Origin of the sequence: Klebsiella sp. WP8-S18-ESBL-06, from assembly GCF_014169755.1 — a bacterium.
GTDB lineage: Bacteria > Pseudomonadota > Gammaproteobacteria > Enterobacterales > Enterobacteriaceae > Kluyvera > Kluyvera ascorbata_B.
In genome coordinates this window covers 3,097,376-3,328,061 of the sequence record NZ_AP022256.1, presented here as the reverse complement: position 1 = coordinate 3,328,061, position 230,686 = coordinate 3,097,376, and the positions used below count along the sequence as shown (strand labels likewise).

At 56.0% G+C, this 230,686-nt stretch carries 198 protein-coding genes, 1 tRNA gene and 9 pseudogenes (2 of these 208 cut by a window edge); 102 read left to right on the top strand and 106 right to left on the bottom strand.

Annotation, left to right across the window (positions count from 1 at the left end; translation table 11 throughout):
* The 3 genes in view from H7R76_RS15915 to poxB are tightly spaced (at most 38 nt apart) and all read right to left on the bottom strand, a layout consistent with a single transcriptional unit that may run on beyond the window.
* Positions 1-1,257: the 5' portion of an SDR family oxidoreductase gene (locus H7R76_RS15915; RefSeq protein ID WP_182965780.1), read on the bottom strand. The gene continues 186 nt to the left of window position 1, outside the view; the window shows 1,257 of its 1,443 coding nt (coding positions 1-1,257); it begins with the start codon at positions 1,255-1,257; its stop codon lies beyond the left edge, outside the window.
* 9 nt (positions 1,258-1,266) lie between these two features.
* Entirely contained in the window at positions 1,267-2,268 is a 1,002-nt protein-coding gene (gene ltaE / locus H7R76_RS15910) for a low-specificity L-threonine aldolase (RefSeq protein WP_182965778.1), read from the bottom strand.
* A 38-nt stretch (positions 2,269-2,306) separates the two neighbouring features.
* On the bottom strand, positions 2,307-4,025 hold the full coding sequence (gene poxB, locus H7R76_RS15905; protein WP_106924479.1) for a ubiquinone-dependent pyruvate dehydrogenase: 1,719 nt from the start codon (positions 4,023-4,025) through the stop codon (positions 2,307-2,309).
* Positions 4,026-4,177: 152 nt separating this feature from the next.
* On the opposite strand from poxB, the gene H7R76_RS15900 reads away from it, so the two are divergent.
* The 11 genes from H7R76_RS15900 (at position 4,178) to H7R76_RS15850 (ending at position 16,452) form a co-directional block, all read left to right on the top strand.
* A complete protein-coding gene (locus H7R76_RS15900; protein WP_182965776.1) occupies positions 4,178-4,612 on the top strand; it encodes a DoxX family protein in 435 nt (144 codons plus the stop codon).
* Between the two features lie 269 nt (positions 4,613-4,881).
* On the top strand, positions 4,882-5,883 hold the full coding sequence (locus tag H7R76_RS15895) for a CobW family GTP-binding protein (RefSeq protein ID WP_106924477.1): 1,002 nt from the start codon (positions 4,882-4,884) through the stop codon (positions 5,881-5,883).
* 53 nt (positions 5,884-5,936) lie between these two features.
* Entirely contained in the window at positions 5,937-6,677 is a 741-nt protein-coding gene (locus tag H7R76_RS15890) for a GntR family transcriptional regulator (RefSeq protein ID WP_182965774.1), read from the top strand.
* Positions 6,678-6,817: 140 nt separating this feature from the next.
* The gene (locus tag H7R76_RS15885) at positions 6,818-7,882 is read left to right on the top strand and encodes a phosphotriesterase family protein (protein WP_182965772.1); all 1,065 of its coding nucleotides are present in this window, start codon (positions 6,818-6,820) and stop codon (positions 7,880-7,882) included.
* Complete coding sequence (locus H7R76_RS15880; protein ID WP_182965770.1) at positions 7,879-8,880, top strand: phosphotriesterase family protein; 1,002 nt, start codon at positions 7,879-7,881, stop codon at positions 8,878-8,880. Before H7R76_RS15885 ends, H7R76_RS15880 begins: the two co-directional genes overlap by 4 nt.
* 5 nt (positions 8,881-8,885) lie before the next feature.
* Positions 8,886-10,004 (top strand): FAD-dependent oxidoreductase, encoded by a 1,119-nt coding sequence (locus tag H7R76_RS15875; RefSeq protein ID WP_182965768.1) that lies wholly within the window; start codon positions 8,886-8,888, stop codon positions 10,002-10,004.
* A gap of 1 nt (position 10,005) precedes the next feature.
* Entirely contained in the window at positions 10,006-10,944 is a 939-nt protein-coding gene (locus tag H7R76_RS15870) for an alpha/beta hydrolase (RefSeq protein ID WP_106924472.1), read from the top strand.
* The gene (locus tag H7R76_RS15865; protein WP_182929205.1) at positions 10,941-11,879 is read left to right on the top strand and encodes an MBL fold metallo-hydrolase; all 939 of its coding nucleotides are present in this window, start codon (positions 10,941-10,943) and stop codon (positions 11,877-11,879) included. Before H7R76_RS15870 ends, H7R76_RS15865 begins: the two co-directional genes overlap by 4 nt.
* Positions 11,876-13,612: a CocE/NonD family hydrolase gene (locus H7R76_RS15860; protein ID WP_182965766.1), complete on the top strand. Its 1,737-nt coding sequence runs from the start codon at positions 11,876-11,878 to the stop codon at positions 13,610-13,612. Before H7R76_RS15865 ends, H7R76_RS15860 begins: the two co-directional genes overlap by 4 nt.
* 410 nt (positions 13,613-14,022) lie before the next feature.
* On the top strand, positions 14,023-15,192 hold the full coding sequence (locus H7R76_RS15855) for an MFS transporter (RefSeq protein WP_197975071.1): 1,170 nt from the start codon (positions 14,023-14,025) through the stop codon (positions 15,190-15,192).
* A 156-nt stretch (positions 15,193-15,348) separates the two neighbouring features.
* Positions 15,349-16,452, top strand: coding sequence for a hypothetical protein (locus H7R76_RS15850; RefSeq protein ID WP_106924469.1), 1,104 nt, complete (start codon positions 15,349-15,351; stop codon positions 16,450-16,452).
* Positions 16,453-16,517: 65 nt separating this feature from the next.
* On the opposite strand, the gene hcr is transcribed toward H7R76_RS15850, so the two are convergent.
* The 4 genes from hcr to aqpZ form a co-directional block, all read right to left on the bottom strand.
* A complete protein-coding gene (gene hcr / locus H7R76_RS15845) occupies positions 16,518-17,486 on the bottom strand; it encodes an NADH oxidoreductase (protein ID WP_182965764.1) in 969 nt (322 codons plus the stop codon).
* Positions 17,487-17,496: 10 nt separating this feature from the next.
* Positions 17,497-19,149, bottom strand: a complete 1,653-nt coding sequence (gene hcp, locus H7R76_RS15840) for a hydroxylamine reductase (protein ID WP_106924467.1) — start codon at positions 19,147-19,149, stop codon at positions 17,497-17,499.
* A 145-nt stretch (positions 19,150-19,294) separates the two neighbouring features.
* A complete protein-coding gene (locus H7R76_RS15835; RefSeq protein WP_182965762.1) occupies positions 19,295-20,194 on the bottom strand; it encodes a LysO family transporter in 900 nt (299 codons plus the stop codon).
* Positions 20,195-20,384: 190 nt separating this feature from the next.
* Complete coding sequence (aqpZ, locus tag H7R76_RS15830; protein ID WP_182929200.1) at positions 20,385-21,077, bottom strand: aquaporin Z; 693 nt, start codon at positions 21,075-21,077, stop codon at positions 20,385-20,387.
* A gap of 374 nt (positions 21,078-21,451) precedes the next feature.
* On the opposite strand from aqpZ, the gene H7R76_RS15825 reads away from it, so the two are divergent.
* Positions 21,452-23,110, top strand: a complete 1,659-nt coding sequence (locus H7R76_RS15825) for an ATP-dependent endonuclease (RefSeq protein WP_106924464.1) — start codon at positions 21,452-21,454, stop codon at positions 23,108-23,110.
* Here H7R76_RS15825 and H7R76_RS15820 read toward each other — a convergent pair.
* Positions 23,107-24,063, bottom strand: a complete 957-nt coding sequence (locus H7R76_RS15820; RefSeq protein WP_182929199.1) for a VirK/YbjX family protein — start codon at positions 24,061-24,063, stop codon at positions 23,107-23,109. The genes H7R76_RS15825 and H7R76_RS15820 overlap by 4 nt on opposite strands.
* A 173-nt stretch (positions 24,064-24,236) precedes the next feature.
* Entirely contained in the window at positions 24,237-25,190 is a 954-nt protein-coding gene (locus H7R76_RS15815) for a VirK/YbjX family protein (protein WP_106924462.1), read from the bottom strand.
* 162 nt (positions 25,191-25,352) lie between these two features.
* On the opposite strand from H7R76_RS15815, the gene macA reads away from it, so the two are divergent.
* Positions 25,353-26,468 carry a macrolide transporter subunit MacA gene (gene macA / locus H7R76_RS15810; protein WP_106924461.1) on the top strand — a complete coding sequence of 372 codons (1,116 nt, stop codon included), beginning with the start codon at positions 25,353-25,355 and terminating at the stop codon, positions 26,466-26,468.
* Positions 26,465-28,405 (top strand): macrolide ABC transporter ATP-binding protein/permease MacB, encoded by a 1,941-nt coding sequence (gene macB / locus H7R76_RS15805; RefSeq protein WP_182965760.1) that lies wholly within the window; start codon positions 26,465-26,467, stop codon positions 28,403-28,405. Before macA ends, macB begins: the two co-directional genes overlap by 4 nt.
* A gap of 77 nt (positions 28,406-28,482) precedes the next feature.
* Here macB and cspD read toward each other — a convergent pair whose 3' ends face one another.
* Complete coding sequence (gene cspD, locus H7R76_RS15800) at positions 28,483-28,704, bottom strand: cold shock-like protein CspD (protein WP_064548719.1); 222 nt, start codon at positions 28,702-28,704, stop codon at positions 28,483-28,485.
* A gap of 394 nt (positions 28,705-29,098) precedes the next feature.
* Between cspD and clpS the strand changes: the two genes are divergently transcribed.
* The 4 genes and pseudogenes from clpS to H7R76_RS15780 all read left to right on the top strand — a co-directional run.
* Positions 29,099-29,419: an ATP-dependent Clp protease adapter ClpS gene (gene clpS, locus H7R76_RS15795; protein WP_035896358.1), complete on the top strand. Its 321-nt coding sequence runs from the start codon at positions 29,099-29,101 to the stop codon at positions 29,417-29,419.
* Positions 29,420-29,448: 29 nt separating this feature from the next.
* Complete coding sequence (gene clpA / locus H7R76_RS15790) at positions 29,449-31,725, top strand: ATP-dependent Clp protease ATP-binding subunit ClpA (protein ID WP_182965758.1); 2,277 nt, start codon at positions 29,449-29,451, stop codon at positions 31,723-31,725.
* A gap of 183 nt (positions 31,726-31,908) precedes the next feature.
* Positions 31,909-32,133 (top strand): DUF2554 family protein, encoded by a 225-nt coding sequence (locus H7R76_RS15785; protein WP_182968011.1) that lies wholly within the window; start codon positions 31,909-31,911, stop codon positions 32,131-32,133.
* Positions 32,134-32,166: 33 nt separating this feature from the next.
* Positions 32,167-32,945: pseudogene (locus H7R76_RS15780) on the top strand (IS3-like element ISSen4 family transposase); the annotation flags it as partial.
* Between the two features lie 33 nt (positions 32,946-32,978).
* Here H7R76_RS15780 and tnpC read toward each other — a convergent pair.
* From tnpC to tnpA, 3 genes are read right to left on the bottom strand one after another with little or no spacing between them, the layout of a single operon-like run.
* Positions 32,979-34,568, bottom strand: coding sequence for an IS66 family transposase (gene tnpC / locus H7R76_RS15775; protein WP_064146682.1), 1,590 nt, complete (start codon positions 34,566-34,568; stop codon positions 32,979-32,981).
* 29 nt (positions 34,569-34,597) lie between these two features.
* Positions 34,598-34,948 (bottom strand): IS66 family insertion sequence element accessory protein TnpB, encoded by a 351-nt coding sequence (gene tnpB / locus H7R76_RS15770; protein WP_032414478.1) that lies wholly within the window; start codon positions 34,946-34,948, stop codon positions 34,598-34,600.
* Positions 34,945-35,352, bottom strand: coding sequence for an IS66-like element accessory protein TnpA (gene tnpA / locus H7R76_RS15765; protein WP_015632445.1), 408 nt, complete (start codon positions 35,350-35,352; stop codon positions 34,945-34,947). Before tnpA ends, tnpB begins: the two co-directional genes overlap by 4 nt.
* A gap of 85 nt (positions 35,353-35,437) precedes the next feature.
* Here tnpA and H7R76_RS15760 point away from each other — a divergent pair.
* A pseudogene (locus H7R76_RS15760) lies at positions 35,438-35,788 on the top strand (integrase core domain-containing protein); the annotation flags it as partial.
* 187 nt (positions 35,789-35,975) lie between these two features.
* On the opposite strand, the gene infA reads toward H7R76_RS15760, so the two are convergent.
* The 5 genes from infA to trxB form a co-directional block, all read right to left on the bottom strand.
* A complete protein-coding gene (gene infA / locus H7R76_RS15750) occupies positions 35,976-36,194 on the bottom strand; it encodes a translation initiation factor IF-1 (RefSeq protein WP_001040187.1) in 219 nt (72 codons plus the stop codon).
* A 284-nt stretch (positions 36,195-36,478) separates the two neighbouring features.
* Entirely contained in the window at positions 36,479-37,183 is a 705-nt protein-coding gene (gene aat / locus H7R76_RS15745) for a leucyl/phenylalanyl-tRNA--protein transferase (RefSeq protein ID WP_182929195.1), read from the bottom strand.
* 41 nt (positions 37,184-37,224) lie between these two features.
* Complete coding sequence (gene cydC, locus H7R76_RS15740) at positions 37,225-38,949, bottom strand: heme ABC transporter ATP-binding protein/permease CydC (RefSeq protein WP_182965756.1); 1,725 nt, start codon at positions 38,947-38,949, stop codon at positions 37,225-37,227.
* Complete coding sequence (gene cydD, locus H7R76_RS15735; protein WP_182965754.1) at positions 38,950-40,716, bottom strand: heme ABC transporter permease/ATP-binding protein CydD; 1,767 nt, start codon at positions 40,714-40,716, stop codon at positions 38,950-38,952.
* A gap of 123 nt (positions 40,717-40,839) precedes the next feature.
* The gene (gene trxB, locus H7R76_RS15730; RefSeq protein ID WP_182965752.1) at positions 40,840-41,805 is read right to left on the bottom strand and encodes a thioredoxin-disulfide reductase; all 966 of its coding nucleotides are present in this window, start codon (positions 41,803-41,805) and stop codon (positions 40,840-40,842) included.
* Positions 41,806-42,356: 551 nt separating this feature from the next.
* Between trxB and lrp the strand changes: the two genes are divergently transcribed.
* From lrp to H7R76_RS15685, 9 genes are all read left to right on the top strand, one after another.
* Complete coding sequence (gene lrp / locus H7R76_RS15725) at positions 42,357-42,851, top strand: leucine-responsive transcriptional regulator Lrp (RefSeq protein WP_000228469.1); 495 nt, start codon at positions 42,357-42,359, stop codon at positions 42,849-42,851.
* 120 nt (positions 42,852-42,971) lie between these two features.
* On the top strand, positions 42,972-47,117 hold the full coding sequence (gene ftsK, locus H7R76_RS15720; protein ID WP_182965750.1) for a DNA translocase FtsK: 4,146 nt from the start codon (positions 42,972-42,974) through the stop codon (positions 47,115-47,117).
* Between the two features lie 123 nt (positions 47,118-47,240).
* On the top strand, positions 47,241-47,852 hold the full coding sequence (gene lolA, locus H7R76_RS15715) for an outer membrane lipoprotein periplasmic chaperone LolA (protein WP_182965748.1): 612 nt from the start codon (positions 47,241-47,243) through the stop codon (positions 47,850-47,852).
* Between the two features lie 9 nt (positions 47,853-47,861).
* Entirely contained in the window at positions 47,862-49,205 is a 1,344-nt protein-coding gene (rarA, locus tag H7R76_RS15710; RefSeq protein WP_182965746.1) for a replication-associated recombination protein RarA, read from the top strand.
* 92 nt (positions 49,206-49,297) lie between these two features.
* Positions 49,298-50,590: a serine--tRNA ligase gene (gene serS, locus H7R76_RS15705; RefSeq protein ID WP_106924449.1), complete on the top strand. Its 1,293-nt coding sequence runs from the start codon at positions 49,298-49,300 to the stop codon at positions 50,588-50,590.
* Between the two features lie 197 nt (positions 50,591-50,787).
* Positions 50,788-53,271, top strand: a complete 2,484-nt coding sequence (gene dmsA / locus H7R76_RS15700; RefSeq protein WP_182965744.1) for a dimethylsulfoxide reductase subunit A — start codon at positions 50,788-50,790, stop codon at positions 53,269-53,271.
* Complete coding sequence (locus H7R76_RS15695) at positions 53,243-53,860, top strand: DMSO/selenate family reductase complex B subunit (protein WP_182929191.1); 618 nt, start codon at positions 53,243-53,245, stop codon at positions 53,858-53,860. Before dmsA ends, H7R76_RS15695 begins: the two co-directional genes overlap by 29 nt.
* A 1-nt stretch (position 53,861) precedes the next feature.
* A complete protein-coding gene (locus tag H7R76_RS15690) occupies positions 53,862-54,725 on the top strand; it encodes a dimethyl sulfoxide reductase anchor subunit family protein (protein WP_182965742.1) in 864 nt (287 codons plus the stop codon).
* 259 nt (positions 54,726-54,984) lie between these two features.
* Positions 54,985-56,136 (top strand): MFS transporter, encoded by a 1,152-nt coding sequence (locus tag H7R76_RS15685; RefSeq protein ID WP_106928849.1) that lies wholly within the window; start codon positions 54,985-54,987, stop codon positions 56,134-56,136.
* Between the two features lie 134 nt (positions 56,137-56,270).
* Here the strand turns inward: H7R76_RS15685 and pflA are convergent, their stop codons facing one another.
* The 4 genes from pflA to ycaO form a co-directional block, all read right to left on the bottom strand.
* Positions 56,271-57,011 carry a pyruvate formate lyase 1-activating protein gene (gene pflA / locus H7R76_RS15680; protein ID WP_106928848.1) on the bottom strand — a complete coding sequence of 247 codons (741 nt, stop codon included), beginning with the start codon at positions 57,009-57,011 and terminating at the stop codon, positions 56,271-56,273.
* A 206-nt stretch (positions 57,012-57,217) separates the two neighbouring features.
* Positions 57,218-59,500 carry a formate C-acetyltransferase gene (gene pflB, locus H7R76_RS15675; RefSeq protein ID WP_182965740.1) on the bottom strand — a complete coding sequence of 761 codons (2,283 nt, stop codon included), beginning with the start codon at positions 59,498-59,500 and terminating at the stop codon, positions 57,218-57,220.
* A 55-nt stretch (positions 59,501-59,555) separates the two neighbouring features.
* Positions 59,556-60,413: a formate transporter FocA gene (gene focA, locus H7R76_RS15670; RefSeq protein WP_106928845.1), complete on the bottom strand. Its 858-nt coding sequence runs from the start codon at positions 60,411-60,413 to the stop codon at positions 59,556-59,558.
* A gap of 406 nt (positions 60,414-60,819) precedes the next feature.
* Positions 60,820-62,580 carry a 30S ribosomal protein S12 methylthiotransferase accessory factor YcaO gene (gene ycaO / locus H7R76_RS15665; protein ID WP_106928843.1) on the bottom strand — a complete coding sequence of 587 codons (1,761 nt, stop codon included), beginning with the start codon at positions 62,578-62,580 and terminating at the stop codon, positions 60,820-60,822.
* Positions 62,581-62,708: 128 nt separating this feature from the next.
* Here ycaO and H7R76_RS15660 point away from each other — a divergent pair, with 128 nt between their 5' ends.
* From H7R76_RS15660 to H7R76_RS15595, 14 genes are all read left to right on the top strand, one after another.
* Positions 62,709-63,401 (top strand): DUF421 domain-containing protein, encoded by a 693-nt coding sequence (locus tag H7R76_RS15660; RefSeq protein ID WP_182929189.1) that lies wholly within the window; start codon positions 62,709-62,711, stop codon positions 63,399-63,401.
* A gap of 200 nt (positions 63,402-63,601) precedes the next feature.
* Positions 63,602-64,690 carry a 3-phosphoserine/phosphohydroxythreonine transaminase gene (gene serC / locus H7R76_RS15655; RefSeq protein WP_106928840.1) on the top strand — a complete coding sequence of 363 codons (1,089 nt, stop codon included), beginning with the start codon at positions 63,602-63,604 and terminating at the stop codon, positions 64,688-64,690.
* Between the two features lie 71 nt (positions 64,691-64,761).
* Entirely contained in the window at positions 64,762-66,045 is a 1,284-nt protein-coding gene (gene aroA / locus H7R76_RS15650) for a 3-phosphoshikimate 1-carboxyvinyltransferase (RefSeq protein WP_182965738.1), read from the top strand.
* A gap of 136 nt (positions 66,046-66,181) precedes the next feature.
* The gene (gene loiP, locus H7R76_RS15645) at positions 66,182-66,949 is read left to right on the top strand and encodes a metalloprotease LoiP (protein ID WP_182965736.1); all 768 of its coding nucleotides are present in this window, start codon (positions 66,182-66,184) and stop codon (positions 66,947-66,949) included.
* Positions 66,950-67,118: 169 nt separating this feature from the next.
* Positions 67,119-67,802, top strand: coding sequence for a (d)CMP kinase (gene cmk, locus H7R76_RS15640; protein ID WP_106928836.1), 684 nt, complete (start codon positions 67,119-67,121; stop codon positions 67,800-67,802).
* Positions 67,803-67,915: 113 nt separating this feature from the next.
* The gene (gene rpsA / locus H7R76_RS15635; RefSeq protein ID WP_106928835.1) at positions 67,916-69,589 is read left to right on the top strand and encodes a 30S ribosomal protein S1; all 1,674 of its coding nucleotides are present in this window, start codon (positions 67,916-67,918) and stop codon (positions 69,587-69,589) included.
* A 152-nt stretch (positions 69,590-69,741) separates the two neighbouring features.
* Positions 69,742-70,026, top strand: coding sequence for an integration host factor subunit beta (gene ihfB / locus H7R76_RS15630; RefSeq protein ID WP_015965094.1), 285 nt, complete (start codon positions 69,742-69,744; stop codon positions 70,024-70,026).
* Positions 70,027-70,241: 215 nt separating this feature from the next.
* Complete coding sequence (locus H7R76_RS15625; RefSeq protein ID WP_182965734.1) at positions 70,242-72,503, top strand: ComEC family protein; 2,262 nt, start codon at positions 70,242-70,244, stop codon at positions 72,501-72,503.
* Positions 72,504-72,539: 36 nt separating this feature from the next.
* A complete protein-coding gene (gene msbA, locus H7R76_RS15620) occupies positions 72,540-74,288 on the top strand; it encodes a lipid A ABC transporter ATP-binding protein/permease MsbA (protein ID WP_182965732.1) in 1,749 nt (582 codons plus the stop codon).
* Positions 74,285-75,265, top strand: a complete 981-nt coding sequence (gene lpxK / locus H7R76_RS15615) for a tetraacyldisaccharide 4'-kinase (RefSeq protein ID WP_182965730.1) — start codon at positions 74,285-74,287, stop codon at positions 75,263-75,265. The genes msbA and lpxK overlap by 4 nt, the downstream gene beginning before the upstream one ends.
* Before the next feature lie 28 nt (positions 75,266-75,293).
* Positions 75,294-76,526, top strand: a complete 1,233-nt coding sequence (locus H7R76_RS15610) for a winged helix-turn-helix domain-containing protein (RefSeq protein WP_106928828.1) — start codon at positions 75,294-75,296, stop codon at positions 76,524-76,526.
* Positions 76,527-76,577: 51 nt separating this feature from the next.
* A complete protein-coding gene (ycaR, locus tag H7R76_RS15605; RefSeq protein ID WP_106928826.1) occupies positions 76,578-76,760 on the top strand; it encodes a protein YcaR in 183 nt (60 codons plus the stop codon).
* Complete coding sequence (kdsB, locus tag H7R76_RS15600; RefSeq protein ID WP_106928825.1) at positions 76,757-77,503, top strand: 3-deoxy-manno-octulosonate cytidylyltransferase; 747 nt, start codon at positions 76,757-76,759, stop codon at positions 77,501-77,503. Before ycaR ends, kdsB begins: the two co-directional genes overlap by 4 nt.
* 140 nt (positions 77,504-77,643) lie before the next feature.
* On the top strand, positions 77,644-78,537 hold the full coding sequence (locus H7R76_RS15595; protein WP_106928823.1) for a YcbJ family phosphotransferase: 894 nt from the start codon (positions 77,644-77,646) through the stop codon (positions 78,535-78,537).
* On the opposite strand, the gene elyC is transcribed toward H7R76_RS15595, so the two are convergent.
* Positions 78,514-79,293, bottom strand: coding sequence for an envelope biogenesis factor ElyC (gene elyC / locus H7R76_RS15590; RefSeq protein ID WP_182929180.1), 780 nt, complete (start codon positions 79,291-79,293; stop codon positions 78,514-78,516). The two genes, H7R76_RS15595 and elyC, sit on opposite strands and share 24 nt — an antisense overlap.
* Positions 79,294-79,417: 124 nt before the next feature.
* Here elyC and cmoM point away from each other — a divergent pair, with 124 nt between their 5' ends.
* From cmoM to H7R76_RS15545, 9 genes and pseudogenes are all read left to right on the top strand, one after another.
* On the top strand, positions 79,418-80,212 hold the full coding sequence (cmoM, locus tag H7R76_RS15585; RefSeq protein ID WP_182965728.1) for a tRNA uridine 5-oxyacetic acid(34) methyltransferase CmoM: 795 nt from the start codon (positions 79,418-79,420) through the stop codon (positions 80,210-80,212).
* Complete coding sequence (gene mukF, locus H7R76_RS15580) at positions 80,205-81,527, top strand: chromosome partition protein MukF (protein ID WP_106928818.1); 1,323 nt, start codon at positions 80,205-80,207, stop codon at positions 81,525-81,527. Before cmoM ends, mukF begins: the two co-directional genes overlap by 8 nt.
* Positions 81,508-82,212: a chromosome partition protein MukE gene (gene mukE, locus H7R76_RS15575; RefSeq protein WP_106928817.1), complete on the top strand. Its 705-nt coding sequence runs from the start codon at positions 81,508-81,510 to the stop codon at positions 82,210-82,212. Before mukF ends, mukE begins: the two co-directional genes overlap by 20 nt.
* Positions 82,212-86,669 carry a chromosome partition protein MukB gene (mukB, locus tag H7R76_RS15570; RefSeq protein ID WP_182929179.1) on the top strand — a complete coding sequence of 1,486 codons (4,458 nt, stop codon included), beginning with the start codon at positions 82,212-82,214 and terminating at the stop codon, positions 86,667-86,669. The genes mukE and mukB overlap by 1 nt, the downstream gene beginning before the upstream one ends.
* A gap of 273 nt (positions 86,670-86,942) precedes the next feature.
* Positions 86,943-88,433 (top strand): annotated as a pseudogene (gene ldtD, locus H7R76_RS15565) (L,D-transpeptidase); the annotation flags it as partial.
* 52 nt (positions 88,434-88,485) lie between these two features.
* Positions 88,486-89,466 carry an IS5-like element ISKpn26 family transposase gene (locus H7R76_RS15560; protein ID WP_068815383.1) on the top strand — a complete coding sequence of 327 codons (981 nt, stop codon included), beginning with the start codon at positions 88,486-88,488 and terminating at the stop codon, positions 89,464-89,466.
* A 79-nt stretch (positions 89,467-89,545) separates the two neighbouring features.
* Positions 89,546-89,926, top strand: a pseudogene (locus H7R76_RS15555) (L,D-transpeptidase); the annotation flags it as partial.
* Between the two features lie 183 nt (positions 89,927-90,109).
* The gene (gene mepK / locus H7R76_RS15550; RefSeq protein WP_106928812.1) at positions 90,110-90,661 is read left to right on the top strand and encodes a peptidoglycan L,D-endopeptidase MepK; all 552 of its coding nucleotides are present in this window, start codon (positions 90,110-90,112) and stop codon (positions 90,659-90,661) included.
* 64 nt (positions 90,662-90,725) lie between these two features.
* Positions 90,726-91,373, top strand: a complete 648-nt coding sequence (locus H7R76_RS15545) for an MBL fold metallo-hydrolase (protein WP_182965726.1) — start codon at positions 90,726-90,728, stop codon at positions 91,371-91,373.
* A gap of 101 nt (positions 91,374-91,474) precedes the next feature.
* Here the strand turns inward: H7R76_RS15545 and H7R76_RS15540 are convergent, their stop codons facing one another.
* From H7R76_RS15540 to pncB, 4 genes are all read right to left on the bottom strand, one after another.
* Positions 91,475-92,665, bottom strand: a complete 1,191-nt coding sequence (locus tag H7R76_RS15540) for an amino acid aminotransferase (RefSeq protein ID WP_106928808.1) — start codon at positions 92,663-92,665, stop codon at positions 91,475-91,477.
* 184 nt (positions 92,666-92,849) lie between these two features.
* Complete coding sequence (locus tag H7R76_RS15535) at positions 92,850-94,049, bottom strand: porin (protein ID WP_181358022.1); 1,200 nt, start codon at positions 94,047-94,049, stop codon at positions 92,850-92,852.
* Between the two features lie 611 nt (positions 94,050-94,660).
* Entirely contained in the window at positions 94,661-96,061 is a 1,401-nt protein-coding gene (gene asnS / locus H7R76_RS15530; protein WP_106928804.1) for an asparagine--tRNA ligase, read from the bottom strand.
* Positions 96,062-96,227: 166 nt separating this feature from the next.
* The gene (gene pncB, locus H7R76_RS15525; protein WP_182965725.1) at positions 96,228-97,430 is read right to left on the bottom strand and encodes a nicotinate phosphoribosyltransferase; all 1,203 of its coding nucleotides are present in this window, start codon (positions 97,428-97,430) and stop codon (positions 96,228-96,230) included.
* A 263-nt stretch (positions 97,431-97,693) separates the two neighbouring features.
* On the opposite strand from pncB, the gene pepN reads away from it, so the two are divergent.
* Positions 97,694-100,306 carry an aminopeptidase N gene (gene pepN, locus H7R76_RS15520; RefSeq protein WP_106928800.1) on the top strand — a complete coding sequence of 871 codons (2,613 nt, stop codon included), beginning with the start codon at positions 97,694-97,696 and terminating at the stop codon, positions 100,304-100,306.
* Positions 100,307-100,395: 89 nt separating this feature from the next.
* Here the strand turns inward: pepN and ssuE are convergent, their stop codons facing one another.
* Positions 100,396-100,971 carry an NADPH-dependent FMN reductase gene (gene ssuE, locus H7R76_RS15515; RefSeq protein WP_106928798.1) on the bottom strand — a complete coding sequence of 192 codons (576 nt, stop codon included), beginning with the start codon at positions 100,969-100,971 and terminating at the stop codon, positions 100,396-100,398.
* Between the two features lie 249 nt (positions 100,972-101,220).
* On the opposite strand from ssuE, the gene pyrD reads away from it, so the two are divergent.
* Together pyrD and zapC are read left to right on the top strand one after the other, a co-directional pair.
* A complete protein-coding gene (pyrD, locus tag H7R76_RS15510) occupies positions 101,221-102,231 on the top strand; it encodes a quinone-dependent dihydroorotate dehydrogenase (protein ID WP_106928796.1) in 1,011 nt (336 codons plus the stop codon).
* A 165-nt stretch (positions 102,232-102,396) separates the two neighbouring features.
* On the top strand, positions 102,397-102,939 hold the full coding sequence (gene zapC / locus H7R76_RS15505; RefSeq protein ID WP_106928794.1) for a cell division protein ZapC: 543 nt from the start codon (positions 102,397-102,399) through the stop codon (positions 102,937-102,939).
* Here the strand turns inward: zapC and H7R76_RS15500 are convergent.
* Positions 102,936-104,045 (bottom strand): YcbX family protein, encoded by a 1,110-nt coding sequence (locus tag H7R76_RS15500; RefSeq protein ID WP_182965723.1) that lies wholly within the window; start codon positions 104,043-104,045, stop codon positions 102,936-102,938. The genes zapC and H7R76_RS15500 overlap by 4 nt on opposite strands.
* A 98-nt stretch (positions 104,046-104,143) precedes the next feature.
* On the opposite strand from H7R76_RS15500, the gene rlmKL reads away from it, so the two are divergent.
* The 6 genes and pseudogenes from rlmKL to rmf all read left to right on the top strand — a co-directional run bounded on the left by rlmKL (position 104,144) and on the right by rmf (position 112,069).
* Complete coding sequence (rlmKL, locus tag H7R76_RS15495) at positions 104,144-106,249, top strand: bifunctional 23S rRNA (guanine(2069)-N(7))-methyltransferase RlmK/23S rRNA (guanine(2445)-N(2))-methyltransferase RlmL (protein WP_106928790.1); 2,106 nt, start codon at positions 104,144-104,146, stop codon at positions 106,247-106,249.
* 12 nt (positions 106,250-106,261) lie between these two features.
* Positions 106,262-108,169, top strand: a complete 1,908-nt coding sequence (locus H7R76_RS15490; RefSeq protein WP_106928788.1) for an ABC transporter ATP-binding protein — start codon at positions 106,262-106,264, stop codon at positions 108,167-108,169.
* 13 nt (positions 108,170-108,182) lie between these two features.
* Positions 108,183-109,441, top strand: a pseudogene (pqiA, locus tag H7R76_RS15485) (membrane integrity-associated transporter subunit PqiA).
* A gap of 4 nt (positions 109,442-109,445) precedes the next feature.
* Positions 109,446-111,083 (top strand): intermembrane transport protein PqiB, encoded by a 1,638-nt coding sequence (gene pqiB, locus H7R76_RS15480; protein ID WP_106928785.1) that lies wholly within the window; start codon positions 109,446-109,448, stop codon positions 111,081-111,083.
* A complete protein-coding gene (pqiC, locus tag H7R76_RS15475) occupies positions 111,083-111,640 on the top strand; it encodes a membrane integrity-associated transporter subunit PqiC (protein WP_106928783.1) in 558 nt (185 codons plus the stop codon). The genes pqiB and pqiC overlap by 1 nt, the downstream gene beginning before the upstream one ends.
* Positions 111,641-111,901: 261 nt before the next feature.
* The gene (rmf, locus tag H7R76_RS15470; RefSeq protein ID WP_035892402.1) at positions 111,902-112,069 is read left to right on the top strand and encodes a ribosome modulation factor; all 168 of its coding nucleotides are present in this window, start codon (positions 111,902-111,904) and stop codon (positions 112,067-112,069) included.
* 96 nt (positions 112,070-112,165) lie between these two features.
* On the opposite strand, the gene fabA is transcribed toward rmf, so the two are convergent.
* On the bottom strand, positions 112,166-112,684 hold the full coding sequence (fabA, locus tag H7R76_RS15465; protein WP_182965721.1) for a 3-hydroxyacyl-[acyl-carrier-protein] dehydratase FabA: 519 nt from the start codon (positions 112,682-112,684) through the stop codon (positions 112,166-112,168).
* A gap of 69 nt (positions 112,685-112,753) precedes the next feature.
* Positions 112,754-114,514, bottom strand: a complete 1,761-nt coding sequence (locus H7R76_RS15460) for an AAA family ATPase (protein ID WP_106928781.1) — start codon at positions 114,512-114,514, stop codon at positions 112,754-112,756.
* Between the two features lie 184 nt (positions 114,515-114,698).
* On the opposite strand from H7R76_RS15460, the gene matP reads away from it, so the two are divergent.
* Positions 114,699-115,154: a macrodomain Ter protein MatP gene (gene matP / locus H7R76_RS15455; protein ID WP_182965719.1), complete on the top strand. Its 456-nt coding sequence runs from the start codon at positions 114,699-114,701 to the stop codon at positions 115,152-115,154.
* 85 nt (positions 115,155-115,239) lie between these two features.
* On the opposite strand, the gene ompA is transcribed toward matP, so the two are convergent.
* The 3 genes from ompA to H7R76_RS15440 form a co-directional block, all read right to left on the bottom strand.
* Entirely contained in the window at positions 115,240-116,295 is a 1,056-nt protein-coding gene (gene ompA / locus H7R76_RS15450; protein WP_106928861.1) for a porin OmpA, read from the bottom strand.
* A gap of 355 nt (positions 116,296-116,650) precedes the next feature.
* Positions 116,651-117,160, bottom strand: a complete 510-nt coding sequence (gene sulA, locus H7R76_RS15445; protein WP_106928778.1) for an SOS-induced cell division inhibitor SulA — start codon at positions 117,158-117,160, stop codon at positions 116,651-116,653.
* 63 nt (positions 117,161-117,223) lie between these two features.
* A complete protein-coding gene (locus tag H7R76_RS15440) occupies positions 117,224-118,444 on the bottom strand; it encodes an ISL3-like element ISKox3 family transposase (protein WP_000343760.1) in 1,221 nt (406 codons plus the stop codon).
* A 258-nt stretch (positions 118,445-118,702) separates the two neighbouring features.
* Between H7R76_RS15440 and H7R76_RS15435 the strand changes: the two genes are divergently transcribed.
* Entirely contained in the window at positions 118,703-119,308 is a 606-nt protein-coding gene (locus tag H7R76_RS15435) for a TfoX/Sxy family DNA transformation protein (protein WP_106928776.1), read from the top strand.
* Here H7R76_RS15435 and yccS read toward each other — a convergent pair whose 3' ends face one another.
* Together yccS and H7R76_RS15425 are read right to left on the bottom strand one after the other, a co-directional pair.
* Positions 119,309-121,435: a YccS family putative transporter gene (yccS, locus tag H7R76_RS15430; RefSeq protein WP_182965717.1), complete on the bottom strand. Its 2,127-nt coding sequence runs from the start codon at positions 121,433-121,435 to the stop codon at positions 119,309-119,311.
* An 18-nt stretch (positions 121,436-121,453) separates the two neighbouring features.
* Entirely contained in the window at positions 121,454-121,900 is a 447-nt protein-coding gene (locus tag H7R76_RS15425; RefSeq protein WP_106928772.1) for a YccF domain-containing protein, read from the bottom strand.
* A 122-nt stretch (positions 121,901-122,022) separates the two neighbouring features.
* Here H7R76_RS15425 and helD point away from each other — a divergent pair, with 122 nt between their 5' ends.
* Positions 122,023-124,077, top strand: coding sequence for a DNA helicase IV (gene helD / locus H7R76_RS15420; protein ID WP_182965715.1), 2,055 nt, complete (start codon positions 122,023-122,025; stop codon positions 124,075-124,077).
* Positions 124,078-124,114: 37 nt separating this feature from the next.
* On the opposite strand, the gene mgsA is transcribed toward helD, so the two are convergent.
* Complete coding sequence (gene mgsA / locus H7R76_RS15415; protein ID WP_106928769.1) at positions 124,115-124,573, bottom strand: methylglyoxal synthase; 459 nt, start codon at positions 124,571-124,573, stop codon at positions 124,115-124,117.
* 133 nt (positions 124,574-124,706) lie between these two features.
* Between mgsA and H7R76_RS15410 the strand changes: the two genes are divergently transcribed.
* Positions 124,707-125,120 carry a CoA-binding protein gene (locus H7R76_RS15410; RefSeq protein ID WP_106928767.1) on the top strand — a complete coding sequence of 138 codons (414 nt, stop codon included), beginning with the start codon at positions 124,707-124,709 and terminating at the stop codon, positions 125,118-125,120.
* Positions 125,121-125,198: 78 nt separating this feature from the next.
* Here the strand turns inward: H7R76_RS15410 and hspQ are convergent, their stop codons facing one another.
* Together hspQ and rlmI are read right to left on the bottom strand one after the other, a co-directional pair.
* A complete protein-coding gene (gene hspQ, locus H7R76_RS15405) occupies positions 125,199-125,516 on the bottom strand; it encodes a heat shock protein HspQ (RefSeq protein ID WP_106928765.1) in 318 nt (105 codons plus the stop codon).
* Positions 125,517-125,578: 62 nt separating this feature from the next.
* Positions 125,579-126,769 carry a 23S rRNA (cytosine(1962)-C(5))-methyltransferase RlmI gene (gene rlmI / locus H7R76_RS15400; protein ID WP_106928763.1) on the bottom strand — a complete coding sequence of 397 codons (1,191 nt, stop codon included), beginning with the start codon at positions 126,767-126,769 and terminating at the stop codon, positions 125,579-125,581.
* 127 nt (positions 126,770-126,896) lie between these two features.
* Here rlmI and yccX point away from each other — a divergent pair, with 127 nt between their 5' ends.
* Complete coding sequence (gene yccX, locus H7R76_RS15395; RefSeq protein ID WP_106928760.1) at positions 126,897-127,178, top strand: acylphosphatase; 282 nt, start codon at positions 126,897-126,899, stop codon at positions 127,176-127,178.
* On the opposite strand, the gene tusE is transcribed toward yccX, so the two are convergent.
* Together tusE and yccA are read right to left on the bottom strand one after the other, a co-directional pair.
* A complete protein-coding gene (gene tusE / locus H7R76_RS15390) occupies positions 127,175-127,504 on the bottom strand; it encodes a sulfurtransferase TusE (protein ID WP_106928758.1) in 330 nt (109 codons plus the stop codon). The genes yccX and tusE overlap by 4 nt on opposite strands.
* 89 nt (positions 127,505-127,593) lie before the next feature.
* The gene (yccA, locus tag H7R76_RS15385) at positions 127,594-128,253 is read right to left on the bottom strand and encodes an FtsH protease modulator YccA (protein ID WP_106928755.1); all 660 of its coding nucleotides are present in this window, start codon (positions 128,251-128,253) and stop codon (positions 127,594-127,596) included.
* Between the two features lie 224 nt (positions 128,254-128,477).
* On the opposite strand from yccA, the gene H7R76_RS15380 reads away from it, so the two are divergent.
* The 3 genes and pseudogenes from H7R76_RS15380 to H7R76_RS15370 form a co-directional block, all read left to right on the top strand.
* Complete coding sequence (locus tag H7R76_RS15380) at positions 128,478-130,097, top strand: ABC transporter substrate-binding protein (protein ID WP_182929166.1); 1,620 nt, start codon at positions 128,478-128,480, stop codon at positions 130,095-130,097.
* 144 nt (positions 130,098-130,241) lie between these two features.
* Positions 130,242-130,329: transfer RNA gene (locus tag H7R76_RS15375), tRNA-Ser, on the top strand.
* 303 nt (positions 130,330-130,632) lie between these two features.
* A pseudogene (locus H7R76_RS15370) lies at positions 130,633-131,409 on the top strand (IS5-like element ISKpn26 family transposase); the annotation flags it as partial.
* 141 nt (positions 131,410-131,550) lie between these two features.
* Here the strand turns inward: H7R76_RS15370 and H7R76_RS15365 are convergent.
* The 3 genes from H7R76_RS15365 to hdeA all read right to left on the bottom strand — a co-directional run bounded on the left by H7R76_RS15365 (position 131,551) and on the right by hdeA (position 134,003).
* Positions 131,551-132,531, bottom strand: coding sequence for an IS5-like element ISKpn26 family transposase (locus H7R76_RS15365; RefSeq protein ID WP_182930037.1), 981 nt, complete (start codon positions 132,529-132,531; stop codon positions 131,551-131,553).
* A 40-nt stretch (positions 132,532-132,571) separates the two neighbouring features.
* Complete coding sequence (locus H7R76_RS15360; protein ID WP_182965713.1) at positions 132,572-133,357, bottom strand: AraC family transcriptional regulator; 786 nt, start codon at positions 133,355-133,357, stop codon at positions 132,572-132,574.
* Between the two features lie 331 nt (positions 133,358-133,688).
* Positions 133,689-134,003, bottom strand: coding sequence for an acid-activated periplasmic chaperone HdeA (gene hdeA / locus H7R76_RS15355; protein WP_106928745.1), 315 nt, complete (start codon positions 134,001-134,003; stop codon positions 133,689-133,691).
* 241 nt (positions 134,004-134,244) lie between these two features.
* Between hdeA and H7R76_RS15350 the strand changes: the two genes are divergently transcribed.
* Complete coding sequence (locus H7R76_RS15350) at positions 134,245-134,811, top strand: HdeD family acid-resistance protein (RefSeq protein ID WP_106928743.1); 567 nt, start codon at positions 134,245-134,247, stop codon at positions 134,809-134,811.
* A 58-nt stretch (positions 134,812-134,869) separates the two neighbouring features.
* On the opposite strand, the gene H7R76_RS15345 is transcribed toward H7R76_RS15350, so the two are convergent.
* The 3 genes from H7R76_RS15345 to H7R76_RS15335 form a co-directional block, all read right to left on the bottom strand.
* A complete protein-coding gene (locus H7R76_RS15345) occupies positions 134,870-135,400 on the bottom strand; it encodes a helix-turn-helix transcriptional regulator (RefSeq protein ID WP_182965711.1) in 531 nt (176 codons plus the stop codon).
* Between the two features lie 116 nt (positions 135,401-135,516).
* Positions 135,517-137,784 carry an arginine decarboxylase gene (gene adiA / locus H7R76_RS15340; RefSeq protein WP_182965709.1) on the bottom strand — a complete coding sequence of 756 codons (2,268 nt, stop codon included), beginning with the start codon at positions 137,782-137,784 and terminating at the stop codon, positions 135,517-135,519.
* A 465-nt stretch (positions 137,785-138,249) separates the two neighbouring features.
* On the bottom strand, positions 138,250-140,649 hold the full coding sequence (locus H7R76_RS15335; RefSeq protein ID WP_182965707.1) for an autotransporter outer membrane beta-barrel domain-containing protein: 2,400 nt from the start codon (positions 140,647-140,649) through the stop codon (positions 138,250-138,252).
* A 792-nt stretch (positions 140,650-141,441) separates the two neighbouring features.
* On the opposite strand from H7R76_RS15335, the pseudogene cfa reads away from it, so the two are divergent.
* Together cfa and H7R76_RS15325 are read left to right on the top strand one after the other, a co-directional pair.
* Positions 141,442-142,580 (top strand): annotated as a pseudogene (gene cfa / locus H7R76_RS15330) (cyclopropane fatty acyl phospholipid synthase).
* 76 nt (positions 142,581-142,656) lie between these two features.
* On the top strand, positions 142,657-143,553 hold the full coding sequence (locus H7R76_RS15325; protein WP_227673910.1) for a LysR substrate-binding domain-containing protein: 897 nt from the start codon (positions 142,657-142,659) through the stop codon (positions 143,551-143,553).
* Between the two features lie 541 nt (positions 143,554-144,094).
* Here H7R76_RS15325 and H7R76_RS15320 read toward each other — a convergent pair.
* Positions 144,095-144,781: a DUF1275 family protein gene (locus H7R76_RS15320; RefSeq protein WP_227673981.1), complete on the bottom strand. Its 687-nt coding sequence runs from the start codon at positions 144,779-144,781 to the stop codon at positions 144,095-144,097.
* Between the two features lie 234 nt (positions 144,782-145,015).
* Between H7R76_RS15320 and H7R76_RS15315 the strand changes: the two genes are divergently transcribed.
* Positions 145,016-145,213: a hypothetical protein gene (locus H7R76_RS15315; RefSeq protein ID WP_182929160.1), complete on the top strand. Its 198-nt coding sequence runs from the start codon at positions 145,016-145,018 to the stop codon at positions 145,211-145,213.
* 88 nt (positions 145,214-145,301) lie between these two features.
* On the opposite strand, the gene H7R76_RS15310 is transcribed toward H7R76_RS15315, so the two are convergent.
* The 6 genes from H7R76_RS15310 to H7R76_RS15285 all read right to left on the bottom strand — a co-directional run bounded on the left by H7R76_RS15310 (position 145,302) and on the right by H7R76_RS15285 (position 151,875).
* Positions 145,302-145,999 (bottom strand): IS1 family transposase gene (locus H7R76_RS15310; RefSeq protein WP_089569879.1). Its coding sequence is split into 2 segments (ribosomal slippage): positions 145,302-145,741 and positions 145,741-145,999, totalling 699 coding nucleotides; the frame shifts between segments, so codons are not numbered across the junction.
* 525 nt (positions 146,000-146,524) lie between these two features.
* A complete protein-coding gene (locus tag H7R76_RS15305; RefSeq protein ID WP_182929159.1) occupies positions 146,525-148,174 on the bottom strand; it encodes a glycerone kinase in 1,650 nt (549 codons plus the stop codon).
* A 67-nt stretch (positions 148,175-148,241) separates the two neighbouring features.
* On the bottom strand, positions 148,242-149,654 hold the full coding sequence (dhaM, locus tag H7R76_RS15300) for a dihydroxyacetone kinase phosphoryl donor subunit DhaM (protein ID WP_182965701.1): 1,413 nt from the start codon (positions 149,652-149,654) through the stop codon (positions 148,242-148,244).
* 16 nt (positions 149,655-149,670) lie between these two features.
* Positions 149,671-150,303 carry a dihydroxyacetone kinase subunit DhaL gene (dhaL, locus tag H7R76_RS15295; protein ID WP_106928724.1) on the bottom strand — a complete coding sequence of 211 codons (633 nt, stop codon included), beginning with the start codon at positions 150,301-150,303 and terminating at the stop codon, positions 149,671-149,673.
* Positions 150,304-150,314: 11 nt separating this feature from the next.
* Positions 150,315-151,385, bottom strand: coding sequence for a dihydroxyacetone kinase subunit DhaK (gene dhaK, locus H7R76_RS15290; RefSeq protein ID WP_182965699.1), 1,071 nt, complete (start codon positions 151,383-151,385; stop codon positions 150,315-150,317).
* Between the two features lie 163 nt (positions 151,386-151,548).
* On the bottom strand, positions 151,549-151,875 hold the full coding sequence (locus tag H7R76_RS15285) for a hypothetical protein (RefSeq protein WP_146145727.1): 327 nt from the start codon (positions 151,873-151,875) through the stop codon (positions 151,549-151,551).
* Positions 151,876-151,958: 83 nt separating this feature from the next.
* Here H7R76_RS15285 and H7R76_RS15280 point away from each other — a divergent pair, with 83 nt between their 5' ends.
* On the top strand, positions 151,959-153,059 hold the full coding sequence (locus tag H7R76_RS15280; RefSeq protein WP_106928720.1) for a glycerol dehydrogenase: 1,101 nt from the start codon (positions 151,959-151,961) through the stop codon (positions 153,057-153,059).
* A gap of 129 nt (positions 153,060-153,188) precedes the next feature.
* Positions 153,189-155,114 (top strand): dihydroxyacetone kinase operon transcriptional regulator DhaR, encoded by a 1,926-nt coding sequence (dhaR, locus tag H7R76_RS15275; RefSeq protein WP_106928717.1) that lies wholly within the window; start codon positions 153,189-153,191, stop codon positions 155,112-155,114.
* On the opposite strand, the gene H7R76_RS15270 is transcribed toward dhaR, so the two are convergent.
* Genes H7R76_RS15270 through H7R76_RS15255 form a run of 4 tightly spaced genes read right to left on the bottom strand, consistent with a single transcriptional unit; the run spans position 155,092 to position 157,685 of the window.
* The gene (locus H7R76_RS15270) at positions 155,092-155,628 is read right to left on the bottom strand and encodes a cob(I)yrinic acid a,c-diamide adenosyltransferase (RefSeq protein WP_106928715.1); all 537 of its coding nucleotides are present in this window, start codon (positions 155,626-155,628) and stop codon (positions 155,092-155,094) included. The genes dhaR and H7R76_RS15270 overlap by 23 nt on opposite strands.
* Positions 155,629-155,630: 2 nt before the next feature.
* Entirely contained in the window at positions 155,631-155,996 is a 366-nt protein-coding gene (locus tag H7R76_RS15265; RefSeq protein WP_182965697.1) for a glycerol dehydratase reactivase beta/small subunit family protein, read from the bottom strand.
* Positions 155,997-156,056: 60 nt separating this feature from the next.
* Positions 156,057-157,220 (bottom strand): 1,3-propanediol dehydrogenase, encoded by a 1,164-nt coding sequence (dhaT, locus tag H7R76_RS15260; protein WP_182929154.1) that lies wholly within the window; start codon positions 157,218-157,220, stop codon positions 156,057-156,059.
* 36 nt (positions 157,221-157,256) lie between these two features.
* A complete protein-coding gene (locus tag H7R76_RS15255; RefSeq protein WP_182965695.1) occupies positions 157,257-157,685 on the bottom strand; it encodes a GlcG/HbpS family heme-binding protein in 429 nt (142 codons plus the stop codon).
* A 393-nt stretch (positions 157,686-158,078) separates the two neighbouring features.
* On the opposite strand from H7R76_RS15255, the gene H7R76_RS15250 reads away from it, so the two are divergent.
* From H7R76_RS15250 to dsbG, 10 genes are all read left to right on the top strand, one after another.
* Positions 158,079-159,746, top strand: a complete 1,668-nt coding sequence (locus H7R76_RS15250; RefSeq protein WP_106928707.1) for a propanediol/glycerol family dehydratase large subunit — start codon at positions 158,079-158,081, stop codon at positions 159,744-159,746.
* A 13-nt stretch (positions 159,747-159,759) separates the two neighbouring features.
* Positions 159,760-160,350 (top strand): propanediol/glycerol family dehydratase medium subunit, encoded by a 591-nt coding sequence (locus tag H7R76_RS15245; protein ID WP_106928706.1) that lies wholly within the window; start codon positions 159,760-159,762, stop codon positions 160,348-160,350.
* Positions 160,347-160,778 (top strand): diol dehydratase small subunit, encoded by a 432-nt coding sequence (locus H7R76_RS15240; RefSeq protein ID WP_182965693.1) that lies wholly within the window; start codon positions 160,347-160,349, stop codon positions 160,776-160,778. The genes H7R76_RS15245 and H7R76_RS15240 overlap by 4 nt, the downstream gene beginning before the upstream one ends.
* Before the next feature lie 11 nt (positions 160,779-160,789).
* Complete coding sequence (locus H7R76_RS15235; protein ID WP_106928701.1) at positions 160,790-162,622, top strand: diol dehydratase reactivase subunit alpha; 1,833 nt, start codon at positions 160,790-160,792, stop codon at positions 162,620-162,622.
* Positions 162,623-162,732: 110 nt separating this feature from the next.
* Positions 162,733-163,860: an alkene reductase gene (locus H7R76_RS15230; RefSeq protein WP_182968007.1), complete on the top strand. Its 1,128-nt coding sequence runs from the start codon at positions 162,733-162,735 to the stop codon at positions 163,858-163,860.
* A gap of 39 nt (positions 163,861-163,899) precedes the next feature.
* The gene (locus tag H7R76_RS15225; protein WP_413816323.1) at positions 163,900-164,262 is read left to right on the top strand and encodes an ArsR/SmtB family transcription factor; all 363 of its coding nucleotides are present in this window, start codon (positions 163,900-163,902) and stop codon (positions 164,260-164,262) included.
* A 187-nt stretch (positions 164,263-164,449) separates the two neighbouring features.
* Positions 164,450-165,133 carry a hypothetical protein gene (locus H7R76_RS15220; protein WP_106928697.1) on the top strand — a complete coding sequence of 228 codons (684 nt, stop codon included), beginning with the start codon at positions 164,450-164,452 and terminating at the stop codon, positions 165,131-165,133.
* Between the two features lie 170 nt (positions 165,134-165,303).
* Complete coding sequence (locus H7R76_RS15215; protein ID WP_182965691.1) at positions 165,304-165,900, top strand: transporter; 597 nt, start codon at positions 165,304-165,306, stop codon at positions 165,898-165,900.
* 376 nt (positions 165,901-166,276) lie between these two features.
* Positions 166,277-167,719 (top strand): L-asparagine permease, encoded by a 1,443-nt coding sequence (gene ansP / locus H7R76_RS15210; RefSeq protein WP_106928695.1) that lies wholly within the window; start codon positions 166,277-166,279, stop codon positions 167,717-167,719.
* A 96-nt stretch (positions 167,720-167,815) separates the two neighbouring features.
* The gene (gene dsbG / locus H7R76_RS15205; RefSeq protein WP_182928297.1) at positions 167,816-168,574 is read left to right on the top strand and encodes a thiol:disulfide interchange protein DsbG; all 759 of its coding nucleotides are present in this window, start codon (positions 167,816-167,818) and stop codon (positions 168,572-168,574) included.
* Between the two features lie 61 nt (positions 168,575-168,635).
* Here the strand turns inward: dsbG and H7R76_RS25155 are convergent, their stop codons facing one another.
* The 20 genes and pseudogenes from H7R76_RS25155 to H7R76_RS15105 form a co-directional block, all read right to left on the bottom strand.
* Positions 168,636-168,872, bottom strand: a complete 237-nt coding sequence (locus H7R76_RS25155) for a hypothetical protein (protein WP_106928692.1) — start codon at positions 168,870-168,872, stop codon at positions 168,636-168,638.
* 232 nt (positions 168,873-169,104) lie between these two features.
* Positions 169,105-169,686, bottom strand: coding sequence for a 4'-phosphopantetheinyl transferase AcpT (acpT, locus tag H7R76_RS15195; RefSeq protein WP_182929151.1), 582 nt, complete (start codon positions 169,684-169,686; stop codon positions 169,105-169,107).
* A gap of 1 nt (position 169,687) precedes the next feature.
* Positions 169,688-170,917, bottom strand: a complete 1,230-nt coding sequence (locus tag H7R76_RS15190) for a beta-ketoacyl-ACP synthase (protein WP_182965689.1) — start codon at positions 170,915-170,917, stop codon at positions 169,688-169,690.
* The gene (locus H7R76_RS15185; protein WP_182965687.1) at positions 170,914-171,645 is read right to left on the bottom strand and encodes a 3-ketoacyl-ACP reductase FabG2; all 732 of its coding nucleotides are present in this window, start codon (positions 171,643-171,645) and stop codon (positions 170,914-170,916) included. The genes H7R76_RS15190 and H7R76_RS15185 overlap by 4 nt, the downstream gene beginning before the upstream one ends.
* On the bottom strand, positions 171,642-172,118 hold the full coding sequence (locus H7R76_RS15180) for a hotdog family protein (protein ID WP_106928685.1): 477 nt from the start codon (positions 172,116-172,118) through the stop codon (positions 171,642-171,644). Before H7R76_RS15180 ends, H7R76_RS15185 begins: the two co-directional genes overlap by 4 nt.
* Entirely contained in the window at positions 172,115-173,284 is a 1,170-nt protein-coding gene (locus H7R76_RS15175; protein ID WP_106928683.1) for a beta-ketoacyl-[acyl-carrier-protein] synthase family protein, read from the bottom strand. Before H7R76_RS15175 ends, H7R76_RS15180 begins: the two co-directional genes overlap by 4 nt.
* Before the next feature lies 1 nt (position 173,285).
* The gene (locus tag H7R76_RS15170) at positions 173,286-173,954 is read right to left on the bottom strand and encodes a DUF3261 domain-containing protein (RefSeq protein ID WP_420258958.1); all 669 of its coding nucleotides are present in this window, start codon (positions 173,952-173,954) and stop codon (positions 173,286-173,288) included.
* 2 nt (positions 173,955-173,956) lie between these two features.
* Complete coding sequence (locus H7R76_RS15165) at positions 173,957-176,275, bottom strand: MMPL family transporter (protein ID WP_106928681.1); 2,319 nt, start codon at positions 176,273-176,275, stop codon at positions 173,957-173,959.
* Positions 176,244-176,849, bottom strand: a complete 606-nt coding sequence (locus H7R76_RS15160) for a LolA family protein (RefSeq protein ID WP_182965685.1) — start codon at positions 176,847-176,849, stop codon at positions 176,244-176,246. Before H7R76_RS15160 ends, H7R76_RS15165 begins: the two co-directional genes overlap by 32 nt.
* Positions 176,846-177,268 (bottom strand): acyl-CoA thioesterase, encoded by a 423-nt coding sequence (locus H7R76_RS15155; protein WP_106928677.1) that lies wholly within the window; start codon positions 177,266-177,268, stop codon positions 176,846-176,848. The genes H7R76_RS15160 and H7R76_RS15155 overlap by 4 nt, the downstream gene beginning before the upstream one ends.
* Before the next feature lie 3 nt (positions 177,269-177,271).
* Positions 177,272-178,963, bottom strand: a complete 1,692-nt coding sequence (locus tag H7R76_RS15150; RefSeq protein WP_106928675.1) for a glycosyltransferase family 2 protein — start codon at positions 178,961-178,963, stop codon at positions 177,272-177,274.
* Positions 178,954-179,307 carry an ApeI family dehydratase gene (locus H7R76_RS15145; protein ID WP_106928673.1) on the bottom strand — a complete coding sequence of 118 codons (354 nt, stop codon included), beginning with the start codon at positions 179,305-179,307 and terminating at the stop codon, positions 178,954-178,956. The genes H7R76_RS15150 and H7R76_RS15145 overlap by 10 nt, the downstream gene beginning before the upstream one ends.
* Positions 179,294-180,655 carry an AMP-binding protein gene (locus H7R76_RS15140; protein WP_182965683.1) on the bottom strand — a complete coding sequence of 454 codons (1,362 nt, stop codon included), beginning with the start codon at positions 180,653-180,655 and terminating at the stop codon, positions 179,294-179,296. Before H7R76_RS15140 ends, H7R76_RS15145 begins: the two co-directional genes overlap by 14 nt.
* Positions 180,652-181,233: a COG4648 family protein gene (locus H7R76_RS15135; protein ID WP_182965681.1), complete on the bottom strand. Its 582-nt coding sequence runs from the start codon at positions 181,231-181,233 to the stop codon at positions 180,652-180,654. The genes H7R76_RS15140 and H7R76_RS15135 overlap by 4 nt, the downstream gene beginning before the upstream one ends.
* A gap of 6 nt (positions 181,234-181,239) precedes the next feature.
* On the bottom strand, positions 181,240-181,491 hold the full coding sequence (locus H7R76_RS15130; protein ID WP_106928667.1) for an acyl carrier protein: 252 nt from the start codon (positions 181,489-181,491) through the stop codon (positions 181,240-181,242).
* Positions 181,492-181,503: 12 nt separating this feature from the next.
* Positions 181,504-181,761, bottom strand: coding sequence for a phosphopantetheine-binding protein (locus tag H7R76_RS15125; RefSeq protein WP_106928853.1), 258 nt, complete (start codon positions 181,759-181,761; stop codon positions 181,504-181,506).
* A complete protein-coding gene (locus H7R76_RS15120; RefSeq protein WP_182965679.1) occupies positions 181,742-182,557 on the bottom strand; it encodes a lysophospholipid acyltransferase family protein in 816 nt (271 codons plus the stop codon). Before H7R76_RS15120 ends, H7R76_RS15125 begins: the two co-directional genes overlap by 20 nt.
* Positions 182,554-183,276: pseudogene (locus H7R76_RS15115) on the bottom strand (beta-ketoacyl synthase chain length factor). Before H7R76_RS15115 ends, H7R76_RS15120 begins: the two are co-directional and overlap by 4 nt.
* Before the next feature lie 66 nt (positions 183,277-183,342).
* A complete protein-coding gene (locus H7R76_RS15110; protein ID WP_182965677.1) occupies positions 183,343-184,407 on the bottom strand; it encodes a class I SAM-dependent methyltransferase in 1,065 nt (354 codons plus the stop codon).
* 68 nt (positions 184,408-184,475) lie between these two features.
* Entirely contained in the window at positions 184,476-184,865 is a 390-nt protein-coding gene (locus H7R76_RS15105; protein WP_182929142.1) for a hypothetical protein, read from the bottom strand.
* A gap of 618 nt (positions 184,866-185,483) precedes the next feature.
* On the opposite strand from H7R76_RS15105, the pseudogene benC reads away from it, so the two are divergent.
* Positions 185,484-186,491, top strand: a pseudogene (benC, locus tag H7R76_RS24930) (benzoate 1,2-dioxygenase electron transfer component BenC); the annotation flags it as partial.
* A 3-nt stretch (positions 186,492-186,494) separates the two neighbouring features.
* A complete protein-coding gene (locus H7R76_RS24925; RefSeq protein ID WP_227673980.1) occupies positions 186,495-188,264 on the top strand; it encodes a cytochrome P450 in 1,770 nt (589 codons plus the stop codon).
* Here H7R76_RS24925 and H7R76_RS15095 read toward each other — a convergent pair.
* Both H7R76_RS15095 and H7R76_RS15090 read right to left on the bottom strand, forming a co-directional pair.
* A complete protein-coding gene (locus tag H7R76_RS15095) occupies positions 188,261-189,178 on the bottom strand; it encodes a helix-turn-helix domain-containing protein (RefSeq protein WP_106926128.1) in 918 nt (305 codons plus the stop codon). The two genes, H7R76_RS24925 and H7R76_RS15095, sit on opposite strands and share 4 nt — an antisense overlap.
* Before the next feature lie 121 nt (positions 189,179-189,299).
* Complete coding sequence (locus H7R76_RS15090; protein ID WP_181357982.1) at positions 189,300-189,476, bottom strand: hypothetical protein; 177 nt, start codon at positions 189,474-189,476, stop codon at positions 189,300-189,302.
* A 14-nt stretch (positions 189,477-189,490) separates the two neighbouring features.
* On the opposite strand from H7R76_RS15090, the gene H7R76_RS15085 reads away from it, so the two are divergent.
* From H7R76_RS15085 to H7R76_RS15070, 4 genes are all read left to right on the top strand, one after another.
* The gene (locus H7R76_RS15085; protein ID WP_182965673.1) at positions 189,491-191,227 is read left to right on the top strand and encodes an FAD-dependent oxidoreductase; all 1,737 of its coding nucleotides are present in this window, start codon (positions 189,491-189,493) and stop codon (positions 191,225-191,227) included.
* Positions 191,228-191,241: 14 nt separating this feature from the next.
* Positions 191,242-192,360, top strand: coding sequence for an NADH:flavin oxidoreductase/NADH oxidase (locus H7R76_RS15080; RefSeq protein ID WP_182929138.1), 1,119 nt, complete (start codon positions 191,242-191,244; stop codon positions 192,358-192,360).
* Positions 192,357-192,683, top strand: coding sequence for an NIPSNAP family protein (locus tag H7R76_RS15075; RefSeq protein ID WP_182929137.1), 327 nt, complete (start codon positions 192,357-192,359; stop codon positions 192,681-192,683). The genes H7R76_RS15080 and H7R76_RS15075 overlap by 4 nt, the downstream gene beginning before the upstream one ends.
* 81 nt (positions 192,684-192,764) lie before the next feature.
* Positions 192,765-193,685: a helix-turn-helix domain-containing protein gene (locus H7R76_RS15070; protein ID WP_106926136.1), complete on the top strand. Its 921-nt coding sequence runs from the start codon at positions 192,765-192,767 to the stop codon at positions 193,683-193,685.
* Here H7R76_RS15070 and H7R76_RS15065 read toward each other — a convergent pair.
* Positions 193,682-194,497, bottom strand: coding sequence for an SDR family NAD(P)-dependent oxidoreductase (locus H7R76_RS15065; RefSeq protein WP_106926138.1), 816 nt, complete (start codon positions 194,495-194,497; stop codon positions 193,682-193,684). The two genes, H7R76_RS15070 and H7R76_RS15065, sit on opposite strands and share 4 nt — an antisense overlap.
* A gap of 151 nt (positions 194,498-194,648) precedes the next feature.
* Here H7R76_RS15065 and H7R76_RS15060 point away from each other — a divergent pair, with 151 nt between their 5' ends.
* Positions 194,649-195,254 carry a class I SAM-dependent DNA methyltransferase gene (locus H7R76_RS15060; protein ID WP_182965671.1) on the top strand — a complete coding sequence of 202 codons (606 nt, stop codon included), beginning with the start codon at positions 194,649-194,651 and terminating at the stop codon, positions 195,252-195,254.
* A 349-nt stretch (positions 195,255-195,603) separates the two neighbouring features.
* Positions 195,604-195,852: a hypothetical protein gene (locus H7R76_RS15055; RefSeq protein WP_227673907.1), complete on the top strand. Its 249-nt coding sequence runs from the start codon at positions 195,604-195,606 to the stop codon at positions 195,850-195,852.
* Here the strand turns inward: H7R76_RS15055 and pdeB are convergent.
* The 3 genes from pdeB to H7R76_RS15040 form a co-directional block, all read right to left on the bottom strand.
* Positions 195,843-197,411 (bottom strand): cyclic di-3',5'-guanosine monophosphate phosphodiesterase PdeB, encoded by a 1,569-nt coding sequence (pdeB, locus tag H7R76_RS15050; protein ID WP_182930653.1) that lies wholly within the window; start codon positions 197,409-197,411, stop codon positions 195,843-195,845. The two genes, H7R76_RS15055 and pdeB, sit on opposite strands and share 10 nt — an antisense overlap.
* Positions 197,412-197,592: 181 nt before the next feature.
* On the bottom strand, positions 197,593-198,369 hold the full coding sequence (locus H7R76_RS15045) for an SDR family NAD(P)-dependent oxidoreductase (protein WP_182965669.1): 777 nt from the start codon (positions 198,367-198,369) through the stop codon (positions 197,593-197,595).
* Positions 198,347-200,131, bottom strand: a complete 1,785-nt coding sequence (locus H7R76_RS15040) for a sodium:solute symporter family transporter (RefSeq protein WP_182929133.1) — start codon at positions 200,129-200,131, stop codon at positions 198,347-198,349. Before H7R76_RS15040 ends, H7R76_RS15045 begins: the two co-directional genes overlap by 23 nt.
* A gap of 316 nt (positions 200,132-200,447) precedes the next feature.
* Between H7R76_RS15040 and H7R76_RS15035 the strand changes: the two genes are divergently transcribed.
* Positions 200,448-201,143 carry a FadR/GntR family transcriptional regulator gene (locus H7R76_RS15035; RefSeq protein WP_106926148.1) on the top strand — a complete coding sequence of 232 codons (696 nt, stop codon included), beginning with the start codon at positions 200,448-200,450 and terminating at the stop codon, positions 201,141-201,143.
* Here H7R76_RS15035 and H7R76_RS15030 read toward each other — a convergent pair whose 3' ends face one another.
* The 15 genes from H7R76_RS15030 to H7R76_RS14960 form a co-directional block, all read right to left on the bottom strand.
* A complete protein-coding gene (locus H7R76_RS15030) occupies positions 201,144-203,237 on the bottom strand; it encodes a heparinase II/III domain-containing protein (protein ID WP_182965667.1) in 2,094 nt (697 codons plus the stop codon).
* Between the two features lie 245 nt (positions 203,238-203,482).
* Positions 203,483-205,006: a sensor domain-containing diguanylate cyclase gene (locus H7R76_RS15025; RefSeq protein ID WP_182929131.1), complete on the bottom strand. Its 1,524-nt coding sequence runs from the start codon at positions 205,004-205,006 to the stop codon at positions 203,483-203,485.
* A 690-nt stretch (positions 205,007-205,696) separates the two neighbouring features.
* Entirely contained in the window at positions 205,697-206,026 is a 330-nt protein-coding gene (locus tag H7R76_RS15020) for a DMT family transporter (RefSeq protein ID WP_106926154.1), read from the bottom strand.
* Between the two features lie 17 nt (positions 206,027-206,043).
* Positions 206,044-206,454, bottom strand: a complete 411-nt coding sequence (locus H7R76_RS15015) for a DMT family transporter (protein ID WP_182965665.1) — start codon at positions 206,452-206,454, stop codon at positions 206,044-206,046.
* Positions 206,455-206,473: 19 nt separating this feature from the next.
* Positions 206,474-207,154: a hypothetical protein gene (locus tag H7R76_RS15010; protein ID WP_182965663.1), complete on the bottom strand. Its 681-nt coding sequence runs from the start codon at positions 207,152-207,154 to the stop codon at positions 206,474-206,476.
* 11 nt (positions 207,155-207,165) lie between these two features.
* On the bottom strand, positions 207,166-207,786 hold the full coding sequence (locus H7R76_RS15005) for a phosphate propanoyltransferase (protein ID WP_106926160.1): 621 nt from the start codon (positions 207,784-207,786) through the stop codon (positions 207,166-207,168).
* On the bottom strand, positions 207,783-208,196 hold the full coding sequence (locus H7R76_RS15000) for a BMC domain-containing protein (RefSeq protein ID WP_182965660.1): 414 nt from the start codon (positions 208,194-208,196) through the stop codon (positions 207,783-207,785). Before H7R76_RS15000 ends, H7R76_RS15005 begins: the two co-directional genes overlap by 4 nt.
* An 11-nt stretch (positions 208,197-208,207) precedes the next feature.
* Positions 208,208-209,155, bottom strand: a complete 948-nt coding sequence (cutD, locus tag H7R76_RS14995; RefSeq protein WP_182968003.1) for a choline TMA-lyase-activating enzyme — start codon at positions 209,153-209,155, stop codon at positions 208,208-208,210.
* A 54-nt stretch (positions 209,156-209,209) separates the two neighbouring features.
* The gene (cutC, locus tag H7R76_RS14990; RefSeq protein WP_182929127.1) at positions 209,210-212,596 is read right to left on the bottom strand and encodes a choline trimethylamine-lyase; all 3,387 of its coding nucleotides are present in this window, start codon (positions 212,594-212,596) and stop codon (positions 209,210-209,212) included.
* Between the two features lie 77 nt (positions 212,597-212,673).
* Positions 212,674-213,834, bottom strand: a complete 1,161-nt coding sequence (locus tag H7R76_RS14985; RefSeq protein ID WP_106926166.1) for a 1-propanol dehydrogenase PduQ — start codon at positions 213,832-213,834, stop codon at positions 212,674-212,676.
* Positions 213,835-213,849: 15 nt separating this feature from the next.
* Positions 213,850-214,107, bottom strand: a complete 258-nt coding sequence (locus H7R76_RS14980) for a EutN/CcmL family microcompartment protein (RefSeq protein ID WP_182929126.1) — start codon at positions 214,105-214,107, stop codon at positions 213,850-213,852.
* Between the two features lie 26 nt (positions 214,108-214,133).
* Positions 214,134-215,720, bottom strand: a complete 1,587-nt coding sequence (locus H7R76_RS14975; RefSeq protein WP_106926170.1) for an acetaldehyde dehydrogenase (acetylating) — start codon at positions 215,718-215,720, stop codon at positions 214,134-214,136.
* A gap of 53 nt (positions 215,721-215,773) precedes the next feature.
* A complete protein-coding gene (locus H7R76_RS14970) occupies positions 215,774-216,052 on the bottom strand; it encodes a BMC domain-containing protein (RefSeq protein WP_015585230.1) in 279 nt (92 codons plus the stop codon).
* 14 nt (positions 216,053-216,066) lie between these two features.
* Positions 216,067-216,351 carry a BMC domain-containing protein gene (locus H7R76_RS14965; RefSeq protein ID WP_065356252.1) on the bottom strand — a complete coding sequence of 95 codons (285 nt, stop codon included), beginning with the start codon at positions 216,349-216,351 and terminating at the stop codon, positions 216,067-216,069.
* A gap of 16 nt (positions 216,352-216,367) precedes the next feature.
* On the bottom strand, positions 216,368-216,646 hold the full coding sequence (locus tag H7R76_RS14960; RefSeq protein ID WP_001540796.1) for a BMC domain-containing protein: 279 nt from the start codon (positions 216,644-216,646) through the stop codon (positions 216,368-216,370).
* A 402-nt stretch (positions 216,647-217,048) separates the two neighbouring features.
* Between H7R76_RS14960 and H7R76_RS14955 the strand changes: the two genes are divergently transcribed.
* A complete protein-coding gene (locus H7R76_RS14955) occupies positions 217,049-217,348 on the top strand; it encodes a hypothetical protein (protein WP_182965658.1) in 300 nt (99 codons plus the stop codon).
* On the opposite strand, the gene H7R76_RS14950 is transcribed toward H7R76_RS14955, so the two are convergent.
* From H7R76_RS14950 to H7R76_RS14940, 3 genes are read right to left on the bottom strand one after another with little or no spacing between them, the layout of a single operon-like run.
* Entirely contained in the window at positions 217,345-217,863 is a 519-nt protein-coding gene (locus H7R76_RS14950; protein ID WP_106926174.1) for a FidL-like protein, read from the bottom strand. The genes H7R76_RS14955 and H7R76_RS14950 overlap by 4 nt on opposite strands.
* Positions 217,860-218,678 (bottom strand): winged helix-turn-helix domain-containing protein, encoded by an 819-nt coding sequence (locus H7R76_RS14945; protein WP_106926176.1) that lies wholly within the window; start codon positions 218,676-218,678, stop codon positions 217,860-217,862. Before H7R76_RS14945 ends, H7R76_RS14950 begins: the two co-directional genes overlap by 4 nt.
* 21 nt (positions 218,679-218,699) lie before the next feature.
* Entirely contained in the window at positions 218,700-219,278 is a 579-nt protein-coding gene (locus H7R76_RS14940) for a TetR/AcrR family transcriptional regulator (RefSeq protein ID WP_106926178.1), read from the bottom strand.
* A 506-nt stretch (positions 219,279-219,784) separates the two neighbouring features.
* On the opposite strand from H7R76_RS14940, the gene H7R76_RS14935 reads away from it, so the two are divergent.
* Genes H7R76_RS14935 through H7R76_RS14920 form a run of 4 tightly spaced genes read left to right on the top strand, consistent with a single transcriptional unit; the run spans position 219,785 to position 222,848 of the window.
* Positions 219,785-220,573 carry an ABC transporter substrate-binding protein gene (locus tag H7R76_RS14935; protein ID WP_374956739.1) on the top strand — a complete coding sequence of 263 codons (789 nt, stop codon included), beginning with the start codon at positions 219,785-219,787 and terminating at the stop codon, positions 220,571-220,573.
* A gap of 1 nt (position 220,574) precedes the next feature.
* Complete coding sequence (locus tag H7R76_RS14930; RefSeq protein WP_182965656.1) at positions 220,575-221,393, top strand: amino acid ABC transporter ATP-binding protein; 819 nt, start codon at positions 220,575-220,577, stop codon at positions 221,391-221,393.
* Positions 221,393-222,175, top strand: a complete 783-nt coding sequence (locus H7R76_RS14925; RefSeq protein ID WP_182965654.1) for an amino acid ABC transporter permease — start codon at positions 221,393-221,395, stop codon at positions 222,173-222,175. The genes H7R76_RS14930 and H7R76_RS14925 overlap by 1 nt, the downstream gene beginning before the upstream one ends.
* Entirely contained in the window at positions 222,165-222,848 is a 684-nt protein-coding gene (locus H7R76_RS14920; RefSeq protein WP_182965652.1) for an amino acid ABC transporter permease, read from the top strand. The genes H7R76_RS14925 and H7R76_RS14920 overlap by 11 nt, the downstream gene beginning before the upstream one ends.
* 115 nt (positions 222,849-222,963) lie before the next feature.
* Here the strand turns inward: H7R76_RS14920 and H7R76_RS14915 are convergent, their stop codons facing one another.
* Positions 222,964-223,191 carry a YccJ family protein gene (locus tag H7R76_RS14915; protein ID WP_106926188.1) on the bottom strand — a complete coding sequence of 76 codons (228 nt, stop codon included), beginning with the start codon at positions 223,189-223,191 and terminating at the stop codon, positions 222,964-222,966.
* 16 nt (positions 223,192-223,207) lie between these two features.
* The gene (gene wrbA / locus H7R76_RS14910; protein ID WP_106926190.1) at positions 223,208-223,813 is read right to left on the bottom strand and encodes an NAD(P)H:quinone oxidoreductase; all 606 of its coding nucleotides are present in this window, start codon (positions 223,811-223,813) and stop codon (positions 223,208-223,210) included.
* Positions 223,814-224,101: 288 nt separating this feature from the next.
* Here wrbA and H7R76_RS14905 point away from each other — a divergent pair, with 288 nt between their 5' ends.
* The 3 genes from H7R76_RS14905 (at position 224,102) to rutR (ending at position 225,574) form a co-directional block, all read left to right on the top strand.
* A complete protein-coding gene (locus tag H7R76_RS14905; RefSeq protein ID WP_106926192.1) occupies positions 224,102-224,410 on the top strand; it encodes a hypothetical protein in 309 nt (102 codons plus the stop codon).
* A 230-nt stretch (positions 224,411-224,640) separates the two neighbouring features.
* Positions 224,641-224,817, top strand: a complete 177-nt coding sequence (locus H7R76_RS14900; RefSeq protein ID WP_106926194.1) for a con-10 family general stress protein — start codon at positions 224,641-224,643, stop codon at positions 224,815-224,817.
* A gap of 118 nt (positions 224,818-224,935) precedes the next feature.
* Complete coding sequence (gene rutR, locus H7R76_RS14895) at positions 224,936-225,574, top strand: HTH-type transcriptional regulator RutR (protein WP_106926196.1); 639 nt, start codon at positions 224,936-224,938, stop codon at positions 225,572-225,574.
* On the opposite strand, the gene H7R76_RS14890 is transcribed toward rutR, so the two are convergent.
* On the bottom strand, positions 225,571-225,966 hold the full coding sequence (locus H7R76_RS14890) for a lysozyme inhibitor LprI family protein (RefSeq protein ID WP_182965650.1): 396 nt from the start codon (positions 225,964-225,966) through the stop codon (positions 225,571-225,573). The genes rutR and H7R76_RS14890 overlap by 4 nt on opposite strands.
* Positions 225,967-226,153: 187 nt before the next feature.
* On the opposite strand from H7R76_RS14890, the gene H7R76_RS14885 reads away from it, so the two are divergent.
* Positions 226,154-227,494, top strand: coding sequence for an MATE family efflux transporter (locus tag H7R76_RS14885; protein ID WP_182968001.1), 1,341 nt, complete (start codon positions 226,154-226,156; stop codon positions 227,492-227,494).
* 211 nt (positions 227,495-227,705) lie between these two features.
* Here the strand turns inward: H7R76_RS14885 and putA are convergent, their stop codons facing one another.
* A protein-coding gene (gene putA / locus H7R76_RS14880) for a trifunctional transcriptional regulator/proline dehydrogenase/L-glutamate gamma-semialdehyde dehydrogenase (protein ID WP_182965648.1) crosses the window boundary here: on the bottom strand, positions 227,706-230,686 show its 3' portion. The gene runs 982 nt beyond the window's last position; 2,981 of the gene's 3,963 nt are visible here — the last part of the coding sequence; its start codon lies beyond the right edge, outside the window; it ends in the stop codon at positions 227,706-227,708.

Sequence of the window (230,686 nt, the reverse complement as noted above, 5' to 3'; positions counted from 1 at the left end):
CAGGCGACCAAGGCCGGGCGCCTTCATGCCGAAGAGGAGCGTCAGCGCTTTTTCGGGTTCAACAATGATCACTTTCCAGCTGTCGACCGCATCGCCGGGCTGAAGCAGCGGGCGCTCCGGGCGCCCTTTCGCCAGTCGGTGTCCCACCAGCAGATCCATTGCCGCGCGCGTTTTCCAAAGTATATTGCCAAAGAAATAGCCTTCTTTACCGCCCAGACGGTTAACCACCGCCCATAGTGCGGTCAGGCTGGCGGACGTGCTGACGGTAAAGCCGGCCTGTTTGGCAAAAAATCCGTATTCCGGACGCCAGCGAGCGAAAGCCTGCGCGTCGTAGCCCCAGTCGCTGGAGTTGACCAGGCTTTTCTCTTCTTCAAGCGTACGGCGTACCGCCTCATCGAACGGGATCAGCGTTTGTGGGATCAGCGCGCGCAGGGTGCGATCGTCAGCCAGCAGATCGTGCTTCAGCCCCTGGATCAGGGCCTTGGCGATCGTGGGCGGAACGGAGGTGATCACGTTAAGGAACCACACCGAGATCCAGCGAGTGGGGAAGGGAATCGGAATCAGTGGGCGATGACGGCCGCTGACCGCCATAAAATGTTCAAACTGCTGCTGGTAGGTCAGCTCTTCCGGCCCGGCGGCTTCAAACACGCGATGCTCGGGAGACGGATGGTTGAGCAGTTCGACCAGATAGAACAGCAGATTTTCCAGCGCAATCGGCGTGGTGCGCGAGCGCACCCAGCGCGGCGGCGTCAGTATCGGCAGGTTGTAGACCATGTCACGCATCACTTCAAACGCCGCGGAGCCCGCGCCGACGATGATCCCGGCACGCACTTCGCTTACCGGCACGCCCGCATCGCGCAGAATATCGGCGGTTAACTGACGGGCGCGCAGGTGCGGCGATTGTTCGTGCGCCGGCGCTTGTAAAGAGCTCAGGAAAATCAGCTGGTTAACTGGACTTACCCGCAGCGCAGCGCGCACGTTTTCCGCTACCCGGCGTTCGTGCTCGAGAAAATCCTGGCTCTCGCCCATGCCGTGAACCAGGTAGTAGACGGTCTCGACGCCGCTCAGCAGCGCCGAGAGGTCGGCGGTTTTTTCGAGATCAACCGAATGGCAGGTGACGCCGGGCAGATTGCGCTTTTGTAGCCGTTCAACGCGACGTGCCACCGCCCGCACGGCATAGCCGTGCTGGCTTAATTCAGACACCAGATGCTGACCAATGTAGCCGCTGGCGCCAAAAACCAGAACAGACTGCGACACGTTGTCTCCTTAGCGGGCTAAAAAGGCTTTCCAGTGACCCACGACTTCCGTCAGCTGCTGGCGGTTGACGTCGAGATGCGTCACCAGGCGTACGATCGGCGACGCGTTTATCAGCACGCCGCGCGCCTGCATAAATTCGCCCAGCGCCGCGGCGTTTTCTTCACCCACCCGGACGAACAGCATATTGGTGTCGTGGCGCATGACATCGGCACCGGCCTCGCGCAGTTCGGCGGCAAGCCAGGCGGCGTTATCGTGATCGTCCTGCAGGCGAGCGACGTTGTTTTGCAATGCGTACAGCCCTGCGGCGGCTAAAATCCCGGCCTGGCGCATGCCGCCGCCGGTCATTTTACGCCAGCGGTTGGCGCGTTTGATGTAGTCGTGATCCCCGACCAGCAGCGAGCCGACCGGCGTGCCCAATCCTTTGGACAAACAGATGGTGAACGAGTCACAGTATTGGGCGATGTCCTTCAGCTCACAGCCGTAGCTGACCAGCGCGTTGAAAATACGCGCGCCGTCGACGTGCAGCGCCAACCCGCGCGCACGGGTGAAGTCCCAGGCCTCTTTGAGATAGGCGCGCGGCAGTACTTTGCCGTTGTGGGTGTTTTCAATACTCAACAGCCGGGTGCGGGCGAAGTGAATATCGTCGGCTTTGATTTTGGCCGCGACTTTATCCAGCGGCAGCGTGCCATCACCGGCGGCGTCAATCGGCTGCGGCTGAATACTGCCCAGCACCGCCGCGCCGCCCGCTTCGTACAGATAGTTATGCGCCCCCTGGCCGACGATGTACTCCTCGCCGCGTTCACAGTGGCTCAGCAGCGCCACCAGGTTGGCCTGGGTGCCGGTAGGCAGGAACAGCGCCGCCTCTTTGCCGGCCAGCTCGGCGACGTACTGCTGAAGGGCATTCACGGTGGGATCATCACCATACACATCATCGCCGACCGGCGCGGCCATCATGGTATCCAGCATGGCGCGCGTCGGGCGGGTTACGGTATCACTGCGTAAATCAATCACGGCATTTCCTTTTTAAACTCGGAAGAATGCCCTCTGTTTTACCTGAGCCAGTTGGTTTTCGCCAGTTCGATCACTTCATCACCGCGTCCGCTGATGATGGCGCGCAGCATATACAGGCTAAAGCCTTTTGCTTGCTCCAGTTTGACCTGCGGCGGAATGGCCAGCTCCTCTTTCGCGACAACGACGTCGACCAGCACTGGGCCATCGATGCTGAAGGCGCGCTGCAAAGCCTCGTCGACGTCAGCGGCTTTCTCCACGCGAATGCCGGGAATACCGCAGGCCTCAGCAATGCGCGCAAAGTTCGTGTCGTGCAGCTCGGTACCGTCGGTCAGATAACCGCCAGCCTTCATCTCCATCGCCACAAAGCCCAATACGCTGTTGTTAAAGACCACGATTTTAATCGGCAGCTTCATCTGCACCACTGAAAGGAAATCGCCCATCAGCATGCTAAAGCCGCCGTCGCCGCACATCGCCACCACCTGGCGCCCCGGTTCTGTCGCCTGCGCGCCCAGCGCCTGCGGCATGGCGTTGGCCATGGAGCCATGGTTGAAGGAGCCGAGCAGGCGGCGCTTGCCGTTCATCTGCAAATAGCGGGCGGCCCATACCGTTGGCGTGCCAACGTCGCAGGTGAAAATGGCGTCTTCGGCGGCAAAATGGCTAATCTGCTGCGCCAGATACTGCGGGTGAATCACTTTGTCGCTGGGCTTCGCCAGATCGTCGAGTCCCTTGCGCGCGCTGTGATAGTGCTCCAGCGCTTTGTCGAGGAAGCGGCGATCGTTTTTCTCTTCCAGCAGCGGCAGCAGCGCGGCTAAGGTGGCTTTGACATCGCCAACCAGCGCCATATCCACTTTGCTGTGCGCGCCGATGCTGGCAGGGTTGATATCTATCTGAATGATGGTGCTTTCTGTGGGATAGAACGGGCGGTACGGGAACTGCGTGCCGAGCAGTATGAGCGTATCGGCGTTCATCATGGCATGGAAGCCGGAGGAGAAGCCGATCAGCCCGGTCATGCCGACGTCGTAAGGGTTATCGTATTCAACGTGTTCTTTACCGCGCAGCGCGTGAACAATCGGGGATTTAAGCTTTTCGGCAAACGCCGTCAGCTCGTCGTGCGCCCCGGCGCAGCCGCTGCCGCACAGCAGCGTAATATTGCGCGACGATTTCAGCTTCTCGGCCAGCTTTTCCAGCTCGCTGTGTGGCGGCGTAACAATAGGATGCGGGGCCGGGTACCACTGACTGCTGGCATTTTCCGGCGCGGCCTTCAGCGCTACGTCGCCCGGCAGAACCACCACCGATACGCCGCGATTAAGCACCGCCTTGCGCATCGCAATCGCCAGCACCTGCGGAATTTGCTCCGGCGTGGAGACCAGCTCGCAGTAGTGGCTGCATTCACGGAATAGCTCCTGCGGGTGCGTCTCCTGAAAATAGCCGCTGCCAATTTCACTCGACGGAATATGTGCGGCGATGGCGAGCACGGGAACGTGGTTACGGTGACAGTCAAACAGCCCGTTAATCAGGTGCAGGTTACCCGGCCCGCACGATCCTGCGCAGACCGCCAGTTCGCCGGTCAGCTGTGCTTCGGCCCCGGCGGCAAAGGCGGCCACCTCTTCATGGCGCGTGGGCATCCAGGCAATCGTGCCCATCCGGTTCAGGCTGTCGCTCAGGCCGTTGAGCGAATCGCCCGTTACGCCCCAGATACGTTTGACGCCTGCCTGTTCGAGCGTTTTGGCGATGTAGTTGGCTACGGTTTGTTTCATGGTTTTCCATCTCCTGAAGTGTGATAGCGGTTACAAGTTTAGATGAATCTCATCGTTTCGCCGGAAAAATACCCTTATTTTCAGCGGGTATATTTTGTAAATGAGAAGCAGTAACGTGGTGTTCTACAGGGATAAAACAGGGAAAAACGAAAATGATCACAACATTGTTAAATGCGGTAAATCGCACGCTGGCGTGCGATGATTTCGGCAAGCTGCTGCTGCGTCTGGTGGTTGGCGGGCTGATGCTGTTCCACGGGCTACACAAATTGTTTGACGGCGTGGATGGTATTAGCGCGATGCTGGTGGCAAAAGGGCTGCCGGGCTTTATTGCCTACGGCGTACTGATGGGGGAAGTGGTCGCACCCATCCTGTTGATCCTCGGCGTGCTGACGCGCCCGGCGGCGCTGGTGCTGGCGTTTACGATGGTTGTTGCCTGGCTGATGGTTGGCCTGGATAAAACGGCCGCGCTGGATAAAACCGGGGCGTGGGCAATTGAAAGCCTGGTCTATTTCTTTGTCGCCGGGCTGGCCATTGCGTTTCTGGGGGCGGGGAAATACGCGCTGGGCGCAAAGTCGTCCTGGCAGTAGCCCCCTCTGGTCACACCGTTTCAGAGCTGAAGACGCGTTTCTTCGGCTCTTTTTTTTGCGCTATATAGCGCTTGTTCAGACGGTGAGTGAATAACATTCTCAGCGTAAAAAGTGATATATTTCACATATAATTAACATTCATTTTACTTTTGAGTAAACCCCGCCGCGCGTTATGTTAGCCTGTTTCAAGCCAGCCTATGCTCGATGTGTGCGCCAGGGCAGGGGCCGGTGTTTCGCCCTATGTACTGACAATTCACAGGAGAATATGAATGACGCTGATATCCGTCACAATCCTCACCGGTTTTTTGGGTGCGGGTAAGACGACGCTGTTAAAACGCGTTCTGCATGAAGCGCATGGGCATAAATATGCGGTGATTGAAAACGAGTTTGGCGAAGAAAATATTGATAATGACATTCTGGTGTCCGACGGCGAAGAAACAATCGTCCAGATGAGCAACGGCTGTATTTGCTGCTCAATACGCGATGATTTGCGCACTACGCTCACCATGCTGGCGGCTAAAAGGCATGATGGAACGCTGGATTTTGACCGCGTATTTATTGAAACCACGGGGCTGGCCGACCCGGGGCCGGTGGTGCAGACATTCTTTATGGATGAAGAGATTGTCGCCAATTACCACCTGGATGCGGTGATTACGCTGGTAGATGCGAAGCACGCGGAACAGCAGCTTGATGAACGCCCGGAAGCCCGGCGACAGGTGGGGTTTGCCGATCGGATTTTTATCAGCAAAGCGGATTTGGTCAGCGAGGCATCGCGGCAGCGTTTGATCGCCCGGCTGCGAAAAATGAACCCACGGGCGGGGGTCGAAACCGCGCATTTTGGTGACGTACCTCTGGACAACGTGCTGAATGTACAAGGGTTTAACCTCAATGCGGTACTGGATATTTACCCGGAGGAAGACAACCACGGGCACTGTCATCACGAGCACGGTCACTGTGAGCATGACCACCATCATGATGATGTGAGCAGTTTTGTTTACCGCGCGGAGAAGCCCTTCGATCCCGCACGGTTAGAGCGTTTCCTCGGCGCGGTGGTGCAGGTACATGGGCCGCAAATGCTGCGCTATAAAGGGGTGCTCAATATGCAAGGCACCGATCGCAAGGTCATTTTTCAGGGCGTGCATCAGGTAATGGGCAGCGACCTGGGGCCGACGTGGGCGGTGGATGAGCGGCGTGAAAGCCGGATGGTGTTTATTGGCGTCTCTCTTCCGCGAGATATTCTGGAGGCGGCGCTAGATCAGTCACTGGCTTAAGGCTATGATCGGCGAGAATTTAATATCGTTACGGTTAGCAAAGGAAACGCTTAATGAAGTTTGCTCTCGATCGGACCTCATCCGTCCCGTTGTACAGCCAGATCAAACAGGCCTTGATTGAGGAACTGCAGGATACCGAAAAAGTCGCGGATATCGTGCTAACGGAAGACAGTTTGATCAAACGGTTCCATGTCAGCCGGGCGCCGATACGGCAGGCATTGAAAGAGCTTGAGGATGAAGGTTATGTCGTCAGGCACAGAGCGAAGGGGACGTTTCCCGTACGGGGCGTCAATGTCAGTCTCTCTCCGGCCCTGGAGCTGGGAGGCATCAGCCGCTATTTAACCGAGCAAGGGCTGAAGCCGACGTCTCGCGTTGTGACGCTGGCGCGCGTGGCGGCACCGCAAGAGGTGAATGACATTCTGGAACTGGATTCGTCGACGAAACTGCTGTTTGTTCAGCGGGTTATTTTCGTCAAGGGGACGCCTTTAGTCTGGAGCTCGACGTATCTGCATACGCCGTCCGACTATCTGCCGAATATCAACGAGCTTGAAGAAGCCGGAACGATGTTTGCGCTCGTGGATAAGCAGCTTGGGCTGACGTTCACCCGTGGGGTGCAGAATATCTGGGCGACGGCGGCCAGTCAGGAAGAAGCAAAGGCGCTGGATGTTGCACCCGGCTCGCCGGTGATGGTGGCGGTAACCACGTTGTATTCCCGCGAAGGCAAACCGGCAGGGTGGCGTCGCGCGGTGCATCGCGCCGATGATTTTAAGTACACGTTTGGGTTAAACCGATAGCTAATTTTTTTAAATGCTATTGTTATAATAATCTAACATTAGACTAATCTATTGTTAGGTTACCTGAGGAAAGGTACCGCTTATCAGTGGGCTGTCGGCAAGCGAACCCTTCCACGTTGAATGGAGGTTAAGAGGTAAAAATGTGCATTAAACACAGCAAGGGGATACCCGAGCCGACGCTACCGTTCACATCGCTATTTTTAGAACGCGCAAAGGGCAAGGGTTACAGCAATGCGACTGTCAACACGGTGCTTGGGCCGGTGGCGGCTGACCAGCTTGGCGTGACGTTAGTCAGCGAATCGCTGATGTATGTGTTGCCCGGCGCACAGTACGCTTTCGATATCGACATCGACAGAGCGCTATGTTTTGAGGCGATTGCCGAGAAACTCCGGGCCTTCCGGGCAGCCGGTGGCGGTACGATTGTCGATATCACCGGGATGTTTGAAGGCCGGGATCTGCGCTTGTACGAGGCGCTTTCCCGAGAGACCGGCGTGCATATCATCGCCTCAACCGGGATGGGCCCGGAAGCCATGCTGGGCGGCTACTTCCTGACGCCGCAGACCAATCCTCCCACCCCGTGGTCGGCGCAGAAGTTTGCCGAGCTGTTTGGTCAGGAAGTGAATGAAGGGATGGTCGTGCCGCGCATTGAGCGCCGCGCCGCCGCCGGCATCATTGCCACGGCGACCACGCGCGATGGCATGACCCCGACCGATGAAAGCCTGGTACGCGGCGCGGCGCGAGCAGGGGCCGCTTATGGCGTACCGGTGCGGATCCGCTGCGGGGCAGATGCACCGGCAGAACTGCAGCTCGCGCTGGGGGAATCGCTGGCGCCGCAGCGCATCGTCATGGCGGATATCGACAGGCGCGATGCGGTTGAAAACGGCTGGCCGTTTGCCATGGTGCAGGCGGGGGCGATGATTGCCATCGATCATATCGGTTCTGATGACGCCGATTACATTGATGACGCGGCGCGTGTGTCTTTGATCCGAGAGCTGATTGCCGCAGGTTATGTCGAGCGCATTTTACTTTCTTCCAGTGCGACCGGCGTCGCGTTCGGCGCGCCGGGCAACGATCGCGGCTATGTCGATGTGCTGACGCGGTTTGTCCCGATGCTGCTGGAGGCTGGTGTCTCAGCCGAGCATCTCAATCAGATTTTAATCACCAACGTCGCGGCGCTGCTCAGCGTCATGGGGGAAGATAAATGACACGCGTAAACACGGTACTGGGGACGATCTCGGCCGCAGAACTTGGATTTGTCGCCATCCATGAGCACATTGGCTATGGCATGCCGGGCTGCGAACTGGATAGCCGCTGGTGGAAAACCCCCGAAGCGCGCTATGAAGAAACGGTGCCCAAGCTGCGACTGTTCCGCGAAAACGCACGGCCTTGGGGTGCGGCGACCTTTGTGGAGGCGACGGGCATCTGTAACGGCCGTGATATTGATTATTACAAATCGCTTTCTGATAAAACGGGCGTGCACATTGTGGCCAGCACCGGTTTTGTCGGCGGTGATACCGCGTTGCCTTTTTTTGAACAGGCCAGCGTGGAATACCTGACCGATCAGTTCGTTCACGAAATCACCGTGGGTATCGGCAAGACCGGCGCGAAGGCCGGCATTATCAAAGTTGGGGTCAGCCGCGGCTTTAAGATGAAAGCGTTGGATAAACGCATTTATCGTGCGGCTGCCCGCGCCTCTCGCATCAGCGGCGCGCCGATTTTCACCCACCTTTCGGTGGATTCTCAGCCGGCGCTGGATATTTTTGCCGAAGAAGGGCTGCCGTGCCATCGCGTGCTGTTTGGCCATGCGGATGATGGCGTCAGCCAGGGAAAAATCAACGAACAGGCGCTGCTTGCCTCCGGTGCGCGCATCGGCTTCGACACCTTTGGCTACGATCTTGAGCTGCCTGACCCACCGTTCTGGGGCCGCCATCGTCAGGAGCGTTTGCAGCATTTCTTACGCTTCCTGCGCGAAGGACGTGTGCATCAGGTACTTGCCTCGGCGGATGCCAACTGTTCGCCGTTAGGGTGGCCAGGCGTGAAGGGGCATACCGTCAATTACCTCTTCGAACAGCTGATTCCTGATCTGCAGGCCGAAGGTATCGGTGCGGAAACGATCGATAAGCTGTTTATTCGCAACACGGCTGAGTTTCTTACCCTACAGCCGTTCAGCGATGCGACACCACAGCCACACCCGGGAGTGTAAACCTCATGACGCCACAAATAATAAAAAATCTGAACGTTGCCGTGATTGGCGCAGGCTATGCGGGCGCGACGGCGGCCCACGCGTTGAAGCTGCTGGGGGCCAACGTGACGGTCTATGAACAGGCGCAAGAGTCGCGAGAAGTGGGCGCGGGTATTGGCCTGCGGCCCTCCACGATGGCGCAATTTCAAAAGCTCGGCATTGTTGAGGTGATTAAGGCCGTCACCTCCGCAAGCGACTATTTCGAAATTTTAACCAAGGACGGGCAGCGTATTGCGATGGAAGAGTGGCCGGAAAAGCGCACGTACGGCGCCTCAACGCATTTCGTGCATCGCGGTGACTTTATTCAGGCGCTGTTAAGCGTACTGCCGCCGGAGATGGTGAAGTTCGATCACCGCCTGACGCGTATTGTGGATAACGGCACGGGGGCTCGCGTGGAATTCGCCAACGGCGTCGCCATCGACGCTGATCTGGTGATCGCCGCCGACGGTATTCGTTCGCAGGTCCGCCAGCAGCTGTTCAGCGATAAACCGCCGGTATTCGCCGGTGAACATGCCTATCGCGTGGTGATCCCGGCGCGCGATACCTTCGGAATGGTGGACGACGGCAACCTGCGCATGTACGTGGGAATGGGCACCAAGATTTATCTGCTGCCGCTGCTGCACCGCCATGAAGTGTCGTTTGATGTGACCTGCCTGTCAGCGGATGCGTCGCCGGTGCCGGTTCTGAATAAAGCGGAGCTGCTCAGAGTCGTACAGGGGTTCGATCCGCGGCTTATTCACATCACCGAAGGGCTGGATATGGCGCAGGTGAACCTGCGCGCGGTGTATGACATCGACCCGGTGGATACCTGGAACAGCCGCTGCGTGGTGCTGATTGGCGATGCGGCGCACGCCATGTGCCATCACCAGGGGCAGGGGGCAAACTCGGCGGTGCTGGATGCCGGAATTCTGGCCGATTGCATTGCGCAGGAACCGTCCCTCGTCCAGGCGCTGGCGAACTTTACCGCGAAACGTAAACCGATGACCGATGAATTACAGCGCTTATCCCGCCAGGGGTGGAGCGAAGATGAAATTCAGAGCGTATTTCCAAATCAGCACGAAGGCGAGATTGCCACCTGGGGATAATATGACACTGCACACGACAATTGCCGATTTTCTCAGCACCCTCCCGCCGCCACCGCCGGGGCCGTTAAACCCACAGGCGATGCGCGCGGGGGAAGAGCAGCAGGCGGCGCGGCAGGAGAACCGTCTGCCCATGGCGTCGGTTGAGGACCGCACGCTGCCAACACAGGCCGGTGAAGTTAACGTACGTCTCTATACGCCAGACCACCAGGCGACGCACGGCGCAGTGGTTTATTTTCACGGCGGTGCCTTTTTCCTCGGTAGCCTGAATACCCACGATCACGTCGCCCGTGAGCTCGCCCGCGCCACGCAGTGCGTCGTCGTGGCCGTGGACTACCGGCTGGCGCCTGAACATGCTTTCCCTGCCGGTCTGCAAGACTGCTATGCGGTCGTAAAATGGCTGGCGCAATACGGCGCGCAGGCGGGAACGGGAATGGGCTGGGACGGTCAGACACTGGCCGTGGCGGGCGACAGTTCGGGCGGCAACTACGCCGCTGCGGTCGCCGCCATGGCGCTTGATGACGGACTGCAGTGTATTACGCATCAGGTGCTTTACTACCCGTCCGTCGATCTGGATTTCGATAGCACGCGTTATGCATCACGGATAACCAACGCGGTTGGCTATGGTCTGGAAACCGCCATGCTCAAACCGTTTAATGCGTTTTACCTCGATAGCGGGGCCGATCCGCAAAACCCGCTGGTCTCGCCAATCAAACGGCAGAATCTGGCCGGGCTGCCTGCGGCCCTGATTGTTACCGCGCAGTACGATCCTTTGCGCGATGAGGGGGAACGGTATGGGCAAAAGCTGGCGCAAGCGGGTGTGGCGGTGAAGGTGCATCGCTATGAAGGGGCTGGACACGGCTTTATTCAGCACTTTTCCTGGCTGCCTGAATTTCAGGGCGTTTACGCTGAAACGGCGGCGTTCCTGCGGGGGACGCGATGAGCAAGGCTGTGGACATTCATCCGCTGTACTCCGAGTGGGGGCGCTTTGGCCTGTACAGCTTTTTTATTGATAGCAGCGAACCGGTGATTATCGATACCGGGATCGCCAGTTCGCCTTCGGTCGGGATTGCACCGGGCCTCAGCGCACTCGGGCGGCGGGTGGAAGATATTCGCTGGATCCTGCTGACGCATGGCCATATTGATCACATTGGCGGCGCCTGTGCGCTGTGGGAAATGACCGGCCGAAAAGCGAAGGTCGTGATTCATGAAGCCGATGTGCCGTTCCTGCGCTCGCGGCGGACCCACGTCGAGGAATATCTGCAGGGACGAGGGCGCTATATCAACGATCCGCAGGGTGAGGCCAGGCTCTCGGCGGCCTGTCTGGCCGCCATTTCCGGTGAAATGGAGCCCGACGTGATCGTTCGCGATGGCGACGAGCTGTCGCTGGGGGCGGATTTGCGCATCAGAGTGCACTCCGTGCCCGGCCATTCGGCGGGCTCGGTGGCTTATGAAGTCATCGGGCAGGGGGATGTTTTTGTCGGTGATGCGGTGCAGATCCACGGGGCGGCTAACGGTTTTCCGGGCTATGTGGATCCGGACGCCTATCGCGTCAGCCTGCGGCATCTGCGCGATACCGTCCAGCCGGAACGTCTGTTCCTCGGGCATCCCTATCGCAGCCAGGGGGAAGCGCCGCTTGGCGTGGTGCTCAATCGACAGCAGGCGGCGGATAAAATCCAGGAAAGTCTCGATATTGAAGCCCGGGTGCGTCATGCCGTCGTCGAAGTCGGGGCGGACGCCGGGGATATTGCCCAGGCCCTATGTTCGCCGTACTGCTGCATCGCCGAAGCGCTGTTATATGAAGGCGACCCGCGGCTTGAACCTTCTCCTTTTTTCACTACGATGCACGGCTATTTTAACCAAGGATATCGCTCATGATTGTTTTGAAAGACTTACGTGTCCCTATGCGTGATGGCGTTCACCTGGCCGCAGACGCTTATTATGCGGAAGGTGATGAACCGCGTCCGGCGTTAATCGCGCTGAGCCCGTATGGCAAAGAGCTGCAGGCCCTGGCGTTGACTATTCCTCCGCAAAAACGTCCCTCCCCGCTGTGGGACGGCTGTATTGAAGCGGGTGATATTACGCGGGTCGTGAAGGAGGGGTATGTCCATGTGATTGGTGATGTGCGCGGCTCCGGGGCGTCTGAAGGTGAACACATCGGTAATTACAACGCGGGCGGCGTACCGCTGGGTCAGGATGCCTACGATTTTATCGAATGGGTTGCCGCGCAGCCGTGGTGTAATGGTTGCGTCGGGATGATCGGTATTTCCTACTTTGGTTCCATGCAGGTGTTTGCCGCCTCTGAGCGGCCGCCAAGTCTGAAAGCCATTTTCGTCAGCGGCGGTCACTTTGATTTTTATGAAACCACCTACCATGGCGGCATTATGTGGCTGATGCCGCGCGCGGCTCGCGAAGGGCGCGGAGGCGATTCCGGCTGGGCCTTTACGCACCGTCATAAGTCGCGGATGCTGGAAACCTATACCCCGGAAGAAATCAAGGCGCGCGTTGCCGCACGGCTTGCGGACCCTGACGTCGCCGCCTGGCCCAATATGGTGCACATTCTTCATTACCCTATTCACCATGAATCCTGGTTCGATATCATCACCAATGAGGTCGACGGCGAATGGTATGAAGAACAGAATCCGATTAACCTGGCAAAAAACATAGATATTCCCGTTTATCTGCAAATCAATCAGGGGCGTGGCTGGACCGTTGACGGTACGATTGCGCTGTTTGACCAGTTACAGTGCCCCAAAAAGCTGGAGATCGGGCCCTACCCGCCGATGCAAACGCGGCCGTGGGTGGATGAGCATGACACCATGTTCCGCTGGTATGACTATTGGCTGAAAGGGATCGATAACGGCATTATGGATGAGCCCGCCGTCAAGGTGCACGTTGAGGGAACCCGCCGCTGGAGTACCGGCGAGCAGTGGCCGGTGAAAGCGGTCGGCTATCAACCGCTTTATCTGCGTACGCGCGGCAAGCTGAGCCCTGAGCCAGAGGCTTACGGCGCCGATATTTCTTACCCGGAAGGTTTTTTCCAGGCGCCGCTCACCATTACCGACAAAGTCGAGAAATTGACGTGGTCCACCGATCCTTTTGACGCGGTGACGTCGGTACATGGCGTGGGGGCTGCGCATCTGTTTGTCGAGATCGACCAGCCTGATACCAACTTAATTCTGCGACTGTGGGATGAAGCGCCATCCGGCAAGCGTCAGCTGGTTTCAACCGGTTTTCTCAAGGCGTCGCACCGCGAGCTGGACGCCCGGACGACGGAAGGCAACCCACATCATCCGCATACCCGCAGCGTGCCCGTGGAACCGGGAACCATCAACGAATATGTGGTGCGCATTTATCCTTTTGCCAATGATTTTTGTATCGGGCACAAGCTGGTGGTCGAGCTGATGTGCAATGAGCCGATGGTGGATGAGCATAATTCTCTGCTGCCGCCTGACGCCTATCATCTGCCGGTAGGGCAGCCGGTCACGCATATCATTTATCGGGATGCCGCACACCCGTCGCGTTTAGTCTTGCCGTTTGTTGCCCAGCCGAAGGCGAATCACAGACCGCACGATAGCGTCGTTAACGAATATCACTTACTGAGAAAATAATAAAAAAACGATCCGACTTTTATTAACAATAAATAGAGCCCGTCAGGCGTTAATGATTAACGTCAGGTGAATCGTTGTCTTCAAAAAAGGAGTGTGAATGAAAGCCGTCCTCTGAGAGAGATGTAAATTTCATTGTAGTCATATATAAAACGTTATAGCTCAGGGTTAACTGCCGCCAGCGAAGGCTTTTGATGTCTGAGTTATAATGGCTTTCTTTACAAGGAAAGTTAATTTCCTTGGTTTTGCTGTGCGCTATTTTTACGCGCTGCAGGAATATTTATGACGGTGGCCTGAGATATCCATTTATTATCGTTAAATACAACGGTAATAAATGTCGGTATTCATTATGGCTGCCTGATGTATGAGAAAAGAGGTTTATTCTAACGGTCTTAAATAAAGAGGGTTATATCGTGACATCCAGAATTCATGTCAATAAACGCGGCATTGCCGCCATTATGCTCGCGCACTGCGCCGGGATGGTCGATCTGGTCGCGCTGCCGGTTTGGGTGGGGACGCTGGTCGGGCTGTATGGTTTCGACCCGCAGGCTTCCGGTGGGCTGCCGACGTTATTTCTGCTCGGCGCGTCTTTAGCGAGCATTACGATTGCCCCGCGGCTCAATCAGTTAAACGGCCGGCGGGTGGTGGTGGCCGGTTTTGGCTGCGGTGCGCTGCTGCTGATGGCCAGCGCGCTGACGCGGGATTATAGCCTGCTGGTGGCCCTGCATTTTGTCTGTGGCCTGGCGGTAGGGGCCGCGCTGAGCGTGACGCACGGCACGGTTGGGCACTGCGCTAACCCGCACCGGCTATTCGGGCTGGCAGGGCTGGCTATCGGTATTCTGGGGATCGTGTTTCTTGGCGTGGCGCCGGGGATGATTGCCCGGTTCGGCGGGCCAACTTTGTTTCTGATGTTAAGCGGCCTGATGGCGCTGGCCGCGGTGGCATCGCTGCTCTTTTTCCCTATCGCCTTCGCCGTCAGCGAGACAAAAAACGCCGCCACCACCGCGCCGCTTGGCCGGGAAGTGTGGTTCTGCATCGTCGGGATAGCGCTACTCTGTACCGCACAGGCTATGACGTTATCTTTCTACGAAAGGTTGGGCATTGCCAGAGGTTTCGGCGTTGAGCTGGTTACCCTGGCTTTGGTGGGGTACGGCATCGTTGCCATTTTCCCCTCGCCGATTGCCGCGCTGCTCGAAAAACGGCTCAGCGCCACGGTGGTTATCTGCATTGGTCCGCTATTTCAGGCATTTTTCGCGATGATGGCGACCCACAGCGATAACTATCTGCTGTATGCGCTGAGCGGAGGGGGAATGGCGTTTACGATTCTGTTTACCCATACCTTCGCGTTTGGTCTGCTCGCGCGCCTGGATTTATCCGGCCGCGCCGTGGCGGGAACGCCGGCAATGATGATGGCCGGCGCCGCAGTAGGCCCCTTCCTTGGCGGAACCTTAGTGAAACTCTTTAACTTTGAGGCCATTGGTATTGCCGCATGTTTTATTGCCGCAGTACAGGTCATTTTATTTAATGCGACACGGCTACGCGTGCGCAGCAAAACAATAGCGCTGCCGGAACCCGTCGAATAAACGCTATTTTATTTTTCGATTTATTTTATTCAGGCGTAAACGATAAACACAGACGGTACTTTTTTCTGATATTTCAAAAACCCTACTAATAATATTAATAGATGGCGACGACGTATTGATAAGACGACGTACGGCATCATAAACGGAAATAAACAGATGAAAACGAAAACAAACACGCTGCTGGCAGTTATTGTTCTGATGATAATAAATAGTAAAGGCGCCTATGCTGAGGGGGCGGGTATGCCGCCACTGAGTCAGGGTGAGGCGATTATCTATAATCTGGCGCAGGCCGGGTTAATGTACGAATTTAACAGCTATGAAGATTATGGCACCGTACAGGCGCGAATTGGCCAGGCGCGGGCGGAAATAGAGGACTCGCGGGCAACGGGGCGAACCTCCGGTTATAAAGATTCCGCCAATGTCGGCGTGTTACCGGTCGATCTGTTTTATTCTCTCCCGGGAGACAGCAGCCATGGATTCCTGAAGCTGGGCGGGTTTGCCAACGTTAACTATCGCGATAAGAACCAGACTCAGGTGTATTCGCGCGCAGGTCGTATTGAGCTTGAGTATCTGAACGCGCCCTCTCAGGACACGTTGCTTGGGATTGGGGTCTTTACGGAGAAGCAGATCATCAACTTTATTCACAACGATGGTCAGACCCGCGACCTCGGGTACGGCGTACGCGGCGATATCGTGCAGAAGTTTAACGCCTGGTGGGGGCTTGCTGCCCGTGCAGAGTACTTTTGGGCCGACGGTGAGACGCATATCCCTCTGGGTGGTGGTATGAAATATGGCTACGATCAGGACTGGAACCGGGTTTACGCCCAGCTTAGCCTCGTGGGGACGTTTACCCGGCAGTCGTTAGGCTTTCTGCCACAAGGGTGGGCATTCCATCCGACGTTAAAAGTGGCCTATCAGGATAACCATTACAATGATGTTGAAGATACGTTCGGCAACACGGTGAACGGTACGGAAGGGCCAAATGACGCTTACGCCATGATAACGGCCAACGCGCGATTTGAGGATACCGACCTTCGCCCGGGAAACATTGCACCCATGCTGGAACTGGGCGTTAACCAGGAGGTTAAAAACGATCTCAATACGGTGGTAAAAGACCCGACCAGTCTGCATACGTCAATCGGGGCATCGGTTAACTTCGGCCATGGCGCCATGATGAACGTGGCCTATTCACGCAATGACGGTCTGAAGGGGGAACGGCGCGATCAGGCGTTAACCCTGCATTTCGGACTGCTGTACTGACGCCAACGGGCATAAAAAAAGCCGCCCGGTATGCGCGGGCGGCTTGTGGGGAAGGGGGCGTAGAATTACGCCAGCACCAGATCGCCCTGCGGATGACAGGAGCAGGCCAGTACATACCCTTCGGCGATTTCCGCGTCGGTCAGCGTCATGGTGCTGCTGACCGTGTAATTACCGGAAACCACTTTGGTTTTACAGCAGCCGCAAACACCCGCACGGCAGGCGGCGACAACCGGGACTTTATTGCTTTCCAGCGCGTCCAGCAGCGTGGTGCCCACCGGCGCATAGAACTGTTGCGCTGGCTGCAGTTTGGTGAACTTCAGGCCGCTGGTGGCGGCTTCGGCCACCGGGGTGAAGAACTGTTCTTTAAAGAAGCGCGTCACGCCCAGCGCTTTCACTTCTTTTTCGACCAGATCCATATACGGCGCCGGGCCGCAGGTCATCACGGTACGCGAAGTCAGATCCGGCACGCTTTGCAGCAGTGCGGTAGTGAGTCGGCCAGAAACAAAGCCGTGGGTGGCGTTGTTTTCAGCGACTAACGTCACCGGATATTCACGCCATTCGTCAGCAAAAATGACATCCTGCGGCGAACGCACGTTAAAGATCACCTGCACATCGGCCTGCGGGCGGTATTTTGCCAACCAGCGACGCATTGACATGATGGGCGTCACGCCGCAGCCGGCGGCCAGCATCAGGAACTTGTCTTCTGCTTTATCTTCACAGGTGAATTCACCCATGGCATCGGACAGCCAGATATAGTCGCCGCGCTTCACGTCGCGGGTCAGCCACTGTGAACCTGCACCTTCATCAATCCGACGGACGGTCAGCGTAATGTATTCGCTAACGCCCGGCGTTGAAGAAATCGTGTAGGCACGCAGCGTGTCCGCTGAATTACGTACGCTGACCAGTGCATACTGCCCGGCGCGGTACGGATAATAGTCGTGGCACAGCAACGAAATTGTCCATACATCCGGCGTTTCCTGATGGATGTGGTGAACCTGCATCCGCCACGGGCACTGATGAGTTGGCATTGTCATTCTTTACTCCTTACGCGCTCAGCAGCTGCTTCATATCTTCTTCAACGGTGGTCACGGAACGCAGACCGAATTTCTCGTTGAGCACAGCCAGCAGGTCCGGCGTGAAGAAGCCAGGCGCAGTCGGGCCAGTGACGATGTTTTTCACGCCCAGCGACAGCAGGGTCAGCAGAATCACAATCGCTTTCTGTTCGAACCAGGAGAGCACCAGAGACAGCGGCAGGTCGTTCACGCCACAGCCCAGTTTTTCCGCCAGGGTGACCGCCAGGATGATGGCAGAGTAAGCATCGTTACACTGACCGGCATCCACCAGACGCGGCAGACCTTCGATATCGCCGAATTCCAGTTTGTTGAAACGGTATTTACCGCAGGCCAGGGTCAGGATCAGGCAGTCGTCCGGTACGCTGGTGGCGAAATCGGTGAAGTAGTTACGTTCACCGCGCGCGCCGTCGCAGCCGCCGACCAGGAAGATGTGACGCAGTTTTTCGCGGCTGACCAGGTCAATCAGGGTATCCGCAGCGCCCAGCAGGGTCTGGCGACCGAAACCAACGGTGATCAGATGCGGAATTTCGCTGTACGGGAAGCCCGCCATTTGCTGAGCCTGAGCGATGACCGGACCGAAGTTGTCGCCTTCAAGGTGGCTCACACCTGGCCAACCGACGATGCTACGGGTCCAGATACGGTCGTCGTAGGCACCCACGGTCGGGTCGATGATGCAGTTAGAGGTCATCACGATTGGGCCCGGGAAGCGGGCGAATTCAACCTGCTGATTCTGCCAGCCGCTGCCGTAGTTACCGACCAGGTGTTTGAATTTACGCAGCTCCGGATAGCCGTGCGCTGGCAGCATTTCACCGTGGGTATAGACGTTCACGCCAGTCCCTTCGGTTTGCTCCAGCAGGTTGTACAGATCTTTCAGGTCGTGACCGGAGATCAGAATACATTTACCTTCGGTTGCTTTAACGTTGACCTGAGTCGGGGTCGGGTGACCGTATTTGGTGGTTTCACCGGCGTCCAGGATGCTCATCACTTTGAAGTTCATCTGGCCGATTTCCATTGAGCACTCCAGCAGAGCGTTCATATCGGCAGGCCAGGTACCCAGCCACGCCATGATTTTGTGGTACTGCGCATAGATATCGTTGTCGTACTGACCGAGAACGTGGGCGTGCTCCATGTAAGCTGCCGCACCTTTCAGGCCGTACAGGCACAGCAGACGCAGGCCGAGGATGTTCTCGCCGATGGTCGCTTTGTCTTTATTCGGGGTAAATTCCGCAGCCTGCTTTTGCAGAGCGCCCAGGTCGTCGCTGGCGAGCTGCAGCTCTGCCATCGGGTTATCAACGGTGGCGTTAGCATCAACGGCCAGGCACTGCGCTTTCAGCGCTTCACGCATGGCGATGGCTTGACGGGCATAGCCAACAATACGCGGGGAATCGAAGTTAACGTTAGTCAGGGTAGAGAAGAACGCGCGCGGGGCGAAGTTATCGACGTCATGGCTGATAATGCCGTATTCGCGAGCTTTCACCGCCCATGCGGACAGACCTTGCAGGGAGGCAATCAGCAGATCCTGCAGATCGGATGTTTCAGCGGTCTTACCGCACATACCCTGTGCATAAGAGCAGCCGTTCCCTGCCGGAGTACGGATGGTTTGTTCACATTGCACACAAAACATGGTCACACCTTTTAAAGTTATATTTAATATACATGTTTAAGGGTAAGCCTGGTGCTAAGCCTTGAAAAGGGCTTTTTCGTGCAACTTAAAGGGAGGTTGATTTAGCGCAATTTTGGCGGCAGCCGTCGCTACCGCCAAGGAGGTATCAGGCGGTGAAGAAGGCCATCATCAGCGGCACCAGCAGGCTCAGAATAAAGCCGTGGACGATCGCTGGCGGCACCATTTCGACGCCGCCGGAGCGCTGCAGAACGGGCAGCGTAAAGTCCATCGACGTTGCACCGCACAGGCCGAGGGCGGTAGAGCGGCTGCGGCGAACCAGACCGGGAATCAGCATAATCGCCAGCAGCTCGCGTGCCAGGTCGTTAAAGAAGGTCGCACTGCCGATAACCGGCCCGTAGGCGTCGGTCAGCAGAATGCCGGACAGCGAATACCAGCCGAAGCCGGAAACCATGGCCAGGCCGGTCTTAAGCGGTAGCCCAAGCAGAAACGCGTTAATCACCCCGGCGACCATCGAACTGGCGACGACGACCAGCGCAATCACCATACCGCGGCGGTTGAGAATAATTTGTCGGAGCGTCATGCCGCTATTTCGTAGCTGGATGCCGACAAGGAACAGCAGGAAGATAAGCGTATATTCGCTGGCGTCGGTGGCGTGCTGCAAAAAGGATAATCCGCTCAGCCCAAGGACGAACCCGGCAATAACCACAAAGCACAGCTTTAATGATTCCAGCGCCATCGCGAGACGCGAGGGTAATTTTTCCTGATGGTGTGGGTGACCCCAGGGCAACACTTTTTCCAGCCACATTAGCGCCGCGATATTGCAGCATAAAATAACCACAATGCTAATAGAGGAATAGTGGAAGATGGCTAAGAGATTGGTCGCCAGATTATCCAGAAAGGCCAGGCTGATCCCCATAAAAAACAGAATCAGATAAACAATCCAGCTCAGCAGACGGTTGATTAGCTGCAGCGCGCTGCGGTGGGTGAGGGGAATAAGGTAGCCAATAATGAGTGGCACCAGAATGATTAGCAATCCCGATAACATGGCGTGCTCAGTTCCTTGCAGTGTTGAAATAGCGCACAGACACTACCGAAAACCCCATTCTGAGTAAAGCCACGAAAAAAGAAAGACCCGACAGAGTCGGGTCTTTGGAGGCCGGGTAAGGCTATGCCGTTATCCGGCAATGTGCCTGATACTGCCTGATGGCGCTATGCCTATCAGACCGGCAGGCGGCTTATTTCTTTTCCAGCAGGGTGCGATAAATCACACCACCCAGGATACCGCCGATGATTGGCATGACCCAGAACAGCCACAGCTGGTCAAGCGCCCAGCCGCCCTGGAAGATAGCTACCGCGGTGCTACGCGCCGGGTTAACGGAGGTGTTGGTGACCGGGATGCTGATCAGGTGAATCAGGGTCAGTGCCAGGCCGATGGCGATCGGCGCAAAGCCTGCCGGCGCGTTTTTATCGGTTGCGCCGTGAATAACCAGCAGGAAGCCGCAGGTCAGAACAATTTCAATCACGATAGCGGACAGCATAGAGTAGCCGCCAGGGGAGTGTTCGCCGTAGCCGTTGGAAGCAAAACCGCTGGCTGCCGCATCGAAGCCCGCTTTACCGCTGGCAATTAAGTACAGTACGGCTGCCGCAATAATCCCGCCGACAACCTGTGCGACAATATAGCCAATCACCTCTTTCGCCGGGAAACGGCCGCCGGCCCACAGGCCCAGCGTGACCGCCGGGTTAAAATGGCCGCCTGAAATATGGCCCACGGCAAACGCCATGGTCAGAACGGTTAAACCGAACGCCAGCGCAACGCCCACAAAGCCAATCCCTAATTCTGGAAACGCTGCCGCCAGAACGGCGCTACCGCAGCCACCAAATACCAGCCAGAAGGTGCCGAAGCACTCTGCAGCCAATTTTCTAAACATAACCACCTCGAATTAAAAAATATTATCGTCATAAAGGGTGACGACTGAATATATCCCTACCAAAATGGGTGGCAGGCATAGTCCTCATTATTTTAAAAACGAACGTCATCCCTTCACCAGTTAAATAAGTACCTGAACTTTGATACAAAACAATGTGGTGTTATTCCTTAAGCAATTCATTCTTTGATTTTGAGTGTAGTGCATTATTTTCAGAATAATCGGGGAAGGTGATAGGGAGCGCACTTTATTACTTTCAGTGGTTAATAAAACATCAGTCCGTCAGAAAGTGGGGGCCGCGCCGGGTGTCAAGCGCCGCGCATGCCGCTATACTGCCGATAACGAAAGGATGACCGCTATCGTGTTACGGAGGAGTTATGCTTCTTGAGCGCACCGAGATTGCAGGGTTTCGCGGCATTAACCGTTTGTCGTTAATGCTGGAGGAGAATAACGTCTTAATCGGCGAAAACGCGTGGGGTAAATCGAGTTTACTCGACGCGCTGACGCTGCTGCTTTCGCCGCACGATGCGCTGTACCACTTTGTGCATAATGATTTCTGGTTCCCGCCCGGCGACGTCCAGGGCCGTGAACACCATCTGCATATTATTCTCACCTTCCGCGAAAATGAACCTGGCCGCTACCGGGGGCGACGCTATCGCGGGTTATCCGACTGCTGGTCGCTGTGCGATGACGGCTATCGGCGCATTTTTTACCGCCTGGAAGGCGAGCTGGCCGCCGACGGCAGCGTGCTGACGCTACGCAGCTTTATTGATAGCGACGGCCAGGCGCTGGACATTGCGGATATTGACGCCCAGGCCCGCGAGCTTATCCGGCTGATGCCGGTACTGCGCCTGCGCGATGCGCGCTTTATGCGACGCATTCGCAGCGGCACCGTGCCGGATGTTCCCGACGTGGAAATCACCGCTCGTCAGCTCGATTTCCTTTCCCGTGAGCTGGTCACCAGCCCGCAGAATCTCAGCGATGGCCAAATCCGTCAGGGGCTGGCGGCCATGGGGCAACTGCTGGAACACTACTTTTCTGAGCAAGGCTCTGGCCCGGCGATTCAGCGTTTGATGCGCCGCCGCTCGCACGATGAGCAGCGCAGCTGGCGTTATCTGGATCTGATCAATCGGATGATCGACAAACCCGGCGCGCGCAACCACCGGGTGATCCTTTTGGGCATGTTTGCCACGTTGCTGCAGGCCAAGGGAGCGGTCAAGCTCGATAGAGATGCGCGTCCGCTGCTGCTGGTGGAAGACCCGGAAACGCGGCTGCATCCGATTATGCTGTCGGTGGCCTGGAGCCTGCTGAACCTGCTGCCTTTACAGCGGGTGGCGACCACCAATTCCGGCGAGCTGCTGTCGCTGACGCCGATGCAAAACGTCTGCCGGTTGGTGCGCGAGTCGTCCCGCGTGTCTGCATGGCGTCTGGGGCCCGAGGGAATGAATGCTGAAGACAGCCGGCGAATTTCGTTTCATATCCGCTTTAACCGCGCCTCATCGCTCTTTGCACGCTGCTGGCTGCTGGTCGAAGGGGAAACGGAGACCTGGGTTATCAACGAACTGGCGCGCCAGTGTGGTCATCACTTTGATGCGGAGGGGGTGAAGGTCATTGAGTTTGCCCAGTCCGGGCTGAAGCCGTTGGTGAAATTTGCTCGCCGCATGGGCATTGAATGGCACGTGCTGGTCGACGGCGATGAGGCGGGGAAAAAGTATGCTGCAACGGTGCGCGGTCTGCTGAACAACGATCGCGAGGCGGAACATCATCATCTGACTACGCTGCCCGCGCCGGATATGGAACACTTTATGTATCGGCAGGGATTCGCCACCGTCTACCATCGCGTGGCGCAGCTGCCTGACAATGTGCCGATGAATATGCGTCGGGTCATCACCAAGGCGATTCACCGTTCATCAAAGCCGGATCTCGCCATTGAGGTGGCGATGGAAGCCGGGCGGCGCGGCGTGGAGGCGGTGCCGCCGTTGCTGAAGAAAATGTTTTCCCGCGTGGTCTGGCTGGCGCGCGGGAAAGCGGATTAAGGCTGAACGGTCTGTGCAACCTGCTGCTGGAGCGCGTCCAGCAGCTCGTAGCGGCGTCGATACTCGGCGCGTTTCTTACTGGCTATCTCTTCCATGGTTTTACGCGGCAGCGCCAGCGGTAAAACGTAATCCCCTTCGCCATCGGCCGCCGCGCCCAGCGACTCCCAGAAGCTGTTGTAATCCGCATGCAGTTTACCGCGTTTCTTACGGCGGTAGCGCAGGCTGCGATAGATATGCGTTTCGTTACTGACCGCACGTACGTGCTCGACCGACAGCAGCGTGCCCAGCGTTAACATGGCATCCACCACCAGCCGTTTCGGGAACAGGCCGTGACAGGCTTTGGTCGCACTCTGGATAAGCTGATGCGGAACATCGGCCTTCGCACCCTGCAGGCCGCCGACGAAGAACGTATTCACGCCGTTGTACTGGCACAGGGTAAACGTCAGCTCCGCCAGTATGGTCTGGTTCTGGTCGTGGAAGGTCAGCGTAGCTTCGCCTTCTTTGTCGAGCATTGCGTCGGCGCACAGGCGAATGCTGTACTGCTGTTCATCTTTGCCGGTGAGCGTTGCCAGCAGCGCACCGTGCGTTGACAGATAGTCGCTGGCGACGTTTTCCGGCAGCGTATCCAGCATCTGCCGATAGTGCCAGCAAAGGGCATTGATGGTTTGCTGATGGCTCATGTGCGTGCACAGCCAGGGGCGGTGCAGACGGCACGGGAGGCCGGGCTGTACGCGAAGGATCTCCATCAGATGCGGCTGTTTTGCCAGGCTCCCCAGCAGTTTGCCGGTCATGCGCGGCGTGCTCAGCGATCGCAGCAGGAATTTACGTCGGTACGCCGGGTTTTTCCACGCGCGGCCCGGCGTTAATGCGCCGGTCGACAGCAGCCGAAAAAGCTGCCAGCTGGATTCTGGTTGCGGAAGAGTGGAGTGTGGAATTGCGGCAATGCTCGACATAAGAAAAATCTCATTTGGAGGTTTTGCCCATTTAATCAGCGGGATCTTCAATGAAATTTCAACAAATGCAAAGATTGTGAAGTTTATGCTTTGTTTATGAATTGTTTAGGTTTGGTCGTGTTCATTTTTGTTCATTTCCCGCGCGCCATGTTATCAGCGCGCGGGAAGGGACATTAAGGCTGGCTAAAAAGCCCCGACATCTGGCTCTGAATGGCATCCAGAAGCTCATAGCGACGGCGGTACTCTGCGCGTTTTTTACTTGCGATTTCAGCAATATCTTTACGCGCGATGGCAACAGGAATATGGAAGTACCCTTCTTTATCGCATTCGCCGCCCACGGCCTCCCAGAAGGTGTCATAATCTGAAAGGATCTTTTTGTTCTTATCCTGGTAACGTTCGCCGCGGAAAATGTGCACCTCGTTACTGACGGCCAGAATTTGCTCCACGTGCAGGCGCTCGGCAAAGCGGCAAACGGCTTCCATGACCAGGCGTTTCGGGAACAAGCCGTGGCAGGACTTGGTGGCATTCTGAATCGCTTCGTGCGGCAGATTGCGCTTACCGCCCTGCAGGCCGCCAATAAACAGCGTGCGCTGGTTGTGGTAATTCAGCAGGGTGAAGGTCATTTCGGCCAACACGTCGCCGTCAGCGTTGCGGATAAGAATGGTGCTATCACCCTCTTTATCCAGATTAATCTGCATAGTCAGCTCAAGGGTAAAGATGTCACCATTTTTACCTTCAATTTGCGCCAGCGGCAGGGCCTGTGTATTCAGGTAGGTGGCAAACTCTTCTGAGGACATGGCCTCGGACAGCAGGGTATAGTGATAGCGCAGCGCATCCAGCACCTGATGGCGGCTAAAGTTAACCGCCAGATACGGGCGATGCAGGCGCACCGGTAGACGCGGCTGGCGCGTAAGCAGGGTGCTCAGATGAGACCAATGGGACAGCTCATTCATCCATTCACGACTCAGGCGCGGCATCAGTAAAGAACGCAGCATAAACTTCCGCCGGAAGCTGCGCTGGTGCCAGAATTCACCTGGGCGCCATTGGCCGCTGAACAGGCTGAAAAAGAGGCCGAGGGCGGTAGGTTGGCGGGACGTCTCGAATGAATTATCGCTGAGCTGTGACATGGTTAACTATCCAGAATTACATATGAATGATGATTTTAACATCACTCAATTGAATCAATTAGCAATACGCCAGTTTTAGCCAGGACTTTTCATCAGCCGTTTAACCATTGTTGAAGTTGGTCTGCACATTTTGTCGAAATATTTCTGGAATTCAGGATTTTTATGAACATCAAGGGAAAATTCAAAAAGCGGTATGGGATAGCGATCGTCGTTGCGGCAGTGGCGCTGATTGCCGTCTGGAAAATGCTGAACGCGCCGTTGCCCAATTACCAAACGCTGATTGTGCGTAAAGGCGCGCTGGAGCAGAGCGTGCTCGCCACCGGTAAGCTTGATGCGCTGCGCAAAGTTGACGTTGGCGCGCAGGTGAGCGGGCAGTTAAAAACGCTGTCAGTCAATATCGGCGATAAAGTGGTGAAAGATCAGCTTCTGGGGGTTATCGATCCTGAACAGGCGGAAAACCAGATTCGAGAAGTCGACGCTACGCTGATGGAACTGCGCGCGCAGCGCAGGCAGGCGGAAGCCGAGTGGAAGCTGGCGAGCGTGACCTACGCTCGCCAGCAGCAACTGGCAAAAACGCAGGCCGTTTCGCGCCAGGATCTGGATACAGCCGCAACCAATATGGCCGTTAAACAGGCGCAAATTGGCACCATTGATGCCCAGATTAAACGTAACCAGGCCTCGCTTGATACGGCGAAAACTAACCTCGACTACACCCGCATCGTGGCACCGATGCGCGGTGAAGTGACGCAAATTACCACCTTACAGGGGCAAACGGTGATTGCCGCGCAGCAGGCACCGAACATTCTGACGCTGGCGGATCTCAGCACCATGCTGGTGAAAGCGCAGGTTTCCGAGGCTGATGTGATCCACCTTAAGCCGGGGCAGAAGGCCTGGTTTACGGTGCTTGGCGATCCGCTGACGCGCTATGAAGGGACGTTGAAAGACATCCTGCCAACGCCGGAAAAAGTGAACGATGCCATCTTCTACTATGCGCGTTTTGAAGTGCCGAACCCGAACGGCGTACTGCGCCTGGAAATGACCGCGCAGGTGCATATTCAACTGGGCGGCGTGAACGACGTGCTGACCATTCCGCTGTCGGCGCTGGGCGATAACGTGGGCGACAATCGCTACAACGTCCGCCTGCTGCGCAACGGTGAAGTCAAAACCCGTGAAGTGGTGATCGGCGCGCGTAATGATACCGATGTGGAAATTGCCAAAGGGCTGGAAGCAGGCGATGAAGTGATTATCGGTGAGGGTAAAGCCGGGGCGGCAAAATGACCGCACTGCTTGAACTGACCGATATTCGGCGCAGCTATCCCTCCGGTGACGGCAGCGTGGAAGTGCTGAAAGGCATTTCGCTACAGATTAACGCCGGGGAAATGGTGGCGATCGTCGGGGCCTCCGGCTCGGGCAAATCAACGCTGATGAACATTCTGGGCTGCCTGGATAAACCCACCGGCGGCACCTACCGCGTGGCGGGGACCGACGTGGCGACGCTTGACGGCGACGCGCTGGCGGCGCTGCGGCGTGAGCACTTTGGTTTTATCTTCCAGCGCTACCATCTGCTGTCGCACCTGACGGCGGTGCAGAACGTGGAGGTTCCGGCGGTGTATGCCGGGCAGGATCGTAAGGCGCGGCTTGAGCGGGCAAAGCAGTTGTTGCAGCGTCTGGGGCTGGCGGATCGTGTGGACTACGCGCCGTCGCAGCTTTCCGGCGGCCAGCAGCAGCGGGTGAGTATTGCCCGTGCGTTGATGAACGGCGGTCAGGTGATCCTGGCCGATGAACCCACCGGCGCGCTGGACAGCCGTTCGGGTGAAGAGGTCATGGCGATTCTGCATCAGCTTAAAGAGCAGGGGCACACCATTATTATCGTGACCCACGATCCGCAGGTCGCCGCGCAGGCGGAACGGGTGATTGAGATTCGCGACGGTGAAATAATTCACAATCCACCGGCGCGGCCGACGTCGGTTACGGCACCTGCGCCACCGCGGCAGGACGCTTCCGGCTGGCGGCAGTTCAACAACAGCTTTCGCGAAGCGCTGTCGATGGCCTGGCTGGCGATGGTCGCCAACAAAATGCGGACGCTGCTGACCATGCTGGGGATCATTATCGGCATTGCATCGGTGGTCTCGATTGTGGTGGTGGGCGACGCGGCGAAACAGATGGTGCTGGCAGATATTCGCTCCATCGGGACCAATACGATTGACGTCTATCCAGGCAAAGATTTCGGCGATGATGACCCGCAGTATCAGCAGTCGCTCAAATATGACGACCTGCTGGCGATTGAAAAGCAGTCCTGGGTCAGTTCGGTAACGCCGTCGGTATCAAAAAACCTGCGCATTCGCGCGGGCAATATCGACGTAGCCGCCAGCGTGCAGGGCATCGGGCAGCACTACTTTAACGTTTACGGCATGACCTTCAGCGAAGGGAATACCTTTAATGATGTGCAGGCGGCCGAGCGCTCGCAGGTGGTGGTGCTGGACAGCAATACGCGCCGCCAGCTGTTCCCTGACAAAGCCCGCGTGGTCGGAGAAGTGATTCTGGTGGGTAACACGCCCGCGACGGTGATTGGCGTGGCGGATGAGAAGCAGTCGATGTTTGGCAGCAGCAAAATTTTGCGCGTCTGGATGCCCTATTCAACGATGGCCGGGCGGGTGATGGGCCAGGCGTGGCTCAATTCGATTACCGTCAGAGTCAAAGAGGGCTACGACAGCGGAATAGCTGAAGAACAGCTGACCCGACTCCTGACGCTGCGCCACGGAAAAAAAGATTTCTTCGTCTGGAACATGGACAGCGTCTTGAAAACGGCGGAACGCACCACACATACATTACAGCTGTTCTTAACGCTGGTCGCGGTGATCTCGTTGGTGGTCGGCGGTATCGGCGTGATGAATATTATGCTGGTGTCGGTGACGGAACGGACGCGTGAAATTGGTATTCGGATGGCGGTAGGTGCGCGGGCGAGTAACGTGCTGCAGCAGTTTTTAATCGAAGCCGTTCTGGTTTGTCTGGTCGGCGGTGCGCTGGGGGTGACCCTCTCACTGATGATTGCGCTGCTGCTTCAGCTGGTGCTGCCGGGCTGGGAGATAGGCTTCTCGCCGCTGGCGCTGCTGACGGCATTTATCTGCTCTACCTTAACCGGCGTACTCTTTGGCTGGCTGCCGGCACGTAACGCCGCGCGGCTCGATCCGGTGGATGCGCTGGCGCGGGAATAAGGGCGAAAATAAATGAAAAAATGCCAGTCAGAAGGACTGGCATTTTGACAGCGGGATGTACACAATGGGGCAGTAAACTAGGCGGCTGTTTCTGCTTCCACGGGGATAATCACGCTGGCATGATTACCTTTCGGCCCCTCGTGGACATCAAACTGGACGGCTTGCCCGGCTTTTAACGTTCTGTACCCATCCATCTGGATGGTGGAGTAATGGGCGAAGATGTCCTCGCCACCGCCTTCCGGGCAAATGAAACCGAACCCTTTGGCATTGTTGAACCACTTAACAGTACCCATTTCCATACTTCGACATCCTTCGTAACACTATTATACGTTTATAAGTAGATGGAATGAACCGGTGGTGGAGTCAGGAGTTGTTCAAAACCTCACCAACTCTCGCCAGTACAATTTAGATATTTCGTACAGTGCGTCAAGCGTTTGAGGAGGAGTGAAGGGGGAAAATGCGCCAAAATTTGAAGCAGTTAACGCTATTGACGGGAATGTGACAGAGTTCGCGAATGACAGCTATAGGTGATAGTTATCTATGATCTACAGTAAATTGAGAAGCTGTATACACATGAACGATGGGTAACGTGATAAACGAGGGATGTGTCATTAATTCCGGTGATAAAACGGGCCCTGAAGTGTACGCAGCCTCGTCAGCAGCAAGTGATGATACCGACGATGATGACTGACAATGAGTAAGACCAGAGACTGGCTGGACTTCGACCAGCTTTCGGCAGACAAACTTCAGGATGGGCTTAAACCCCCGTCAATGTATAAAGTGATATTGGTCAATGATGATTACACTCCGATGGAGTTTGTTATTGACGTGTTACAAAAATTCTTTTCTTATGATGTTGAACGCGCAACACAGCTGATGCTAACGGTTCACTATCAGGGTAAAGCCATTTGTGGTGTTTTCACGGCAGAAGTCGCCGAAACCAAAGTGGCCATGGTGAACCAGTACGCGAGGGAGAACGAGCATCCGCTGCTGTGTACGCTGGAACAAGCCTGATACAGGCATGAAAATTGGGGGAGGTGCCTATGCTCAATCAAGAACTGGAACTCAGTTTAAATATGGCTTTCGCCAGAGCGCGCGAGCACCGTCACGAGTTTATGACCGTCGAGCATCTGTTGCTGGCTCTGCTGAGCAACCCATCGGCCCGCGAAGCGCTGGAAGCGTGTTCGGTCGACCTGGTGGCGCTGCGTCAAGAACTCGAAGCCTTCATTGAACAAACCACGCCGGTGCTGCCGGTCAGTGAGGAAGAGCGCGAAACGCAACCTACGCTCAGCTTCCAGCGTGTTCTGCAGCGCGCGGTTTTCCACGTCCAGTCTTCCGGGCGCAGCGAAGTGACCGGCGCCAACGTACTTGTGGCGATTTTCAGCGAGCAGGAATCGCAGGCCGCCTATCTGCTGCGTAAGCATGAAGTCAGCCGCCTCGACGTGGTGAACTTCATTTCTCACGGTACGCGCAAAGACGAGCCGAGCCAGTCTTCCGACGCCGGAAATCAGCAGCCTAACGAAGAGCAAGCAGGCGGGGAGGAACGTATGGAAAACTTCACCACCAACCTTAATCAGCTTGCTCGCGTCGGGGGGATTGACCCGCTGATTGGTCGCGACAAAGAGCTGGAGCGCACCATTCAGGTACTGTGCCGCCGTCGTAAAAACAACCCGCTGCTGGTGGGGGAATCTGGCGTCGGTAAAACGGCCATTGCTGAAGGGCTGGCCTGGCGTATCGTGCGCGGTGACGTGCCGGAAATTATGGCCGACTGCACAATTTATGCGCTGGATATTGGCTCGCTGCTGGCGGGGACTAAGTATCGCGGTGATTTCGAAAAACGCTTTAAAGCGCTGCTCAAGCAGCTCGAGCAGGATACCAACAGTATTCTGTTCATTGACGAGATCCACACCATTATCGGTGCGGGTGCGGCGTCCGGCGGCCAGGTCGATGCCGCCAACTTGATCAAACCGCTGCTGTCGAGCGGTAAGATTCGCGTGATGGGCTCAACCACCTATCAGGAATTCAGCAATATCTTTGAGAAGGACAGGGCGCTGGCGCGTCGTTTCCAGAAAATTGATATTACCGAGCCGTCGGTGGAAGAGACCGTGCAGATCCTCAACGGTCTGAAGCCGAAGTACGAAGCGCACCACGACGTTCGCTACACCGCGAAAGCGGTACGGGCAGCGGTGGAGCTGGCGGTAAAATACATCAACGATCGTCATCTGCCGGATAAGGCCATTGACGTCATTGATGAGGCTGGCGCGCGCGCCCGTCTGATGCCGGTGAGCAAGCGTAAGAAAACGATCAACGTGGCGGATATCGAATCCGTGGTGGCACGCATTGCGCGTATCCCGGAGAAAAGCGTCTCCCAGAGCGATCGCGATACGCTGAAAACGCTTGGCAACCGTCTGAAAATGCTGGTATTCGGCCAGGATAAAGCCATCGACGCGCTGACCGAAGCTATTAAGATGAGCCGCGCGGGTCTTGGCCACGAGCATCGCCCGGTGGGCTCCTTCCTGTTTGCGGGCCCGACCGGGGTGGGTAAAACGGAAGTGACTGTCCAACTGGCGAAAGCGATGGGCATTGAGCTGCTGCGTTTCGATATGTCCGAATATATGGAACGCCATACGGTGAGTCGCCTGATTGGCGCGCCTCCGGGATACGTAGGCTTCGATCAGGGCGGTCTGCTGACCGATGCGGTCATCAAGCATCCGCACGCGGTGCTGCTGCTGGACGAAATCGAGAAAGCGCATCCGGACGTCTTTAACCTGCTGCTGCAGGTGATGGACAACGGCACGCTGACCGATAACAACGGGCGTAAGGCTGATTTCCGCAACGTCGTGCTGGTGATGACCACCAACGCCGGCGTGCGTGAAACCGAGCGTAAATCGATCGGACTTATCCAACAGGACAACAGCACCGACGCGATGGAAGAGATCAAAAAGATCTTTGCGCCGGAGTTCCGTAACCGTCTGGACAACATTATCTGGTTCGATCACTTGTCTACCGATGTGATCCATCAGGTGGTGGATAAGTTCATCGTCGAGCTGCAGGTACAGCTGGATCAGAAAGGCGTGTCGCTGGAAGTGAGCCAGGAGGCCCGCAACTGGCTGGCCGATAAAGGCTACGACCGCGCGATGGGTGCGCGCCCGATGGCGCGTGTGATTCAGGATAACCTGAAGAAACCGCTGGCTAACGAGCTGCTGTTCGGTTCGCTGGTGGACGGCGGGCAGGTCACCGTGGCGCTCGATAAAGAGAAAAACGAGCTGACCTACGGTTTCCACAGCGCGCAGAAACATAAGCCGGAAGCGGCGCACTGACGATCTAATTAGTCATGAAATAAAAACCGAGCGCTTAGCCGCTCGGTTTTTTTATGCGGTTTCTCTCGGCATTATCTCTGTATTTATCACTGACAATCCGTTTGCGCTAATTTTAACTGCCGAATAATAACCCGACGTAGCGACTGGCATGATGGCGGAAGAATATAACCAAACGGTGACATGATGTTGACGAAAGCGTTGTCGGTGATTTTACTCACCTGTGCGTTATTTTCAGGACAACTGATGGCGGGTCATAAAGGTCATCAGTATCTGTGGGTAAAAAATGCCGATCACCAGCTACGCCATGAAGCTGATAGCGATGAACTACGTGCAGTGGCGGAAGAGTCGGCGGAAGGCTTGCGTGAACACCTGACCTGCTCCCCGTTGATTAGTACACCCCGATGTTAGTAATGTCTTCATAAGCCACATGAGGACATCCCCATGAAGAAGCGTTTTTCCGACGAACAGATCATCAGTATTCTCCGCGAAGCCGAAGCTGGGGTACCCGCCCGTGAACTCTGCCGCAAGCATGCCATTTCCGATGCCACGTTTTACATCTGGCGTAAGAAGTATGGCGGTATGGAGGTGCCTGAAGTTAAGCGCCTGAAGTCGCTTGAGGAAGAGAACGCCAGACTCAAGAAGCTGCTTGCCGAAGCCATGCTGGATAAAGAGGCGCTTCAGGTGGCTCTTGGGCGAAAGTACTGACGACAGACCAGAAGCGGGAAGCCGTGATGTTGATGTGTGATGCGACCGGTCTGTCGCAACGTCGTGCCTGCAGGCTTACAGGTTTATCCCTGTCGACCTGCCGCTATGAGGCTCACCGTCCGGCTGCTGATGCGCATTTATCAGGGCGCATCACTGAGCTGGCACTGGAGCGCAGGCGTTTTGGCTACCGTCGTATTTGGCAGTTGCTGCGCCGTGAAGGGCTTCATGTTAATCATAAGCGCGTGTACCGGCTTTATCACCTCAGTGGCCTGGGCGTAAAACGCAGAAGACGTCGTAAAGGGCTGGCAACAGAACGTCTGCCGCTGCTCCGTCCGGCGGCGCCCAATCTGACCTGGTCGATGGATTTCGTCATGGACGCACTTTCCACCGGTCGCAGGATCAAGTGTCTTACCTGCGTCGATGATTTCACAAAGGAATGCCTGACGGTCACTGTTGCCTTTGGGATTTCAGGCGTTCAGGTCACGCGTATTCTGGACAGCATTGCACTGTTTCGAGTAAGCGTTAACCGGACGCCGTATTGACACTGGTCAGGCAGGTATAGCCACGTTCCACGGCAGAAGTTCACCAACCCTGTTGGAAGGCCACTCAGGCAGAACGCTCAGGATGTGGCGCAGATACGCTTCTGGATCGATACCGTTCAGACGGCACGTTCCGATCAGTCCGTACAGCAGTGCACCACGTTCGCCACCATGATCGCTCCCGAAGAAGATGTAGTTTTTCTTTCCCAGGCAGACGGCGCGAAGCGCCCGCTCCGCGGCGTTATTGTCGGGTTCCGCCAGACCGTCACGGCAGTAGTAACACAGGGCATCCCACTGGTTCAGGGCATACGTGAACGCCTCTCCCAGCCGGGATTTTTTCGACAGTGTCGCACTTTTCTCCACCATCCACTCATGCAGTGACGCCAGCAGCGGCGCACTCCGCGACTGTCTGGCCGCCAGACGCTCTGTCTCCGGCATGCCGCGTATTTCCGCTTCGATGGCGTACAGTTCGCCGATGCGTTTCAGCGCTTCCTCCGCCGTGGCGCTCTGGCTGCTGATGTACACGTCGTGGATTTTTCGGCGGGCATGCGCCCAGCATGCCGCCTCTGTCAGCACGCCGCCTTCTCGCGATGTACTGAACAGCCGGTCATACCCCGCGAAGGCATCTGCCTGCAGGACGCCACGGAAGGAGCGAAGGTGCAGCTCCGGGTGTTTTCCCTGCCGGTCCGGTGAGTACGCGAACCACGCTGCCGGAGGATCTGACGAACCGGCATTCCGGTCATCCCGGACATACGTCCAGATACGCCCGGTTTTCGTCTTTTTCCTGCCCGGCGCCAGCACCGGCACTGGAGTATCATCTGTATGCAGTTTGCGGCAGTTCATCACGTAGTGATAAAGGGCTTCGTCCAGCGGCGCCATTAAACGGCAGCACGTATCCACCCAGTTGGAGAGCAGTGCGCGGCTCAGCTCCACCCCCTGGCGGGCAAGGATTTCCGTCTGGCGGTACAGCGGCAGATGTTCACAGTATTTGGCTGTTAACACACGGGCCAGCAGACCCGGTCCGGCGATACCCCGCTCGACAGGACGTGACGGCGCGGGAGCTTCCACGATACCGTCACATTTTGTGCAGGCTTTTTTTACCCGCACTGTGCGGATCACTTTCAGGGCGCTGGCAACCAGCTCCAGCTGCTCCGCGCTGACTTCGCTGAGGTACGCCATTTCACCGCCACATGCCGGGCAGCAGGTTTCTTCCGGCTCCAGCCGGAGTATCTCACGGGGAAGATGTTCCGGAAGCGGACGACGGTGCCGGGACTGACGGAGCTGGCGGGGAACCTGCGGGTCGTCTTCCCGCCCACTGTAACGATCGCTCGCCTGTTCGCGCTGTTTCAGCAGCGCTTCGGCCTGTGCCACCTCGCGGCGCAGTTTTTCAGAACGGGTGCCGAACATCATACGGCGCAGTTTTTCTATCTGAGACCTCAGGTGTTCTATCTCCCGTTCGTCTTCCTCGATCTTTTCTTCAGCGCGGGTCAGCGCAGAGCGCAGGAAGGCCTCAGTCTCGGCAACGAGACTGAGCTGGCTGTCTTTCCGGCGAAGTTCTTCTTCCAGCGCGGTGATACGGGCGAGATAGTCCTGACTCATGACCCATTTATAATGCGGCCATGCTTTTTTTACAACATTGTCAGTGAGTTAAGACGGGGTGTTTTGGGCTGACGCCAGTCCAGCTTATCGAGGAGCATGGCCAGTTGCGAGCGACTAATGGCCACCTTGCCGTCGCGCACGGCGGGCCAGATGAACTGCCCTTCCTCAAGGCGTTTGGTGAAGAGGCACAGTCCATCCGCATCTGCCCAGAGAATTTTGACGGTATCACCCCGGCGGCCACGGAAGATGAACAGGTGGCCGGAGAAGGGGTTCTCATCCAGTACGTGCTGTATCTGCTCGCCCAGACCGTTGAAGGATTTACGCATGTCGGTGGCGCCGGCGACCAGCCAGATACGGGTGCCAGACGGGAGGGAGATCATCGTCCCCTCCCGGTCAGTTCGCGAAGCAGTGTTTTCAGGATAGCGGGAGATAAGTTCCCTGTCAGGCGCAGACTGGCGCTCCCGACAGCCACTTCGCAGGTCATCACCTCACCGTAAGCGGAACCGGATGGTTCATAGTGTGGTTCTGCATGATGTGACAGGGACATGTCAGATACCACAACAGGGATGACAGCATCAGGTTTACTGACTGAACGTTGTATTTCATCGGGCAAAAGGTGGCTGTAGCGCTGGCGCCATGTAAACAACAGATTGTCATTAATCCCGTGTTCTCTGGCCAGTTGGGCCACGCAGGCTCCAGGCTGATAAGATTTTTCGACAAGTTCCAGTTTAAAGTCCATGGAGTAAGACGCACGAACCCTGCGGGGACGAAGAGAATCTGACATTGATAGAGTCCATTAACGTTTATAAGAGGACTCTATCATCGTCAATCACCGGAAATTTCAACAGACGGTACTGAGATGACGCTTACTGTTTCGAGGCTATCCGGCGACGATAAGAACTGACCAGGGGCCGGAGTTCACTTGCCGTGCACTGGATCAATGGGCCTTTGAGCATGGTGTTGAGTTGCGCTTAATCCAGCCGGGCAAGCCAACGCAGAACGGATTTATTGAGAGCTTTAACGGACGATTTCGCGATGAATGTTTGAATGAGCACTGGTTCAGCGATATCGTTCATGCCAGGAAAATTATTAATGACTGGCGGCAGGATTATAACGAATGCCGCCCGCACTCCACGCTGAATTATCAGACACCGTCTGAATTTGCAGCGGGCTGGAGAAAGGGTCATTCTGAGAATGAAGATTCCGACGTTACTAACTGAGTGTTGTATCTAATCGTGGGGGCAGGTCACACCATCACTGGCAAAAATCGCGCAAACCCGAAGCGGCGTTACGCTAGTCACGCTATACCGTTTTAATACATAAAAAAATGCCCCGCATAAGCAGGGCATCAGTTTTCGGCAAATAGCGCTCGGCGAATAGGGCGCCAACGCTCATTATCTGCGGCGATTAGCGACTACGGAAGACAATGCGGCCTTTGCTCAGGTCGTACGGGGTCAGCTCGACAGTCACTTTGTCGCCCGTCAGGATGCGGATATAGTTTTTGCGCATTTTACCGGAGATATGTGCAGTAACCACGTGCCCGTTTTCCAGTTCTACGCGGAACATGGTATTAGGTAACGTTTCAAGAACGGTACCCTGCATTTCAATATTGTCTTCTTTGGCCATCTAATCCTCTGGGGTATCACTACCGTAATTTGAACCGGCAAGATAATGCCGAAGTTCATCATGTAAGTAAAGAATTGTGCGTATTAATCGGCGAAAGTCGTTTTTGCGCATTACCCTTTCACCACACCAAAACAGCATGTGATGGGCGCGAACCAGGCCGGAAACAGCAGGATAAACGTGGGCGTTATCTGACTCGAATGATTCCCAAACGGCGGCGGGGCAAAAGGCAGAAGCGACTCTCGTCGGCAATTATATCATCCTGATGGAAATTGTGCTGAAAACATTTACGTCTGGGGCGAAAAGAGACGCCTTGGTACCCAGAATTTATCATCCAGCCGCTGCGTGCGCAGAACATTCAGCTGTTCAAGGTAGTCGCGGCGAGGTATCTCAATTGCGCCGAGAGAAGCCGTATGGCCGTTTAACACCTGGCAGTCAATGAGTTTGCCGCCTGCACGGCTGAACGCCTCACAGAAGACGTACAGGGCCGTTTTAGAGGCATTTTCCGCACGGCTGAACATTGACTCGCCGCAGAACAGCTCGCCCATCGCCACGCCGTACATACCGCCGACCAGCGTTTCGCCCTGCCAGACTTCAATGGAATGCGCATGGCCAAGCTCATGCAGGCGCTGATAGGCCAGGCTGATACCGGTGGTGATCCAGGTGCCTTCATGGCGATCCTGGGCGCAGCCTTCGATCACATCACTGAATGCGTAGTTGAGGGTAACATGATAGGGCGACTGGCGATGAAAACGCTTCATACTGCGGCTGAGGTGAAACTGCTCGGGCCACAAAACGGCACGGGGATCCGGCGACCACCAGAGGATCGGGTCGCCGGGTGAAAACCACGGGAAGATCCCGCGTTGATAGGCCATCAACAGGCGCGCCGGGCCGAGATCGCCGCCTAACGCCAGCAGTCCGTTTGGTTCACGTAATGCGCCCTCAGGTGAGGGAAAAGCAATCGAATGACGAGAAAGCTGCACAAGGCGCATATCGCGATAACCCCACGAGACAAAGTTTACTCAATCATAGTCTACAGACGCTGTTTAAACTGGTAGTAACGACCTTGTTTTGCCAGCAGTTTTGTATGATTACCTTGCTCAATAATTTGCCCGTTGTCCATGACAATTATCTGATTAAATCGCGCCAGACCACGCAGGCGATGGGTGACCATCAGTAGCGTTTTGTTCTGCATCACGTCCGCCAACAGTTCGAGAATCTGATTCTCCGTCGTGGCGTCCAGCCCTTCAGTGGGTTCATCCAGCAGCATCAGCGGCGCATCGTGCAGCAGCGCGCGGGCAATGCCCAGACGGCGTAGCTCGCCGCCGGAAAGCTGACGGCCACCTTCGCCCAGCCAGCTGTTGAGCCCGGCGTCTTCCAGCAGCTTTTCCAGACCGGTGCGGCGCAGCACGTTTGCCAGCTTTTCATCGCTGGCATCGGGTCTGGCCAACAGCAGGTTGTCGCGCAGCGTTGCGCTGAACAGATGTACGCGCTGCGGCACCAGGCTAATGGTCTGGCGCAGCGTGTGTTCGTCCAACTGGTTGAGAGGCGTATCGTTCAACTGAATACGGCCGCGCTGCGGATCCCAGGCTCGGGTCAGTAGCTGCAGCAGGGTCGATTTACCGCAGCCGGTCCGGCCAAGGATTGCAATATGTTCACCGGCCGCGACGTGCAACGTCAGATTATCCAGCGCCGGCTGCGACTGCTCCGGATAGGTAAAGGTAATCTGTTCAAGGGTGAGCGCCACCTGTTGATGAGGCGCGGCGGCGGCCTGCTGTGGGAAGGTGACTTCCGGCTGCTGTTCGATAATCTGGCTGACGCGCAGCGCCGAGGCGATAACCTGCCCCAGATGCTGGAAGGCGCCGGTCACCGGGGCGAGCGCTTCGAAGGCCGCCAGCGCACAGAAGACGAAGAGCGCGATCAGCGCGCCCGGCTGGGCATTATCGCCAACGCCGCCTGCTGCCAGCCACAGCATCGAGACGACCGCCACGGCACCGATCAGCAGCATCAACGCCTGAGAAAGCGCGGTCAGTTCTGACTGGCGACGCTGGGCATCGTGCCAGTTCAGCTCGGTTTGTTCCATTTGCTTACGGTAGCGGTCGCTGGCGTTGAAAATGGTCAGCTCGGCCTGGCCCTGGAGCCAGCCGGTTAACTGCTGACGGTACTGACCGCGCAGCGCCGTGAGCTGCTCGCCGGTTGGTTTACCGGCGCGATAAAACAGCGGCGGCAGAATCAGCAGCGTGGCAAGCATAATCCCGCCGAGCGTTAGCGCCAGGCTGACGTCCAGCAGGCTCAGACCGGCGGTGACCACCAGAATGACCACCAGCGCGCCCACCAGCGGCGAAATGACCCGCAGGTACAAATGGTCCAGAGTATCGACGTCTGCCACCATACGGTTGAGCAGCTCGCCCTGACGAAAGCGCGCCAGCCCCGCAGGAGAAAGCGGAAGCAGCTTGCTAAAGGTGAATACCCGCAGATGCGCTAACACCCGGAAGGTTGCATCGTGGCTGACCAGACGCTCAAAATAGCGCCCGGCGGTACGGATGATAGCCGCGCCGCGCACACCGGCAGCAGGCAGCATGTAGTTAAAACTGTAGGCGCCGGCAAAGCCGACCACCGCCGAGGCAGAAAGGAACCAGCCTGACAGCGTCAGCAGGCCAATGCTCGCGAGTAAGGTAACGATCGCCAGAACCACGCCGAGGCTTAAGAGCCATTTATGGCGTTTATAGAGCGCCAGATAAGGCAACAGTGCGCGCATTTAGATCTCCTCCTGACGATGGGCCAGCAGGCTGGCAAACACGCCCTGCATGTCCAGCAGCTGCTGATACGTCCCTTGTTCGATAATCTGGCCGTTTTCCATGACCCAGATGGCATCCCATTCAGCAAGGCCTTCCAACTGGTGAGTGACCATCAGCGTGGTTTGCTGAGTAGAGGCGTCGGTCAGCGCCTGCATCACGCGCCTTTCGCTGTGCGCGTCCAGGCTGGCGGCCGGTTCATCCAACAGCAGCAGGCGGCAAGGCGCGAGTAACGCACGGGCGACGGCAACGCGCTGCGCCTGGCCGACAGACAGACGCGCCGCCTGTTCGCCAACGGCGGTGTCGATACCCTCGGGCAACTGCGGCAGAAACTCGTTAACCCACGCTTTTTCCAGCGCCTGATGCAGCTGCTGTTCACTCGCGTCGGGGTTGCCCAGCAGCACGTTCTCGCGCAGCGTGGCGGCCGGAAGCTGCGGGTTTTGGCCCACCCAGCTCATCAGCTGACGCCAGCCTTCCGGCTGAAGATGGCGCAGTTCGACGCCGTTAACCTTGAGCGAGCCGCGGTAGGGCAGGAATCCGGCCAGGACGTTAAGCAACGAGCTTTTCCCTGAACCACTTTGCCCGACCAGCACCGCACGTTGCCCGGCATGGAGCGTGAAATTGAGCGGGCCGACGAGCATTTTGCCTTCCGGCGAGGTGATAAACAGATCCTGCGCGCTTAACGAAACCGGCTCGCTGGTATCCAGTATCTGGTCTCCCTGCTCCGGGTGCGCCAGCGGTGCTTCAAGGAAGGTCTTCAGGCTATCGGCGGCACCCACCGCCTGCGCTTTAGCATGGTAAAATGTGCCTAAATCGCGCAGCGGTTGAAAGAATTCTGGTGCCAGAATCAGCGCCAGGAAGCCGGAGGAAAGCGTTACCGCGGCACCGTAGCTGCCGAAGTTCAGCTCGCCCAGGTAGGAGAAACCGAAGTACACCGCCACCAGCGCAATCGATAGCGACGTAAAGAACTCCAGCACGCCAGAGGAGAGAAACGCCAGGCGCAGGACTTCCATGGTGCGCTGGCGGAAATCCTGCGAGGTTTCGCGAATGCTGTCGGTCTCGGCTTCGCCGCGGCCGAAAATACGTAAGGTGTCCATCCCCCGCAGGCGGTCCAGGAAGTGGCCACTCAGGCGCGCCAGGGCAAGGAAGTTGCGGCGGTTAGCATCGGCGGCGCCCATCCCTACCAGCGCCATAAACAGCGGGATTAACGGGGCCGTGACCAGCAGAATGAGTGCGGCAGCCCAGTTCGAAGGGAAAATCGCCACGACGATCAGCAGCGGCACGCAGACGGCCAGCGCCATTTGCGGCAGATAGCGGGCGTAGTAGTCATGCATGTCGTCAATCTGCTCAAGGATAAGCGTCGCCCAGCTGCCGGCAGGTTTGCCCTGAATCCACGCCGGGCCAGCCTGCTGTAATCGGTCCAGCACCTGACGACGGATCTCAAAGCGAATTTGCTGCCCGGCATGGAAGCCCACGCGCTCGCGCAGCCACACGACCCAGGCTCGCAGCACAAACACCAGCACAAGCTGAATAAACGGCATCAGCAGCGCCTCGCGCGGAATACTCTCCATGATCATGTGATGGAGTATGCGGGCCAGCAGCCAGGCCTGCGCAATAATCAGTACCCCACTGGCGAAACCGAGCAGGCGGGAGAGCATCAACCAGCGGCGCGACAGGACGCTTTGCTGTTTGAGCCAGCGGGTGAGTTCGTGTTGGCGACTTTTATTCATTGGGCGCTTAGCAGGTGGCTTATGGATAATGGTTTCTGTTATAGGCGCGGCAATGTTACATCGCAGAAAAAATAAAGGCGACTTATCGTCGCCTTTTTTACTTTTGTTACTGACTTGTAAAGATTATTTGCAGGCGTCAGCCAGACCGTCGAGGTAGCGTTCTGCGTCCAGCGCTGCCATACAGCCGGTGCCCGCAGAGGTAATTGCCTGACGGTAAATGTGGTCCATGACGTCGCCCGCGGCGAACACGCCAGGTACGCTGGTCTGGGTGGCGTTGCCGTGGATCCCGGACTGCACTTTGATGTAGCCGTTCTCCAGTTCTAACTGACCTTCGAAAATCGCGGTATTCGGGCTATGGCCGATAGCGACAAACAGGCCCGCGACGTCCAGCGACTCAATGTCATCGCTTTCCGTGTGACGCAAACGCAGGCCGCTCACGCCCATTTGATCGCCGGTGACTTCTTCCAGCGTGCGGTGGGTGTGCAGCACGATATTACCGCTTTCCACTTTATCCATCAGACGCTTGATCAGGATTTTTTCCGCACGGAAAGCATCACGACGGTGAATCAGGTGTACTTCCGACGCAATGTTGGACAGATACAGCGCTTCTTCAACGGCGGTATTGCCGCCGCCGATGACCGCCACTTTCTGATTGCGGTAGAAGAAACCATCGCAGGTGGCACAGGCGGAAACGCCGCGCCCTTTGAACGCTTCTTCTGACGGCAGGCCCAGATAGCGGGCAGAAGCGCCGGTCGCGACGATCAGCGCGTCGCAGGTGTACTCGCCGCTGTCGCCGATCAGGCGGAACGGACGGTTTTGCAGATCGACGCTGTGGATATGATCGAAAATAATTTCGGTATCAAATTTGGTCGCATGCTCATGCATACGTTCCATCAGCAGCGGACCCGTCAGATCGTTTGGATCGCCGGGCCAGTTTTCCACTTCTGTGGTGGTGGTCAGCTGACCGCCTTTTTCCAGCCCGGTAATCAGAACCGGTTGCAGGTTTGCGCGTGCAGCATAGACCGCAGCGGTGTATCCCGCAGGTCCAGAACCAAGGATAAGCAGTTTACTGTGTTTGGCCGTGCCCATGAGATCCCCATAATTGTTTGGCAGACATGGTTTGGGATTGTAGGGAATTTGTAGACGTAAAAAAAGAGCACAGCGGTTTTGTTAACGATATGTGCAATAGAGTGAACCGATTGATTGCTTATTTTAACATCAAAAAATATAACTCTTTCTACTGTCCGCTGCCTAATTATAAGACGATTACATGTGAATCAGGCCCCGGTGATAATGAATATCTGGCATGTTGTACTAAAAAAAGATGTTTTGCTTTGACAATCCCCTGTGCTTTTGCGACAACATTCAAGGAAGAAGAAAAGCAGTGTTTCGCGTGCGGTGAATTTTCATGCACACAAATGCCATTTTTACCCGGATCACTGAAATCTACGTATGGTGTGGACAGACACCATACGTGATGTCGGAGAGTTGCCGCGAGGCGCCGGGGCTTCTCATACGCAAACCCTGGGATATACGTCGTTGCAGCAACAATGGCGTATTGAAATCGGGAGAAGGCTCTGAACAGTGAAGTGCACAGAGTCAAGACAGGAGTAGGGAAGGAATACAGAGAGACAATAATAATGGTAGATAGTAAAAAACGCCCTGGCAAAGATCTCGACCGCATCGACCGCAACATTCTCAATGAGCTGCAAAAAGATGGGCGTATTTCGAACGTCGAGCTTTCCAAAAGAGTAGGACTTTCTCCGACCCCGTGCCTTGAGCGCGTACGTCGTCTGGAACGACAAGGGTTTATTCAGGGCTATACCGCGCTGTTGAACCCGCATTATCTGGATGCATCGCTGCTGGTTTTTGTTGAGATTACTCTGAATCGCGGTGCGCCGGACGTGTTTGAACAATTTAACGCCGCCGTGCAAAAACTTGAAGAAATTCAAGAGTGTCACCTGGTATCCGGTGATTTCGACTACCTGTTGAAAACCCGTGTACCGGATATGTCGGCTTACCGTAAGCTTCTTGGCGAGACCCTGCTGCGCCTGCCGGGCGTCAACGACACCCGTACCTACGTCGTGATGGAAGAGGTCAAGCAGAGTAATCGTCTGGTAATTAAGACCCGCTAAAACGGAACAGGTGCAAAATCAGCGTAGTTTGATTACACTCCTGTTAATCCATACAGCAACAGTGTCGGCGCAATCTGACACTGTTGTCCGTTTTAGCATTTGGCACCTGGAGAGCCTTTCTTGAGCCAGGAATATACAGAAGACAAAGAAGTCAAACTCACTAAACTCAGCAGCGGACGCCGGCTCCTTGAGGCGTTACTTCTCCTATGCGCCATTTTTGCCGTTTGGTTAATGGCAGCACTACTGAGCTTCAATCCTTCCGATCCCAGCTGGTCGCAAACGGCCTGGCATGAACCTATCCATAATCTGTGCGGCGCATCCGGCGCATGGCTTGCCGATACGCTGTTCTTTATCTTCGGCGTGATGGCCTACACCATCCCGGTGATTATCGTGGGCGGCTGTTGGTTTGCCTGGCGACACCGTGCCAGCGAAGATTACATCGACTATTTCGCCGTCTCCCTGCGCCTGATTGGCGTGCTGGCGATTATCCTGACCTCCTGCGGCCTGGCCGCTATCAACGCCGATGATATCTGGTACTTTGCTTCCGGAGGCGTGATTGGCAGCCTGCTCAGCACGGCGCTACAGCCGATGCTGCACAGCAGCGGCGGCACCATTGCGCTGTTGTGTATCTGGGCTGCGGGTCTGACGCTGTTTACCGGCTGGTCATGGGTGAGCATTGCCGAGAAAATGGGCAGCTGGATACTGAATATCCTCACCTTTGCCAGTAACCGTACGCGTCGCGATGATACCTGGGTTGATGAAGATGAATACGACGACGAAGACGAGTACGAGGATGAAGGTGAGCCTGCGCGCAAAGCCGTGCATGAATCCCGCCGCGCTCGTATCCTGCGCGGTGCGCTGGCCCGCCGTAAACGCATAGCCGAAAAATTCTCTAATCCGATGGGGCGCAAGACCGACGAAGCGCTCTTTTCCGGCCGCAGAATGGATGAGCCGGAAGCGGCGTCGCACTATGTCGCCGCAGTGGATCCTGATGACGTTCTTTTCTCCGGCGCCAGCGCAGCACGCGCGACGGAGTACGATGAATACGACCCGCTGCTGAACGGACATTCAGTGGCCGATCCGCTGTCTGCCGCAGCCGCTGCGGCATCGACACCAGCATGGGCCGCTGACCCGATGCAGACTGCAGCGCCTGCTGCCGAGCAACCTGGCGTTGAGTGGCAGTCTGTTCCCCATCCCGTTGCCGCGGAGCCGGTGATTGCGCCCGCGCCAGAGGGTTGGCCGCCAGCGCAGCAGCCTGTTTATGCCGACCCGCTGTTGGCACAACCGCAGCAGCCTGTTTATGCCGACCCGCTGTTGGCACAACCGCAGCAGCCTGTTTATGCCGACCCGCAGTACGCGCAGCCGCAGCAGCCTGTTTATGCAGAATCGCAGTACGCGCAGCCGCAGCAGCATGATTATGTGGACCCGCTTTTCGCGCAGCCGCAGCAGCCCGCTTATGCAGAACCGCAGTACGCGCAGCCGCAGCAGCCTGCTTATGCAGAACCGCAGTATGCGCAGCCGCAGCAGTCTGCTTATGCCGATCCGCAGTACGCGCAGCCGCAGCAGCCTGCTTATGCAGAACCGCAGTACGCGCAGCCGCAGCAGCCTGTTTATGCAGAGCCACAGTACGCGCAGCCGCCTCAGCCCGCTTATGCCGAGCCACAGTACGCGCAGCCGCCGCAGCCGGTTTACGAGGAGCCGCAGTATATCGCTCAGCCTGAGCCGACACCTGTCGCTGAGCCAGAGCCGGTTGTGGAAGAAGAGGTTAAACCCGCACATCGCCCACCGCTTTACTACTTCGAAGAAGTGGAAGAAAAACGTGCGCGCGAGCGTGAGCAACTGGCGGCATGGTATCAGCCTATCCCTGAGCCTTTAGCGCCGGTAGAAGCGCGCGCGGCGTCAATGCCTGCTGCCTCAACGCCAGTGTCGATCCCTGAGCCAACAGCGCCGGTTGCCCCGGTGGCGGCGAGCGTTCGCCATGCGGCCGTTGCTGCGGGTGCCGCTGCGACAGCCGCGGCCTCAGCGCCGCTGTTTAGCCCGGCAGAAGGCCCGCGCCCGCAGGTGAAAGAGGGCATTGGCCCGAAACTGCCGCGTCCGAATCGCGTTCGCGTGCCGACTCGCCGTGAACTGGCATCCTACGGAATTAAGCTGCCTTCGCAGCGGATGGCCGAAGAGCGCGCCGCGCGTGAAGCCGAGCGCTATCAGCATGACGATCATACCCCGCTCAGCGATGAAGAAGCCGATGCGCTCGAGCAGGATGCGCTGGCACGCCAGTTTGCTGCCTCCCAGCAACAACGCTACGGCGAAGCGCACGTCGAAGAGGATGTCGTCGCGGAAGAGGATGCTGACGCGGTCGCTGAAGCCGAGCTGGCGCGCCAGTTTGCGGCTTCGCAACAGACTCGCTATGCCAGCGAACAGCCGGAAGGCGCTCATCCGTTCTCCCTCGATGATTTCGAATTTTCGCCAATGAAAACGCTGGTGGACGATACGCCAAAAGCGCCGCTCTTTACCCCTGGCGTGATGCCGGAGCCTGCGACACCGCAGCCTCAGCAATACGCGCAGCCGCAGGCGACGCAGCATGCGCAGAGCGTCCATCAGCCTCAGTATGGGCAGCCGCAGACGCCGCAGTATGCTCAGCCGCAGCAGGCACCTCAATATGCAGCGCAGCAGCCGCAGGTTCAGCAGCCGCAGTACGTGCCGCCGCAGCCGGCAACACCGCCGCAGGAAAGCCTGATTCACCCGCTGCTGATGCGTAACGGCGACGACCGTCCTCTGCAAAAGCCGACGACACCGCTGCCGTCGCTGGATCTCTTGACCCCACCGCCGACGGAAGTCGAGCCGGTAGACACCTTCGCGCTGGAGCAGATGGCGCGCCTGGTCGAAACTCGCCTGGCGGATTATCGTATTAAGGCCGATGTGGTGAACTACTCGCCGGGCCCGGTTATCACCCGCTTCGAGCTGAATCTGGCGCCTGGCGTGAAGGCGGCACGAATTTCTAACCTGTCTCGTGACCTGGCGCGATCGCTGTCGACCGTGGCGGTGCGCGTGGTGGAAGTGATCCCTGGCAAGCCTTATGTTGGCCTGGAACTGCCGAACAAAAAGCGTCAGACCGTGTACCTGCGTGAAGTGCTGGACTGCGATAAATTCCGCGATAACCCGTCGCCGCTGACCGTGGTGCTGGGTAAAGACATCGCCGGGGAGCCGGTGGTGGCCGATCTGGCGAAAATGCCGCACCTGCTGGTGGCCGGTACTACCGGTTCCGGTAAGTCGGTCGGCGTCAACGCCATGATCCTCAGTATGCTCTACAAAGCGCAGCCGGAAGACGTGCGTTTCATCATGATCGACCCGAAAATGCTGGAGCTGTCGGTCTATGAGGGGATTCCGCACCTGCTGACGGAAGTGGTCACTGATATGAAAGACGCCGCAAACGCCCTGCGCTGGAGCGTCAACGAAATGGAACGTCGCTACAAGCTGATGTCGGCGCTGGGTGTGCGAAACCTTGCTGGTTATAACGAAAAAATTGCCGAAGCCGCTCGTATGGGGCGTCCGATTCCGGATCCTTACTGGAAGCCGGGTGACAGTATGGACGCCACCCATCCGGTGCTGGAAAAACTGCCGTACATCGTGGTGCTGGTTGATGAATTTGCCGACCTGATGATGACCGTCGGTAAAAAAGTGGAAGAGCTGATTGCACGTCTGGCACAGAAAGCACGTGCGGCGGGTATCCATCTCGTTCTGGCGACCCAGCGTCCGTCGGTGGATGTGATCACCGGCCTCATCAAAGCTAACATTCCGACGCGTATTGCGTTTACCGTGTCCAGTAAAATCGACTCCCGTACCATCCTCGATCAGGGCGGTGCGGAATCCCTGTTGGGGATGGGCGATATGCTATACGCCGCGCCTAACTCAAATACGCCGATTCGCGTTCACGGCGCGTTTGTTCGCGACCAGGAAGTGCATGCGGTGGTTCAGGACTGGAAAGCACGCGGTCGTCCGCAGTATATCGACGGCATCACCTCCGACAGCGAAAGCGAAGGCGGCGGCGGTGGCTTTGACGGCGGCGAGGAGTTAGATCCGCTGTTCGATCAGGCGGTCAACTTTGTTACCCAGAAACGTAAAGCGTCTATCTCTGGCGTTCAGCGCCAGTTCCGTATCGGCTACAACCGTGCGGCGCGCATTATCGAACAGATGGAAGCGCAGGGGATTGTCAGCGAACAGGGGCACAACGGCAACCGTGAGGTGCTTGCGCCGCCGCCGTTCGATTGATTGCAAAGATGGGTAAATAAGTCAAAATTCAGTATTTTCTTCTGTCGCCGCTCATAATGACGTTTTAGAGTGAGTGACAGAAGCTCTCCTGGCGGGAGCATGAGGCTATTTAAGGAAATAACAATGAAAAAGATCGCGATCACGTGTGCATTACTTTCCAGCTTTGTTGTCAGCAGCGTATGGGCTGATGCCGCCGGTGACCTGAAAAACCGTCTGGATAAAGTCAGCAGCTTCCACGCCAGCTTCACGCAAAAAGTCACCGATGGCAGCGGTAATGCGGTGCAGGATGGTCAGGGCGATCTGTGGGTGAAACGCCCGAATCTGTTCAACTGGCATATGACGCAGCCGGATGAAAGCATTCTGGTTTCTGACGGTAAAACCCTGTGGTTCTACAACCCGTTCGTCGAGCAGGCGACCGCGACCTGGCTGAAAGACGCTACCGGCAATACGCCGTTTATGCTGATTGCCCGTAACCAGGCCAGCGACTGGCAGCAATATAACATTCAGCAAAATGGCGATGATTTTGTGTTAACGCCGCGCGGCAACAACGGTAACCTGAAGAAATTCACCATCAACGTTGGCCGCGATGGCACCATCCATCAGTTCAGCGCCATCGAGCAGGACGATCAGCGTAGCAGTTATCAGCTGAAATCGCAGCAGAACGGCTCGGTGGATGCCTCCAAATTCACCTTTACGCCGCCGCAGGGCGTGACGGTGGACGATCAGCGTAAGTAAGAGGTCGGCGTGAGCAACCTGTCGCTCGATTTTTCAGAGAATACGTTTCAACCTCTGGCCGCGCGTATGCGGCCAGAGAACTTAGCGCAGTACATCGGCCAGCAACACCTGCTGGCTGCCGGTAAGCCGCTGCCGCGAGCCATTGAGGCGGGGCATCTGCACTCGATGATCCTCTGGGGGCCGCCTGGCACCGGCAAAACCACGCTGGCGGAAGTGATTGCTCGCTACGCGAATGCCGACGTCGAGCGAATTTCTGCCGTTACCTCCGGGGTGAAAGAGATCCGTGAAGCGATTGAACGCGCGCGGCAGAACCGCAATGCCGGGCGTCGCACTATTCTGTTCGTTGACGAAGTTCACCGCTTCAATAAAAGCCAGCAGGATGCGTTTCTGCCGCATATTGAGGACGGCACCATCACCTTCATTGGTGCAACCACGGAAAACCCCTCGTTTGAACTGAACTCGGCGCTGCTTTCCCGGGCGCGCGTTTATCTGCTGAAATCGCTCACCACCGAGGATATTGAGCAAGTGCTCACTCAGGCGATGGAAGATAAGGCGCGCGGCTACGGCGGGCAGGATATTGTCCTGCCGGACGAAACCCGGCGGGCGATTGCGGAGCTGGTTAACGGTGATGCGCGTAGAGCGCTGAATACGCTGGAAATGATGGCCGATATGGCCGAGCTTGACGAGGCGGGTAAGCGCGTACTCCAGCCGCAGCTACTGACCGAAATTGCCGGTGAACGCAGCGCCCGTTTTGATAACAAAGGCGACCGTTTCTACGATCTGATTTCCGCGCTCCACAAGTCGGTGCGCGGCAGCGCGCCGGATGCGGCGCTGTATTGGTATGCGCGCATTATCAGCGCCGGAGGCGATCCGCTGTACGTTGCGCGCCGCTGCCTGGCGATTGCTTCCGAAGATGTCGGCAACGCCGATCCGCGCGCGATGCAGGTTGCGATTTCAGCCTGGGACTGCTTCACCCGCGTTGGCCCGGCCGAAGGCGAAAGAGCCATTGCGCAGGCCATTGTTTACCTTGCCTGTGCGCCGAAAAGCAACGCCGTGTACACCGCGTTTAAAGCGGCGATGGCCGATGCGCGTGAACGCCCGGATTACGACGTACCGGTGCATCTGCGCAATGCGCCGACCAAACTGATGAAAGAGATGGGCTACGGGCAAGAGTATCGCTACGCCCACGATGAACCGAACGCTTACGCCGCCGGTGAAGAGTATTTCCCCAGCGAAATGGCGCAAACTCGCTACTATCACCCGACCAATCGGGGTCTTGAAGGCAAGATTGGCGAAAAGCTCGCCTGGCTCGCTGAACAGGATCAAAATAGCCGCACAAAACGCTACCGCTAGCGCAGGCGTTGCGGTAATGTTGTCAACGTACCTCTGCGACCGCGGGCTGTGGTCGCATACTCCACTTTCAATTCGATAAGCATAGGATAAGCATGCTCGATCCCAATCTGCTGCGTACAGAGCCAGACGCAGTCGCAGAAAAACTGGCACGCCGGGGCTTTAAGCTGGATGTAGATAAACTTCGCGCTCTCGAAGAGCGTCGTAAAGTGCTGCAGGTAGAAACTGAAAATCTGCAGGCAGAGCGTAACTCGCGATCGAAATCCATCGGCCAGGCGAAAGCACGCGGGGAAGATATTGAGCCTTTACGCCTGGAAGTGAACAAGCTCGGCGAACAGCTGGATGCCGCGAAATCCGAACTGGACGTTCTGCTGGCAGAGATTCGCGATATCGCGCTGACCATCCCGAACATCCCGCACGACGACGCACCGATCGGTCGAGACGAAAACGACAACGTTGAAGTCTCCCGTTGGGGCACGCCGCGTGAATTTGATTTCGAGATCCGCGATCATGTGACGCTGGGTGAAATGCACAGCGGCCTCGACTTTGCTGCCGCCGTTAAGCTGACCGGTTCACGTTTCGTCGTGATGAAAGGCCAGATCGCCCGTATGCACCGTGCGCTGTCGCAGTTCATGCTGGATCTGCACACCGAACAGCATGGCTATAGCGAAAACTATGTGCCTTACCTGGTCAACCAGGACACCCTGTACGGTACCGGGCAACTGCCGAAATTTGCCGGTGACCTGTTCCATACTCGTCCGCTGGAAGAAGAAGCTGACAGCAGCAACTATGCGCTGATCCCAACGGCGGAAGTGCCGCTGACTAACCTCGTTCGCGATGAAATCATCGACGAAGACGATCTGCCGATCAAAATGACCGCACACACGCCGTGCTTCCGCTCTGAAGCGGGTTCCTACGGTCGTGACACGCGTGGTCTGATCCGTATGCACCAGTTCGACAAAGTTGAAATGGTACAGATCGTTCGTCCGGAAGATTCTATGGCGGCGCTGGAAGAAATGACCGGTCACGCAGAAAAAGTCCTGCAGCTGCTGGGTCTGCCATACCGTAAAATCATCCTGTGTACCGGTGACATGGGCTTCGGTGCCTGCAAAACCTATGACCTCGAAGTCTGGGTTCCGGCGCAGAATACCTACCGCGAGATCTCCTCTTGCTCTAACGTCTGGGATTTCCAGGCGCGCCGCATGCAGGCTCGCTGCCGCAGCAAGTCCGATAAGAAAACCCGTCTGGTCCATACCCTCAACGGTTCTGGGCTGGCGGTAGGGCGTACGCTGGTTGCCGTGCTGGAAAACTACCAGCAGGCTGATGGCCGCATTGAAGTACCAGAGGTGCTGCGTCCATATATGAACGGTCTGGAATTTATCGGTTAATCCTCGACTGTTTCACAAAAAAAGCGCCGCAAGGCGCTTTTTTTATATCCCTATTGATACCGAACAATACCTCTCCTGGTAGAACGTTTAATACTCCCTTCGAACTAGCAATAGCATAAAACACTATAATAATAGCAATTCGTTATATAAGAATCTATATAGCGAAACTTTCAATGTCAGCAACGAAGTGAGTATCCATGAAAACTGAAACCCCCGATGCTTTACTGGCAGCCGAGGTCAGCCGTCGTGGTTTAATGAAAACCACGGCCATTAGCGGCCTGGCGATGGCCAGCGGTGCTTTTACGCTCCCGTTTAGCCGTATCGTTAATGCTGCCGAAGCGCTGGACCCGGCAACGGCAGCGGAACGCGTCACCTGGAGTGCGTGCACGGTAAACTGTGGAAGCCGCTGCCCGCTGCGCATGCATGTTGTCGATGGCGAGATTAAGTACGTAGAAACCGATAATACCGGCGATGATAACTACGACGGGCTGCACCAGGTTCGTGCCTGCCTGCGCGGGCGTTCAATGCGTCGCCGCGTCTACAACCCGGATCGCTTGAAATACCCAATGAAGCGGGTAGGCAAACGTGGTGAAGGTAAATTCGAGCGTATTAGCTGGGAAGAAGCCTTTGATACTATTGCCGATAATATGAAACGCTTGATCAAAGATTACGGCAATGAATCGATTTATCTCAACTATGGCACCGGTACCCTGGGAGGAACGTTAACCCGCTCCTGGCCGCCGGGCAAAACGCTGATTGCGCGCCTGATGAACTGCTGCGGCGGATATCTGAACCATTACGGCGACTACTCCTCTGCGCAGATTGCTGCGGGCCTGAACTATACCTACGGCGGCTGGGCTGACGGCAACAGCCCGTCCGATATCGAAAACAGCCAACTGGTGGTGCTGTTTGGTAACAACCCTGGCGAAACGCGCATGAGCGGCGGCGGGGTGACTTACTATCTGGAGCAGGCGCGGCAGAAATCGAATGCGCGCATGATCATTGTCGATCCGCGCTATACCGATACCGGGGCAGGCCGCGAAGATGAATGGATCCCGATTCGTCCGGGTACCGATGCGGCGCTGGTTTCCGCGCTGGCGTGGGTGATGATCACCGAAAATCTGGTCGATCAGCCGTTCCTCGATAAATACTGCGTGGGTTACGACGAAAAAACGCTACCGGAAGGCGCGCCGGCCAATGGCCACTACAAGGCTTATATTCTGGGTCAGGGTAGTGATGGCACGGCAAAAACGCCGGAATGGGCATCGACGATTACCGGTATTCCGGCCGAGCGCATTGTCAAACTAGCGCGTGAAATCGCCACCGCAAAGCCCGCTTATATCTCTCAGGGATGGGGGCCGCAGCGTCACGCGAACGGCGAAATCGTGACCCGTGCCATTTCTATGCTGTCCATTCTGACCGGCAACGTGGGCATTCACGGCGGTAACAGCGGGGCGCGTGAAGGCTCCTATGAAGTGCCGTTTGAGCGTATGCCAACGCTGGAAAACCCCGTTCAAACCAGCATCTCTATGTTCATGTGGACTGATGCGATCGTTCGCGGCCCGGAAATGACGGCCCTGCGTGACGGCGTGCGTGGCAAAGATAAGCTGGACGTACCGATCAAAATGATCTGGAACTATGCCGGTAACTGCCTGATTAACCAGCACTCTGAGATAAACCGCACCCATGAAATCCTGCAGGATGACAAGAAGTGCGAAATGATAGTGGTCATCGACTGCCACATGACCTCGTCGGCGAAGTATGCCGATATCCTGCTGCCGGACTGCACGGCATCCGAACAGATGGACTTCGCGCTGGATGCATCCTGCGGCAACATGTCTTACGTCATCTTCACCGATCAGGTGATTAAGCCGCGCTTCGAGTGTAAGACGATTTACGACATGACGACCGAGCTGGCTAAACGCATGGGCGTTGAGCAGCAGTTTACCGAAGGGCGCACGCAGGAAGGATGGATGCGTCATCTGCACGAACTTTCCCGCCAGGCAGTGCCTGAGCTGCCGGACTTCGATACGTTCCGCAAGCAGGGCATCTTCAAGCAGCGCGATCCGGAAGGGCATCACGTGGCGTATAAAGCGTTCCGTGAAGACCCACAGGCCAATCCGCTAACTACGCCGTCGGGCAAAATTGAGATCTACTCGCAGGAGCTGGCGAAAATCGCTGCCACCTGGGAACTGGCGGAAGGTGATGTTATCGATCCGTTACCGATCTACACACCGGGCTTTGAAAACTACAACGATCCGCTAGCTGAGAAGTATCCGCTGCAGATGACCGGCTTCCACTATAAAGCACGCGTTCACTCCACCTATGGCAACGTTGACGTGCTGAAGGCGGCCTGCCGTCAGGAAATGTGGATTAATCCGCTGGATGCGAAAAAACGCGGCATCGCCAACGGCGATCGCGTGCGCATCTTTAACGATCGTGGGGAAGTGCATATTGAAGCTAAGGTCACACCGCGCATGATGCCGGGTATCGTGGCGCTGGGCGAGGGGGCATGGTATGACCCGGATGCCAAGCGTATTGACCAGGCGGGCAGCATTAACGTGCTGACCACGCAGCGCCCGTCGCCGCTGGCGAAAGGCAATCCATCGCACACGAACCTTGTTCAGGTCGAGAAGGTGCAAGGAGTAACCGATGACCACCCAATATGGCTTTTTTATTGATTCGGCACGCTGCACCGGCTGTAAAACCTGTGAACTGGCGTGTAAAGATTACAAAGACTTAACCCCGGACGTCAGCTTCCGCCGTATTTATGAATACGCCGGCGGCGACTGGCAGGAAGATAACGGCGTCTGGCATCAGAACGTCTTTGCCTATTACCTGTCCATCGCCTGCAACCACTGTGAAGATCCGGCCTGTACTAAAGTGTGTCCGAGCGGCGCGATGCATAAACGAGAAGACGGCTTTGTGGTCGTTGACGAAGACGTCTGCATCGGCTGTCGCTACTGCCATATGGCCTGCCCGTACGGTGCCCCACAGTACAATGCGGCAAAAGGCCACATGACCAAGTGCGACGGCTGCCACGAACGCGTGGCGGAAGGCAAAAAACCGATCTGCGTCGAGTCCTGCCCGCTGCGCGCGCTGGACTTCGGGCCGATTGAAGAGCTTCGCCAGAAGCACGGGCAGCTGGCGGCCGTTGCGCCGCTGCCGTCGGCGCACTTTACCAAGCCGAGCATTGTGATTAAACCTAACGCCAATGCACGTCCGTGCGGCGATACCACTGGCTACCTGGCCAACCCGAAGGAGGTGTGAGATGGGAAGTGGATGGCATGAATGGCCGCTGATGATCTTCACGGTCTTTGGGCAGTGCGTTGCCGGCGGATTTATCGTCCTGGCGCTGGCGCTGATGAAAGGGCAGCTGGCGCGCGAGCAGCAGCAGCGCGTGGTGCTGAGTATGTTCGCTTTGTGGGGGCTGATGGGCATTGGTTTTATCGCCTCGACGCTGCACCTCGGCTCGCCGATGCGCGCATTTAACTCGCTTAACCGCGTGGGGGCCTCGTCGTTGAGCAACGAGATTGCCAGCGGCGCGATTTTCTTCGCCGTGGGGGGCATTGGCTGGCTGCTGGCCGTCACCAATAAGCTCTCCTGCGCGCTGCGTAGCGTCTGGCTGGTGGTGACGATGGTGCTGGGTGTGGTCTTCGTGTGGATGATGGTGCGTGTGTATAACACCATCGATACCGTACCGACCTGGTATAGCATCTGGACGCCGCTGAGCTTCTTCCTGACGCTGTTTATCGGCGGTCCGCTGCTCGGCTATCTGCTGCTGCGCTGGGCGGGTGTCGAAGGCTGGGCGCTGCGTCTGCTGCCGGTGGTGAGCCTGGCTGCGCTGGGCGTTAGCGCGATTGTTTCGCTGATGCAGGGCGTTGAGCTGGCTTCAATCCATAGCTCAATCCAGCAGGCTTCCGCACTGGTCCCGAACTACGGCTCCCTGATGGCGTGGCGCGTTGCGGCCATTGCGCTGGCGCTGGTGTGCTGGGTGGTGCCGCAGCTTAAGGGCTACCAGCCGGCGCTGCCGCTGTTGAGTCTGGCATTTGTGCTGGTGCTGGTCGGCGAATTGATCGGCCGTGGCGTCTTCTACGGTCTGCATATGACCGTCGGGATGGCGGTCGCCAGCTAAATAAAACGTGCCGGGGCTGCCTCGCCCTGGCACTTTTTGTTCATGAATTTTTTCAACTGAACCCTTTCCATTTATTCCTTTCATTTTCAGTAAAAACAATCAGATAGATTTGATGAATGTCGTTATGCCGCTGCGCTGAATAAGAAACATCAATCGTGGTGCCAGAAAGCCGCTTCCGACACAAATCAGGTGGATTGACAATGTTTTTAGCAGTGGCATGATGCGCTCGAAATCTGTCTATCCTCACGGTTTTTAGCCCATGTCCACCTATACCCGCCCAGTGCTGTTATTGCTCTGTGGCCTTTTGTTATTGACGCTGGCGATCGCGGTACTCAACACGCTCGTCCCGCTCTGGCTCGCCCATGAAAATCTGCCAACCTGGCAGGTTGGGATGGTTGGTTCATCCTATTTCACCGGTAACCTAGTGGGTACGATGCTGACCGGGCGTCTGATTAAGCGTCTTGGCTTTAACTTCAGCTACTATATTGCGTCGCTTATCTTCGCCGCGGGCTGCGTGGGGCTGGGCTTTATGGTGGGCTTCTGGAGCTGGATGTTCTGGCGTTTTATCGCCGGCGTCGGCTGCGCCATGATTTGGGTGGTGGTGGAAAGCGCGCTGATGTGCAGTGGTACTTCGCGCAATCGCGGGCGTCTGCTGGCGGCCTACATGATGATGTATTACATCGGTACCGTGCTCGGCCAGCTTATCGTGAGTAAACTACCGACCGATTTGGCGACCATTCTGCCGCTGATGACCGGCGTTATCCTGGCCGGTATTCTGCCGCTGCTGTTTACCCGTATCCTGAACCAGAAAGATGAACAGCAGGACGCCAACGCGCGCGTCTGGCCAATGTTCAAGCTGCGTCAGGCGCGACTTGGGGTGAATGGCTGTATTATTTCCGGCATCGTGCTGGGCTCGCTGTACGGGCTGATGCCGCTGTATTTAAACCACCGTGGCGTCAGCGATTCCGGTATCGGTTTTTGGATGGCGGTGATGGTCAGCGCCGGTATTTTGGGTCAATGGCCAATAGGCCGTCTGGCGGATCGCTTTGGTCGTTTGCTGGTACTGCGCGTGCAGGTATTTGTGGTGATTGTCGGCTGTCTGGGGATGCTAAGCCAGGCAATGATGGCACCGGCGCTGTTTATCCTTGGTGCCGCCGGTTTTACGCTCTATCCGGTGGCGATGGCCTGGGCCTGTGAGAAGGTCGAGCACCACCAGTTGGTGTCAATGAATCAGGCGCTGCTGCTAAGCTACACCATCGGCAGCCTGGTAGGGCCTACGCTGACCGCCATGCTGATGCAAAGCTACTCAGATAACCTGCTGTTTATCATGATTGCCGGGGTGTCGTTCGTCTACCTGATGATGCTGCTGCGCAAAGCCGGGCATCATCCAACCCCGGTTGCCCACGCCTGATGCGCTGGCGCGAGCGCGCCTCTTGATTTTTTCGTCGCCTGTCGTGCCGAGACAGACAACAAAAAACCCGACTTAGCGTCGGGTTTTTCGTCATCAGCATTGTCAGGCCAGGTATAGCTACTGGCCAGAAGGGATCAGTACATCACCTTGTGACCGTACTGCTCGAGAATGCCTTTTACGCGTTCCATGGTCTCTTTCTTCGGCGGCTTCACCCCGTCGAGCTTGTACTCTTCGCCCATGGCTACCCATTTGTGTTTGCCCAGCTCGTGGTACGGCAGCAGTTCGATTTTCTCGACGTTGCCCATATCGCGGGTGAACTCGCCCAGGCGGTGCGCGGAGTCATCGTCATCTGACCAGCCCGGGACCACCACATAGCGGATCCAGACCTTCACGTCTTTCTTCGACAGGTACTGCGCAAACTCGAGCGTGCGGTGGTTAGATACGCCAACCAGATTCTGATGGATATCGTCGTTCATCTGCTTGAGGTCAAGCATCACCAGGTCGGTGACTTCCAGCAGCTCATCAATGACCGGGTCGTAACGACGCACAAAGCCATTGGTGTCCAGACAGGTATGAATACCTTCTTTCTTGCACGCTCGGAACCAGTCGCGCACGAACTCAGCCTGTAAAATGGCTTCGCCGCCGGATGCGGTGACGCCGCCGCCGGACGCGTTCATAAAGTGGCGATAGGTCACCACTTCTTTCATTAGTTCTTCAACGGTGACTTCTTTGCCACCGTGGGTATCCCATGTATCGCGGTTATGGCAGTACAGGCAGCGCATCAGGCAGCCCTGGAAGAAGGTAATAAAACGGATGCCTGGGCCATCGACGGTGCCACAGGATTCAAAGGAGTGAATGCGACCAGTTACAGACATTGCAGTATTATCTCCAGTTCTTCCCCGCGTCCGGCAGGGTGACGATCATTATTTCAGGCCGTCTTGAGTTTATTTTGCTTGTTAACCTGATTATAGAAGTTAGCAGGCAAAATAGGCTCGGAGAGAGTAGGGCAGTTATAAGAAAGGCCCCACTGACGTGGAGCCTTTATTGTACGCTTTTTAAATCGCGATTTCAGTCAAATCCATTACATGGACTGAGTGAAGGTACGGGTAATAACGTCCTGCTGCTGTTCTTTAGTCAGGGAGTTAAAACGTACTGCGTAGCCAGATACGCGGATGGTCAGCTGCGGATATTTTTCCGGGTTTTCCATCGCGTCGAGCAGCATTTCGCGGTTCATGACGTTAACGTTCAGGTGTTGACCGCCTTCGATAGACGCTTCGTGGTGGAAGTAACCGTCCATCAGACCAGCCAGGTTGGTTTTACGAACGTCGTCGTCTTTACCCAGTGCGTTCGGAACGATAGAGAAGGTGTAAGAGATACCATCTTTAGCGTAAGCAAACGGCAGTTTAGCAACGGAAGTCAGAGAGGCAACAGCACCTTTCTGGTCACGACCGTGCATTGGGTTAGCACCTGGGCCGAATGGCGCGCCAGCGCGACGACCGTCTGGGGTGTTACCGGTTTTCTTACCATAAACCACGTTAGAGGTGATGGTCAGAACAGACTGAGTCGGGATAGCGTTACGGTAAGTCGTCAGTTTCTGAATTTTCTTCATGAAACGCTCAACCAGGTCAACCGCCATGTCATCGACGCGAGCGTCGTTGTTACCAAACTGCGGGTATTCGCCTTCGATTTCGAAGTCAACAGCCAGACCGTTTTCATCACGAATCGGTTTAACTTTCGCATATTTGATTGCAGACAGGGAGTCAGCAGCAACGGACAGACCAGCGATACCGCAAGCCATAGTACGGATAACGTCGCGGTCATGCAGCGCCATCAGAGACGCTTCGTAGCTGTATTTGTCGTGCATGTAGTGGATGACGTTCAGCGCGGTGACGTACTGTTTAGCCAGCCAATCCATAAAGTGGTCCATACGATCCATAACTTCGTCGTAGTTCAGAACGTCGCCTTTCATTGGCTCAGTTTTAGGACCAACCTGCATTTTCAGTTTTTCATCAACGCCGCCGTTGATTGCGTACAGCATGGTTTTCGCCAGGTTTGCACGCGCACCGAAGAACTGCATTTGTTTACCAACGATCATCGGGCTTACGCAGCAAGCGATAGCGTAGTCATCGTTGTTGAAGTCCGGACGCATCAGGTCATCGTTCTCATACTGCAGAGAAGAGGTATCGATGGACACTTTTGCGGCGAATTTTTTGAACGCCAGCGGCAGTTTTTCAGACCACAGGATAGTGATGTTCGGTTCCGGAGACGGGCCCATGGTGTACAGGGTGTTCAGGAAACGGAAGCTGTTTTTGGTGACCAGAGTACGGCCATCAACGCCCATACCACCGACGGATTCAGTTGCCCAAATCGGGTCACCGGAGAACAGTTCATCATACTCAGGGGTACGCAGGAAGCGAACCATACGCAGTTTCATGACCAGGTGGTCAATCATTTCCTGAGCTTCTTGTTCAGTGATTTTGCCTGCTTTCAGGTCACGTTCGATGTAGATATCCAGGAAGGTGGAGGTACGACCGAAGGACATTGCAGCGCCGTTCTGGGATTTAACAGCGGCCAGGTAGCCGAAGTAAGTCCACTGAATAGCTTCCTGAGCGTTGGTAGCCGGACCAGAGATGTCGTAGCCGTATTTAGCAGCCATCTCTTTGATCTGACCCAGCGCACGGTGCTGTTCGGAGATTTCTTCACGCAGACGGATAGTCGCTTCCAGGTTTACACCGTTTTCCAGGTCAGACTGGAGAGAGGTGAACTGAGCGAATTTGTCTTTCATCAGGTAGTCGATACCGTATACGGCGATACGACGGTAGTCACCGATGATACGACCACGGCCGTAGGCGTCTGGCAGACCGGTCAGAACACCGGATTTACGGCAGCGCAGGATGTCCGGAGTATAAACGTCGAACACGCCCTGGTTGTGCGTTTTACGGTATTCGGTGAAGATTTTTTTGATCATCGGGTCCAGTTCGCGGTTATACGCTTTGCAGGAACCTTCGATCATTTTGATGCCACCGAACGGGATAAGAGCACGTTTCAGCGGAGCTTCAGTTTGCAGACCAACAATTTTTTCCAGCGCTTTGTTGATGTAACCAGCGTCGTGGGAAGTAATGGTGGAAGCAACGGCGGTGTCAAAGTCAACTGGCGCGTGAGTGCGGTTTTCCAGTTTAACGCCTTCCATAACGTTGTCCCACAGAGCTGTGGTCGCGTCAGTAGCACCAGCCAGGAAGGACTCGTCACCCTCATACGGAGTGTAGTTTTTCTGGATGAAGTCACGTACGTTTACTTCATTCTGCCAGTCACCTTTCGCAAAACCTTCCCAGGCTGTGGCTAACTTTTCATTAAGTTCGGACATGTAACACCTACCTTCTTAAGTGGACTTTTTATTTACTGCCTGGAGCAACCATCAGTTAATGACGGTCACCGCCACGCAGGTAAATGACCCAGTATGTCAACCCAACCAATAAACCGCCGCCGATGATGTTCCCGATGGTTACCGGAATCAGGTTATCGGTGATGAAATTCATCACGGTCAGGTGAGAAAAACTTTCCGGAGTTGAACCGATTGCGGTCCAGAATTCCGGGCTAGCAAAGTGACGTATTACGATACCCATCGGAATCATAAACATGTTTGCAATGCTGTGCTCAAAGCCGCTGGCGACGAACATGGCAACCGGTAAAACCATAATCATGGCTTTGTCCATCAGGCTGCGGCCAGAGTAGCTCATCCAGACTGCCAGGCAGACCATCAGGTTCGCCAGGATGCCGAGAGCGACGGCTTCAATGAATGTGTGGTGCATTTTGTGGTCAGCAGTTTGCAGGACGTTTAGCCCCCATCCGCCGTTGGCCGTCATGTATTCGCCGGACAGCCACATCAACAGCACGAAGAGCAGCGCGCCGATCAGGTTACCAACATAGACGTTGAGCCAGTTTTTTGCCAGTTGACCCCAGGTAATTCGCCCGCTGGCTTTCGCTACAACGATAAGCACGGTCGAAGTAAAGAGGTCAGCGCCACAAATAACGCAAAGGATTAAGCCTAGTGAGAAGCAGATACCGCCAATCAGCTTCGCGATGCCGAATGGCATACCCGCGGTGCCCGTCGTTGCGGTAATGTAAAAAACAAAAGCAATCGAGATAAAGACGCCCGCAGTAATCGCCAGATAAAAGGTTTTCAGCGGATGCTTGGTTGCTTTATAGACGCCTGCTTCTTCGGCAACTTTGGCCATCGCAGCAGGAAGGAGTAGATCAAAAGGGTTGTCAGCTTTCACACTAACTCTCTCTTTTTATTTAATCGGCGACGAGATACTAACAAAGCATTATAGATGAGAATTTGATATAGATCATATCTCACCTGGCTTATAGGCCTGAATAACGAATGGTTTTTCAACAATCCTTTGCTAACAATATAAATATTAAGATAAAAATAAATTTTAAGATTTACAAAATCAGTTGAATTTTTTCTTTGCCCTTCATTTTATTGGTTAATTAAAATGGAGTAATGATCGGTAAAATTAACAATAAAAGTAAGCTACCAATTATAGTATTTACTTATATTTAACTTTATTTTCACATGCCCGTGAAGCGAAGCGTTGAAATATAAAAAAGGGGCCAACAAGTGGCCCCGTAATATAGCGTAGGTCTGGCATTAAGCCTACTTTTTCTGTGGTGAAGAAATTACTTCGCCCAGAAAGCCGCTTTCGCGCGCTGCAGTTTTTCGTAGGCCTCTAACAGCGACTGATGCGCCGGGAAGGCTTCCAGCGTGCCGTCCGCTGGCTGCAGGCCGTAGAAGGCCTCTTCGCCGCTCAGCGCCGCGCTGGCCGCTTCGACGGCGTCTGCGCCGTACATGCGGACAAACGCGTTCAGATACTGCAGCGGTTCACGCTCTTCTTCCTGAGAAAGCAGCAGCAGCGTTTGCAGACAGCGGTAGTAGTTGGCGCGCTCGGCGCTGAACACGGACGCGTTAAACTCCATGGTCCATTCGGTCCAGATTAACGCCTGCTCAAGGTCGCCGCCGGCTAATGCCAGCATTGCTTTCAGTTCGCCAACGCGCAGGGTGTACCAGCCGTTGTTCGGGCCGGTCGCCAGACCCAGCAGCTCGCGCACGCGAGTAAAGTCGTCGAGGCCTTCGTCGTCAATCTGCTCGATCAGATTCAGGTACTCTTCTTTTTCCCACTCGCTGCCCGGCAGGGAAAGAATGGTTTCGCGCAGGTGGCTGCCCATATTGTTATTCGCCAGCCACAGATCTTCCGCTGGATAGATATCAGACATGCCGGGCACGATGATACGACAGGCGTAAACGCCCAGATGTTCGTAATCGGCGATGTACACTTCTTTATCTTCTTCTTTGAAGATAGCCATCAGCGTTGCGAACTCTTCTTCGGTGGTGCCGGAGAAGTTCCAGTCTGCAAACGGATAGTCTGCATCCTGTTTGAACATATCCCAGGAGATAAGACCGCTGGAATCGATAAAGTGGGTTTCGAGGTTGGTGTGCTCGGCCACTTCTTCATCGTCAAAGGTCGGCGGCGTGAACACATCAAGATCTTTAAGACCGCGACCCTGCAGCAGTTCGGTTACCGTACGCTCCAGCGCAACGCCGAAGTCCGGATGTGCACCGAAGGAAGCAAAGCAGGTGCCGTTAGCCGGGTTGAACAGCACCACGCAGATAACCGGGTATTTGCCGCCCAGTGAACCGTCGTAGGCGAAGATAGGGAAACCTTCCGCTTCCAGCGTTTTGATGGATTCCACTACGCCAGGATAGCGTGCCAGCACCTCGGCCGGGATTTCCGGCAGGCTGATGCTTTCGGCAATAATGCGGTTCTTCACGTGACGTTCGAACACTTCCGACAGCCCCTGTACGCGGGCTTCGTTACGGGTATTGCCCGCAGACATGCCGTTGGAAACGTACAGGTTCGCGACGATGTTCATCGGAATGTAGATGGTTTCGCCGTCGGACTGACGGGTAAACGGCAGCCCGCACACGCCGCGATCGTCGTTGCCGGACTGCAGATCGACCAGCATGCTGGCGGTCAGCTGATCGTCAGGATCGTAGAATGCGCGCAGGCGCGCGTCGAGCAGACCTTCCGGCACTTCGTCGTCGTCGGTCAGCGGGAACCATTTCTCATTCGGGTAGTGAACGAACGGGCCGTTGGCGATTTTGTCACCCAGCCAGAAGTCAGCGAAGAAATAGTTGGTCGACAGACGCTCGAAGTATTCACCCAGCGCGGATGCCAGCGCCGCTTTTTTGGTCGCGCCTTTACCGTTGGTAAAGCACAGCGAGCAGGCTTTATCACGGATATGTACCGACCAGACGTTAGGAACCGGGTTCAACCAGGAAGCTTCTTCAATATCGAAGCCCAGGTCGAGCAGCTTTTGCTGGAAGCGAGCGATGGAATCTTCCAGTGCGGCATCTTTGCCGGGGATATAGGTTTGCGTCATAGCAATCTCTTTTGTCGTACGGAAAGCGCGCAATGATACGGGTTTTGCGTGACGGGTGCTATCTTCGGCGAAAATAAAAGAGACGGCTATGCTTACAGGCAATAACCGACTGTTACGGCGCAGAAAAAATGAAAGCGTTTGATCTTCAGAGAATGGCATTTGACAACGTTCCGCCAGAATTTTTAGGCGAGGTGGCGCTGAGATGCGTGTTTACCTTCGCGCTGGTGTTTCTGTTTCTCAAAATGACCGGACGTCGCGGCGTGCGGCAGATGTCGCTGTTTGAAGTGCTGATTATTCTCACGCTGGGATCGGCGGCGGGCGATGTTGCCTTCTATGATGATGTCCCGCTGGTGCCGGTTTTTGTGGTTTTCATTTCGCTGGCGCTGCTGTATCGGCTGGTGATGTGGTTGATGGCGAAAAGTGAAAAGTTACAGGGCTTACTGGAAGGTAAAGCGATCGTCATCGTTAAAGAAGGGCAACTGGCCTGGGAAAACGTGCGCGCGGCAAATCTGACGGAGCTGGATTTTTTTATGGAACTGCGGTTGAACAGCGTGGAGCAGCTTGGGCAGGTCCGGCTGGCGATTATGGAAACCGACGGTCAGATTAGCGTGTTTTATTATGCTGACGAGCAGGTGAAGCCGGGGTTATGCATTTTGCCCGACAGCCTCACTCAGCGTTTTAAGGCAGTTCCTGCGCCAGGTGAGTACGCGTGTGTGCGCTGTAGCTACGTCGTTAGCATGCGGGCGGGGGAGCGACAATTATGTCCGCGCTGCGCAAATCCGGCCTGGACGAAGGTGAGCCGCGCGAAACGGATTGCCTGATAGCCATTTTGTCGGTTTTCACACGGCAAGACGGTAGAATCTATTGTGTGACGGAGGGCGCATTTCGCTGACGAAAGGTTTTAGACATTGCGGCGCGTGTCACTGAATGATAAAACCAATAGCCACAGGAATAACTTATGCCCACGCGTTGATGACGCGCGAGGCATGCGGTCAGACAACATTGCAATGTGGTGAGGGTTATGGCTCAGGTCTTTAATTTCAGTTCAGGTCCGGCGATGCTTCCGGCAGATGTCCTTAAACTGGCGCAGAAGGAACTCTGCGACTGGAACGGATTAGGCACGTCGGTAATGGAAGTTAGCCACCGTGGTAAAGAGTTTATCCACGTGGCGGAGGAAGCAGAAAAAGATTTTCGTGACCTGCTTAACATCCCATCCAACTACAAAGTGCTGTTTTGCCACGGCGGCGGGCGCGGTCAGTTTGCCGGCGTACCGCTGAACATCCTCGGTGATAAAACCACAGCTGACTACGTTGACGCCGGCTACTGGGCAGCGAGCGCGGTGAAAGAAGCTAAAAAATACTGCACACCAAACGTGATTGACGCGAAGATTACCGTCGACGGTCAGCGCGCGGTAAAACCCATGCGCGACTGGCAGCTTTCCGATAACGCGGCGTATTTGCACTATTGCCCGAACGAAACTATCGACGGTATTGCTATTGATGAGACGCCTGACTTTGGCAACGAGGTTGTTGTTGCCGCTGACTTCTCCTCAACCATTCTGTCCCGCCCGATCGACGTGAGCCGCTTTGGCGTTATCTACGCCGGTGCGCAGAAAAACATTGGTCCTGCCGGCTTAACGCTGGTTATCGTGCGCGAAGACCTGCTGGGTAAAGCACATGTTGCCTGCCCATCTATCCTTGATTACAGCGTGCTCAACGACAACGACTCCATGTTCAACACCCCGCCGACCTTTGCCTGGTATCTGTCCGGTCTGGTCTTCAAATGGCTGAAAGAGCAGGGTGGCCTGGCCGTAATGGATCGTATTAATCAGCAGAAGGCCGATCTTCTGTATAGCACCATCGATAGCAGCGATTTCTACCGTAACGATGTGGCGAGCGCCAACCGTTCCCGTATGAACGTTCCGTTCCAGCTGGCAGACAGCGCGCTGGACAAAGTCTTCCTGGATGAATCGTTTGCCGCCGGTCTGCACGCGCTGAAAGGCCACCGCGTAGTCGGCGGGATGCGCGCCTCCATCTATAACGCCATGCCGCTGGCGGGCGTACAGGCGCTGACGGAATTTATGCAGGACTTCGAGCGTCGTCACGGCTAATCGATTTTTGACCTATCCTCCCCATGGCCGCGTCATGGGGTTTTTCTTTTGTTTTTTGAGAGTTGAGTTTCATGGAATCCCTGACGTTACAACCTATCGCGCGCGTAGACGGCACGATTAATCTGCCTGGTTCTAAAAGCGTGTCGAACCGTGCGCTGCTGCTGGCGGCGCTGGCAAGCGGCACCACCATCCTGACTAATCTGCTGGACAGCGATGATGTTCGCCACATGCTGAACGCGTTGAAAGCGCTGGGAATTCACTACACCCTGTCTGACGATCGCACGCGCTGTGAAGTCACCGGCAACGCGGGCCCGCTGCAGGGCTCTGGCGAACTGGAACTGTTCCTCGGCAACGCGGGCACCGCTATGCGCCCACTGGCCGCCGCGCTGTGCCTGGGGGCAAATGATATTGTCTTGACCGGTGAGCCGCGCATGAAAGAACGCCCAATCGGCCACCTGGTGGATGCCCTGCGTCAGGGCGGCGCGCAGATTACCTATTTAGAGCAGGAAAATTATCCACCGCTGCGCCTGAATGGTGGGTTTATCGGCGGTAGCGTTGAAGTAGACGGTAGCGTCTCCAGCCAGTTCCTGACCGCGCTGCTGATGACGGCGCCGCTGGCACCGCAGGACACAGTCATTACCATCAAGGGCGATCTGGTGTCCAAGCCGTATATCGACATCACGCTGCATTTGATGAAAACTTTCGGTGTTGAAGTTGAAAACCAGAACTATCAGCGTTTTGTTGTGCGTGGTAACCAGCAGTATGTCTCGCCGGGCCAGTATCTGGTTGAGGGCGATGCGTCATCGGCTTCCTACTTCCTGGCCGCTGGCGCGATTAAAGGCGGCACCGTGAAGGTGACCGGCATTGGCCGTCACAGCGTACAGGGCGATATTCGCTTCGCTGACGTGCTGGAAAAAATGGGCGCGACCATCACCTGGGGCGATGATTTTATTGCCTGCACTCATGGTGAACTGAATGCCATCGATATGGACATGAACCATATCCCTGATGCCGCTATGACCATTGCCACCGCCGCGCTGTTTGCCAAAGGCACCACCACGCTGCGTAATATATACAACTGGCGCGTTAAAGAGACAGACCGTCTGTTCGCCATGGCAACCGAGCTGCGCAAAGTGGGCGCGATCGTGGAAGAGGGCGAAGATTATATTCGCGTGACGCCGCCGACGACGCTGAATTTTGCTGAGATTGCGACCTACAACGATCATCGTATGGCGATGTGCTTCTCTCTGGTTGCGCTATCGGATACGCCGGTCACAATCCTTGACCCGAAATGTACGGCGAAAACCTTCCCGGATTATTTCGAGCAGCTGGCGCGTATTAGTACTCTGGCCTAATCCTTTCCTACCGCCAAAACGCCGACTTGATGTCGGCGTTTTTTTTCGGACTTTTTTGCCCTTGCGATGCAGTGTTACCCTTTTGTGTGAAATAACTTATTGATATTTAATAGTAATCAATCAATGGATGATTCATATGAAGAATGCAAAGGTGATGCTGACGCTGGCGATTTCCGCCACGTTACTGGTTGGCTGTAAAAATATGCAGGGTATGGATACCAATGCATTGGTGGGGTCCGGCATGACGGCTTATAAAGCGGCAACGCTGTCCGATGCTGACGTGAAGGCCCTATCTGACGATGCCTGTCAGCAGATGGACGGCGAAAACCAGCTTGCGAGCGCGTCCAGTCAATACACCAAACGGCTGAACAAAATTGCCAAAGCGCTGGGCAATAACATCAACGGCACGCCGGTGAATTATAAAGTCTACATGACCGCTGACGTTAACGCGTGGGCAATGGCTAACGGCTGCGTGCGCGTCTACAGCGGTCTGATGGACTTGATGAACGACAATGAAGTCGAGGGCGTGCTGGGCCACGAGCTGGGCCACGTTGCGCTGGGCCACTCGCGTAAAGCGATGCAAACCGCCTATGCGACCGTTGCGGCGCGCGACGCGATTTCAGCCACCAGCGGCGCGGCGGCGCAGCTGTCAAAATCACAGCTCGGCGATATTGCCGAAGGCGTGATTAACTCGGCGTTTTCTCGTTCCCAGGAGTCTGAGGCCGATGATTTCTCCTACGATCTGCTGAAAAAACGCGGCGTCAGCACCCAGGGATTGGTGGGTAGCTTTGACAAGCTGGCCAGCCTTGACGCGGGTCATACGAAATCGTTGTTTGACTCTCACCCTCCTTCAGCCGAGCGCGCGCAGCACATTCGCGACCGCATTGCGGCGGATAAAAAGTAAATCATCATCATTTTCGGGTCGGCGCTTTGCCGGCCCACTATACTTATTTATTCTCCTGCAGTGAGCGCGTCTCATTCTGTCATTCGCAGACAAAAGTAACCGTCTGGCGCAGAGATGCGTATAATGCGCGGCGTTTACGTTGTGTATGCCTTTTATTAAGGAGAGAAAAATGACGGCAATTGCCCCGGTAATTACCATTGATGGTCCAAGCGGCGCGGGTAAAGGCACGCTGTGCAAAGCGATGGCCGAAGCGCTGCAATGGCATTTGCTGGACTCTGGCGCGATCTATCGCGTGCTGGCGCTTGCGGCTTTGCATCACCATGTTGATGTGAACTCAGAAGATGCCCTGGTCCCGCTGGCGGCCCATCTGGACGTACGTTTTGTCTCTACCGACGGCGCGCTGGAGGTGATCCTTGAAGGGGAAGACGTCAGCGGTGAAATCCGCACCCAGGAAGTGGCCAATGCCGCTTCGCAGGTCGCTGCGTTCCCGCGCGTGCGTGAAGCGCTGCTGCGCCGTCAGCGGGCTTTCCGCGAAGCGCCGGGCCTGATTGCCGACGGCCGCGATATGGGCACGGTGGTGTTCCCGGATGCGCCGGTCAAAATCTTCCTCGACGCGTCATCGGAAGAACGTGCGCAGCGTCGCATGCTACAGTTGCAGGAAAAGGGCTTTAGTGTTAACTTTGAGCGCCTTTTGGCAGAGATAAAGGAGCGTGACGATCGCGATCGTAATCGTGCTGTTGCGCCGCTGGTTCCTGCCGCCGATGCTTTAGTGTTGGATTCCACCACCTTAAGCATTGAGCAAGTAATTGAAAAAGCGTTAAACTATGCGCGCCAGAAATTGGCAATCGCGTAAAACGCGACCGAATTTGCAGTACCCCCGTTGCAATGGACTGACAGCGGGTATGTGAAACAACCCCATCCGACAAGGTGTCAGGTGGACGTTAATACTTAACCTGAAGATTAAACATGACTGAATCTTTTGCTCAACTGTTTGAAGAATCCTTAAAAGAAATCGAAACCCGCCCGGGTTCCATCGTTCGTGGTGTTGTTGTTGCTATCGACAAAGACGTAGTACTGGTTGACGCCGGTCTGAAATCTGAGTCCGCCATTCCGGCAGAGCAGTTCAAAAACGCCCAGGGCGAGCTGGAAATCCAGGTTGGTGACGAAGTTGACGTTGCTCTGGATGCAGTAGAAGACGGCTTCGGTGAAACCCTGCTGTCCCGTGAGAAAGCTAAACGTCACGAAGCTTGGATCACGCTGGAAAAAGCTTACGAAGACGCTGAAACTGTAGTTGGTGTTATCAACGGCAAAGTTAAAGGTGGCTTCACTGTTGAGCTGAACGGTATTCGTGCGTTCCTGCCGGGTTCCCTGGTAGACGTTCGTCCGGTGCGTGATACTCTGCACCTGGAAGGCAAAGAGCTTGAGTTCAAAGTAATCAAGCTGGACCAGAAGCGTAACAACGTTGTTGTTTCTCGTCGTGCCGTTATCGAATCCGAAAACAGCGCAGAGCGCGATCAGCTGCTGGAAAACCTGCAGGAAGGCATGGAAGTTAAAGGTATCGTTAAGAACCTCACTGACTACGGTGCATTCGTTGATCTGGGCGGCGTTGACGGCCTGCTGCACATCACTGATATGGCATGGAAACGCGTTAAGCATCCGAGCGAAATCGTGAACGTTGGTGACGAAATCAACGTTAAAGTGCTGAAATTCGACCGTGAGCGTACTCGTGTATCTCTGGGCCTGAAACAGCTGGGCGAAGATCCATGGGTAGCTATCGCTAAGCGTTATCCGGAAGGTACCAAACTGACCGGTCGCGTGACCAACCTGACCGACTACGGCTGCTTCGTTGAAATCGAAGAAGGCGTTGAAGGCCTGGTTCACGTTTCCGAAATGGATTGGACCAACAAAAACATCCACCCGTCCAAAGTTGTTAACGTTGGCGACGTAGTGGAAGTTATGGTTCTGGATATCGACGAAGAACGTCGTCGTATCTCCCTGGGTCTGAAGCAGTGCAAATCTAACCCATGGCAGCAGTTCGCAGAAACCCACAACAAGGGCGACCGCGTTGAAGGTAAAATCAAGTCTATCACTGACTTCGGTATCTTCATCGGCCTGGACGGCGGCATCGACGGCCTGGTTCACCTGTCTGACATCTCCTGGAACGTTGCAGGCGAAGAAGCAGTTCGTGAATACAAAAAAGGCGACGAAATCGCTGCAGTTGTTCTGCAGGTTGACGCAGAACGTGAACGTATCTCCCTGGGCGTTAAACAGCTCGCAGAAGATCCGTTCAACAACTGGGTTGCTCTGAACAAGAAAGGCGCTATCGTTAACGGTAAAGTGACTGCAGTTGACGCGAAAGGCGCAACCGTAGAACTGGCTGACGGCGTTGAAGGTTACCTGCGCGCTTCTGAAGCTTCCCGTGACCGCGTTGAAGATGCAACTCTGGTTCTGAGCGTTGGCGACGACGTTGAAGCTAAATTCACCGGCGTTGATCGCAAAAACCGCGCAATTAGCCTGTCTGTTCGTGCGAAAGACGAAGCTGACGAGAAAGATGCAATCGCTACTGTTAACAACAAACAGGAAGACGGCAACTTCTCCAACGCTATGGCTGAAGCATTCAAAGCAGCTAAAGGCGAGTAATCTTACGCATTTGGGTTTAACAACCTGAATTGTGATGAGTTTACTTGACAGATTGCAGGTTTCGGCCTGTAATCTAGCACAAAGGGCGGCTACGGCCGCCCTTGTTTAATAAGCTGTTAGCTAATTTTCCTTAAAAGGAAACCGGAGGAATCATGACCAAGTCAGAATTGATTGAAAGACTTGCCAGCCAGCAATCCCATATCCCTGCAAAAGCAGTGGAAGATGCGGTAAAAGAAATGCTGGAGCATATGGCCTCGACCCTGGCACAGGGTGAGCGCATTGAAATCCGCGGTTTCGGCAGCTTCTCTCTGCACTATCGAGCACCACGAACCGGGCGTAACCCGAAGACTGGCGACAAAGTGGAACTGGAAGGCAAATACGTGCCGCACTTCAAGCCGGGCAAAGAACTGCGCGATCGCGCCAACATTTACGATTGAGTTTCTGGCGCTAGCTTGCGCTAAACTTGATTGAGAGAAAAGCACCTACGGGTGCTTTTTTCATTTCTGCACGCCGATTGTGGAATCGTCCTTCCAACGTTTTCTCAATGCCTGTACGCAGCGAATTCATGCTGCGAGCCGCCACGCAAACTGACTTTTCTGATCATGACGTAGACGTTGTCGCGCGCGATACTCCTTGCAACAAGGAGGTATCGATGCGCTTGCCACTGCTGGCCTGCTACGTGCTGGCCGGAATATTACCGCTGGCCGTACTGCCTGTCTTACCCTCGCTCGAATATATTAAGATCGCTGCTGTTGGGCTCATCGCGCTCGGCGTTTGCGGCCGGGCAGGGCGCCGCATTGCTCTGGTGGGGCTACTGTTCTGCTGGGGGGCGCTGGCGGCCTGGCAGCTTCAGCTATCTGCGCAGATGCTGCCGGGTAAAAACCGGCAGGTTGAGCTGACGCTCACGCAAACGGACGGGCAGACGGTGCATCAGGGCACGCTCACCCGTCTGGAAGGGCAGCGCTTGATGCCGGGCATTCGGATTGCGCTCTACGGCAGCTACCTGCCACAGCCGCCATGCGTGGGCCAGCGCTGGAAGATGACGATTCGCGCCCGTGCAGTGCATGGTCAACTCAATGACGGCGGGTTTGATGCCCAGCGCTATGCGCTCTCCCAGCACCGTGCGCTGACCGGGCGAATCATTAGCGCTGAACCGTTAGCGCTCAGTTGCGGCCTGCGAGCGCGCTATCTGGCATCGCTAAAAACCACGCTAGCAGCATACCCCTGGCGTGACGTGCTGCTGGCGCTGGGGATGGGTGAACGGCTCTCGGTCTCGCCAGAGATTAAAACGCTGATGCAGCAAACCGGTACTTCGCATCTGATGGCGATATCCGGCCTGCATATTGCGCTCGGCGCTTCGCTGGGCTGGCTGCTGGTACGCGGCATACAGTTTTTTCTACCGGCATGGCTGATTAACTGGCGGCTACCGCTGCTGGCCTCGCTGGCAAGCGGGCTGGCTTACGCCATGTTGACGGGCATGCAGCCGCCCGCCCAGAGAACGATCGTTGCTGCGGCCGTCTGGTGTTTACTGCGGCTAAGCGGCAGGCAGTGGGCCGGTTGGGAGGTGTGGCTCTGTTGCCTGGCGGCTATCCTGTTTGTAGACCCGCTGGCGGTGCTTTCCGACAGTCTGTGGCTATCAGCATTTGCCGTTGGTACGCTCTTGTTCTGGTACCGGTGGGTACCGCTGCCGGAATGGCATTATCCGCGCCTGCTGCGTCCATTGGCGCAGCTGATGCATTTACAGCTAGGGCTGATGCTCCTGCTGACGCCGCTACAAATTCTGCTGTTCCACGGCATCAGTACCACTTCGCTGCTGGCAAATCTGCTGGCGGTGCCGGTGGTTACCTTCATTGCCGTGCCCTTGATTCTGCTGGCGATGTTTCTGCATCTGTGTGGTCCGGTGGTGCTGGAGACGCTGATTTGGTATTGCGCCGACAGGGTGATGGCGCTGGTGTTTGGCTACCTGCGGCTGTTGCCCGAGGGATGGTGGTACATTGGGCGAGCATGGCTGGGAGCGTCGTTATTACCGTGGGGGGCGCTGTTGCTCTGGCGGCTCCACGGCTGGCGGCGTTTTCCGGCATTGTGGATGTCGCTAAGCGTGCTGCTGACGTTTCCACTCTGGCGAAAAACGCCGCCGGACCAGTGGCAGGTGACGATGCTGGATGTCGGGCAGGGGCTGGCAATGGTCATTTCACGCGGCGACAAAGCGCTGCTCTATGACACCGGGCTGGCGTGGCCTGGCGGCGACAGCGGGGCTCAGCTGATTGCGCCATGGCTTCGTTGGCACGGGCTGACGCCACAGGGCATTATTCTGAGTCACGATCACTTAGATCACCGCGGTGGCCTGCGAACGCTCCAGCAAAACTGGCCGAAGGCATGGGTCAGAAGCCCGCTCGCGTGGTCCGGCCATCAACCCTGTGCACGCGGGCAGGCCTGGCGCTGGCAGGGGTTAACCTTTCGTGCGCTTTGGCCGCTGCCCGGTAAAGTACAGAAAGGCAATAATGGTTCCTGTGTGGTTAGGGTTGACGACGGTAAAAACAGTTTTCTGCTGACCGGAGATATTGAATTACCGGCAGAAATGGCCATGATGAGCCATTTCTGGCAGCCATTTGCGTCTACAATTATCCAGGTTCCTCATCACGGCAGCTCGACGTCTTCCGGTATCTCGCTGATTCAGCGGGTCGGTGGTGCCGTTGCGCTGGCTTCGGCATCCCGCTATAACGCGTGGCGCCTGCCTTCTGCGAAGGTAAAGGCCCGCTATCTGCAGCGGCATTACGGTTGGTTTGACACGCCACACCAGGGCCAGATAACGGTCACTTTTGACGCGAAAGGCTGGCAGATTGAAGGCTTACGAGATCAACTTTTACCTCGTTGGTATCATCAGTGGTTTGGCGAGTCTCTCGATAACGGGTAGAATATGCGGCTATTTCAACATAAGCTGGTTTTTTGAATGCAGAACGACAAAGATCTCTCCACGTGGCAGACCTTCCGCCGACTCTGGCCAACTATTGCGCCGTTTAAAGCAGGGCTGATCGTGGCGGGCGTCGCGTTAATCCTTAACGCAGCCAGCGATACCTTTATGCTATCGCTTCTTAAACCGTTACTGGATGATGGTTTTGGCAAAACAGACCGCTCAGTGCTGCTTTGGATGCCGCTGGTCGTTATTGGCTTGATGATCCTACGTGGTATTACAAGCTATATCTCTAGCTATTGTATTTCCTGGGTTTCTGGCAAGGTCGTGATGACCATGCGCCGTCGGCTGTTCAGCCATATGATGGGCATGCCGGTTTCCTTCTTTGACAAGCAGTCCACCGGGACCCTGCTGTCGCGCATAACCTATGACTCTGAGCAGGTGGCATCCTCTTCCTCTAGTGCCTTGATTACCGTGGTGCGTGAAGGGGCTTCTATCATTGGCCTGTTCATCATGATGTTCTACTACAGCTGGCAGCTGTCGGTCATCCTCATCGTACTGGCACCTATCGTGTCGATGGCGATCCGCGTGGTGTCCAAGCGCTTCCGTAGCATCAGTAAAAATATGCAGAACACCATGGGGCAGGTGACCACCAGCGCTGAGCAGATGCTGAAAGGGCATAAAGAAGTGCTGATGTTCGGCGGCCAGGAAGTGGAAACCAAGCGTTTTGATAAGGTCAGCAACAAGATGCGTTTGCAGGGGATGAAGCTGGTCTCGGCATCGTCTATCTCTGACCCGATTATTCAGCTGATTGCCTCTCTGGCGCTGGCGTTTGTGCTGTATGCCGCGAGCTTCCCAAGCGTGATGGAAACCCTGACTGCCGGTACGATCACGGTCGTCTTTTCCTCCATGATTGCGCTGATGCGCCCGCTGAAATCGTTAACCAACGTCAACGCGCAGTTCCAGCGCGGGATGGCGGCCTGTCAAACGCTGTTCGCTATTCTGGATAGCGAGCAGGAAAAAGATGAAGGTAAGCTCGAAGTAGACCGTGCCAAAGGCAGCGTTGAGTTCCGTAACGTGACCTTCACCTATCCTGGCCGTGAAACGCCGGCGCTGCAAAATATCAACCTGTCGATCCCGCAGGGAAAAACGGTGGCGCTGGTAGGGCGTTCTGGTTCAGGTAAATCAACCATCGCCAGCCTGCTGACCCGTTTTTATGATATCGATGAAGGTGAAATTCTGCTCGATGGTCATGACCTGCGTGAGTACAAGCTTTCTTCGCTGCGTAATCAGGTAGCGCTGGTTTCGCAGAGCGTGCATCTGTTTAACGACACGGTGGCGAATAACATTGCCTATGCGCGTACCGAAGAGTTCAGCCGCGAGCAGGTTGAAGAAGCGGCGCGGATGGCCTACGCGATGGACTTTATCAACAAAATGGATAACGGCCTTGATACGGTCATCGGTGAAAACGGCGTGCTGCTTTCCGGCGGCCAGCGTCAGCGTATCGCGATTGCGCGCGCGCTGCTGCGTAATAGCCCAATCCTGATTCTTGATGAGGCCACCTCGGCGCTGGATACCGAATCGGAACGTGCGATTCAGGCGGCGCTGGATGAACTGCAGAAAAACCGGACTTCGCTGGTGATTGCGCACCGTCTGTCGACAATTGAACAGGCTGATGAAATCATTGTGGTGGAAGACGGCCGGATTGTTGAACGTGGCAGCCATAACGATCTGCTTGAACAGCGCGGCGTCTATGCTCAGCTGCATAAAATGCAGTTTGGCGAATGATAGCCAGAATCTGGTCCGGTGAATCGCCGCTCTGGCGGCTGCTGCTGCCGCTCTCCTGGCTATATGGTCTGGCGAGCGGCATCATCCGCCTGTGTTATCAACTGGGGCTGAAAAAGTCCTGGCGTGCGCCGTGTCCGGTCGTTGTGGTGGGTAACCTGACGGCAGGTGGCAACGGTAAAACACCGGTGGTCATCTGGCTGGTGGAGCAGCTTCAGCGTCAGGGCGTTCGCGTTGGCGTGGTTTCCCGTGGCTACGGTGGTAAAGCGGAGCGTTACCCGCTGCTGCTAAACGCGGATACCACGACCGCGCAGGCCGGAGATGAACCGGTGCTGATTTATCAACGTACCGGTGCGCCCGTAGCGGTTTCGCCGGTAAGAGTGGATGCCGTCAAAGCGCTGCTGGCGGCTCACGATCTCCAGATGATCGTCACCGATGACGGGCTGCAGCATTACCGTCTGGCCCGTGATAAAGAGATCGTGGTGATCGACGGCATACGTCGATTCGGCAACGGCTGGTGGTTGCCGGCCGGGCCCATGCGTGAACGAGCCTCGCGTCTTGAGAGTGTAGATGTGCGGATCGTTAACGGCGGCGAAGCGCTGGCGGGCGAGATCCCGATGACGCTACGTCCTGGTGAGGCAGTCAATCTGCTGACCGGCGAGCGCCGGCCGGTTGCCGCGTTGAACAACGTCGTCGCGATGGCCGGTATTGGGCATCCGCCGCGCTTTTTTGCCACCCTTAACGACGGCGGCCTGAAGCCGGTGCGCACGGTGGCGCTGGCCGACCATCAGGCGCTGAGTGAAGCCGACGTTCAGGCGCTGGTGGCACCCGGGCAGACGCTGATCATGACCGAAAAAGACGCGGTAAAATGTCGCCGTTTTGCGCAGGAGAACTGGTGGTATCTGCCGGTCGATGCCGTGCTTTCCGGCGATCGTGCGCAGACGCTGCTACAGGATTTGATTACCCTCGCACGGCGTTAATAGGCGTCGGCGATAGCAGGGGAAAAGCATGACACAGCTGCAGTTAACCCTTCGCGCCGCGCGTCATCTTCACCTGGCGGCGCAGGGGCTTCTGAACCGTCCGCGCCGCCAGCCTCAAGCGGCGGATATCCTTCGTACCATCCAGCAAATGTCGCTGCTGCAAATCGATACCATTAACGTGGTCGCCCGCAGCCCCTATCTGGTGCTCTTCAGCCGTCTTGGCGCTTACCCTTCCGCATGGCTTGATGATGCGCTTGCCCGCGGCGAGCTTATGGAATACTGGGCCCACGAGGCCTGTTTCCTGCCGCGCAGCGATTTTCCACTGGTTCGCCATCGTATGCTTGCGCCGCATAAGATGGGCTGGAAGTACCATCAAAGCTGGATGGATGAGCACGCCGACGAGATTATTGCGCTGAAGGCGCATATTGCTGAAAACGGGCCGGTACGCTCCGCCGACTTTGCGCATCCGCGTAAAGGGCAGAGCGGCTGGTGGGAGTGGAAGCCGCATAAGCGCCACCTGGAAGGGCTGTTTACCGCTGGCGAAGTGATGGTGGTTGAACGCCGCAACTTTCATCGGGTTTACGATCTGACGCAACGGGTGATGCCGCAGTGGGACGATCGCCGTGATGCGCTCACGCAATCGCAGGCCGAGGCGGCGATGCTGGAAAACAGCGCCCGCAGCCTGGGTATTTTCCGTCCTCAGTGGCTGGCGGATTATTACCGGCTACGGCAGCCAGATCTCCACGCGCTGCTGGCGCAGTGGCAGGCGCTGGCGCAGGTGGTACCGGTAGAGGTTGAACAGCTCGGTGAGATGTGGGTACATCGCAGCCTTCAGCCCGCGCTGGAGCGTGCGGCGGAGGGTAAGCTGACGGCGACGCACAGTGCGGTACTGTCGCCCTTCGACCCGGTGGTCTGGGATCGAAAACGCGCCGAACAGTTTTTCAACTTCACCTACCGCCTGGAGTGCTACACGCCTGCGCCGAAGCGTCAGTACGGTTATTTTGTCCTGCCGCTGCTGCATCGCGGTGAGATTGTCGGCCGCATGGACAGCAAAATGCACCGCAGCGACGGCGTGCTGGAGATTTTCGCCCTCTATCTGGAGGCGGGCGTGCGGGTCAGCCAACATCTGGAAAAAGGCCTGACGCAGGCCATCAACGATTTTGCCCGCTGGCAGGGCGCGACGCGGGTTAAACTTGGCGCGGTAGCGGAGAAACTCTTTCTCAATCAACGCGACGGTTGGGAGATTGACGCCGACCGGTAGCGCTCTATGATATGCTGCACTGGTTTTCGATACGGCCCATCAGGAGGAATCATGGATCACCGTCTACTTGAAATTATTGCCTGCCCGGTTTGCAACGGCAAACTCTACTATAGCCAGGACAAGCAAGAACTGATTTGCAAAATTGATAATCTGGCGTTTCCCCTGCGTGACGGTATCCCCGTATTGCTGGAAAACGAAGCCCGCGTTTTAGCTGCAGAAGAGAACCGACCATGAGTTTCGTTGTGATTATTCCGGCGCGCTTTGCTTCTACGCGCCTGCCGGGCAAACCGCTGCAGGACATCAACGGCAAACCGATGATTGTGCACGTGCTGGAGCGCGCGCGCGAATCCGGTGCCGAGCGTATCATTGTCGCCACCGACCATCCCGACGTTGCAAAAGCCGTTGAAGCGGCGGGCGGGGAAGTCTGCATGACCCGCGCCGATCACCAGTCTGGTACCGAACGCCTGGCGGAAGTGGTAGAGAAGTGTGGTTTCAGCGACGACACGGTGATCGTCAACGTGCAGGGCGATGAGCCGATGATCCCGGCGGTCATTATTCGTCAGGTGGCTGAAAACCTCGCTGCCAGCCATTCCGGCATGGCGACGCTGGCGGTACCGATTCACGATGCGGAAGAAGCCTTTAACCCGAATGCGGTGAAAGTGGTGATGGACAAAGACGGCTATGCGCTTTATTTCTCCCGTGCGACCATCCCGTGGGACCGCGATCGCTTCGCCAAAAGTCGCGACGAGATTGGTGACACCCTGCTGCGCCACATTGGTATCTATGGCTACCGCGCCGGGTTTATTCGCCGCTATGTCAACTGGGCGCCAAGCCCGCTGGAGCACATTGAGATGCTCGAGCAGCTGCGCGTGTTGTGGTACGGAGAAAAAATCCACGTTGCCGTCGCCAAAGAAGTGCCGGGGACAGGCGTTGATACGCCGGAAGATCTGGCCCGCGTTCGCGCCGAACTGAAGTAGTCCTGCCGCCCCCTCGCCACAAGGGGGCGCCTCCCGTCGGGTATTTCCTCTCTTTCTGTTGCAATTTTGATCTTGTCTGGTGAAATTCACCCTTCATATGCTCATTATGAAAGCAATGGCTTTCATAGGGGTAATCTGACATGGAACAGCTACGTGTAGAACTCAGCCATCTGTTGGGTGAATCGCTCAGCCGCGTGGAGTGCATTAATGAGCAGGCGGATACGGCGCTGTGGTCGCTGTATGATGCTGAAGGTAACCCGCTGCCGCTGCTGGCGCGCAGCTTTTCATCCCCCGGCGTGGCGCGCCAGTTGGCGTGGAAAATCTCGACTCTTGCGCGCCAGGGCACCGTACGTATGCCCGTGGTTTACGGCATCATGACCCATGAAGAACATCCCGGACCCGATGTCCTGCTGCTAGAGCGCCTGCGCGGCGTCGCCGTTGAAGCACCGACGCGCAGCCCGCAACGCTGGGATGCGCTCAAAGATCAAATTGTCGAAGCGCTGCTGGCCTGGCACCGCGTGGACAGCGCCGGCTGCGTCGGCTTTGTCGATAGCGCTCAGGAAAACAGCTGGCCACACTGGTATCGCCAGCGAATTGAAGTGCTGTGGGGGACGCTGAATCTGTACCAGAACACCGGCCTGACGATGCAGGATAAGCGGCTGCTGTTCCGCACCCGCGAATGCCTGGATACGCTTTTTGAGGACTTTAACGACAACTGCGTGTTAATCCATGGCCACCTGACGCTGCGCAGCATGCTGAAGGACTCGCGGAGTGACCAACTGTTAGCCATGGTAGGCCCGGGGCCGATTTTATGGGCCCCGCGCGAATATGAACTGTTCCGGCTGCATGAAAGCCCGCAGGCTGAACAGCTGTTGTGGCGCTATCTCCAGCGCGCGCCGGTCGCCGAGGGGTTTATGTGGCGGCGCTGGCTCTACCTGCTGTGGGACGAAGTCGACAGGCTGGTGAATACGGGTAAATTCAGCCGTGATAATGTCGATTTGGCGGCGAAATCACTGCGCCCCTGGCTTGTCTGAATCGGCTTTCAGCCATTGCCAGATACGCCCCAGCGTTTCATAGCCCACCCGGTCGCTGTGCATCAGCCACACCGGTGAGGGAATCATGCGCTCCCACGGGTTCAACGGCGAGGCGATCGCCAGCTGATTAGCCGGTGCAGGCAGCGGGTGAAGGCCCGCCTGTTGGAAGAAAATCATGGCTCGCGGCAGGTGTGATGCCGACGTCACCAGCAGGAACGGCGCCTCGCCAATGGCGGCCTTCACGGCGCTGGCTTCTTCTTCGGTGTCTTTCGGCGTATCGAGGACAATAATGGCATTGCGCGGCACCCCGAGGCTTTCGGCCACGCGCGCCCCCGCTTCGGCGGTGCTGACCGGGTTAGTCAGTGCTCGCGCCCCGGTAAAGATCAGCTTCGCTCCGGGGTTGGCCTGCCACAGCCGAATGCCCTCCGCCAGGCGGGGCAGACTGTTGCTGATCAGGTTTGAACTTGGCGCCCATTCGGTATTCCACGTATACCCGCCCCCGAGTACGACCACATACTGAACCGGCTGTTCGCCGCGCCAGGTAGGATACGTATCTTCAATCGGCTTGAGCAAGCCGTCGGCCACCGGCTGGAGGCTTAGCAGGAGTAAAAAAAGCCAGCCGAGGGTAATGGCGCTTTTGCCCAGCTTCTGGAAGCGGGTAAACCAGACCAGGACAATTCCTAAACCGATGAATGAAAGGAGGAGAGGCAGCGGCAGCATCATCCCGCCGATGAACTTTTTCAGCATAAAAAGCATTCTGTAGCGTACCTTTTTTAACCATCTGACCGCATGAATGCAGGGATATTACACCAGATAGCTTCATTCTCGCCGTGGGTGTGACAAAATAGACCCTTTGTGGCTGGCGAAGTAAGGACATCCCGTGCAGGATCGCAATTTCGATGACATTGCGGAAAAGTTTTCGCGCAATATATATGGCACCACTAAGGGCCAACTGCGTCAGGCTATTCTGTGGCAGGATCTTGATGCGCTGCTCGCAACCCTGGGTTCGCAGCCGCTGCGTATTCTGGACGCCGGCGGCGGGGAAGGCCAGACGGCGATCAAAATGGCGCAGCGTGGTCACCATGTGACGCTGTGCGATCTGTCTGCTGAAATGATCGCCCGGGCAAGCCAGGCAGCCAGCGACAAAGGTGTGAGCCACAACATGCATTTCATACAATGCGCGGCGCAGGACGTGGCCGGGCATTTGGAAAGCCCGGTTGATCTGATATTGTTTCACGCTGTACTGGAGTGGGTGGCTGAACCACAGGCGGTATTAAAAACGCTGTGGTCGGTGCTTCGCCCGGGCGGCGCATTATCATTAATGTTCTACAATGCAAACGGCCTGTTGATGCACAACATGGTAGCGGGCAACTTTGACTACGTCGTTGCCGGCATGCCGAAAAAGAAAAAGCGTACGCTGTCGCCGAACTATCCGCGCGACCCGCAGCAGGTCTACGGCTGGCTGGAAGAGATCGGCTGGCGCATTAACGGGAAAACCGGCGTGCGGGTGTTTCATGACTATTTGCGCGATAAGCATAAACAGCAGGACAGCTATGACATCCTGCTCGAGCTGGAAACGCGCTATTGCCGTCAGGAACCTTACGTCAGCCTGGGGCGCTACATTCATGTCACCGCGCTTAAGCTGCAGACAGAAACAAGGATAAACGATGAGTGAATTTTCCCAGACAGTCCCCGAACTGGTTGCCTGGGCCAGAAAAAATGATTTCGCCATTTCGCTACCCGTCGATAGGCTCTCATTTTTGCTGGCCGTCGCAACGCTGAACGGTGAACGGCTGGAAGGTGAAATGACGGAAGGCGAGCTGGTGGATGCGTTCCGTCACGTCAGTGATGCGTTTGAGCAAACCAGTGAAACCATCGGTACGCGTGCGAATAACGCGATTAACGATCTGGTTCGCCAGCGTCTGCTGAACCGCTTTACCAGCGAAGTCACGGAAGGAAACGCCATCTATCGTCTGACGCCGCTGGGCATTGGCATTACCGACTACTATATTCGTCAGCGCGAGTTCTCCACGCTGCGCCTGTCGATGCAGCTGTCGATCGTCGCCGGCGAGCTGAAGCGAGCCGCCGATGCGGCGGAAGAGGGCGGCGATGAATTCCATTGGCACCGTAACGTCTATGCGCCGTTGAAATATTCGGTAGCGGAGATTTTCGACAGTATCGACCTCACGCAACGCATCATGGATGAACAGCAGCAATCGGTGAAAGACGATATCGCCCAGTTGCTGAATAAAGACTGGCGCGCGGCGATCTCCAGCTGTGAGCTGTTGCTGTCTGAAACCTCCGGCACCCTGCGCGAGCTGCAGGATACGCTGGACGCGGCGGGCGATAAGCTGCAGGCCAACCTGCTGCGCATTCAGGATGCCACGCTCAGCCATAATGATTTGCATTTTGTCGATCGGCTGGTGTTCGATCTGCAAAGCAAGCTCGACCGCATCGTCAGCTGGGGACAGCAGGCCATCGACCTGTGGATCGGCTACGACCGCCACGTCCACAAATTTATCCGTACCGCGATTGATATGGATAAAAACCGCGTCTTCGCTCAGCGTCTGCGCCAGTCGGTGCAGTCCTACTTTGATGCGCCGTGGGCCCTGACCTACGCCAGCGCCGATCGTCTGCTGGATATGCGCGATGAAGAGATGACGCTGCGCGACGAAGAGGTCACCGGGGAACTTCCGCCGGACTTAGAGTACGAAGAATTTAACGAAATCCGCGAACAGCTTGCCGCGCTGATTGAAGAACAGCTGGCTATCTATAAAACCAAACAGCTGCCGCTGGACCTCGGTCTGGTGGTGAAAGAGTACCTGGTACAGTATCCGCGTGCGCGGCACTTCGACGTGGCGCGTATTGTGGTGGACCAGGCGGTTCGTTTGGGCGTCGCGCAAGCAGATTTCACCGGACTGCCGGCCAAATGGCAGGCAATTAATGATTACGGAGCCAAGGTACAGGCGCATGTCATCGACAAATATTGAACAAGTGATGCCGGTTAAACTGGCACAGGCCCTGGCCAACCCCCTTTTCCCTGCGCTGGATAGCGCGCTGCGTGCCGGTCGCCACATTGGCCTGGACGAGCTCGATAACCACGCCTTTTTGATGGATTTCCAGGAATACCTGGAAGAGTTTTATGCCCGCTATAACGTTGAACTTATTCGCGCGCCCGAAGGGTTTTTCTACCTGCGCCCGCGTTCGACGACGCTGATTCCGCGTTCGGTGCTGTCCGAGCTGGACATGATGGTCGGCAAAATTCTTTGCTACCTCTACCTCAGCCCGGAGCGCCTGGCGAATGAAGGCATCTTCACCCAGCAGGAGCTGTATGACGAGCTGCTGGCGTTGGCCGACGAAGCCAAGCTGCTGAAGCTGGTTAACAACCGTTCCACCGGCTCTGACCTTGACCGTCAGAAGCTGCAGGAGAAAGTGCGCTCGTCGCTCAACCGCCTGCGCCGTCTGGGCATGGTGTGGTTTATGGGCCATGACAGCAGCAAGTTTCGCATTACCGAGTCCGTGTTCCGCTTCGGCGCCGACGTGCGCTCCGGCGACGACGCGCGCGAAGCGCAACTGCGCATGATTCGCGACGGTGAAGCCATGGCGATTGAAAATCATCTGCAGCTCAATGACGAGAACGATGACCATCAGCAGGATAGCGGGGAGGAAGAGTAATGATCGAACGCGGTAAATTTCGTTCGCTAACGCTGATTAACTGGAACGGGTTCTTTGCCCGTACCTTCGATTTAGATGAACTGGTTACCACCCTCTCGGGCGGTAACGGGGCGGGTAAATCCACCACCATGGCGGCCTTCGTCACGGCGCTGATCCCCGATTTAACCCTGCTGCACTTCCGTAATACCACCGAAGCGGGCGCGACCAGCGGTTCGCGCGATAAAGGCCTGCACGGTAAACTGAAGGCGGGCGTCTGCTACTCCGTGCTGGACGTCATGAACTCGCGCCACCAGCGCGTGGTGGTGGGCGTGCGTCTGCAGCAGGTTGCGGGACGCGACCGTAAAGTCGACATCAAACCGTTCGCCATTCAGGGGCTGCCGACCTCTATCCAGCCGACCCAACTGCTGACCGAGACGCTCAACGAGCGACAGGCGCGCGTGCTGACGCTGCAGGAGCTGAAAGATAAGCTCGAAGCCATCGAAGGCGTGCAGTTCAAGCAGTTCAACTCGATCACCGACTACCATGCGCTGATGTTTGATTTGGGCATCGTCGCGCGCCGCCTGCGTTCTGCAGCCGACCGTAGCAAGTTCTATCGTTTGATTGAGGCCTCGCTGTATGGCGGGATCTCCAGCGCCATTACCCGCTCGCTGCGTGACTACCTGCTGCCGGAAAACAGCGGCGTGCGTAAAGCCTTCCAGGATATGGAAGCGGCGCTGCGCGAAAACCGCATGACGCTGGAGGCGATTCGCGTTACTCAGTCTGACCGCGACCTGTTTAAGCACCTGATCTCGGAAGCGACCGACTACGTGGCCGCTGACTATATGCGCCACGCCAACGAGCGTCGGGTGCATCTGGATAAGGCGCTGGAGTACCGTCGCGAGCTGTTCACCTCCCGCTCGCAGCTGGCCGCGGAGCAGTACAAGCACGTCGAGATGGCGCGTGAGCTACAGGAGCACAACGGTGCGGAAGGCGATCTCGAAGCCGATCACCAGGCTGCCAGCGACCATCTCAACCTGGTGCAGACCGCACTGCGTCAGCAGGAAAAAATTGAACGCTATGAAGCGGACTTAGACGAGCTGCAAATTCGTCTGGAAGAACAGAACGAAGTGGTCGCGGAAGCTGCCGAAAAGCAGGAAGAAAACGAAGCCCGCGCCGAAGCCGCCGAACTGGAAGTGGATGAGCTGAAAAGCCAGCTTGCCGATTACCAGCAGGCGCTGGACGTACAGCAAACGCGCGCGATTCAGTACACCCAGGCCCTCCAGGCGCTGGAACGAGCAAAAGAACTGTGCCACCTGCCGGACCTAACGCCGGAAAGCGCCGGTGAATGGCTGGAAACCTTCCAGGCCAAAGAGCAGGAAGCGACGGAAAAACTGCTGTCGCTCGAGCAAAAAATGAGCGTGGCTGAAACGGCGCACAGTCAGTTTGAGCAAGCTTACCAACTGGTGGCGGCCATCAACGGTCCGCTGGCGCGTAATGAAGCCTGGGCCGTGGCACGAGAGCTGCTGCGCGACGGCGTGAATCAGCGCCATCTGGCAGAACAGGCGCAGCCGCTGCGCAGCCGTCTGAATGAGCTGGAACAGCGTCTGCGTGAACAGCAGGAGGCTGAGCGCCTGCTCGCTGACTTCTGTAAACGCCAGGGTAAACAGTATGATATTGACGATCTGGAAAACCTGCATCACGAGCTGGAAGCGCGTATTGCTGCGCTGAGCGACAGCGTCACCGACGCTCGCGAGCAGCGGTTGCAGCTGCGCCAGGAGCAGGAACAGCTGCAATCGCGGATCTCCGCGTTGATGCACCGTGCGCCGGTATGGCTGGCGGCGCAGAACAGCCTGAGCCAGCTGTGCGAGCAGAGCGGTGAACAGTTTGAGTCCAGCCAGGACGTGACCGAATATCTCCAGCAGCTGCTGGAGCGCGAGCGCGAAGCGATCGTTGAACGCGATGAAGTGGGGGCGCGTAAGCGTGCCGTTGACGACGAAATTGAGCGTTTAAGCCAGCCGGGCGGTTCTGAGGACCCGCGTTTGAACGCGCTCGCAGAACGTTTTGGCGGCGTGCTGCTGTCAGAAATTTACGACGACGTTAGCCTGGAAGATGCGCCGTACTTCTCCGCGCTGTACGGCCCGTCTCGACACGCTATCGTGGTGCCGGATCTGTCGCAGATCGCCGAGTATCTGGAAGGGCTGGAAGATTGCCCGGAAGATCTCTATCTCATTGAGGGGGATCCGCAGTCCTTTGATGACAGCGTATTCAGCGTCGATGAGCTGGAAAAAGCGGTGGTGGTGAAAATTGCCGATCGCCAGTGGCGCTACTCGCGCTTCCCGTCGCTGCCGCTGTTTGGTCGCGCGGCGCGCGAAAGCCGCATTGAAAGCCTGCACGCCGAGCGTGAAGTGCTGTCTGAGCGTTTCGCGACCCTGTCGTTTGACGTCCAGAAGACCCAGCGTCTGCACCAGGCGTTCAGCCGCTTTATCGGTAGTCATCTGTCGGTGGCGTTTGACGATGACCCGGAAGCAGAAATTCGTAAGCTGAATACTCGTCGCAACGAGCTGGAGCGTGCGCTCAGCAGCCACGAAAGCGATAACCAGCAGCAGCAGGTGCAGTACGAACAGGCAAAAGAGGGCGTTGCGCTGCTTAACCGCATCCTGCCGCGCCTGAGTCTGCTGGCCGATGAAACGCTGGCCGACCGCGTGGATGAAATTCAGGAGCGTCTGGATGAAGCGCAGGAAGCCGCGCGCTTTATTCAGCAGCACGGTAACCAACTGGCGAAGCTCGAGCCGATGGTCTCTGTACTACAGAGCGACCCGGAGCAGTTTGAACAACTGAAAGAAGACTATGCCTGGTCACAGCAGGTGCAGCGCGAAGCGCGTCAGCAGGCGTTTGCCCTGACGGAAGTCGTGCAGCGTCGCGCCCACTTTGGCTACTCCGACTCGGCGGAAATGCTGAGCGGCAATAGCGACCTGAACGAAAAACTGCGTGAGCGTCTGGCGCAGGCGGAAAGCGAGCGTAGCCGCGCGCGTGAAGCCATGCGTAGCCACGCCGCCCAGGTGAGTCAGTACAGCCAGGTACTGGCATCGCTGAAAAGCTCTTATGACACCAAGAAAGAGCTGCTCAACGATCTGTATAAAGAGCTGAAAGACATTGGCGTGCGCGCCGATGCGGGTGCCGAAGAGCGCGCGCGTATTCGCCGTGACGAGCTGCATGCGCAGTTGAGTAACAACCGCGCGCGTCGTAACCAGTTGGAAAAAGCGCTGACCTTCTGCGAAGCGGAGATGGATAACCTGACCCGCAGGCTGCGCAAGCTGGAGCGTGATTACCTCGAAATGCGCGAGCAGGTGGTGAGCGCGAAAGCGGGCTGGTGCGCGGTGATGCGTCTGGTGAAAGACAATAACGTCGAACGTCGTTTGCACCGTCGCGAGCTGGCCTATCTCTCCGCTGACGATCTGCGCTCGATGTCGGATAAGGCGCTGGGTGCGCTGCGTCTGGCGGTGGCGGATAACGAACATCTGCGCGATGTGCTGCGCATGTCGGAAGATCCTAAGCGTCCGGAGCGTAAGATTCAGTTCTTCGTCGCGGTGTACCAGCATCTGCGCGAACGTATCCGTCAGGATATTATTCGCACCGACGACCCGGTTGAAGCCATCGAGCAGATGGAAATTGAGCTGAGCCGTCTGACCGAAGAGCTGACCAATCGCGAGCAGAAGCTGGCCATCAGCTCCCGCAGCGTAGCGAACATTATCCGTAAAACCATCCAGCGCGAGCAGAACCGTATTCGCCAGCTGAACCAGGGCTTGCAGAGCGTGTCGTTTGGCCAGGTCAACAGCGTGCGTCTGAATGTGAACGTACGCGAAACCCACTCAATGCTGCTGGATGTGTTGTCAGAACAGCATGAACAGCATCAGGATCTGTTCAACAGCAACCGCCTGACCTTCTCGGAAGCGTTGGCCAAGCTGTACCAGCGCCTGAACCCGCAGATCGACATGGGGCAGCGTACGCCGCAGACTATCGGTGAAGAACTGCTCGACTACCGTAGCTATCTGGAGATGGAAGTTGAGGTTAACCGTGGTTCCGACGGCTGGCTGCGCGCGGAGTCCGGTGCGCTGTCCACCGGTGAAGCGATCGGTACCGGGATGTCGATTCTGGTGATGGTGGTACAGAGCTGGGAAGATGAAGCGCGGCGTTTGCGCGGTAAAGATTTGTCACCGTGTCGACTCCTGTTCCTCGATGAAGCCGCACGTCTGGATGCGCGTTCTATCGCCACGCTGTTCGAACTGTGTGAACGACTGGAAATGCAGCTTATCATCGCGGCGCCGGAAAACATCAGCCCGGAAAAAGGCACCACCTACAAGCTGGTACGTAAAGTGGTGAATAACCATGAACACGTCCACGTGGTAGGGCTGCGCGGCTTTGCCGCCCAGTTGCCGGAAACGCTGCCGGGTACCGCCGAGGCGTCACCGGCCGGATAACATTGCCGGATGGCGGTTTTGCCTTATCCGGCTGACAGGTATCGGACTGTGTAGGCCTGATAAGCGTAGCGCCATCAGGCAGGCCGTCCCGGAAGTTTGAAAACGGAATGAAGGGCGACAGTGATGTCGCCCTTTTTGTTTTCTGCTTTTGGCCGCTAGCGCGTTATTATCTTTAGACTTCTTTACATTTGAGCGGGCAAAAAAGTTTTTGTCTTTATATACTGAAGGTAAGCCCACGTTAGGGGTCTTCGTATATTTAACAGGGGGCAAGGGATGTTGCTGAAAAAAGAAAATGGTCGTCGTTTGTCAGCCGTGAGTTTGTGTCTGGCTATGACGTTTGCTCCACTGTTTACTGCCTTTGCGGACGAGCCTGAATTGGTTCCTTCTGACAGTACCGCAACGCCAGCAGACCAGTCGCCGGTGCTTCTGCACCCTGGCGCCCAATCGCCCGCAATGGCGAGCCTCACCGGTGCGCAACCGCTGGCCGAAGGGACGGCAGCAAAAAGCCGCGCCGAGCTTCTTGCCACGCTGCCTTCTGGCTACCAACCCGTCTATCTCAACCCGCTGGTGACGCTGTATGCCGCCCGCGAAATGAAGCCCATGTGGGAAAATCGCGAGGCGGTGCGCGCCTTCCAGCAGCAGTTGGCGGAGGTAGCGATTGCCGGTTTTCAGCCGCAGTTTACCCGCTGGGTTGAGCTGCTGACCGATCCCAGCGTCAACGGCATGGCGCGTGATGTGGTGCTTTCCGATGCGCTGATGGGCTATCTGCACTTTATCAGCGGTATCCCGGTACAGGGCAACCGCTGGCTGTATAGCGCTAAGCCGTATGCGCTGGCGACACCGCCGCTGTCGGTGATGAATCAATGGCAGCTCTCGTTGGACAACGGTTCGCTGCCGCAGTTTATTGCCGAGCTGGCACCCCAGCATCCGCAGTATGCAACGATGCATCAGGCGCTGCTGGCGCTAACCGGCGACGCGCGCCCGTGGCCGAAGCTGACCTCAACGGCGTCGCTGCGTCCAGGGCAGTGGAGCAGCGACGTGCCAGCGCTGCGCGAAATCCTCCAGCGTAACGGTATGCTGGATAACGGCCCGGCGATTGCGCTGCCGGGCGATAATGTCGGTAAAACGAAAAAAACGGCGAAGAGCGGACCGCAGGCCTACGACCGTCAGCTGGTGGAGGCGGTGAAGCGCTTTCAGGCCGCTCAGGGGCTGGGGGCCGATGGAGTTATTGGAGCATCCACCCGGGACTGGCTGAACGTTTCCTCTGCTGAACGTGCCGGCGTGCTGGCGCTGAACATTCAGCGTTTGCGTCTGCTGCCGGGGAAAGTATCAACCGGCATTATGGTGAATATTCCGGCCTATTCGCTGGTGTACTACCTCAACGGCAGCGAAGCGCTGGCTTCGCGGGTGATTGTGGGCCGCCCCGATCGCAAAACGCCGATGATGAGCAGCGCACTGAATAACGTGGTGGTTAACCCGCCATGGAACGTGCCGCCGACGCTGGCGCGTAACGATATTCTGCCGAAACTGCGCAACGACCCGGGCTACCTTGAACGGCATAACTACACCGTGCTACGCGGCTGGAACAGCAAAGAAACCATCGATCCGTGGCGAGTTGACTGGTCTACCATCACGCCGTCAAATCTGCCGTTCCGCTTCCAGCAGGCGCCGGGAGAACACAATTCTCTGGGGCGCTATAAGTTTAATATGCCAAGTTCCGACGCCATTTATCTGCATGATACGCCTAAGGAAGGTGCGAACAAGTTCCTGATATGAGATCATCATATTCATCCGGAGCGCATCCCAGAGGGACATCATGAGCCATCAACTCACCTTCGCCGATAGTGAATTCAGCACTAAGCGCCGTCAGACCCGAAAAGAGATTTTCCTCTCCCGCATGGAGCATATTCTGCCATGGCAGAATATGACCGCTGTCATCGAGCCGTTTTATCCCAAGGCGGGCAATGGCCGACGGCCCTATCCGCTGGAGACCATGCTGCGTATTCACTGCATGCAGCATTGGTACAACCTGAGCGACGGTGCCATGGAAGATGCCCTGTACGAAATCGCCTCCATGCGCCTGTTTGCCCGATTATCCCTGGATAGCGCCCTGCCGGATCGCACCACCATCATGAATTTCCGCCACCTGCTCGAGCAGCATCAACTGGCCCGTCAATTGTTCAAGACCATCAATCGCTGGCTGGCCGAAGCAGGCGTCATGATGACCCAAGGCACTTTGGTGGATGCCACCATCATTGAGGCACCCAGCTCTACCAAGAACAAAGAGCAGCAACGCGATCCGGAGATGCATCAGACCAAGAAAGGCAATCAGTGGCACTTTGGCATGAAGGCCCACATTGGTGTCGATGCCAAGAGTGGCCTGACCCACAGCCTAGTCACCACCGCGGCCAACGAGCATGACCTCAATCAGCTGGGTAATCTGCTTCATGGAGAGGAGCAATTTGTCTCAGCCGATGCCGGCTACCAAGGAGCGCCACAGCGCGAGGAGCTGGCCGAGGTGGATGTGGACTGGCTGATCGCCGAGCGTCCCGGCAGGGTAAAAACCTTGAAGCAGCATCCGCGCAAGAACAAAACGGCCATCAACATCGAATACATGAAAGCCAGCATCCGTGCCAAGGTGGAGCACCCGTTTCGCATCATCAAGCGGCAGTTCGGCTTCGTGAAAGCCAGATACAAGGGGCTGCTGAAAAACGATAACCAACTGGCGATGTTATTCACCCTGGCCAACCTGTTTCGGGTGGACCAAATGATACGTCAGTGGGAGAGATCTCAGTAAAAACCGGAAATAACGCCAGAAATGGTGGAAAAAATAGCCTAAATAGGCTGATTCGATTGTTTGCGGGAAAAAAATCGGCCCAGATCCGCGAAATTTTAATCAGCGAGTCAGCTTGGGAAGAAATGACCTGCTTATTCGCACCTTCCCTAACCATAATCTGTTCCAGAAAGATGTGCGGGCATTAAGTTCGGGCTGCGTGCGGGTAAATAAGGCCTCCGATCTGGCAAATATGTTGCTGCAGGATGCGGGCTGGAATGACGCGCGAATTTCTGATGCGCTGAAGGGCGGGAATACGCGATACGTGAATATCCGGCAGAATATTCCGGTTAATCTCTATTATCTGACCGCCTTTGTCGGCGCTGATGGTCAGACACAATATCGAACAGATATTTACAATTACGATATCACCGCGCGATCGGGTGCACAGATTTTGCCAAAAGCGGAACAATTGATCAGATAAATGAAGTAGTTCAGGTAATGTAGTTGTCGAACTAAAAGCGCAGATGCCAGCCCCGCAGGTCCAGGGCTGGCGGCTCTGCGCGGTAGGCCGCCTTGACGCTGGCTTTCATGCCCGGTAAGGTGCTTAACGTGCGCCAGAAGTGCATATATTTCGATTACATTACTGACTGTAGACCTGATTATCATGGACAAATTTGACGCTAATCGCCGCAAGCTGCTGGCGTTAGGTGGGGTTGCGCTCGGCGCTGCCGCCATCTTGCCCACGCCTGCGTTTGCAACCCTCTCGACCCCACGTCCGCGTATTTTAACGCTGAATAACCTGCATACAGGTGAGTTGATAAAAGCCGAGTTTTTTGACGGCCGAGGCTATATTCAGGATGAATTAGCAAAACTGAACCATTTTTTCCGTGACTATCGCGCGAATAAAATAAAGAGTATCGATCCTTCTTTGTTCGATCAGCTTTATCGCCTTCAGGGATTATTAGGAACAAATAAACCTGTGCAATTAATCTCCGGGTATCGTTCTATTGATACCAATACCGAGCTCAGAGCGCACAGCCGTGGGGTGGCTAAAAATAGCTATCACACGAAAGGTCAGGCAATGGATTTCCATATCGAAGGCGTTTCATTGAGTAATATACGCAAAGCCGCGTTATCTATGCGCGCAGGTGGTGTAGGATATTACCCACGAAGCAACTTTGTGCATATTGATACCGGTCCGGTCCGGCACTGGTAGCTCTACGCCAATCGTTCAGGCACATTGATGCGTTTGAACGGTGACGAGCCTAAACAGGAGCAACATGAATTATCGCATTATTCCGGTGACTGCGTTCGCGCAAAACTGTTCATTGATCTGGTGTGAGCAAACCAAACTGGCGGCGCTGGTCGATCCGGGCGGTGATGCCGAAACTATCAAGCAGCAGGTTGCTGAAGCGGGCGTAACGTTGCAGCAAATTTTGCTGACCCATGGTCATCTTGACCATGTGGGCGCGGCGGCCGAGCTGGCGCAGCACTACGGTGTGCCGATTATCGGGCCGGAAAAAGAAGATGAGTTCTGGTTGCAGGGGCTCCCTGCGCAAAGCCGGATGTTTGGCCTTGACGACTGTCAGCCGTTAACGCCGGACCGCTGGCTGAACGAAGGTGATGTGGTTAGCGTTGGTAACGTGAAGCTGCAGGTGTTGCATTGTCCGGGGCATACGCCGGGGCACGTGGTCTTCTTCGATGACCAGACGCGTCTGCTGATCTCTGGCGATGTTCTGTTTAAGGGCGGCGTTGGGCGCAGTGATTTTCCGCGTGGCGACCACACGCAGCTGATTGATGCTATCAAGCGTAAACTGCTGCCGCTGGGCGACGACGTGAAGTTTATTGCGGGCCACGGGCCGATGTCGACGCTGGGCTATGAACGGCAGCACAACCCGTTCCTGCAGGATGAACTTCCTGTCTGGTAAGTGATAATAAAAAAGGCCGCGAATGCGGCCTTTTTACTTTCTGGTGACGTCTGCAAGACATAGCCGAATGGCGGCGTAAACGCCTCATCCGGCCTACGCGGTTACAGCACGGCGACGATGGCTTCGCACAGCGGCGCCATGTTGTCCGGCGTCATGCCTGCCACGTTGATGCGCCCGGAAGCGACGGCATAGATACCAAACTCTTCACGCAGACGCAGCACCTGATCTTTGGTCAGGCCACTGAATGAGAACATCCCGTTCTGTTTGGTGATGAAGGTGAAGTCGCGGCTCGCGCCTTTTTCCTGCAGCGTGTTCACAAACAGCAGACGCATGCGCTGAATGCGCTGGCGCATATCGGTCAGCTCTTGTTCCCAGATGGCGCGCAGCGCGTCGTTGCTGAGAATGGTCGCCACCACGGAGGCACCGTGAGCCGGCGGGTTAGAGTAGTTGGCGCGGATAACGGCTTTCATCTGGCTGAAGGCGCGATCGGCGGTATCGGCATCGGCGGTCACCAGGGTGCAGGCGCCAACGCGTTCGTTATACAGGCCGAAGTTTTTCGAGTAAGAGCTCGCGACGATCAGCTCTTTATGCAGCGCGGCGAACGCGCGAAGACCTTCAGCATCTTCTTCCAGACCGCGGGCGAAGCCCTGGTAGGCGAAGTCGAACAGCGGCAGCCAGCCTTTTTCGATGGACAGGGTAGCCAACTGCTGCCACTGCTCCAGCGTAGGATCGATGCCGGTTGGGTTATGGCAGCAGCCGTGGAACAGCACTACGTCACCGGCCTGAGCGTCGCTCAGGCTTGCCAGCAGGCCGTCAAAGTTGAGGGCGTGTTTTTCGGCGTCATAGTAATCATATTCGCGTACTTCGAGGCCAGCAGCGCCGAAGACGCTTTTGTGGTTCGGCCAGCTCGGGTTGCTTACCCAAACGCGCTTCACGTCAGTGTTTTTTGCGAGGAAGTCCGCCGCTACGCGCAGGGCGCCGGTACCGCCAGGCGTCTGAGCGGTGCGCGCACGTTTATCGCTGATGATGCTGTTGCCTTTGCCGAACAGCAGCTCCTGCGTGCAGCGGCCAAACTCAGGAATACCATCAATACCGAGATAGTTTTTGGTTGTTTCATTCTCCAGCAGATACTGCTCAGCTTTTTTAACGCTGGTCAGCACCGGCGTCTTGCCGGTTTCATCTTTATAAACACCAATCCCGAGATTGATTTTTCCCGGGCGTTCGTCGGCGCGAAACAGATCGGCCAGGCCCAGAATCGGGTCGGCAGGGGCGGCGGTAATGTTCTCAAACATGACGAGGTTCCATTAATAAGTTCTGGGGAAATCCGCTATCAGGTTAACGGCAGATTTACAAAATGCCAACCGTTAGAGACTAAAAGCGCGAAGCTTTTCAAAAGTTGCGATCTTCCTCTCTTGAACGCAAAAAAGCAGGACCGAAGTCCTGCTTTTGAGGCATATAGCAGCGAGGGTCTGCTGATTAGAACTGGTAAACGATACCCACAGCAGCCTGATCGTCGGTCGCCAGACCGGTAGCTGCACTGTAAGCGTTGTCGTCCAGCAGGTTGAACTTGTACGCCGCGTAGACGTTCATGTTCTTGTTGAAGTAGTACCAGGTACCCACTTCGATGTATTTAACCAGGTCAGCATCGCCGCCTTTGAAGCCAGTGCCTACACGTTCATGCAGGTCTTTACCTTTAGACTGTACGTAGCCGATGGACGGACGCAGACCGAAGTCGAACTGGTACTGAACCACTGCTTCGATGTTCTGCGTTTTTTCAGCAAAGTTGCCGTCGTTTTCACGAGTCATGTTCAGAGTCTGAGCATACATGACAGCAGCATAAACATTGTTTGCATCATATTTGAATGCTGTGGACCATGCTTCCGCTTTGCTACCATCTGCGCTTGCATTCCCGTAAACCAAACCAGCGTTAGGACCGGATGGAACGGTGAAGGTTTTCGGATTAACCTGGGCGTTAGTGCGGTCTGCAACTTCATAACCAGCAGCAAATGCCATGCCGTTACCGAAGTCGTATTGTGCAGATGTGCTGAAGCCGTCGCCGTTTGCTTTCGCGCCGTTACCGGTCAGGCTGTAGCTCTGTGCTGCGCCGCTGTTATCATCGTAGTCAACAGTAATTGGGCTGTTACGATCATTTTTTCCCTGGTACTGCAACGCGAAGCTCAGACCATCAACCAGACCGAAGAAATCGCTGTTACGGTAGGTCAGCAGGCCGGAAGAACGACCGTTCATGAAGTTGTCGGTAGCAGCCCAAGAGTCGCCGCCCCACTCAACCAGCATATCGGTGTAAGCTGCGACGTCGTAGATAGCGCCGTAGTTACGACCGTAGTCCAGAGAACCTGCATCGCCAAATTTCAGACCAGCGAACGCCAGACGAGTTTTGTTGCCCTGGGAGCCTTCCGCGTTGGAGGCGTCCATGTTGTATTCCCACTGACCGTAACCCATCAGTTGATCGTTGATCTGGGTTTCACCTTTGAAACCGATACGGGCATAGGTGGTGTCTTCGTTGCTGGTGTTACCGTTGGTGGTCCAAATGTGCTCACCAACTGCTTTACCGTAGAAGTCCAGTTTGTTGGCATTTTTGTTATAGATTTCGGCCGCGTTGGCCGCGCCAGCTACCAGCAGGGCAGGGATTACCACTGCCAGGATATTACGCTTCATCATTATTTATTACCCTCATTAGGTTTTTTTTATAGACACTCGCCACTGCCGCCAATAACTTCCGTCAATAAAAATTTACGGAACTATTGATGATAGTTTGGTGTCTTTATGTGTCTGAGAGGCATCTTTCCATTCAAAACACTCTTTCGCCACCCTGAAAATGCTACAAACATCGAGAATGAGTAAGCAAAAGAAATAATGTGTAACTGAATGTGTAATTTAAGGAACTTTGTGAAGTACCTCAAAGTTCTGGGGGGGCGGAGATTAATTAAGCAGCAGCTTATCTATCAATATGAATTTCTTATCTTTTATTCGCATAACGCTTTTTCCTATCGCACAGAGCGGATGTGTGATCATTTCGTTATGATATTTTTTAGCCGTCTGGATAGCTGTTGTTTTGAACAAAAAACGTGCTAAGCGCAAGGTGATTCTTAGGTGCAATAAGGATTAGTGTGTTTTTTGTACAGTTTTATTTCTGCGAAATGTGATGTAACAAACAGCGCGCGGCAAGGTGTTGATGTTTAGGTTTGTTAAAATTAATAAAGATTTCTTTACATGAGCAGTAAAAAAAAGGCCAGCGCGAACGGCTGGCCTTGAAGAGACGTCGGACTTTAGAAACTGGCGTTACGCGGCGTTCTTGGGAACGGAATTACATCGCGAACGTTCTGTACGCCGGTGACGTAGGCAATCAAGCGTTCGAAGCCCAGGCCAAAGCCGGAGTGCGGTACGGTGCCGTAACGACGCAGGTCACGGTACCACCAGTAGTCTTCTTTATTAAGGCCCATTTCGGCCATGCGCGCATCGAGCACGTCCAGACGCTCTTCACGCTGGGAGCCCCCGATGATTTCACCAATACCCGGAGCCAGAACGTCCATTGCGGCAACGGTTTTACCGTCTTCATTAAGACGCATATAGAAGGCTTTGATCTCTTTCGGGTAGTTTTTCACTACGACCGGCGCTTTGAAGTGTTCTTCGGCCAGGTAGCGCTCGTGCTCAGAGGAAAGGTCCACACCCCAGTAAACCGGGTTTTCGAACTGCTTGCCGCAGTTTTCCAGAATGGTTACCGCGTCGGTGTAGTCGACCTGCGCGAAATCGGCGGATACGAAACGCTGCAGACGATCGACCGCGTCTTTATCGACGCGTTCAGCGAAGAATTTCATGTCGTCGGCACGTTCTTCAAGTACGGCTTTGAAGACATACTTCAGCATGGCTTCCGCCAGACGGGCGTTATCTTCCAGATCGGCAAACGCCACTTCCGGTTCCAGCATCCAGAATTCCGCCAGGTGACGGCTGGTGTTGGAGTTTTCTGCACGGAAGGTCGGGCCGAAGGTGTAGATTTTTGACAGCGCACAGGCGTAGGTTTCGCCGTTCAGCTGGCCGGAAACGGTCAGGAAGGCTTCTTTGCCGAAGAAATCTTTATCGTAATCGACTTTGCCCTGATCGTTACGCGGCAGGTTTTCCATGTCCAGCGTGGACACGCGGAACATTTCGCCAGCGCCTTCGGTATCGGAAGCGGTAATCAGCGGGGTGGAAACCCAGAAGAAACCCTGTTCGTCGAAGAAACGGTGCAGCGCCTGTGCCAGCGTGTGGCGAACGCGGGCAACCGCGCCAATCAGGTTGGTACGCGGACGCATATGCGCGACTTCACGCAGATACTCAATGCTGTGGCGTTTCGCCGCCATCGGGTAGGTGTCGGGATCTTCAACCCAACCGGTGACTTCTACGCTGGCAGCCTGAATTTCAAAGCTCTGGCCTTGACCCTGAGACGCGACCACTTTACCGGTGACAATCACCGAGCAGCCGGTGGTCAGGCGCAGGACTTCGTCATTGTAATTGGGCAGAGAATTATTAATAACGGCCTGTACAGGATCAAAGCAGGAACCGTCATAGACGGCGAGGAAGGAAAAGCCAGCTTTTGAATCTCGGCGGGTACGTACCCAGCCGCGCACGGTGACTTCGCTGTCAACGGCTACGCGGCCCTGGAGTACGTCGGCTACAGGCACAACGCTCATAATAGTCTCTCTATTCGTAGTCCAATAAAAAAATCGTTTACCCCGGAACGGCGGGGGATATCTATGTTACCTGTCATCTTCCGTCAGACAAGCAGAATTCGCATAGCGAGAGGGTGTTTTGAGAAATAAATAAGAAGAAGGGAGCCTTCAGGGCTCCCTTTGGTGATTAACTGGCCTTTTTGATCTGTGGGAGATCGAAGGCTTTGCGCAGCGCGCGAACAAATGCCTTATCGTGGCAGATGGTTTTGCCCGGGCTGTCGGAGAGTTTTGCTACCGGTTTGCCGTTACATTCGACCAGCTTGATGACAATGTTCAGCGGCTTCACCTGCGGGATATCGCAGGTCAGGCGAGTGCCGATGCCAAAGCTCAGGTTAATGCGCGAAGAGAAGTGACGGTAGAGCTCTACGGCCTTCGGCAGATCGAGGTTGTCGGAAAACACCAGCACTTTGCTCATCGGGTCTATGCCCAGCTTCTGATAGTGGTTGATGGCTTTTTCGCCCCATTCAACCGGATCACCGGAATCGTGACGCAGCCCCTGATAGCGCGTCGCAAACTCCCGGCCGAAGTCGCGCAGAAAGGCGTCCATCGTGATGCAGTCGGTGAGTGCGATGCCAAGCTGGTCGGGATACTCTTCCAGCCAGGCGGCCAGCGCGGCCCGCTGGCTGGTGGCCAGATCCGGACTAATTTGCTGATGTGCCTGGAACCACTCGTGCGCCTGGGTGCCCATAGGGGTTAGGTTCAGACGACGCGCCAGGTCATAGTTACTGGTGCCGGTAAACCACGGCTCCTGCTGCAGGCGGCTGACGATAGCCTCTTGTACTTCACGGGAGAAACGGCGGCGGGTACCGAAGTCCATCAGTTTGAAAGCGGACATATTCAGGTCAGCCGTCATTTGATTAAAGTCGGTAAGCTTATGTTCGAGCATTGCCAGCGCCTGCGGCACGCCGTTTTCCGGCGAACGATAGTGGTGCACCAGCTCGCTTATTACGGCGAGCAGCGGAACTTCCCACATAATCACTTCACGCCACGGCCCTTCCAGACGGATATTCAGCTTACCGTTATCGTTGATGACGGTAACCTGCTGCGGATCGTAGCGGAAGTCACGCAGCCAGCGGAGGTAGTCCTGCTTGAAGAAAGGCAGACCGGACAGCCAATGGTATTCATCATCACGCAGCGTGAGTGAACGCATGGCTTCGACTTGTTCGCGAATAGCGTCAGCATAAATGCCCAGCAGATCGTCCCCACGGCAGCGGAATTCAGCCGCGACGTTTACGTCGTAGTAGTGGTGGAAAACGGCCTGCTGCATATGCAGTTTGTAGGCATCTGTATCCAGCAGCGAATGCAGAACAGGAGAAGCGAATTGTGTCATGGTGCGCAGTAGCATCCTCTCACAGGAGCGTTTAGTACAATAAACAACAGGGGAGAATGGCTGGAGTATACCTTGTTTATCGATTTATTGAACCCCGATCACATCATAAGGCACGAAGCGCCACCTGTGCGTTTTGTGCGGCATGTTGCGTAAATGTATCATTTTTCCCTATTTGACTGGAAAAGATGAAGATTCTGCGTAGCGCGTTTAACACAACAGGAATAGACTGAGGTGACATTTACAAAAGATGCTAAAGGTTTTTTATGACACAACAGCCCCAAGCCAAGTACCGCCACGACTACCGTGCGCCGGACTACCTGATTAGTGATATCGACCTGGCCTTTGACCTGGATGCCGCAAAAACCATCGTGACTGCGGAAAGCCAGGTTTCCCGTCATGCAGCGTCTGATGTGCCGCTGCGCCTGAATGGCGAAGACCTGACGCTGGTCTCCGTTCATGTTAACGGCGCGCCGTGGGCCGACTATAAAGAAGAAGATAATCAGCTGGTGCTCTCCGGCCTGCCCGAGCGTTTCATCCTGAAGATTGTTAACGAGATAAGCCCGGCGGCGAATACCGCGCTGGAAGGGCTGTATCAGTCTGGCGAAGCGCTATGTACTCAGTGTGAAGCTGAAGGTTTCCGTCATATTACCTGGTATCTCGATCGCCCGGATGTGCTGGCGCGCTTTACCACCAAAATTACCGCCGATAAAAGCAAATATCCGTTCCTGTTGTCCAACGGGAACCGCATTGCCGAAGGCGAGCTGGAAGACGGTCGTCACTGGGTTCAGTGGCAGGACCCATTCCCGAAACCATGTTATCTGTTTGCCCTGGTCGCGGGCGATTTTGACGTGCTGCGCGATACCTTCAAAACCCGTTCCGGGCGCGACGTTGCGCTGGAGCTGTTTGTCGATCGCGGCAACCTTGACCGTGCGCCGTGGGCGATGACCTCGCTGAAAAACTCCATGAAATGGGACGAAGAGCGCTTCGGCCTTGAGTACGACCTCGACATCTATATGATCGTCGCCGTCGACTTCTTTAATATGGGGGCAATGGAGAACAAAGGCCTGAACGTCTTTAACTCCAAGTATGTGCTGGCGCGTACCGATACCGCCACCGATAAAGATTACCTCGATATCGAACGCGTTATTGGCCACGAATATTTCCATAACTGGACCGGCAACCGCGTGACCTGCCGCGACTGGTTCCAGCTGAGCCTGAAAGAAGGCCTGACCGTGTTCCGCGATCAGGAGTTCAGCTCGGATCTCGGCTCACGCGCCGTGAACCGCATCAGCAACGTGCGCACCATGCGCGGGCTGCAGTTTGCCGAAGACGCCAGCCCGATGGCGCACCCGATCCGCCCGGATAAAGTTATTGAAATGAATAACTTCTATACCCTGACGGTCTACGAGAAAGGGGCGGAGGTGATCCGCATGCTGCACACCCTGCTGGGCGAAGCAAACTTCCAGAAAGGCATGCAGCTCTATTTCGAGCGCCATGACGGCAGCGCCGCAACCTGTGATGATTTTGTTCAGGCGATGGAAGATGCCTCCAATATCGATCTCTCGCATTTCCGCCGCTGGTACAGCCAGGCCGGTACGCCGATTGTCAGCGTCCACGATGACTACAATCCGGAAACGGAGCAATACACCTTAACTATTCGTCAGCGCACGCCGGCAACCGCCGAGCAGGAAGAGAAGTTCCCGCTGCACATTCCGTTCGATATCGAACTGTACGATAACGAGGGGAAGGTGATCCCGCTGCAAAAAGACGGTCATCCGGTGCATCACGTGCTGAACGTCACTCAGGCAGAACAAACGTTTGTTTTTGATAATGTTTACTTCCAGCCGGTGCCATCGCTGCTGCGTGAGTTCTCCGCGCCGGTGAAGCTGGAGTATAAATGGAGCGATCAGCAGCTCACGTTCCTGATGCGTCATGCGCGTAACGATTTCTCCCGTTGGGATGCGGCGCAGAGCCTGCTGGCGACCTATATCAAACTCAACGTCGCGCGCCATCAGCAGGGCCAGCCGCTGTCGCTGCCGGTACACGTTGCCGATGCGTTCCGCGCGATTCTGCTTGATGAGCACATCGACCCGGCGCTGGCGGCTGAAATCCTGACGCTGCCATCAACGAGCGAAATTGCTGAGCTGTTCGAGATTATTGATCCTATCGCTATTGCTGCGGTGCGCGAAGCGCTGACCCGTACGCTGGCGACTGAACTGGCCGATGAATGTCTGGCGGTGTATAACGCCAACAAGCTCGACAGCTATCGCGTAGAGCATGCCGACATAGGCAAGCGTTCGCTGCGCAATACCTGCCTGCGCTATCTGGCATTTGGTGACCGTGAGCTTGGCGATAAGCTGGTGAGCGATCAGTACCATCATGCCGATAACATGACGGATGCGCTGGCGGCGCTGTCGGCGGCGGTGGCGGCAGAGCTGCCGTGTCGCGATGCCCTGATGCAGGAATATGATGATAAGTGGCATCACGACGGTCTGGTGATGGATAAATGGCTGATTTTGCAAGCGACCAGTCCGGCGGAAGATGTGCTGGCGACGGTGCGTAAACTGCTGAACCACCGCTCATTCAGTATGAATAACCCGAACCGTATTCGCTCTCTGATAGGTGCTTTTGCCGGTAGTAACCCGGCGGCGTTCCATGCCCAGGACGGTAGCGGCTACCAGTTCCTGGTGGAAATGCTCACCATACTGAACAGCAAAAACCCGCAGGTGGCTTCACGTCTGATTGAGCCGCTGATCCGCCTGAAACGCTATGATGCCAAACGCCAGGCGCTGATGCGTGCGGCGCTGGAGCAGCTGAAAGGGCTGGAAAATCTGTCCGGCGATCTGTTCGAGAAGATTACGAAAGCGCTAGCGTAATCGTTGCCCCGGAAGGCGTTAACCTCCCGGGGGTTCTTCACGCAATAAATGAAAAACGCCGCGGGTATTTGCCTGCGGCGTTTTTTTTATCAAACATGGGCAGCCTGTCGCGCGGTATTTAAAGCGGGGACCTGAATGTCCCGCCGGTGCAGCGCCTGCCAGAATGTCTCCAGCGCGTTGTCCAGCCGCGTGTGCAGGTTCGGGCTGAACTGCGGCTTGTGCTGATAATCGGTCACCTGGCTGTCGTCGGCGAATACGCCCTGCAGAATCTCCTGTGCTTTCAGCGCGTTGAGCACCGGTTTGAGGGCGTAATCGACCGCCAGCATATGCGCCACGGTGCCGCCGGTGGCCAGCGGCAGCACGATTTTTCCTTCCAGCGCGCGCTCTGGCAGCAGATCGAGCAGAGCCTTTAACGCGCCGGCAAATGAGGCTTTATACACCGGCGTGGCGATAATAAGCCCATCCGCATGGCTCAACTGTTCGGTTAAGGTTTGCAGCGCCGGGCTGTCAAAACGAGCGTGGAAGAGATCTTCCGGCGCAAAATTCTGCAGATGCCAGTGAAACACTTCGACGTCGGCCGCTGACAGCTTCTCGCGTGCGTATTCCAGCAGCGCGCTGGAGCGAGAAGGAAAGCGGGGACTGCCAGCTAAAGTAATGACGCGCATAATCTCTCCTTATAACCAAAAATAAACATAAAGTTAAAGTTGATAACATTTGTACCAGTGTCTCAAAGCCGTTCTGGCGCGCGAAATACTTTTTCCGGCGTAGGATTACCGGAAAATGCATATGCGCTGAGCGCGATAAAGGAGGAGAGGAAAACGATTGCGCTTTTTTTGCCATAGGTCAATTCCCTTTCGAAGCAAGATCGCACATAATACGCCCCCGGTTTGCACACCGGGAATCCAGGAGAGTTCATGTACTATCCCTTCGTTCGTAAAGCACTTTTCCAGCTCGATCCAGAGCGCGCTCATGAATTAACGTTCCAACAATTACGCCGTGTCACCGGTACGCCGCTGGAAGCGCTCGTGCGCCAGAAAGTACCGGAAAAACCGGTCACCTGTATGGGGCTGACGTTTAAAAACCCTCTCGGTCTGGCCGCCGGTCTGGATAAAGACGGTGAATGTATAGATGCCTTAGGGGCCATGGGATTTGGTTCGATCGAAATTGGCACCGTTACGCCGCGCGCGCAGCCGGGTAACGATAAACCGCGCCTGTTCCGCCTGGTGGATGCGGAAGGGCTGATCAACCGCATGGGCTTCAATAACCATGGTGTAGATAACCTGGTTGAGAACGTTAAAAAGGCGCATTTCGACGGTATTCTGGGGATTAATATCGGCAAAAATAAAGACACCCCTGTCGAGCACGGCAAAGATGACTATCTGATTTGTATGGAAAAAATCTACGCCTATGCTGGTTATATTGCGATTAATATTTCATCGCCAAATACCCCGGGATTACGCACGTTGCAATATGGTGAGGCGCTGGACGATCTGCTTTCTGGTATTAAAAATAAACAATCAGAGCTTCAGCAAAAGCACCATAAATATGTTCCTGTGGCAGTGAAGATCGCGCCGGATCTTTCTCACGAGGAGTTGATCCAGGTGGCCGATAGTTTGCTTCGCCATAATATCGATGGGGTAATTGCCACCAATACGACATTGGATCGTTCGCTGGTTCAGGGGATGAAACACTGTGATGAAACCGGTGGTTTGAGCGGTCGTCCATTACAATTAAAAAGTACCGAAATTATTCGTATGCTGTCGGCTGAATTAAAAGGTCAGCTGCCTATTATTGGCGTCGGTGGTATCGATTCGGTGATGGCGGCGCGCGAAAAGATGGCGGCTGGCGCAACGCTAGTACAGATTTATTCCGGCTTTATTTTTAAAGGCCCACCGCTGATTAAAGAAATCGTCACCCACATCTAGTCTTTTTCTTCGTAATGTGATCCAGGGCTTTATTTCCAGCCCTGGTTGCTTTATATTTCCCTATTGTTACTTATTTAGACATATTAGTCTTTTATTATTTAGGGCGACAATAACGGAATGGAAGAACAGACAGCGCAATGGATGCAAAAATGATGGGGGAAACACATGCGAATTAAACCTGATGATAACTGGCGCTGGTATTATGATGAAGAGCACGATCGTATGATGCTCGATTTAGCCAACGGCATGTTGTTCCGCTCGCGTTTTGCTCGTCGCATGTTAACGCCCGATGCTTTTGCTCCTACCGGTTTTTGCGTCGATGACGCTGCACTGTATTTCTCTTTTGAAGAAAAATGCCGCGACCTGCTGCTGTCGAAAGAACACCGCGCTGAACTTATTCTTAACGCGCTGGTGGCGATCCGCTTCCTGAAGCCGCAAATGCCGAAAAGCTGGCACTTCCGCGCCCATCAAGATGCCTGGACGCCGGTCACCGGCGATGCGGCTCGCGTCTGGCTGAGCGATGACGACAGCCAGGTGAACCTGCTGGTGGTTGAGCCGGGTGAGAACGCCGCGCTGTGTCTGCTGGCCCAGCCGGGTCTGGTTCTGGCCGGGCGCACAATGCAGCTTGGCGACCCGATCAAAGTGATGAATGACAGGCTGCAACCGCAGCCTGGGCTCGACGGTTACAGCCTGGAACAGGCGGTTTAACTTTTTAGCTTCAGCGCCGTTTTAGGTATGCAGCTGCAGCTCAGTATGGTGCCGTCGGCCGCGACCGCGCTTTTCTTAAGCGGGCTGACTTCCCCTTCAACCAGCGTCACGCGGCAGCTACCGCACAGGCCAGCGCGGCAGGAGTAGGGGATGCGAATACCCTGCTGCTCGAGCTGCTCCAGCAATACCTGCTGATTATTGCCGCTGAAGGTGTTTCCCTCCCAGTCAATATCGACCAACGCATTTTGCTGCGCCTGCGGCGCCACGGCTTCGTCGCTCTGCGCGGCGGTATAGACTTTGCCCGGCCCGGTCGCGAGAATATCCACCTCATCACCCACGCGTACAACGCCGCTATTGCGGGCAATCAGATTCTGGCCAAAATCGACGTCGCCGCTGGCCGGATCGGTACGAAACGTCTGCAGAGTATTTAACGGTTCCCCGGCGGGATGCTTTTGCCCCTTCTCCGGGCTGATGGTTGTAAAAATACATCGGCTGCACGGCTTAACGACGTCAAACACGACGTCGCCGATGCGAATCGTTTTCCACGTATCTTCTACCCATGGGGCTACGCCGGTGACCACCAGGTTAGGGCGAAACTGCTCCATCCTTACGCTGGCCGGGCAACGCTGCTGTAGGTCGCGCAGAGAGGCTTCGTTGACCAGCAGGAAAGGGAAACCGTCGGCAAACGACAGCGGCACGGCATCATGGCGTTTGACGCGGCGCGTGAGGTCGGCACCGAGCCAGCGCAGCTGGACGTCGCGTTTAAAGAACGGAGAAAGCCACTGATTAATGGTATCCGGCGCAATACGCGAGGTAAAATGATTGCCCCAGACTTCGGTCGGCGAAGGCTGGCCGATGAAATCGGCAAAGCGCACCAGCGCGCTGCTGCCGTCGGGCGCGGTGAGGTGTAAACCGTCGTGCAGGACCGCGGGGGTAAAGCGAACCATCGCCGGAAACTGGCGGGCGGTAATAAAAGTGCCGTCGGGTTCGGTGATCATAAAAATGCGGTCAAATGCTAATCCGCTAATATCAGCAAAGGCGTGCGTGAGGCCAATGCCCCGCATCGATTTCACCGGATGTATAAAAAGTCGCGATAACGTGGCCACAACGCTGTCCCTGAGTCGAAAATAAGCCTTTAACTTTATGACATGGGGCGCAGATTGGCTATAATGCGCAACAATTTTCTGCGAGTAAAAGTGACGATATGAATTCTCTGTTTGCCAGTACGGCCCGTGGGCTGGAAGAGCTGTTAAAAACTGAACTGGAAGGCCTGGGCGCCCAAGAGTGCCAGATTGCCCAGGGCGGCGTCCATTTCCAGGGCGACACGCAGCTTCTGTACAAAAGCCTGATGTGGAGCCGCCTGGCGTCGCGCATTATGATGCCGCTGGGAGAATGTAGCGTCTGGAGCGATCTCGATCTTTACCTGGGCGTGCAGGCCATTGACTGGACGTCTATCTTTACCCCCGATGCCACCTTTGCGGTGAGCTTCGGCGGCCTGAACGATAGCATTCGTAACAGCCAGTACGGCGCGTTGAAGGTGAAAGATGCGATTGTCGATGCCTTTACGCGTAAGAATCTGCCGCGTCCGAACGTCGATCGTGACAATCCGGATCTGCGCATTAACGTCCGTTTGAATAAAGAGACCGCTTATATTTCGCTTGATCTGAGCGGTGAAGGTCTGCACCTGCGCGGCTACCGCGATCGTACCGGTATGGCGCCGATCAAAGAGAACCTGGCGGCCGCTATCGTCATGCGTTCCGGCTGGGTGCCGGGGACGCCGCTGCTCGATCCGATGTGTGGTTCCGGTACGCTGCTTATCGAAGCGGCAATGTGGGCTACCGACCGCGCGCCGGGGCTGCATCGTGGTCACTGGGGCTTCAACGGTTGGGCACAGCACGATGATGCGGTCTGGAAAGAGGTAAAAGCTGACGCTCAGACCCGCGCTCGTGCCGGTCTGGCGGCCTATGAATCCCGTTTCTTTGGTTCTGACGTTGACAGCCGTGTGGTTGAGCTGGCGCGCAGCAACGCCCGTCGCGCCGGAATTGGCGAGCTTATCACCTTTGAAGTGAAAGACGTGGCGCAGCTGACCAACCCGCTGCCGAAAGGCCCTTACGGTACCGTTATCAGCAACCCGCCATACGGCGAACGTCTGGAAAGCGAACCGGCATTGATTGCGATGCACAGCCTGCTGGGCCGCAATATGAAAAACCACTTTGGCGGCTGGAACCTGTCGCTGTTTAGCGCCTCTCCGGAGCTGTTAAGCTGCCTGCAGCTGCGCGCTGAGCGTCAGTTTAAAGCCAAAAACGGCCCGCTGGACTGCGTACAGAAAAACTACCATCTGACCGAAACCACCGGTGAGAAGCCCGCTTCTCTGGCAGAAGATTACGCCAACCGTCTGCGTAAAAATCTGAAGAAATATGAAAAGTGGGCAAAACAGGAAGGAATTGAATGCTACCGCTTGTACGACGCTGACCTGCCGGAATACAACGTGGCCGTTGACCGTTACGCCGACTGGGTGGTGGTGCAGGAATACGCGCCGCCGAAAACCGTTGATGCCAATAAAGCGCGTCAGCGTCTGTTCGACATTATTGCCGCCACTATCGCCGTATTGGGCATCGCGCCAAACAAGCTGGTGCTGAAAACCCGCGAGCGTCAGAAAGGTAAAAATCAGTACCAGAAGATGAACGAGAAGGGCGACTTTATGCAGGTGAGCGAATACAACGCGCGCCTGTGGGTCAACCTGACCGACTACCTGGATACCGGCCTGTTCCTCGACCACCGCATCGCTCGCCGCATGCTGGGCGAAATGAGCAAGGGCAAAGATTTCCTCAATCTGTTCTCGTACACCGGCAGCGCCAGCGTGCACGCAGGTCTGGGCGGCGCACGCTCCACGACCACCGTGGATATGTCGCGTACCTACCTGGAGTGGGCGGAGCGCAACCTGCGCCTGAACGGCCTGACCGGCCGCGCGCATCGCCTGATGCAGGCAGACGTGCTGGCATGGCTGCGCGATACTGACGAACAGTTCGACGTGATCTTTATCGATCCGCCGACCTTCTCCAACTCCAAACGCATGGACGATGCGTTTGACGTTCAGCGCGACCACCTGCGTTTGATGAAGGATCTGAAGCGTCTGCTGCGCAAAGGCGGCACCATCATGTTCTCCAACAACAAACGCGGTTTCCGTATGGATCACGACGGCCTGGCAGAACTGGGACTGAAAGCACAAGATATTACCCAAAAAACACAGTCACAGGATTTCGCTCGTAACCGTCAGATCCACAACTGCTGGCTGATTACCGCAGCCTGAAAGGAATAAAGAATGTCATTGATTAGTATGCATGGCGCCTGGCTGTCGTTCAGCGATGCGCCGCTTCTCGATAATGCCGAACTGCATATTGAGGATAACGAGCGCGTCTGTCTGGTCGGCCGTAACGGCGCGGGCAAATCAACGCTGATGAAGATCCTCAACCGTGAACAGGGCCTGGACGATGGACGCATTGTCTACGAGCAGGATCTGGTCGTCGCGCGTCTGCAGCAGGATCCGCCGCGCAACGTGCAGGGCAGCGTGTATGATTTCGTCGCCGAGGGTATTGAAGAACAGGCGATATACCTCAAACGCTATCACGATATCTCGCATCTGGTGATGAGCGATCCGAGCGATAAAAACCTGCAGGAGCTGGCAAAGGTTCAGGAACAGCTGGATCACCACGGCCTGTGGCAGCTTGAAAACCGTATCAACGAAGTGCTGGCGCAGCTTGGGCTGGAGCCGGATATGGAGCTGGCCTCGCTCTCCGGCGGCTGGCTGCGTAAAGCGGCGCTGGGCCGTGCGCTGGTCAGCGCGCCCCGCGTACTGCTGCTCGATGAACCGACTAACCACCTGGATATCGAAACCATCGACTGGCTGGAAGGTTTCCTGAAAACCTTCAAAGGTACGATTATCTTTATCTCGCACGACCGTTCGTTTATTCGCAATATGGCGACCCGTATTGTCGATCTCGATCGTGGCAAGCTGGTGACGTATCCGGGCAACTACGATCAGTATCTGATCGAGAAAGAAGAGGCGCTGCGCGTAGAAGAGCTGCAAAACGCCGAGTTCGACCGCAAGCTGGCGCAGGAAGAAGTGTGGATTCGCCAGGGCATTAAAGCGCGCCGTACCCGTAATGAAGGCCGCGTCCGCGCGCTGAAAGCGATGCGTAACGAACGTAGTGCCCGTCGTGAAGTGATGGGCAGCGCGAAAATGCAGGTTGAAGAGGCCTCGCGCTCCGGCAAAATTGTCTTTGAAATGGAAGACGTCAACTACCAGGTTGACGGCAAGGTGCTGGTGAAAGACTTCTCCGCGCAGGTACAGCGCGGTGACAAAATTGCGCTTATCGGGGCCAACGGCTGCGGTAAAACCACGCTGCTGAAGCTGATGCTTGGCCAGCTGCAGGCCGATAGCGGTCGCATTCACGTCGGTACCAAACTGGAAGTCGCCTATTTTGATCAACACCGCGCTGAACTGGATCCGGATCGGACGGTGATGGATAACCTGGCGGAAGGCAAGCAGGAAGTCATGGTCAACGGCAAGCCGCGTCACGTGTTGGGCTATCTGCAGGACTTCCTGTTCCACCCGAAACGGGCAATGACGCCGGTGCGCGCGCTGTCCGGTGGGGAACGTAACCGTCTGCTGCTGGCGCGTCTGTTCCTGAAGCCAAGTAACCTGTTGATTCTCGATGAACCCACCAACGACCTCGATGTTGAAACGCTTGAACTGCTGGAAGAGTTAATTGACGGCTATCAGGGTACCGTGCTGCTGGTGAGCCACGACCGTCAGTTTGTCGACAACACCGTCACCGAATGCTGGATCTTCGAAGGCGAAGGGCGCATCGGTCAGTATGTTGGCGGCTATCATGATGCGCGCGGTCAGCAGTCGCAGTCATTGGCGCAAAAACAGGCAGTAGCGAAAAAAACGACGGAAGTTGTTCAGCCAAAAGCAGAAACTGTCAAACGCGGCAGTAACAAACTAAGCTATAACCTGCAGCGCGAGCTGGAACAGCTGCCGCAAAAACTGGAGTCGCTGGAAGCCGAACTCGAGGTGTTACAGGCGCAGGTAGCGGATGCGGCGTTCTTTAGTCAGCCACACGACCATACCCAAAAGGTGCTGGCCGACCTGTCCCAGGCAGAGCAGGCGCTGGAAGAGGCGTTTGAACGTTGGGAATATCTGGAAGCGTTGAAAAACGGCGCCTGATTGAGGAATTTTCATGTGCGATCAACATCATGCTGCGCAGCATATTCTCTGCTCACAGTGCGACATGCTGGTGGCGTTGCCGCACCTTGAGCACCGACATAAGGCCGCGTGCCCGCGCTGCGGCACAACGCTGACCACCGCGTGGGACGAGCCGAGACGCCGTCCCACGGCCTATGTGCTGGTGGCGCTGTTTATGCTGCTGCTGGCCAACCTGTTCCCGTTTATCAGCATGAACGTGGCGGGGGTTAACAGCCAGATTGAACTGCTGGAAATTCCCGGAGTCATGTTTTCCGAAGACTACGCCAGCCTGGGCACTTTCTTCCTGCTGTTTGTCCAGCTAGTGCCGGCGTTTTGTCTTGTCACTATTCTTCTGCTGGTAAACCGTGTGCGTATGCCGCATCGGCTGAAGGCTTTCCTGGCACGTATTCTGTTCACGCTGAAAACCTGGGGAATGGCGGAAATCTTCCTTGCCGGGGTGCTGGTGAGCTTCGTGAAGCTGATGGCCTACGGCGATATTGGGGTGGGCAGCAGTTTCCTGCCCTGGTGTCTGTTCTGCCTGCTTCAGTTGCGTACGTTCCAGTGCGTCGACCGCCGCTGGCTGTGGGATGATATTGCGCCCATGCCGCCGCTGAAGCAGACGCTGCAACCTGGCGTCACCGGTATTCGCCAGGGGCTGCGTTCGTGTGCGTGCTGCACGGCGATTTTACCTGCCGACCAGCTCGAGTGCCCGCGCTGTCACAGTAAAGGCCACGTGCGCCGTAAGAACAGCCTGCAGTGGACCATGGCGCTGCTGGTGACCTCGATTATGTTGTATCTCCCGGCCAATATTCTGCCGATTATGATTACCGATTTGCTCGGCGACAAAATGCCATCGACGATCATTGCGGGGGTCATTTTGCTGTGGAGCGAAGGGTCATATCCGGTAGCGATGGTGATTTTCCTGGCCAGTATCATGGTGCCGACGCTGAAGATGATTGCCATTGCCTGGCTGTGTCTGGATGCCAACGGCATGAAGCGACGCCATCGCGACAGCGAGCGGATGCATCTGATTTATGAAGTGGTCGGTTCGTGGGCCGCTGGTCGATGATTGACGTGTTCGTGATCGCCGTACTCTCTGCGCTGGTGCGCATTGGGGGATTAATGAATATTTACCCGGCAATCGGTGCGCTGATGTTTGCGCTGGTTGTCATAATGACCATGTTCTCGGCAATGACGTTTGATCCGCGTTTATCGTGGGATCGGGAACCTGAATCAAGCCATGAGGAGTCGTAAAAGCATGGAAACCAAGAGTGGGGAGGCAAAGGTGCAAAAAGTGAAAAACTGGTCTCCCGTTTGGATCTTCCCGATTGTGACTGCGCTTATTGGCGCGTGGATCCTGTTCTATCACTATAGCCATCAGGGCCCGGAAGTGACGCTTATCACCACCAACGCAGAGGGCATTGAAGGCGGTAAAACCACCATCAAAAGCCGCAGCGTCGACGTGGGCGTGGTCGAAAGCACTACGCTAACCGATGACCTGACGCACGTGGAGATTAAGGCGCGTCTGAATTCGGGGATGGAGAAGCTGCTGCATAAAGATTCCGTCTTTTGGGTGGTGAAACCGCAGGTGGGCCGCGAGGGCATTAGCGGGCTGGGCACGCTGCTGTCCGGTGCCTATATTGAGCTGCAGCCGGGCACCAAAGGTTCGACGCAGGACCAATATCAACTCCTTGATGCGCCGCCGCTGGCGCCGCCGGATGCGAAGGGGATTCGTGTCCTTCTCGACAGCAAGAAGGCCGGGCAGCTTAACCCCGGCGATCCGGTACTGTTCCGCGGCTATCGCGTCGGCTCGGTGGAAACCAGCTCGTTCGATCCGCAGAGTCGCAGCATTTCCTATCAGCTGTTTATCAGCGCACCTAACGATCGTCTGGTGACCAGCAACGTTCGCTTCTGGAAGGACAGCGGCGTGGCGGTAGACCTGACTTCTGCCGGGATGCGCGTAGAAATGGGCTCACTGGCGACGCTATTTAGCGGCGGCGTTAGTTTTGACGTGCCGGAAGGTGTAGATTTGGGGCAACCGATCGCCGAAAAGACCGAGTTCAAGCTTTATGACGATCAGAAGAGTATCCAGGACTCGCTGTATACCGAGCACGTTGACTATCTGATGTTCTTTAAAGATTCAGTGCGTGGTCTGCAGCCGGGGGCTCCGGTTGAGTTCCGCGGCATTCGTCTGGGGACGGTCGATCAGGTGCCTTTCTTCGTTCCGGGGCTTCAGCAGGCGCTGAATAATGACTACCGTATTCCCGTCAAGATTCGCATTGAGCCGGAGCGTCTGAAAAGCGCGCTGGGTGAAAATCCGGATATCGCCAGCCACCTTGATGAGCTAACCCAGCGCGGCCTGCGCGGGGCGCTGAAAACGGGGAACCTGGTGACCGGCGCGCTGTATGTCGACATGGACTTTTATCCGAAAGAACCGGCAGTGACCGGCATGAGAAGCTTCGGCGGCTACCAGATTGTGCCTACCGTCAGCGGTGGCCTGGCGCAGATTCAGCAGCGCCTGATGGACACCCTGGATAAGATCAACAATCTGCCGTTAACGCCGATGGTTGAACAGGCGACCAACACGCTGTCGGAAAGCCAGAACACCATGCGCCGTCTGCAAACAACGCTGGATAATCTGAACAAAATCACCGCCAGCCAGTCCGCTCAGCAGCTGCCGGCCGACATGCAGAAAACACTGCGTGAGCTGAACCGTAGCATGCAGGGCTTCCAGCCAGGATCTGCGGCTTACAACAAAATGGTCGCCGATATGCAGCGCCTGGATCAGGTATTGCGCGAATTGCAGCCGGTGCTGAAGACGCTGAATGAGAAGAGCAACGCGCTGGTATTCGAAGCGAAGGATAAAAAAGATCCAGAGCCTAAGAGGGCGAAATAATGAAAAAGTGGTTAGTCATTGCCGCCGCCTGCCTGTTGGCAGCCTGTAGCAGCACGGAGAATAAAACGTACTATCAGCTGCCGTTGGCTACGGGCACGGTGCAAAACGGTGCCAGCAGCACCGGTCAGCGGATGCTGTGGATTGAGCAGGTGAATATTCCTGACTTTCTTGCCGGCAGCGGCGTGGTGTACCAGACCAGCGACGTTCAGTACGTGATTGCCAGTAACAATCTGTGGGCCAGCCCGCTGGATCAGCAACTGCGCACGACGCTGGTCTCCAATCTGAGCAATCAGCTGCCAGGCTGGGTCGTGTCGTCGCAGCCGCTAGGTAGCGATCAGGATACGCTGAATGTCTCGGTGAGCGGCTTCCATGGCCGTTATGATGGCAAAGTGGTGGTCAGCGGCGAATGGCTGCTTAATCACCAGGGGCAGTTGACCAAACGTCCTTTCCACATTGAGCTGGCTCAGCAGCAGGACGGTTACGATGCGATGGTGAAAACGCTCGCCCAGGCATGGAGCCAGGAAGCGGCATCTATCGCCAGGACTATCAATCGTTAACTATAAGTAGAATTAATCGTTCTAAAGGCCGCCGCCGGTGTTAAACCGACGGCGGTTTTTTTATCCCTGATGTCAGCGTGTTACCTGTGCGGCCTCACATTTCTTGTACAAATGTTCTTCTGAGTAGCTCACAAATATGACAAAGGTATGAATTCTACGCATTGACGGGGCCATTTTTTAGCGGTATTCGTATTGTGTGGTTGCATACTTTGTAGCCACTGTTTTCTTTTCCACCAGACCAAGATATGAGGGAAACGAGGCATGAAGAGACAAAAACGAGATCGCCTGGAGCGGGCACATCAGCGTGGATATCAGGCCGGTATTACCGGGCGTCCGAAAGAAATGTGTCCTTACCAGACTATAAACCAGAGGTCTTACTGGCTGGGAGGCTGGCGAGAGGCCATGGAGGACAGGGCAGTAGTTGCCTGACACTGTCTCTTTAAAAAGAAACCTCCGCAGTGCGGAGGTTTCGCCTTAGATTCATCAGACAAATTTATCGCCAGCAGAAAGTGGCGATAACTCGTATCAGAATGCAGAGGTATCCTGGAACAAGCCGGCTTTCAGGTCGGTTGCGGAGTAGATCAGGCGACCATCAACCAGCACTTCGCCATCCGCCAGGCCCATAATCAGACGACGGTTAACAACGCGCTTGAAGTGAATACGGTAGGTCACTTTCTTCGCCGTTGGCAGTACCTGACCGGTGAACTTCACTTCACCCACGCCCAGCGCACGGCCTTTGCCTTCGCCGCCCAGCCAGCCGAGGTAGAAACCGACCAGCTGCCACATTGCATCCAGACCCAGGCAACCAGGCATTACCGGATCGCCGATAAAGTGGCAACCGAAGAACCACAGGTCCGGGTTAATATCCAGTTCGGCTTCAACGTAACCTTTGTCAAAATTGCCGCCGGTTTCGGTCATTTTCACGACACGATCCATCATCAGCATGCTAGGAGCCGGTAACTGCGGGCCTTTAGCGCCGAACAGTTCACCGCGACCAGAGGCAAGAAGGTCTTCTTTTGTATAAGATTCGCGTTTATCTACCATGTTTTAAGTAAGCCTTATTTTAAGTTCGGGACGCAGGATAGCTAACACGTGTACGCTGAACAAGTCCGATCAGTTGGAGTTCGGACGGTTTAACCAGCGTAGCGGCCACGGATAGCGGTAGCGAGGCTCCTGCTGAGTGGCTTGTGCAATGCGTTCCTGAATAGTTTGCAACAGCGTCTGGCCTTCGCCATCCCAGTTGAGCTGGGTGAGAAGCGGCAGCGCATCGGTGACGTCATCAATAGCCCAGATAGAGAACTCACCGGCCTCTACGGCTTCCTGTACCTCAGTTGCGAGGCTCAGATGGCGTACGTTGGCAGAGGGAATGATGACCCCCTGTTTTCCGGTCAGGCCGCGCTGAGCGCAGATAGCAAAGAAACCTTCAATTTTTTCATTCAGTCCGCCGACCGGCTGAGCACGGCCAAACTGGTCAACCGAACCGGTCATCGCGATGCTTTGATTAATCGGGACGTTTGCCAGGGCGCTGATCAGCGCACACAGTTCTGCCATTGACGCGCTATCGCCGTCGACTTCGCTGTACGACTGTTCAAAGGTCAGCGAGGCGGAGAACGGGATTTGCTGATCCAGGTCCAGTTCGGCCATCAGGAAAGCCTGCATTAGCATCATGCCTTTAGCATGAATGTTACCGCCGAGTTCGGCTTTACGTTCAACGTCGGTGAACTCGCCGTCGCCGATGTGGACAACGCAGCTAATACGCGACGGTTCACCGAACGGGCGCGGGTGGCCTGGGAAGTCAATGACCGACAGGGCGTTAATCTGGCCGATGCATTCGCCTTCGGTTTCAATCAGGATTTGCTCAAGCAGAATCTCATCCTGCATACGCTCGGCAAGGAAACCTTCGCGCCACTGGCGCTGAGTCAGCATCGTTTTCAGCTGTTCTGCGTTAATCACTTTATCGGTGGTAAACGGCGCCGCTTCGCGCAGCTGGCGGCTAATCCACAGCGGGCAGAGCGGCATGATTTCCTGGTCACCGGTATAGCGCGCGCCTTCCTGCATCAGCAGTGGCCAGGCGTCAGCGGCCAGCCCGGGCAGCGATTTTTCACGCGCTACGGTCCATACCCACTGACACCACTGGCGCAGCGTCTCTTCGTCGGCAAGCTGCACGCTGTCTTCAAATTCACTGTACAGTGAGGATTCGCAGAGCTCTGGCTCCATTTCCTGAAGATCCGCCAGCGAATCACGCTCGCCGACCAGAATAACCTTCAGATTAAGCGGCATTGAGGGAATGCTGACCGGCAGTGGACGAGCATCGTCAAAGGTCAGCCATTCAAAGCGCTGCTGGATCACCTGATTCTTTAAGCGCATCCACAGCAGCGGCTGGCTCATCAGCGTGCGCAGAGGCAGCACGAGAATGCCGCCGTTCGCCTGATGCACCAGGCCCGGCTGAAGGCTGATTTCGCCATTAAACTGACGCACGCAGCCAAACAGCTGCTCGGCCTCAGCCCAGTCGGCAAAAATGACCGGCCCCTGGCTGGCGAAGTTGTCTTCGGCACTGCTGGCGGGGTGCATGGTGATGTGACTGCCGGAAACCTGATAGTCGACGCCCGTCAGGGTTGGTTCTGCGTCATCACGCAGGGACTGCGTCGTTTGAGCGAGCAGCTGCAGGTACTCTTTTTCTTCTGGCGCTTTAACCAGTAAGAAAGGGGAGATGCCCTGAGGATGCAGAAACTGCTCAAGCGCGTAGTGTAAACGAGCCTGTAGCTCGCTGAATAAAATGTCGTTTTCTGAGGCTAAATCAGGCTGGGTAAATAGCGCCTGGAATGCTTCAGTCGCGGGGGCGAGAAAGCGCCGGGAAAGAGTATTTATAGTCAATGTCGCTATTTTTAGTCAGATGTAAAGTGCGTGATTATACCCGATGCCGTCGGGAAGCTCACGGAGAATAGGGAAGTATCTTGTACCACGGTTTTTATCCGTATCACAGTTGCAGATTTCTTCTCAGCACATTGAGAAAAAACTGTTATCCTGAAAAGAGTTACACGGTCACACTGAGATCGCAATGAAATATCAACAACTGGAAAATCTTGAAAGCGGCTGGAAGTGGAAATACCTGGTGAAAAAGCACCGGGAAGGCGAGCCCATCACCCGCTATATTGAAGCCAGCGCCGCGCAAGAGGCCGTCGATGTTTTGCTGAAGCTGGAAAACGAGCCGGTGCAGGTCAATGGCTGGATTGCTCAGCATATCAATCCGCAGCTCGTTAATCGGATGAAGCAAACTATTCGTGCGCGCCGTAAGCGCCATTTCAACGCCGAGCATCAGCATACCCGCAAGAAATCTATCGATCTGGAATTTGCGGTCTGGCAACGTCTGGCCGGGCTGGCGCAGCGTCGCGGTATTACGCTCTCTGAAACTATCGTTCAGCTGATTGAAGATGCGGAAAATAAAGAGAAATACGCCAGTAAAATGTCCAGCCTGAAGCAGGACCTTGAGGCTATGCTGGGCAAAGATAAATAGGCTATTTTGCTCGTCGTTCTGCAAAGCAGGCCGAGAAAAGACCAAAAAAAACCCCGCAGCGCGGGGTTTTTTATTAGACGATAACTTAAGCCTGCGGCTGAGTTACAACGTCTTTGATGCCTTTAACTTCGATCTCTACGCGACGATCCGGAGCCAGGCAGTCGATCAGCGCAGCTTTCGCTTTTACGCCGTCACAGGTGTTGCCAGTAACCGGGTTAGATTTGCCCATGCCACGTGCAGAGATTTTGTCAGACGGGATACCTTTAGATACCAGGTAATCAACGACGGACTGAGCACGTTTCTCGGACAGACCCTGGTTGTAAGCGTCAGAACCGATGCGGTCAGTGAAGCCCAGAACAACAACGGAACCGTCTTTCGGATCCAGGTTGCTCAGCTGGGAGTACATCTGATCCAGAGCCTGTTTACCTTCCGGTTTCAGGGTTGCTTTGTTGAAGTTAAACAGAACGTCAGACTTCAGAGTGAAGTGTTTGGTCTGTACTTCTGGAGCCGGAGCCGGAGCCGGAGCAACTACCGGAGCTGCTGCATCCTGCTGGCCGAAGCGGTAGGAAACACCTACGCTCAGCATGCCGTTGTCAGGACGTACGCCGACGGTGTTTGCGTCGCCGATGTTGTTAACCCACTGGTATTCCAGACGGGTAGCGATGTCACGAGTAACAGCCCACTCAACGCCGCCAGCGAATACTGGGGAAACGCCGGTGTCGTGATGGTCGCCAGCGATGTTGTTGCTGGAGTCAGCACGCCATACCATACCGCCCAGACGGGTGTAGATGTCCAGGTCGTCAGTGATTGGGTAGCCCAGTTTAGCAGTCAGCTGAACGCCTTGAGCTTTCAGAGCGCCATTGGTCTGGCTGCCGGTGTATTCCATACGGCCCAGCCAGTCGTAACCCATTTCGAAACCAACGTACGGGTTAACCTGGTAACCACCGAACGCGCCTGCGCCCAGCTGGCTCTCGTGGGTGGAACCGTTGTTGTTCAGGTCACTCTGGTACCAACCGGTGTCATGGAACTGGGACCAACCCAGTTTACCACCAGCATACCAGGTGTTGTCTTGCGGAGCGGCCTGCGCTACAGAAGCGAAGCCTGCCAGTGCCACTGCAATCGCGATAGCTGTCTTTTTCATTTTTTGCGCCTCGTTATCATCCAAAATTTGCCATGAAGTTCTAAATAGACTCACGGTTAAATCCTTCCACCGGGGGCGGGGCTTAGTTAAATACTCAGCAGATATCTGCGGTGTTAAGCTGAGCACCCCTGGCGATGTAAAGTCTACAACGTCGCCGGAAACTTACAAGTGTGAACTCCGTCAGGCTTATGAAAAAAAAAGAGTTGTATACGCAATATTTAACAAATGCGTCGAAAAAATAATCGATATTAACGGCGGGAAACCGCATCAGACCGGCATTCTGCCTGAAAATGCCCAGAAAAACGGCGACATAAAAAAAATGCAAAAAAATTCCCAGGAAAATTCCTAATTTGGCTCAATGGAACAAATTTGAGTGAATTTTTATCCCATTGTATTGTCCTGTTGGGTGTAACGCAGACCGAACTGGTCGCATAATGAACACCATCGCGTTACCTTTCTCCGCTGCACTCTGTAAACGTGCATGTTCCTCAGCGGACAACTCGTCCGTCAACCAGCCAATAACCACGCTATAGTTACCGGTACGCGACGCGCGGATCATTGAATCAAGCATGTCGCAAGATGACATCTGGCGAAGCTGCATGACCTTGGTCAACGGTAAGCCGGAAGCTTGTACCCACTGGCGGCTCAGTTTCTGCTGTGGTGTGAGCCAGAGCTGCCAGCGCGACTGCTGGCCCAACTGCTGTAATAATGGCAAGAGCAGCAGCTGTGCCATCATTGGCTGATCCTCACGATATTGCACTTCACTAATTAACGCGGTATGCGCGCTATTGACGGAAGTCAGCGTATGGGAGGCCGTAGTGACGGCAGCGACAGAAGAACGATTTACGACACCAGAAGTATACATAGTTAATCCAGCCCTGTGGGTTACTGTATGAATATGGGTCTTCCCCGATCATGGTGGGAAGGCTCAGAACGCCATATTCAGCTTTCCGTAGTGGAACATCACCCCCAGTTTAAAGCGCTCCCGGTTTCGGTATCCCCTGGCTTTTATCCTCAGCAGCCTGATCTTGCTGTTAAGTGCCTCCGCATTTCCGTTTGAGACACTGTGTCGCATCGCATTCAGGATCCCGTACAGCCTTTTTCCTATCGTTTTCGCGGCATTTTTCATCATGGGAACGTCACTGTTAGCCGCCAGCGCCAACCATCTCTGCCAGTCACTCCGTCTTTCCTCGCTCCATGGCCTGTTCCAGATATCCTTTGCCAGCTCTTTCAGCGCCCAGCACTGGCTCGTCAGCTTCATCTGTGCACGCAGCCACATCAGCTTTTCCTGCCGGGATTCGGTCATCCACTTATCGCTGTACTGCCACAGGAAGCGGGTTCCTTTTGCCTGGTGTCGGCTTTCAACAGGGAGGTGCGGATGTTCATTCTGACGGGTTTTATCAACTACCTCGCCCAGTTGCTTCGCCACATGGAAGCGGTCAAAGGCGATTTTCTCAACCGCACTGGGTAAGTGGATACGCGCTGCTCTTATATAGCCCGCGTTCATGTCCATTGAGAGCGTTTTGATAGCCAGCAACTGCCCATCAGTGAGCGTGCGAAGATAGCCGGCAAGACTCTCTGTGCCGCGATCATCCGTTAAGGCCAGCGCCCGACCATCGCGATCGGAGATCACCGTTATGTAACGATGTCCTTTTTTAAAGGCGACCTCATCCACATTCATATGACGGGCGGATAATGGCTTTTTTATCCGGGCAAGACCTCGCTTAACTGCCCGGGTCATAATGCCGTCAACCGCATTCCAACTGAGCTTAAGTTGCTTCCTGACAGCATCAACGGTGCTGATTTTCAGCCATGAGAGAACGAACGATTCGAATAGCAACGTATACCGGCTTCCGGGGCCAGCCCACGGAACAGGCAACGTCAGGCAGCCATGCTCCGGACACATAATTCGTGGAACATCGGCTTCAACAATAGTGGTGAACTGGCAGGTATCAAGATGGCGCCATTTACGATGACGGTGATCGTGAACAGAACAGGATTTACCGCAGGTCGGACAGGCTAGCCGGGTGTTTTCAGCGATCTCAATAGTGACAGTAACAGAACCGGCATTTTCATCGAGAGAAAGGGACTTTACCTGCCACGGATCGGACAGGTTGAGAATATGAGCGTAGAGGGACTTTTCGTCCATGGCGGTGACCTCTGGCGATTAAATACACCATTATCATGCCTTCAGCCACCACAACAAGGGAAGACCCATGAATATACAGTACTACCCTGAAGACTAAAGATCAACCTCATTTTCTGAAACCAACTCGCAAAATTGCATAAGAAACACCCGTGACTACAAATACACCTTGCCGTACCGGCGGAACTTCCCTATGTTGCTTATTATCTGATCGATTAACAAATCTGATGTATTCATGTGCATGATTATTAAGGATTAATCATGAAGATAATCTCGTATAAAAGGATTTACCAATCCATGGAATATTTTTCTGGATTGGGCAAAGTGCAGTCTCGGGCGCTGTTCGGCGGCTACAGCCTTGCGGTCGACAATACCGTTTTTGCCATGGTTGCAGAAGGGGAACTGTATCTGAGGGCGTGTGAAAAAAACGCTGCTTATCAGAGTCAGTACTCGCCGCCTCTGCTGACGGTACGCAAACGCGGGCATGAACAGCAGCTCAACTATTTTCGCGTCGACGAACGGCTTTGGTCGAATAAATCTGCCTTAGTGCAGCTTGGCCAATGTTCCCTGGAAGATGCGCAAAATGAAAAGCGACGACGACGGTGCCGCAGGCTCAGGGATCTTCCCAATCTTTCTTTTCATCTGGAACTGCTGTTGCTCGAGGCTGGAATCAAAGATGTGCGTACGCTGCGGCAGATGGGCGCGAAAACGGCGTGGATGCGTTTGCGGCAGATACGTAAACAGCTGAACGTTAGCGTGCTGTATTCGCTAGAGGGGGCAATCATCGGAGTACATTCTGCCGCACTCCCGGCGCAAACGCGCCAGGAGCTGGAAATATGGGTGCAGAACTACACCCAACGACGGTGATTACATCATAACCTGCTTTTGCAGACGGCAAATTTCAGGCAGAAGTGAAATCATCAACCCAATTTGTTGCAGGACCAATGGTTCTTTGCTGTCCGGACGAGGATCGAGATGCTGGATCCTCGCCGCGAGCTCGCTAAGCGCACGTTGAATCCGCTCCTCATCGGAAGGCTGATGGTGCAGGGCATCATCGACATAGCAGACCGCATCGTCGAGAAGCGCCAGGATTTCCGGTGTGGTGAGTTTCTCTCGATGGGCACCCAGCGCAGAGATATAGCTGGTTAAAGTGTGGTTAAGGCAGAGAAGTCGAAACGCCGTTTCCCGCATTTCCGCCGTTACTTTCGGTTCCGTCGACATATTCGACACCACTGACGCCAGCTCGGCATCCCGATTATGCGCATCGCGGCGCGCAATACGATAGGCCAGACGGTTATCGCGCCCCTGGTGGTACTGTTCAAGAATGGCGTCCAGGTAGCGACAGTTGGCATCCACGGCGCGTTCCAGCACGCGCGGCAGGTTACGGAACTTCCAGTCCGGCCAGATAAAGCTTACCGCCAGCCACGCAATACCACAGCCAATCAGGGTATCTACGACGCGCGGTAGCGCCACTTCAAATCCTTCGCCGAGCAGGTTAAAGCACAGTAGCACCAGTAGCGTAATAAACATGGTGGCATGCGCGTACTGTACGTTGCGAAAAGCGAAAAACAGCACGCCGGTTACGACGATCAGAATCAACTGACCTTCCAGTGACGGTACCAGCCAGAGTATGGGCAGACCCAGCGCAACGCCAACCAGCGTGCCGATAATACGCAGCGCAAGGCGGTGACGGGTGGCGTTATAGTTGGGCTGGCAAACAAACAGGCTGGTCAGCAGGATCCAGTAGCCATGCTGTAGACCGGTGAACTGAATAAAGGCATAGCCCACGCACAGCACCACAGACATGCGAACGGCGTGGCGGAACAGCGCTGACTCCGGTGACATGTTGCGGCTCAGCCGCGAACGGATATCGGCGAAGCCGTGCAGGCTGTCGTCGGCGAGGAGGTTTTCCGTTTCGCTTCGCGTTTGCGACTGGAGCTGTTCTGACTCGATGGTGGCGAGCTGGGCATCAATTGCCCGCAGGTTATTGAGCAGAAAACCCAGCGCTTTCATTTGTTCCGGCGCGGTGCCGCCAGCGCGAATACGATCGAGCGCGGCATCCAGATGGGTAAACGCGCGTTCAAAGCGAGCATCGTGTTGATACGGCGTGCGCAGCAGGATGGCCTTCGCCAGATCCTGACAGGCGATAGACTGCATTGAGAGTAGGCGCTGGAAGCGGAACATGACGTCGCTGTAGCGAAACTGATCGCGCAGCGCCTGGTACTGGATATGCGATGAACTGGCGCGTTCGTGGATATCCTGAGCCACGAAATAGTAGTGCAGCGTCCGGCGCGTGCTGCGCTGGCCGCGGTCTCCACGCAGGCGTGTCAGTAACGATGTTTTAGTCTGGTTCAGCGTCGCCATCAGTTGCCCGTTCGCCAGCGCCAGTTCATATAACGGCGCCTGGTTGTCATCGTCGAGATCGGGATCGAACAGACGCGATTTCAGTTCGAGGTAGCGGGCGAGCTGTTCGTAGCTGCGCGCGAGGTTATCCTGCAGCGGGCGAATTGGGAAAATCAGGTGCCCGGTTAAGGTCAGCACGTTATACCAAACGGCTCCCGCAATCAGCAGCAGCGGCTGCTGATACCATTGGGCGTACAGCGATACGCCGAGCATCGTATAAATGGCAATCAGCAGCGCGCCGAAGGCGATAGTCGCATAGCGCTGCCCAAGGCCGCCGAGCAAAATAAAACCGATAGTGGAAAGGGTCAGTCCTACCGCAAATAACCACGGCCAGGGAAACAGCAGTTCTACCGACGCCGAGGCGATAAAAAAGCAGATGAGGGTAATGACCAGGTTACGCAGCCGCCCGGCCAAACGATCGTCGAGGTCCGTTAGCGCAGCAGCAACCACCCCCAGGGTGAGCGGAATGGTCAACTTTGCGTCGCCCAGCCACCAGGGCAGAGCGGTTGTGCCAATTAACGCAATAAATATCCTGGCGTTATATAGCCAGGTACTGTTCCATGTATAGCGGCGAAGCAGCGGGCTTAGCATAGCAATTAATCGTCCTGATTACTGGAAACGGCGGCGGGCGTTCGCTTCACGCGCCGCGCGTGCAACTTCGACAGGCACAACCCGGCGTCCTACGGGCCACAAAGCAATAGCGGCAATTTTAAAATTCGCAATGCCGACAGGAATACCAATAATGGTGATGCATTGGGCGATCCCGGCCATAATGTGCGTCAGGCACAGCCACCAGCCGAACAGCACGAACCACAGAATGTTGAGCAAGGTGCCGCCAGCGTTCATGACGCCGCTTTTCGCGCCGGGCTCCAGTTCGTCAACGTGTACCGCTTCATTACCGTAAGGCAGCAGCGATAATTTGGTGATTTCCCAGCAGGACCGCGTGAGCGGCAGCGTAATAATCAGCACGATGCTGACCAGCGTTGCCAGCAGCCAGCCCAACGTTGTCAAAAAACCACCCAGCACAAAATTCAAAATATTCAGAACAGTACGCATAAATCCTCAGTGCAGCGCTGTGAATAATAAGTCCTGTTGATTGTAACGTTTTTTTAGGCTGGAGCACCTATTCTCTGGCGGTTACACTGTGAGATATCGAAAAAGTCAGGATTCAGCACGACATGGAATTAAAAGCAACGACGCTGGGCAAGCGCATGGCGCAGCATCCTTACGACCGGGTTGAGATCCTCAATGCGGGCGTCAGGGTGTCCGGCCCTCAGCATGAATATCTCATCCCTTTTAATCAGTTACTGGCCATCAACTGCAAGCGTGGTTTGGTGTGGGGGGAGCTGGAGTTTGTTCTGCCCGAGGACAAAGTTGTGCGCCTGCACGGTACGGAATGGGGTGAAACCCAGCGTTTTCACCGCCACTTGACGGCGCTGTGGCAGCAGTGGAGCGCAGAGATGAGCGATATCGCCGCTGGGCTGCTCGAGGCGCAGCTGGCAATTATTACCGGTAGCCGCGAGCAGACGCGCTGGCTTACCCGCCAGCAGGCGCAGACTATCCGGCAGCAGATCGTTAACGCGCTCGAAGGCCTGCCCTTGCCAACCACGCGGTTGGCAGAATTTGATAACTGCCGAGAGGCCTGGCGGCAGTGCCAGGCTTGGCTGGCGGATAAAGAAAGCGGTCGCGTGCAGCATAATCAACGCTATACCGACGCCATGCTGACACAGTACGGCGACTTTTTTGCTCGCATTGAATCTTCACCGCTGAACCCGTCACAGGCTCGCGCGGTGGTGAACGGTGAGCGTTCACTGCTGGTACTGGCCGGGGCCGGCAGCGGTAAAACGTCGGTGCTGGTGGCGCGTGCCGGCTGGCTGCTTGAGCGCCAGGAGGCCTCAGCGGAACAGATTCTGCTGTTAGCCTTTGGCCGCAAGGCGGCTGAAGAGATGGACGAGCGTCTACAATCACGCCTGAATACGGATGCCATTACCGCACGCACCTTCCACGCGCTGGCGCTGTCGATTATCCAGCAGGGCAGTAAAAAAGTGCCTGTCGTCAGTCAACTGGAAAACGATGCTGCCGCACGTTATAAGCTGTTTACCGATTGCTGGCAGCAGCAGTGCCGCGAGAAAAAAGCGCAGGCGAAAGGTTGGCGGCAGTGGCTACAGGACGAACTGGGCTGGGAGGTCGGCGAAGACAGCTTCTGGGAAGATGACAAAATCGTAAAACGGATGGGCAGCCGCCTCGACCGCTGGGTGAGCCTGATGCGAATGCACGGCGGTTCGCAGGCGGATATGATCGCTGGTGCGCCGGAAGCCGTGCGAGAGTGCTTTGGTAAACGGATAAAGCTAATGGCACCGCTGCTGAAAGCGTGGAAAGCCGCGCTGAAAGACGAGAACGCCGTCGATTTTTCCGGTTTAATTCACCAGGCTATTATTATTCTCGATAAGGGCCGTTTTGTGAGCCCGTGGAAGCATATTCTGGTTGATGAATTCCAGGATATCTCACCACAGCGCGCCGCGCTGCTGGCGGCGCTGCGTAAACAGAATTCGCAAACATCGCTGTTCGCCGTTGGCGACGACTGGCAGGCAATTTATCGCTTCAGCGGCGCGCAGCTGTCGCTGACTACGGCTTTTAGCCACTATTTTGGCGAGGGCGATAACTGCGCGCTGGATACGACCTACCGTTTTAACAGCCGCATTGGCGAAATTGCCAACCGCTTCATTCAGCAGAATCCACATCAACTGAGTAAACCGCTGAACAGCCTGACCGTTGGCGATAAGCACGCCGTTACGCTGCTGGAAGACGATAAGCTCGATGCGCTGTTTGATAAGCTCAGCGGCTACGCCACGCCAGACCAGCGCATTCTGGTGCTGGCCCGTTATCATCATCTTAAGCCTGCCGCGCTGGAAAAAGCCGCTACCCGCTGGCCGAAGCTGAATATTGATTTTATGACCGTGCACGCCAGTAAGGGGCAGCAGGCTGACTATGTCATTGTGCTGGGGCTGCAAGAGGGCTTCGACGGTTTTCCCGCTCCCGTGCGGGAGTCTATTATGGAGCAGGCCCTGTTGCCCGAGCCGGAGGATTTTCCCGACGCGGAAGAGCGGCGTTTGCTGTACGTGGCCATGACCCGCGCGCGGTTGCGCGTCTGGCTGCTGTTTAACAAGGCGCAGCCGTCTCCGTTTGTTGAGCTACTGAAGCAGCTGTCGGTGCCAGTGGCACGCAAACCCTGAATGACGCCCGAAGTTTTTGCTCCGGGCGCAGCCTGGCTTATTTGAGACGTTCGGCCAGATAGCGTGGGTAGTCTGGAATGAGGATATCTACCGGCTCGGCAAAGTTGGGTGACTGAATGATAAAGTCCGCGGTAGCAGCATTGGTCGCGACCGGGATGTTCCACACGGTCGCGAGGCGCAGCAGAGCCTTAACGTCCGGATCGTGCGGCACGGCGTTGAGCGGGTCCCAGAAGAAAATCAGCACGTCGATTTTGCCTTCTGAAATGAGCGCGCCCACCTGCTGATCGCCGCCCATCGGGCCGCTGAGCATCGCTTTAACTTCCAGGCCGGTTGCGCGCTGCACCAGGTTGCCGGTGGTGCCGGTCGCCGACAGCGTATGCTGCGCAAGGCATGCCTGATGGCGCTGCACCCATTTCATCAGCATATCTTTGCAGTGGTCGTGCGCAACCAGCGCAATGTGTTTACGCGCCGGTAAGGTGCGAGTGGTCAGTTCCATAAAACGATCCCTGAGTGTTAAATGCAGACAGATTACTGCATGCGACTCAGGCTGCAAGCGCTGATTGGCAAAAATTTGACGCGCGACATTAGCGGACTCGCGTACACTTAAGTTATTGGCCAGGAGGATAATGATGACTGAAAACGATATTGCCAGCATTTTGACCAGCACCCGTACTATCGCGTTGGTGGGCGCCAGCGACAAACCTGACCGCCCGAGCTATCGGGTGATGAAATACCTGTTAGATCAGGGCTACCACGTCATTCCGGTTTCGCCGAAGGTGGGCGGTAAAACCCTGCTCGGGCAGCAAGGCTATGCAACCCTTGCCGAGGTGCCAGAGAAAGTGGACATGGTGGACGTCTTCCGTAATTCAGAGGCCGCGTGGGGCGTCGCGCAGGAAGCTATCGCCATCGGGGCGAAAACGTTGTGGATGCAGCTCGGTGTCATCAATGAACAAGCTGCCGTACTGGCGCGCAATGCGGGGTTAAACGTGGTGATGGACCGCTGCCCGGCCATCGAAATTCCGCGCTTAGGGCTCGCAAAATAGCGGGGGCTGGGCAAAGAGAGAAGCCCGGTTGAGCTGTAAATAAAAAACCCCGCAGCGCGGGGTTTTTTGATGCGGCAGTCAGTTACGCAGCCGTGGGGCCTGTAGCTGCCGGCGGATAGTACGCGCCAGTTCATCCATCGTGGGTTGTTCCGGATGATCCTCGCGCGGCTCGCTGCTTAACTGGGCTTCGGCCAGGTAGGTATGCACCGGCTGGCCTTCGTCGTCTTCCATCACCACGTGATACCACGGCAACGCGCGCAGTTCGTCGTTAGCCGCCAGATCGTCGGGTTCAGGATCGTCGAGCGAGTATACCGGGTCGATATCCACCACCACGCCCAGATAGCCCAGCAGGGAGTGACGCACCTGCTGGCCGATACCGAATTTGCTGGTCATCATCATACTCACCTCCCGGGAAATGGCCTCTCTCTAGATATATAGACACCATTTCGCTTTTCAAGTTACATGACGCGGCAGGCAAATCCTTTCAGGTACAGTCCTTCCGGGTACGTCGCAATCACCGGGTGATCGGCTGCCTGACGGAACTGCTCTATAAATTGTACATCACGACCGGCATCCACAGCGGCATCGGCGATGATTTTCTGGAATAAATCTGACGTCATCAGGCCGGAGCAGGAGAAGGTTAGCAGCACGCCGCCCGGATTCAGCAGCTGGATAGCCAGCATATTGATGTCCTTATAGCCGCGGCAGGCACCCATTAGCTGGCTTTTATTCTCGACGAATTTCGGCGGGTCCATCACGATAACGTCGAATTTCTCCCCCTGATCGCGGTATTTGCGCAGCAGTTTGAAAACGTCGTCACGCACGAACTCGGCTTTGCTGAGATCGAGTTTATTCAGCTCAACGTTCTGGCGCGCCACGTCCAGCGCTTCCTGCGAGGTATCAACGCTGGTGACCTGGCGACAGCCGCCCATCAGGGCAGAAACCGCAAAGCCGCCGGTGTAGGAGAAACAGTTGAGAACGCGCTTGTCTTCCACGTAGCGACGGGTGGCAAGACGGCTGTCGCGCTGGTCAAGGTAGTAGCCGGTTTTGTGGCCGCCCTGAATATCGACCAGCAGCTTCATGCCGTGTTCTTCGATGGGCAGCAGGGCTGGCGGCAATTCGCCGGTGACCGGGCCCTGGGTCAGCTCCATACCTTCTTTTTTACGCACCGCCACGTCGCTGCGATCGTAGATAGCGCATTCCGGATAGAGGGTTTGCAGGGCGCTGATGAGGGCGGCGCGCTGATATTCCGCACCGGCGCTCAGCAGTTGTAATACGAGGAAGTTACCGAAACGGTCAATGGTGACGCCCGGCAGGCCATCGGATTCACCGGCGATCAGACGGTAGCTGTCCAGCCCGTCTTTTTTCGCCAGCCAGTCGCGCCAGCTTTGTGCCTGCTGAAGGCGACGCACGAAGAAATCGATATCGATGCTTTCATGGGCGTCAAACGTCCAGACGCGCGCGCGGATCTGCGAAGCGGGAGAGTATGCGCCGCGGGCTAACCATTTACCCTGATGATCGACAATATCAATGGTCTCTCCGAGGCTGGCTTTGCCTTCCATGCGGGCGACCGCGCCGGAAAAGACCCAGGGATGGCGGCGCAGCAATGATTTTTCGCGCCCTTTGGCTAACACTAAACGTACACTCATAGTTTATTTATCTGACTGTTTGAGGGAATCAGGCTGCATTTTCCCGACTTCCCCGCACAAATGCAACGCGCGGCGGAAGAATGTGGGGAGAATTGGCGCTACAGTTGGGGTATATACAGGAGGAAGCATGATGGATAAATGTGTGATCTGCTGGGTCTACGGCAAGGTGCAGGGTGTGGGTTTTCGTTTTTTTACCCAGCAGGAGGCGCAGCGCCTGGGGCTAAGCGGCTATGCGTTGAATCTGGACGATGGCAGCGTCGAGGTGGTTGCCTGCGGCAAAAGCGAGCAGGTAGAGCAACTACTGGCCTGGCTAAAAGCCGGTGGGCCACGCAGCGCGCGGGTTGATAAAGTCCTGGCGGAACCTCACCAACCCGATAAGGCGTGGAACAAGTTCAGTATTCGCTATTAAATACACTTTACCGGTTTAGGCAGGCCGGCAATTTTCGTCGCCTGTTTAGCCGGGCCTTTTGGGAACAGGCGGTATAAATAGCGGCTGTTGCCTTTCTCTTCGCCAAAGGTATTCGCCATGGCTTTAACCAGCATACGGATGGCCGGCGAGGTGTTGAACTCCAGGTAAAATTCGCGCACGAAGCGCACCACTTCCCAATGTTCAGGGCTCAGTTCAATCCCTTCGTTGGCGGCAATCGCCTGAGCCAGCCCTTCACTCCACTGCGTGGTGTCTTTGAGATAGCCTTCGCTATCGGTCTCAATTTCGATGTTTTCGTAGATAAGCATAATTTTTCACACAACAAACAGATGGCGGGAAGTGTAGCAAATAAAAAGGCCCCGCATAAGCGAGGCCCTGGAGACTGAAGCGTTAAGCCTTAATCGCGGCTGGCGAAGCCCAGAATGCTTAACAGGCTGATGAAGATATTGTACAGCGAAACGTACAGGCTCACCGTCGCACGGATATAGTTGGTTTCACCACCGCGGATGATGTTACTGGTCTCGAACAGGATTGCCCCGGAGGAGATCAGGATAAACACCGCGCTAATCGCCAGGTGCAGTGCCGGCAGCTGCAGGAAGATATTGGCCACCATACCGATCAGCACCACCACGATACCGGCCATCAGCATACCGCCGAGGAAGGACATGTCTTTACGGGTGGTCAGCACGTAGGCCGAGCAGCTGAAGAACACCAGCGCGGTGCCGCCCAGCGCCATGCCGATCACGTCACCCATGCCCGCAGACAGGTAGGCGTTCAGGATGGGCCCAAGGATATAGCCCAGGAAGCCGGTAAAGGCGAACGCGGACAGAATACCCACCGGTTTATCTGCCGTTTTATAGGTCAGGAACATCAGGCCGTACATACCAACCAGCGTCAGAATCAGGCCCGGCGACGGCAGCCCCAGCACGGTGCTGGCGGTTGCGGTAATAGCGGAAAATGCCAGCGTCAGGCTCAGCAGGAAGTAGGTATTACGCAGGACTTTGTGCGTGCTCAGCAGTGATGAGCGGTCACGCGATGAAGTAATTATGCGATCCATGAGTCACTCTCTTATGACAGATGTTATTAGTGGCTCAGCATAAGAAAACTCTTCTTTATTCCCAAATGTTTTTACCCATCTTTACTCAGACTTTGAGCGCGTCACAGAATCACCTCATTCTGCGCCAAAGAGCGAGATCAATCTCTTATAGGTTATTGAAAGAACTTGCGTTAATGCGTGTCTGTGTCAACAGTGAAAAGGGTAATAACAACAAGGCAATGGAAATGAAATTATACAAACATAACTCCATCACGACGGTATTTCTGGCAATGGGTCTGGCGGGGGCGGCGCAGGCGGCAACCGTGCCGGAGGGAACCCCACTTGCCGACAAACAGGAGCTGGTTCGCAGTAACGGCAATGAACCGGCGTCACTCGACCCGCATAAAGTGGAAAGCGACGTTGAGTTCAATATTATCAGCGACCTGTTTGACGGTCTGGTGGCGGTAAAACCGGACGGCAGCATTGAGCCGCGGCTGGCAGAATCCTGGGAGAATAAAGACAACACGGTCTGGACCTTCCATCTGCGCCCGGGGATCGTCTGGTCGGACGGTTCGGCGATAACCGCGCAGGATATCGTGTGGAGCTGGCAGCGTCTGGTCACGCCGACGACCGCGTCGCCGTACGCCAGCTATCCTGGCAATATGCACATCGTCAATGCTGCCGATATCGCGCTGGGCAAAAAAACGCCGGATACCCTTGGCGTTAAGGCTATCAACGATACTACGCTGGAAGTGACGCTGACGCAGCCGACCTCGGCGTTCCTTGCTATGCTGGCGCACCCGTCGATGGTGCCGTTGGATAAAGTACTGATCGGCCGCTACGGCGATAAATGGGTGAAGCCGGAGCATTTTGTCGGCAGTGGCGCCTATCACCTGTCGCAATGGGTGGTTAACGAGCGCATTGTCGCCGAACGTAACCCACGTTACTGGGACGATAAGCATACGGTGATCAATAAAGTGACCTATTTGCCTATCCGTTCCGAAGCGGCGGACGTGAACCGCTATAAGGCGGGTGAGGTTGATATTGTGTATACGCTGCCAATAAACCAGTTCAGCCAGCTGAAGAAAACGCTGGGCGATGAGGTGGATGTATCGCCGCAGCTGGCTACCTACTATTACGAGTTCAATACCACCAAAGCGCCGTTTAACGATGCGCGCGTCCGTCGTGCGCTGAATATGGCGCTGGATAAAGACATTATTGCTGAAAAGGTCATGGGGCAGGGGCAGCGTCCGGCGTGGGTCATAAGCCAACCGGAGATTGGCGGTGTGAAGCTGAACGGGCCTGACTATGCAAGCTGGCCGCGTGAAAAACGTATTGCTGAAGCGAAGAAGCTGCTGGCGGAGGCCGGGTTCAGTGAGGCGCATCCGCTGTCGTTTAATCTGCTGTATAACACCTCGGAATCACACCAGCGCGTGGCGATTGCCGCGTCTTCAATGTGGAAGAAAAATCTTGGCGTTGAGGCGAAGCTGCAAAACCAGGAGTGGAAGACCATGCTGGACACGATGCACACCGGTAATTTTGACGTGGTGCGCTATGCGTGGATTGCCGACTACGACGACGCTTCAACCTTCCTGAACACCTTCCGTACCGGCGACAGCGAGAACACCGCTAAATACAGTAACCCGGACTATGATGCGGCGCTGCGCGATGCGGCGAAAACGCAGGATGTCGCCCAGCGCGCTCGCGATTACCAGAAGGCTGAAGATCTGCTGGCTCGCGATGTCCCCGCAATCCCGGTCTATCACTACGTGCGTACGCACCTCGTGAAACCGTGGGTAGGGGGATTTACCCCCGATCGCTTGGGGTACTACTACACCAAAGATATGTTTATCAAAAAACATTAAGCAGGATGAGGGCGGGAAAAGCGTTTTAAAACTAGCCATTTTGTTGTTTTTTCAGACGAATAACAACTTTTTGGCTGTTTTTCAGGCAAACGAATGTTTTGGTGCTTTACAGGTCCGTTCGGGATGTTTATAGTGCGCCTCATTGGAAGCGTGGCCGAGCGGTTGAAGGCACCGGTCTTGAAAACCGGCGACCCGAAAGGGTTCTAGAGTTCGAATCTCTACGCTTCCGCCAAATCAGAAAAGGGGTTACCGAAAGGTAACCCCTTTTTGCTTTGGCTGTTGGTATCGCTGCCATCACGTTTCTCGCTTTATCCCCTCATCAACTCTTCTTCTTTTGTCAGCAGTGAAATGATCAGCTGTGTCGGTATACAGACTTTTCTATCCATTTCAAAACGATTAACTGCCTTGACGTGAGCGAGGGACAAGCAACGTTGGTATCGTCAAATCTTGAGCAAGGCGTAACCTAAGGAAGGTGCGAACAAGTTCCTGATATGAGATCATCATATTCATCCGGAGCGCATCCCAGAGGGACATCATGAGCCATCAACTCACCTTCGCCGATAGTGAATTCAGCACTAAGCGCCGTCAGACCCGAAAAGAGATTTTCCTCTCCCGCATGGAGCATATTCTGCCATGGCAGAATATGACCGCTGTCATCGAGCCGTTTTATCCCAAGGCGGGCAATGGCCGACGGCCCTATCCGCTGGAGACCATGCTGCGTATTCACTGCATGCAGCATTGGTACAACCTGAGCGACGGTGCCATGGAAGATGCCCTGTACGAAATCGCCTCCATGCGCCTGTTTGCCCGATTATCCCTGGATAGCGCCCTGCCGGATCGCACCACCATCATGAATTTCCGCCACCTGCTCGAGCAGCATCAACTGGCCCGTCAATTGTTCAAGACCATCAATCGCTGGCTGGCCGAAGCAGGCGTCATGATGACCCAAGGCACTTTGGTGGATGCCACCATCATTGAGGCACCCAGCTCTACCAAGAACAAAGAGCAGCAACGCGATCCGGAGATGCATCAGACCAAGAAAGGCAATCAGTGGCACTTTGGCATGAAGGCCCACATTGGTGTCGATGCCAAGAGTGGCCTGACCCACAGCCTAGTCACCACCGCGGCCAACGAGCATGACCTCAATCAGCTGGGTAATCTGCTTCATGGAGAGGAGCAATTTGTCTCAGCCGATGCCGGCTACCAAGGAGCGCCACAGCGCGAGGAGCTGGCCGAGGTGGATGTGGACTGGCTGATCGCCGAGCGTCCCGGCAGGGTAAAAACCTTGAAGCAGCATCCGCGCAAGGGAAGGTGCGAATAAGCAGGTCATTTCTTCCAAAGCTGACTCGCTGATTAAAATTTCGCGGATCTGGGCCGATTTTTTTCCCGCAAACACATCGAATCAGCCTATTTAGGCTATTTTTTCCGCCATTTCTGGCGTTATTTCCGGTTTTTAGTGAGATCTCTCCCACTGACGTATCATTTGGTCCACCCGAAACAGGTTGGCCAGGGTGAATAACATCGCCAGTTGGTTATCATTTTTCAGCAGCCCCTTGTATCTGGCTTTCACGAAGCCGAACTGCCGCTTGATGATGCGAAACGGGTGCTCCACCTTGGCACGGATGCTGGCTTTCATGTATTCGATGTTGATGGCCGTTTTGTTCTTGCGCGGATGCTGCTTCAAGGTTTTTACCTTGCCGGGACGCTCGGCGATCAGCCAGTCCACATCCACCTCGGCCAGCTCCTCGCGCTGTGGCGCTCCTTGGTAGCCGGCATCGGCTGAGACAAATTGCTCCTCTCCATGAAGCAGATTACTCAGCTGATTGAGGTCATGCTCGTTGGCCGCGGTGGTGACTAGGCTGTGGGTCAGGCCACTCTTGGCATCGACACCAATGTGGGCCTTCATGCCAAAGTGCCACTGATTGCCTTTCTTGGTCTGATGCATCTCCGGATCGCGTTGCTGCTCTTTGTTCTTGGTAGAGCTGGGTGCCTCAATGATGGTGGCATCCACCAAAGTGCCTTGGGTCATCATGACGCCTGCTTCGGCCAGCCAGCGATTGATGGTCTTGAACAATTGACGGGCCAGTTGATGCTGCTCGAGCAGGTGGCGGAAATTCATGATGGTGGTGCGATCCGGCAGGGCGCTATCCAGGGATAATCGGGCAAACAGGCGCATGGAGGCGATTTCGTACAGGGCATCTTCCATGGCACCGTCGCTCAGGTTGTACCAATGCTGCATGCAGTGAATACGCAGCATGGTCTCCAGCGGATAGGGCCGTCGGCCATTGCCCGCCTTGGGATAAAACGGCTCGATGACAGCGGTCATATTCTGCCATGGCAGAATATGCTCCATGCGGGAGAGGAAAATCTCTTTTCGGGTCTGACGGCGCTTAGTGCTGAATTCACTATCGGCGAAGGTGAGTTGATGGCTCATGATGTCCCTCTGGGATGCGCTCCGGATGAACATGATGATCTCATATCAGGAACTTGTTCGCACCTTCCCTAACACATTGTTGGCGATGCTGTGTGACATAATGTAATGGTGTCATGCCGTAAAAGGTCTTAAAAACGGATATAAAATAGGATGTACTGCGATAACCACATAATTGCGAAATCTGTGAAATATTTTTTTCCGCGATGAGCAGCTGCTGAGCAGCATAGCGCATACGACAGTCGGTTATTATCTGACTGTAGCTGGTGTCCTCACTTTTCAGCTTCTTTTTTAACAAGCTTGGGCTTAGGCAGAGCGCGCTGGCCACCAGACTTAGATTCCACTCTTTTTGAATATCACTCTGGATAATCTGATAAACGCTCTCTTTGACGCTATTTCTCAGCATTTGCATGATCAGTGAAATGAAGCCCGGGCTATCGAGAAAGAGAGACAAAACGGTAAAGAGCAATGACCGGGTACGTTCAATTTCGCATCTGTCGCTGGTTTTGAGCACGCTATGTAACGCTGCCTCACGGAAGATCTCTGGCGTCCGGCAATGACAGGAGATAACGGAAATTGCCTGTCTTGGCCATGGCGAAACCTGCGTCAAATCTCTATTCAAAAAGAGTAAATAATCATTCAAAACCTCACGGCTCATGTGTGCGACGAGGGCATTATCCAGGTAGGAAAAATCAATCACGTTATTGTTGCAGGCTATGATGTTAAGATGATTTGCCGGTAATACCAGGGATGTGTTGTCGTTAATATTTACGGCAACGTCATCTTCTGTTAATACAACAACGCAGGGGGCACTGCTATTCAGTCTCATACACGCACTCCAGAGATACGAACAAAAAAACCTCAAAACAAAGGATGTATATTGAGGTTAAAAATGAATTGTATGATGAATCAGGGGCAGGCATAAAATACACGAACTAATGATAATGGCAATTGTGATAGATGAATTGATAGTGTCAATTTTTATTGACACAACTGGAAAGGGAAAAGGGCCGGTCAAGGGAATGGTCGGTATCTGTAAAATAGATAAGTATTTCTAACTTTAAATTTTATCAGCAGGGGTGATATGTTTATCGTGCCGGGAATTCACCCCTGTTGAACAGTCCGTTAAGTCAGTTCAGACTTAACTGAAATTTTATTCATTAAATATGTTTTTTAAGCTTGTCCCATTCGCTTTTTACTTTTTCCTTGAAGCTGGCTTTATGATTCTCGGTGCAGGCTTGCACGATGGCCGGAGTGACGGTTTCAATGCCTTTAACATCCATCACCGCGTCTTCCGGTTTGTCCTTATTGTTTAAAGCTTCGGCAAAACCCACAGCGGTAGGCTGGAAAGTGGAGTCGAGGGCCAGAAAATCTTCACAGGTCCAGGTGTTGACGGGTTTTTGGTTTTCAGCCGCCTGACCCAGGACCGGGATCAACAGTAGACTACCGAGAATAATACCGGATATTTTCTTCATCATTTAATCCTCAATAACACAGTTAACGACACCGCGAAATTATATCACTAGCGGTGCCGAGGAACAGAGTATCAGTTATTTTTAAAATGCATGCTACATTTTAAAAAATTCTTGTAATTCATTTGCTTAATTTTATTTTAAGAGTCTGATATCAGAATATTTTATTAAATTGGTTTTATCTGGCCATCCCTTTTTGTTGTAAATTTACACTGTGCTCTTATTCATTTTTTAGAGGTGTAGTGTGTTAAATATCAATCAGGAAATTATTGCTAAACTCGATGTGCAAATGCTCGAAAAACAAAAAAATCTGCTAAGAATTATTGCCGTTTTGATGTTTATCTCCGGCGTGCTGCTCATTGTATACCCCTTTATTTCAGGAGAAATTCTGGCCATGATTTTGGGCATCGTGCTGATCTGCAGCTGTATTGCCTATGCGGCCATTATGATAAAAAATCGGTTGCATAATTTTTGGCCGGTGGTCTCTGGTGTTCTTATTTGTATCGCTTACGCCGTCATGGGATACCTTTTTATTACCGCACCCGCGTTTGGTTTGTTTACGATAGCCAGTTTTCTCGCTTGCCTGTTTGCGCTTGGTGGGGTCATTCGCATTATGGACTGGTTTAACCATCGTCAGGTTAAAGGCCGCTGGCTGCAGATCGTGATTGGCGTGCTTGACCTGCTAATTGCCTGGTGCTTTATCGGCGCCGCACCGCAGGCGTCGGTAGTGATGGTTTCGCTGGTGGTGGGAATTGAACTGATGGTGAGTGCGATGGGCTGTTGGTCACTGGTGCGCTTGTTCACAAAATAATAAACCGACGGTTAATGATCTACCCGAGGGCGGGTAGATCATGCGTGACAGACCACATTCAGAAGTACGGAGAGATACTGAGCGTGGCGATGTCACTCATCCTGCGAAGTTTTAGCTTAAGCATAATGTTAAACTTCTGGCTGCGTAGCGTGTTTCCGGAGATGTTTAACGCAGAAGCGATGCCATCATTATCTTCCTCATGCAAAACATAGCTGACAATTTTGAATTGATTGTGTGAGAAACCTATTTTGGGTTTGCGATAGGATGTTCCGCCGCTGGCCAATAGTGCGGGCCAGTTTGCCAGCGGCATTTTTCTATTTATGAAGAACAGCGGCGATCGGCATTTTATCTTACTGATATGAAACGGTGCCAGCACGACAATACGGTCGATATTGAGTGACTGAATGATCTTGACGGCATTATCGTCAATAACATGATTGTGATAGACATCAATAATCATTTTGGCGGTGGAATCCGTCATCTGCCGCTCGATATCAGGTACACGTTGTATTCTGATGACGTTTTCATTATTGAACAAATGTGCCACCCCCTGATACAGGAATTCATCTTTGGTGACCATAAAAATCATAAACTGACTCCATGACTGAAAAAAGCGCGGGGCGACCCGCGCAAAAATGAGACTCAGGATTTAAACTAATGACATTTCCGGGCTTTTAGATTTCATATAAAAAGCCGTCAATGGCCTCAGGCCTTTATGCACATCACGTGGTAAATGCCCTCAATAATTTCTGTTCCTTCTGTTTCATGTTCGAAACCAGGGAACTCGTGATCCCAGGACTGCAAAGCACGCAAATAGGCAATCTGTGGGCTATTGCTGTCACCGAAGTTTTCTCCGGAAAGCAGCATAGGAATGCCTGGCGGATAAGGAATCACGGAATTGGCGGCAATGCGTTTTTCTAGCCGTTCAATCGCCACCATTTCAACGTTATCAGAGACAATAGCCTGATACGCATCGCGCGGCGTCATCATGGCTTCTGGCAGCGACGCGTAGGCAGCATTAAGACTGGCTCCCGGGTTATTGCTTTTCAACCAGGCAAACATTTTATCGCCCAAATCACGCATGCCCATTGCCGCATAAGTTTTCGGATACTGATTGCTCAGTTCCGGCATGACCTGTGACAGCGGGGCATTGCTATCATAATGGCGTTTAAAGGAGCACAGCGTGTTAATGAGCGTACCCCATTTCCCGCGGGTAATACCCATTGAAAAGAGGAACATTATCTGGAAGTCGGTGGTGCGGGTTGGCACGATACCGTGACGGCCAAGCCAGGCGGTGACCAGCGCAGCTGGTACGCCGCTTTCCAGCAAGTTGCCGTCATCCCCCATGCCAGGGGCGAGGATACTGACCTTGATAGGATCCAGCATGCTCCAGTCATCCGGCAGATCTTTAAAACCGTGCCAGCTTTCTCCTGGACGCATAATCCAGCAGTTCTGATCGTGACTGAGCAGTTCAGCGGGGGCATCCTCGAAGGCGATTTCTTTACCCGTTTGCGGATCAATCACCGTTTCTTTGTTCCAGGGTTTAAAGAACCAATCGTTATTGTCGCTGAACTCGCGATACAGACGCGCCATCGCCTGACGAAAATCTACCGCCTCATCAATGACTTCCTGAGTCAGCGATAGGCCGCTATGACCGTCCATCATGGAGACTGCAATATCGTTTGATGCGCAGATGGCGTACAGCGGTGAGGTGGTGGCATGCATCATATAGGCCTGATTGAAGCGCGAGAAGTTCACCGCGCCACGGCCTTCGCGCACATGAATATAGGAAGCCTGAGAGAGGGCATTGAGCAATTTATGCGTGGAGTGGGTCGCGAAGACGGTAGGGCCGGTGTGGTCGCCGGGATTACCGCGCATAGCATAGTGATCGTGATACACCGGATTGAAACGCGCGTAGCCGTACCAGGCTTCATCAAAGTGAATACGATCGCTGGTCTGTTCCAGTAGCGCCTGGGCGTTTTTGGCGTTATAACACACGCCGTCATAGGTGCAGTTTGTCACCACACTGTAGGATGGTTTATGCGCCGCATACTCGTGTGTCAGCGGGCTGGTGCGAATCTTTTCCTGCAGGGTTTCCGGCAGCATTTCCTGCGGGTAGATAGGTCCGATAATGCCATAGCGGTTTCGGCTGGGCACCATATAAACGGGTTTAGCGCCGGTGAGGATCAGACCCTGCTCGATCGATTTATGGCAGTTGCGGTCAATCACCACGACATCATCATCGGTCATGCAGGCTTGCATAATCGTCCGGTTCGAGCCGGAAGTCCCGACCACGACGGACCAGGAGCGATCGGCTCCGAACACGCGTGCCGCGTTTTTTTCACTTTCCCCAAAGGCACCGGTGTGATCCAGCAGAGAGCCTAAAGAGGCGCGTTCAATCCCCATATCGGTGCGGAACAGATTTTCACCGTAGTAGTCATGATACAGGCGACCTGCCGGCGTTTTGGTAAAGCCGACGCCTCCCTGGTGCCCCGGTGCGGCCCAGGAGTACTCATGAATATCGTTATATTTGACCAGCGCTGAGAACAGCGGGGGCAGAAGTTGCTGTCGATAACGATTCATTGCGGCGACGGCGCGTCCGGCGATAAAGTCAGCAGAATCCTCCAGAATCCAGGCAAACTCATCGATAAGCTCCATCAGTTGCGGGTCAATCAGCGCGGTGGCTTTCTCACGCTCACCGAGCAGAAATACCGGCACGTCTTGCTGACGTTCGTGAAGCTTATCGAGCAGTTGGCGCACGCGCTGGTGTTCATCTTGCTCTTCCATTTGATAACTGAACATCAGGCAGTCAATGGCTTCATTGGCTGCGATAATGGCATAACCGTCGTCAAGCGAGGCGGATTGCATAACCTCAATACCCTGACGGCTTAGTGCCTGCACCAGGCGATGCACGGCCGCGCCAACCCAGGTGTCCTGGCGTAGAAATTCGCTTTCAACAATTAGTATTCTCATCTCGTTAATCTCTTCGGTATGTTGGGACGAGATAAGTAATACGCCAGCGAAAAAAAAGAGTAAATGCAGCAGAAGAGGTTATCGACAGGGCAATTATTTTTATGGCTGATTCTGATATTTATGGCGTTATATCACAGGGTAATCTTGAATCTATTTTGTGATAAATCACCGACCCTCCAATGGTGATCGCCGAACGTTATTACATCTTGTTCGCGTAGATTCTCTGCGGTCAGTAGGTCTCTTTATTTTCAATTGCCGTCATGTGAGTATTTTATTGCGATGTTCTTTAAAACATCGCAATAAAATAAAAATGGTTAGCTTGTCAGTGATGATCGTCGTCGTGATTACGCCCTGTACGGCAACCTTCAGGGTGTGGATACCATTCAGGATGGGGTTAAGAACGCAATCACGATCCGCGCTGTCAGTCCCCGTCACACGCCGAGGGGATCTGTCACGTATTAAGTATTAAAACCCAATGCGGATCCCCAGCGCACCCTGAACAGGTTCTTCAATATAGCTGCCCTGACGATAGCTGGCTTCACCATAGAACGCGGCATCCTGGGCAAAGGAGACGGAGATTCCCGCGCTATACTTACCAGAGGTTCCGTTCTGATCATTATCGAATCGATTAAGGCCGTTAATGGTGGTCTGGTTTGATTTAGCAAATTCTTGCTCCACGCTTGCGCTAAGATACGGTGCAAACGCGATTCCCCCCAGACTCAATTGCGTCCCCACTCGCGTTCCTGCTTCTGCGATGAATGAACGAGCTTTGCCTGTTTCAGCCTTCATGCCATTGGAAAGTTTTATGTTGGCATTGTTGATATGGCTACCCGTTATGCGGGTAAAGGGCGCTATGCGCAGGCTTTCGGTAGGCTTAAAAATAATACCGCCTTCCACTGCTGAGCTGATGCTGTAATGATGCCAGTTACCGGATGCCTGGCCACCGTGGGTCATTCTGGCGTTGAGTTGGCTGCCCAGGCGGTTTGTTTTCATCACGCTATCCAGGTAAAAACCTCGGTTGTCATACCATGTGGCGTATAGGCCCAGACCATAGCTGTCAATTTTGCTCTGGCCGCCGCGCGAGTGATTCACATGGTTATCGGATACGCTAATATACGCCCCGGTCACCAGATCGCCGCGTTCAAACGAGGTATTGAGATCGCCACCGAGTACAAAGCCGTTCTGGTACAGTTTATAAGCCGCGCCGTTGCGGGTGTCGATAGCGCTCTTTTTACCCAGGTAGTGTCCCCAGACGTTGCCTTCGCCGCGCTTGCGTTCTGTATTCTGGTTAGTGCGATAAACGCGGCGAGCATCGAGTTCCGTGCGCAGAATGCTCATCCCGGCATTCGCCATACTGAGAATGGCATCTGTCGATGGGGTCGTGACCAGATTTCCACCTCCGCTATTGCCGCCGCCATCACTCCCGCCGTTATCACCGCCGTCTGTTTCATCGGTCATGGCCCCCAGATACCAGACGGTGCCGCCGTCCAGTCCATCCTTATCCTGCGCGCTGTGAAGGGTGTACATATAGGTACCGCCATCAACGGCCCGCGTACTGCGGCCGTTTGTGGTCACCATGGAGAAATCAATATCTCCGCCCCGATCGTGAATCAGGTTAACGGTCAGGTCGGTATGGTCGGTAATTTCTTGGCCAGAATCGATGACGACCACGCCGAAATGACCCGTGCCATGCGCGATAGTCACGAAGTTGGCATTACGTTCAGCCAGCGACGCGTTGAACAGAAAATTACCCGTGCCGTTTAATTCGGTAATATTAAGCGCGGCGTAGTCTCCTTCGCTATCACGCAGGAAGGAAACATAACCGTCCGACAGGGTTAGCTTATCAACCTGGGCGGCCGTATAGCTTGTCGTATCGTCCGTCAGGTCAGTGATGGAAAGGGTGCCTCCCTGTATCACAACGTCAGTGGCATGAGAACCCGCTTCCATCAGCATTTCGCCCGAGGCGTTGATTTCGGTTTTGCCATCAGCGAATCCCCCGGTATATAACCAGGATTGACCGCCATTAATCGTGGTGTGAGTCGACGTGCCGAAAACATGCAATGTGCCGTTATTGATGAGCGTGTTGTTGGCGATGCCGATACGATTCACTTCCATTGTGCCGCCGTGAATAACGGTATTATTAGCGGTGCCCGCTAGTGTAATTAATCCATTGTGCATAATACTATTATGGGTCGTAGCGCCAGCGGAAACAATCTGCTGAGCCGTTTCGTCATGGATAATCGCCCCGTTGGCTAAGCCACCGCTATTAATATATTGAGTGCCGCCATTATATATGGTAGTACCATAAGATATTCCCCCGCTATTAATGGTTTCACGTGCGGCATTGCGGCCAATAATGGTGGTGTTATTCGATATTCCACCGTCATTAACGATCATATGCGTATTATTGCCATGGATGGTTGTGTTATTGGCTATTCCGCCATTTGCAACATAGGTACTCCCACCTGTTTGTGTTAGACCATTACTGATACCTCCGTTGATAATATTCACAACGCCCAACAGCATAAAAGCATCGTTAGACGTCCCTCCATCAATGGTGAGGGTGCCACCTTGAATGAGTGAACTATTTGCTATACCGCCCGAGTAGACGTTTTGTTTGCCATAGGTAACGGTTGAACTATTTGCCATACCGCCATCATAGATATTCTGCACTCCCCCCGTGTTTACCGATGTACTTGTCGATGTGCCACCATTATTTACATTCTGTATCTGCGTACTATTAACAATAACACCACTGGTCGTTTCACCATCATTAACCTCAAAATCTGAAGCGATAATGGGTGAGGAAATGCCAAATAAAGCTAATGGTACTGTAAAGGCCAGAGGTTTTCTTATGAATGTCATGGCACCAATCCTTTTGGCAATGAATGTTGAGTATTATTTAATCTTCTCAATATTAAACCTATGCTAAATGAATGACGCTAGTCGTATTGGTTGACGTTGAATTGAAAATATATACACGTGTTTACAAAAAATAAGTTTTCAATAAAATCTTATTTTATTGTTTTTGATGGCGATCAATATTTACGGGAAGGGTAAGTGCCGCCTTAATAAGGAATGCTCGGTAAAGCAGATGTCTTTGTTAAATAATAATGGATTGACATCGAGTGCATGTATTTATTATGAAGGTTTAGGCTGTAAAGCCGTGCGCTGATTACGTCAGTGGGCAATCATATAGCTCGGGCGTAACGCAGGGATCAGGCTTCCAGTGGTTTACTCCTGTGGCTAAAAATGAACAAACAAGATTTTATATTGGAATGCTTTAATATAAAAAGACAAAAGCGGTATCGTATATTTTAAGTTTTGCAGCAGCATCGCCTGTATATAATAGCATTTTGCTGCTGACGTTGTTTTTGGCGCATCCTTACAGCCGCCACTATGTTCTCTACCGTTGCGGATTTAGCTGTTGATGCTGCCCGTTGCAGATTGATAACCGATGAGGCTGTCAACTTTACTTCAGAAGGTGCATTCGCAGTGAAATCAAGCAATATACTGTTCACCTTTAGATGGTTCAGATAACGATAATCATACGTCGTTAATGTTATCTGTGAAATATTCATTATAAGAATATTTATATTCATTGATTTTTTATGGCTCCTTTGCATAACATTCTTCACTGTATTTTAAGGAGATATAATGAGCACATTAGAAATAAGTAAGATTAGCCGCAGTCGTCAAATCATTGAATCATTATTATACCAATGTGACGTCATCATAAATGGAGACAATCCGGGTGACATTAAAGTTAATGACTCCAGGCTATATAAACGTGTTTTAAAAGAGGGTCAATAGGGTTAGGTGAGGCCTACATGGATGGCTGGTGGGATTGCGAGTATCTGGACGCATTTTTTTATAAATTATTGAGTGAGGGAATTGATAGCAAAGTCTCGGATAATTTTCACGATGCTGTCTACTATGTTGTCTCGCGGGCTATTAATTTACAGTCTATTTCACGCTCCCGAAAAGTAGCTAAAGTACACTATAATCTTGGGAATAACCTTTTTGAGTCTATACTTGAACCATGGATGCAATATTCTTGCGCATACTGGAAAGACGCTTGTAATCTCGAGCAGGCTCAGGTTAATAAATTATCATTAATATGTGATAAATTAATGTTGAAACCAGGAATGGAAGTTTTAGACGTTGGGTGTGGCTGGGGAGGATTAGCATCATTTATAGCTCAGAATTATAATGTTTCGGTAACAGGGATAACAATTTCTGAAGAACAAAAGAAACTGGCTGAAGACAGATGCCGTGGGCTAGATGTCACGATAGAACTAACCGACTATCGTGAGTTGCAGGGAAAATTTGACAGGATTGTCTCCGTAGGCATGTTTGAACATGTTGGATTGAAGAATTATGGTGTGTTTTTCAATAAAATGCATGAGTGCTTAACAGAGGATGGCTTGTTTTTATTACACTGTATTGGCAGTAATCAATCCGGCGGTGGGGTGGATCCGTGGATTAATCGTTACATTTTTCCTAATGGACGCCTGCCGTCTATACAGGAAATAGCATCCTGCACTGAAGGACGTTTTATCATGGAAGACTGGCACAATTTCGGTGCTGATTACGATAAGACATTGATGGCGTGGGATGAGAACTTCCTTCACAACTGGAAATTTCACGAAAAAGATTATGATGAAAGATTTTTAAGAATGTTCCATTATTATCTTTGCTCTTGTGCCGGTGCATTTAGAGCGAGAGAAATCCAGCTATGGCAAGTCTTATTGAGTAAAAATGGAGTCAGAGGTGGACTTCGCGTAGCGCGATAGCGTGTTACAGATGTCATATAGGGTTAATATGAATAATAACTATTATCGTTCAATGTTCAACAATTCATACCAGGGTATGGTTGCATTAGCAACGCTTTTTGATGAGCAGTGCGTCAGTTTTGCCGCATTTGCTCTTGGTATTAGTCAGCCTTCAATGAGTAAGTTGTTGATGGAGATGAGAAAGGAGTTTAACGATCCGTTATATATTAAGTCTAATAATTTATACACATTGACGCCTGTGGGTGAAGTCTTGTGTTCACTTGTGAAAAATACGATTTATGCCAACCAGTCGATCTTAGAGCAGCTGAAAAATGGAGTTAAGAAAACATATAATATAATTTTACCGCACTGGTTTAACTTGTACGAAGCCCCGACGTTGCTCCAAAAGATCAGAGCAAGCTATACCGATATTTCATTAAACTTCTCCCCACCCTATATCTCTGGTTCCAAAGAAATTCTTGAGAATTTAAAACAGGGGAAAATAGATGTTGCGGTATGTCATTTTTTCCATGATATACCTGCAGGATTTCATTCTAAAATACTTGGATTTTCTGAGCTTATTTTTCTATGCAAGAAAAATAGCGATATGTATATGAATTGCATTGATCTTGAAAAAATATACGCTACACCACTTCTTGTGTACAATGTTAGTCCTTACTTGTTTAATAGTTTTATCGAAGAAAATAGACTAAACAAGAATGCGTTAAATATTCTTATGACGGTAACCAATAACTTTAGGCAGTGGATCTCGCAGCTGACTGACGATAATGTAATCTTAGTTACGCTCAGAACCACCGGCAACGAGTTGCTGAAAGAAGGTGAGTATCGTGAAATTAAATTAAATGATGCAACATCATCATTTGCCTATAATCTTATGTGGCACGAACGCTCTACAAAAGATCCTGTTCATACTCTGATCCGTGCGGCAATAGCCAATATGAATGGTAATAGAGAGATGGATCACGAAAGATAGACCTCCATATTTGATGGTGTAGATAATATTATGCGAGAGGCGGTGGGATGCCATTAACAACCAGCGGATACAGAACCTTCGCTCCATTTAATTCATCAATACGTGGTGCAATGCGACAAAGAGCCTATTCCCTTAAAGTTATCAAACCTTCAGGGGATATAGTCTATTTTCACAGTCTCAGTCTCTTTTCATGTATGTTAGGGAAAAATATTTCTTATATGCGCTCACGAGCAGTATATGCAGAGATGTTTGTTGGTGATAGCGCTGAAATATTATGGTTTGATAAGAATAAAACCCCCTACACGCTTGTCTTTACACGAGTTAAGTAGTCATAAGCGTTTATTCTTGCGCTCATTTTTAGTTTAGTTGCTACTGAAAAAATGAAATACAGAATAAGCCTATTTTCTTCAGGCGAAGTGACGGGCCTGATTGTCAGGTTTATCCCCTGAGCATGATAACGACGCTGTTCGCTGATGGCAGTTGTGCTTTGCATAACTGCCATCGGACTCTGACTGCAACAATATATTAAAGATGATGCTCACTATGCAGCTTTGGACATGTGCAACGACCAGATTTTAATGCAAAATACTATTAATACCACTGATGGAATAATAAGTGCATAAAAATGAATGTATTTATTTAATATCGCAGTGATAAATGCACCGATGAAAAAATGCAGAATCACAAGGAAATAATGCAAACTTTCAAATCTTAACCTTGTCCTTTCTTTGTTTTTGTTTTTCAGAAACGATTGGCATAACGTGGTTATCATCAGTATATAAACGGATGTGACAACAGAAGTCGACGTCGGGAGTTTGGTGCCGCCACTTTTAATGATGAAATTCTGTATGTACATAAAAATAAGACCGATGGTTACTAGCGGCATTACTTTTATCGTTGGATGGTTTGTGAATAATTCATGCGTAAACATATAATTCCCCAGCGCGATAAATGCAATCATTAAAAAGCAATTTAGCGTAAGACTTATAGCATAAACATGCCACGGACTTTTGGTTTTACTGATGTATTTATATTCGATAAGTTGATGGATGGCGCTTATCACAAGCCATATAACAATGATTAAAATATGATAAACAGACTCAAAGTCAAAACTGAATTTTACAAGCGATGTTATACCAAATACCATGTTTGACGTCATAAACCCTATCAACGCTTTATAGAGATAAATAAAGCTCATCACTTCCATACAACCACCTATGTATGACATAAGATAGTGGATTTCGTGGTTTGTTGAACGGTATATTTTGATATTCATATGCCTTACCAAATGTTCGATATCGTTAAATTTTTAAATAAATTCATTTAATGCAAACTTTAATTGGGTACTGATTATATCAATTCCACACCATAAAAAATGGAATATTAATATTCCTTGTGAGAATGACAAGGTCGGTGATAGCGTCAGGTTGTAGATAATCAATACTAAATAAAGGTGTCGGATATGATAAAGACAGCATATATTGTTGAGGATAATAATAAAGCCAGCGTTCTGATTGAACATTCTGTTATGAAATCATTTGATGATCCAGAAGCAGCTGCGTTATGGGCGTTTTCGTTGGGTTATAGAGTCTACAAAAAAAGCGTTTTGCATGGGAAAGATTTTTGGGTTAAATATACCCCGGCTTGCCATAAAGTTTGAGTCCTGTTTTCGATTTTATAATCTGATGATATATGCAAACGTATTGTTCGTTAATATCAGTAGTGAATAATTGGGTCGTGACGCTGATTTAGTGGTAATGGTTGATTGTCAGATACCATCCGATGACCTTATCGTGCATTTCTTCTGATTTTGAAAAGCAGATTGTCCTTCGGGTAAGGCGCTTAAGGTGAGTCCGCAGATTCAGGTTATGACGCTCTATTCGCTGGGTATATTTCTTGCTGACTACATGGCTGGCTGAGTCCAGCAACGTCCGGTATACCGGCCACGCATCGGTCATGTAGAAGGCAATATTAAATTTGCTCAGCAGTGCCAGAAGCCGCTGTAACGTCACCGCATTTCGGGGGCCAAAGACGTGAGCAAGAACCCGCTTTCGGATGCGGTCATAGGCATAAAAGAGCCAGCGTGGATTGCCCTTACAACGTACGAATGACCACTGCTCATCAGCTTCACAACAGATGACAACTTCTGCTCCGGGCTCAATGTGTTGCGCTACCTGTTTCGGCGCCAGTTTTTTAGATGGCGGAGGACAGTATTGAGGCTGATATCAAGGACTCGTGCAGTGTCACGACACCCGGCCCCATTCATTGCCATATCAATAATGGATTGATGGGTATCGGGTTTAGCGGCGTTGTACTGAAAGCTGAGCTGGAAGGTTTTCAGGCAGAGCTTGCAGCGATAGAGCTGAGCACCTGACGTTGAGTGACCATTACGGATAACCCCTTGAGTTTCAGAGCAACGGGGACAAACCACATCAATCTTTGCCATCACTTATCCAAAAGGCGAAGTATACAGCAGCACTAAGTTGGCGTCATGACCAATAATTGAACGCGTATCAATCTTGCGGCATACCTGTAAATAGAGAAGCTTATTATCTCTAAACTATCTTCAGGTACACTAAACTAACATAATGATATTATTGACGTTTATGTACGTACTGAGAGGCCTCTTTACTGGCCTCTCAACCACCATAAAGCCAGGTCGTCTTCTTTTTATGACCTGAATTTAAACCGTTTCTGTACAATGTCACATTTGAACAATTCAATAAAAAATGAGTATCACCAGGGCAAGGTTGGTGTCAGCGCGATAGGGCACAAAATACATCTACTTATGTCGTTATCGATGGAATATCGAACCGAACAGTCGGGCTATGCCTGGCCGTTCAGCCCTTTATGATTAACTCACGCGGGTACGATATTTATCGTCCCGCGTTTATGTACGTACAATTCAGCAATTGTTTGCGAAAGAATAAAATACCCGCTGCTCCATGCGGGTGCCCATTTTCTCTCCCGACTACCGCTGCGCCAGCGCCTTAAACACCATGGCCACCGCGTGTGCCCCCGGGTCCATATTGCCCGCCAGACTGTCACTGTTCAGGTAAGATGCGCGGCCTGCATTGGCGCGGGTGGCGTGGACGGTGGCGTCGGCGCCAGCCTGTGCCGCCAGATAGGCGGTGCTAAGATTGTCTGGCTGCTGGGCCAGCGCCTCCAGTGCGGGCTGGAGCGCGTCAATCAGCGTGCGATCGCCTACGTCGGCGCCGCCGTAAAATTTCATCTGCGTCAGGCCCGCCTGAAGGGCCGCGACGAAGGGTTGGCCTTCGTGAATGGCCTGGCCTGCGGCGGTGAAGAAAATTGACATCAGCACGCCGCTGGAACCGCCCATAACCACCGTTAAGCGTTCGCCAATGAGTGCACACAGCGTATCCAGCTGTGCCAGCGGCAGGCGGTGCTGATGCAGCTGGTGGGCAATCTCGCGTGCGCCGGCGGCAAAGGTAGAGCCGGTGTCGCCGTCGCCCACTTTGGCATCAAGCGCGTTCAGCTCGGCTTCAAGGCCCGATAGCGTTGCCGTAACGGTTTCAACATAGTGGCCCGCCAGCGCATTTTCCGACGGCGTAAATTCTACCCGGGCGCTGCGAATGGCGCAGGGCTGAGTACGCTGCGCGCGCAGCCGCACCGGCGGCAGCCAGCCTGCGGTCCTGACTTCTGATAACAGCGCTTTTTCAATGCTTTCTTCCAGCACCATTGCCGTGATGGAGAAACCTTTCATATCCAGCGCGCTGACCAGCGCTGCCGGGCCGATTAACCAATCGGTACGGGCGCCAAGGGCACTGTGCGCCAGCTCGCGGGTGATAATCGCCATTTCCGTGACCGACACGCCGCCGAGGTTGTTCAGCATCAGCACCAGCCGCCCGGTATCCGGTAGCACAGCGCGAATTTTGTCTACCATCATGCGTACAATCTCAACGCTATTCTGCGTGTCGACGATGCTGGCACCCGGTTCGCCGTGGATCCCCATGCCCAGTTCGGCCTGGCCGGAATGATGCCGCACGCCGTCATTCGGATCTGCGGGAAGGTGACAGCTTGCCAGCGCCACGCCGATGCTGAACACGCGCGCCATCGCCAGCCGTGCTTCGCGGGTGACGGTGTCCAGGTTGTAGCCATTTTCAGCAAAATAACCGGCCACTTTGTGGATCAGCAGAGTACCGGCAATACCGCGCGGGTGTTTGTTATCCGGCAATGAGATGTCATCGCCGACAATCACCATTTCCACTTTGTAGCCCATACGGCGGGCTTTCTCGGCGGCAAGTCCGAAGTTAAGACGGTCGCCGGTGTAGTTTTTAACAATCAGCAGGCAGCCCGCATCGCCGGTGACCGCCTGAATGGCCGTCAACACGGCGTCCACGCTAGGCGAGGCAAACAGGTCGCCGCACACCGCCGCCGTCAGCATACCTTTACCCACGAAACCTGTATGCGCTGGCTCGTGGCCGGCACCGCCGCCGGAAATCACCGCGACATTTGATTTATCCCAATCCTGGCGCACCACGATGCGAATGGCCGGGTCGCTTTCCAGGCGGGCCAGGTTATTCCACGGGCTGGCGATAATGGCCCCTTCGATAGCGTCATTAACAAGGTTTTCGCGTTGATTGTAGAAAAATTGCGACATAACAGATTCCTGAATTTTGGCTGTAGCAAGCCTGCGCAGCGCGCTGCGCAGAACATTGCCGGGGAGATTAAAGCGTGAAATTAAGCGTCAACGGGTCGCCGTTGCGCAGCGTGTCGAAAGCCGGGCCTTGCTGGCAGTGCCAGGGAATACCGGCCTGTCTGGCGATGAGGGCCCCGTGAGCCAGCGGGCTGCCTTGCCGCAGGCAGATGGCAGCGGTGTTTTCAGCGTTAAGCTGCAGCACCACGGAAGGGTAGATATCATCCGCAATCAGGATCGTGCGATGCAGCAGCGCTGGCGCGCTATCGGCGGCATCGAGCAGGTGCCCGAGGGTGCGGTGCAGAATATCGTCGACGTCAATATACCGTGCCTGAAGATAGGCATCGTCCAGCGCCTGATACTGCTGGCTGAGTGCGCTCATCGTCTGTTGCCAGGCCCATTCTGCGCTGCACTTCTGTTCACGCAGCGTCTGTTCCAGCTCTTTCATCAGCTCCGGATCATCGAGCAGGGTCTGGTGGCCGGCGAAAATGGCGGCAATATCGTCAGCGTATTTTTCGGCCGCCAGCGCCGTGAGGCCCGCGAGATCGTCTAAGGTACGGCTGACGGCGATTTTCAGGCGGCGAAATTCGTCTTCTGCTCGCCCATTTGCCGTACGTACGACCGGGTAGGCGGCAGGCTGATAGTGCAGGACCTGGCCGCTTGCCGTAGACGGCGTGCTCGGGCGGTCTTCCGGAGGTGCTATAGCCGCCAGGCGTTCGCCAAAATTATCCTCTGCCAGCGCCCGAAACGCCGCCAGCGCTTCCTGCGCCTGCGGGCCTTTGGCAATCAGACGTACCCGATCGTGGCAGCGAACCTTCAGCAGGGCAATTTGATTGATACTGTCGGGTTTCACGCATTTGCCGTCTTTTTCGAGCAGCAGCGCCGCGTTGAAACCGCCAAGCCCTTCGACCAGCCGGGCCGCCGGACGAACGTGCAGGCCATTCGGGTTCTGAATTTCAACGGTAATAGACTGTGCGTCGCTGAAGTCGCTCTCTTCGCCCGACGCGGCGTCGTCCTCCGTCTCCTGCGCGGGGAAGCCAAGCTGAACGCGTTTGGCCCGCAGCGCGGTCTGTGCATCAAAAATCACTTTGTCGATACTCGCGCCGCCTGCGGCGCTGGCCGCAGCGGCTAGCGCGCCTTCAACCAGCGGAGCCGGGCACAAATGTACCTTCGCCGCGATCTCAGGCTCAAGCAGATCGAGGGCCGTTTCTGCACTCATTAAGGCGCTGCCAATATCCATCAACACCAGAATGGCATCGGCGTCCGCGAGCGAAATAATGGCATCCATGACCTTAATCGGGTCAGTGCCGATAGGGTTGTCGGGATCGTCAATCCCGGCGGCGATGGCCAGCCTGCAGCCATCACCTCTTAACATCTGGCGGGCCAGTTCCCCGACCCCCTGGCCCAGTTGGGCGCTGTGAGATACGATTACCAGGTTTACCATCGCCTTATCCTTTATCTTAGGCTTTTGCCGCAGCGGCCAGCATTTGCACCATAAACAGCGTCGAGGTCGCCCCCGGATCCTGATGGCCGATGCTGCGCTCCCCCAGATAGCTGGCACGGCCCTTGCGCGCCTGCATGGTAATGGTGGACTGTGCGGCGCGTTGCGCCACGTCGCAGGCTGCGTCCAGCGCAGCGTCGATCGACAAATGCTGTTCGCTGGATTGCCGCAGCGAGTCGGCGACCGGCAGCCAGACATCGCACATGGTTTTATCGCCCGGCTCCGCCTTGCCGCGGCTGACGACGCCGTCTGCGCCTTCCCGAATCATCAAATAGAGCTCGTCGAGCGAGAGGCTTTGTCGCGCCTGAGTAGCCTGTGCGGCACGAATAAAGAAGGTGCCAAACAGCGGCCCGCTGGCGCCGCCGACGTTAGACAACAGCACCATGCCGGTGTTTTTAAGAATAAAACCAATGTCTTTGTCGGCAATAGACGGCAGTTTTTCGACGACTTTGCTAAAACCGCGGTGCATGTTGAGGCCGTGATCGGCGTCGCCTATCTCGCGGTCCAGGCCGGTCAGAAAGTCACACTGGGTGGTGAAAATTTCGCCGCAGCGATACAGCCAGTCGACAATGTTTTCTCTGTTCAGTGACATTGCAGATCTCCTTAGCAACCCCAATTGAGGGCAGGGGTATGAACCGGGGCATCCCACAGAGTGAGAATATCCTCATCTACTTTCAGCAGGGTGATGGAAAAACCTGACATATCCAGCGAGGTACACCAGGAGCCTATCAGGTTGCGTTCGATGACGATCCCGGCTTCACCACACAGGCTTTCGAGACGGTTATAGACGCCGTACAGTTCAGAAAGCGGGGTGGCGCCGAGGTTATTGACCATGGCAATCACCCGATCGCCTTTTTGCAGCGCCTGTTTACTCTGGGTCACTTCCTGCCAGCTGCCGTTGACGGTATCCCACTGACGCAGCGTGCGGCTGTACTGGCCATTTTCCAGCAGCGTGGCGAACATGGCGTCCACGGTGTCATCAAGCGACGTGAAGGGGCGGCGGTCAATACCGGGTTCGCCGTGGATCCCAACGCCAAACTCCATTTCATTATCATTGAGTTCGAACGACGGCCTGCCCGCTGCCGGTACCGTGCAGGCACCCAGCGCAATGCCGAGCGTGTGGCCCTGGTTATTGAGCCGACGGCCAAGCTCGGCGCAGGCGTCCAGGCTGTCGCCGCGTTCAGCCGCCGCGCCGACCAGTTTTTCAATCAGCACGGTATTGGCGACCCCGCGACGCCCGGCGGTATACAGGCTATCTTTCACGGCGACGTCATCATCCACCACCACGGTGGTGACCTTAATGCCGCTTTCGTGCAGCAGTTCAGTGGCCGTTTCAAAGTTCAGCACGTCGCCGGTGTAATTTTTAATAATCAGCAGTACGCCTTCGCCGCCGTCAATTTGCATCGCGCATTCGAACATTTTATCCGGGGTTGGCGACGTAAAAATTTCGCCAGGACAGGCGCCGCTCAGCATACCGTGGCCGATAAACCCGCAGTGCATCGGCTCGTGGCCGCTGCCGCCGCCGGAGAGCAGCGCCACTTTCCCGGCGACCGGCGCATCGGCGCGGGTCACGTACACCGGATCCTGATGCAATTTCAGTGACGGGTGCGCTTTTGCCAGCCCGGCCAGTTGTTCCGTTAATACCTCTTCCACACGGTTAATCAGTTTTTTCATTATGTGTACTCCGCTGGATGTGATGTGGAGCGCCCGTGGGCAACTCCGCGTAGGGTCGGCATTCAGGTGTGTGCCGATAGAGTGATTCTGGCCTGGCATGGAAAAAAGAAAATCCCCACTTATTTTAGTTTCAAGTCGAAACCTGATTGCAGAGAAACGTTTCTTAATGAAACGTTTTTTGCGGACAGGACGCAAAAGTGAGAGCCTGAACAAGCTTTTCTCGCCACCGTTGCGTATTTGCCGCTGACCGCTTTGCCGTTGGCGTGCATTTTTTTTCGTTCAGCGCTGGCAAAGCCGCGGGAAAGGGCGTTTTACGGCGTACAATAGTGTGAGAACGATCCGGACCTGGATCGCAAACCTGACGCTCTTTGCGTGTTAGTGTTTCATCATGGAACGAAAATTTCGGGCTTAGGTTTCGTTGTGGAACGAAATAGCAAAGCATTTTTTTGCGCTGCACCCGCTCTAAAGTGATGTCTACCGCGCCGGCCATGCCGATGCTTCCCTCCCGTAAAGGCAGAAGCGAGCAACGCCAGGCGCCATCATGGAAACGAGTTCAATGTGAGGGTGTAGAGAATGCTACAAGTTATTCAGTCTCCAGCAAAATATCTCCAGGGTCCTGATGCATCAGCGTTGTTCGGCCAGTACGCCAAAAATCTGGCGGACAGCTTTTTTGTGATTGCCGATGATTTTGTGATGAAGCTGGCGGGCGATAAAGTCCTTAACGGCCTGCACGAAAACGGTATCACCTGCCACGCGGAACGTTTTAACGGCGAGTGCAGCCATGCGGAAATCAACCGTCTTGGGGCAATAGCTAAACAAAAAGGCTGTAAAGGGGTGGTGGGGATTGGCGGTGGTAAAACGCTCGATACGGCGAAAGCGATCGGCTATTACCAGCACCTGCCGGTCGTGATTATTCCGACCATTGCGTCAACCGATGCGCCGACCAGCGCGCTGTCGGTTATCTATACCGAATCGGGTGAATTTGAAGAGTATCTGATTTACCCGAAAAACCCCGATATGGTGGTGATGGACACCGCGATTATCGCCAAAGCGCCGGTTCGTCTGCTGGTTTCCGGGATGGGCGATGCGCTTTCAACCTGGTTTGAAGCCAAAGCCTGTTACGACGCCCATGCGGTCAGTATGGCGGGCGGTCAGTCGACCGCTGCGGCGCTGAACCTGGCCCGTCTGTGCTATGAAACCCTGCTGGCGGAAGGCGAGAAAGCCCGTCGCTCAGCCGAAGCGGGGGTCGTGACGGTGGCGCTGGAGCGGATTATCGAAGCGAATACCTACCTGAGCGGCATTGGTTTTGAAAGCAGCGGCCTGGCGGCGGCGCATGCTATCCATAATGGTTTTACGATTCTGGAAGAGTGCCACCACCTGTACCACGGTGAGAAAGTTGCCTTCGGGACCCTGGCGCAGCTGGTGCTGCAAAACAGCCCGATGGAAGAAATTGAAACCGTGCTGGGCTTCTGCCAGAAGGTCGGGCTGCCGGTTACGCTGGCCCAGATGGGCGTGAAGGACGGGATTGAAGCGAAAATTGCCGCGGTGGCCAAAGCCACCTGTGCGGAAGGCGAGACCATTCACAATATGCCGTTCCCGGTGACCCCGGACAGCGTGTATGGCGCCATTCTGACCGCCGATCGTCTGGGCGCGGAATGGCTGGCCGCGAAGTAAAATTTTCCACCGACCGTTAACCCGGTTGGTGTGCCACCTGCGTTGTGGTTTTCCCCCTGGCGAGCGGTCCCCGGCGCCGGGGGTTGTTGCGTTTATGGATTTGCCGTTCTCGGCACTCAAGAAGAGAGTATGACCATGCAGAATCAACGCGCCGAATCGGCGCCGTCGTCGTTTATCGCGCCGTCCTGGCATCGCTGCGGCAAAATGATGCAGCGCGAGACCTGGACCACGCCGCACCAGGCGCAGGGGCTGACGTTTCAGTCGATAGGTCGACGCAAGACGGCGCTGCTGACCATCGGACAGGCGGCGCTGGAAGACGCATGGGAATATATGGACAGCCGCCCGTGCGCGCTGTTTATTCTGGATGAGTCCGCCTGCCTTCTCACCCGCTGCGGTCACCCCGACACCCTTGAGCAGCTTGACGCGCTTGGCTTCCTGCCCGGCAGCTACTGTGCGGAAAGCATCATCGGCACCTGCGCGCTGTCGCTGGCCTCGCTGGTGGGGCAGCCGATTAAAACGCAGGGGGAGCAGCATTTTAAGCAGGCGCTGTTCCCCTGGGCATTTTGTTCGACGCCCATCTTTGACAATCATGGCCGGCTGTCTGGTTCTATCGCCCTGTGCTGTCTTACGCAGGAGGCGAGCGCGGCGGATCTCTCGCTGACCCTGGCGATGGCCCGAGAAGTCGGCAACTCGCTGCTGACCGATAGCCTGCTGGCAGAGTCGAATCGCCACCTAAACCAGATGTACGGCCTGTTGGAAAGCATGGACGATGGGGTGATGGCGTGGAATGAGCAGGGGATATTACAGTTTATTAATCCTCAGGCGGCGCGCCTGCTGCATCTCGATGGTCAGGCCAGCCAGGGGAAAAATATCGGCGATTTGGTGACGCTCCCCGCGCTGCTGCGCCGTGCCATCAAGCACGCCAGGCCGCTAAGCCACGCAGAAGTGACTTTCGAAAGTCAGCACCAGTTTGTCGATGCGGTCATCACGCTCAAGCCGATTGTCGAATCGCAGGGCACCAGCTTTATCCTGCTGCTGCACCCGGTTGAGCAAATGCGCCAGCTGATGACCAGTCAGCTAGGCAAAGTGAGCCACACCTTCGCGCAGATGTCGGCGGACGACCCGGAAACCCGCCGCGTGATCCACTTTGGTCGCCAGGCCGCGCGCGGCAGCTTCCCTGTGTTAATGTGCGGGGAAGAGGGCGTCGGCAAAGAGCTGATTGCCCAGGCGATTCATAATGAAAGCGCGCGGGCGGCGGGGCCGTTTATTGCGGTGAACTGCCAGCTGTATGCCGATAACGCGCTGGGCGTAGACTTTATGGGCAGCAGCGCGACGGAAGAAGAAAATGGCCGCCTGAGCCGCCTTGAACTGGCCTCCGGCGGGACGCTGTTTCTGGAAAAAGTCGAGTATCTTGCACCGGAGCTGCAATCGGTGCTGCTGCAGGTCATTAAGCAAGGGGTCGTGACGCGTCTGGATGCCCGACGGCTGATCCCGGTGGATGTGAAAGTGATCGCGACCACCACCATGGATCTCGCGAACCTGGTGGAACAAAACCGCTTTAGCCGCCAGCTTTACTATGCGCTGCACTCCTTTGAAATCAGCATTCCGCCGCTACGCGAGCGGCGTAACAGTATTCCTTCACTGGTTCACAGCCGGCTGCGCACGCTGGAGCGGCGCTTTTCCTCCCGGCTCAAGGTGGATGACGACGCGCTGGCACGGCTGGTGGCCTATTCGTGGCCGGGAAATGATTTTGAGCTGAATAGCATTATCGAAAATATTGCCATCAGCAGCGAGCACGGCCACATTCGGCTGAGCAACCTGCCCGGCTGGTTATTCAACGACCATCCCGGTACGGCGGCCAACAGCGCGGCGACCCCTGCCGGGATGAGCATTTCGGCTATTGAAAAGGAAGCGATTATTCACGCCGCCAGGATCACCCATGGCCGGGTTCAGGAGATGTCACATCTGCTGAATATCGGGCGCACCACCCTGTGGCGCAAGCTGAAGCAGTTTGAGATAGACGTCAGCCAGTTTAAACGTCGGCATCAAGAGTAAGCGGGCCTTCCTCGAATCGCGCCATCGCAAATAGCGCATCCGACAGGCGGTTCATGTAGCTTTTGAGCGCCTCGCGCAAGGGGCTGCGGCGATCCATGGCGACCAGGGTACGCTCGATCTGCCGGGCCTGCGTGCGGGCAACGTGCAGCTGCGCCGAGGCCAGCGTCTTACCCGGAATCACAAAAGCCTTCAGCGGGCCAGTGGCCGCCATATGGTGGTCAATTTCCTGCTCCAGTCGTGCAATGTCTTCGGCGGCAATCAGGCGGCTGAGGCGCGCGGCGCCGCGCTCATCGCTGGCCAGTTCGGCCCCGACGACAAACAGCTCTTCCTGAATGCGCAGCAGCGTGCGGCAAATCGTCGGCTTCTCGCTGGCTGCGCGGCAAACGCCAAGCAGCGAGATCAGGGTATCTATGCTGCCGTAGGCTTCTACTCTGATGTCGTCTTTATCGATTCGGCTGCCGCCAAACAGGGCGGTGGTGCCTTTATCACCGGTTCGGGTGTAGATACGGTACATGCTTATTGTGCCTCGCTAAACGGGATCACTTTCACTAACTGCCCGGCATTTGCGCCGATATTGCGCCACTGGACAGATGAGCTGCCCGGTGAGCAGCGACGCAACGCGCGGTCCGCCGGATACTGCTGGTGGGTCAGGACCACTTCGCCGTTAACATTAACCCCCAGGCCGGTTTGCAGGGCTGAACGCGCCGCCGCTGCACGCGCGTACGCCAGCGCGCTGTCGTCGTGGGAACAGGGCTGGAGACGGCAGGGCACCCCTTGTTCTTCCAGTCCAAGGCAAATCTGGCGCAGGATATTGCTATCGGCGAGGCTGTGGTAATAACACAGATGCACCGCCGGTGAGGCAGAAATACCGGGATTTGGCATACATCGCTCCAAACGGGGGAAAGGAAAAGAGCGGGCCTACAGGCCCGCGACGCGACAGGATCAGAACGCCTGGCGGAAGATTTCGGCGACTTCTTTTTCATTCCCTTTACGTGGGTTAGAGAACGCGTTGCCGTCCTTGAGCGCCATTTCGGCCATGTACGGGAAGTCCGCTTCTTTTACGCCCAGTTCGCGCAGGTGCTGAGGGATACCGACGTCTTTAGAGAGACGGGTAATGGCCTTGATAGCAAGCTCTGCGGCGTCGAGGGTGGACAGTCCGGCGGTATTTTCCCCCATAAAGGTGGCGATATCGGCGAATTTTTCCGGGTTAGCGATCAGATTGTAACGGCAAACGTGCGGCAGCAGGACGGCGTTCGCTACCCCATGAGCCATGTCGTACAAACCACCCAACTGGTGCGCCATCGCGTGGACATACCCGAGGTTGGCGTTATTGAACGCCATGCCGGCCAGCAGCGAAGCGCACGCCATGTTCTCACGTGCCTTGAGGTTGCTCCCCAGCGCAACCGCCTGGCGCAGGTTGGTGGCAATCAGTTTGATCGCCTGAATGGCCGACGCGTCGGTCACCGGGTTGGCGTCTTTCGAAATATAGGCTTCCACCGCGTGGGTCAGCGCATCCATGCCGGTAGCGGCGGTCAGACCCGCCGGTTTGCCCAGCATCAGCAGCGGGTCGTTGATTGACACGCAAGGCAGGTTACGCCAGCTGACGATGACAAATTTTACTTTGGTTTTGGTGTTGGTTAACACGCAGTGGCGGGTGACTTCGCTGGCGGTGCCGGCGGTGGTATTGACGGCAATAATGGGCGGCAGCGCATGGGTCAGGGTTTCAATACCCGCATACTGATAGAGATCGCCCGGGTGGGTCGCGGCAATGCCGATACCTTTACCGCAGTCGTGCGGGCTACCGCCGCCGACGGTAATAATCATATCGCAATGTTCCTTGCGGAAAATGGCCAGCCCGTCGAGAACGTTGGTGTCTTTCGGGTTTGGCTCTACGCCGTCGAAAATCACGACCTCAATACCGGCCTCGTGCAGATGCTTCACGGTCCGATCGACGGCGCCGTCTTTTATTGAACGCAGCCCCTTATCGGTCACCAGCAGGACTTTTTTACCGCCCAGCAGTTTGCAGCGCTCGCCCACCACCGAGACTGACCCCGGGCCAAAGAAATTCACATTGGGAACAAGAAAATCATACATACGGTCGCTCATGTTGCACCTTCTGAAATAATGAATGAATTAGCGTGATTAATTCTTTTTAAAATAGTCCAGCGCCGCGCTGGCTATTTCCATGTCCTGCTCGACGGTGCCGCCGCTAACGCCAATGGCGCCAATAATTTCGCCTTTTTCCATTATTGGAAAACCACCGCCAAAAATAACAATGCGCTGTTGGTTGGTTAGCGCTAAACCGTACAGAGATTGCCCGGGTTGCACGACTTCAGTCAGCGCGTGGGTGGGCTGTTTCATACAGCATGCGGTCCATGCTTTGTTTAGCGAAATATCACAGCTGGTCACCAATGCATTGTCCATTCGCTGCAGTAACAGCGTGTGAGCACCGCCGTCGACGATGGAAATAACCACCGGAACGCTGATTTCAATGGCTTTTTTTTCAGCCTCTGCCGCCATGGCTTTGGCCATCGCCAGGCTTACGGTGGCGCGAGAAAGACTTTTATTCATGGCTACTCCTGACCTAATCCGTAGTTTGTTAATAGCAGTAGTTATAAATTAATAAAAGGTTGTGTCGTGAAGGATGAAATGTCGAAAACGGCATTAACGCTTTAGTGTTATTTTTGACAAAAAAAAGACTAAGTCAACGGTGCGAAATAGGTACGTTATTTCAGTGGGAGAGTATTTTTAGCGTCATTTTTGATTTGGCGACGGCCGAATATCACATTTGCCTCGTGAATCGTATTTTGCAGTTCCAATTTGAAACACATTAATAAAAATGCGTATCAAAATGGAACGTAATTTATTTAATTTGTTTGTGCCTCTCGACCCTTTAAGTTGCCGATCATTCTCACCCGGCATGGCATTGCCGGGCGCTATTTTTAATTTTATGAGCCAGAGAAAATGAGACGATCAAAACGATTTGAAGTCCTTGAAAAACGGCCGGTAAACCAGGATGGGCTGATCGGCGAATGGCCAGAGGAAGGGCTGATCGCGATGGGCAGCCCCTGGGATCCGTCGTCATCGGTAAAAGTGGAAAATGGGCGCATTGTGGAACTGGACGGCAAAGCGCGCGCCGATTTTGACATGATTGACCGCTTTATCGCGGACTACGCCATTAACATCAATGAAACCGAGCATGCGATGTCTCTTGATGCGCTAACCATTGCGCGCATGCTGGTGGATATCCACGTTGACCGCGCTGAGATCATCAAGATAACGACCGCCATTACGCCAGCCAAAGCCGTAGAGGTGATGGCGCATATGAACGTGGTGGAGATGATGATGGCGATGCAAAAGATGCGCGCCCGCCGTACGCCGTCTAATCAATGTCACGTTACCAACCTGAAGGATAATCCCGTGCAAATTGCTGCGGATGCCGCTGAAGCCGGGATCCGTGGTTTTTCTGAACAAGAAACCACCGTCGGGATTGCGCGCTATGCGCCGTTTAACGCGCTGGGGCTGCTGATTGGCTCCCAGTCCGGTCGGCCTGGTGTGTTAACCCAGTGTTCAGTGGAAGAGGCCACGGAGCTGGAGCTGGGCATGCGCGGCTTTACCAGCTATGCGGAAACGGTCTCTGTCTACGGAACCGAAGCGGTGTTCACCGATGGCGATGACACGCCGTGGTCGAAGGGTTTTCTCGCATCAGCCTACGCCTCGCGCGGGCTGAAAATGCGCTACACCTCCGGAACAGGCTCTGAGGCGCTGATGGGCTATGCAGAGAGTAAATCCATGCTGTACCTCGAGTCGCGCTGTATTTTTATCACCAAAGGTGCGGGCGTTCAGGGGCTGCAGAACGGGGCGGTAAGCTGCATCGGCATGACAGGTGCCGTGCCATCCGGCATTCGCGCAGTGCTGGCTGAAAACCTGATTGCTTCGATGCTCGACCTCGAAGTGGCTTCCGCCAACGATCAAACCTTCTCTCATTCAGATATTCGCCGCACGGCCCGTACCCTGATGCAGATGCTGCCGGGGACCGATTTTATCTTCTCCGGCTACAGCGCGGTGCCGAACTACGACAACATGTTTGCCGGATCGAACTTCGATGCGGAAGACTTTGACGATTACAACATTCTGCAACGAGACCTGATGGTCGATGGCGGCCTGCGCCCGGTCTCAGAGGCGGAGACCATTGCCATTCGTAACAAGGCCGCACGCGCGGTGCAGGCCGTATTCCGCGAGCTCGGGCTCCCGCCGGTTACCGATGAAGAAGTGACGGCAGCCACTTACGCCCACGGCAGTAAGGACATGCCGTCGCGCAATGTGGTGGAGGATCTCAGCGCGGTCGAGGACATGATGCAGCGCAACATCACTGGGCTCGATATCGTTAAGGCTCTGAGCATAAACGGCTTTGATGATGTCGCTAACAATATTCTGGCGATGCTGCGCCAGCGCGTCACCGGTGACTACTTGCAAACCTCCGCCATTCTCGACCGCCAGTTTGAAGTCGTGAGCGCGGTCAATGATGTCAATGACTATCAGGGGCCGGGGACGGGCTATCGCCTGTCGCCAGAGCGCTGGGAAGAGATCAAAAACATTGCCACGGTCATTCAACCGGACAGTATCGAGTAAACGGGGATACGCAATGGATACAACACAGAGTAAACGCCCGGTTTTTACGCTTAACCTGGTCGAGAACGGGGTCGCGAAAGCGGGTGAACGCGTGGACGAAGTGGTGATTGCTGTCGGCCCGGCGTTTGATAAATTTCAGCATCGCACGCTGATTGATATGCCGCATAAAGCGATTATCAAGGAACTGATCGCCGGTGTAGAAGAAGAAGGGCTCCATGCCAGAGTGGTCAGGGTATTACGGACCTCGGACGTTTCGTTTATGTCCTGGGATGCAGCCAACCTGAGCGGTTCAGGAATCGGTATTGGTATCCAATCCAAAGGTACAACCGTGATTCACCAGCGTGACCTGCTGCCGCTCAGTAATCTGGAGCTCTTCTCGCAGGCTCCGTTACTTACCCTGGAAACCTACCGCCAGATAGGAAAAAACGCCGCACGTTATGCCCGTAAAGAATCGCCATCGCCGGTACCGGTGGTGAACGACCAGATGGTGCGGCCGAAATTTATGGCAAAAGCAGCGTTGTTCCACATTAAAGAAACTAAGCACGTCGTGCCGAACGCCAAACCTGTCGCGCTGAAGATTGACATTACCCGGGAGGACGTATGAGCAATAAAACCACGATGACTGCCGCCGATTATCCGCTGGCCTCCCGCTGCCCGGAACGCATCCGGACGCCTACCGGTAAGCCGTTAACCGAGATTACTCTCGAAAATGTCCTTGCCGGGAAGATTGGGCCGCAGGATGTGCGTATCTCACGGGAAACGCTGGAATATCAGGCACAAATAGCTGAACAGATGCACCGCCATGCGATAGCCCGCAATCTGCGCCGCGCCGGGGAGCTGATCGCGATTCCCGATGGCCGGATCCTCGAAATTTACAATGCGCTGCGCCCGTACCGCTCTTCCGAACAGGCGCTGCTTGCCATTGCCGACGAGCTGGAACAGCAGTATCAGGCCACGGTCAACGCGGATTTTGTCCGCGAGGCGGCGGAGGTTTATCGCCAGCGCGATAAGCTGCGGAAAAAAGAAGATTAAGGGTAGGCATAATGGCGTTAATGGCGGGAATTGATATCGGCAATGCCACCACGGAAGTGGCATTAGCGGACTCCACACCACACGGACCACGCTTTCTGGCCAGCGGTATTGTTGCCACGACCGGTACCAAAGGTACGCGCGAGAACATCAACGGCGTGATCGCCTCGCTCCATCAGGCGCTGGAAAAAGCGGGCCGCAGTCCGCAGGCGCTGGAACGCGTCTATCTCAATGAGGCCGCACCGGTGATCGGTGATGTGGCCATGGAAACCATCACCGAGACCATCATCACTGAATCGACGATGATTGGGCACAATCCGCAGACCCCCGGTGGCGAAGGGCTGGGCGTGGGCACCACCATTAGCCTCAATCATCTGGCATCGCTGCCCAGGGCGCGTTATGACGAAGGCTGGATCCCGCTAATCGGCCGCCAGATTGATTTTATGGAGGCGGCGTGGCAGCTAAACGCCGCGCTCGATCGCGGCATTAACGTGGTGGCGGTGATCCTGCAACAGGATGACGGCGTGCTGATCAACAATCGTCTGCAACGCACCTTGCCGATCGTCGATGAGGTGACGCTCATTGAGCAGGTCCCGGAAGGGGTGCTGGCGGCGGTTGAGGTGGCCGCGACCGGGCAGGTTATTTCATTGCTCTCTAACCCCTATGGTATCGCCACCTGGTTTCAACTGACCCCTGAAGAGACGAAGATGATCGTGCCCGTTGCGCGGGCGCTGATAGGCAATCGTTCGGCGGTGGTGCTGAAAACGCCTCAGGGCGATGTGAAATCGCGGGTGATTCCGGCGGGGCATATCACCGTGCGTGGCGATAAACGCACGGTGCAGGTCGATGTTGCTGACGGCGCCGGTGCCATTATGCGGGTGATTTCGGGCTGCGCGCCGGTCCGTGATATTCGCGGGGAAGCCGGTACGCACGCCGGAGGGATGCTGGAGCGCGTGCGCCAGGTGATGGCGTCCTTGAGCGGTCACGGTATGGACGCCGTCTTTATTCAGGATTTGCTGGCGGTTGATACGTTCATTCCGCGCAAGGTTCAGGGCGGGCTGGCGGGAGAGTTCTCGATGGAAAATGCGGTGGGGATTGCCGCCATGGTGAAGTCAGACCGCTTGCAAATGGAAGCGATTGCCAATGAGCTGAGCCAGCAGCTGGCGACGCGGGTCGACGTGGGTGGCGTTGAGGCCGACATGGCGATCGTCGGTGCGCTGACCACCCCGGGCAGCGATATGCCGCTGGCGATTCTCGATCTCGGCGCAGGCTCAACCGATGCCGCCACCATTAATCAGGCGGGAGAGGTCAGGTCGGTGCACCTGGCCGGGGCCGGTAATATGGTGAGCCTGTTGATTAAAACCGAACTGGGGTTAAGTGATTTACTGCTGGCAGAGGAAATCAAAAAATACCCGCTGGCGAAAGTGGAAAGCCTGTTCAGCATTCGCCATGAAAACGGCGCCGTCGAATTTTTCCGCGAACCGCTCAGCCCTGCGGTATTTGCCAGGGTGGTCTATATCAAAAACGGCACGCTGGTGCCCATCGATAACCAGACATCGCTGGAAAAAATCCGCCTTGTGCGCCGGCAGGCAAAAGAAAAAGTATTTGTCACCAACTGTCTGCGCGCGCTACGTCAGGTATCGCCTGGAGGCGAGATCCGCGACATCGCCTTTGTCGTTCTGGTCGGCGGCTCGTCGCTGGATTTTGAAATACCGCAGTTGATTACCGATGCGCTGTCGCACTACGGGGTTGTTGCCGGTCAGGGGAATATCCGCGGCACGGAAGGGCCACGCAACGCTGTTGCGACCGGGCTGGTCTGCCGTGGGGGCGAGCAAGAGCGTCATTAATTCAAATATTGAAATATATAAATATTGAAATGTTTCGATATAAGGCGTAGCCTGCGTTTCACCGTCGGCGGGCGATGTTGCCCGCCAGAGAACCCGCAATGGATAAGATCATGGAAAACGCCGCGCTGTTCACCCCCTTAACGCTTGGGGCCTTCAATCTGAAAAATCGCATCGCCCTCCCACCGCTCACCCGCTCGCGCAGCGGCCAGCCGGGCAACGTCGCTAACGACCTGATGGCAGAATATTACGCCCAGCGCTGTAGCGCCGGGTTTATGGTTAGCGAAGGCACACAAATTGAACCACGTGGTCAGGGCTATGCCTGGACGCCGGGGATCTACACGCCGGAACAGATCGCGGGCTGGAAAAAAGTCACCGACCGCGTTCACCAGCAGGGTGGGGTGATCTTTGCCCAGCTGTGGCACGTCGGTCGCGTTTCGCACACCTCTCTTCAGCCCGCCGAAGGCGCGCCGGTCGCCCCGTCAGCCATTGCGGCGACCAATGTGAAAGTGTTTATCGAAACCGGGCCGGGTACCGGCGCGCTGGCTGCGCCGTCCGCACCGCGCGCGCTCAGCACCGATGAAGTCCGTGAGCTGGTGGCGCTGTACGCCGCCGCCGCGCGTCACGCGATGGAGGCCGGTTTCGACGGCGTGGAGCTGCACGCGGCCAACGGCTACCTGATCAACCAGTTTATGTCCGTGCATACCAACCAACGTGATGATATTTACGGGGGTTCCCTTGATAATCGTCTGCGCTTCCTGCGTGAAGTCACCCAGGCGGTGATTGAGGTTGTAGGAAAAGAGCGCGTGGGCGTGCGTTTTGCGCCGCTGTTTGAAAGCACTACGGAAGATCGCGTCTATCTGGGACTGGTGGAGCCGGATCCGTTCACGACCTACATTACGGCGGCTCGCCAGCTTAATGAGCTGGGTATTGCCTACCTGTCCATCGCCGAAGCCGACTGGGATAACGCGCCGGATCTGCCGCAGGAGTTTTATCCCGCACTGCGGGAAACCTTCCGTAACGTCCTGATGTACGCCGGGAAATACACCGCAGAAAAAGCCAGCCGTATGTTAGATGCCGGGCTGGGCGACCTGTTCGGTTTTGGTCGTACCTTTATTGCAAACCCGGACCTGCCGGCGCGCATCGCCCACGGCTGGCCGCTGAACCCGGTGGATCGCAATACCCTGTTTGGCGGAGGCGTTGCCGGGTATACCGATTACCCGGTTTACCGCGCGAAATAAGCGCAATGCGGGCGGCAGACGTCGCCCGCATTGACTTTTGTGGGCACGCTGCCTAATGTACAGCCCATCTTCCTTGCCGTAGCCAGCCTGATGCCGCTAAATACTGACGATATTCTGAAAGCCATTTCTAACCCCACGCGCCGGGAGATCCTCCACTGGCTGCGCGAGCCTGCTCGTCATTTTGCCGACTATCCGCATTTGCTCGATCCGCAGCAGGACGGCGTATGCGCCAGCTTTATTCAGGATAAAACCGCGCTGTCGCAACCGACCATCTCTTCGCATCTTAATAAGCTGCACAAGGCAGGGCTGCTGACCAGTAAAAAGGTCGCGACCTGGACCTATTACAAGCGCAACGAGTCGGTCATTGCCGAATTTCTACGCGAGCTGGAACAGTCGCTGTAGCGGGCGACGTCTTTCCCAATCTTCCCCTTGTTCATCGGCCATTCAACCGCGATATGCCGGAACGGTAGTACTGCCGGGCACGCGCGGTTTTAAAGCGTCAGAATATGTAAATTATCTTTATTTATCAATGCGTCACACTATTCTGTCAGCATCAGGATTTTCGCTAGCGACGACAGGATGTGTGCAGATGATGATTTCCCCGTGGGCCGTCGCGATGGCCGCGCTTTTACTGCCGTCAGCGGGTCTGGCGGCGCAGGCTGAGATGCGCGATGAGTTCCGGCGCATCAGCTTTCATGCCCCCAGCACGCCCGGTTTTCGCACGGCCAGTATCCTGACCGCCGGTTTTACCGGCGCGACCGTCACCATGAGCAGTAATTATGAAGGACTCAATCTGAATGACGTTACCTTTAGCTTTAACCATGGCTGGCTGGAAGTCGGGGCACATCATGAAGGGCGAGTGACGCTGCGTATGAAAAGGCGCCCGCTGGCGAGTGAGCGAGAAGGGGTGTTGACGATGCACAATCGCAAAACCGGCGATACCCAGCGCTATCGCTTTACGCTCGGCGTCTGGCTGGTGGGCGACGGTGCGGTCGATGATAATTTTGCAGAAGCCCGCGAGCGCTGCCACCGCCTCGGCGGACGGCTGCTAACGACTCGCGAGCTGCGCGAGGTGTCGCGCAAGTGGTTTGGCTTCAGTAAAGGGAATTTGTCTGCCATGTACCCGCAGGCGACGCTGTTTCATGCGCAGGCGAGAGCCGGGGGCAGCTTCTGGGTGCATGAGGCAAAAGCGCTCTATCTCCATACCGGTATTAAAAGCCCCGAGCGCGGCATTAACACGCTGTGCCGCTATGCGTATGAAAATGCAACATGATAAATAGACGTTTTTTAGCGATTATTTTAACAATGCTGTTTGTGTGGTTTAAATAATCTTGCCGGTTAATAGCATGTAATGTTAAATATCGAGAGGATGTGGCACAGAACGATAAGTTACAGAAAGGTGGGCGCAGTAATATTAACGTTTTATAAAATGTAGTGAATTTTATGCTTTTAGTTAATTTATTATTGCGCGTTATTTTTTTGGCTGCGGCCGTGGTGGTGGCGGTTCTCTGTTTGCATGTTGATGTGAATATTTTTAAAAACGACCTGTCGGAAGATTCACTCACCGAAATTGTCCAGGAATGCATTCTGTTTGGCATCGTGGTGATACACCTTTTCCGCGCCCGTAAAGCGCGCACCGCGCGACAGCGTCATATCCTGATTGCCGGCTTCTTTATGGCTATGCTCATTCGCGAGCTGGACGCGGTTTTTGACCTTATCCACCACGGCAGCTGGCTGTGGTTTGCGCTGGCGGTCAGCGTGGTGACGATAGCCTACACGTTTCGCCGTCCGCAGCGGGTGCTCGCGCAGCTGGTTGAGTATACCACCACGCCGTCGTACGGGCTGATGATCTCGGGCCTGCTGGCAATTCTTATTTTCTCTCGCCTGTTTGGCATGTCGATGCTTTGGCACTCTATTTTACAGGACGGCTATGTTCGTGTGGTTAAAAATATGGTTGAAGAGGGCTGCGAGCTGTTTGGTTATATGCTGTGCCTGGGGGCATCGGTTAATCTTTTTCCGGCAACGCACCGTTCTGAATGAAAAATATATTTTTAGCGCTAAGTTGATTCGACGAAATTAAGTTTTCTTGCGGCTTTCTCTTTCCCCAAGGCCTCTATGCAGAGGCCTTTTCTCTGCCTGTCGACAGACGATCCTTATTGCGGCAACAACGTGAAATCTGCACGGTCTGACGCAGAGCAAATCGCTGTGCTCAGCGGCGGCAACGCGCGCTTTATCTGCCGGCGTCGCCGCTGACCCCCGCGTATGTTTTGCACCGCTTATTAATTGCAGGTAGGATGCTTCGCGGCGATTTTATCCCTACGCAGAATGACGGGAAAAATCGCGTTGACCGTCGCGGCCTGCGTTCCGCCGCCGACGGCCTGAAGTCCTCCTAAAATCAGACAGGTAACAGGGAAAAATGGAAACACAAAACACATCTGCCGCGGAGCAACGCGCGGCGAAAAGACGCTGGCTGAATGCCCACGAAGAGGGGTATCACAAGGCGATGGGTAATCGCCAGGTACAGATGATCGCGATCGGTGGCGCAATCGGTACCGGTCTGTTCCTCGGCGCAGGCGCGCGCCTGCAAATGGCCGGGCCCGCGCTGGCGCTGGTGTACCTGGTTTGCGGTATTTTCTCGTTCTTCATCCTGCGTGCGCTGGGTGAGCTGGTGCTGCACCGTCCCTCGAGCGGCAGTTTCGTCTCTTATGCCCGCGAATTTCTCGGTGAAAAGGCGGCCTATGTGGCTGGCTGGATGTATTTCATTAACTGGGCGATGACCGGCATTGTCGACATCACCGCGGTCGCCCTGTATATGCACTACTGGGGCGCTTTTGGCGATGTCCCGCAGTGGGTGTTTGCCCTCGGCGCGCTGGCGGTGGTGGGCACCATGAACATGATTGGCGTGAAGTGGTTCGCCGAAATGGAGTTCTGGTTCGCGCTGATTAAAGTGCTGGCGATCGTGGTGTTTCTGGTGGTCGGCACCGTCTACCTCGGCAGCGGCAAACCGCTGGACGGCAACGCGACCGGTTTCCACCTGATTACCGATAACGGCGGTTTCTTCCCGCACGGCCTGTTGCCTGCGCTGGTGCTGGTGCAGGGGGTGGTTTTTGCCTTTGCGTCCATTGAACTGGTGGGCACCGCCGCCGGTGAATGTAAAGATCCGCAGACCATGGTGCCGCGTGCAATCAATAGCGTCATCTGGCGTATCGGTCTGTTCTACGTTGGTTCAGTCGTACTGCTGGTGCTGCTGCTGCCGTGGACGGCCTATCAGGCGGGGCAAAGCCCGTTCGTGACCTTCTTCTCCAAGCTGGGCGTACCGTACATTGGCAGCATTATGAATATCGTAGTGCTGACTGCGGCGCTCTCCAGCCTGAACTCAGGCCTGTACTGCACAGGGCGTATTTTGCGCTCCATGGCGATGGGCGGCTCGGCGCCGAAGTTCATGAGCAAAATGAGCCGCCAGCACGTGCCGTATGCCGGTATTATGGCGACGCTGGTGGTCTATGTGGTGGGCGTGTTCCTCAACTATCTGGTACCATCGCAGGTGTTTGAGATTGTCCTTAACTTCGCTTCGCTGGGGATTATTGCGTCATGGGGCTTCATCATGGTGTGCCAGCTGCGTCTGCGTAAGGCCATCAAAGAGGGCAAAGCCGCCGACGTGAGCTTCAAGCTGCCGGGCGCGCCGTTTACCTCGTGGCTAACGCTGCTGTTCCTGCTGAGCGTGCTGGTGCTGATGGCGTTTGACTACCCGAACGGTACCTACACTATTGCCGCGCTGCCGCTGATTGCCATTCTGCTGGTCGCGGGCTGGTTTGGCGTACGCAAGCGCGTAGCGGAAATTCACCGTACTGCGCCATAACCTGCCTCAACGGCCTGATGGCGACGCTATCAGGCCGATTCTCCAGCGGCGAACCACTTCACTCGCGGGGCGTCCCCGCTTTAAGGAGAGACGAAAATGAAATCCACGCTACTGATGGCGCTGACGCTGATGCCCGCGCTGGCTTTTGCCAGCACGCCGCTGCCCGACGTTGTTAAACGCTTTAGCGAGCAGCAAAACATCAAAATTATCAAAGAAATTGATGCGCCAGGCGGGCTCAAAAGCTGGGTCGGTCAGTATCAGGATATGGGCGTCACGCTGTTTCTTACTCCCGACGGTAAACACGTGGTTTCTGGCTACCTTTATGATGATAAAGGAAAAAACCTGAGCGAGGACTTTTTCAAAAGCGAGATTTACATCCCGCTGGGGCGCGAGATGTGGCAGAAGCTGAACGACGCTCACGCGCTGAAAGAGGGGCCCGATAGCGCCGAACGCAAGGTGGTGGTGTTTGCCGATCCGTTCTGTCCGTACTGTAAAACCTTCTGGTCGGCGGCCCAGCCCTGGGTAGCGGCAGGTAAAGTACAGCTCAACACGCTGCTGGTGGCCTTCCTGAACCCGCAAAGCGGCCGCAACGCGACGGCGATTCTGAATGCGGCCGACCCGGTAGCGGCCTGGCGGGACTACGAACTGTCGGGCGGTAAAAAACTGCCGCATTTTACCGGAACGACGCCGCGCGAAACCTTCAATTTACTCCAGCAGCATCAGAAGCTGATGGACGATCTCGGGGCTAACGTCACGCCAGCCATTTACTACATGAATGATAAAAATGAGCTGCAGCAGGTGGTTGGCATGCCGGATGAAAAACAGCTGATCGAGATGTTCGGCCCGCGTCCGTAGGCTATCATCGTCAGGTCTTTCTCCCGAAACGGGAGAGGACCGGCACCCGTTACGCGGCGAGTCAGCCTGTAATATGGATGAAGTTCAGAATGATGGTCACAACCACCCAGGCGAAAAGGAAAAAACGCCGCCTGTCGTTACGCGACTCCAGCGCGGAAAAATAGTTAGCGCTGTAGAATGTGGAGATAATTATCGCTACCGTCACCACGATGTGCCAGGCAGATTCCCGGATGCCAATAAACGCGCTGATGGCGGAAAAGCAGATAACGATAGCCATCGCATTCAGCGCATTACACATCAACCACCCCCACAGACTGGCTGGCCGGACAAACATTTGTTCAAGTCTTAAAACCAATTTCTCATTCACCGCATAAATAAAATGGCGCATAAAATGCACTGCCGCTGGCGGAATGGAGTTGACCAGAATCAATGTTGTAGGTCGCCGCCGACGATAGCGGTAAAAATGATGTGCATCAAAATAAGCGATTTTCCGTTTATCTGGCATTTGTGCAGACTGCACGTGGGGCGGATTAACGCACGGTTGCTGACGTTATCAGCGCCGCCAGATTAACCGGCGTTGGCGTGCAAACGGCGATGCTGAGCGTATTCAGCCAATGATGCGCGATAAAAAGCGAATCGGGCTGCGTGCTGTCGGCCTGCGCCATCTGCCAGACGCTGCCGCCGCGCTGTTTTAGCATCGCTTCTTTACGGGTCCAGATTTGCCAGAAGGTGGGCAGCTGTGCCGCCGGTGGCGCTGCCGCGATCTGCGCGCGTTCGCCGGGGCTGAACAGCGCCTCGGCCAGCGCGGGCCAGCGGGCTCGCGGGCGTAGCGCTTCGATATCGCAGCCGACTTCGCCCTCATCGCTGAGCAGCAGAGCAATATCATCCCCGCTGTGGCTCAGGTTGAACCACAGCGGGGAAGGCGAGGAGAAGCAGGGCTTGCCCTGCTCGCCGTAGCCGATGTCGGGCAGCGGTGAGACGGCGCGGGCAAGCAGGGCCCGACCGGCCAGCCAGCGGGGGCGCCGGGGGCCAGACGGTGCCTCGGCAATAAGCGCGGGCGGCAGAAAGCCTGCGCTTAATACCGACACTTTCCCCAGCAGCAGACGGTACACGCTACGGCCAGCGTTTAATAATGATGGAGGTATTGATGCCGCCAAACGCAAAGTTGTTGCTCTGCAAAAACTCACAGTCGATGCGACGGGCCTCGTCCATGATGTAGTCCAGCGCGCCGCAGTTGGCGTCCGGCTTATGCAGATTCAGCGTCGGTGCGAACCAACCCTCGCGCATCATTTGCAGACTCATCCAGGCCTCCAGCGCGCCGCAGGCACCCAGGGTGTGACCAAAATAGCTTTTCAGCGAGGAGAGGGGAACGTTATCGCCGTAGATAGCGGCCGTCGCCTGGCTTTCGGCGATGTCGCCCCGGTCGGTGGCGGTGCCGTGCGCGGAAATATAGCCGATGTCTAGCGGGCTCAGCCCGGCCATCTTAAGCGCCTGCTGCATACAAATCTGCATGGTTTCCCGCTGCGGTTGGGTGATATGCGCGGCGTCACAGTTGGTGGCGAAGCCGATGATTTCGCCGTAAATCGTCGCACCGCGCGCTTTAGCGTGCTCAAGCTCTTCCAGAATCAGCGTCCCGGCGCCTTCGCCGATCACCAGACCGTCGCGGCTTTCATCAAACGGCGAAGGGGTAGTTTTCGGTTCATCGTTGCGCTGGCTGGTGGCAAACAGCGTATCAAATACCGCCGCTTCCGACGGGCACAGCTCTTCCGCACCGCCGGCGACCATCACCGTTTGATAACCGTGACGAATCGCTTCCCACGCGTAGCCGATAGCCTGGCTGCCTGAGGTGCAGGCGCTGGAGGTGGGAATGACCCGACCGCGCAGGCCAAAGAACAGCCCGGTGTTCACGGCGGTGGTGTGCGGCATCATCTGCACATAGGTGGTGCCCGTAATATTGTTGGTGTGCTTTTCGGTAAGCATGGTCGCGAATTCGCTCACCGGACCGGTGCTGCCGGTTGATGAGCCGTAGGCGATACCGGTATCCCCGTTGGTCAGCACGTCGTCGCCAATCAGACCTGCCTGTTCCAGCGCCAGCTCGGTGGCGCGGGTCGACATCAACGACACGCGGCCCATGGCGCGAATTCGTTTGCGGGTGTAGTGCTCCGGGAGAGCAAAATCGTCAACAGGGGCGCCCAGTAGCGTGTGCAGCCCGTCGTAAACCTGCCATTCGGGCATTTTGCGCACGGCATTTTCGTAGGCCAGCAGCCTGGCGGAGACGTTCTGCCAGCTTTCCCCAAAGGCGGTCACGCCGCCCATGCCGGTAATGACTACGCGACGTGTCATAACATCCCTCCATTGATGGAAATCACCTGGCGGGTGACATAGCCCGCCACGTCTGACATTAAATAGCTGGCGAGCCCGGCCACTTCGTCGGCCTGGCCCATGCGCTTCATCGGAATGATCGCCATCGCTTCTTTCAGCGCGGCTTCTTCCATCTCAATCATGCCGGTGTCGATAAGCCCCGGCGCAATGCAGTTAACGGTAATTTTGCGTTTCGCAAGCTCAATGGCCAGCGCTTTGGTCGCGCCGATGATCCCGGCTTTGGCGGCACTGTAGTTGACCTGCCCACGGTTGCCCATCACGCCGGAGACTGACGACAGCGTGATGATGCGACCGCCCTGGCGAGCGCCAATCATCGGCATAATGCACGGCTGGATGACGTTATAAAAACTGTCGAGATTGGTATGGATCACCGCGTCCCAGTCACTGTCGCTTAGCGCCGGGAAGGTGGCGTCGCGGGCGATGCCCGCGTTGCTCACCACGCCATACCATGCACCGTGTGCGTCGATATCCTGCTCCAGAACTTCGCGGCACTGGGCGCGGTCGGCGACGTCAAAACACAGCAGACGCCCGGCGCCACCGGCGGCGAGAATCGCTTCCAGCGTTGCCTGCGCGCCCTGCGCGTCACGGTGGTAGTGGACGCCGACCGTGAAGCCGTCGGCGGCCAGCTGACGGGCAATGGCGCGGCCGATACCTTTACTTGCGCCGGTCACTAAAACTGAACGACTCATGAGGACGCTCCCTGTTGAAAGAGTGATTGAAGTTCTTCTGCCGTCGGCTGGAAGGTGTTAACGCGGCCGGTGGCCAGCGTCTGTTCATCGGCGGTAATGGCGCATTCAAAGCTGCCAAAGCGCGCGTCCTGCATCAGCAGCTTGACGGTGATGGTGAGGGTTTTTCCGCCGGGCAAACAGCCTGCGGCGCAGATCAGTTCGCGGGCACCCAGCACCATGCCGAGAGCGATAGCCGCCTGCCCCTGTTGATGGCGATGCCAGCCTGACCAGACGCCAACGGTCTGCGCCATCAGCTCCAGCGCATACCAGCCCGGTAGATTTCCTTCCGGGTCAAGAAACGGCGACAGCACGCCGGTGCTGTCGATGCTCACGCGGCAAACCGCCTGCTCCTCGCTGACCCACTCGACCTCGTCGAGCAGCAGCATCGGGGCGTCGTGCGGCAGATATTCGGCGGGCGACAGATAGGGGCTCATGCGATTCTCCCGAGCAAAATGCTGGCGTTATTGCCGCCAAAGGCAAAGGAATTCGACAAAATAACCGGGCGTTCCAGCGGCTGTGGCTGCGTGATAATGCCGCAGGGTGGCAGCGCCGGGTCGCGCGGCGACTGGCTAAAGTCCTGGGCGGGTAGCGGCAAATTGCGCTGTAAAATCAACATGCTGAGCGCGGCTTCGGTGATGCCCGCCGCACCAAGCGTATGCCCGGTCAGGTGTTTGGTAGAGCTGCACGGTACCCGCTCGCCAAATAGCGCATTGACCACCCGTGATTCAATCTGATCGTTCAGCGGCGTGGCGGTCCCATGCAGATTGATGTAACCAATATCGTCAGGGGCCATACCGGCATCGCTCAGCGCCAGCTCAATGGCGCGAATGGCGCCTTCCCCCTGCGGATGCGGTGCGGAAATATGGTAGGCATCGCTGGATTCTCCGACGCCCAGCAGCGCAATGGGCTGTGGTTCGCGGGTGAGCAGCATCAGCGCCGCGCCTTCGCCGATGGTAATGCCGCTGCGCCCCTCACCGAACGGCTGGCAACGCGTTGGTGAGAGCGACTCCAGGCTGTGAAAGCCGTTAATTGGCATGCGGCTGAGCGTGTCGGCGCCACCGACAATCGCGACATCGGCCAGCCCGGCTTCGATCAGGCGACGCCCGCTGATAATGGCGCGAGCGCTGGAGGAACAGGCGGTAGACAGCGTAAACGCCGGGCCATCGAGATCCAGCCAGCGGCTGAGGAAGCGCGACGGATCGCCGAGCTCCTGCTGCGGATAATGCCACGCGGCGCTCTGCTGGCCGTTGAGCGTCAGGTTAACGTGCGCGTCGCCCTCATCGAGACCGGAAGTGCTGGTACCCAGGACAACGGCGACCCGATCGCGCCCGTACCGGGTGATGGCGCCGTCGACCTGTGGCGCAATCTGGGACAGGGCGGCCAGCAGCAGCTGGTTGTTGCGCGAACGGTGATCGCAAAAGGTATCAGGAATAGCGGGCAGCTCGCCGTCGACGCCGCCGAGCACCGCGTGCGGGTGCCCCTGGAGCCAGCCGGTTCTGGCACGCATGCCTGGCGCCACGCCGCGGGTGAGATTCGCAGCGATATCATCCGTATGGCTGCCCAGCGCATTAATCATGCCGACCGCAGAAATATAAATCATATCAGTCACCTAAATATTGAATGGTGATGTGGTATTTAAAGACGTGCTGCTCAATGCTAATAGGCTCACGCTTGCCCTTGCGGTTCAGGTAGGTGATTTCCGTCACCAGCGCGCCGCGCGCGTTGCGCAGCTCGCGTTTATCGCCGTGGTCCGTCAGGGTCCAGCCTTTCGGCAGCTGCGGCAGCCAGGCGCTAATCGGCCAGTGGCTGAGCATGACGTCGGCCAGCACCTGGCTGGCGGGCGGCAGCTGCGGCACAACGATCGACTGCTCGGCGTGGAGCCCACGGTCGTCGTAGGTCACGAGAAACAGACGGATACCGACCGATGACAGCCCTGCCAGCGTCAGTTTTTGATCGTTGGCGTTCAGCATCACCAGCAGCGACTGGGTCTGACCGTTGAAGCTGCCGGTCAGCAGCTGCTGTGAACTGACCGCCGGCGTGATGCCCGGCGCGGGCAGGGTTACACGGGTACCCGGTTCCAGCCAGGCCTGCGGGCGGCCGGATTGATCCTGCTGCGAATGGCTGCAGCCGGCCAGGACGAACGCACAGCTCAGGATTATGGCGTGGATTGCCGGATGACGGCGTAGCGTGATCCGGCCTGCCGGGTGTGGTGGTGTGTGTAAGCCGGATAGGATGGCAACGCGTCGCCATCCGGCAAAAAATGTCGCTATCATCATCGTTTTTTCTTCTCTTTTTTGCCCGGCATCGCCAGCGGCGACAGCAGGAAGGCGGTGAAAATCCCGCTCACCAGGACGATACCAAAACTGCTGATGGCCTGCGTGGCGCTGAAAACCAGCATCCCGAGGGTCAACAACGTCGTCAGCATCGCCAGACCGATCGCCAGCATTGACGTGAGCGGCGTGCCGCGCGGATTACTGAAAAATAGGGTGTAGTTAATGCCGATACCCAGCACCAGCACCAACGCCAGCAGCGAAAACAGATTGAGCGGGTGACCGCTCAGCGCCAGCGCCGCCAGGCCGCAGCCGAGCGAGAGTACCGACGGCACGAGGCTGATAAGCCCTCGCCGCCAGCCGAGCCGGACGATCGCCCCGCAGGCGATCACCGCCAGGGCGATAAACAGCAGTCCGGTTAACACGCTACGATACAGCGCGAACAGCGCATCGAAGGTGCTCTTACGATCCACCCACGCTACCCCGGCGTATTTCTCGCTCAGTGCGTTCAGCGCCGCGCTGTCCTTTACGCCGTCAACCGGCACCAGCACGCCGCTTTCGCCAGCGGGCAGTGTGAGCCACAGCAGCCGCCAGCCTTCGCTGGCCGGGCTATTGAGCCAGTCATCAACCGTGACCGGCATCGGCGACAGGTCCGGCGTCACCGTTGTCAACCCGGCGCTGTGCAACGCATTGATGATAGCGGGCGCGGCCGTTCTTAAGAGGGCGAGATCCTGCTGTTGACGGGCGAGCGAATTCAGCGCCAGGGGACGAAAGCCGCTCAGCAGACCGGATTTTTGCGCCGCGTCCAGCGCGGGCGTAAAGGCTTCCAGGCGCTCCAGCGTTTGCTGCGCGGAGGCACCGTACACCACAAACCACTTCTGATCGACGCTTTGCCCGGTGAGGGCGGTAATGGTTTTTTCCTGCTTCAGCAGATGCTGCGGCAGCGCCTGAAGCTGGGCGATATCATCATCGACGCGTAGCGTCGCCAGGCCCGCCAGCGACAGCAGTGCCAGAGCCAGCGGCAGCCCGACAGACAGCTTTTTATTCCGCCGCCAGGCCGCCAGCCAGCGCAGCATCAGCACCATCGCCGGAACCGGACGCACCGGCAGGCCGCGGCACAGCCACGGATGCCAGAAAATGACCGTCAGGCACGAGGCGCTCAGCCCCACCGCCGCAAACAGCGCCATCTGGCGAATGCCGGGGAACGGGGCGAGCATCATAATCAGGTACGCCGCGACGGTGGTCAGCAGCGCCAGCAGCAGGGCGTTGCGCACTTTATCGAGGCTTTGCCACGGCGTGGCCTCCGCGCCGTGCACCATCCGCTCGGTCAGATAGTAGAGCGTATAGTCGGCGGAAATTCCGATGATGCTCATACTCATCACCAGCGTCATCAGGTGCAGCTCGCCAAACACCAGCAGCGTCGCCACGGTCCCTGCCAGCGCGCCGATGGCGATGGAGATCAAACACAGCAGCAGCGGGCGCAGCGAGCGAAAGGTCACGACAATCAGCAGCAGCACGCCCAGCAGGGTGGCGACGCCGAGGGTCGAGACGTCCCGCTTGGCCTGCTGGCTGGCGTAGTCGCTGTAAAATACCGTACCGCGTGACAGCAGCTGAGCCTGCGGATAGCGCGCTTTGAGCTCCTCCTCAAGCGTATTGAGCGTGGTCACCAGGCGGTGCGTTTGTTGCATATCAAAAGAAGAACCCGCCAGTTCGCCGTGCAGCAGGTACCAATAGTTGCCTTCACTATCCTGGGTGACCAGCCAGCCGTCCATCAGCCGCAGGCGCTGGCCGTTTTTCGCCATCGCCAGCTGCGAGCCGCGCATCAGCATCAGCGGATCGTTTTGCAGCTCTTTGCCGCTCACGCCGGAAAAAGCCGAATAGAGCTGGGAGAGGATCCACTGCGCCTGTGCTTCGCCGCCGTTTTGCAGCCGCGTGCGGGTGTCAGGGTCAATCAGGCCGTTGCGGTGCTGCCAGAAAAAAGCGCCCCAGGCCTGCTGACTGTCGGCATCCATCGGGCCTTTTACCGTAGCGAGCGCGTGCGACTGCTGTAGCCGCGTCAGCCAGTCGCGGGCGACCTGCGGGTCGGCCTGCTTACCGGGGCTGACCAGCCAGACCAACTGACGGTCGAGGCGCTGCATAAAGCCGTCGTTGAGGTTCGGCGGCAGCGCGCCCATGGCCTGTTTGGGCAGCATGGCCAGCACGCTGCTGTTGAGGCGTGCCTGGGGCAGCAGCGTGAGCAGCGCCGCCAGCATCAGCAGGCAGGCGAGGGCCCACAGCAGCGCCGGGCGTTTACGGGGCGGTAAAGCGTTGGCGTTCGTCATCGGTTAGCTGGGCGGGCGTCAGTTGGTGTTGGGAAAGAGTGATATCGGTGCGATCGCCCTGTTTATCATTCAACGTAATGTGCTGCAGATAGGTCTTACCGGCCAAATCAATGGTGGCAAAAATTTTATCCAGCGGCGTGGTGGTCGGCGTGAGGCGCAGCGTCCAGCGCCCGTCGCCGAGGTCGGCAAAATCGACGCGGAAGTTCTGCTCGAGCACCGTGCGATCGGCCTGGAACAGCGCGCGCAGCAGGTGGTTAAACTGGAACATCTGCGGATTGTTCTCTGCGGTAATCGTCTGCGGCGGCTGACCGTTGATAGCTTGTACCATGCGTTTATCATCCAGCAGCAGCTGCATCGGGAACGGCGCCGTCTGGTCCCACAGCAGGCCCTGGTCGCGGGCGATCAGCATCGTGCCTTGCGATCGCAGCGGTTGCGGCAGATCTTTAATCGTGCGGGTCTGATCGAAGTGCGCACGGATCACCGGCTGTTCCGTAAAACGCTGTTGCAGCGTGTCGAGCGTCAGGGCGCTCACAAATGGGCTTATCAGCAGCGCCAGCAATGGCAGAAATCTCACGGCGTCACCCCCATGCGTTCGAACAAAATATCCGGGCTGACAAAACACAACTCGCGGCTGGCTTCATCGACCGCCACCTGAATGGTGTAGCCGGTGGTGGTTCGTTGGCCGCTGTTGGCGTCAAAAATTTCGTAGCCTATGCGCAGGCGATTTTCATATTCTTCAATGCGCGCGCGCACGCGGATACGCTGCTCGAAGGTCAGCGGATGGCGGTACTTCACGCGCGTATCAACCACCGGCCAGACGAAACCCGAATCCTTCATCTGGCGATAGCCATAGTCAAACTGGTTAAGCAGCGCCTCGCGCGCAATTTCGAAATAGCGGAAATAGTTGCCGTGCCACGCCACGCCCATCATATCGACATCATGAAAGGGAATGGTCAGCTCGACTTCAGCCGTAAAGCGGGGATCGTTTAGCACCCTTTACTCCTTGTTTTGGGGATCCGGCAGCTGCCAGAAATCGAAAAAGTTAAACCAGTCGAGCGGCGACTGCAGGGCATAGTGCTCAAGACGCTGTGCGTAGCGGTCAATTGCCTGCTGTAAGGCCTCCTGACGCGTAGCGCGCGCAAGGAGCAGGGGATCGGCAAACGGCTCGCAGTGAATATGCAGCTTCTCTGCCTGGCGCAGTGCGAACAGTAAAACCACCGGGCAGCGCAGAATCGAGGCGAGAATAAACGGCCCCTGCGGGAAGGGGGCGGGCTGGTCCATAAAGCGGCTCCAGCAAACGCGCCACTCGCCGCCGCGCTGCGGATTGACCGCAATGCGATCGCCGACGATGGCAATCCATTCGCCGCGATCCAGCTTCTCTTTGAGTAAGATTGCCGTCTCCGGGCCGATGTCGGTGACCGGCATCAGGTTGATGCCCGCCTGTGGCGCCATTTCTTGCATAATCTGTTTGAAGCGCTGAGCGTTTTCGCTGAACACCAGCGCGTTGATGGTTTTGCTGCCCTGGCGCTGCGCCAGCGCACGGCAGACTTCAACATCGCCGAGATGTGAGGCCAGCAGCAGCTTGCCGCGCGTGTCATCGGCGTGGAGCGCCGCTTCTGCTCCCGGAGAAAAGACCACATCACGGCCGAGCTGCAGTTCGCCGCGCCAGCCGGCGATTTTATCGAGCATTGCGTTGCCAAAGCGCAGAAAGTGCTGATAGCTCGTCAGGTTGGCCGGTACCGGCATCTGGCGGGCGGTGAGCCGGGAGCGCACCCGGGCTACCCAGTTTTGCGAAGCGCGCCGCGCCTGTGTTGCCGTCAGCCAATAAACGCCAACCACCGGATACAGCAGCAGGGTAAATGCCCGCCGACCGAGGCATCGCCATACCCACAGCATCAGACGCATCCCCCACAGTCCTTTCACTTCTTGCTGCCGCGCCCAGTGCGGCGACGCGCGGCGAAACAGCAGCGTCGGAATGCGCGGCAGCATGCCGAAGAACAGCCGCGTGTGCATACGGGAAATCCGCAGGTTGTCTTTGAGCGCATCAAAGTGCGACAGCCCATCCAGCGGATAGGTGACGCGGGTGGGGACGAAATAGCTGGTGTTGCCCTGCCAGTACAGACGGACCATCACTTCGGTATCGAAATCCATCCGTTTGCCGAGCGTTGCGCGCTCGGCGAGCTGGAGAGTGGGGGCCACCGGATAGACGCGAAAGCCGCACATGCTGTCTTTGAGCTGCAGCGAAAGCGTTTCAATCCACACCCATACGTGGGTGACCCAGCGGCCGTAGAGGCGCGAACGGGGAATGGAGTCATCGTAAATGGGCTGACCGGAAATCAGCGCCGTCGGGTGCTCCTCGGCAAGCGCCAGCAGTTTGGGAATATCTTCAATGGCGTGCTGGCCATCGGCGTCGACCTGCACGGCATGGCTATAGCCTGCGGCCGCGGCGGCTTCAAGCCCGCGGATCACCGCGGCACCTTTGCCGGCGTTCTCGTCCAGGCGTATCAACGTCAGGCCTTCAGTCTGCGCTGCCAGTCGGGTGAGCGTCTCTCGCGTGGCGGCATCGCTGCCATCGTCGACCACGATACAGGGCAGAGCAAACGATCGCAGGCGCGCCAACACGCCCGGCATCATCGCGCCGTGGTTATAGCAGGGGATCAGCACACAGGGAGAGAACGTCAGCGGCATAGGCGGATTTTCCCGCTGCTGGCCGTATGGCGGGCTTCGCCGTCGTGGCGCTGGTAGCTGAACGTGAGCGTCTGGCGCGTTTCCTGCCACTCCATGCTTAGCGTGACGCGCGTCATCGGCAGCAGCGGAGCCTGAAACTTCACGTTCGGCATGCTGTGAAAACGCCAGCCGGGGGCCAGTAAGGTGGTGGCATAGTGCATCACCCAGTCCAGCTGTGCGACGCCGGGCAGCAGAGGCTGCACGGCAAAATGACCCTTGAACCAGAAAAGATCGGGGTCAAGAGACAGCACTACGTCGAGCCGATGCGGCTGTGCCTGGCGGCGCTCAATTTCACGGGGTTTCATGAAATAACTCCTGTAATTGCGCATAGACACGCTTATTCATACTGTTGACGGGCATCTGCTCGATCACCCGCCAGTAGCGCGGCACGGCGACCGGTTCCAGCCACTGCCGCAGCGCGTGTCGCCACGCCTGTTCCAGGGCCTTGCCGTCGCGCGCCTGCCAGCGTTGACGCACGGCGTCATCCAGCACCAGCAGCACGCCCACGCTCTGGCGCCCGCCGCGAATGATAGGCAGTGCGGCCGCTTCTCGGATGCCTTCCAGCGACAGCAGCCGGCGCTCAACTTCGCTGAGCGAAACGCGCTTTTCTTCTATTTTGACGACCCGGCCGCGACGGCCCGCGAGATGGAATCGACCGTCGGCATCGAAGCGCAGAATGTCGTCGAGCAGCAGACCGTGAGCGTCGGCGATCAGCGGTGAAAAAACGCGCAGCGCGTCGTTTTCAGGCACAAATCGGACGCCGGGGAAGGGCAGCCAGCTCACGTTATCCTGCTGGCGGGAACGCCAGGCGAGAACGCCGGTCTCGGTGCTGCCGTAGATTTCATCCGGCCAGATTCTGAGCCATTCGGCGGCGTGGCTAACATCCTGCCACGGCAGCAGGCCGCCCGCCGAAACCAGCGCCGCCAGCGGAGGCGCGGCGAGCCGGGAATCAAGCCGCTTTAAAAAGGCCGGGCTGCTGATAAAGGTGTAGCGATACTGCGGGTCGAGCGCTGCCAGCTGTTCGGCGTAATAGAGCATCGCGGCGTGCAGCGGCAGGCCCAGCGCCATCGGCAGGAAGATACGAAACGTCAGGCCGTACAAATGCTGCGGCACCACGGACGCCACCACCCGGCTGTCGGCCAGGCGATCGGCAAAGCGTGCAGCCAGCAGCATGGCCTCGCGATCGAGGCTGGCGATCGATTTATTGATGCGTTTGGGTTGCCCGGTCGAACCGGAGGTGAACAGGGTTACGTGCGCGTCGTGGCGCAGCGCGGGCAGGGAAAGCGCGTCGAGGCTCACGGTCATCGCCGAGTGCACGACCTGCTGTGGCCCATGCCAGTCCAGCGGCCGGTCGCTGAGGACACCGTCGAAAAATGCACGTTGTTCATCCAGCAGCGACACGCGGTTATGCCCTGGTATCACCGGCGTTTTTCCCGCGTGCAGCGTGGCCAGCAGCGCCACGATAAACAAATAGCTGTTTTCAAAGCACAGCGCCCAGCGTTCACCTTCCAGCCGCTGCAGGTCGGCCATCAGCCGCGCGACATCCGCCCGCAGGTGGCCGAGCGTCCAGGTGTGGTGGTCCTGCCAGGCAATAGGAGTATGCGCAGGACGTGAGGCCGTGAGCCATTGCGTCAGCGTCAGGGTCTGCTTCATTGTGAATCTCGTTTAATCATCCGCCGGCGCACCAGCCATTCCGCGCTCATCAGCAGCCCCATTAACAAGTAGGCAATCATGCCGTTCCATGCGGTCCACAGCGACATATCGCCGTGCAGGGCGGTAAACAGCGCCACGCTGCCGTTGATGATGAAAAAGGCGCACCAGATTTGCGTGACTCTGCGGGTGTAGCGCACGCCAGACTCGGGAAGCGCGGGTTCCTGCAGGCGCGCCAGACGCTCGACGATCGGCATCGCCGACCACAGAGAACCGCCGAATACCGCCAGCATGACCGCATTCACCACTACCGGATAGAACAGCAGCATCTGGTGGGTCTTAAGCAGGTAGCTGGCAAGGCACAGGGCGATGCCCGCCGCCGCCACAACCTGCGTGACCACGCGTAGCGGTCCCGCCTGTTGCCGGGTCTGGCGCAAGCGTAAAAACAGCAGCAGCGCCATCAGCGGCAGCAGCCAGTGCAGGCCGTTATGCGCCAGACCAAAGCCAATAACAAAAGGCCAGGCCAGCAGCAATAAACCTGTCAGCAGCGGGACGACGGGCAGCGAGCGAAGGCTCGGCATCGTGAATCAGGCTTCTTTCAGCAGACGTTCTACCGCGTCAACCACGTCCTGCACGGTACGTACCGCTTTGAACTCTTCCGGTTTGATCTTCTTGCCGGTTTTCTTTTGCAGGTGAACGATCATGTCAACCGCATCGATGCTGTCCAGCTCGAGATCTTCGTACAGGCGCGCTTGCGGCTGAATATCCTGCGGGTCCACTTCAAACAGCTTAACCAGCAGGGCAGAGACTTCGTCGTAAATGGCTTGTTGTTCTGTCATGACGAGCGATCCTCAGGCACGTTGCGCGTGAATGAAAGAGGCCAGCGTGGCAACGGAGAAGAAGTGCTGACGCATCTCTTCGCTTTCCGCTGAAAGCACCACGCCGTACTGATTTTTGACCGCCAGGCCCAGTTCCAGGGCATCAATGGAGTCCAGTCCCAGACCGTCGCCAAACAGCGCCGCGTCGGTATCAATATCGTCTGCGGATAGCTCATCCAGATTTAAGGTATTGATGATGAGATTTTTAATTTCAAGATGAAGCGCTTGCATCATTAAGTCCTATGCCATTCGTAGAATTTGTTTGTAATTTAAGTAAAAGATGCCGGTTTAGCTGCCGTGCCGCCAGCGCCGGTTCTTGTGAATTCGCGTTGTAAAACTGATTGAGCGGCACCCGTTCGCCGACCGCGATGGTGAACACGGGCTTGGTCGGCGGCGCGTCGTACCATTTGCTGTGTTTGCCCAGCATGTGCTCGGTGCAGCGGATAACCACAACGCGCAGGTCGCTGCCGCAGCGTACCGCGATATTGGCCGCCCCGCGCTGAAGCGTCATTTTCTCGCCGGGAACGCTGCGCGTGCCTTCCGGAAAAATCAGAATGGTGTCGCCCTGCTGCAGCCGCTGTCGACTGGCCGGCAGCAGCGCGTCGGCCTGATCGTTAATCAGATAATCGGCGGCACGGATAACGCCGCTGACGAACGGATTATGCAGCAGCGCGCTTTTTACCAGACAGTCGGTCTCGGGCATGATAGAGGCCAGCATCACGTAGTCAATCAGACTGGGATGGTTCGCCACCACCAGACAGCCGCGCTCCTGGCGCAGCCTGTCGGCCCCGGTGATTTGGTAATCCAGTACGCCGACGGTTCTGACCACCGTCAGGAAAAGACGGAAACTGGCGGAGATGCTGCGCCGCGCCAGGCGACGGCGACGCGCTTTGTTGCGCACGACAATCAGCAGCAGGTTGAACCAGATAAGCGACAGCATTAGCCCGCCAAGGCCGAACAGCGCGAAACACACGCCGGTCATTGCCGCGCGCCACAGGCGGTTGAGGCGTGAAAATAGCGTGCTCATGATCGGCTCCAGCGCCACTGCGCGCGTTCGCCGGGAACGGTGAACGTGGCGGCATCCTGGAGATAATGCTGTAAAAACAGCAGGCTTTGCGGCAATGCGCTTTCATCCTGCGGCGCAGCGGGCAGCGTTTCGCATTGCCATGCGTCGCCCGCCTCCAGCACCAGCCCGACGGCAAAAGGCCAGGTGGGCATCGTCGGCGGCAGGCGGTCATGATAAAAGGCCGGCAAAAAGCCATCGAAATCGACCATTAAGATGCGCTGGTAGCCGGCCTGTAACAGGCCTATGACCTCACACAGTCACTGCTGGAAGGTGTCTCTTCCCGCCGACAGCGACGACGAGACCAGCGGCTTTTTGGCGGCGATGGTCAAATTACCGACCGACGAGTTGTGTACGGAAAGGGCGAAATCGGTGGGCGAGAGCGGCTGCTCGGTGGCCAGCGCCTGAAGAATGCGGAAGTTGCGCTCCAGCTCGCCGTGACGGCTGGTGAACAGCGCGGCATCGATATCCTGTTTGCGCAGTAAAGACAGGCCGCAGTCGACCGCCAGCTTGCTGCCGGAGCTGAGGCGTCGCGCGGTCATCATTGGCAGTTCGCTGGGTTTAGCGAGCGGCGCAGCAGGATCGATGGCATACGGCTGCTGCGCCCATTGCCGCCACTGTTCTGCGTCATTGATGCCCGGCGCGCTGGCCTGCCAGTCAATTATGTTTAATGCAAATTTCATCCACTCGCGCCTAAATCAATGAGTCCATCGGCATTTTTTGAATGCCCAACGCTAAATTATGTTGCCTTAGAATGATTTCTTATGACAAATCAGTAGGGTATGACCAATACCCAGGTTGTCGTGGCGTTCATCTACCTGGAAACCTGCGCGGTCCAGATAGTGATAAAACTTCTCTACGCTATAAAACCGGCTGTTACCGTTCGCCATGCAGGTAAAGTACAGCGAGGTAGCATTCAGGCTAAAGGCCGCCGCTTCAAATTTCTGCGCGTCCCAGAACAGTTCCATAATGCACAGCTTCGCGCCGGGCTTCATGGCGCGGGCGACGTTAGCCAGCAGAGCAATAATCTGTTCGGGCGAAAAGCAGTCAAGAAACTGGCTCATCCACCAGATATCAGCCTCACCGGGCAGCGGGGCAGCGCTTAACATATCCACCGGGTGAAAATTAACCCGATGCGTGAGGCCCGCATTAGCAATATTCGCGCGCGCCAGCGTAATTTGCGACGGCAGATCTAATATCGTTACCGTAATATTGTCATTGTATTGGCAACAATGCAGCGCCCATTTACCGGTATTTCCACCGACATCATACAATATCGTTGGATTGCTGGCGAAAATGCGCGGAAGCGCCGCCGTGAAGGCTTCATCCGAGTAATAATGATCGAAGGCAAACCAGCTCGCGCGCGCCGATTCCGGCAGCTGAGAAAGCGCGGGATAAATTGTCGGCCAATCGCCAAAAACTTTCAACCCCGAAGGCTTACCTTCTTTTAGCGCCTGTTCCAGAAAAAATAACCCTTGATAGCAAACATCCTGCGTGAAATCCATATTGACGTTAGTCATCTTGTCATGCAGCAGGAAATGGCCGATTTTGGTTAAACAATACGCATCGTTTTGCGCGGTAACGATGCGCCCACTCAGCCCCATATCCAGAAGAATACTAATAGCATATTCATTGAGAGGACATTGCGCCGCAATATCTGACAACGTGGCGCCATTTTTACCCTGTTTATCTAAATAAGCGAGAATACCGGTATTGCGAAGGCTGAGCGCCGTCTGAAATAGCATCGGAGCAAACGCAATTTTCTGGGCTTCCGTTATCGCTTCCAGTGCGCTGAGTGAGTCCTGTTCATACATTGTTTTAGGGTCTATACAGAGGGTAAAAGAACCTAATCCCGCAGGTGGCGGGATTAGGCGGCGATAATTTATTGCAGAGCAGCGCTGGCCAGATTGACCTGGATATCTTTGTCGAGGTTTCTCACCCAGCGATTGTAATTCTTGTGAATTTTTCCATCGGAAGCTTTCAGGTTGAAGCTGCTATCGTAAACAATTGAATAGCCCGTTGCGGAGTATTTGATATTTGCCGTTGCAGAGTGGTCGCGGGCTTTCTGAGTGGCCTTAATCACGCCTGGTGCCGCTTCCGTCATGATCCAATCACGCTGGATGCCCGCCTTTAAGATGGCGTTTTTTACCTGTTCGGCGCTGTGGCCTGCCGATACGACGGTGTTAATTTGTTCAATTGGCGCCGTGCGCGCGCAGCCTGCCAGAATGCTAATGAAGGCGAAAACGGCGAACCATTTAGCTATTTTATTCATGCTGATTTCCTATCAAATATCACTGTTTATTTTGTTATATGCCAGAAGAGATTGATCGCGATGAAGCCAGAAACAATAAATTCCAGCAAGATATAACATTGTTTGCGTATTGAGTAAAACCCATGTGCGGGCAGCTGATTTATATTTTTGATGATTGTCAAAAAATGCTTCAGTGTATTTAGCCTGTACACGATATACGTTAATTTAAAAAGGTATTATCGGCAGATTGATTCATTTTGTTAATTTTTTTTAAAAGTCGACATATTAGACTGGTTTAATCTTTTATATCTATCACTCCATCGTTTTTTGACGCCGCAGGGAGAATTTTTATCTAAAAAACGGGGTGTTGTATAGCTATTAATTATGATGGGCGTCAGCCGCGGGGTATTAACCCTCATCTGCCGTCGCCGCGGCCGGGGGAGCAAAGGGGCATTCTTCGGGGGAAACGTTTATGGCTCTGCTGACAGCGGATTAAGAAACGTGATCGGTACCGCTAACCCGACGGGATGCGGTTTTTGTCCTGTTTAATGTCATCTCTGTCCGTTGCGCCAGAACGGCATCCAGCATTTGATGAGGCTTCGGATTTTCCGACCGCAACTGCCTGGAGGATAAGAAGAGATGACCCATCAAATTACCCTGCGTTTTGAGGATGGCGCAACGCAAACTCTGCCGTGCCGCGCCGGTGAGTCCGTCGCTGACGCCGCGGTGCGCAATAGAATTAGCATTCCGCTCGACTGCCGTGACGGCGTCTGTGGCACCTGCAAAGCGACCTGTGTATCCGGCGACTACCAGCACGGCGACTACGTTGACGACGCGTTATCGGCCGAAGAAGCCCGCGCGGGGCGAGTGCTGACCTGCCAGATGCGCCCGCAGAGCGATTGCGTCGTGGAGATTGCCGCGGCTTCGCAGGCTGCCGGCGTAGCGACCTATCACGGGCGCATCACCGCCAGCAGGATGCTGTCGCCAACCACGTTAACGTTCTCCGTTGCGCTCGACGATCGTCATGCGCTGAGCTTCCTGCCCGGGCAATACGTCAACGTGCAGGTGCCCGGCAGCGACCAGACACGCGCGTATTCGTTTAGCTCCGGTCCCTCAGACCCTGAAGCGTCGTTTGTCGTGCGCAATGTCCCGCAGGGTCTGATGTCCGAATGGCTGCGTGAACGGGCCCGCGTGGGGGATGCGATAAGCTTTCGTGGGCCGATGGGCAGTTTCTACCTGCGTCCGCTTGAGCGCCCGGTGCTCTTTCTGGCAGGGGGAACCGGGCTGGCCCCGTTCCTGTCGATGCTGGCAAAGCTGGCGGATGATGGCGCTGCGTCAATGCCGATACACCTGATTTTTGGCGTGACCCGCGATGAAGATCGGGTGGCGATTGATGTACTGGATGCGTACACGCGGCGCCTGCCGAACTTCAGCTACCGCTGTACCGTGGCCGATCCGCAAAGCAGCCATCCGCATAAGGGCTACGTCACCGCGCATATTGATGCCCGGCAGCTTCACGGTGGCGATGTCGATGTGTATCTCTGCGGCCCGCCGCCAATGGTCGATGCGGTACGCAGCTATCTCGATCGCGAGGGGCTGACGCCGCGTCATTTCTACTACGAGAAGTTCGCCGGTGCAGCCGCCGCGCCAGTGGCGGCAGATGACGAGCCGCCGATCGCGTCTGCGGACGTCGACGATGCCTTTGACCTGCGGCTGGCGCTGGAGCTCGGTGCGGTACAGCTGACCATGGGGCGGCTGAGCGGCGAGCAGCTCACCACCTTCCGCCGTTTGGCCGATGCGACGGCCGAATTTGTCTCCGGGCGGCGCTTCCTGGACGTGGCGGGCTACGTTGCGGCTAACCAGGCCTTCCACCGGTTCTTGATTGAAGCGACCCGTAATGCGCAGCTTATCGCGCTGTATGCCGAGCTGGCGGTGCAGGACTATATCGACCGCGCGTTAACCGCAGGCGTCGAGATTGTTGGCGACATTGTGCAGCAGCATCGGGATTTAGTTTCCGCCTTCGAATTCGGTGATTTAAATGCCGCTCGCGACGTGCTGGCCCAGCACGCCCAGCATTCACGCACCACCATGAATCGGTCGCTGGCGTTGAAAAACGTGCCCTGCGCCGTATTGCCGCCTGCGGCTACACCTCTGCCAGCGTCAGATGCGCCGCGCTGTCCATTTCATGAGCCGGCGCCGCCGCTGCCGCCATACTCAGACGAACTGGCCTGGCCGCCGGGGCTCGAGCCTTTTAAAGTGGTGGACGACGGCGCACAGGGCGACCCGTATGCACACTACAACTGGATGCGCGAACACGCGCCAGTGCTGCGCTGCCGCTCCGCGACTTCTGACGTCTGGTTTATCTCGCGCTATGACGATGTTTATCAGGCAATCCGCAACCCGAAACTGTTTTCCTCTGAGGTGGTAAGCCCTCCGCCGCTGACGTTCCTCACGCTGTTTGACGCCCCTGGGCATACCCGGCTGCGTAAAGTGGCGCAGCCGTCGTTTATGCCACTGGCCCTGGAGCCGTTTATCCCTGAAATAGAACGTCGTGCCGAGGCGCTAATTGACGGAATGCTTGCCCGTGGCGGCGGCGATGTGGTGGAGGATTTTGCCATTCCGCTGAGTATCGCCACCATTTCGGCGATGATCGATGTGCCGAACGAAGACGAAGAAAAGATGAAGTTCTGGTCTGATGAAACCTTCAGCTACTTCGGGCGTCTGGCGCGCAATGCCCCCGGAACCGGTACCGATGAACAAAGCGCAATGGCCTTCTTCGCCTACCTGAAGGCGGCGATGGAGCGGCTGTATCTCAGCAATAGCCCGTCCATTGGCGGTCATATCGCGCGAATGTGGAAAGCCGGGGAGCTGTCGGAAAAAGAGGCCAAAGAGCTGTGCGCCTTCGTTTTCATCGCCGGGCACGACACCACCACCATCCTGGTGGCCAATGCTTTTCGCATGTTTGCCGAACAGCCGCAGCTGGTGGCGCGCATTCGCGACAATATGGATGACGCCGAACTGTTTGTGGAGGAGGTGGCGCGCTACCGTGGCACCGTACAGCGGGTAAGCCGTATCACCACTGAAGCCACGACGGTGGCGGGGGTCGAGATCCCGAAAGGTGCGGTGATACGCCTGCTGCTGTCGGCGGCGAACCGCGATAGCCGTAAGTTTGCCGATGGCGAAACCTTCAATATCGATCGCGATACGCAAGGCCATCTTGGCTTCGGCAACGGTGCCCACAAGTGCCTTGGCCAGCCGCTGGCGAAGCTCGAAACCCTGATTGCCACGAAGCTGGTGGCGCGTAAGGTCAGCGAGATTCGTCTCGATCCTGCGCGCCCCATCGAGTATGTGCGCGGTAACAATTTGACTAACTCTGGCCCGGCGCATCTGTTTGTGCAGATGCGCGCAAAGGCGGACTAAGCGGAGTGTGACAGGCGGCCCTGTTCCCGAAGGCGGTATTCGGTGGGCCGCAGTCCGGTTTGCTTGCGGAAGAAGCGGCCAAAGTAGGCTTCGTCGCGAAAGCCCAGCTCGCGGGCTATCTGTTTAACGCTGAGGCTGGAGTACATCAGCAGCCGCTGGGCTTCGTGAACGGCGCGGCGGTCAATGGCTTCAATGGCTGAAATGCCGAACGCCTCGCGGCAGATTCGGGTGAGCTGCCCGGCGGAGATACCCATGGCCTCGGCGTAGCGGGCGACCGGCTGACGGCTACGGCAACGCGCATCGAGCAGCAGGCGGAAGCGTTCAATTCGTGCGACCAGGGCCGCACGCGCGGGGTTACCCGTCAGCCGCGCCTTCTCGCTCAGGCGGGCAATTTGTACAAACAGCGCAAGGGTGAGCGCCAGCCCGGCGGTGTACTGCCAGCGTTCCGGATGCGCCGCCTCGCGGCCGATGCCTTCGAAAAGCGCCGCCAGGGGTTCGCCGCGGCGGCTGTAGGGATCGACCGTCAGCACCGCGGGTGTACGCACAAAATCCAGCAGTTCGGGTGCGGCGGTCATCGCGACCGATTCAATAGCCGACTGCGCGGTGGTCACTACGTGGCCGTCAATGTCGGCATCAAAGTGAAAACCGTGTACCGAGCGGGCCGGAATAACCACCAGGCACGGTGCTTCCAGCCGCCAGCGCTGGCCATCTATCGACGTCTCACCGCCGCCGCGCGTGATGTACAGCGTTTGGATGAGCGCATCGTGAAAGTGCGGCTCAATTTCGAAGCCAAAGCGGCTGGCGCGCGATGGAATGCGCTCATGGTGCACGCTGTCCACCGGGGCATGGCCGGGCTGCGCGCCGTACAGCGCGTAGTTGGGCAGGTGGCGACGGGCGCTGGCGTTAGCGGGCATGGTGCGGGTTTTGTCCGGTTGTCATGGGTGACTCCAACGATGAGATGACCTGTTATTCGGCGGTAAAACGGACCCGGGCGCAAGCGCTGAATATTCATCTTGTGATGTGGCGAGGGTCGGCTCAGCGGCGCTTCTCTATGGCAGCACGGGCGTAAAAGTTGCGCCAGCACACACTTCCTGGCAATTGTCGAAAAGTGCAGGTTTTGGCGTGAAAGTGCCCTTCTTTTTCCCGGTAGGGCTGTGAAAAATGCACATGTAACTTTTTTGCAACATCAATGGAACGATCGGAATCCTTCATCTGCGAGGTACCCTATGGCTGTAGAACTTCCTGCTCGTGAGTGCGATGTGCTGGTGATTGGCAGCGGCGTCGGCGGGCTGTCCGCAGCGGTGACCGCTGGCCTGAACGGGCTGAGCGTTCAGGTTATCGAAAAAGACGCGGTTTTTGGCGGCACCACCGCGTTTTCGGGCGGCGTGCTGTGGATCCCTGACAACCATCTGGCGCGTCAGCAGGGCATCGATGACAGTCAGGCCGCGGCGCGTACCTATTTGCAGGGGGAGGCGGGCGACAGCTTCCGCCCGGAGGTCGTCGACGCTTTCCTGAAAAACGGGCCGGAAATGCTGCGTTTTTTTGAAGAGCATACCCGCTTTCGCTGCAACCTGTATCAATATCCCGACTATCATCCCGACGCGCCCGGCGGCGTTATGCGCGGTCGTTCGGTGGTACCGGAGGCATTTGATATCCGCGAGCTCGGTGACGCGATGCCGCGCCTGCGCAAGCCGCTGCGGACCATCACCTTTATGGGAATGATGTTCAGCTCGTCCAATAACGATCTCAAGCACTTCTTTAACGCGACCCGTTCGCTGAAGTCGTTTACCTACGTCGTGAAACGCCTGAGCCGCCACCTGCTGGAGGTGGCGCGCTACGGGCGCGGTATTACCGCTAACGGCGGCAACGCGGTCGTCGCCCGGCTGGCCTGTTCGGCACGGGATCTTGGCATCCCTATTCACACCGGCGTGGCGGTAAAAGATCTGATTGTCGAGCAGGGCGCGGTGCGCGGCGTTGTGGTTGAACGCGGCGGTGAACGAATCACCCTGTACGCCCGCCGTGGCGTGGTGCTGGCTTCCGGCGGCTTTGCCCGCGACGAGGCGAGGCTGAAAAAACTGTACCCGCACGTACAGCGCGGCGGTGTTCAGCTGTCGCCGACGCCGCCGGGCGTCGATACCGGCGACGGCATTGCGATGGCCGAACGAATCGGCGCCCGCTTTGATGACAGCTACCCAAACGGTGCGGCGTGGATCCCCGCGTCGAAGGTGCAAATTGGCCGCCAGTCGTATGTCTTCCCGCATCTGGTCGACCGCTACAAGCCCGGTTTTATCATGCTAAACCGTCACGGCGTGCGCTTTTGTAATGAGGCGGATTCCTACCACGACGTCGGGATCGCCATGATAGACACCTGCCGTGACGATACGGAAACCTTCGCCTGGCAGATCTGCGACCGCCGGGCGCTGCGCAAATACGGTATGGGCTTTGCCAAACCGGCGCCGATACCCGTCTCGCTGTACCTGAAAAACGGCTATCTGCTCGAAGGTAAAACGCTGCACCAGCTGGCGCAAAAAATGGGCGTGCCGCCTCAGGCGCTGGAACGCACCGTCAGCGATTACAACGCCGCCGCGCGGCAGGGGCGGGATCCGCAGTTTGGCCGTGGTGAATCGGCCTACAACCGCTATCTCGGCGACAGTCACCATCAGCCTAACCCTTGCGTGGCGCCGATAGAACAGGGGCCCTTTTATGCGGTGAAGCTGTATATGGGCGATCTCGGCACCTTCCACGGCCTGAAAACCGACGCCGAAGCGCGAGTGCTGGACAACCAGGGGCGGGTGATACCGGGCCTCTATGCGGCCGGCAATGAAATGGCGAGCATCATGGGCGGCAGCTATCCCGGCGCGGGGATCACGATTGGCCCCGCGGCGACCTTTGGCTACATCGCCGCCCGCAGTATGGCGGCACGCGGTGAAACGGCGGTACAGCCTGCACAAGCCGCCTCATGAATCAGGAGAACATCATGTCGACACTTTTCAGTTCATTACGGGTTGGTCCGCTAACGCTGGCTAACCGTATCGTGGTTCCGCCCATGTCGCAGTATTCCGCGCGGGCGGACGGCATCGCCACTCCGTGGCATGCTCAGCATATTGGCGGGCTGGCCGTTTCCGGCGCGGGTATGGTGATTTGCGAGGCCAACGGCGTGACGGCCGATGGCCGCATTACCCCGCACTGTCTGGGGCTGTGGAATCACGATCAGGCGCAGGCGCTGCAAACGCTGCTGGCCGGTATTCGCACCTACAGTTCGACGCCGATTGGCGTGCAGCTTAACCATGCCGGGCGTAAAGCGGGCACCAACGCGCCGTGGCGAAGCCAGGGCGCATCGTTGAGCGATGAAGAGGGCGGTTGGCCGACGGTTGCGCCGTCGGCGATTGCCTATAAACCCGGCTGGCGCGTACCGCAGGTGCTGGACGAGACGGGTATGGCGCGCATTACCCAGGGCTTCGTCGATGCCGCCCGCCGGGCGCTGGATGCGGGAGTCGACTTTATTGAGCTGCATGCGGCCAACGGCTATCTGCTGAACCAGTTCCTCTCGCCGCTGAGCAACCGACGCGAAGATGACTACGGCGGCAGCCCGCATAACCGTATGCGCTTTCCGCTGCAGGTGGCTCGCGCGCTGCGCGAGGTCTGGCCGAAAAACCGCGCTCTCGGCGTCCGCTTCAACGGCGGTGAATTTGCCGAAGGTGGTCTGTCGCTGGATGAAGCGGTGCTGTTTGCGCGTGAACTGCACGCGCTGGGCTATGATTATCTCCACGTTTCCGGCGGCTATAACATCTACACTCAGACCCCGGCGGCCGACCAGCCGGGCTATATGGTGCCGTTCGCCGAAGCGGTGAAAAAGGCGCTGCCGCAGGCGGTAGTCATTACCGTTGGGCTGATTTATGAAGCGCAGCAGGCAGAGGCGATCGTCCGGGATCGGCGGGCGGACCTGGTGGCGATTGGCCGGGGGATGCTTGACGACCCGAACTGGCCGATTCATGCGGCGATAGCCCTTGGGGAAAACCCGCCGTGGCCAAAACCGTATGACCGCTTCGGGCCGCTGGGCTGGCCGACGCACCGTCCGCAGGAGGCCAGAGGATGAATCTGCCGCTTATCGATCACCGGATCTACACGATTCGTCCACGTAAAATGAATGACTTTATCGCGGTGTTTGACCGCCTGGCGATGCCGGTGCTGCGCGAAACGCTGGGGAATCCTTTGGGGTTTTACACCAGTTTTGTCGGGCCGCAGAACCAGTTCGTTCATCTGTGGGGCTATGAAAGCCTCGCGGAGTACGAGCGTCGTAGCCGTTTGCGCGACACGCATCCGGATTTTGCCGCCTACCTTAAAGCGTCGGAGCCGTATATTGTGGCGCAGGAGACGCGGCTGATTCGCGCCACGGCGATGCCGTCGGTAGCGGGGTAGTTTTGTGCGGCAATAACCCTCACCCCTTTGTGGAGAGGGCTAGGGTGAGGGGAAACCGCTCATCACACTCACGGAGGCACCATGAACCTGACCAACAGCATCCCGGTATTCAAGCTGTACGGCGAAAGCTGGCACTGGCCGACGCCGGATCTGCTGCACTGCGAATCGATTCAAAGCCGCAGTAGCCTCTATGACTGGAGCATTCGCGCCCATCAGCATAGCGATCTGGTGCAGATCCTCTTCGTGCAGCAGGGGCAGGGGGACATTGAAATTGAAGGTGAGCGTCGTGCGTTCTGCGGGGCCTGCGTGCAGATTATCCCCGCGCTCTGCGTGCACGGGTTTCGCTTTTCGCCGGGGACGCAGGGGTTTTCCCTGTCGCTTGCCGCTCCGCTGGTGGCGCAGCTCGAGCGGCAGTTTGGCCGTGCTTTACAGGTGCTGAATCAGGCCAGACGCGTAGCGGTCGGCGAGGCCGCTGACTATCTTCATACGCTGTTCCACACGTTACAGCAGGAGTATCAGTCCGATAGCGAGGCGCGCGATATGATGCTGCATTCGCAGCTTAGCGCACTGGTGGTGTGGCTGAACCGACGCGGTGCGACGCCGGTGGAAGTGAGCGATAAAGTAGAACGCAAACGGGCAACGATTCGCCGTTTTAATCACCTGGTGGAAAACCACTATCGCGAGCATCTGCCGCTGGCGCACTACGCGAGTCAAATTGGGATGTCCGGCGTGCATCTCAACACGCTGTGCCGCGAGTTCCATGGCTGCAGTGCGCTGAGCGTGCTGCACCACCGTTTGCTGCTGGAGGCGAAGCGCAGCTTGCTGTATACCAGCATGACCGTCAGCCAGATATCCGACTATCTCGGTTTCAGCGACGCCACCTATTTCTCTCGTTTTTTCCGCCGCAGCACCGGTTTTTCACCGCGCGATTTCCGCGATAGGCCATCCGATACCGGCGTTGAACCTGCCCGAACGACGTCGCCGGGCAGGTCTTTCGACTAGCGGGTGAAGCCCGGGCGCGGCAGCTTGCCCATCAACATGGTCGGCAGGCCGCCGTCGACGCCAATTTCCGCCCCGTTGATATAGCTGGATTTTTCACTGAGTAAAAACAGTACCGCGTTGGCGATATCTTCCGGCCTGCCGATGCGCTGGCTGGCGGTAAAGGCCTCGCGGCTCTCGCGCACGCCAGGCTGAGCGTAGTAGTCGGCAGTCAGCGCGGTTTCAATCATCCCCGGTGCCACCAGGTTACTGCGAATGCCATCCTGACCCCATTCCACGGCAATCTGCTGCGACAGCAGCCCGACGGCGGCTTTGCCGGGGCTATAGGCACCGCTCCACGGCTGCGGAATGCGCCCGGAAATCGAGCCGATATGGACGATGCTGCCGCGTTTGGCCGCGCGCATATCGTGGGCAAATTCGCGGGCGCACAGCAGATAGCCGGTGAGATTGACGTTGAGCTGCGTTTGCCATTGCTCAAGGCTGATGTCCGCTAGCCCCGCGGGGCGTAAAATACCGGCCGCATTGACCAGCCCGTCGCACGAGCCGAGCAGCGAACGCACGCTCAACGCTGCCTCTTTGACCTGCGCTTCGCAGCTGACGTCACAGGCCACCGCCACCCGTTTTCCCGGCAGGTGTTCAAGCTTCTGGCGTACCGCATCGCCGCGCTGCGGGTGACTGTCGAGCAGCGCAACGTTAGCGCCCTGCTGGGCCAGCGCCGTGGCGATGGCTTCGCCAATGCCGCTCGCCGCGCCGGTGACGGCAAATACCTGGCCGCGCAGGCCCAGCCAGTCCGGGGATGCTTGTAATTCTGTCATGGTTTTCTCCACGTTTTCATAGGGTACAGATGCCCTGACATTGTTTGGCGCACGGTGGGGAAAGGAAAGGCACGAACGAAAAGCAGATGGGGACTTTTGAATACGATTTCGCTAACCTGTGCGTTCATTCACCTTTGTCATGAGGCCCTGGATGGACCATCCTGCCGCGCAGCACATTCTCGGTCTTTATCAGCGTCACGCCGACGCCTTCGTGCGCTTACGTTCGCGCGCGCTGTTTGAAAAAAGCTGGCTGGATGCCTTCCTCGCCGCCGTTGGAAAAACGGGGCATATTCTGGATATTGGCTGCGGTACCGGCGAGCCTATCGCCGCCTATTTTATGGCTCAGGGGTACACGCTGACCGGCGTTGATGGCAGCGAGGCGATGCTGGCCTATGCCCGCGCGCAGTTTCCAACGCAGCGCTGGTGTCTGCAGGACATGCGCGCTCTGGCGCTGGAGGAAACCTTCGATGGCCTGGTTGCCTGGGACAGTTTTTTCCATCTCTCGCAGGGCGATCAGCGGGCGATGTTTGCGGTTTTTGCCCGCCACAGTCATCCCGGGAGCGCATTGCTATTTACCAGCGGCCCCGGTGACGGGATTGCCATGGGGGAGTTTGAAGGCGAGCCGCTGTTCCACGCCAGCCTGGCCCCCGAAGAATACCGCGCGCTGCTGGCAGAAAATGGTTTCACGGTGCTGGCGATGCGCGCGGAGGACCCGGAATGCACCGGGCATACCGTGTGGCTGGCGAAGCGAGAATAGCGCGGCGTTGCCTGGTGTGTGGCACCTGCGGAAATAAAGGGCGGAAGTTTTGCATCCTCTGAAATAAAATAATTCACCATTCAGGAAAGTATATTTCCGCTTATTTTTTATAATATTGTGAAGTGTATTTAATTTCTAAAATTGCATTTTCATTTATGCATTTTTATTGCGCGAGAACAAAAAAAACGTATTCATTAGATCGGTATGGTAGCGCCTCAAATTGAGTCTGCTTACCTGTAAAATGATGAAAAACCTGCTGTTATTATTATCTCTTATTTTTGTTTCAACCCCTGCTTCGGCCCTTAATTTTACCTCTACGGCGCTGCATCTTAATTGCCCATCGCGCGGGTTGGTTGAAATTACCCTGCATGTCTATGACCACGTATCCGAACTGTGGCAGGGGCATTATGAAGTGGGGTCCGGCCATCGTAAGCACGATGGCGTCGTGCTGGTGAGCTTTACGAACGGCGACAGGCTGGTTCACCGTAGCCGCACCGATGAATTTTTGTACCGCTACGCGGGGCAAAAAACATGGCAGCACTGCCGGAAGCTCTCCGAAGGCCCGCTGCATGTACAAACGCTGGCCTATCACCAGTAGGCATGATGTGCTTGCAGGTTCTCTTTCGCCCAGCGAATAAACGCTTTCTTGTCCAGCGCCTGGCTGAACAGCCAGCCCTGGCCGTACTGTACGCCGTGGGCTCGTAGCCATTCGCGCTGAGCAGGTGTTTCAATCCCTTCTGCCACCATTGTGAGGTTGAGCGATTTCGCCATTTCGATGATGTGGCCGATCACCCGATTATGTTCCAGCGCGTCGACGAAGAATTTGTCGATTTTCAGCGTGTCGACGTCCAGTTCCTGCAAATAGCTGAGGCTCGAATAGCCGACGCCAAAATCATCAATAGAGAGGGTGTGACCCATTTCCCGGTAGGTCTGAATCATCGGGCACGCGGTTTTGGGCATCACCATATCGCGCTCGGTGATTTCGATGGCAATCTGCTTGGGGGATACCCGCCAGCGCGCGAGCTGTTGCTTAATCAGCGCCGGTAGGGACGGCGAACTGAGATCGGCGGCGGAAATATTGATCGAAATATGCTGCTGCGGATGCGCCGCCAGCCAGTTGCCCAGATCGTCAAATACCGAGCGCACAATGTACTCGGTGAGCTGACTAATGACGCCGGTCTGTTCAGCGAGCGGGATGAATATATCCGGCGGCAGCCAGTTGCCGTCCGGCTGTTGCCAGCGCGCTAGCGCTTCTGCGCCAACGATACGCCCGCTGTTCAGGTCAACCACCGGCTGATAGTGGACGGAAATCTCTTGCGCACGGATGGCGTCGAGAATGCGGTAGTGTGATGAACGCAGGCGACGCAGGACCCGCAGCATCAGAAACGCCGCGATAACGCTCAGGAGAACGCCAAGCGGAACCCACACCATCAGTTGGTGACGCAGGCTGGACTCCATCGGCTGCTGGGAAGACCAGGTCAACAAAATTGCGCCTACCGTCGGCAGATGCTGCTGGCGGTACACCGTACCGTCTTTTTCTATCGTCGACTGAAAAACATGCAGATTATTGAGCCAGAAATCGGGCGCGATAGCGGCATTGCTGGCGATCACCCGATGCCCGTTTTCACTAATTAACGCAGCGTGAATGGGGTAGTTAGGGTGCGGCAACACGTCAATCAGTGAATCGGGATCGACGATAGCAACGTAGCGACCGTTGCTGACGGCCACCATTTTGTCATCGGTTTGCAGGTCGTGGCGCGAGGTCAGCCAGACGTGATAGCCCCCAGGCGCGGTGAATTCGGAGTCAGGCACCTTCTCTGCCAGCGTATTGCTCAGCAGGGCGCAGGGAGACGCAGCGTTCTCAAGGTAGAATACGCCCTGTACGTACTGATGAAGGTAGGAAACCTTCTGCAATTGACGCAGGTGCGCCAGGCTACAGAGTTCGCCTTGAAAACGATCGACTTCTTCCAGCGCGTCGCGGGTCTGCTGCCTCACGCGTTCGGAGCGAGCAATCACGCGTTCAGTATAGCTATCCAGCTCCTGATTAAAGAGTTCGTGGGCCTGACGGTGGGCTAGCCAGAGGCTGAGCGTAATGGGCAGGAAGATGAGGATAATCAGCACGCCCGTGATTATGCTCACCAGACGCTGCGTGGTCATCATGATTCCTTAGTGCTCGAGCGGGAGGTTAGTAAGCAAACGATTAGCGACGGATTATATCGTTGGTCAGACCCCATAGACTATAACAATATAAAGATTGTACCTACTATTCTGTGACTTTCGGATTTTTGCTTGATACGAAATACCCCTTCAGAATTAACTGAAGGGGCGTCTTTTGCGTTTATGGCGCTATTTGTCCACCGTTAACGTCCAGGATCTGTCCGGTTATGTAGCCGCTACAGGCATGAGATGCGAAGAACAGGAACGCGGGCGCCACCTCCTCGGCGTAGCCGAAGCGGCCCATCGGAATACTGGCGGCAATTTTCGCCCGCAGCTCGTCGCTTTTGCCGTCGTGAAAGGCGGTATCGATAGTCCCCGGTGAAACGATATTGAAGCGGATACCGTCGGCGGTGAACTCTTTCACCCAGTTGCGGTGAATATCGTGGAGCCACGCTTTTGATGCGGCATAAATCCCCGCGCCAACGCCGCCGCCCTCGCGTCCGGCGATGGAGCCCGTGCTGATAACACAGCTGGTTTCTCCGCGGACTTTTGCCGATGCGCGCAGATGCGGAATGGCGAATTTTGTCATCATCAGCGCCGAGCGGGCGTTGAGGTCCATCACCCGATCGTAGAACGCATCGTCAATGGCTTCCAGATTGGCGCGTCCCCCCAGGCCGCCGGCGTTGTTGATCAATATGTCCAGGCCGCCGAAGCGGGCAACAAATGCATCAACCAGATGCGCACAGTCGTTCGAGCGGGTGATATCGGCCTGGAAAAACTCCACCTCACCGCTGTACTGACGTAGTTTGTCCAGGGTTTGTTGCAGCTCCGGCGGTGCCGTATGGCTGTTGATGCCGACTTTAGCCCCCTGGCGAACGAACGCCAGCGCTGCGGCCAGCCCCATACCTGCGCTAGACCCGGTAATTAATACGCGCTTATTTTTCAGGTCGGTAAACATAGTTGCTCCCTTGTGTTGAAGAATCAGAAGAGGCGCTGCGCCACAGTACGTAGCCGAAGAGCATGATGGCGGTTGCGCTAAGCAGGAACAGCAGGCGTCCCCACAATGGATTTGGAATCAGGATCATCAGCAGCATACAGAGACCCATGGCGAGCGAAATTTTGCCGATTTTGCTACGTTGCAGCCGGTCGAAACCGTCCTGCTCGTGGTCGGCATACACCGGTGTTTCCATATTGCTGAAGAAGGTGGCGAGTACCGAAGCGCGTGCTTTGCCCGGCTCGCGGTAGAACAGCGTCGACAGGCAGAAGAAGCCGCCGGTGAACACCAGGTGACAAAAAATATTCCAGACGGCGGACAGGTCTTTGAGTTCACGGTTAGTCAGCGTCAGGCCCAGCGTATCGGTGACGTCTTTCACCGTGATCCAGTGGGTGATGACGTAAGAGACGATCAGACCAAATACCACCGTGCCCCACGCCGACCAGTCCGGCGTTTTACGGATAAACATCCCGAAGAACAGCGGTACGATAATCGGCGCGGAGGCCAGCGTTCCCACCTGAATCATCAGATCGAACAGGCTTAGCTCTTGCAGTGACTGCATATACTGTGCGACCAGAATCACCAGCACGCCGTTGACGATGCAGGCGGTTTGCCCCACGCGCAGCAGGTAGCGCTCGCTTTTCGCTTCATGACGATTCACCACCGGCGTCCAGAAGCTGCGCACAAAGATCCCCGAGTTGCGGTTGAGCGCGGTATCCATTGATGACATGGTGGCCGCAAACAGGCCGGCCATCAGCAGCCCGACGGTTCCTTCCGGCATGGCGCGTTCAGCAAACACCAGGTAGGCCGCATCGGTGGCGTTTTTTCCCAGTTCAGGGTGCGATTGGGCCATATCCGGATAGAGAATGGCGGTCGCCCATGGCGGAATGAACCAAATCAGGGTGCCGAATAGCATCAGGAACAGGGCAAACAGCGCGGCTTTCTTGGCGTTGGCGCTGTCCTTAGCGTTCAGGTAACGATAGGAATCCTGCAGGTTATTAAAGCTTTGCAGCTGCTTCACAAAGAAGAAGGCGAAGCAGACTATCAGGATCAAGATATAGTGCGGGCCGGTGTCCGGGCCGGTAAAGAAGCCGGACGGAAATTCATTGACCATGTTGACCGGTCCGCCCACTTTAAACAGCGCCACCGCCGCACAGACCACCGAAATAATGGCGACGATCAGCGTTTGTACGAAATCGCTCGCCACGACGCCCCATGAACCGCTCAGTAGTGAAATGAGCAGCACCACCAGCCCGGTGATCCACAGGGTTAACGTTAAGTCATACTTAAAGACCGCGCTGGCGAACACCGCCAGGCTGTTAAGCCACACGCCCGCGTTCAGGATGCTGAGCGGAATCAGAATCCAGGTGAAGAACTGCTCGTTTTTCGGCCCAAAACGCTGGCTGATAGCCTGCGTCGGTGTATCGACGCGCAGTTGACGAAAGCGGGTAGCGAACCACCACCAGCCGACGATGTAGCCAATAATATTCCCCGCAAAGACGCCTATGGCCGTAAAGCCGTAGCGATAGGCCTGACCGGCGGCACCGGTGAAGGTCCATGCGCTGAACTGCGCCATGAACGCCGTTGCGCCCACCATCCACCACAGCATCCTGCCGCCACCGCGGAAGTAGTGGCTTGCCGAACCGGTTCCCATCTTCTTAAACGCGTAGCTGATAGCAATCATCAGTACGAAGTACACGACCATCACAATAATGTTGATATCCATTATGTCCACACTCGCTTGTTGTATCAGGAGATGAGGTATTATTTGTCATTTAGTATGACTAATAAAATTGCGGTATACCGTTTTGCGAGCGGGTTCAATTTTTGGCGTTTAAAAGGGAGTTACTTGTGATCTGTGTTGAATAATTAAACAATGTGGCGTGAAAATAATCCGTATTAGTATGACTAAATGTCTTATTGAGTGAGCTATCGATGGTTAAATGTACGGAAAAACCCGATAAAATTGCGCTGGATGCGCTAATTGGCGCCCGCCGCTATGTTACACTGAGGCATCATTCTTGTTCAGGTATGACAAAAGCATGAACTTCACGACGATTACGACGACACAGCGTGGCCTGGACGGCCTGATTGCCAGCGACATTGCCCGCAAGATTTTTTCCGGGCAATTGCAGCCCGGCAGCGTATTACCGACAGAAGTAGAGCTGTGTGAACAGCTGGGCGTTAGCCGTACGGCGCTGCGTGAGGCCCTGAAGCTGGTATCGTCCAAAGGACTGCTGGAGTCTCGCCCGAAAACCGGCACCCGCGTTCGTGCTCGCACCGACTGGAATATTCTCGACGTACAGCTGTTAGAATGGCTGAGCGGTATGGAAGGCACGCTGGAAATGTACCAGCAGTTTCTGGAGTTCCGGCGAGTGATTGAACCGCATGCTACGCGTCTGGCGGCCATTAACGCTACCCGGGAGCAGTGTATTGCTCTGTCCCAGACGTGGGAAGAGATGTGTCGAATCGCGCAACACTTTGATGCCGAACAGTGGGTGGATGCCGATACGCGCTTTCATCGCATCATCTTTATGTCTTCCGGCAACTGCTTCTATCAGCCGTTTGGTAACGTGCTGACGACGGTGTTCAAATGGTTTATCAGCCACTCTTCAAAAGAGGGCGGTATGTGCCTCGACGACCATGAACGTATCTATAAAGCGATCATGGCCGGCGATGCGGAGGCGGCGTTCCAGGCGTCCCTCGGGATGATGGACGCCAGCAAGCACCGCCTGTAATCATGCGATGCTGAATCCGCCGCGCCCGCGGCGGTTATCCACCTCTACCCGGCAAGTCTCGCCATGATGGAAAGCAATCAGGATGACGGTCCGCGTCGGCGTATGTTCCTCAATGATGACCTCCCGCACGTTGCCCCGCGCCTGACGCGAGACTTCCCGTGATTCGTCGAACTCGCCGTGGCACTCCAGCACGTTGGCAAACAGCGTGTTTTGTGCGTGGGTGCGCAGCAGCCAGGCCGGTTCTTCTCGCAGATTGAACGCCGGATCGCTGGCGCCGCTGCGGGCGACGATCAGTTCGCCGGGCTGCTGCATCGCGCTGGTCAGCGTGTAGAAGCTGTCGGCGCAAAGCCAGCTTAGCTGGGCTCCGAGTGAGGCAGGCACCTCGGCGCTGGCACAGCGCCAAAGGTACTCATAGCCTTGCGATACGCCAAGCGGCGAGCGGGTAGGTTCCGTCGTCAGCGCTCGGTTACAATGGATAATTTGCCCCAGAGTGTGCAGGCAATAGTCATACTGATGGCGGCTGTCGCTATAGAGCGCAAACAGATCGACCAGCAGCGGGTGCTCGCACTGCGGCAGCGACAGCAGTAGCACCGTGCGTTGTTGGTTGACTCCCGGCCAGTAGTCGTCGGCAAAGGCGCTCATGCCCTGATACTGGCCGCTGCCGAGAAAGAAATGGGTATGGCCAAAATGCGCCGCCGCCCGCTCTTTGTCGCCCAGGTTCTGACAGCCTTCATCCACCACCACGGTGTTATGCGCTACGGTTTTTTTGGCATAGCCGTTGTTTTCCGGGACGTAGCGGCCACCAAATTTGGGCTCGACGTTGACCCAGCGGGCGAAGCCGTAGTCCTGAAGAATTTCGCGTCCACGGGTAAAGTAGCTCAGGTGCAGGCCGTCAAAATGGCCGTGGTTCAGGGCGCTGTGCATACCGGCAATATTGCCGTGCCCGCCCCACCACAACAGCGCCATGCTTTCTGACTGCCCGGCGGGCTGAGCGCGCAGAATTCCGCCGGCCCCGCGCTCGCCTTCCACGCCGTCGCGCACCAGCTGTGAGCTGCGAAGGGGGGCAGGGGACGGCGTTTGCGCGTCTTCACTGAGCAACAGCGCGCCCCGACACGGCCAGCAGGCCTGCTGATAGCGCGCGATAGCCGATAGCTGTGGCGATGCGCCGTAGTGCTGACGGCATAGGCTGACCGCCATCAGCGCGCCTTCATCGCGAAGATTCATGGTTTTTGAGGCATCGTTCAGCGCAGGCAGGGTTCCGTCCGGGAAGGCCATATCGAACAGGGTCATGCAGGCTCGGTGGATTAAACGATCGTGGTAGGACCAGATTTCCCGTTCCGGCTGGCAGCGTTCGAGCGCCGTCGCGAACAGCAGCATCGGGCGCAGAGCGAATCGTTGGTAATAGAGGCCTTCGATATAATAGCCGTCGAGGGAGAACAGCTGATTGAGCTGGGCGTAGAAGCCGCCGCTAACGTCATCGTACCGTTTGCCGTGCAGGGCGATCTCCACCCACTCCGGGCGATCGGTCGCCAGGCCGCATACGGCAATGGCGGCCACCGACCACATTCCGTGGTTATGGACGATATCGAAGGTGCTATGGTGGACGGTGATGGCCTCATGCGCCATCAGACACAGTAAATTCTCTTCAATGTGCGCACGATCGTGGGCGCTGGCTGAGCCTTTCACACAGGCCCATGCCGCGGCGGCGTAGAGCAAAAACATATCTTCATTGAGCGTCTGATGGAACAGTCTGCCCGGCGGGTTGCTGTCGCGGCTGGTGGCGCTGCCAAGCGTCGGGTAGACATCGGCATAACCGCGCAGCAGCGCGAGCAGCGCATCACGATAGCGAATGTCGCCGCTCAGCAGCCAGTGCAGGCCGGCGAGATCCATCATTTGATAGTTGTCTTTATGCTGAGCATGTTCCGGGCCGCCGCCTTCGCCGTGGCCGGGGATCCACTGCGGGCGCGCTAGCCACGTTTCCAGCTTCTGGCGTTGTTCACGCAGCGTGATGCCGGGCTGCGTATCGCGCGTGAAGTGCTGCTGCAGCGCGGTGATATCAGGGGGTGAGAGGAATAAGGAGCGGTCGAGCGTCATCAAGCATCTCCGTTTATGTTTATTAGTATGACTATTTGATGGAGAAAATAACGCCTTCAGCCGATTTTTAGCCAGAAAAAAGGTTATAAGATGTTTATCAGGTCACAAAATAAACATAATTTGTCATACTATATGAAGGCGCGGGTCATCGAGGTTTTCGCCGCTTGAACGAGGGCAGGGCGTGGAATCCATTGACTCACCCGCGCCGTTGCGGTGCGGGTGAGGTTTGAAGGGCGCGTGTGACCTTAGTGACTTTCGGCCGATGTGTTGATGATGCGATTTTTTCCGTTGCGCTTGGCTTCGTACAGCCGTTTGTCCGCCAGGGCCAGCGCTTCTTCGATACTCATTGTGCCCTTGGCCGTGAGACCGGCGCTGAACGTTACGTGCAAATTCGCCTCGCGGAACCGCCGCTGATCGCAGGTTTCTCGCCAGCGTTCGAGATAGACCCGTGCGTCTTCCTGGCTCACGTTCTGGAATAACACCGCAATTTCCTCACCGCCGTAGCGGTAGAGCGTAATGTTATCCAGCCCGCGCAGGCGCAGCCCAATGTCGGAGACGGTTTTCAGCACCATATCGCCGGTGGCATGGCCGTAGGTATCGTTAATCGACTTAAAGTTATCAATATCAATCATCGCCAGGCACAAATCGTCGGCGTGCTGCATGAACTCAAGATCGTTATCAAACGCGCGGCGGTTTTTCAGCTCGGTCAAGCCGTCGGTCAGCGCCTCATTTTTGATATTTTCCTGCTGCACCGAGGTGTTGTGGATCTCTTCATACAGCATTTCTTCCGCCGCTTTTTGTTCAATCGCGCCGTTACGGATACCGTTAGCGATACGAATATACAGCGCGTTCAGGGCGATTCGAACCATCCACCAGCAGATGAACAGCGCCAGCAGGCCAAACAGCAGGCAGTAAAGCACGTTGTCGCTGCGGTCAAAGACATGGGATGTTAAGTCGCTGTCGCGCACCTCGTGCACCAGGTACCAGCCGGTATCGCCTATCGCGCTGGTGAAATACCATTTACCGGTTTCGGGCAGAGAGAAGAAAGGGGAAGATTTATGCAGCTTCACCGAGACTTCCGCCAGCACGGCGGGGCTAATTGCGCCTCGATCGCTTGCAATCTGTTGCCCTTCACCGTCCATGATCCACTTTTGTCCGGGCAGGGGAGGCACGGCGGCGTTCAGAATATCCGCAGTGGACGCGCGATTCAGGCGCACCGCCAGTACGCCAATTTTCTCACCATCATCGTTGTCGACCAACGATTTTGAGATAGTGAGCGTGCGGCTGCCGTTATCAAAAATGTCGCTGCTGCTGGTGTAATGCGCGCTGTCAAAGTCATCGCGCATGGCGACGGTGTACCAAATCTTGTTGCGTGGGTCGGCCTGACGCGTGGTTTCATCGTCCAGATCGACATTGGGCAGACGGATAAAGCGACCGTCGCTGCTGGCATAAATCAGCGAACGCGCGTCGGGCATAGCGTTGAAACGCTCAAACAGCCAGTGGCGAAGGTTTTCGCCGTCGCGGATTTTACCCTGAGTGTTGGCGGCCAGCTGCTTGATGGTTTCGTCCAGCATGCTTTCGTAGCCAGAAAGATATTTGGCGGTATAGGCCGACAGATTTTGGACGTAGCGTAAATTCTGCCGTTGGTAGGTACTTTTGGCATCTTGCCATTGCAGCGCCAGCACTGCCGTGCAGACTAAGGTAAATACGATAGCCGTTATCAGGAAGCAGATATTTAAAGGGCGACGAAAATTCAGGTTCCTAATCAAAGCTTTCTCCAGAAGCAAAAATCAACAGGTCCATTCGTACCAGAGCAATGTTTTCATTGTGCTATTGCAGCGTTTTACAAAAAGGAAACACTATGTTCCCTATTTTGCCATATTCATCCATTGAACAAGGTAGGCTGCTATTTATTAAAGGAGGCGCATGTTACAACCTGTAAATATCATTGTCAAAGACGATTAAATTGATTCATATCGATCGTTCAAACCGATCGTAACTATCATTAATGAAACGCCAGGGCAGAACGATCGATAACCTATTATTGATTGGTGAAAACGATCTTAATATATAAAAACTTTCCGTGTAAAATCCTTTTAGAACAATTTGTTACTATTAATTCTGTGCGATAGTTTCAGCCTTTATTATTCTGCTTTAAAGCAATAAAAAATAAATTATTTTTAATCAATAAAGGTGTTGCGCATGTATGTTTCTGAAAGTTACATATTAGCGGAAAATATTAGGCATTAAGGAATAAAGAATTCCATATTAAAGGAAGTATAGCTTCCCTTTTTGCATGAATATAATAATTCAGGGGCGTTTTCTAACCGGATTTTGTTAACGCTGATAAAGGGGAGAAATATCATGAAGAGGGATGCCATTTCATCTGAATGGCGAATCAGGGATGGGCTGAGGGGAATCGCTGGCATCTTCCCCGAGGGGGAAGATGCCGTCGGGCGTTACATGCCGGAGAAAACGTTCATAATGATGCCGCCGCTGATAATCAACAGCATAGCAAAGATAGCGGGCAGATCCGGTTTCTGTTTGTAGAGGATCATGGAGCAGATCGTGACGCCGACGATGCCAAAGCCGCACCACAGTGAATAGGCCACGCCGACCGGAATGGTGCTCATCGCGCGGGTGAGCGCGAAGTAGCAAAGCGCGTACGCGCAGACCACCAGTACCGATGGCGCCAGTTTACTAAAGCCGTGGGTTTTTTTGATCATTGACGTGCCGGTGATTTCGGAGCCGATAGACAGCGCCAGCCATAAAAATCCGAGATTAAACATGAGCGATTCCTTTTGCGTTAGTTAGCGATATTGTTATCGAGTTTGGCGACCGGGGTAGGCGGCGTCTCTTCTGTGTCTTCGTGGCCCATTTTCGAGAACAGGTTCATGATGATAATACCGCTGGCGATAATCGCCATGCCGATGATGGCGGCGGTGTCCGGGTGCTGGCCGTAGAAGGCCATGCCCAGCGTCGAGACCACCAGAATACCGGTGCCCGACCAGGTGGCGTAGGCTAGCCCAACCGGAATATCTTTCACCGCGCGGGACAGCGAGTAGTAGCACACGCAGTACAGCACAACGATCAGCGCCAGCAGCAGGGTTTTGGTCATCCCTTCGCTGGAATCAAACATTTTAAGCGTTGAGGTGGCCGAGGTTTCTGAGACGATAACCAGCAGCATCCATAGCCAGCATTTTGTTTTCGAAGACATATCTACACTCCAGGGTGTGTTATCGAGGTAAGGTTATTTTTCTCTGTGTTTTTAAAAAATCGACGGCGGCATCGGTTAATACCGCGTCGGGTGAATCGGCCAACGCCGGATTATTGACGATATCTGTGACAGTCAGATAACGCCGTGTGCCGTCGGTGACGGTGGGCGCCTTTGCGCCCGCTTCTAGCCGCGCCAGCAGATCGTTCAGCGATCCGAGCATGATGCCGCATTCGGCCAGACGGGTAAGGGTCGTACCAAGATGGGCCGCATAGGCGCTGTCCGCTTCGCCGCGCAGGGCGTTGAGCTCACTGTGCGGATCGCAAAGGTAGCGCAGCGCCAGAACCGGAATACCGGCGCATAGCGCATCGTGTACCCTCTGCGCTACCGGGCTGTGCAGCGTGCCGTTCAGCAGATCCATCGCCAGCGGATAATCAAGAAACGGCAGCAGCAGCGCTTTGTAAGGGGCCGGCGGCAGCGCGCGTTGCCAGCTTTGCGCAGGCAGCGTTTCGCCGAGCGACGCCCAGCGTTCGCTATCGGGCAGCATGCCCTCTAGCGCCAGATGCAGCCGCTCGCCGCAGCGCGCCAGACGCTGGCAAATCTCGTGGCGATAGCCCTCTGCGGCGGTCACCATTACCAGCACCGGCGGCTGCAAGCGCTGGAGAATGTGCGCCACCAGGCGGTCAATCTGTTGCTCGGTCATGATGGCCTCCGTTAACGCACCAGCGTCACCTGCGCGCCGTTTTTCAGCCCGGCGGCGTTGGCTTCTTCGGTGTCGATGTGAAACTCAAGGGCGAAATCATCGCGCACCCGCACCACCACTTCGTCGAAGGTGAGCTGGCGTTCACCGCCGCTGCGTACGCTGACCTTTTGCCCATTGCTGACGTTCAGCGCCCGAGCGTCCTGCGGCGACATATGAATATGACGCCAGGCGCAAATCACCTGCGAATGAAGTTCAACGTGGCCTTTCGGCCCCACCAGCAGCGCGCTGCCCGCGTTCTCCAACTGACCGGATTCGCGGACCGGCGCCTTAATACCCAGCGCGAAGCAGTCGGCGCGCGACACTTCCAGCTGAGTGATGGGGCGGGTCGGGCCGAGGACGCGCACGTTGGTCAGCGAGCCTTTCGGGCCGACGATGGTCACGCACTCTTCGGCGGCAAACTGCCCCGGCTGGCGCAGCGGCTTAAGCGGCGTCAGCGTATAGCCTTTGCCGAAAAGCGCTTCGACGTCCGGCTGCGACAGATGCACGTGACGGTTAGAGATGCCCACCGGAATGGCGGGCGCAGTGTGGGCCAGCCGGGCGGTGATTTTTTCCTGTAGCAGGGCGTCAATCATGCCTTTTTCCCTTTCTTATGCACGGCGTTTTTCTCATCAACAATCGGAGAGAGAGGTGTCGGCTCTACGGCAGGAATCTGAGGCTCAACGGCAGGTTCAGCGTGAACCTTTTCCTGCGCTTTAGCACGCGGCGGATGGCCTTTCAGGCTGCTGAGCGCTTCCACCACGCAGCGTTCCGGGCGGGCAATCACCAGTGATTTCACCTGCGAGTCGACGGTTTTTGCTACCGCGACGCCGCGCTCGATGGCGGTATGAATGGCGCTGATCTCGCCTTCAAAACAGACGCTCACCAGCCCGGAACCGGCCTTGCGATAGCCAATGCAGGCCACGCCCGCGGCTTTACAGGCGGCGTCGACGGCCTGAACGGCGGCGACCAGTCCACGTGTTTCAATGACGCCTAAACTTTTCATTATCGGCTCCTTTAATGACGAACTAAGCGAATATCAAAATCAAACTGTGCGAAAAACGCCTCCAGCTTGTTCAGCTCTTCCACGCTGTAGGTGGGATCGTTGAGGATCGGGTAGGGCATCTCCAGACGATCGTACTTTTTGCGCCCCAACTGGTGGTACGGCAGCATGTCGATGCGGCGGATATTGCCGCGCTTCGCCAGCTTCTGGACGTAGTCAATCGCCCCCGTAATGGCTTCCCATGAGTCGTTGTAGCCGCGCACCAGCGGCATCCGCACAATGACGTTAGCGCCAGAGTCCACCAGCCACTCCAGGTTGCGGCGCACCCCTTCGTTACCGATGCCAAACAGCGTTTTATGCTGATCGCTGTCGATCTGTTTAATGTCGAACAAGAAGGTATCGGTCACCGGTGCCAGCTTCTGGTAGTTGGCCAGCGGCGTGGTGCCCTGGGTCTCGACGGCGGTGTTGATCATCATCTTCTTGCATTCGCTGAACAGGGCGACGGCAAAATCGGTTTGCAGGCTCATCTCGCCGCCGCCGATGGTGACGCCGCCGCCGGAGGAGACATAGAAATCATAGTCCTGCATGATGATGTCCATCAGCTCGCTGACGGTGACGTCTTTGCCGAGAATATCCAGCGCGTGCTGGGTGCAAATCTCTTCGCATTTACGGCAGCCAATGCAGTCTTTATTGCGGTTGACGAAGTGCTTCATTTCGCCGTTTTCTTCCGCGCGGTAGTGAATGCCCGCCGGGCAGACGTTAACGCAGTCGCCGCAGTTGATGCACTTGTCCTGCGAAAACATCACCTGAAACTGGCTGCTTAAGCCTTCCGGGTTAGCGCACCACGGGCAGCGAATATTGCAGCCTTTGAAAAACACCAGCGTGCGAATGCCGTCGCCGTCGTAGATCGAATACTTCTGAATATTGAAAATGCGCCCGGTTAATTCTTGTGTATTGCCAATCACGCTTGCCTCCTGAAAACTGCGGACGTCCTTGTCCGATTACTGTCCGTGTTATCAGAACTTCTCGATCACCGTACGGCTGATGATCTCGTCCTGAACTTCCTTGCATAGTTCCACGAAGTAGGCGCTGTAGCCCGCCACGCGGACGATCAGGTCGCGGTATTTCTCCGGCTCCTGCTGGGCTTTTTTCAGCACTTCGTTGTCGACGTAGCTGAACTGCATCTGGCCGTTGCCGAGAATGGAGGCGGTACGCAGCAGCGTAATCAGGCCGTGGCGGCCTTCCGGGGTATCCAGCAGCCCTTTGAGGAACTTGAAGTTGTGCACCATGCCGATGTTCATGGTTTCCACGTTCATCTTGCTGACGGATTTAATGATGGCGGTGGGGCCATTTTTATCCGCGCCCTGGGTCGGGCTGATACCGTCGGAGAGCGGCATCCACGCCAGGCGGCCGTTCGGCGTGGCGTTGGTCAGCTCGCCGATTGGCGTGTTGTTGGAAATCGACAGCGTGCCGTGGCTCAGGGTGGAGTAGAGCATCTGGTATTTGCGGCACTCGCGCTCGGTCCACTCGGTGATGTCCAGCGCATACTGGTCAACATAGTTGTCGTCGTTGCCGTACTTCGGTGCGTTCAGACAGTCGCGGCGCAGCGCTTCAAAGCCTTCGAAGTTGGCCAGCAGCGCATCGCGAACCTGCTCGAGGGTGTATTTCTTATCCTCAAACACCAGCTTGCGAATTGCCGCCATCGAGTCGACGTAGGTCGCCAGGCCAGAGAAAATCAGCCCCGGGCCGTGGTTGACCATCGCGCCACCGGCGGCAACGTCTTTACCTTTCTCCATGCAGCCTTCGACCAGCAGCGACATTAGCGGTTTCGGCGCCACGTCGCGGTGTACGCGCTGGCTGATTACCGTGCCGATAGCGGACAGGCGCACGATATGGGCAATCTGCTGTTTGACCGCGGCATCGAACTGCTCGAAGGTGCTAAAGTCGCGCAGGTCGCCGGTGTCCAGCCCCTGGTAGCTGTCAAACAGCACCATGCGACCACGGTTGAGTACAAACTCGATAGCGATCGGCCACTGGGTGTAACCGGTAGAGGTCCACTGGTAGATACGGCCGGATTTCTGCGGCTCAACGCAGCCCATCAGGCAGTAGTCGCGGGCGTCTTCGAAATCGAAGCCTTTGCGCAGCATCATCTTGATGTGGGAATCATCAAAGTGGCAGGCCGGGAAGCCCATGCCCGCTTTGACCACGTCAACGATTTTTTCCATGTACTTCTGCGGCGACTGGTTGTGAATACGGCAGGCCAGCGACGGCTGGTAAACCTTCACAAAGCGCACGGCGTCCATGATCAGATAGGTCAGGTCGTTACAGGCATCGCCGCCGGAACGCTTCTGGCCACCGACGGTCAGGTTGATAAATGGTTGATAACCGGCGAAATATTTAGCCCCCAGCTCGCTGGACATCCACATCAGCTCGGCACATTTGATGATAAACGCCTGCATCATTTCCAGCGCGCTCTCATGGGTCAGGCGGCCTTCGCGGATATCAGCTTCAAACATCGGGTAGCAGTACTGGTCCACGCGGCCCAGCGACAGGCCGGTCTGGTTCTCTTCAATTTCAAACAGCGATTCCACCGTCCAGATGCTTTGCAGCGCTTCCTGCAAGGTTTTCGGCGGGTTGGCCGGCACGTTCTGGTTCACGTCGGCGATGGTCAGCAGCTCGGCGCGGCGCTGGGCGTTCTGCTCAACGGCCGCCAGTTCGCGGGCGCGGGCGGCGATGCGGTGCGAATAGTTAATCACCCCTTCGCAGGTTTCAATCGCCGCTTTGTAGTAGTAAATGCGGTCGATATCGTCCGGGTTCTCCATGCTCAGGCTGGCGAGGTGCGCCTCGGCGTCGGCCTTGATACCGTTCATGCCTTTGGTGAACAGCAGCACGTCGTAGCCCGGGCAGGTGTCGCCGCCGCCGTTGATCTGGTGGTAGGAGAGGTCGCTGACGAAGGTTTCGCCGCTGAACGCCCACACGCCCGCTTCGCGGTACTGCGCTTCGCAGATTTCATCCAGAGAACGGCCTTCCCAGAACGGCACGATCTCTTCGCGGATGGTTTTTTTATCTTCTTCGCTGATTTCGAACGGATCCTGCGGACGGGTGCTCATGGTGTCGAGCTCGTCGCGCACCCAGCGCCAGGCGATATCCGGCGAGAAGGCCCCGGCGCGCGGCTTACCGCACGGATGGCCGACGATCAGTTCGTCGTCCTGAATCAGAATCGGCGCGGTTTCGCAGGCGTGGCGGAAGGCTTTGGCACGCAGCAGAATGGTCGGCATGCCCGGATTGGCTTTGACCACTTCGGTGAAGGCCAGCGCGCGGTAGATAGAGACGCTCGGGCGCACGGTCAGGTAGTGGTTACGCAGGCGCTGCATGCGCGGCGTCAGCCCTTCCACGGTAGCGGTTTCACTGACCTGCGCGAACGGCGCGGCAGACACCTGCTGCGCGCCGCTGAACAGACGCACCGGCAGATTCAGGGCGCTGAGGTTTTGCTGCGCGCTGAGGAACATCTCTGAGAGCGCGTTAATACACGCGTTCTCAAGGCTCGCACCGTGCAGCAGGGCGTCGAACATCGGGTAGCCGTCGATTGCGCAAGCGGCGCGGACTTCGCTTAATTCCGCCAGCTTAAACCACAGGCATTCAACGATTTCATACGCCTGTGCGTCGGTTAACGTGCCGTTGGCAACATCATGCTGGTAGTACGGCAGCAGCGCTTTATCGGCACCTTCCGGGTTGACGGCGTAGCTACCGTTGTCGAGCTGAAGCGCCAGCTGGAACAGGTAGAACGCCTGGCAGGCTTCTTTAAAGCTGCGCGCCGGGTGCGCCGGAACGTGGTGCAGAATGGCGGCGCTGTCTAACAGCTCCGCTTTGCGGTAGGCGTTGGTTTCGGCAGCGGCAAGCGTTTCGGCGCTGTTGGCCAGGTTCTGCGCCAGCGCCATCAGCGCGTCGCAGGCGTAAATGGCGGCGCGGCAGCCGTTGACTTCGTCCATGCCGCTGCGGCTGACGGCGCTGCCCAGCGCGCGGGTTTTCTCTTCCAGCTGCTGTTTAATCGCCAGCACGCCTTTTTCGACCACCAGTTTGTAATCCGGGGAGTCGAGGTTGCTGTTCAGATTGAGGAACTGGAAGGCGGACGGGCGATGCGCGGCGCTGTCATCGTGGAAAATTGCCCCGTGCGGTTTGCGGGTCTGGTTGCCGACGATCAGTTCGTCGGCGCTGATGGTCAGCGGCAGCTGGCGCATCAGTTCATAGAAACGGCGCGCCGGTTTTACGGCGGCAGGAACGCCGGCGATATCGCTATCGAGCGCGTTCAGCACGGCGGCGTGCTCGGTGCACAGGGTGCTTTTTTGCGAAAGTAAACGTTCTGCCAACACTTTGACGCGCGGCGTTAAGCTGTAGAGTGCCATGTCGTATTCTCCAGATGTTCTTATTGGGTGCCCGTATTGTGCCGGGTAGCGCTTCGCTTACCCGGCCTACCAGGACGTTACCCGTTGGCTCGTGCAAGCGGTGCGCCGCTCCATGCCTGGCGATAAAGTTCGGTTAATGCCTGCGCGTCCGGCGTGCGCGGGTTGGTCGGGGTGCAGCTGTCGCGCAATGCCTGCCCGACCATTTCCGGCAATCGGCGCTCGAAATCGGCGGCATCGACGGCGGTGGCGCCAATGCCAGCGGGCATTTGCATCTCTTCTTTCAGCGTCTCAATGGCGACCAGCAGGCTGGCCACCCCTTCACGCACGGTGTGCGCCGGGAGATCCAGCAGATGCGCCAGACGGGCATATTTGCGAGCAGCGTCGGTGTCGCACTGGCCGTTAACATCGGCGTTCCAGGCCACTACCGATGCCATCAGCAGCGCGTTGGCGCGGCCGTGCGGCACGCGGAACACGCCGCCCAGCGCGTGTGCCAGGCTGTGGGTGACGCCGAGTGATGCGTTGGTAAACGCCATCCCCGCCATGCAGGAGGCGTTGTGCATTTTCTCGCGCGCCAGCAGGTCGCCGCCGTTGCGCCAGCAGGTGGGCAGATAGCGGAAGACCTGCTGCACCACTTTCTCGGCCAGCGCGTCGGAAAAGTCGCTGGCGGCGGTGGAGACGTAGGCCTCCAGCGCGTGGCACAGTACGTCCATTCCGGTGTCGGCGGTAATCGCCGGCGGCACGGAGGCCACCAGCGTCGGGTCCAGAATGGCGATATCCGGCAGCAGCGACGGGTCAACCAGCACCAGCTTTTCAGCGTGGGCTTTGACTACCGAGAAGCTGGTGACTTCTGAACCGGTGCCGCTGGTGGTGGGGATGGCCACAAACTGCGGGCGCTGGCGTGCAGCGTCCGGGCGGGTTTGCGCCAGGGTGAAAATAACCGCTTTGGCGGCATCAATCACCGAGCCGCCGCCGAGCGCGACCACCAGATCCGGCGCGCAGCTGTCCATCTGCTTCATACCGCGCACGACCGTGGCGATATCCGGGTCGGCCACCACGTCGTCCCAGATCTGCACGTCAACGCCGCGCGCGCGCAGAATCGTCGTCACGCGGTCGGCGAGGCCAAACTTGACCATCGCCTGGTCGGTGACCAGCAGGGCACGCTGGGCGTTCACTTCGGTCAGGACCGCAAGCGCGTCCTGGCCGAAGCAGATCCGGGGTTTCAGTAAAAATTCACTCATTGGGTTATTCACTCCTCAAGCGTCCCGAAAGACGTTCTCGACAATGGCGACCACGGACATCGCTTTATAACGGTCCTTGTTGAGCGCGAAATACTCCTCCGCCAGCACGATGTCGTGCATCCCCGCGCCGACGCTGTCGACGGCGACCCAGGTGCGGTCCTTCATGGGGCGCTGTTCATCATCCAGCTGCGTGATCATCAGCAGATTGCTGCCGCGCAGCTCATCGCATTTCTGCGTGGCGACGACATGTCCGGTTACTTTTGCGAGAATCATCTTTTTTATCGCCTTATATCAATGCGTTACTTGCCTAAGCGCTCAAGCACCTGGCGGATGACGCGCTCCACGTTCTGCTCGCTGATGTCGCCTTCTACGGCTGCCGTTGCGCTGGCAAAGCGGTTATCACCCGCGGTGCTGGCCGGAGCAGGGGAGGCGAAGCGTGCGTCGTCGAGGATGCTGCGGCGCGGGTCTGCCTGCGGGCTGACGACCGTCGGCTGTGGTTCCACACGGCTGCCCGGCGCGCGCAGTTCATCAATCGAACGCACGCCGTAACCCACTTTGCGCACGTTCAGCAGGTTCATCGGCCCGACGTTGTCGGAGCTGGAACCGCCGCCGACCGCGCCGCAGCCGAGCGTCAGCGCCGGCGAGATATTGGTGGTGGCACCGATGCCACCGAGGGCCGCGGGCGTATTGATGAGGATGCGGTTGACCGGTTTTTCGAGGCAGAACTGGCGGATCACGTCCTGGTTACGGGTGTGGATCACCAGCGTGTGGCCAAGACCTTCGTTGGTCAGCAGCTCCACCACGCGGTGGCAGGCGGCTTTCCAGTCCTCTTCCACGTACAAGCCCAGCACCGGGCACAGTTTTTCGCGCGAGTATGGGTTCTTGTGGGAGACGGTGGTCTGTGCGGCAATCAGCACGCGGGTGCTGGCCGGAACGCAGAAGCCCGCCATCTGGCTTAAATAGAGCGCCGTTTTGCCGACCACTTGTGGATTGATGGTGCCGTTCGGGCGCAGCAGCAGGGCCGCCATTTTCGCCGCTTCGCTTTCGTTCATGAAGTAGGCGCCCTGAGCTTCCAGTTCGCGGTGGACTTCATCGTAAATGCAGCGTTCGACGATGATCGACTGCTCAGAGGCGCAGATCACGCCGTTATCGAAGGTTTTGCTGGTGATGATATCTTTCACCGCGTGGTGGATATCGGCGCTGCGCTCGATAAACGCCGGGCCGTTACCCGGGCCGCCGCTGATGGTCGGCGTACCGGAGGCATAGGCCGCGCGCACCATGCCTTCGCCGCCGGTCGCCAGGATCAGCGAGACGTCCTTGCTGTGCATCAGCTCGGAAGTGGCTTCCAGCGTCAGTTCGGTAATACCGTCGACGATACCTGCCGGTGCGCCCGCCGCTTCTGCCGCGCGTTTAACGATCTCAATGGCTTTCCAGCTGCACTGACGCGCCCCCGGATGCGGCGAGAAGATAATGGCGTTACCGGCTTTCAGCGCAATCAGCGTTTTGTAGATGACGGTCGAGGTCGGGTTGGTCGACGGCACCAGCGCGCAAATCACGCCCAGCGGTACGCCCACGTCCATCACTTTTTTCGCTTGATCGTCATGAATGATGCCGACGGTCTTCATATCTTTGATGGCATCGTAAACGCGCAGCGAGGCAAAACGGTTCTTCAGGACTTTGTCCTGCCAGTTGCCAAACCCGGTTTCTTCTGCGGCCATTTTCGCCAGCGCTTCGGCATGATGCGCCGCTTCCTGGGCCACGTTCTTCACGATGGCGTCGATTTGCTGCTGCGAAAAAGTGGCCATAATCGCTTGCGCCTTTTTGGCGTTACGCACCAGCTCACGCGCATTCTGGCGAGAGCGCAAATCGGTATCCAGTTCAATCATGAGTCTATCCTTCATCAGACTAAAAGAGTGCAGACGGGGCGTGCCCAGTCAGGTCATGCTTTGTGCTGCGACGCGATTTTTTCGATATCGTTATGCGGGCGCGCAATCACGCGGGAGGTGACGACTTCACCAATGCGTTTTGCCGCTTCCACGCCGGAATCCACCGCGGCGTTCACCGCGCCGACGTCGCCTTTCACCATCGCGGTGACCAGGCCGGAGCCGACGTTTTCATAGCCAATCAGCTCAACGTTGGCGGCTTTACACATGGCGTCTGCCGCTTCAATGCAGGCCACCAGTCCTTTGGTTTCAATTAAGCCAAGCGCTTCTTTCATCATGATTTCTCCGGTTATTCGGTAATTTTGTAGTGAGCGACAATCTTGTTGATGTCGTTATGCGGGCGGGCGATAACCAGCGAGGTCACCACTTCACCGATGCGCTGTGCGGACTCGACGCCGGAGTCCACCGCCGCTTTTACCGCGCCGACGTCGCCTTTCACCATCGCGGTAACCAGGCCGGAGCCGACGTTTTCATAGCCGATCAGTTCGACGTTAGCGGCTTTACACATCGCGTCCGCCGCTTCAATGCAGGCCACCAGGCCTTTGGTTTCGATCAAACCTAATGCATCACCCATTTGCGTTCTCCTGGCCTTAAGCCTTGTGTTTAATGACGATTTTGTTGATGTCGTTATGCGGACGCGCAATGACCAGCGACGTCACCACTTCCCCGATGCGCTGCGCGGACTCGACGCCGGAATCTACCGCCGCCTTCACCGCGCCGACGTCGCCTTTCACCATCGCGGTGACCAGGCCGGAGCCGACGTTTTCATAGCCAATCAGTTCGACGTTAGCGGCTTTACACATCGCATCCGCCGCCTCAATGCAGGCCACCAGACCTTTGGTTTCGATAAGCCCTAATGCATCACCCATGGCTTTCTCCTCAGAACAGGTTTGTGATTTGGAAAACCGTCCGTGTCACGGCATTTACCCACGGCTGCGGCGTTCGTGAGTCACTATAAGGAAGGGCGAGTGATTTGGAATTTAAATCCAGAAGGCGTAGTGAATTAGAATAAAACTCTGTGATTTAGCTATTTTATCACCGCCATTTATCTATTTGTCCTGTTATGGAGGAGGCGATTTGGCTGCCAATATCGCGGCCTGGAGCGCAAATTTTTCATCGGCGATAAATGTTATTTATTTGCTAAATAATTATGCGGCTGGGGTAAAAAGGCGGGCGGTTAACTGTGGCGAGGCTCAAGATTTTTTATGGAGTCTAAATGCAAAAAGTGCTGTTTATTCAGTTGAAAAAATGAGGTTAAGCCGAAGAGTGCGGTGTATCACACTATTAACTTCGTTAATAACGACATTTTTGTCGAGCGAGTGGCTCGCGGTGACGGCCTTCACTATGCATTTAGCGCGGCAGAGCGGGATTTTGCTCCGGGGAGTCATGCCAGTCAGTTAAGCTATATTCGTAAGCCGGATAAGCAAAGCGCCATCCGGCATACCGCGCGGCAGATTGCCGGATGGTGGCGTAAACGCCTTATCCGGCCTACGGTTCCGGTTCCTGAATTCAACGCGTTAACTGACCAGCATGACTCTCCGGGGAAGGGCTTTTTTGATGATGTGGGTTAGTTCAGCGTGCTGCCTGATTTCAGCGTGCAGATCCACAGCGGGGAGTTGATGGAACTCAGCAAGATAGCTTTATCGTTCAGCTTTTGGGCGTTGAGGAACAGCCCGTCGTGGCTGTCGGACATTTCACGCATAAAGTAGTCGAATATCACGTTCGGCGACTCATCGATGGACGAGGCGCTGGCCTCCCACTGGCTGATGCGATAGTGGCGCTCGGTGGCGGAGATGCGCTTGCTGTTGTAGTTGAACTTCACGTAGCGCTGCAGGTACAGCCAGCCGGCGGCAGAATCGGTATAGCCTTCCACCACCATTGAGCCTTTCCCCTGAGGGCCAAAATTGAAGTGAATATTGCCGTTTACATTCTCTTTGTCCATGTTTTCAAAACGCATAATGCCTTTGGTAGAGCAGCTCATCGCCCCGGCGTCGCTGGCGGGCAGCAGCCGCCAGGCGCTAAATCCGACGGCGGCAATCAGTACCAGAACGGACAGGGCAAAAAAGGTACGCGGCGCGAGTCTCATTGCGGCTTCCAGGAATAGTAAAAGTAGTTATCGCAGTAGCTGAACGGGTTATCTTCATGCATGGCGCAGTGGGCAAGAAACACGCGTCCCAGACCGTTGGTTTCCAGCCGGTCGCCGTAGAAAAAGAGAAAGCGTTCCCCCGGTTTGCAGGCGATATTTAAACGCTGGCGCACCTCATCGAAATTTTTACCGTAGGCACCGGCGCTGACCGAACGGCGCATCTCGTCGCTGGCCAGCAGCTCGCACTGGCTGTGGCTGAGACGGGTAAGCGCAATGGGCCGCGATTCCCGCGGGCCAATCAGGCTAAACAGGATCAGCAGCAGCGCGATAGTCAGTAAACATCCTCCCGCCATATACCAGCACATACCGCGCGCGTGGGCGCTGCGCGGCAGCGCTGTGTTGGCGGCAGAGGGTAACGCCTCGGGCTGCGCGTCTGGCTGCGTCTCGGGCTGGACGGACTCCGCGGGTTCAACGGGCGGGGAGGCGTCCAGCGGTTCCACCAACACGTCTGGATTAAGCTGCAAATAGCCGCGCGAGACGGTGATGATGATGTTGTCGATACCGTAGTGGCGGCACGTTTTACGCAGCATGCTGAGGTACTGGTTCAGGTTGCTGTTCGAGGAGGTTAATCCGTTGTCATCCCAAACTTTTTTCAACACCTCTTCGCGGCTGACGATGCCGGGGTGGCGCAGGAAAAAATCGAGCAGCGCGCTGGCGGTAATCGACAGCTGGCTGTCCGGCTCATCGCTTTGCGGCAGCGTCAGGGTACCGTCGGTAGCATCGTAAATAAAACGGGCATTGATGTTGTAGCGCATCGCGGCCTCAGTCTCAGTGCTTCATGCGGGAAGCGTCATCTTATTGAGGGAGTCAACCAGCGCGCGGCGGTGGCCTGCGCTCATGGTGATCCCTTCCGTCAACTCCGACAGCCAGATTCCGTCAGCGGCGTAGCGCACCAGCGTGCCGGTTGGGCCGTTGTCCAGCTCGTCACCCTGCGCCAGTTTGTCCAGCATCCAGTCGCGCCAGCATTTACGTAGCACCGGTTCATCGGGCATCGCCAGCGATAGCACCATCAGCTGGCGGCTTTCATGGGTGTCCGTCAGATCGGCAAGATAGTTCAGGTAAGCGCGGGTGAAGCGGCCGTAGCTCACGCCGTCCTGCTGCATGAGCGCGGTAATCGCTTCTTCCATAATGGCCAGCAAACGGGCGAACAGGGCAAAGATCAGCGCTTGTTTATTGGGAAAGTGGTGAATCAGACCGCCTTTGCTGACGCCAGCCTCGCGGGCCACGGCGTTTAGCGAGAGAGCGGCAATGCCGTCTCGTCCGGCGATCGTCGCAGCGGACTCAAGCAGCTGCTGATGCAAACGGACGGGATCTTTTTTACGGTGCTGAGTGTCGATATTCATGGGCCGAATCATACCGACCAGACGGTATGATTATTTTTGACGGCGATCAAGGCGTGCGGGATGTCCGTAAAATGAATGCGGGTAATGCGTGAGAGGTCACAACTTGTAGTAGAAATCAGCCTGTTATCATAGCGTTCATCCGCGATGCGCATATCGCGGATCGCTGTTTCCGCGGGTCACGATGGGAAACAATCACCGCACGACATCATGACTTTTTGCCTATTAAGGCCGTTTTCTTCTTTCTCTTCGAACGCCTATTTCAACCTTAAATGGTGGCAAAAGGAAATGCGAAATATCGCTAAGCATTTGCATTTTTCACCCGCCTTTAGCCACGCGCATCAATTATTTTACCTTTATATAACAATCACTTTCGCCAAATGATATTTGGTAATAAGGCATAGCAAATCGTTATTTGTTCCGCTAAGGGCAGTGTGGGAGCGTAAAAAGACAATACAAAAACAGGGGTATCCAGAAAGATTATGGCAAAGACAAAACAGACAGTAGCACAGCTCGCCATCATGACCGGCCTGGTCGTCGCCAGCGTTACCGCGTTTAGCGCGCAGGCAGATCAGCTGGCCGATATTAAAGCGAAGGGCGTGGTGAAGGTGGCCACGTTTGACGCGAACCCACCGTTTGGTTCCGTGGATGCCAAAACGCACGAGCTGGTCGGCTACGATGTCGATTTTGCGAAGGCGCTGGCCAAATCGCTGGGGGTAAAACTGGAGCTGGTCGCAACCAATCCGGCGAACCGCATCCCGCTGCTACAGTCCGGCAAGGCCGACCTGATTGTGGCCGATATCACCATCACCCCGGAGCGCGCGCAGGTGATTGACTTCTCCACGCCTTATTTTGTGACCGGACAGCAGTTCCTGGTACCGGTCAGCGGTAGCGATAAGCTTGACGGCTACAGCAAGGCGCGCATTGGAGCAGTGAAGGGGACGACCGGTGAGCAAACGCTGCACCAGCGCTTCCCGCAGGCCCGCGTGCTTTCTTATGACGATATCCCGCTGGCGCTGACCGCCCTGCGCAACGGTAACGTGCAGGCGATTACCCAGGACAGTACGATTCTGGCCGGTCTGCTGGGCGAAGCGCCGGATAAAGCCAAATTCAAAATCCTGCCGGATCTGCTGAGCAAAGAAGAGATTGGCGTCGGCGTGAAGAAAGGCGAACCGGCGCTGCTGAAAGCGGTTAACGATGAGCTGGTGGCGCTGGAAAAATCCGGCGACGCGGCAAAAATCTATGACGTCTGGTTTGGCCCCGCCACCAAAGCGCCACAGCCCCGTTCCTTTACCATAGAAGCAAAATAATATGTTGTCGGCTTTACGCACTCTTTCCGCGGCCAAGGCCGCGGATTTTTCACATCTGGAGAACGCCAGCGTGGCCTTCCGACAGGTCGTGAAAACCTACGGCGATCATCGCGTGCTTAACGGTATCGATTTGACGATTAACCCCGGCGAGGTGGTGGCGATCCTTGGGCCTTCGGGCTCGGGGAAATCGACGCTGATTCGCCTCATTAACCAGCTGGAAAACCTGAGCGGCGGCGAGATCCTGATAGACGGTAAACCGACCCGAGGGCTCAGCGGCAGAGCGCTACGCCAGCTGCGCAGCCGCATTGGTTTTGTTTTTCAGCAGTTCAATCTCTATGCCCACCTGACCGCAGCGCAAAACATTACCCTGGCGCTGGAGACGGTGCACGGCTGGCCTCATCAGGACGCACAGGCGCGCGCGCTGGCTCTGCTGCATAAGGTTGGGCTAGCGGAAAAAGCCGACGCCATGCCGTCTGAACTCTCCGGCGGTCAGCAGCAGCGCGTGGCGATAGCGCGGGCGCTGGCCTCATCGCCGCAAATCATTCTGTTTGATGAACCCACCTCGGCGCTGGATCCGGAAACGATTGGCGAGGTGCTGCACGTCATGCAGTCGCTGGCGCACAGCGGTATCACGATGATCGTGGTGACCCACGAAATGCAGTTTGCCCGTGAAATCGCCGATCGCGTGGTGTTTATCGACGGCGGCGACGTGCTGGAGGTCGCCGCGGCGGAGGCCTTTTTCACCCGGCCGCAGCACCCGCGCGCGGTACGTTTTTTGCAGAAGGTGCTCGACCCGCTGCATCAGGAGCGAATGGCGTGATGATTCCTTTTGATTGGCAGGGCGTGCTCAGCGGGCAGCCTTTGCAGTGGATACTCTCCGGTTTTCTCACCACCCTCTGGGTGACGCTTGCCGGCATGGCGCTGGCCAGCCTGCTGGCGGTGCTGTTTTTGCTGCTGTGGCTGGCGGGCGGTCGCGGTGGTGCGGCGGTGGCCGCCGTGTGGGTCTCGCTTTTTCGCAATACGCCGCTGCTGGTGCAGCTGTTGTTCTGGTACTTTGCCGGCTGGAATTTTTTGCCGCAGATCGTACGCGACTTCGTTAACGATCCGCACGACTGGTCAATTCTGCCGGGTAATGTCTGGTGGCTGACGCCCGAGTTTCTCTGTTCGGCGTGGGGCCTTGGCGTGTTCACGTCGGCGTTTCTGGTCGAAGAGATCGCCGCCGGGCTACGCAGCGTCCCTGACGGCCAGCGAGAAGCCGCGCTGGCGCAGGGTTTTTCGCATGCCAGCCTGCTGCGCCATATTCTGTTGCCGCAGGGGCTGGCGAACGCCTGGCAGCCGGTGGTTGGGCAATATCTTAACCTGATGAAGCTCTCTTCGCTGGCGAGCGGCATTGGCTTTGCCGAACTGACCTATCAGGTACGGCAGATTGAAAGCTATAACGCCCATGCGCTGGAGGCCTTCGCCGTGGGCACCGTACTGTATCTGCTGACCGGCGTGGTGCTGGGGCTGCTGTTGAGCCGCCTGGGGCCGAAACCGCGCGGAGTATCGATGCGACGGCGTCGGGCGGCCATTGCGCAGAGAGGTATACAGCATGAACGCTAGTCTGGCGACGATCGTGGATAATCTCGACTATCTGCTGTGGGGGCGGCTGGCCGAGGGAGAGCCCGGCGGGGTCGTGCTCACGCTAATGATGGCGCTGGGTGCGGGGGCCATGGCGCTACCGGGCGGCGTACTGCTGGCCTGCGCAGCGTGGCGTTTTCCCGGTACCGTGCGTCGCCTGTTGTATCTGTGGGCAGAGATTATTCGCGGTATTCCGCTGATTTTTGTCATCTTCTGGCTGTGGTATCTGCTGCCGATGCTGACCGGTAGCGATATGCCCGGCGCGGTGACGGTGACTTTTGCGCTGGCGTGGTTTACCGCCGCCTCGGTAATGCACTCGGTGCTGGCCGGGCTGCATGCGCTGCCGGGCGGGCAGTATGAAGCGGCGTTGACGCAGGGCTTTAGCGCCGGCCAAATCCTGTGGCGGATTCTGCTACCGCAAACGCTGCGCAACGTACTGCCGTCGTTGGTGGGTATTTTTATCGGCCTGCTCAAGGATACATCGCTGGCGTTTATCGTTAACGTACCGGAGTTGACGACCGTGGCCGGGCAGGTGAACAACCGCGTGCAAATCTATCCGACGGCAATCTTTGTCTTTATCGGCGTCGTCTATTATCTGCTGTGTTTCGGCCTGGAAAGGGGGGCAAAGCGCTGGCAGCGGCGACTGAGGGTATAAAAAAATAGCCCGGCGTCGCGATGGCTGGCCGGGCTACTGAATGAATTTTGTAGGCCTGATAAGTATAGCGCTATCCCGGATAGCGGCGTTGCCTTATCTGGCCTACACGCTCGGATCAAACGTTTTTACGTTCGATGGTTTGTTCGCCCCAGAACAGAGAGTCTTTATCTGTTTTGCTGAAGGCCAGCTCCAGGACGGCATCGCTGCCTTCTTCCCAGATTTGTTCCGCCGCTTTTTCATCATATTTTGCGAGTTCAAAAATCGCTTCGGCGATCTCTGGCGAAGTGTTGCGCAAGCTCGCCCATTCACCGATATGATGTGTTTTGCCTTCTTGTGTGGGCATATCTCTTCTCCCTCAATTAGCCTTTTAATTTAACCGCCAGGCCTGCGACGTATTCGCCCTGATAGCGAGCAATCGCCAGCTCTTCCTGGCTTGGTTGACGTGAACCATCGGCACCAGCAATGGTGGTTGCGCCATACGGCGTACCGCCACGCACCTGCGAAATATCAAACAGTTCTTGTGCCGCATAACCGATCGGTACAATGACCATACCGTGGTGGGCGAGCGTCGTCCAGGTCGAAGTGATGGTCTGTTCCTGGCCGCCACCGGTACCGGTAGAGCTAAAGACGCTCGCCAGTTTGCCGTACAGCGCGCCGGATGCCCACAGACCGCCGGTTTGATCGAGGAAGGTACGCATTTGTCCGGCCATGTTGCCGAACCGGGTGGGGGTACCGAAGATAATGGCATCGTAGTTTGCCAGTTCCTGCGGGGTGGCTACAGGGACCGCCTGCGCTTTGCCGCCGGCTTTCGCAAATGCTTCTGCTTGCATGGTTTCTGGTACGCGCTTGATGACAACGTCTACGCCATCGACTTTGTTTGCGCCTTCAGCAACGGCTTTGGCCATCGTTTCAATGTGTCCATACATAGAATAATAGAGCACCAGAACACTTGCATTTCCACTCATCTTAACTCTCCTGTGTCAAATTCGTTGGTTACGTAACAAGCTCCAATAAGCATAGTTCGTGTTGCGGGATTCGCTGCATCGCAGCGGCAATTAATTGCCAATTGCGTTCGTTTGCTGCTTTATTAAACGAAACTTGCTCAGGTTTTGAGTGAAAATGGATATGTTATTAATAACCATAATAAATAATACTGAGCATTAATTATTTATTTGATTGATTATCATCAACAAAACCGCCCCGTCTTATCAGGACAATGCCTGCGAATGATTCAGCGCAATGACGGAAGATGAATGAAAAAACGGATGGTTGCGGCAGCGCTGATGGGCGCGAGCCTGCTGGCGGTCACGCTGGCATCTGCGCAGGCGGTGACGCAGTACACGCAGGTGGCGAAAAAGCGCGCGTATCACGGGTTTGGTATCACCGTCACGCGCGCGGGCGACGCGGTGAGGGTGAACGGTGAGGCGGCGCGAAAACAGGAATACAGCGCCGACGCCGATGTGTTTGTTCACGGGCCGTACCGCATCGTGTTCCACAAACGCACGGGTAAGGTGAGGTTAATGAAGAACGGCACCTACCTGGGAGTACTAAAATCACGCTGACGCATCACGATACATTTTTCTCCCGCCGCTTTTCCTTGCCGCAAGCGTTGGTTATCGCCTGGCGTGAGGGGGAAAACCTAAAACCCGACGGCAGATATGTCAAAATATATCCAGCCGCTGCGGTGTCTGTCTTTGCCAGCTACGCTTATGACTACCCGCGCCATCTCGCGGGTGATGACGCTTTACATCGACGTCATGCACGATGTCGTTCTCTTAACGGGAGGTCAGTCATGGCAAATCATCGCGGCGGTTCCGGTAATTTTGCTGAAGACCGGGAAAGAGCAGCAGAAGCAGGTCGTAAGGGAGGCCAGCACAGCGGCGGGAATTTTAAAAACGATCCCCAGCGCGCCTCGGAAGCGGGTAAGAAAGGCGGGAAAAACAGTCACGGTAGCCATCGCGGAACCTAGGCGCGGCTGACGGCATTTTTCTCTGCCCACCGCCGGTTTTACCGGCGGTGTTTTTTTGGGGGTTGAAGCAGGGCGACGCGATACGCAAAATAGAGGAGAATTCACAAGGAGAGGGCGTATGGCTCAGGATGCAGTAAAGAAAAGCGGCAAACGTTCTCAGGCGGTAAGCGCCAAAAAACAGGCGATACTCAACGCTGCGCTAAATACCTTTTCCCAGTATGGCATCCACGGCACCCGGTTGGATCAGGTTGCCGAGCTGGCCGGGGTGTCAAAGACGAATCTGCTGTACTACTTCCCGTCAAAAGAGGCGCTGTACGTTGCCGTCATGCAGCAGATCCTCGATATCTGGCTGGCGCCGCTGCGCGCCTTTCGCGAAGATCTGGCGCCGCTGGCGGCCATCGGCGAATATATTCGCCGCAAGCTGGAGGTTTCGCGCGACTACCCGCAGGCTTCTAAGCTGTTTTGTCTGGAAATGCTTCAGGGGGCGCCGCTGGTGATGGACGCGTTAACCGGCGATCTGAAACAGCTGGTAGCCGATAAGTCGGCGATCGTCGCCGCGTGGGTGAAGAGCGGCAAACTCGCACCGGTCGATCCGCACCACCTGATTTTTATGATTTGGGCCACCACGCAGCACTATGCGGACTTCGCCACTCAGGTTGAGGCGGTGACCGGCAAAACGCTGCGCGATGAGGATTTCTTCCAGCAAACCGTCGAGAACGTCCAGCGGATCATTATCGACGGTATTCGTGTGCGCTAGCTGGCGGGCGGTAGAGGGCAGCTCAGGTCACCCTCTTCACACTGGAGCAGCGAGGCGAGAAACGCTTCGCGCTCGGTGGTTTTATCGGTCAGGCACTGGCTGTTGATCATCGGCTGTACGCTGCCGCCGTGGGTGCTGGAGCTGAGAAACGCACAGTCGGCATCGCGCAGGGCAATCCACGCCGTCTGGGCTTTTTTCAGTAAATCGCGCTGGGTCGGTTCCGCGCGCTTTAGTACGTCCAGCCAGGTCTGATTGAGCTTCTTATCCGCTGCCTGATACTGCTCGGCGGCGCAGGCGTTCATCTCGGCCTGGGTATTGGCGCTGGCGCATTCGTCGGCCAGCGCATAGCCGCTGGTTAACAGCAGGGCGAGGGCCGGTAAAACAGATTTCATTCGTTGACTCCCAAAAGTAGGCTTCCCGAGCATAGGCTCTGGATATAACACGATTTTAACCTGGAATCTCCTCCAACCAGCGTGCGTTTTTCTGAATTTCAAAGCCAGCGCAATGTTCGGATAGACGCCTTTGGTCGAGAAGGTTGATGATCCCACGCTGGGTGTGAAACAAGGGAGATTGTCAGTGATGACGGGCACGGAAAGTCAGGTGCGGCTGGGGCTTTTTACTCTGGCGTGGCCGATATTTGTGGAACAGCTTTTGCGGTTGATGCTGGGCTACGTGAGCGTTTTTATGCTGGGGCACTACTCGGATGAGGCCGTGGCCGCCACCGGCGTGGCTAACCAGATCCTTGCCATTTCGGTGATCTTCTACGGCTTTCTGACCGTCGGCGTGCAAATTGTGGTGGCGCAGCTGCTGGGGGCGAAGCGCTTCCGGCGCATTGAGCGGGTGATCACCAACGGGCTGGTGGTCGCGTTTCTGATCGGCGTGGCGATGAGCCTGGTGTTTGTGCTGTTTGGCGATACCTTCCTACGGCTGCTGGGGCTCAGCGACGAACTGGTGACAGTGGGGTCGCCGTTTATTCGTATTATCGGCGGCATTTCGGTGGTTATTGCGCTGTACTCCTCCATCCTGCCGATTCTACGTACCCACGGCTACGTGCGTCAGGCTATGCTGGTGCCGATCGCCGTCAGCATTATCAACGTGGTATTTAACTATCTGTTTCTGTACGGCCAACTGAGCTTCCTTGGGCTTGGCGTTACCGGTGTCGGTATCGCGGTGTGCATTGCCAACGTTGTGGGGATGCTGATGTCGGCGTGGATGCTGAAAAAGTACATCGGCTATGCCTTTCGCTGGCAAAACCTGCGCCACTGCTCGCGCAAAATACTCGGCGCGATTTTGCGCTTCGGCCTGCCATCGGCGGGTGAGAACCTCTCCTATGCCGGGTCGCAGCTGGTGGTCACCGGAATTATCGCTTTTCTGGGCACCGAGGCGCTGACGACCAAAGTTTATGCCTCGACCATCAGTCAGTTCGTCGCGCTGTTTGCGATGTCGATAGGCCAGGCCTCGCAGATTATTATCGGCCGTGCGGTGGGGGCAAGGGAGATTGAGTCCGCCTACCAGCAGGGGCTGAAAAGCTGGTGCCTCGGGCTGGCGGTGGCGTTTTCTATCAGCGTGGTTATCTACCTGCTGGCTGCGCCGATCATGCAGCTCTTTACCCCGAATCAGGAAATTATCGCGCTAACCCGTAAGCTGTTTTTACTGTCTATTTTGCTGGAGCTGGGGCGTGCGACCAATATCATTGTGATCAGCAGCCTGAATGCCACCGGCGACGTTCGCTTTCCGTTTATCTGCGGCATTATTGTGATGTGGATTATCAGCCTGCCGTTTTCGTATTGCCTCGGCGTGTACATCGGGCTGGGGCTGGTGGGGGTCTGGCTGGCCTATATTATTGATGAAGGGCTGCGGGCGATACTGATGTACCGCCGCTGGCGCAGCCGGGTGTGGACAACGAAGTCGATGTTTTAGGCCGGCCTGATGGCGGCGTAAACGCCTTATCCGGCCTCCCCATAAAAAACCCGGCGATTGCCGGGTCAGATTGCAGACAAACCCGCTCGCGCGGTGCCGGATGTCGATTTCAATCAGCGACGCCATCCACGTAGGCCCGATAAGCGTAGCGCCATCGGGCATTGCGGATGTTGTCATCAGTCTTACCCGGCAATCGCCGGGTTTGAAAATCTTAACCAATCGTCATCAAGCTGGCGTTTCCGCCCGCTGCGGCGGTGTTCACGCTGAGCGAACGCTCATGGTACAGACGCTCCAGCAGCAGGTTGGTTTCACCGCGGGCAAAACCCTGCACCGACACAATCGCCCCGTCGCGCGCCGCCACCTGTTCGCACAGTTCGCGCAGCTGGTCAGAATCACCGTGGTAAATCACCGCATCGAAGAAGGCGTTCATCAGCGTTTCCGGTTTCGCGAAGTGGATACGTTCGCTCACCGCTTTCGGCAATGATTTCACCAGCTCACGTTGCAGTGGCGCATCCTGCCACAGCACTTCACTGCCTACTGCCATCACTGCAGACAGCTGGGTCAGCAGGTCCGTTTCGTTATCCGCCACGCACAGCACTCGTTCGCGTGGGACCAGCGTCCAGGTGTTGCGCTCGCCGGTGGGGCCCGGCAGCACCCGCTGGGTGCCGGCCTGTGCCAGCTCGCAGTACTGCTTGCTGATCGCCAGCAGCGCCGGGCGATCGGCCATCCAGCCCTGTAGTTCGGTCAGCGGTTTTTCCAGCAGCGTTTTCAACTGGGTATCGACGGCCTGACCGGCGTCCTGACGTGCCAGCGTTTTCGCCAGCGCCGTTTCCGGGCGGCTCGCCAGCAGGCGATACAGGTACATCGGGCCGCCCGCTTTCGGGCCGGTGCCGGAGAGGCCTTCACCGCCGAACGGCTGCACCCCAACCACAGCGCCCACCATATTCCGGTTAACGTACAGGTTGCCGACTTTCGCGCTGCCGGTCACCTGCGCGATGGTTTCATCAATGCGGGTGTGCACGCCCAGGGTCAGACCGTAGCCCGAGGCGTTGATCTGCGCGATCAGCTGATCCAGCTGGTTGCGGCTGTAGCGAACAACGTGCAGCACCGGACCAAAGACCTCTTTTTTCAGCTCGTCGAAGCTGTCGAGTTCAATCAGCGTCGGTGGGATAAAGGTCCCACTCTGCCATTCGCGGCTGTCTTCGGCATTTTCACGCGCGGCCTGGAACACGGTGCGGCCTTTGGCGCGCATGGCCTGAATGTGTTTCTCAATGCCGGCTTTCGCCTCGGCGTCAATCACCGGGCCGATGTCGGTCGTCAGGCGGCCCGGGTTGCCCATGCGGCATTCGGCCATTGCGCCGCGCAGCATGGTCAGCGTATGGTCCGCGACGTCATCCTGCAGGCACAATACGCGCAGGGCGGAGCAGCGCTGACCGGCGCTGTCGAAGGCGGAGGCGACTACGTCCACCACCACCTGCTCGGTCAGGGCGGAAGAGTCAACGATCATGGCGTTCATCCCGCCGGTTTCGGCAATCAGCGGCGTCGGGCGGCCCTGTGTGTCCAGACGGGTGGCGATATTGCGCTGCAGCAGGCCGGCGACTTCCGTCGAACCGGTAAACATGACGCCGCGCACGCGGGCATCAGAGGTCAGCTGCGCGCCGACGGTTTCACCGCGGCCCGGCAGCAATTGGACCACGCCAGCCGGTACGCCAGCCTCCAGCAGCAGTGCGATACCCTGCGCGGCAATGAGCGGCGTTTGTTCGGCTGGTTTTGCCAGCACGCTGTTGCCTGCGGCAAGCGCGGCGGCAATCTGCCCCATAAAGATCGCCAGCGGGAAGTTCCACGGGCTGATACACACCACCGGGCCCAGCGGGCGGTGGGTTTCGTTATCGAAGTCGTCACGAACCTGACCGGCGTAGTAGTGCAGGAAGTCCACTGCTTCACGCACTTCGGCGATGGCGTTGCTGAAGGTTTTACCGGCTTCACGTACCAGAATGCCCATCAGCGGCTGCATCTGATCTTCCATCAGCACCGCGGCGCGTTCGAGAATGGCGGCGCGCTCCTGCGGCGGGGTGGCGAACCAGATGGGTGCGTTGTTCACCGCGCTTTCCAGCGCTTGCTCTACTTCCTGTTCGCTGGCTTCCCGGACATAGCCGACGATATCTTTCGGCTCCGCCGGGTTAATCACCGACAGCATATCGCCGTCGGCAACCGGATGCTCCAGCATCGGTTTTGCGGTCCATTTATGCAGCGCGCTGTTGAGCAGCGAGGAGGAGAGCGACGCCAGGCGGTGTTCGTTGGCCAGATCCAGGCCTGCTGAGTTGACGCGGCCGCTGCCATAGAGATCGCGCGGCAGCGGAATTTTCGGGTGCGGCAGCCCGGACGCGCCTTCCTGCAGAGCCATCTTCTCGACGGCCAGCACCGGATCGGCGACCAGCTCATCCAGCGGCAGGCTGCTGTCGGCGATGCGGTTAACGAACGAGGTATTCGCGCCGTTTTCCAGCAGGCGGCGAACCAGGTAGGCCAGCAGCGTTTCGTGGGTCCCCACCGGAGCATAAATGCGGCACGGGCGATTCAGCTTGCCGTCAGCCACTTTCCCCACCACCTGCTCGTAAAGCGGCTCACCCATCCCGTGCAGGCACTGGAATTCGTACTGCCCCGGATAGTAGTTATTGCCGGCCAGCTGGTAAATCGCCGCCAGCGTGTGGGCGTTATGGGTCGCGAACTGTGGGTAAATCAGGTTAGGGACGCCGAGCAGCTTTTTGGCGCAGGCCAGGTAAGAAACGTCGGTATACACTTTGCGGGTATACACCGGATAGCCTTCCAGGCCGTCCATCTGCGCGCGTTTGATTTCGCTGTCCCAGTACGCGCCTTTAACCAGACGGATCATCAGACGGCGACGGCTGCGGGTGGCGAGGTCGATCAGGTAGTCGATGACGAACGGGCAGCGCTTCTGGTAGGCCTGAATCACGAAACCGATGCCGTTCCAGCCGGCCAGCGCCGGTTCGAAGCACAGTTTCTCCAGCAGATCGAGGGAGATCTCTAATCGGTCGGCTTCTTCGGCATCGATGTTAATGCCGATATCGTACTGGCGTGCCAGCAGGGTCAGGGACTTCAGACGCGGGTACAGCTCATCCATCACGCGATCGTACTGCGCGCGGCTATAGCGTGGGTGCAGGGCAGACAGTTTGA

Bases quoted from the DNA above. Each gene is read 5' to 3' on its own strand.
- H7R76_RS15220 (WP_106928697.1), top strand. From the start codon at position 164,450: ATGATGATTTCCCCGTGGGCCGTCGCGATGGCCGCGCTTTTACTGCCG.
- H7R76_RS15900 (WP_182965776.1), top strand. From the start codon at position 4,178: ATGATCACAACATTGTTAAATGCGGTAAATCGCACGCTGGCGTGCGAT.
- H7R76_RS14985 (WP_106926166.1), bottom strand. From the start codon at position 213,834: ATGAGTGAATTTTTACTGAAACCCCGGATCTGCTTCGGCCAGGACGCG.
- ssuE (WP_106928798.1), bottom strand. From the start codon at position 100,971: ATGCGCGTCATTACTTTAGCTGGCAGTCCCCGCTTTCCTTCTCGCTCC.
- H7R76_RS15185 (WP_182965687.1), bottom strand. From the start codon at position 171,645: ATGAGTCGTTCAGTTTTAGTGACCGGCGCAAGTAAAGGTATCGGCCGC.
- pflB (WP_182965740.1), bottom strand. From the start codon at position 59,500: ATGTCCGAACTTAATGAAAAGTTAGCCACAGCCTGGGAAGGTTTTGCG.
- tnpA (WP_015632445.1), bottom strand. From the start codon at position 35,352: ATGTCAGATTCTCTTCGTCCCCGCAGGGTTCGTGCGTCTTACTCCATG.
- H7R76_RS15610 (WP_106928828.1), top strand. From the start codon at position 75,294: ATGACACAGCTGCAGTTAACCCTTCGCGCCGCGCGTCATCTTCACCTG.
- lolA (WP_182965748.1), top strand. From the start codon at position 47,241: ATGAAAAAGATCGCGATCACGTGTGCATTACTTTCCAGCTTTGTTGTC.
- H7R76_RS15255 (WP_182965695.1), bottom strand. From the start codon at position 157,685: ATGAATAAAAGTCTTTCTCGCGCCACCGTAAGCCTGGCGATGGCCAAA.
- yccX (WP_106928760.1), top strand. From the start codon at position 126,897: ATGATGGATAAATGTGTGATCTGCTGGGTCTACGGCAAGGTGCAGGGT.
- H7R76_RS15090 (WP_181357982.1), bottom strand. From the start codon at position 189,476: ATGAAGGATTCCGATCGTTCCATTGATGTTGCAAAAAAGTTACATGTG.
- H7R76_RS15085 (WP_182965673.1), top strand. From the start codon at position 189,491: ATGGCTGTAGAACTTCCTGCTCGTGAGTGCGATGTGCTGGTGATTGGC.
- pqiC (WP_106928783.1), top strand. From the start codon at position 111,083: ATGAAAAAGTGGTTAGTCATTGCCGCCGCCTGCCTGTTGGCAGCCTGT.
- mukF (WP_106928818.1), top strand. From the start codon at position 80,205: ATGAGTGAATTTTCCCAGACAGTCCCCGAACTGGTTGCCTGGGCCAGA.
- H7R76_RS15875 (WP_182965768.1), top strand. From the start codon at position 8,886: ATGACGCCACAAATAATAAAAAATCTGAACGTTGCCGTGATTGGCGCA.
- cspD (WP_064548719.1), bottom strand. From the start codon at position 28,704: ATGGAAATGGGTACTGTTAAGTGGTTCAACAATGCCAAAGGGTTCGGT.
- H7R76_RS15595 (WP_106928823.1), top strand. From the start codon at position 77,644: ATGGAACAGCTACGTGTAGAACTCAGCCATCTGTTGGGTGAATCGCTC.
- H7R76_RS15440 (WP_000343760.1), bottom strand. From the start codon at position 118,444: ATGGACGAAAAGTCCCTCTACGCTCATATTCTCAACCTGTCCGATCCG.
- H7R76_RS15895 (WP_106924477.1), top strand. From the start codon at position 4,882: ATGACGCTGATATCCGTCACAATCCTCACCGGTTTTTTGGGTGCGGGT.
- helD (WP_182965715.1), top strand. From the start codon at position 122,023: ATGGAATTAAAAGCAACGACGCTGGGCAAGCGCATGGCGCAGCATCCT.
- ycaR (WP_106928826.1), top strand. From the start codon at position 76,578: ATGGATCACCGTCTACTTGAAATTATTGCCTGCCCGGTTTGCAACGGC.
- yccA (WP_106928755.1), bottom strand. From the start codon at position 128,253: ATGGATCGCATAATTACTTCATCGCGTGACCGCTCATCACTGCTGAGC.
- H7R76_RS15870 (WP_106924472.1), top strand. From the start codon at position 10,006: ATGACACTGCACACGACAATTGCCGATTTTCTCAGCACCCTCCCGCCG.
- H7R76_RS15190 (WP_182965689.1), bottom strand. From the start codon at position 170,917: ATGACACGTCGCGTAGTCATTACCGGCATGGGCGGCGTGACCGCCTTT.
- ansP (WP_106928695.1), top strand. From the start codon at position 166,277: ATGGAAACACAAAACACATCTGCCGCGGAGCAACGCGCGGCGAAAAGA.
- H7R76_RS15885 (WP_182965772.1), top strand. From the start codon at position 6,818: ATGTGCATTAAACACAGCAAGGGGATACCCGAGCCGACGCTACCGTTC.
- rpsA (WP_106928835.1), top strand. From the start codon at position 67,916: ATGACTGAATCTTTTGCTCAACTGTTTGAAGAATCCTTAAAAGAAATC.
- H7R76_RS15150 (WP_106928675.1), bottom strand. From the start codon at position 178,963: ATGCCGCTGACGTTCTCTCCCTGTGTGCTGATCCCCTGCTATAACCAC.
- mgsA (WP_106928769.1), bottom strand. From the start codon at position 124,573: ATGGAACTGACCACTCGCACCTTACCGGCGCGTAAACACATTGCGCTG.
- H7R76_RS15285 (WP_146145727.1), bottom strand. From the start codon at position 151,875: ATGGCCGGCGCGGTAGACATCACTTTAGAGCGGGTGCAGCGCAAAAAA.
- tusE (WP_106928758.1), bottom strand. From the start codon at position 127,504: ATGCTTATCTACGAAAACATCGAAATTGAGACCGATAGCGAAGGCTAT.
- H7R76_RS15425 (WP_106928772.1), bottom strand. From the start codon at position 121,900: ATGCGTACTGTTCTGAATATTTTGAATTTTGTGCTGGGTGGTTTTTTG.
- H7R76_RS15030 (WP_182965667.1), bottom strand. From the start codon at position 203,237: ATGACGCTCGACCGCTCCTTATTCCTCTCACCCCCTGATATCACCGCG.
- H7R76_RS15860 (WP_182965766.1), top strand. From the start codon at position 11,876: ATGATTGTTTTGAAAGACTTACGTGTCCCTATGCGTGATGGCGTTCAC.
- H7R76_RS14950 (WP_106926174.1), bottom strand. From the start codon at position 217,863: ATGAGACTCGCGCCGCGTACCTTTTTTGCCCTGTCCGTTCTGGTACTG.
- matP (WP_182965719.1), top strand. From the start codon at position 114,699: ATGAAATATCAACAACTGGAAAATCTTGAAAGCGGCTGGAAGTGGAAA.
- H7R76_RS15825 (WP_106924464.1), top strand. From the start codon at position 21,452: ATGCTTCTTGAGCGCACCGAGATTGCAGGGTTTCGCGGCATTAACCGT.
- H7R76_RS15890 (WP_182965774.1), top strand. From the start codon at position 5,937: ATGAAGTTTGCTCTCGATCGGACCTCATCCGTCCCGTTGTACAGCCAG.
- aqpZ (WP_182929200.1), bottom strand. From the start codon at position 21,077: ATGTTTAGAAAATTGGCTGCAGAGTGCTTCGGCACCTTCTGGCTGGTA.
- H7R76_RS15815 (WP_106924462.1), bottom strand. From the start codon at position 25,190: ATGTCACAGCTCAGCGATAATTCATTCGAGACGTCCCGCCAACCTACC.
- H7R76_RS14920 (WP_182965652.1), top strand. From the start codon at position 222,165: ATGAACGCTAGTCTGGCGACGATCGTGGATAATCTCGACTATCTGCTG.
- H7R76_RS15110 (WP_182965677.1), bottom strand. From the start codon at position 184,407: ATGTATGAACAGGACTCACTCAGCGCACTGGAAGCGATAACGGAAGCC.
- serC (WP_106928840.1), top strand. From the start codon at position 63,602: ATGGCTCAGGTCTTTAATTTCAGTTCAGGTCCGGCGATGCTTCCGGCA.
- H7R76_RS14960 (WP_001540796.1), bottom strand. From the start codon at position 216,646: ATGGGTGATGCATTAGGGCTTATCGAAACCAAAGGTCTGGTGGCCTGC.
- H7R76_RS15270 (WP_106928715.1), bottom strand. From the start codon at position 155,628: ATGTACCGTATCTACACCCGAACCGGTGATAAAGGCACCACCGCCCTG.
- H7R76_RS14970 (WP_015585230.1), bottom strand. From the start codon at position 216,052: ATGAAAGAAGCGCTTGGCTTAATTGAAACCAAAGGACTGGTGGCCTGC.
- dhaT (WP_182929154.1), bottom strand. From the start codon at position 157,220: ATGAGCGACCGTATGTATGATTTTCTTGTTCCCAATGTGAATTTCTTT.
- H7R76_RS15435 (WP_106928776.1), top strand. From the start codon at position 118,703: ATGAAGATAATCTCGTATAAAAGGATTTACCAATCCATGGAATATTTT.
- H7R76_RS14975 (WP_106926170.1), bottom strand. From the start codon at position 215,720: ATGATTGAACTGGATACCGATTTGCGCTCTCGCCAGAATGCGCGTGAG.
- H7R76_RS15075 (WP_182929137.1), top strand. From the start codon at position 192,357: ATGAATCTGCCGCTTATCGATCACCGGATCTACACGATTCGTCCACGT.
- mukE (WP_106928817.1), top strand. From the start codon at position 81,508: ATGTCATCGACAAATATTGAACAAGTGATGCCGGTTAAACTGGCACAG.
- H7R76_RS14980 (WP_182929126.1), bottom strand. From the start codon at position 214,107: ATGATTCTCGCAAAAGTAACCGGACATGTCGTCGCCACGCAGAAATGC.
- H7R76_RS14900 (WP_106926194.1), top strand. From the start codon at position 224,641: ATGGCAAATCATCGCGGCGGTTCCGGTAATTTTGCTGAAGACCGGGAA.
- H7R76_RS15120 (WP_182965679.1), bottom strand. From the start codon at position 182,557: ATGAGCACGCTATTTTCACGCCTCAACCGCCTGTGGCGCGCGGCAATG.
- fabA (WP_182965721.1), bottom strand. From the start codon at position 112,684: ATGGTAGATAAACGCGAATCTTATACAAAAGAAGACCTTCTTGCCTCT.
- pdeB (WP_182930653.1), bottom strand. From the start codon at position 197,411: ATGACCACGCAGCGTCTGGTGAGCATAATCACGGGCGTGCTGATTATC.
- H7R76_RS15535 (WP_181358022.1), bottom strand. From the start codon at position 94,049: ATGAAGCGTAATATCCTGGCAGTGGTAATCCCTGCCCTGCTGGTAGCT.
- cmk (WP_106928836.1), top strand. From the start codon at position 67,119: ATGACGGCAATTGCCCCGGTAATTACCATTGATGGTCCAAGCGGCGCG.
- H7R76_RS15130 (WP_106928667.1), bottom strand. From the start codon at position 181,491: ATGACAGAACAACAAGCCATTTACGACGAAGTCTCTGCCCTGCTGGTT.
- mepK (WP_106928812.1), top strand. From the start codon at position 90,110: ATGGACAAATTTGACGCTAATCGCCGCAAGCTGCTGGCGTTAGGTGGG.
- H7R76_RS15040 (WP_182929133.1), bottom strand. From the start codon at position 200,131: ATGGATATCAACATTATTGTGATGGTCGTGTACTTCGTACTGATGATT.
- H7R76_RS15020 (WP_106926154.1), bottom strand. From the start codon at position 206,026: ATGTTTAATCTCGGATTTTTATGGCTGGCGCTGTCTATCGGCTCCGAA.
- H7R76_RS15265 (WP_182965697.1), bottom strand. From the start codon at position 155,996: ATGCCAAATCCCGGTATTTCTGCCTCACCGGCGGTGCATCTGTGTTAT.
- H7R76_RS15380 (WP_182929166.1), top strand. From the start codon at position 128,478: ATGAAATTATACAAACATAACTCCATCACGACGGTATTTCTGGCAATG.
- dhaK (WP_182965699.1), bottom strand. From the start codon at position 151,385: ATGAAAAAACTGATTAACCGTGTGGAAGAGGTATTAACGGAACAACTG.
- H7R76_RS15280 (WP_106928720.1), top strand. From the start codon at position 151,959: ATGCTACAAGTTATTCAGTCTCCAGCAAAATATCTCCAGGGTCCTGAT.
- H7R76_RS15625 (WP_182965734.1), top strand. From the start codon at position 70,242: ATGCGCTTGCCACTGCTGGCCTGCTACGTGCTGGCCGGAATATTACCG.
- H7R76_RS15315 (WP_182929160.1), top strand. From the start codon at position 145,016: ATGATAAAGACAGCATATATTGTTGAGGATAATAATAAAGCCAGCGTT.
- asnS (WP_106928804.1), bottom strand. From the start codon at position 96,061: ATGAGCGTTGTGCCTGTAGCCGACGTACTCCAGGGCCGCGTAGCCGTT.
- H7R76_RS15545 (WP_182965726.1), top strand. From the start codon at position 90,726: ATGAATTATCGCATTATTCCGGTGACTGCGTTCGCGCAAAACTGTTCA.
- H7R76_RS15325 (WP_227673910.1), top strand. From the start codon at position 142,657: ATGGTTGCATTAGCAACGCTTTTTGATGAGCAGTGCGTCAGTTTTGCC.
- H7R76_RS15335 (WP_182965707.1), bottom strand. From the start codon at position 140,649: ATGACATTCATAAGAAAACCTCTGGCCTTTACAGTACCATTAGCTTTA.
- tnpC (WP_064146682.1), bottom strand. From the start codon at position 34,568: ATGAGTCAGGACTATCTCGCCCGTATCACCGCGCTGGAAGAAGAACTT.
- pflA (WP_106928848.1), bottom strand. From the start codon at position 57,011: ATGTCTGTAACTGGTCGCATTCACTCCTTTGAATCCTGTGGCACCGTC.
- pncB (WP_182965725.1), bottom strand. From the start codon at position 97,430: ATGACACAATTCGCTTCTCCTGTTCTGCATTCGCTGCTGGATACAGAT.
- H7R76_RS15540 (WP_106928808.1), bottom strand. From the start codon at position 92,665: ATGTTTGAGAACATTACCGCCGCCCCTGCCGACCCGATTCTGGGCCTG.
- H7R76_RS15490 (WP_106928788.1), top strand. From the start codon at position 106,262: ATGTCATTGATTAGTATGCATGGCGCCTGGCTGTCGTTCAGCGATGCG.
- rmf (WP_035892402.1), top strand. From the start codon at position 111,902: ATGAAGAGACAAAAACGAGATCGCCTGGAGCGGGCACATCAGCGTGGA.
- H7R76_RS15250 (WP_106928707.1), top strand. From the start codon at position 158,079: ATGAGACGATCAAAACGATTTGAAGTCCTTGAAAAACGGCCGGTAAAC.
- H7R76_RS15410 (WP_106928767.1), top strand. From the start codon at position 124,707: ATGACTGAAAACGATATTGCCAGCATTTTGACCAGCACCCGTACTATC.
- lpxK (WP_182965730.1), top strand. From the start codon at position 74,285: ATGATAGCCAGAATCTGGTCCGGTGAATCGCCGCTCTGGCGGCTGCTG.
- H7R76_RS15660 (WP_182929189.1), top strand. From the start codon at position 62,709: ATGAAAGCGTTTGATCTTCAGAGAATGGCATTTGACAACGTTCCGCCA.
- elyC (WP_182929180.1), bottom strand. From the start codon at position 79,293: ATGCTTTTTATGCTGAAAAAGTTCATCGGCGGGATGATGCTGCCGCTG.
- dhaM (WP_182965701.1), bottom strand. From the start codon at position 149,654: ATGGTAAACCTGGTAATCGTATCTCACAGCGCCCAACTGGGCCAGGGG.
- H7R76_RS15230 (WP_182968007.1), top strand. From the start codon at position 162,733: ATGGAAAACGCCGCGCTGTTCACCCCCTTAACGCTTGGGGCCTTCAAT.
- H7R76_RS15305 (WP_182929159.1), bottom strand. From the start codon at position 148,174: ATGTCGCAATTTTTCTACAATCAACGCGAAAACCTTGTTAATGACGCT.
- ompA (WP_106928861.1), bottom strand. From the start codon at position 116,295: ATGAAAAAGACAGCTATCGCGATTGCAGTGGCACTGGCAGGCTTCGCT.
- H7R76_RS14925 (WP_182965654.1), top strand. From the start codon at position 221,393: ATGATTCCTTTTGATTGGCAGGGCGTGCTCAGCGGGCAGCCTTTGCAG.
- H7R76_RS15820 (WP_182929199.1), bottom strand. From the start codon at position 24,063: ATGTCGAGCATTGCCGCAATTCCACACTCCACTCTTCCGCAACCAGAA.
- H7R76_RS15000 (WP_182965660.1), bottom strand. From the start codon at position 208,196: ATGAAAAGTTTAGGCGTCATTGAAACACGTGGACTGGTCGCCGCCGTT.
- wrbA (WP_106926190.1), bottom strand. From the start codon at position 223,813: ATGAGTGGAAATGCAAGTGTTCTGGTGCTCTATTATTCTATGTATGGA.
- rlmI (WP_106928763.1), bottom strand. From the start codon at position 126,769: ATGAGTGTACGTTTAGTGTTAGCCAAAGGGCGCGAAAAATCATTGCTG.
- cydC (WP_182965756.1), bottom strand. From the start codon at position 38,949: ATGCGCGCACTGTTGCCTTATCTGGCGCTCTATAAACGCCATAAATGG.
- H7R76_RS14915 (WP_106926188.1), bottom strand. From the start codon at position 223,191: ATGCCCACACAAGAAGGCAAAACACATCATATCGGTGAATGGGCGAGC.
- yccS (WP_182965717.1), bottom strand. From the start codon at position 121,435: ATGCTAAGCCCGCTGCTTCGCCGCTATACATGGAACAGTACCTGGCTA.
- cydD (WP_182965754.1), bottom strand. From the start codon at position 40,716: ATGAATAAAAGTCGCCAACACGAACTCACCCGCTGGCTCAAACAGCAA.
- dhaR (WP_106928717.1), top strand. From the start codon at position 153,189: ATGACCATGCAGAATCAACGCGCCGAATCGGCGCCGTCGTCGTTTATC.
- rutR (WP_106926196.1), top strand. From the start codon at position 224,936: ATGGCTCAGGATGCAGTAAAGAAAAGCGGCAAACGTTCTCAGGCGGTA.
- H7R76_RS15690 (WP_182965742.1), top strand. From the start codon at position 53,862: ATGGGAAGTGGATGGCATGAATGGCCGCTGATGATCTTCACGGTCTTT.
- H7R76_RS15005 (WP_106926160.1), bottom strand. From the start codon at position 207,786: ATGATTGACGCCCTGCTACAGGAAAAAATCACCGCCCGGCTGGCCCAC.
- H7R76_RS15165 (WP_106928681.1), bottom strand. From the start codon at position 176,275: ATGACGAACGCCAACGCTTTACCGCCCCGTAAACGCCCGGCGCTGCTG.
- H7R76_RS15080 (WP_182929138.1), top strand. From the start codon at position 191,242: ATGTCGACACTTTTCAGTTCATTACGGGTTGGTCCGCTAACGCTGGCT.
- cutC (WP_182929127.1), bottom strand. From the start codon at position 212,596: ATGGCACTCTACAGCTTAACGCCGCGCGTCAAAGTGTTGGCAGAACGT.
- pyrD (WP_106928796.1), top strand. From the start codon at position 101,221: ATGTACTATCCCTTCGTTCGTAAAGCACTTTTCCAGCTCGATCCAGAG.
- H7R76_RS14890 (WP_182965650.1), bottom strand. From the start codon at position 225,966: ATGAAATCTGTTTTACCGGCCCTCGCCCTGCTGTTAACCAGCGGCTAT.
- hspQ (WP_106928765.1), bottom strand. From the start codon at position 125,516: ATGATGACCAGCAAATTCGGTATCGGCCAGCAGGTGCGTCACTCCCTG.
- H7R76_RS25155 (WP_106928692.1), bottom strand. From the start codon at position 168,872: ATGTGTAATGCGCTGAATGCGATGGCTATCGTTATCTGCTTTTCCGCC.
- H7R76_RS15015 (WP_182965665.1), bottom strand. From the start codon at position 206,454: ATGTCTTCGAAAACAAAATGCTGGCTATGGATGCTGCTGGTTATCGTC.
- H7R76_RS15245 (WP_106928706.1), top strand. From the start codon at position 159,760: ATGGATACAACACAGAGTAAACGCCCGGTTTTTACGCTTAACCTGGTC.
- H7R76_RS15235 (WP_106928701.1), top strand. From the start codon at position 160,790: ATGGCGTTAATGGCGGGAATTGATATCGGCAATGCCACCACGGAAGTG.
- H7R76_RS15320 (WP_227673981.1), bottom strand. From the start codon at position 144,781: ATGTCATACATAGGTGGTTGTATGGAAGTGATGAGCTTTATTTATCTC.
- H7R76_RS14905 (WP_106926192.1), top strand. From the start codon at position 224,102: ATGAAAAAACGGATGGTTGCGGCAGCGCTGATGGGCGCGAGCCTGCTG.
- dmsA (WP_182965744.1), top strand. From the start codon at position 50,788: ATGAAAACTGAAACCCCCGATGCTTTACTGGCAGCCGAGGTCAGCCGT.
- serS (WP_106924449.1), top strand. From the start codon at position 49,298: ATGCTCGATCCCAATCTGCTGCGTACAGAGCCAGACGCAGTCGCAGAA.
- H7R76_RS15215 (WP_182965691.1), top strand. From the start codon at position 165,304: ATGCTTTTAGTTAATTTATTATTGCGCGTTATTTTTTTGGCTGCGGCC.
- H7R76_RS14885 (WP_182968001.1), top strand. From the start codon at position 226,154: ATGACGGGCACGGAAAGTCAGGTGCGGCTGGGGCTTTTTACTCTGGCG.
- H7R76_RS15240 (WP_182965693.1), top strand. From the start codon at position 160,347: ATGAGCAATAAAACCACGATGACTGCCGCCGATTATCCGCTGGCCTCC.
- kdsB (WP_106928825.1), top strand. From the start codon at position 76,757: ATGAGTTTCGTTGTGATTATTCCGGCGCGCTTTGCTTCTACGCGCCTG.
- mukB (WP_182929179.1), top strand. From the start codon at position 82,212: ATGATCGAACGCGGTAAATTTCGTTCGCTAACGCTGATTAACTGGAAC.
- H7R76_RS14965 (WP_065356252.1), bottom strand. From the start codon at position 216,351: ATGGGTGATGCATTAGGTTTGATCGAAACCAAAGGCCTGGTGGCCTGC.
- sulA (WP_106928778.1), bottom strand. From the start codon at position 117,160: ATGTATACTTCTGGTGTCGTAAATCGTTCTTCTGTCGCTGCCGTCACT.
- ihfB (WP_015965094.1), top strand. From the start codon at position 69,742: ATGACCAAGTCAGAATTGATTGAAAGACTTGCCAGCCAGCAATCCCAT.
- H7R76_RS14930 (WP_182965656.1), top strand. From the start codon at position 220,575: ATGTTGTCGGCTTTACGCACTCTTTCCGCGGCCAAGGCCGCGGATTTT.
- macA (WP_106924461.1), top strand. From the start codon at position 25,353: ATGAACATCAAGGGAAAATTCAAAAAGCGGTATGGGATAGCGATCGTC.
- aat (WP_182929195.1), bottom strand. From the start codon at position 37,183: ATGCGCCTTGTGCAGCTTTCTCGTCATTCGATTGCTTTTCCCTCACCT.
- pepN (WP_106928800.1), top strand. From the start codon at position 97,694: ATGACACAACAGCCCCAAGCCAAGTACCGCCACGACTACCGTGCGCCG.
- zapC (WP_106928794.1), top strand. From the start codon at position 102,397: ATGCGAATTAAACCTGATGATAACTGGCGCTGGTATTATGATGAAGAG.
- H7R76_RS15010 (WP_182965663.1), bottom strand. From the start codon at position 207,154: ATGACCGAGCAACAGATTGACCGCCTGGTGGCGCACATTCTCCAGCGC.
- aroA (WP_182965738.1), top strand. From the start codon at position 64,762: ATGGAATCCCTGACGTTACAACCTATCGCGCGCGTAGACGGCACGATT.
- hdeA (WP_106928745.1), bottom strand. From the start codon at position 134,003: ATGAAGAAAATATCCGGTATTATTCTCGGTAGTCTACTGTTGATCCCG.
- H7R76_RS15045 (WP_182965669.1), bottom strand. From the start codon at position 198,369: ATGTTTACCGACCTGAAAAATAAGCGCGTATTAATTACCGGGTCTAGC.
- rlmKL (WP_106928790.1), top strand. From the start codon at position 104,144: ATGAATTCTCTGTTTGCCAGTACGGCCCGTGGGCTGGAAGAGCTGTTA.
- H7R76_RS14940 (WP_106926178.1), bottom strand. From the start codon at position 219,278: ATGATTCGGCCCATGAATATCGACACTCAGCACCGTAAAAAAGATCCC.
- H7R76_RS15105 (WP_182929142.1), bottom strand. From the start codon at position 184,865: ATGAATAAAATAGCTAAATGGTTCGCCGTTTTCGCCTTCATTAGCATT.
- trxB (WP_182965752.1), bottom strand. From the start codon at position 41,805: ATGGGCACGGCCAAACACAGTAAACTGCTTATCCTTGGTTCTGGACCT.
- H7R76_RS15180 (WP_106928685.1), bottom strand. From the start codon at position 172,118: ATGAGCCCCTATCTGTCGCCCGCCGAATATCTGCCGCACGACGCCCCG.
- tnpB (WP_032414478.1), bottom strand. From the start codon at position 34,948: ATGATCTCCCTCCCGTCTGGCACCCGTATCTGGCTGGTCGCCGGCGCC.
- H7R76_RS15685 (WP_106928849.1), top strand. From the start codon at position 54,985: ATGTCCACCTATACCCGCCCAGTGCTGTTATTGCTCTGTGGCCTTTTG.
- H7R76_RS15125 (WP_106928853.1), bottom strand. From the start codon at position 181,761: ATGCAAGCGCTTCATCTTGAAATTAAAAATCTCATCATCAATACCTTA.
- H7R76_RS15850 (WP_106924469.1), top strand. From the start codon at position 15,349: ATGAAAACGAAAACAAACACGCTGCTGGCAGTTATTGTTCTGATGATA.
- H7R76_RS15070 (WP_106926136.1), top strand. From the start codon at position 192,765: ATGAACCTGACCAACAGCATCCCGGTATTCAAGCTGTACGGCGAAAGC.
- hcp (WP_106924467.1), bottom strand. From the start codon at position 19,149: ATGTTTTGTGTGCAATGTGAACAAACCATCCGTACTCCGGCAGGGAAC.
- H7R76_RS15785 (WP_182968011.1), top strand. From the start codon at position 31,909: ATGTTGACGAAAGCGTTGTCGGTGATTTTACTCACCTGTGCGTTATTT.
- dsbG (WP_182928297.1), top strand. From the start codon at position 167,816: ATGAAATCCACGCTACTGATGGCGCTGACGCTGATGCCCGCGCTGGCT.
- H7R76_RS15360 (WP_182965713.1), bottom strand. From the start codon at position 133,357: ATGAGACTGAATAGCAGTGCCCCCTGCGTTGTTGTATTAACAGAAGAT.
- H7R76_RS14935 (WP_374956739.1), top strand. From the start codon at position 219,785: ATGACCGGCCTGGTCGTCGCCAGCGTTACCGCGTTTAGCGCGCAGGCA.
- hcr (WP_182965764.1), bottom strand. From the start codon at position 17,486: ATGACAATGCCAACTCATCAGTGCCCGTGGCGGATGCAGGTTCACCAC.
- H7R76_RS15560 (WP_068815383.1), top strand. From the start codon at position 88,486: ATGAGCCATCAACTCACCTTCGCCGATAGTGAATTCAGCACTAAGCGC.
- H7R76_RS15135 (WP_182965681.1), bottom strand. From the start codon at position 181,233: ATGCCGAGCCTTCGCTCGCTGCCCGTCGTCCCGCTGCTGACAGGTTTA.
- dhaL (WP_106928724.1), bottom strand. From the start codon at position 150,303: ATGTCACTGAACAGAGAAAACATTGTCGACTGGCTGTATCGCTGCGGC.
- loiP (WP_182965736.1), top strand. From the start codon at position 66,182: ATGAAGAATGCAAAGGTGATGCTGACGCTGGCGATTTCCGCCACGTTA.
- H7R76_RS15095 (WP_106926128.1), bottom strand. From the start codon at position 189,178: ATGCCCGCTAACGCCAGCGCCCGTCGCCACCTGCCCAACTACGCGCTG.
- clpS (WP_035896358.1), top strand. From the start codon at position 29,099: ATGAGTAAGACCAGAGACTGGCTGGACTTCGACCAGCTTTCGGCAGAC.
- adiA (WP_182965709.1), bottom strand. From the start codon at position 137,784: ATGAGAATACTAATTGTTGAAAGCGAATTTCTACGCCAGGACACCTGG.
- infA (WP_001040187.1), bottom strand. From the start codon at position 36,194: ATGGCCAAAGAAGACAATATTGAAATGCAGGGTACCGTTCTTGAAACG.
- H7R76_RS15175 (WP_106928683.1), bottom strand. From the start codon at position 173,284: ATGATTTATATTTCTGCGGTCGGCATGATTAATGCGCTGGGCAGCCAT.
- H7R76_RS15365 (WP_182930037.1), bottom strand. From the start codon at position 132,531: ATGAGCCATCAACTCACCTTCGCCGATAGTGAATTCAGCACTAAGCGC.
- msbA (WP_182965732.1), top strand. From the start codon at position 72,540: ATGCAGAACGACAAAGATCTCTCCACGTGGCAGACCTTCCGCCGACTC.
- pqiB (WP_106928785.1), top strand. From the start codon at position 109,446: ATGGAAACCAAGAGTGGGGAGGCAAAGGTGCAAAAAGTGAAAAACTGG.
- macB (WP_182965760.1), top strand. From the start codon at position 26,465: ATGACCGCACTGCTTGAACTGACCGATATTCGGCGCAGCTATCCCTCC.
- H7R76_RS15145 (WP_106928673.1), bottom strand. From the start codon at position 179,307: ATGAAACCCCGTGAAATTGAGCGCCGCCAGGCACAGCCGCATCGGCTC.
- H7R76_RS15695 (WP_182929191.1), top strand. From the start codon at position 53,243: ATGACCACCCAATATGGCTTTTTTATTGATTCGGCACGCTGCACCGGC.
- H7R76_RS15835 (WP_182965762.1), bottom strand. From the start codon at position 20,194: ATGTTATCGGGATTGCTAATCATTCTGGTGCCACTCATTATTGGCTAC.
- H7R76_RS14945 (WP_106926176.1), bottom strand. From the start codon at position 218,678: ATGCGCTACAACATCAATGCCCGTTTTATTTACGATGCTACCGACGGT.
- H7R76_RS15880 (WP_182965770.1), top strand. From the start codon at position 7,879: ATGACACGCGTAAACACGGTACTGGGGACGATCTCGGCCGCAGAACTT.
- H7R76_RS15060 (WP_182965671.1), top strand. From the start codon at position 194,649: ATGGACCATCCTGCCGCGCAGCACATTCTCGGTCTTTATCAGCGTCAC.
- H7R76_RS15035 (WP_106926148.1), top strand. From the start codon at position 200,448: ATGAACTTCACGACGATTACGACGACACAGCGTGGCCTGGACGGCCTG.
- clpA (WP_182965758.1), top strand. From the start codon at position 29,449: ATGCTCAATCAAGAACTGGAACTCAGTTTAAATATGGCTTTCGCCAGA.
- lrp (WP_000228469.1), top strand. From the start codon at position 42,357: ATGGTAGATAGTAAAAAACGCCCTGGCAAAGATCTCGACCGCATCGAC.
- H7R76_RS15865 (WP_182929205.1), top strand. From the start codon at position 10,941: ATGAGCAAGGCTGTGGACATTCATCCGCTGTACTCCGAGTGGGGGCGC.
- H7R76_RS15140 (WP_182965683.1), bottom strand. From the start codon at position 180,655: ATGAAGCAGACCCTGACGCTGACGCAATGGCTCACGGCCTCACGTCCT.
- ycaO (WP_106928843.1), bottom strand. From the start codon at position 62,580: ATGACGCAAACCTATATCCCCGGCAAAGATGCCGCACTGGAAGATTCC.
- H7R76_RS15065 (WP_106926138.1), bottom strand. From the start codon at position 194,497: ATGACAGAATTACAAGCATCCCCGGACTGGCTGGGCCTGCGCGGCCAG.
- H7R76_RS15345 (WP_182965711.1), bottom strand. From the start codon at position 135,400: ATGATTTTTATGGTCACCAAAGATGAATTCCTGTATCAGGGGGTGGCA.
- poxB (WP_106924479.1), bottom strand. From the start codon at position 4,025: ATGAAACAAACCGTAGCCAACTACATCGCCAAAACGCTCGAACAGGCA.